This is a genomic window from Bradyrhizobium sp. USDA 4341, from assembly GCF_054063755.1.
This window is the reverse complement of the sequence record NZ_JBSSGO010000002.1, coordinates 8,322,473-8,553,158: the sequence shown is the minus strand read 5'-3', so window position 1 is coordinate 8,553,158 and position 230,686 is coordinate 8,322,473. Positions and strand designations below refer to the sequence as shown.

The 230,686-nt window shown below is 65.1% G+C and carries 177 protein-coding genes (1 of these 177 only partly in view); 86 read left to right on the top strand and 91 right to left on the bottom strand.

The genetic code is table 11. From position 1 onward, the window contains the following. Positions 1-19: 19 nt before the first annotated feature. The 8 genes from ACVIGB_RS45880 to ACVIGB_RS45845 form a co-directional block, all read right to left on the bottom strand. Positions 20-688, bottom strand: coding sequence for an amino acid ABC transporter permease (locus ACVIGB_RS45880; protein WP_097670409.1), 669 nt, complete (start codon positions 686-688; stop codon positions 20-22). A gap of 70 nt (positions 689-758) precedes the next feature. Continuing rightward, positions 759-2,018: an NAD(P)/FAD-dependent oxidoreductase gene (locus tag ACVIGB_RS45875; RefSeq protein ID WP_456724303.1), complete on the bottom strand. Its 1,260-nt coding sequence runs from the start codon at positions 2,016-2,018 to the stop codon at positions 759-761. A 4-nt stretch (positions 2,019-2,022) separates the two neighbouring features. Then, positions 2,023-2,781 carry an SDR family NAD(P)-dependent oxidoreductase gene (locus tag ACVIGB_RS45870; RefSeq protein WP_456724304.1) on the bottom strand — a complete coding sequence of 253 codons (759 nt, stop codon included), beginning with the start codon at positions 2,779-2,781 and terminating at the stop codon, positions 2,023-2,025. A gap of 186 nt (positions 2,782-2,967) precedes the next feature. Continuing rightward, entirely contained in the window at positions 2,968-4,050 is a 1,083-nt protein-coding gene (locus ACVIGB_RS45865; RefSeq protein WP_456724305.1) for a zinc-binding dehydrogenase, read from the bottom strand. A 119-nt stretch (positions 4,051-4,169) separates the two neighbouring features. Beyond that, positions 4,170-8,648 carry an autotransporter domain-containing protein gene (locus ACVIGB_RS45860; RefSeq protein WP_456724306.1) on the bottom strand — a complete coding sequence of 1,493 codons (4,479 nt, stop codon included), beginning with the start codon at positions 8,646-8,648 and terminating at the stop codon, positions 4,170-4,172. A 193-nt stretch (positions 8,649-8,841) separates the two neighbouring features. Further along, positions 8,842-9,795 (bottom strand): DMT family transporter, encoded by a 954-nt coding sequence (locus tag ACVIGB_RS45855; protein ID WP_456725266.1) that lies wholly within the window; start codon positions 9,793-9,795, stop codon positions 8,842-8,844. 247 nt (positions 9,796-10,042) lie between these two features. Next, complete coding sequence (locus ACVIGB_RS45850) at positions 10,043-10,882, bottom strand: aldo/keto reductase (protein ID WP_456724307.1); 840 nt, start codon at positions 10,880-10,882, stop codon at positions 10,043-10,045. Positions 10,883-11,106: 224 nt separating this feature from the next. Beyond that, positions 11,107-12,591, bottom strand: a complete 1,485-nt coding sequence (locus ACVIGB_RS45845) for an aldehyde dehydrogenase family protein (protein WP_456724308.1) — start codon at positions 12,589-12,591, stop codon at positions 11,107-11,109. Between the two features lie 117 nt (positions 12,592-12,708). Here ACVIGB_RS45845 and ACVIGB_RS45840 point away from each other — a divergent pair, with 117 nt between their 5' ends. Together ACVIGB_RS45840 and ACVIGB_RS45835 are read left to right on the top strand one after the other, a co-directional pair. Next, positions 12,709-13,794: a substrate-binding domain-containing protein gene (locus ACVIGB_RS45840; RefSeq protein WP_212311277.1), complete on the top strand. Its 1,086-nt coding sequence runs from the start codon at positions 12,709-12,711 to the stop codon at positions 13,792-13,794. Between the two features lie 85 nt (positions 13,795-13,879). After that, positions 13,880-14,617, top strand: a complete 738-nt coding sequence (locus tag ACVIGB_RS45835) for a glutamine amidotransferase (RefSeq protein ID WP_456724309.1) — start codon at positions 13,880-13,882, stop codon at positions 14,615-14,617. Here ACVIGB_RS45835 and ACVIGB_RS45830 read toward each other — a convergent pair whose 3' ends face one another. The 6 genes from ACVIGB_RS45830 to ACVIGB_RS45805 form a co-directional block, all read right to left on the bottom strand. Beyond that, a complete protein-coding gene (locus tag ACVIGB_RS45830) occupies positions 14,618-15,520 on the bottom strand; it encodes an SMP-30/gluconolactonase/LRE family protein (protein ID WP_456724310.1) in 903 nt (300 codons plus the stop codon). It abuts the gene before it with no gap. Positions 15,521-15,717: 197 nt separating this feature from the next. Beyond that, positions 15,718-16,146 (bottom strand): globin family protein, encoded by a 429-nt coding sequence (locus ACVIGB_RS45825; protein WP_456724311.1) that lies wholly within the window; start codon positions 16,144-16,146, stop codon positions 15,718-15,720. 81 nt (positions 16,147-16,227) lie between these two features. After that, positions 16,228-17,022: an ABC transporter ATP-binding protein gene (locus tag ACVIGB_RS45820; RefSeq protein ID WP_456724312.1), complete on the bottom strand. Its 795-nt coding sequence runs from the start codon at positions 17,020-17,022 to the stop codon at positions 16,228-16,230. 10 nt (positions 17,023-17,032) lie between these two features. Further along, a complete protein-coding gene (gene ntrB, locus ACVIGB_RS45815; protein WP_456724313.1) occupies positions 17,033-17,935 on the bottom strand; it encodes a nitrate ABC transporter permease in 903 nt (300 codons plus the stop codon). Positions 17,936-17,995: 60 nt separating this feature from the next. Continuing rightward, positions 17,996-19,312 (bottom strand): CmpA/NrtA family ABC transporter substrate-binding protein, encoded by a 1,317-nt coding sequence (locus tag ACVIGB_RS45810; protein WP_456724314.1) that lies wholly within the window; start codon positions 19,310-19,312, stop codon positions 17,996-17,998. Between the two features lie 345 nt (positions 19,313-19,657). After that, complete coding sequence (locus ACVIGB_RS45805; protein WP_092124940.1) at positions 19,658-20,572, bottom strand: dioxygenase family protein; 915 nt, start codon at positions 20,570-20,572, stop codon at positions 19,658-19,660. A 143-nt stretch (positions 20,573-20,715) separates the two neighbouring features. On the opposite strand from ACVIGB_RS45805, the gene ACVIGB_RS45800 reads away from it, so the two are divergent. The 3 genes from ACVIGB_RS45800 to ACVIGB_RS45790 all read left to right on the top strand — a co-directional run bounded on the left by ACVIGB_RS45800 (position 20,716) and on the right by ACVIGB_RS45790 (position 25,104). Then, a complete protein-coding gene (locus ACVIGB_RS45800; RefSeq protein WP_456724315.1) occupies positions 20,716-21,990 on the top strand; it encodes a serine hydrolase domain-containing protein in 1,275 nt (424 codons plus the stop codon). A gap of 181 nt (positions 21,991-22,171) precedes the next feature. Then, entirely contained in the window at positions 22,172-23,683 is a 1,512-nt protein-coding gene (locus ACVIGB_RS45795; protein ID WP_456724316.1) for a sensor histidine kinase, read from the top strand. A gap of 101 nt (positions 23,684-23,784) precedes the next feature. After that, positions 23,785-25,104 (top strand): dicarboxylate/amino acid:cation symporter, encoded by a 1,320-nt coding sequence (locus ACVIGB_RS45790; RefSeq protein ID WP_456724317.1) that lies wholly within the window; start codon positions 23,785-23,787, stop codon positions 25,102-25,104. A gap of 50 nt (positions 25,105-25,154) precedes the next feature. Here the strand turns inward: ACVIGB_RS45790 and ACVIGB_RS45785 are convergent, their stop codons facing one another. Then, positions 25,155-25,418 (bottom strand): hypothetical protein, encoded by a 264-nt coding sequence (locus ACVIGB_RS45785; protein WP_229167723.1) that lies wholly within the window; start codon positions 25,416-25,418, stop codon positions 25,155-25,157. Between the two features lie 617 nt (positions 25,419-26,035). On the opposite strand from ACVIGB_RS45785, the gene ACVIGB_RS45780 reads away from it, so the two are divergent. Next, positions 26,036-26,431 (top strand): helix-turn-helix domain-containing protein, encoded by a 396-nt coding sequence (locus ACVIGB_RS45780; RefSeq protein WP_016844123.1) that lies wholly within the window; start codon positions 26,036-26,038, stop codon positions 26,429-26,431. A 448-nt stretch (positions 26,432-26,879) separates the two neighbouring features. Further along, positions 26,880-27,203 carry a hypothetical protein gene (locus tag ACVIGB_RS45775; RefSeq protein ID WP_456724318.1) on the top strand — a complete coding sequence of 108 codons (324 nt, stop codon included), beginning with the start codon at positions 26,880-26,882 and terminating at the stop codon, positions 27,201-27,203. Positions 27,204-27,250: 47 nt separating this feature from the next. On the opposite strand, the gene ACVIGB_RS45770 is transcribed toward ACVIGB_RS45775, so the two are convergent. Then, the gene (locus ACVIGB_RS45770; protein ID WP_456724319.1) at positions 27,251-29,017 is read right to left on the bottom strand and encodes a carbamoyltransferase family protein; all 1,767 of its coding nucleotides are present in this window, start codon (positions 29,015-29,017) and stop codon (positions 27,251-27,253) included. A 249-nt stretch (positions 29,018-29,266) separates the two neighbouring features. On the opposite strand from ACVIGB_RS45770, the gene ACVIGB_RS45765 reads away from it, so the two are divergent. From ACVIGB_RS45765 to ACVIGB_RS45750, 4 genes are read left to right on the top strand one after another with little or no spacing between them, the layout of a single operon-like run. Continuing rightward, positions 29,267-30,334, top strand: a complete 1,068-nt coding sequence (locus tag ACVIGB_RS45765; RefSeq protein ID WP_456724320.1) for an LLM class flavin-dependent oxidoreductase — start codon at positions 29,267-29,269, stop codon at positions 30,332-30,334. Positions 30,335-30,350: 16 nt separating this feature from the next. Beyond that, complete coding sequence (locus ACVIGB_RS45760) at positions 30,351-31,958, top strand: amino acid adenylation domain-containing protein (protein ID WP_456724321.1); 1,608 nt, start codon at positions 30,351-30,353, stop codon at positions 31,956-31,958. Then, the gene (locus ACVIGB_RS45755; RefSeq protein ID WP_456724322.1) at positions 31,955-32,272 is read left to right on the top strand and encodes a hypothetical protein; all 318 of its coding nucleotides are present in this window, start codon (positions 31,955-31,957) and stop codon (positions 32,270-32,272) included. Before ACVIGB_RS45760 ends, ACVIGB_RS45755 begins: the two co-directional genes overlap by 4 nt. Before the next feature lie 10 nt (positions 32,273-32,282). Then, positions 32,283-33,530 carry a hypothetical protein gene (locus tag ACVIGB_RS45750; RefSeq protein ID WP_456724323.1) on the top strand — a complete coding sequence of 416 codons (1,248 nt, stop codon included), beginning with the start codon at positions 32,283-32,285 and terminating at the stop codon, positions 33,528-33,530. A 52-nt stretch (positions 33,531-33,582) separates the two neighbouring features. On the opposite strand, the gene ACVIGB_RS45745 is transcribed toward ACVIGB_RS45750, so the two are convergent. From ACVIGB_RS45745 to ACVIGB_RS45710, 8 genes are all read right to left on the bottom strand, one after another. Continuing rightward, a complete protein-coding gene (locus ACVIGB_RS45745; RefSeq protein WP_456724324.1) occupies positions 33,583-34,665 on the bottom strand; it encodes an isocitrate/isopropylmalate dehydrogenase family protein in 1,083 nt (360 codons plus the stop codon). Positions 34,666-34,777: 112 nt separating this feature from the next. Then, on the bottom strand, positions 34,778-35,848 hold the full coding sequence (locus tag ACVIGB_RS45740) for an alcohol dehydrogenase (RefSeq protein WP_456724325.1): 1,071 nt from the start codon (positions 35,846-35,848) through the stop codon (positions 34,778-34,780). Between the two features lie 142 nt (positions 35,849-35,990). Further along, the gene (locus ACVIGB_RS45735; protein WP_456724326.1) at positions 35,991-36,959 is read right to left on the bottom strand and encodes an ABC transporter ATP-binding protein; all 969 of its coding nucleotides are present in this window, start codon (positions 36,957-36,959) and stop codon (positions 35,991-35,993) included. Further along, on the bottom strand, positions 36,956-37,942 hold the full coding sequence (locus tag ACVIGB_RS45730; RefSeq protein ID WP_456724327.1) for an ABC transporter ATP-binding protein: 987 nt from the start codon (positions 37,940-37,942) through the stop codon (positions 36,956-36,958). Before ACVIGB_RS45730 ends, ACVIGB_RS45735 begins: the two co-directional genes overlap by 4 nt. Then, a complete protein-coding gene (locus tag ACVIGB_RS45725; protein ID WP_456724328.1) occupies positions 37,939-38,805 on the bottom strand; it encodes an ABC transporter permease in 867 nt (288 codons plus the stop codon). The genes ACVIGB_RS45730 and ACVIGB_RS45725 overlap by 4 nt, the downstream gene beginning before the upstream one ends. Next, positions 38,792-39,742 carry an ABC transporter permease gene (locus ACVIGB_RS45720; RefSeq protein ID WP_456724329.1) on the bottom strand — a complete coding sequence of 317 codons (951 nt, stop codon included), beginning with the start codon at positions 39,740-39,742 and terminating at the stop codon, positions 38,792-38,794. Before ACVIGB_RS45720 ends, ACVIGB_RS45725 begins: the two co-directional genes overlap by 14 nt. 6 nt (positions 39,743-39,748) lie before the next feature. Beyond that, a complete protein-coding gene (locus ACVIGB_RS45715) occupies positions 39,749-41,290 on the bottom strand; it encodes an ABC transporter substrate-binding protein (protein WP_092124927.1) in 1,542 nt (513 codons plus the stop codon). 236 nt (positions 41,291-41,526) lie between these two features. Continuing rightward, on the bottom strand, positions 41,527-42,738 hold the full coding sequence (locus tag ACVIGB_RS45710; protein WP_456724330.1) for a CaiB/BaiF CoA transferase family protein: 1,212 nt from the start codon (positions 42,736-42,738) through the stop codon (positions 41,527-41,529). 177 nt (positions 42,739-42,915) lie between these two features. On the opposite strand from ACVIGB_RS45710, the gene glgA reads away from it, so the two are divergent. Continuing rightward, complete coding sequence (glgA, locus tag ACVIGB_RS45705; RefSeq protein ID WP_092124926.1) at positions 42,916-44,343, top strand: glycogen synthase GlgA; 1,428 nt, start codon at positions 42,916-42,918, stop codon at positions 44,341-44,343. A gap of 192 nt (positions 44,344-44,535) precedes the next feature. Next, complete coding sequence (locus ACVIGB_RS45700) at positions 44,536-45,594, top strand: class I SAM-dependent methyltransferase (protein WP_212311305.1); 1,059 nt, start codon at positions 44,536-44,538, stop codon at positions 45,592-45,594. An 80-nt stretch (positions 45,595-45,674) separates the two neighbouring features. Here ACVIGB_RS45700 and ACVIGB_RS45695 read toward each other — a convergent pair whose 3' ends face one another. From ACVIGB_RS45695 to ACVIGB_RS45675, 5 genes are all read right to left on the bottom strand, one after another. Then, complete coding sequence (locus ACVIGB_RS45695; RefSeq protein WP_456724331.1) at positions 45,675-47,300, bottom strand: L,D-transpeptidase family protein; 1,626 nt, start codon at positions 47,298-47,300, stop codon at positions 45,675-45,677. A gap of 164 nt (positions 47,301-47,464) precedes the next feature. Then, positions 47,465-48,661, bottom strand: coding sequence for an MFS transporter (locus tag ACVIGB_RS45690; protein WP_229168183.1), 1,197 nt, complete (start codon positions 48,659-48,661; stop codon positions 47,465-47,467). 130 nt (positions 48,662-48,791) lie between these two features. Beyond that, entirely contained in the window at positions 48,792-49,307 is a 516-nt protein-coding gene (locus tag ACVIGB_RS45685; protein WP_244549869.1) for a PRC-barrel domain-containing protein, read from the bottom strand. A gap of 43 nt (positions 49,308-49,350) precedes the next feature. Continuing rightward, positions 49,351-51,552: an amylo-alpha-1,6-glucosidase gene (locus tag ACVIGB_RS45680; RefSeq protein WP_092124922.1), complete on the bottom strand. Its 2,202-nt coding sequence runs from the start codon at positions 51,550-51,552 to the stop codon at positions 49,351-49,353. 84 nt (positions 51,553-51,636) lie between these two features. Continuing rightward, positions 51,637-53,400 (bottom strand): ABC transporter ATP-binding protein, encoded by a 1,764-nt coding sequence (locus tag ACVIGB_RS45675; RefSeq protein ID WP_456724332.1) that lies wholly within the window; start codon positions 53,398-53,400, stop codon positions 51,637-51,639. Between the two features lie 312 nt (positions 53,401-53,712). Between ACVIGB_RS45675 and ACVIGB_RS45670 the strand changes: the two genes are divergently transcribed. The 6 genes from ACVIGB_RS45670 (at position 53,713) to ACVIGB_RS45645 (ending at position 59,667) form a co-directional block, all read left to right on the top strand. Continuing rightward, positions 53,713-54,780: a glycosyltransferase family 4 protein gene (locus ACVIGB_RS45670; RefSeq protein ID WP_092124920.1), complete on the top strand. Its 1,068-nt coding sequence runs from the start codon at positions 53,713-53,715 to the stop codon at positions 54,778-54,780. Between the two features lie 303 nt (positions 54,781-55,083). Next, on the top strand, positions 55,084-56,337 hold the full coding sequence (locus ACVIGB_RS45665) for an ABC transporter substrate-binding protein (RefSeq protein ID WP_456724333.1): 1,254 nt from the start codon (positions 55,084-55,086) through the stop codon (positions 56,335-56,337). 28 nt (positions 56,338-56,365) lie between these two features. Then, positions 56,366-57,223 carry a branched-chain amino acid ABC transporter permease gene (locus tag ACVIGB_RS45660; RefSeq protein WP_456724334.1) on the top strand — a complete coding sequence of 286 codons (858 nt, stop codon included), beginning with the start codon at positions 56,366-56,368 and terminating at the stop codon, positions 57,221-57,223. Continuing rightward, on the top strand, positions 57,223-58,209 hold the full coding sequence (locus ACVIGB_RS45655; protein ID WP_456724335.1) for a branched-chain amino acid ABC transporter permease: 987 nt from the start codon (positions 57,223-57,225) through the stop codon (positions 58,207-58,209). The genes ACVIGB_RS45660 and ACVIGB_RS45655 overlap by 1 nt, the downstream gene beginning before the upstream one ends. Before the next feature lie 11 nt (positions 58,210-58,220). Next, on the top strand, positions 58,221-58,970 hold the full coding sequence (locus tag ACVIGB_RS45650) for an ABC transporter ATP-binding protein (protein WP_456724336.1): 750 nt from the start codon (positions 58,221-58,223) through the stop codon (positions 58,968-58,970). Next, positions 58,963-59,667 carry an ABC transporter ATP-binding protein gene (locus tag ACVIGB_RS45645; RefSeq protein ID WP_456724337.1) on the top strand — a complete coding sequence of 235 codons (705 nt, stop codon included), beginning with the start codon at positions 58,963-58,965 and terminating at the stop codon, positions 59,665-59,667. The genes ACVIGB_RS45650 and ACVIGB_RS45645 overlap by 8 nt, the downstream gene beginning before the upstream one ends. A 283-nt stretch (positions 59,668-59,950) precedes the next feature. Here ACVIGB_RS45645 and ACVIGB_RS45640 read toward each other — a convergent pair whose 3' ends face one another. Together ACVIGB_RS45640 and ACVIGB_RS45635 are read right to left on the bottom strand one after the other, a co-directional pair. After that, on the bottom strand, positions 59,951-61,894 hold the full coding sequence (locus tag ACVIGB_RS45640; protein ID WP_456724338.1) for an alkyl/aryl-sulfatase: 1,944 nt from the start codon (positions 61,892-61,894) through the stop codon (positions 59,951-59,953). A 50-nt stretch (positions 61,895-61,944) separates the two neighbouring features. Continuing rightward, entirely contained in the window at positions 61,945-63,765 is a 1,821-nt protein-coding gene (locus ACVIGB_RS45635; protein ID WP_456724339.1) for a flavin-containing monooxygenase, read from the bottom strand. Between the two features lie 124 nt (positions 63,766-63,889). Between ACVIGB_RS45635 and ACVIGB_RS45630 the strand changes: the two genes are divergently transcribed. Beyond that, positions 63,890-64,678 (top strand): IclR family transcriptional regulator, encoded by a 789-nt coding sequence (locus tag ACVIGB_RS45630; protein WP_092124912.1) that lies wholly within the window; start codon positions 63,890-63,892, stop codon positions 64,676-64,678. Between the two features lie 22 nt (positions 64,679-64,700). Here ACVIGB_RS45630 and ACVIGB_RS45625 read toward each other — a convergent pair whose 3' ends face one another. From ACVIGB_RS45625 to ACVIGB_RS45615, 3 genes are read right to left on the bottom strand one after another with little or no spacing between them, the layout of a single operon-like run. Next, positions 64,701-65,804 carry an ABC transporter ATP-binding protein gene (locus ACVIGB_RS45625; protein WP_456724340.1) on the bottom strand — a complete coding sequence of 368 codons (1,104 nt, stop codon included), beginning with the start codon at positions 65,802-65,804 and terminating at the stop codon, positions 64,701-64,703. A gap of 15 nt (positions 65,805-65,819) precedes the next feature. Then, positions 65,820-66,845 (bottom strand): ABC transporter substrate-binding protein, encoded by a 1,026-nt coding sequence (locus tag ACVIGB_RS45620; protein ID WP_456724341.1) that lies wholly within the window; start codon positions 66,843-66,845, stop codon positions 65,820-65,822. Positions 66,846-66,868: 23 nt separating this feature from the next. Further along, a complete protein-coding gene (locus tag ACVIGB_RS45615; protein ID WP_456724342.1) occupies positions 66,869-68,644 on the bottom strand; it encodes an ABC transporter permease in 1,776 nt (591 codons plus the stop codon). A gap of 553 nt (positions 68,645-69,197) precedes the next feature. On the opposite strand from ACVIGB_RS45615, the gene ACVIGB_RS45610 reads away from it, so the two are divergent. The 8 genes from ACVIGB_RS45610 (at position 69,198) to soxA (ending at position 76,744) form a co-directional block, all read left to right on the top strand. Further along, the gene (locus ACVIGB_RS45610) at positions 69,198-70,610 is read left to right on the top strand and encodes an MFS transporter (protein WP_456724343.1); all 1,413 of its coding nucleotides are present in this window, start codon (positions 69,198-69,200) and stop codon (positions 70,608-70,610) included. Between the two features lie 153 nt (positions 70,611-70,763). Further along, positions 70,764-71,213 (top strand): (2Fe-2S)-binding protein, encoded by a 450-nt coding sequence (locus ACVIGB_RS45605; RefSeq protein WP_456724344.1) that lies wholly within the window; start codon positions 70,764-70,766, stop codon positions 71,211-71,213. Between the two features lie 10 nt (positions 71,214-71,223). Then, complete coding sequence (locus ACVIGB_RS45600; protein WP_456724345.1) at positions 71,224-73,410, top strand: molybdopterin cofactor-binding domain-containing protein; 2,187 nt, start codon at positions 71,224-71,226, stop codon at positions 73,408-73,410. 52 nt (positions 73,411-73,462) lie between these two features. Next, a complete protein-coding gene (locus tag ACVIGB_RS45595; protein WP_456724346.1) occupies positions 73,463-74,734 on the top strand; it encodes an FCSD flavin-binding domain-containing protein in 1,272 nt (423 codons plus the stop codon). Beyond that, positions 74,727-75,176 carry a sulfur oxidation c-type cytochrome SoxX gene (gene soxX / locus ACVIGB_RS45590; RefSeq protein ID WP_456724347.1) on the top strand — a complete coding sequence of 150 codons (450 nt, stop codon included), beginning with the start codon at positions 74,727-74,729 and terminating at the stop codon, positions 75,174-75,176. The genes ACVIGB_RS45595 and soxX overlap by 8 nt, the downstream gene beginning before the upstream one ends. Before the next feature lie 13 nt (positions 75,177-75,189). Further along, positions 75,190-75,654: a SoxY-related AACIE arm protein gene (locus ACVIGB_RS45585; RefSeq protein ID WP_456724348.1), complete on the top strand. Its 465-nt coding sequence runs from the start codon at positions 75,190-75,192 to the stop codon at positions 75,652-75,654. Beyond that, positions 75,654-75,974, top strand: coding sequence for a thiosulfate oxidation carrier complex protein SoxZ (gene soxZ, locus ACVIGB_RS45580; RefSeq protein ID WP_456724349.1), 321 nt, complete (start codon positions 75,654-75,656; stop codon positions 75,972-75,974). The genes ACVIGB_RS45585 and soxZ overlap by 1 nt, the downstream gene beginning before the upstream one ends. After that, positions 75,971-76,744: a sulfur oxidation c-type cytochrome SoxA gene (gene soxA / locus ACVIGB_RS45575; RefSeq protein WP_456724350.1), complete on the top strand. Its 774-nt coding sequence runs from the start codon at positions 75,971-75,973 to the stop codon at positions 76,742-76,744. Before soxZ ends, soxA begins: the two co-directional genes overlap by 4 nt. A gap of 137 nt (positions 76,745-76,881) precedes the next feature. Here soxA and ACVIGB_RS45570 read toward each other — a convergent pair whose 3' ends face one another. Next, entirely contained in the window at positions 76,882-77,655 is a 774-nt protein-coding gene (locus ACVIGB_RS45570) for a ferredoxin--NADP reductase (RefSeq protein ID WP_456724351.1), read from the bottom strand. 173 nt (positions 77,656-77,828) lie between these two features. On the opposite strand from ACVIGB_RS45570, the gene ACVIGB_RS45565 reads away from it, so the two are divergent. The 4 genes from ACVIGB_RS45565 to ACVIGB_RS45550 all read left to right on the top strand — a co-directional run bounded on the left by ACVIGB_RS45565 (position 77,829) and on the right by ACVIGB_RS45550 (position 82,709). Continuing rightward, positions 77,829-79,025, top strand: a complete 1,197-nt coding sequence (locus tag ACVIGB_RS45565; protein WP_456724352.1) for an amidohydrolase family protein — start codon at positions 77,829-77,831, stop codon at positions 79,023-79,025. A 240-nt stretch (positions 79,026-79,265) separates the two neighbouring features. After that, positions 79,266-80,666: a selenium-binding protein SBP56-related protein gene (locus ACVIGB_RS45560; RefSeq protein WP_456724353.1), complete on the top strand. Its 1,401-nt coding sequence runs from the start codon at positions 79,266-79,268 to the stop codon at positions 80,664-80,666. Between the two features lie 2 nt (positions 80,667-80,668). Next, complete coding sequence (locus tag ACVIGB_RS45555) at positions 80,669-81,337, top strand: hypothetical protein (RefSeq protein ID WP_456724354.1); 669 nt, start codon at positions 80,669-80,671, stop codon at positions 81,335-81,337. A gap of 274 nt (positions 81,338-81,611) precedes the next feature. Further along, complete coding sequence (locus ACVIGB_RS45550) at positions 81,612-82,709, top strand: ISAs1 family transposase (protein WP_456718630.1); 1,098 nt, start codon at positions 81,612-81,614, stop codon at positions 82,707-82,709. A 25-nt stretch (positions 82,710-82,734) separates the two neighbouring features. On the opposite strand, the gene ACVIGB_RS45545 is transcribed toward ACVIGB_RS45550, so the two are convergent. The 8 genes from ACVIGB_RS45545 to ACVIGB_RS45510 form a co-directional block, all read right to left on the bottom strand. Then, a complete protein-coding gene (locus tag ACVIGB_RS45545; protein WP_092124899.1) occupies positions 82,735-83,190 on the bottom strand; it encodes a MarR family winged helix-turn-helix transcriptional regulator in 456 nt (151 codons plus the stop codon). Positions 83,191-83,205: 15 nt separating this feature from the next. Further along, positions 83,206-83,910 carry an ABC transporter ATP-binding protein gene (locus tag ACVIGB_RS45540; protein WP_456724355.1) on the bottom strand — a complete coding sequence of 235 codons (705 nt, stop codon included), beginning with the start codon at positions 83,908-83,910 and terminating at the stop codon, positions 83,206-83,208. Then, positions 83,907-84,698: an ABC transporter ATP-binding protein gene (locus ACVIGB_RS45535; RefSeq protein WP_092124897.1), complete on the bottom strand. Its 792-nt coding sequence runs from the start codon at positions 84,696-84,698 to the stop codon at positions 83,907-83,909. The genes ACVIGB_RS45540 and ACVIGB_RS45535 overlap by 4 nt, the downstream gene beginning before the upstream one ends. After that, positions 84,695-86,587 (bottom strand): ABC transporter permease, encoded by a 1,893-nt coding sequence (locus ACVIGB_RS45530; protein WP_456749343.1) that lies wholly within the window; start codon positions 86,585-86,587, stop codon positions 84,695-84,697. The genes ACVIGB_RS45535 and ACVIGB_RS45530 overlap by 4 nt, the downstream gene beginning before the upstream one ends. A 235-nt stretch (positions 86,588-86,822) precedes the next feature. Beyond that, the gene (locus tag ACVIGB_RS45525) at positions 86,823-88,037 is read right to left on the bottom strand and encodes an ABC transporter substrate-binding protein (protein WP_456724357.1); all 1,215 of its coding nucleotides are present in this window, start codon (positions 88,035-88,037) and stop codon (positions 86,823-86,825) included. Positions 88,038-88,065: 28 nt separating this feature from the next. Then, positions 88,066-88,650, bottom strand: a complete 585-nt coding sequence (locus ACVIGB_RS45520; RefSeq protein WP_029078203.1) for an amino acid synthesis family protein — start codon at positions 88,648-88,650, stop codon at positions 88,066-88,068. Positions 88,651-88,666: 16 nt separating this feature from the next. Then, positions 88,667-89,677 carry a UPF0280 family protein gene (locus tag ACVIGB_RS45515; protein ID WP_456724358.1) on the bottom strand — a complete coding sequence of 337 codons (1,011 nt, stop codon included), beginning with the start codon at positions 89,675-89,677 and terminating at the stop codon, positions 88,667-88,669. Beyond that, positions 89,674-91,122: a 6-hydroxynicotinate reductase gene (locus tag ACVIGB_RS45510; protein ID WP_456724359.1), complete on the bottom strand. Its 1,449-nt coding sequence runs from the start codon at positions 91,120-91,122 to the stop codon at positions 89,674-89,676. The genes ACVIGB_RS45515 and ACVIGB_RS45510 overlap by 4 nt, the downstream gene beginning before the upstream one ends. A 276-nt stretch (positions 91,123-91,398) precedes the next feature. Here ACVIGB_RS45510 and ACVIGB_RS45505 point away from each other — a divergent pair, with 276 nt between their 5' ends. The 7 genes from ACVIGB_RS45505 (at position 91,399) to ACVIGB_RS45475 (ending at position 101,229) form a co-directional block, all read left to right on the top strand. Beyond that, positions 91,399-91,866 carry a (2Fe-2S)-binding protein gene (locus ACVIGB_RS45505; protein ID WP_456724360.1) on the top strand — a complete coding sequence of 156 codons (468 nt, stop codon included), beginning with the start codon at positions 91,399-91,401 and terminating at the stop codon, positions 91,864-91,866. Then, positions 91,866-95,408: a molybdopterin cofactor-binding domain-containing protein gene (locus tag ACVIGB_RS45500; RefSeq protein WP_456724361.1), complete on the top strand. Its 3,543-nt coding sequence runs from the start codon at positions 91,866-91,868 to the stop codon at positions 95,406-95,408. The genes ACVIGB_RS45505 and ACVIGB_RS45500 overlap by 1 nt, the downstream gene beginning before the upstream one ends. Positions 95,409-95,469: 61 nt before the next feature. Further along, entirely contained in the window at positions 95,470-96,774 is a 1,305-nt protein-coding gene (pncB, locus tag ACVIGB_RS45495; RefSeq protein WP_456724362.1) for a nicotinate phosphoribosyltransferase, read from the top strand. 45 nt (positions 96,775-96,819) lie between these two features. Further along, on the top strand, positions 96,820-98,115 hold the full coding sequence (locus tag ACVIGB_RS45490; protein WP_456724363.1) for an O-acetylhomoserine aminocarboxypropyltransferase: 1,296 nt from the start codon (positions 96,820-96,822) through the stop codon (positions 98,113-98,115). Positions 98,116-98,118: 3 nt separating this feature from the next. Then, positions 98,119-98,898 (top strand): alpha/beta fold hydrolase, encoded by a 780-nt coding sequence (locus ACVIGB_RS45485; protein ID WP_456724364.1) that lies wholly within the window; start codon positions 98,119-98,121, stop codon positions 98,896-98,898. An 850-nt stretch (positions 98,899-99,748) separates the two neighbouring features. Then, positions 99,749-100,537 carry a hypothetical protein gene (locus ACVIGB_RS45480; RefSeq protein WP_456724365.1) on the top strand — a complete coding sequence of 263 codons (789 nt, stop codon included), beginning with the start codon at positions 99,749-99,751 and terminating at the stop codon, positions 100,535-100,537. Between the two features lie 158 nt (positions 100,538-100,695). Further along, a complete protein-coding gene (locus ACVIGB_RS45475) occupies positions 100,696-101,229 on the top strand; it encodes a hypothetical protein (RefSeq protein ID WP_456749342.1) in 534 nt (177 codons plus the stop codon). A gap of 384 nt (positions 101,230-101,613) precedes the next feature. Here ACVIGB_RS45475 and ACVIGB_RS45470 read toward each other — a convergent pair whose 3' ends face one another. The 5 genes from ACVIGB_RS45470 to ACVIGB_RS45450 all read right to left on the bottom strand — a co-directional run bounded on the left by ACVIGB_RS45470 (position 101,614) and on the right by ACVIGB_RS45450 (position 108,011). Continuing rightward, complete coding sequence (locus ACVIGB_RS45470) at positions 101,614-102,402, bottom strand: Crp/Fnr family transcriptional regulator (protein WP_456725267.1); 789 nt, start codon at positions 102,400-102,402, stop codon at positions 101,614-101,616. A gap of 1,149 nt (positions 102,403-103,551) precedes the next feature. After that, positions 103,552-104,574, bottom strand: a complete 1,023-nt coding sequence (locus ACVIGB_RS45465) for a S1C family serine protease (RefSeq protein ID WP_456724367.1) — start codon at positions 104,572-104,574, stop codon at positions 103,552-103,554. 79 nt (positions 104,575-104,653) lie between these two features. Then, positions 104,654-105,103 carry a hypothetical protein gene (locus ACVIGB_RS45460; protein WP_456724368.1) on the bottom strand — a complete coding sequence of 150 codons (450 nt, stop codon included), beginning with the start codon at positions 105,101-105,103 and terminating at the stop codon, positions 104,654-104,656. Between the two features lie 17 nt (positions 105,104-105,120). Then, complete coding sequence (locus ACVIGB_RS45455) at positions 105,121-106,722, bottom strand: GMC family oxidoreductase (protein WP_456724369.1); 1,602 nt, start codon at positions 106,720-106,722, stop codon at positions 105,121-105,123. Between the two features lie 65 nt (positions 106,723-106,787). Further along, positions 106,788-108,011 (bottom strand): cytochrome P450, encoded by a 1,224-nt coding sequence (locus tag ACVIGB_RS45450; RefSeq protein ID WP_456724370.1) that lies wholly within the window; start codon positions 108,009-108,011, stop codon positions 106,788-106,790. A gap of 234 nt (positions 108,012-108,245) precedes the next feature. On the opposite strand from ACVIGB_RS45450, the gene ACVIGB_RS45445 reads away from it, so the two are divergent. Next, on the top strand, positions 108,246-109,880 hold the full coding sequence (locus tag ACVIGB_RS45445; RefSeq protein WP_456724371.1) for a flavin-containing monooxygenase: 1,635 nt from the start codon (positions 108,246-108,248) through the stop codon (positions 109,878-109,880). Positions 109,881-110,216: 336 nt separating this feature from the next. Here ACVIGB_RS45445 and ACVIGB_RS45440 read toward each other — a convergent pair whose 3' ends face one another. From ACVIGB_RS45440 to ACVIGB_RS45410, 7 genes are all read right to left on the bottom strand, one after another. Continuing rightward, positions 110,217-113,522 (bottom strand): carboxyl transferase domain-containing protein, encoded by a 3,306-nt coding sequence (locus ACVIGB_RS45440; RefSeq protein ID WP_456749341.1) that lies wholly within the window; start codon positions 113,520-113,522, stop codon positions 110,217-110,219. A 17-nt stretch (positions 113,523-113,539) separates the two neighbouring features. Next, positions 113,540-114,424: an ABC transporter permease gene (locus ACVIGB_RS45435; protein ID WP_223968181.1), complete on the bottom strand. Its 885-nt coding sequence runs from the start codon at positions 114,422-114,424 to the stop codon at positions 113,540-113,542. Next, positions 114,421-115,377, bottom strand: coding sequence for an ABC transporter permease (locus tag ACVIGB_RS45430; RefSeq protein ID WP_456724372.1), 957 nt, complete (start codon positions 115,375-115,377; stop codon positions 114,421-114,423). Before ACVIGB_RS45430 ends, ACVIGB_RS45435 begins: the two co-directional genes overlap by 4 nt. A gap of 3 nt (positions 115,378-115,380) precedes the next feature. After that, positions 115,381-116,928 (bottom strand): ABC transporter substrate-binding protein, encoded by a 1,548-nt coding sequence (locus ACVIGB_RS45425; protein WP_456724373.1) that lies wholly within the window; start codon positions 116,926-116,928, stop codon positions 115,381-115,383. Between the two features lie 71 nt (positions 116,929-116,999). Next, a complete protein-coding gene (locus ACVIGB_RS45420) occupies positions 117,000-118,004 on the bottom strand; it encodes an ABC transporter ATP-binding protein (RefSeq protein ID WP_456724374.1) in 1,005 nt (334 codons plus the stop codon). Next, the gene (locus tag ACVIGB_RS45415) at positions 118,001-119,077 is read right to left on the bottom strand and encodes an ABC transporter ATP-binding protein (protein WP_456724375.1); all 1,077 of its coding nucleotides are present in this window, start codon (positions 119,075-119,077) and stop codon (positions 118,001-118,003) included. The genes ACVIGB_RS45420 and ACVIGB_RS45415 overlap by 4 nt, the downstream gene beginning before the upstream one ends. Beyond that, the gene (locus ACVIGB_RS45410; RefSeq protein ID WP_456724376.1) at positions 119,077-121,509 is read right to left on the bottom strand and encodes a CaiB/BaiF CoA transferase family protein; all 2,433 of its coding nucleotides are present in this window, start codon (positions 121,507-121,509) and stop codon (positions 119,077-119,079) included. The genes ACVIGB_RS45415 and ACVIGB_RS45410 overlap by 1 nt, the downstream gene beginning before the upstream one ends. Before the next feature lie 244 nt (positions 121,510-121,753). Here ACVIGB_RS45410 and ACVIGB_RS45405 point away from each other — a divergent pair, with 244 nt between their 5' ends. Further along, positions 121,754-122,968, top strand: coding sequence for a mandelate racemase/muconate lactonizing enzyme family protein (locus ACVIGB_RS45405; protein WP_456724377.1), 1,215 nt, complete (start codon positions 121,754-121,756; stop codon positions 122,966-122,968). A gap of 157 nt (positions 122,969-123,125) precedes the next feature. Here the strand turns inward: ACVIGB_RS45405 and ACVIGB_RS45400 are convergent, their stop codons facing one another. The 4 genes from ACVIGB_RS45400 to ACVIGB_RS45385 form a co-directional block, all read right to left on the bottom strand. Continuing rightward, positions 123,126-124,346: an ABC transporter substrate-binding protein gene (locus ACVIGB_RS45400; RefSeq protein WP_456724378.1), complete on the bottom strand. Its 1,221-nt coding sequence runs from the start codon at positions 124,344-124,346 to the stop codon at positions 123,126-123,128. A 137-nt stretch (positions 124,347-124,483) separates the two neighbouring features. Next, the gene (locus ACVIGB_RS45395; RefSeq protein ID WP_456718630.1) at positions 124,484-125,581 is read right to left on the bottom strand and encodes an ISAs1 family transposase; all 1,098 of its coding nucleotides are present in this window, start codon (positions 125,579-125,581) and stop codon (positions 124,484-124,486) included. 233 nt (positions 125,582-125,814) lie between these two features. Continuing rightward, positions 125,815-127,854, bottom strand: a complete 2,040-nt coding sequence (locus ACVIGB_RS45390) for a hydantoinase/oxoprolinase family protein (RefSeq protein WP_456724379.1) — start codon at positions 127,852-127,854, stop codon at positions 125,815-125,817. Between the two features lie 7 nt (positions 127,855-127,861). Continuing rightward, positions 127,862-129,514 carry a hydantoinase B/oxoprolinase family protein gene (locus ACVIGB_RS45385; RefSeq protein ID WP_456724380.1) on the bottom strand — a complete coding sequence of 551 codons (1,653 nt, stop codon included), beginning with the start codon at positions 129,512-129,514 and terminating at the stop codon, positions 127,862-127,864. Positions 129,515-129,778: 264 nt separating this feature from the next. Here ACVIGB_RS45385 and ACVIGB_RS45380 point away from each other — a divergent pair, with 264 nt between their 5' ends. The 4 genes from ACVIGB_RS45380 to ACVIGB_RS45365 are packed head-to-tail and all read left to right on the top strand — an operon-like array spanning position 129,779 to position 133,009. Then, positions 129,779-130,267, top strand: a complete 489-nt coding sequence (locus tag ACVIGB_RS45380; RefSeq protein WP_456724381.1) for a DUF305 domain-containing protein — start codon at positions 129,779-129,781, stop codon at positions 130,265-130,267. Continuing rightward, complete coding sequence (locus ACVIGB_RS45375; protein WP_456724382.1) at positions 130,267-131,724, top strand: YncE family protein; 1,458 nt, start codon at positions 130,267-130,269, stop codon at positions 131,722-131,724. The genes ACVIGB_RS45380 and ACVIGB_RS45375 overlap by 1 nt, the downstream gene beginning before the upstream one ends. Continuing rightward, positions 131,721-132,248 carry an RNA polymerase sigma factor gene (locus ACVIGB_RS45370; RefSeq protein WP_456724383.1) on the top strand — a complete coding sequence of 176 codons (528 nt, stop codon included), beginning with the start codon at positions 131,721-131,723 and terminating at the stop codon, positions 132,246-132,248. Before ACVIGB_RS45375 ends, ACVIGB_RS45370 begins: the two co-directional genes overlap by 4 nt. After that, positions 132,245-133,009 (top strand): anti-sigma factor family protein, encoded by a 765-nt coding sequence (locus tag ACVIGB_RS45365; RefSeq protein ID WP_456724384.1) that lies wholly within the window; start codon positions 132,245-132,247, stop codon positions 133,007-133,009. The genes ACVIGB_RS45370 and ACVIGB_RS45365 overlap by 4 nt, the downstream gene beginning before the upstream one ends. Before the next feature lie 98 nt (positions 133,010-133,107). Here ACVIGB_RS45365 and ACVIGB_RS45360 read toward each other — a convergent pair whose 3' ends face one another. From ACVIGB_RS45360 to ACVIGB_RS45325, 8 genes are all read right to left on the bottom strand, one after another. Continuing rightward, positions 133,108-134,361: an MFS transporter gene (locus ACVIGB_RS45360; RefSeq protein ID WP_456724385.1), complete on the bottom strand. Its 1,254-nt coding sequence runs from the start codon at positions 134,359-134,361 to the stop codon at positions 133,108-133,110. 251 nt (positions 134,362-134,612) lie between these two features. Further along, positions 134,613-135,458 carry a CmcJ/NvfI family oxidoreductase gene (locus tag ACVIGB_RS45355; RefSeq protein ID WP_456724386.1) on the bottom strand — a complete coding sequence of 282 codons (846 nt, stop codon included), beginning with the start codon at positions 135,456-135,458 and terminating at the stop codon, positions 134,613-134,615. Positions 135,459-135,890: 432 nt separating this feature from the next. Beyond that, positions 135,891-136,832, bottom strand: a complete 942-nt coding sequence (locus ACVIGB_RS45350) for an ABC transporter substrate-binding protein (RefSeq protein ID WP_456724387.1) — start codon at positions 136,830-136,832, stop codon at positions 135,891-135,893. Continuing rightward, entirely contained in the window at positions 136,829-137,923 is a 1,095-nt protein-coding gene (locus ACVIGB_RS45345) for an LLM class flavin-dependent oxidoreductase (RefSeq protein ID WP_456724388.1), read from the bottom strand. The genes ACVIGB_RS45350 and ACVIGB_RS45345 overlap by 4 nt, the downstream gene beginning before the upstream one ends. 32 nt (positions 137,924-137,955) lie before the next feature. Beyond that, a complete protein-coding gene (locus ACVIGB_RS45340) occupies positions 137,956-139,128 on the bottom strand; it encodes an acyl-CoA dehydrogenase family protein (RefSeq protein ID WP_456724389.1) in 1,173 nt (390 codons plus the stop codon). Further along, complete coding sequence (locus ACVIGB_RS45335; RefSeq protein ID WP_456724390.1) at positions 139,122-139,919, bottom strand: ABC transporter ATP-binding protein; 798 nt, start codon at positions 139,917-139,919, stop codon at positions 139,122-139,124. The genes ACVIGB_RS45340 and ACVIGB_RS45335 overlap by 7 nt, the downstream gene beginning before the upstream one ends. After that, positions 139,913-140,926, bottom strand: coding sequence for an ABC transporter permease (locus ACVIGB_RS45330; RefSeq protein ID WP_456724391.1), 1,014 nt, complete (start codon positions 140,924-140,926; stop codon positions 139,913-139,915). Before ACVIGB_RS45330 ends, ACVIGB_RS45335 begins: the two co-directional genes overlap by 7 nt. Then, positions 140,904-142,001, bottom strand: coding sequence for an ABC transporter substrate-binding protein (locus ACVIGB_RS45325; protein ID WP_456724392.1), 1,098 nt, complete (start codon positions 141,999-142,001; stop codon positions 140,904-140,906). Before ACVIGB_RS45325 ends, ACVIGB_RS45330 begins: the two co-directional genes overlap by 23 nt. Positions 142,002-142,472: 471 nt before the next feature. Between ACVIGB_RS45325 and ACVIGB_RS45320 the strand changes: the two genes are divergently transcribed. Beyond that, positions 142,473-143,459 (top strand): ABC transporter substrate-binding protein, encoded by a 987-nt coding sequence (locus tag ACVIGB_RS45320; RefSeq protein ID WP_456724393.1) that lies wholly within the window; start codon positions 142,473-142,475, stop codon positions 143,457-143,459. A 314-nt stretch (positions 143,460-143,773) separates the two neighbouring features. Continuing rightward, positions 143,774-144,553 (top strand): SDR family oxidoreductase, encoded by a 780-nt coding sequence (locus ACVIGB_RS45315; RefSeq protein ID WP_456724394.1) that lies wholly within the window; start codon positions 143,774-143,776, stop codon positions 144,551-144,553. A gap of 167 nt (positions 144,554-144,720) precedes the next feature. On the opposite strand, the gene ACVIGB_RS45310 is transcribed toward ACVIGB_RS45315, so the two are convergent. Continuing rightward, the gene (locus ACVIGB_RS45310) at positions 144,721-145,020 is read right to left on the bottom strand and encodes an HU family DNA-binding protein (protein WP_021077434.1); all 300 of its coding nucleotides are present in this window, start codon (positions 145,018-145,020) and stop codon (positions 144,721-144,723) included. Between the two features lie 431 nt (positions 145,021-145,451). On the opposite strand from ACVIGB_RS45310, the gene ACVIGB_RS45305 reads away from it, so the two are divergent. The 4 genes from ACVIGB_RS45305 (at position 145,452) to ACVIGB_RS45290 (ending at position 150,704) form a co-directional block, all read left to right on the top strand. Further along, positions 145,452-147,065 (top strand): ABC transporter substrate-binding protein, encoded by a 1,614-nt coding sequence (locus ACVIGB_RS45305; protein WP_456724395.1) that lies wholly within the window; start codon positions 145,452-145,454, stop codon positions 147,063-147,065. Between the two features lie 206 nt (positions 147,066-147,271). After that, positions 147,272-148,249 (top strand): ABC transporter permease, encoded by a 978-nt coding sequence (locus ACVIGB_RS45300; RefSeq protein WP_456724396.1) that lies wholly within the window; start codon positions 147,272-147,274, stop codon positions 148,247-148,249. A gap of 2 nt (positions 148,250-148,251) precedes the next feature. After that, positions 148,252-149,082: an ABC transporter permease gene (locus ACVIGB_RS45295; protein WP_456724397.1), complete on the top strand. Its 831-nt coding sequence runs from the start codon at positions 148,252-148,254 to the stop codon at positions 149,080-149,082. Next, positions 149,079-150,704 (top strand): ABC transporter ATP-binding protein, encoded by a 1,626-nt coding sequence (locus tag ACVIGB_RS45290; RefSeq protein WP_456724398.1) that lies wholly within the window; start codon positions 149,079-149,081, stop codon positions 150,702-150,704. The genes ACVIGB_RS45295 and ACVIGB_RS45290 overlap by 4 nt, the downstream gene beginning before the upstream one ends. A 36-nt stretch (positions 150,705-150,740) precedes the next feature. Here the strand turns inward: ACVIGB_RS45290 and ACVIGB_RS45285 are convergent, their stop codons facing one another. Further along, the gene (locus ACVIGB_RS45285; protein ID WP_456725268.1) at positions 150,741-152,108 is read right to left on the bottom strand and encodes an NAD(P)/FAD-dependent oxidoreductase; all 1,368 of its coding nucleotides are present in this window, start codon (positions 152,106-152,108) and stop codon (positions 150,741-150,743) included. A 78-nt stretch (positions 152,109-152,186) separates the two neighbouring features. Here ACVIGB_RS45285 and ACVIGB_RS45280 point away from each other — a divergent pair, with 78 nt between their 5' ends. The 4 genes from ACVIGB_RS45280 to ACVIGB_RS45265 all read left to right on the top strand — a co-directional run bounded on the left by ACVIGB_RS45280 (position 152,187) and on the right by ACVIGB_RS45265 (position 156,414). Beyond that, the gene (locus tag ACVIGB_RS45280; protein ID WP_456724399.1) at positions 152,187-153,041 is read left to right on the top strand and encodes a VOC family protein; all 855 of its coding nucleotides are present in this window, start codon (positions 152,187-152,189) and stop codon (positions 153,039-153,041) included. Between the two features lie 216 nt (positions 153,042-153,257). Beyond that, positions 153,258-154,580 carry an ABC transporter substrate-binding protein gene (locus tag ACVIGB_RS45275; RefSeq protein WP_420969972.1) on the top strand — a complete coding sequence of 441 codons (1,323 nt, stop codon included), beginning with the start codon at positions 153,258-153,260 and terminating at the stop codon, positions 154,578-154,580. A gap of 161 nt (positions 154,581-154,741) precedes the next feature. Continuing rightward, positions 154,742-155,593: a carbohydrate ABC transporter permease gene (locus tag ACVIGB_RS45270; RefSeq protein WP_456725269.1), complete on the top strand. Its 852-nt coding sequence runs from the start codon at positions 154,742-154,744 to the stop codon at positions 155,591-155,593. Continuing rightward, a complete protein-coding gene (locus ACVIGB_RS45265) occupies positions 155,590-156,414 on the top strand; it encodes a carbohydrate ABC transporter permease (protein ID WP_456724400.1) in 825 nt (274 codons plus the stop codon). The genes ACVIGB_RS45270 and ACVIGB_RS45265 overlap by 4 nt, the downstream gene beginning before the upstream one ends. A 379-nt stretch (positions 156,415-156,793) precedes the next feature. Here the strand turns inward: ACVIGB_RS45265 and ACVIGB_RS45260 are convergent, their stop codons facing one another. The 3 genes from ACVIGB_RS45260 to ACVIGB_RS45250 all read right to left on the bottom strand — a co-directional run bounded on the left by ACVIGB_RS45260 (position 156,794) and on the right by ACVIGB_RS45250 (position 160,180). Continuing rightward, complete coding sequence (locus ACVIGB_RS45260) at positions 156,794-157,987, bottom strand: aspartate kinase (RefSeq protein WP_456724401.1); 1,194 nt, start codon at positions 157,985-157,987, stop codon at positions 156,794-156,796. Positions 157,988-158,026: 39 nt separating this feature from the next. Beyond that, a complete protein-coding gene (locus tag ACVIGB_RS45255) occupies positions 158,027-159,256 on the bottom strand; it encodes a peptidase M15 (protein WP_456725270.1) in 1,230 nt (409 codons plus the stop codon). Positions 159,257-159,502: 246 nt separating this feature from the next. Beyond that, positions 159,503-160,180 carry a cysteine hydrolase family protein gene (locus ACVIGB_RS45250; protein ID WP_456724402.1) on the bottom strand — a complete coding sequence of 226 codons (678 nt, stop codon included), beginning with the start codon at positions 160,178-160,180 and terminating at the stop codon, positions 159,503-159,505. Between the two features lie 282 nt (positions 160,181-160,462). Here ACVIGB_RS45250 and ACVIGB_RS45245 point away from each other — a divergent pair, with 282 nt between their 5' ends. Continuing rightward, positions 160,463-161,476, top strand: a complete 1,014-nt coding sequence (locus ACVIGB_RS45245) for a formamidase (protein ID WP_456724403.1) — start codon at positions 160,463-160,465, stop codon at positions 161,474-161,476. Positions 161,477-161,490: 14 nt separating this feature from the next. On the opposite strand, the gene ACVIGB_RS45240 is transcribed toward ACVIGB_RS45245, so the two are convergent. Further along, positions 161,491-162,564: a YeiH family protein gene (locus ACVIGB_RS45240; RefSeq protein ID WP_456724404.1), complete on the bottom strand. Its 1,074-nt coding sequence runs from the start codon at positions 162,562-162,564 to the stop codon at positions 161,491-161,493. Positions 162,565-162,650: 86 nt separating this feature from the next. Here ACVIGB_RS45240 and ACVIGB_RS45235 point away from each other — a divergent pair, with 86 nt between their 5' ends. Further along, positions 162,651-163,622 carry a LysR substrate-binding domain-containing protein gene (locus tag ACVIGB_RS45235; protein WP_456724405.1) on the top strand — a complete coding sequence of 324 codons (972 nt, stop codon included), beginning with the start codon at positions 162,651-162,653 and terminating at the stop codon, positions 163,620-163,622. On the opposite strand, the gene ACVIGB_RS45230 is transcribed toward ACVIGB_RS45235, so the two are convergent. From ACVIGB_RS45230 to ACVIGB_RS45220, 3 genes are all read right to left on the bottom strand, one after another. Then, complete coding sequence (locus ACVIGB_RS45230) at positions 163,570-163,791, bottom strand: hypothetical protein (RefSeq protein ID WP_224942950.1); 222 nt, start codon at positions 163,789-163,791, stop codon at positions 163,570-163,572. The two genes, ACVIGB_RS45235 and ACVIGB_RS45230, sit on opposite strands and share 53 nt — an antisense overlap. A gap of 145 nt (positions 163,792-163,936) precedes the next feature. After that, positions 163,937-165,175, bottom strand: a complete 1,239-nt coding sequence (locus ACVIGB_RS45225; protein WP_092124847.1) for an ATP-binding protein — start codon at positions 165,173-165,175, stop codon at positions 163,937-163,939. A gap of 151 nt (positions 165,176-165,326) precedes the next feature. Next, positions 165,327-166,622, bottom strand: coding sequence for an allantoate amidohydrolase (locus tag ACVIGB_RS45220; protein WP_456724406.1), 1,296 nt, complete (start codon positions 166,620-166,622; stop codon positions 165,327-165,329). 372 nt (positions 166,623-166,994) lie between these two features. Here ACVIGB_RS45220 and ACVIGB_RS45215 point away from each other — a divergent pair, with 372 nt between their 5' ends. From ACVIGB_RS45215 to ACVIGB_RS45195, 5 genes are read left to right on the top strand one after another with little or no spacing between them, the layout of a single operon-like run. Next, positions 166,995-168,104, top strand: a complete 1,110-nt coding sequence (locus tag ACVIGB_RS45215; protein ID WP_092124845.1) for a BMP family ABC transporter substrate-binding protein — start codon at positions 166,995-166,997, stop codon at positions 168,102-168,104. After that, positions 168,101-169,210: an ABC transporter permease gene (locus ACVIGB_RS45210; RefSeq protein WP_092124844.1), complete on the top strand. Its 1,110-nt coding sequence runs from the start codon at positions 168,101-168,103 to the stop codon at positions 169,208-169,210. Before ACVIGB_RS45215 ends, ACVIGB_RS45210 begins: the two co-directional genes overlap by 4 nt. 1 nt (position 169,211) lies before the next feature. Then, entirely contained in the window at positions 169,212-170,138 is a 927-nt protein-coding gene (locus tag ACVIGB_RS45205) for an ABC transporter permease (protein WP_050631205.1), read from the top strand. Positions 170,139-170,157: 19 nt separating this feature from the next. Further along, a complete protein-coding gene (gene biuH, locus ACVIGB_RS45200) occupies positions 170,158-170,841 on the top strand; it encodes a biuret amidohydrolase (protein WP_456724407.1) in 684 nt (227 codons plus the stop codon). Next, positions 170,838-172,370, top strand: coding sequence for an ABC transporter ATP-binding protein (locus tag ACVIGB_RS45195; RefSeq protein WP_456724408.1), 1,533 nt, complete (start codon positions 170,838-170,840; stop codon positions 172,368-172,370). Before biuH ends, ACVIGB_RS45195 begins: the two co-directional genes overlap by 4 nt. Positions 172,371-172,654: 284 nt before the next feature. Here ACVIGB_RS45195 and puuE read toward each other — a convergent pair whose 3' ends face one another. Further along, positions 172,655-173,593, bottom strand: coding sequence for an allantoinase PuuE (gene puuE / locus ACVIGB_RS45190; protein ID WP_456724409.1), 939 nt, complete (start codon positions 173,591-173,593; stop codon positions 172,655-172,657). 1 nt (position 173,594) lies between these two features. Then, positions 173,595-174,008 (bottom strand): DUF3830 family protein, encoded by a 414-nt coding sequence (locus ACVIGB_RS45185; protein WP_092124838.1) that lies wholly within the window; start codon positions 174,006-174,008, stop codon positions 173,595-173,597. Between the two features lie 199 nt (positions 174,009-174,207). Between ACVIGB_RS45185 and ACVIGB_RS45180 the strand changes: the two genes are divergently transcribed. The 3 genes from ACVIGB_RS45180 (at position 174,208) to ACVIGB_RS45170 (ending at position 176,641) form a co-directional block, all read left to right on the top strand. Continuing rightward, positions 174,208-174,942 carry an SDR family NAD(P)-dependent oxidoreductase gene (locus ACVIGB_RS45180; protein ID WP_092124837.1) on the top strand — a complete coding sequence of 245 codons (735 nt, stop codon included), beginning with the start codon at positions 174,208-174,210 and terminating at the stop codon, positions 174,940-174,942. Positions 174,943-175,254: 312 nt separating this feature from the next. Further along, the gene (gene trpS, locus ACVIGB_RS45175; RefSeq protein ID WP_456724410.1) at positions 175,255-176,256 is read left to right on the top strand and encodes a tryptophan--tRNA ligase; all 1,002 of its coding nucleotides are present in this window, start codon (positions 175,255-175,257) and stop codon (positions 176,254-176,256) included. Between the two features lie 184 nt (positions 176,257-176,440). Further along, the gene (locus tag ACVIGB_RS45170; protein ID WP_092126959.1) at positions 176,441-176,641 is read left to right on the top strand and encodes a hypothetical protein; all 201 of its coding nucleotides are present in this window, start codon (positions 176,441-176,443) and stop codon (positions 176,639-176,641) included. A gap of 12 nt (positions 176,642-176,653) precedes the next feature. Here ACVIGB_RS45170 and ACVIGB_RS45165 read toward each other — a convergent pair whose 3' ends face one another. From ACVIGB_RS45165 to ACVIGB_RS45155, 3 genes are all read right to left on the bottom strand, one after another. Next, complete coding sequence (locus ACVIGB_RS45165; RefSeq protein ID WP_456724411.1) at positions 176,654-177,544, bottom strand: aldose 1-epimerase family protein; 891 nt, start codon at positions 177,542-177,544, stop codon at positions 176,654-176,656. Between the two features lie 108 nt (positions 177,545-177,652). After that, complete coding sequence (locus ACVIGB_RS45160; protein ID WP_456724412.1) at positions 177,653-178,420, bottom strand: enoyl-CoA hydratase-related protein; 768 nt, start codon at positions 178,418-178,420, stop codon at positions 177,653-177,655. Positions 178,421-178,498: 78 nt separating this feature from the next. Continuing rightward, entirely contained in the window at positions 178,499-178,933 is a 435-nt protein-coding gene (locus tag ACVIGB_RS45155) for a MarR family winged helix-turn-helix transcriptional regulator (RefSeq protein WP_456724413.1), read from the bottom strand. A gap of 286 nt (positions 178,934-179,219) precedes the next feature. Here ACVIGB_RS45155 and ACVIGB_RS45150 point away from each other — a divergent pair, with 286 nt between their 5' ends. From ACVIGB_RS45150 to ACVIGB_RS45115, 8 genes are all read left to right on the top strand, one after another. After that, positions 179,220-180,119, top strand: coding sequence for a CHAD domain-containing protein (locus tag ACVIGB_RS45150; RefSeq protein WP_456724414.1), 900 nt, complete (start codon positions 179,220-179,222; stop codon positions 180,117-180,119). A 162-nt stretch (positions 180,120-180,281) separates the two neighbouring features. Then, a complete protein-coding gene (locus ACVIGB_RS45145; RefSeq protein WP_456724415.1) occupies positions 180,282-180,554 on the top strand; it encodes a helix-turn-helix domain-containing protein in 273 nt (90 codons plus the stop codon). Then, positions 180,551-182,566 (top strand): hydrogenase 4 subunit B, encoded by a 2,016-nt coding sequence (hyfB, locus tag ACVIGB_RS45140; protein ID WP_456724416.1) that lies wholly within the window; start codon positions 180,551-180,553, stop codon positions 182,564-182,566. The genes ACVIGB_RS45145 and hyfB overlap by 4 nt, the downstream gene beginning before the upstream one ends. After that, positions 182,557-183,513, top strand: coding sequence for a respiratory chain complex I subunit 1 family protein (locus ACVIGB_RS45135; RefSeq protein WP_456724417.1), 957 nt, complete (start codon positions 182,557-182,559; stop codon positions 183,511-183,513). The genes hyfB and ACVIGB_RS45135 overlap by 10 nt, the downstream gene beginning before the upstream one ends. Then, complete coding sequence (locus ACVIGB_RS45130) at positions 183,513-184,175, top strand: hydrogenase-4 component E (protein ID WP_456724418.1); 663 nt, start codon at positions 183,513-183,515, stop codon at positions 184,173-184,175. The genes ACVIGB_RS45135 and ACVIGB_RS45130 overlap by 1 nt, the downstream gene beginning before the upstream one ends. Continuing rightward, on the top strand, positions 184,172-185,620 hold the full coding sequence (locus ACVIGB_RS45125) for a hydrogenase 4 subunit F (RefSeq protein WP_456724419.1): 1,449 nt from the start codon (positions 184,172-184,174) through the stop codon (positions 185,618-185,620). The genes ACVIGB_RS45130 and ACVIGB_RS45125 overlap by 4 nt, the downstream gene beginning before the upstream one ends. An 18-nt stretch (positions 185,621-185,638) precedes the next feature. Further along, on the top strand, positions 185,639-187,150 hold the full coding sequence (locus ACVIGB_RS45120; RefSeq protein ID WP_456724420.1) for a hydrogenase large subunit: 1,512 nt from the start codon (positions 185,639-185,641) through the stop codon (positions 187,148-187,150). Positions 187,151-187,162: 12 nt separating this feature from the next. Next, complete coding sequence (locus tag ACVIGB_RS45115; protein ID WP_456724421.1) at positions 187,163-187,696, top strand: NADH-quinone oxidoreductase subunit B family protein; 534 nt, start codon at positions 187,163-187,165, stop codon at positions 187,694-187,696. Between the two features lie 53 nt (positions 187,697-187,749). On the opposite strand, the gene ACVIGB_RS45110 is transcribed toward ACVIGB_RS45115, so the two are convergent. Beyond that, the gene (locus tag ACVIGB_RS45110; RefSeq protein WP_456724422.1) at positions 187,750-188,760 is read right to left on the bottom strand and encodes a LacI family DNA-binding transcriptional regulator; all 1,011 of its coding nucleotides are present in this window, start codon (positions 188,758-188,760) and stop codon (positions 187,750-187,752) included. Positions 188,761-188,858: 98 nt separating this feature from the next. Between ACVIGB_RS45110 and ACVIGB_RS45105 the strand changes: the two genes are divergently transcribed. The 5 genes from ACVIGB_RS45105 (at position 188,859) to ACVIGB_RS45085 (ending at position 193,590) form a co-directional block, all read left to right on the top strand. Beyond that, positions 188,859-189,731 carry a phytanoyl-CoA dioxygenase family protein gene (locus ACVIGB_RS45105; RefSeq protein ID WP_092124830.1) on the top strand — a complete coding sequence of 291 codons (873 nt, stop codon included), beginning with the start codon at positions 188,859-188,861 and terminating at the stop codon, positions 189,729-189,731. Between the two features lie 77 nt (positions 189,732-189,808). Beyond that, a complete protein-coding gene (locus tag ACVIGB_RS45100) occupies positions 189,809-191,155 on the top strand; it encodes an MFS transporter (RefSeq protein WP_456724423.1) in 1,347 nt (448 codons plus the stop codon). A 3-nt stretch (positions 191,156-191,158) separates the two neighbouring features. Next, complete coding sequence (locus tag ACVIGB_RS45095) at positions 191,159-192,019, top strand: sugar phosphate isomerase/epimerase (protein WP_456724424.1); 861 nt, start codon at positions 191,159-191,161, stop codon at positions 192,017-192,019. A 178-nt stretch (positions 192,020-192,197) separates the two neighbouring features. Next, positions 192,198-192,590, top strand: coding sequence for a hypothetical protein (locus ACVIGB_RS45090; protein WP_456749340.1), 393 nt, complete (start codon positions 192,198-192,200; stop codon positions 192,588-192,590). Further along, the gene (locus ACVIGB_RS45085) at positions 192,514-193,590 is read left to right on the top strand and encodes a hypothetical protein (protein WP_456749339.1); all 1,077 of its coding nucleotides are present in this window, start codon (positions 192,514-192,516) and stop codon (positions 193,588-193,590) included. Before ACVIGB_RS45090 ends, ACVIGB_RS45085 begins: the two co-directional genes overlap by 77 nt. 14 nt (positions 193,591-193,604) lie before the next feature. Here ACVIGB_RS45085 and ACVIGB_RS45080 read toward each other — a convergent pair whose 3' ends face one another. Further along, positions 193,605-194,456 carry a division plane positioning ATPase MipZ gene (locus tag ACVIGB_RS45080; RefSeq protein ID WP_456724426.1) on the bottom strand — a complete coding sequence of 284 codons (852 nt, stop codon included), beginning with the start codon at positions 194,454-194,456 and terminating at the stop codon, positions 193,605-193,607. A gap of 224 nt (positions 194,457-194,680) precedes the next feature. Then, positions 194,681-195,469, bottom strand: coding sequence for a crotonase/enoyl-CoA hydratase family protein (locus ACVIGB_RS45075; RefSeq protein ID WP_456724427.1), 789 nt, complete (start codon positions 195,467-195,469; stop codon positions 194,681-194,683). A gap of 104 nt (positions 195,470-195,573) precedes the next feature. Here ACVIGB_RS45075 and ACVIGB_RS45070 point away from each other — a divergent pair, with 104 nt between their 5' ends. The 4 genes from ACVIGB_RS45070 (at position 195,574) to ACVIGB_RS45055 (ending at position 199,234) form a co-directional block, all read left to right on the top strand. Continuing rightward, the gene (locus tag ACVIGB_RS45070; RefSeq protein ID WP_456724428.1) at positions 195,574-196,143 is read left to right on the top strand and encodes a TetR/AcrR family transcriptional regulator; all 570 of its coding nucleotides are present in this window, start codon (positions 195,574-195,576) and stop codon (positions 196,141-196,143) included. A 37-nt stretch (positions 196,144-196,180) separates the two neighbouring features. Beyond that, positions 196,181-196,939, top strand: a complete 759-nt coding sequence (locus ACVIGB_RS45065; RefSeq protein ID WP_456724429.1) for an SDR family NAD(P)-dependent oxidoreductase — start codon at positions 196,181-196,183, stop codon at positions 196,937-196,939. A gap of 112 nt (positions 196,940-197,051) precedes the next feature. Next, positions 197,052-197,975, top strand: coding sequence for a glutathione S-transferase family protein (locus tag ACVIGB_RS45060; RefSeq protein WP_456724430.1), 924 nt, complete (start codon positions 197,052-197,054; stop codon positions 197,973-197,975). A gap of 224 nt (positions 197,976-198,199) precedes the next feature. After that, complete coding sequence (locus ACVIGB_RS45055) at positions 198,200-199,234, top strand: LLM class flavin-dependent oxidoreductase (RefSeq protein ID WP_456724431.1); 1,035 nt, start codon at positions 198,200-198,202, stop codon at positions 199,232-199,234. 496 nt (positions 199,235-199,730) lie between these two features. On the opposite strand, the gene ACVIGB_RS45050 is transcribed toward ACVIGB_RS45055, so the two are convergent. Both ACVIGB_RS45050 and ACVIGB_RS45045 read right to left on the bottom strand, forming a co-directional pair. Beyond that, positions 199,731-201,305, bottom strand: a complete 1,575-nt coding sequence (locus tag ACVIGB_RS45050) for a porin (RefSeq protein ID WP_456724432.1) — start codon at positions 201,303-201,305, stop codon at positions 199,731-199,733. Between the two features lie 843 nt (positions 201,306-202,148). Beyond that, positions 202,149-205,253, bottom strand: a complete 3,105-nt coding sequence (locus tag ACVIGB_RS45045; RefSeq protein ID WP_456725271.1) for a DEAD/DEAH box helicase — start codon at positions 205,251-205,253, stop codon at positions 202,149-202,151. 614 nt (positions 205,254-205,867) lie between these two features. Between ACVIGB_RS45045 and ACVIGB_RS45040 the strand changes: the two genes are divergently transcribed. Continuing rightward, positions 205,868-207,841, top strand: a complete 1,974-nt coding sequence (locus tag ACVIGB_RS45040) for a substrate-binding domain-containing protein (RefSeq protein WP_456724433.1) — start codon at positions 205,868-205,870, stop codon at positions 207,839-207,841. 113 nt (positions 207,842-207,954) lie between these two features. Here ACVIGB_RS45040 and ACVIGB_RS45035 read toward each other — a convergent pair whose 3' ends face one another. The 3 genes from ACVIGB_RS45035 to ACVIGB_RS45025 form a co-directional block, all read right to left on the bottom strand. After that, positions 207,955-208,863, bottom strand: a complete 909-nt coding sequence (locus ACVIGB_RS45035; protein WP_456724434.1) for an FkbM family methyltransferase — start codon at positions 208,861-208,863, stop codon at positions 207,955-207,957. Positions 208,864-209,042: 179 nt separating this feature from the next. Next, positions 209,043-222,389: a filamentous haemagglutinin family protein gene (locus tag ACVIGB_RS45030; RefSeq protein ID WP_456724435.1), complete on the bottom strand. Its 13,347-nt coding sequence runs from the start codon at positions 222,387-222,389 to the stop codon at positions 209,043-209,045. A 291-nt stretch (positions 222,390-222,680) separates the two neighbouring features. Further along, on the bottom strand, positions 222,681-223,307 hold the full coding sequence (locus tag ACVIGB_RS45025; RefSeq protein ID WP_456724436.1) for a hypothetical protein: 627 nt from the start codon (positions 223,305-223,307) through the stop codon (positions 222,681-222,683). A 240-nt stretch (positions 223,308-223,547) separates the two neighbouring features. Here ACVIGB_RS45025 and ACVIGB_RS45020 point away from each other — a divergent pair, with 240 nt between their 5' ends. Genes ACVIGB_RS45020 through ACVIGB_RS45010 form a run of 3 tightly spaced genes read left to right on the top strand, consistent with a single transcriptional unit; the run spans position 223,548 to position 228,866 of the window. Continuing rightward, positions 223,548-225,695: a hypothetical protein gene (locus ACVIGB_RS45020; RefSeq protein ID WP_456724437.1), complete on the top strand. Its 2,148-nt coding sequence runs from the start codon at positions 223,548-223,550 to the stop codon at positions 225,693-225,695. Beyond that, a complete protein-coding gene (gspD, locus tag ACVIGB_RS45015; RefSeq protein WP_456724438.1) occupies positions 225,685-228,117 on the top strand; it encodes a type II secretion system secretin GspD in 2,433 nt (810 codons plus the stop codon). The genes ACVIGB_RS45020 and gspD overlap by 11 nt, the downstream gene beginning before the upstream one ends. A 14-nt stretch (positions 228,118-228,131) precedes the next feature. Beyond that, positions 228,132-228,866, top strand: coding sequence for a hypothetical protein (locus ACVIGB_RS45010; RefSeq protein ID WP_456724439.1), 735 nt, complete (start codon positions 228,132-228,134; stop codon positions 228,864-228,866). 134 nt (positions 228,867-229,000) lie between these two features. On the opposite strand, the gene gspG is transcribed toward ACVIGB_RS45010, so the two are convergent. Then, positions 229,001-229,498 carry a type II secretion system major pseudopilin GspG gene (gene gspG, locus ACVIGB_RS45005; protein ID WP_456724440.1) on the bottom strand — a complete coding sequence of 166 codons (498 nt, stop codon included), beginning with the start codon at positions 229,496-229,498 and terminating at the stop codon, positions 229,001-229,003. Positions 229,499-229,659: 161 nt separating this feature from the next. Then, a protein-coding gene (locus ACVIGB_RS45000) for a substrate-binding domain-containing protein (RefSeq protein ID WP_456724441.1) crosses the window boundary here: on the bottom strand, positions 229,660-230,686 show its 3' portion. Its footprint extends 896 nt past the window's final position; 1,027 of the gene's 1,923 nt are visible here — the last part of the coding sequence; the start codon falls outside the window, past its right edge; the stop codon is at positions 229,660-229,662.

Sequence of the window (230,686 nt, the reverse complement as noted above, 5' to 3'; positions counted from 1 at the left end):
GCGGGAGAGGTGAAGCAAGTCACACCTTGTCGTAGGTCAGCCCGCGCTCCAGCCGCCTTGCCACCAGCGTCGACGGGAACAGGATCGCAAAATAGATCAGCGCCACGATGGTGTAGACCTCGAGCGGCCGGTAGGTGTCGGCGTTGATCAGGGTGGCGTTGTAGACGAGATCGGGCACCGCGATGATCGAGACCAGCGAGGTGTTCTTCAGCTGCGTCACCGACTGGTTGACATAGGGCGCCATCATCGGCTTCAGCGCCTGCGGCAGGATCACGAGCCGCATCAGACGCCAGCCGCGGAAGCCGAGCGCCTTCGCCGCATCCCACTGCCCGACCGGCACGCTCTCGATCGAGCCGCGCACGATCTCGGCATAGAACGCGCCGCCATAGAGCGACAGCACGCTGACCGCTGCGACATGCGCCGGGATGTTGACGCCGATCACGACCGGAAACGCGTAGTAGAACCAGATGATCTGCACCAGCAGCGGCGTGCAGCGGAACAGCTCGATATAGGCGATCAGGAGCCAGTCGATCACGGGAATGCGCCGCAGCCGCAGCATGCCGACGATCAGGCCGATCAGGGTCCCTAAGATGATGGTGCCGATCGTGTAGGCCATGGTCCAGCCGAGCCCGAGCCAGAACAGATGGCTGTACTTGGCGAGGATCCCGAAATCCCAGACGTAGTTCATCCTGCCCCTCGGTTGCCACGCGTCTTGCGCTCGCCTTGCGTTCCCAGCATCGCAGGCAGCCTCGCGCAAGTCACGCGATATACCGGCCCGGCGAAAAGGCCTTCACGTCGAACGGCGGCGCGGCGCCTGCGATCATGGCAGCGACCGCGGCGCCCGTTCCCGGACCGGTGGTGAAGCCGATGTGCTGGTTGCCGAAGGCGAGCCAGAGACCGCGATGCCGCGGCGCTGGTCCGATCATCGGCAGGCTGTCCGGCAGCGTCGGCCGCGCGCCGCGCCAGCGCTCGCCGACCGCATCGCCGAATTCGACCACGCTGCGCGCCATCGGCACCACAGCCTCGAGCTGCGCATAGTTCGACGGCGCGTCGCGCGCGGTCAGCTCGACGCCGCTGGTGACGCGAATCCCCTGCTCCATCGGCGTCATCAGAAATGCACCCTCCGCATCATGGATCGGCCGCAGCAATTTACGTGCCGGGTTCGGCTCGAAATGCTGGTGATAGCCGCGCTCGAACGCCAGCGGCACGTAATAGCCGAGCGGCCGCAGCAACTCGGCCGACCACGGGCCGAGCGCGACCACGACGTGGCGCGCGGCGATCTCGCCGTCGGCAAGCTGCACCCGCCAGCCATCGCCTTGTTGTTCGATCCGCCGGATCTCGGATTGCCGCACCGTGCCACCGCCGGCGGCGAGCATCTGCGCATAGGCCTTGACGACCGCGCCCGGCGAATCGACCGATGCCGTCTGACTGTGCAGGAGACCTGTGCTGTAGGCGGGGATGATGTTCGGCTCGAGCGCGGAGATCGCCTGGCGATCGAGCACCTCGCTTTTGATGCCGAATTCGGCGAGCGCCGCCTGCTCGGCCTTGGCGGTCGCAAGCCCGTCGCCGCGCCAGGCCTTCAGCCAGCCGGTCTCACGGATGCGATGGCCGGCGCCCGCCTGCACGATCCAGTCGCGATGCAGCGCCAGCGACGTCCCGATCAGGCCGTGCAGCGCCGCGGCGCGCGGTTTGGTCTGCGACGGTGTCGCCGCGGCGAGGAAGCGGATCACCCAGCCGGCGTTGGCGAGCGCCCACGGAAGATTCCAGCGCAGCGCCGGATGGGTGTTGGTGAGGTATTTCGGCAGGTTCTTTAAAAGCTGTGGCGTGTTGAGCGGCAGGATCGAGCCGGACGAGATGATGCCGGCATTGCCGTAGGAGGTCTCGCTGCCGGGTTCGCGGCGGTCGACGACGACGACGGAGAGACCGCGCTGCCGCGCGGCAAGGCCGGCCGAGACGCCGACCATGCCGGCGCCGAGCACGACGACGTCAGCCTGCTGTGCGGACGCGTCCTCGCTCATGCCGTCACATCAAGGTCAGGCCGCCATCGACCGGCAGCGTGGCGCCGGTGATGTGGCCCGCTTCCGGCGACAGCAGGAAAGCGACGACGGCGGCGACCTCATCAGGCTCGGCCAGCCGCTGCATCGGATTGGCCTTCGCCACCCGCTCCCAGGTCGCGGTGTCCAGCGCGCCGAACAGGCCGGGATCCTTGCGCGTGTAGCCGGGCATCACGGCGTTTGAGGTAGCGCCCGATGCTGCGAGCTCGATTGCGAGCGACTTCACCAGCACTTCGAGCGCGGCCTTGGCGGCAGCCGATCCCGGATAGGTCGCGCCGGGCACGAAACGATGCGGCCCGAAACTGGAGACCGCGACGACGCGGCCCTGCGCGCTGCGCGCGAGGTCGGGCAGCGCAGCCGCCGCGATTTCATGAAATGCCGCCGCCATCACGGCAAAGGCGCGCTCCAGCGCGTCGCGCGGCAGGCTGGCGAAATCGCGGCGATCGGCAAAGCCCGCGGCGTGCACGATGCTGTCGATCGGCCCGAATGCGGCGCGCGCAGCCGCGACCAGCGACGTACCCGCGCCGGCCCCGGCGAGATCGCCGGTAGAGACCGCGACCTTGGCGCCCTTGCTGCGGCATTCCTCCGCAACCGAATTCAGCCGTGCGAGCCCGCTGGCTTCGGCACCCTGGCCATGCAGCATCAGCCCCTGATCGGGGCCGGCGAGCCGGCGCGCAACAGCGGCGCCGATGCCGGAGCCGCCTCCCGTGATGATTGAAACGCGCATGAGGTGCGTGCCGTCAGTGCGATAAGAGACGGCGAACTATAGGTTCGGTGCCGCGAAATGCAAACCGCGAGGCCGAGCGACGGTGCGTAGGGTGGGTTGGCCGAAGGCGTAACCCACCTCTTTTCGCGCCGCGCCATAGTTGGTGGGTTACGCTTCGCTAACCCACCCTACGAAACCGGCATCAACTCAACGCCATGGCTCGACCAGGATCTTGGTGTGCGCCTCGGGGTTGGCGAGATCGGCAAAGGCCTGCGCGACGCCGTCGATGCCGACGCGGCCGGTGACCAGCGATGCGGCATCGACCTGGCCTTCCGCGATCAGGCGCAGCGAATAGGCGAACTCCTCCGGCGTGTAGCCGAGCACGTACTGGACGTTGAGCTCCTTGATGATGCCGAGCATCGGCTCGGACTTGTCGGTCTCCATGCAGACCCCGACCACGACGACACGGGCGCTGCGCGGGGCGCCCTCGAACACCTGCTGCAACACACCGGGCACACCGACGCATTCGAAGATCAGCGCGGGCTTCAGCGGCGGCAGCAGCGCCTGCATCGGCGGCCGCGCCGCCTTCTCCGCTTCGGTCATCTGGGCGTGCTCGGCCCAGCTTGCGTAAGGCTGCGTGTTCGCCGGATCGACCACGACATCGGCGCCCATCTTCTCGGCGAGCAGCCGCCGCGCCGGCGAGTAGTCAGCGGCTACGATCGGGCCGAGCCCCCTGATCTTCAGCGCCGCGATCACCGCAAGGCCGACCGGCCCGCAGCCGATCACCAGTGGCACCTCGCCGCCCCTGATGTTGGCCATCGCCACCGCATGGACGCCGACCGCAAGCGGCTCGGTGAGCGCGGCATGCTCGGCCGCGAGCCCGTTCGGCACTTCGAGCAGCAGCGGCTCGCTGAGCAGCATCTGCTCGGCATAGGCACCGAGATAGTCGTTGGAATAGCCGATGCCCTTCGGGCCTTCCGGCGTCAGCAGCGCCGGCAGCGAGCAGACGCGCGTCCCAGGCTTCAGCTTGCGCGTGGTGCCCGGGCCGTAATCGAGGATCTCGCAGCAGAACTCGTGGCCGAACACGACGTCGCGCGACAGATCCATCGGCGTGCGGCCGGGCAGGAACTTGCTCAGCTCCACCATGCGGTGAGCATGCTTGCGTGCGTGCAGATCGGAACCGCAGATGCCGCAGGCGAGCGATTTCACTAGCACCTGGCCGGCGCCCGGCTTCGGTTCCGGCATCTGGTCGACGACAATCTCGCCGTTTCTGAAGATCGCTGCGCGCATGTTTCCTCCCGCGTGGGTTTCGTCCCACTCATTTTGATGCGTATTTCGTCCCGCGAAATACACTGTCGCGGATCAAGTCCGGGACAGGCTTTCGCTGCGGGAGGCTATAGCACGGAGGGTCACCACGCATAGCGCATAACGCCCTTGCCGGCGTACGACTGGGTGACGCTGGAGAATTCACCCTCGAAGGTCGCAGCCGCCGACCAGCCGTTGCGCCACTTGATCTCCGCCGAGGCCGTGGTCAGCGCGGACTCGCTGGCCTGCGCCGCACCGTTGACCACGAAGGCCGCCCCCGGCAGCGTCTGGAACACGGCCGCCGCGCTGCGGTTCGGATTGAAGTCATGCGCCCAGGCGACGCGGCCGCGCAGCGTCACGATGCCGCCATCGACCGCGAAGGACTTGTCGGAGCGCAGGCCGAGCTCGCTCCTGACGTCGGTGACGCTCTTCGCCGCATAGTTGAGCGCGAAGGCGCCGCCACCGGAAACCACGCTCTCCGCATAGTTCGGCAGCTCGAAGCTGGTGAACTGGGCCGCGGCGTAAGGCGTCAGCCCGATCCAGGGCGTGGCAGTGCGATAGCCGCCTTCGAGCCGACCCGACCACGCATTGGCATTGAAGTTTGCGCGCAGATGATCGACGCCTGCGGCGGTGACGATGCGGTCGGTGGTGATATCCTGCCAGCCATAGGCGAGCGCTGCGCTCAGATACGCCGCACCGACGGTGTGACGGACGAACGCGCCGGCCTGGAACAGGTCCGAGCGGCCCCAGCCGAGACCATTGGTGCTGAAGCTGGTGGCGCCGCCGGCAAGCGCAAGACCGGCAATGGTGTTCGGCGAGAAGCGGTAGTCGGCGCCGACCGCGGTGCCATAGACGCTGCTGCTCGTGTTGTTCGAGCCAAGCACCGTGTTGCCGCTGGTGGTCTGCGCGCCGCCATAACCCGCCGCCCAGATGCTCCAGCGCGGCTCGAAGTCGAGCTGCTGCGGCGGCACCTTGGCGTAAATCGCGGCCAGCGCGTCGCGCGGCTCGGTCGTGCGTGCCGCGGTGGCCAGCGACGCGCTTTCCTCCGCGAACGACACCGCGCCGGCTCCACCGCCACTGACACCACCATCGCGTCCGGCGACGAACGGATCGGTCAGGAGGCCGAGGAACTGGTTCATCGCGTTGAACGTCGCCTGCTGCGATCCGGTCGCCCCCTCGCCCGAGGCCTGCGTCAGGCCGTTCGGCGAGAGTCCGGCAAACACCACGTTGATGCCGCCATTGGCGTTGAAGAAGTTCTGCAGCGTGGTGGCGACATTGCCCTGGTTGACGTTGAGCTTCGATGCTGCGCCATAATCAAGCGCGAGATTGAGATAGGCATGGTTCGCGTCGTAGCCGAGGGTCGCGATCAGCCCCGATGGCACCCCGGTCGAAGCGATGCCGGCGAACGTTCCGGCGCGACCGCCGGCCGCCGACAGGATGGTGTATTGCCTGGCGATTGTGCTGCCGGCAGCGATACTGACGCCGACCGATCCGGCAAGCGCCGCGGTGCCGGTCACCTTGGCTGATGTCGCGGCGGTCGCATTGAGCCCGACGAGATACAACGCACCGGACTGGAAGGCGAGATTGCCCGCCACGTTTAGGAATGTGCCCGGCGTCGCATTGCCGGGCAGCAGGATGCCTCCGCGTCCGATCGTTGTGTTACCGACAGTGCCGATGCCGGAGAGCGCACCGCCTGAGTTCACCGTCGCCGAGCTCGACGACATGATCGAGCCATCGACTTGCAGGATGCCGCCATTGACGACGGTGGTGCCGGTATAGGTGTTGAGGCCCGACAGGGTCAGCGTGCCGCTGCCGGTCTTTTCCAGATTGCCCGGCCCGGCCGGGCCGCAACCGCAGGGATTGGAATCGGCGATCACGCCGCTGACGACGGTCGAGAGATTGTTGCCGCCGACGGCGAGCGTGTTGCCGCCACCGATATAATAGGTGCCTGAGCCCGCGATCGAGCCTGCCGTAATGTGGCCGTCGCCATTCGGCCCTAGGCTGCCGCCGAAATCCACGAAACCGGTGCCGTTGGTGATGAACTGCGCGGTGCCGCCGGTCGTGTTGTCGAGGAACCTGACGTTAGCGCCGCTCTCAGTGGTGATGGTGGCGTTTCCGGCCGTCGAATATGCCGCAAAGATCAGCGCGCTGCCGGAGCGGTTGGTGATCTTCGCGTTGCCTGCGGTCGGCGCCTCCGTCATGCCGCCGGACGTGCCGAAATAGGTCAAGCCGCTGTTGTCGATCGTCGCGTTCGCCGCGGTGCTGCTCTGGAAGAAGCCGATATAGCCCGTGGCGGACGTCGTCATCGTCGCCGATGCAGCCGACGAGAACTCGAAGAACTGCGTCGAGCCGCCGTTGTTGCCATTGGTAATGGTGGCCTGCCCGGCGTTGGTGTGGCCGAGGAACACAACGCCGCCGCCGTCATGGTTGTTGAACACGGCCTTCCCAGCCGTGCTGGTGTCCAAGCCACCGGGAGGACCAAGCGCGTCGCCGAACACCACGGTGCCGCGGTTGCTGTTGTTGAACGTGGCATTGCCGGCCGAGCTGCCGTCACGGAAGATCGTGAGAGCGCCGTTGCTATTGCTCACGCTCGCATTGCCCGCCGTGCTGCTGTCGCGAAACTCCGTAATACCGAAATTCTGGTTGATGATCGTCGCCGTCGACGCCGTCGTGGAATTATGGAACGTCGTGGTGGCGACGCCGTTGAACCCGTCGTTGACGATCTTCGTGATGCCCGACGTGTTGGCGTTGACGATGTCGAACTTGCCGTCGACATTGACTTGGCCGACGATCGAGCCAGTGTGGCTTGCGTCGCCGAGTTGCAACGTGGCGCAATCGCAGATCGTGGTGCCGCCGGTATAGGTGTTGGTGCCGAGCAACACCACGCGACCGAGGCCGCCTGAAGCGTCCAGCACCATTAGTCCGCCGGTGCCGGCGATGTTGCCCGAATAAGTGAAAGTGTATCCGTTGGTGTCGATGCTGGCGCCGGTGGCGTTGATCTGTGCGTTGTTCGCGATCGTGTAATTGCCGCCGGCCCGCAGTGTCCCGCCGTCGAAACTCAGCAAGCCAGTGCCGATCGCCGACGAAACAATCGCGCCCGGCGTCCCCACCGTGTCGACGTCGACTTGCAGTACGCTGCTGCCGCCGGCAACGCCACAAGCGGTGCCGCAGATCGTGGTGCCGCCGGAATATGTATTTGTGCCGGACAGCACCAGCGTGCCGCCCCCGTTGAGCACGATATCGCCGGCACCACTGATGGCCCCCGACATGGTGTTGGTGGTACCGGCCGCGACGGTGATGACGGGATCGCTGTTGATGACGATGCGGTTGGCGATGTTGAAGCCGTTACCGTCCAGCACCAGCTTGGTGAGACCGGCAAGCGTCTCGCCCATCGTCAACGTGCCGCTGCCGAGTGCATTGCTGTTGCGGATGACGAGCGTCGATCCGTCGCTCACCGAGGTGCCGCCGGTGTAGGTGCTGGCACCGGTGACGATCAGCGAGCGCCCGCCATCCAGCCTAACGGCAACCGAGGCGTCAGTGGCCAGGCCATTGAGGCCCCTGATGCTGGAGATGGTGACATCGCCCGAGGCGCCGGCCGCGCTGGTTTGCAGGAACGTCAGGCTGGCGCCGACGCCATTTGCAATCGCAAGATTGCCGCTGAGCGTTCCGCCATTCGACGTCAGCGTATTGGCGCCGCCGGTGAAGCCGATCGCGTTGCCCTGCGCACCCGGGCCGCCGCCGCCGGCAATCGTTCCGCTGTTGATGATGGTCAAGCCGGCGCCGACGATCCCGGTAGCGCCGGTGCCTGCTGCACCCGGCCGCCCCCGCGTGCCGCCGAAGGCCGGGTTGCCTCGATTCGAGTAGATATCGGACACCTGCGCGCCGCCATCGCCGCCGGCGCCGCCGGAGATCGAACCGGAATTCCTGATCGTTGCGCCTGACGCACTGACGACGATGCCGGTGCCGCCGTCACCGCCGCTGCCACCGACATCGCCAGCGCCGCCCGCGCCGCCATTGCCGCCCGTGATGCTGCCGCTGTTCGAGTGTATCCCGGCGCCGGTGATGGTGAATGCAGTACCGCCCGCACCGCCACCGCCGCCGCCGCCAGCGACTGGATATGAAGGGTTCGAGGTGTTGACGCCACCGTCGCCACCCTTGCCGCCCGTCAATATCCCGGTGTTGTTCAGCGTCGCACTGGACGTTCCGCTGCGACCGCCGCCGCCACCACCGCCGCCACTGGCCGTGTTTGGGTCGGTCGTTCCCGCAACGCCGTCCAGCCCGGCCGCGCCGCCCACACCGCCGCTCGGATTACCGAGACTACCACCGGGACCGCCGGTACCACCGGGACCGCCGGCACCTCCGGCGGCCCCCTCAGCACCACCGCCGCCGCCGCCACCGGTGCATACGCACGTCCGATTCGGACTACCGCCGTCGCCGCCGACCCCGCCATTGACGCCCGGAACGCCGCCGACACCGCCATATTGTCCCGTCGACTGATAATCACCCTCGCCGCCGACGCCGCCGTTTTGCGCGAGGACCGGCCCGGCCAACAGACCCACTGAAAGGATAATCGCGGCCGTCAACCAGCCTCGCAGACGGATTCGCGCGCGGCCCCACTCCGGCATTGCCCCAGCCCCAAATCGATAGCGCCGCGCGGACGCGGCTTGACCCGAATGGGCTATCTTGCAATTCGCGGGAGGCGTGTCTTCTCAAGCCGTGCACGGTCATCGCACCGGCCCGGATTCAGGGCAGCTGTTGTAAAAGAGATACGCGATATCAGGCGTTTGGCGACGGCTCGCTGGCCACCGCCACCAATTGCGAGCGGCGCATGCGCTCGCGGTGCGCGGTGTAGAGGCCAGAGGCGACGATGAAGCCGGCGCCGAGGATGGTCCAGCGATCGGGGACTTCGCCGAAGATCAGGAAGCCGAGGATGCTGACCCAGAGCAGCTGCGTATAGGAGAACGGCGCCAGCACCGAGGCATCGCCGTAGCGGAACGCCAGCACGACGATCCACTGTCCGACGGTGGACGCAACGCCGATCAGGATGCCGAACATAATGTCGTGCCAGCTCGGCGTGACCCAGACGAACGGCACCAGCGCGCTGACAATGGCGACGCCGACAACGGACGAATAGGTCATCACGGTGATCGGACGTTCGCTGCCGCTCATCATGCGCGTCAGGATCAGCGTGGCGGCCCAGGCCAGCGCCGAGACGATCGGAAAGATCGCCGCGGGATGGAAGGCGCTGGTGCCGGGCCGCAGGATGATGAACACACCGGCGAGGCCAACCGCGGTCGCGATCCAGCGGCGCATGCCGACCTTCTCGCCGAGGAAAGCGATCGACAGCGCGGTGACGAACAGCGGCGAGACGAAGCTGGTGGCCGAGGCCTCGGCGATCGGCAGGAACCCCAGGCCCGTGATGAAGATCAAGGAGGAGCCGAGCAGCGCGGCGCCGCGCAGCACATGCAGGCCGGGACGGCTGCTGCGCAGCGCGAACAGCGGCGTGCCCGGCAGCATCGCCGGCGTCATGATCAGCGCGAACACCAGGAAGCGGATCCAGGCGATCTCGATCGAAGGCAGCGAGGACGACAGATATTTCGCGGTGACGTCGGAGGTGCCCAAAAACACCGTCGACAGCAAGATCAGCGCAATGCCCTTGAACGGACTGTCGGTGCGGGCCGGCGCCTTGCGTGCAACAGACGTTTTCGCGGGCAATGCATTCGCGGGCAACGAAAGGGGAACGCTGTCCAGCCTGGCGGCTACGGCGGGGGGCGGTGTCACGGCAATCTCGAAGGCAAAATAAGGGGAATCTGCTGTTCGTACAAAACGCCAATTCCGCCGCAAGAACAATGCCCGAAAACGGGACTCCGATATGCACCAGCGCGCGCGACCGCCCGCCGCAGCCTGTGCTGCGGCCACACCTGCAACGGTTTGTTAAGAACTGTGTGGAGCGGAGAGCCTGAGTGAATCCCGCGAATTAGAGCATCGGCAGCGAGCGCGGCTTCGGCCCGCGCGGGAACGCCGCGTCGAGCGCGGCGATCTCGTCGCCGCTGAGCTCGAGCGCTCCCGCCGCGGCATTCTCCGCCGCGTGGTCCGCGTTCGACGCCTTCGGAATCGCGAGCACCGACGGCAGACGCGTGAGAAAGCTCAGCGCGACCTGGCGTGGCGTCGCCTGGTGCGCCTGCGCGATCGATTGCAGCACCGCTCCGGATTTGCTCGACGCGGAAGGAAAGTCATTGTGGCCGAACGGTGAATAGGCGACCACGGCCACGCCATGCTGCTCGCACCACGGGACGACCGCGTGCTCGATGGCGCGCTCCCGCAGATGGTAGAGCACCTGGTTGCAGGCGATCCTGCCCTCGCCCGCGACATCGAGCAGTTCATCGAGATCGTCTGCGTCGAAATTGCTGACGCCCCAGGAGCGGATCTTGCCGGCCGCGATCAATTCGTCGAACGCCGCGACCGTCTCGGCCAGCGGGGTGGTTCCGCGCCAGTGCAGCAGATAGCAATCGAGGCGATCGGTCTTCAGCCGCTTCAGCGAGCGCTCGCAGGCAGTGATGGTGCCGCGCCGCGAGGCGTTGCTCGGCAGCACCTTCGAGACCAGGAACAGCTCGTCACGGCGGCCGGTGATCGCATCTGCGATCACGAGCTCGGCGTCGCCATACATCTCGGCCGTGTCGATATGCGTCATGCCGGCGTCGATCCCGCGCTTCAGCGCAGCGATTGCCGCCTTGCGGTCACCGCGATCGAGATACCAGGTGCCCTGCCCGATCACCGAGACCTGCGGGCCGTTGTTGCCGAATTTTCTTGTCTGCACGGGTTGCCCTTGTTCGCACTAAAGCCACACGCGAAGGATAATCGAATAAGGCAGCGATGTCTCCCCACCGTCGTCCCTGCGAAAGCAGGGAGCCATAGCCATCGACCGCTGTTGTCGAGAACGCTGTGGCCACAGCGTTCTTCAATTCAAAAACTTGTGGTGATGGGTCCCGGGTCAAGCCCGGGACGACATCTGTTTTTGTGGTGCTCACTCGTGCCAACAATTCACACGTTGAGATTCATCCACACCGCCTTCGGCTCCGTGAAATTGTCGAGCGCGGCGGTGCCGTGCTCGCGGCCGAGGCCGGAGTCGCGTTCGCCGCCCCACGGCAGCCGCACGTCGGTATAGCCATAGGTGTTGATCCACACCGTGCCGGCCCGGGCCTTCTTGGCGAAGCGCTGCACGCGGCCCATATCGGCGCTCCAGACGCCGGCGGCGAGGCTGTAGGCCGTGCCGTTGGCGATGCGCAGCGCATCGGCCTCGTCCTTGAACTTGATCACGCTGACGACGGGACCAAATATCTCCTCCTGCGAGATGCGCATCTCGTGCGCGACATTGGCGAACACCGCGGGGCTGATGAAGTAGCCGCGGTCGCCGACACGTGCGCCGCCGGTGGCGAGATGCGCGCCCTCGTTCTTGCCGATCTCGACGTAGTCGAGGATCGAACGCATCTGCTTCTCGGAGATGACAGGTCCGAGCACAGTGGCGCGATCCGCGGGATCGCCGATGCGCAGGCTTTCGGCGCGGGCGACCAGCCGCTCGACCACCTCGTCATAGGCGCTCTCCTGCACCAGCACGCGCGAGCCGGCCGAGCAAACTTGACCGGCGTTGAAGAAGATGCCGGCCGCGGCAGCCTTGGCGGCGGCTTCGAGATTGGCGTCGTCGAAGATCACATTGGCGGACTTGCCGCCGAGTTCGAGCGAGACCCGTTTGAAGTTGCCTGCGGCGCCCTTCATGATGCCGCGGCCGACGCCGGGCGAGCCGGTGAAGGTCACCTTGTCGACATCGGGGTGATTGACCAGCGCGTCGCCGACGACGCGGCCGGGGCCGGTCACGATGTTGAGCACGCCCTTCGGCAATCCGGCCTCGAGCGCGAGCTCGCCGATCCGCAGCGCCGACAGCGAGGTCAGCTCGGCCGGCTTCATCACCACCGTGCAGCCGCAGGCCAGCGCCGGCGCCAGCTTCCACATGCCGATCATCAGCGGGAAATTCCACGGCACGATCGCGGCGACCACGCCGACCGGCTCACGCACGGTGTAGGTCAGCGCGTCGTCGCGCGTCGAGACGACATCGCCGCTGATCTTGTCGGCCCAGCCGGCGTAATAGGTCAGCGTATCGATCGCGGCGGGAAAATCCTGGCGCAGCACCGCCGATATCGGCTTGCCGGCATCGAGGCTTTCCAGGGCTGCGATTTCGTCGGCATGCTGCTTGAGCAGCTCGGCCCATTTCAAGAGGATATGGCCGCGCTCGGCGGCGCGCATGGTGCGCCACGGACCTTCGAAGGCGCGGCGGGCGGCCGCCACCGCACGGTCGACATCCGCCTCATTGCCTTCGGCAATGGTCGCGATCACCTGCTCGGTGGCGGGGTCGAGCGATTTGAAGGTTTTTCCTGACAGCGAGCGGACGCGGGCGCCATCGATCAGCAGCAATTCATCCGGGACGGTCGGGGTCCGGCGGGCGGCGCGTTCATAGTCATATGCAACCGACATCATATTTCCTCCTGGTGTTGCTCTTCAACGTAGGAGGCTTTGATGCCTAGTAAATATGATATCTTGTGCCTATTGGTATACCAGGATATGAACTCAACTTCATAAGTGGTGACCACCATGCTGCAGATCGAGATCGAGACCGTCTGGCGCTTTCGGAAAGAGAATAGCCCGCAGACCGCGGTCGTGATGCTCGGCATCCTCAACGAGATCAGGAAGACCGGGAAGATCACCAGTGCGGCCACCGATGCGCAGCTGTCCTATCGCCATGTCTGGAATCTGATCGAGCAATGGTCCGGCTTCTTCGGCGTGCCGCTGGTGGAGACCCAGCGCGGCAAGGGCTCAAAGCTGACGCCATTCGGCGAGAAGCTGGTGTGGGCCGGCGAGCGCATGCAGGCGCGGCTCGGATTGCAGCTCGAGAACCTCGCGCAGGAGCTGGTGACCGAGATCAAGCCGTTCCTCGCGCAGCGGCCGCAGGTGATCCGGGTTCACGCCAGCCACGGCTTTGCCGTGTCCAAGCTGCGCGAGTTCCTCGATCGCGAAGGCGGCGTGGGCGTCGACCTCCGTTACGTCAGCAACCAGAACTCGTTGGTCTCGCTGGCGCAGGGCGCCTGCGATCTCTCCGGCGTGCATCTGCCGCACGGCGAACTGCGCGCGCGGGGCATCAAGGCCTGCCGGGAATGGCTCGACCCGCGTGAGGACCGCGTGATCAACTTCGTCACGCGCGAGATGGGCCTGATGGTCAAGCGCGGCAACCCGCTGAAGATCACCTCGCTGAAGGACCTGGTCGAGCGCAAGGCCCGCTTCGTCAACCGCGATCATGATTCCGGCACGCGGCTGCTGTTCGATCAATTGCTGACGCTGCACAAGATCCCGCAAAGCCGGATCAATGGCGCCCAGCACATGGAGTTCACTCATGCCGCGGTCGCCGCCTATGTCGCAAGCGGCATGGCGGATGCGAGTTTTGGCGTCGAGGCCGCCGCACGGCAGTTCGGCCTCGATTTCATCCGGCTGCTCACGGAGGACTACTTCTTTGTCTGCAAGCGCGCCTTCCTCGAGACCGAGCCGATGCAGCGGGTGCTCGACATCATGAAGAGCAGCGAGTTTCACAAGGCCGTGGGCGCGCTCCCCGGCTATGTCGCCTCGAATACCGGCGCCGTCAGCGGCGTGAAGGATTTTCTCGAGAAGATGCATTCCGACCGCTGATCAGCCACGCGCCGTGGTGGCTGGACTCGTCGCGGTCCCCCACGCTATATTCAAGATTATATAGCGAAAACACTGGACGTTGCCGATGCGACCACGCCGCTCCGCCATTGCCATCCGCCATGTGGCGTTCGAGGACCTCGGGCTGCTGGCCCCGATCATGGAGCGCGCGGGCTGGAGCGTGTCGTTCTGCGACGCGCCGGTCGACGACCTCTCCGATCGCGCGGTCAGCAACGCGGACCTCCTGATCGTGCTGGGCGGGCCGATCGGGGTCTATGAAACCGACACCTATCCGTTCCTCTCGACCGAGCTTGCGCTCTTGGAACACCGGCTCCGCCGCGGACTGCCGACGCTCGGCATCTGTCTCGGCGCGCAACTGATGGCGCAGGCGCTGGGCGGCCGCGTGTTCCCCGGCAAGGTCAAGGAAATCGGCTGGGGGCCGATCGACCTGTCGGCGGACGGCAAGGCATCCTGCCTGCGCAATCTGCAGACAAAAGTGCTGCACTGGCACGGCGACACATTCGACCTGCCCAAGGATGCCGTGCGGCTGGCCTCGAATGCCAATTACGAGAACCAGGCCTTCGCTTACGGCCGCAACGCACTCGCGCTGCAATTCCACCTCGAAGCCGATCCGCGGCAGCTCGAGGAATGGTATGTCGGCCACGCCGTCGAACTGTCGGCGGCGAAGGTCTCGATCCCCGAACTGCGCGCGACGACGCAGGCGCTGGCGAGGCCGGTCGCCGCGCAAGCCGAGCAGGTGTTCGGCGACTGGCTGCTGTCCATCGCACCAAGCGACAGCGTGCTTCGTACCAGCGCCGGTGCGTGACTATCCGTCGAGCCCGCTGATATCGGCGACCAGCACCGTGCCCGTCACCGATTCCGTGATGTAGAGCCGGTCGCGATTGGCGCCGCCGATCGTGACATTGGTGCAGCTCTGGCCGGCGCAGGACTTGATCCGCGCGATGCACTCGCCGTTCGGTGCGAACACGAAGACGTGGCCGAGCGAGGCGTGCGCGACGAACAGCCGCCCGGCTCTGTCCATCGTCATGCCGTCGGGCCCGCTCGGGCCGAACAGCGAGCAGAAGCGGCCCACCTTGGACACGCTGCCGTCCTTCATGAACGGCGCACGCCACACCGCATTGTCGCGCGTCATGGCGACGAAGAGCACCGCCTCGTGCGGATCGAGCACCAGGCCGTTCGGGCTGATGCCGGTGTCGATCAGGCAGTCGAGCGCGCCGCTCACCCGTAAGCGATAGACCCGGCCGGTCGGATCGTGCAGCCCGGTCTGGCCCTGGTCGGTAAAGTAGATGTCACCGTTCGAAGCGATGTGCAGGTCGTTGCAGCCGCGAAACGATTCCGAATTGCGCGAGCGCAGCAGCGGCGTGACCTCGCCCGATTTGGCATCGAGCTCCATCAGCCCGTGGCGGTAGTCGGCGATCAGGAGGCGGCCCATCGGATCGATCTTCAGCCCGTTCGGCCAGCCGTCATACTCGGCGACCTGCGTCCATGACTTGTCCGGCGCAATCCTGAAGATGCGGCCAAACGGAATGTCGACGATGTAGAGGTTGCCATCGGCATCGAACGATGGTCCCTCGATGAAGCAGTCGGTCACAGCGCCCGGCCGGTTGGCGTCGGCCCATTCGCTTGCCACCTTGCGGCGGAATTCAGCCGGCACGGCGGAGAAGACCTCGGTCGGGATCAGTTTCGGCGGCGTTTCCAGGAACATCATTTTATTGGTTCACTCGTTGGCGGAGCGGGTGGACCATAAATCGTTCTGTACGTCATTGCGAGGAGCGACAGCGACGAAGCAATCCACATCTCGGCGAGCGGAGGTATGGACTGTTTCGCTTCGCTCGCAACGACGGGGATGGATATTCAGTTCCTAGCGGAACTGATTTCGCGCGGCGTGGGCCGACGACGGCCTCCCTACTCCGCCGCCTGCGCGCTGCCATAGGCTTCCGAAATCATGTAGCCGGACAGCGTGCCATAGGCCGCGGTCCATGCGGCGGCGACGTCAGGCGTCCAGGCCGCTTCGCCGAGGCCCTTCTCCAAGGTCCACAGCAATGCGCCGCCGACCACCGGATAATGTTCGGGCCTGGCGCCATAGCCGACATGGCGCTTGGCGAGCGCACTCGCGGCGGAAAGCACTGACGATAGATTGCTCAATCCGTTGACGACGACGGCAAGCGTTCCCATCAGCTTCTTGCGCTGCTCGGTCATATCAGAGGGAAACATCGCCTTCACGCCGGGCGCGACCTCGAACAGCCGGTCATAGAAGATGACTGCCGCCTGCTCCGAGATCGGTGCAACCTTGGCGAAGGTCTGCTGGACGAGCTTGACCTGGTCTTCCGTCATGTGTGCCTCCGTGCACGCTGCTTCCTCGCCGCGCCATTGCGGCGAGGCCGAAAAAAAGCTCTCACGTGAGCGAGGCGCTGCTCATGCAGCCTCGACGAAGCTGTGCCGCTCATAGAGGAATTCGAGCACGCGCTGCCGGCATTTCAGGTAGCCGGGGTTGGTCGCGAGCTCGAGCCGCTTGCGCGGGCGCGCCAAGGGCACCTCGAGCACCTCGCCGATCCGTGCGCTCGGGCCGTTGGTCATCATGACGATGCGGTCCGACAGCAGCACGGCCTCGTCGACGTCATGGGTGATCATCAGGATGGTGTTGCCGAGCTTCTGGTGCAGCGCCATCACCGAATCCTGCAGATGCGCCCGGGTCAGCGCGTCGAGTGCGCCGAACGGCTCGTCGAGCAGCAGCACCTTCGGCTCCATCGCGAGCGCACGCGCGATGCCGACGCGCTGCTTCATGCCGCCCGAAATCTCGCTCGGCCGCTTGTCCTTGGCATGCGCCATCTGCACGAGGCTGAGATTGTGCATCACCCAGGCGTCGCGCTCGGCCCTGCTCTTGGTCCTGGCGAACACCTTGTCGACGCCGAGCTTGACGTTCTCGTAGACGGTCAGCCACGGCAACAGGCTGTGGTTCTGGAACACCACGGCGCGATCCGGCCCCGGCGCGTTGACCTCGCGGTTCTCCAGCAGCACGCCGCCATTGGTGGCGCCGGTGAGGCCGGCCACGATATTGAGCAGGGTCGACTTGCCGCAGCCGGAATGGCCGATGATCGAGACGTATTCGCCCTTCTCGATCGTCAGGTTGATGTCCTTCAGAACCTCGGTGTTGGCGCTGCCGCGAGTGAAGGTCTTGTCGATGTGGTCGAGCTTCAGATAGGCCTGCATGACTTGTCCCTCAGTTCGCAGCCGTGCCGCGGGTCACGATCTTGCCCAGCCCCGCAATCAGGCGGTCGAGCACGAAGCCGATGATGCCGACATAGAACAGCGCCAGGATGATTTCGCTGATGTGCGAGGAATTCCACGCATCCCAGATGAAGAAGCCGATGCCGACGCCGCCGATCAGCATTTCCGCGGCGACGATCGCGAGCCAGGACAGTCCGATGCCGATGCGCAGGCCGGTGAATATGTAGGGCGCGGCCGCCGGGATCATGATCTTGGTGAAGAACTCCAGCGGATTGAGCTGCACCACGGCGGCGACGTTGCGGTAGTCCTGCGGGATGTTGCGGATGCCGACCGCGGTGTTGATGATGATCGGCCACACTGAGGTGATGAAGATGACGAAGATCGCCGAGGGCTGGCCGTCGCGGAATGCGGCGAGCGACAACGGCAGCCAGGCCAGCGGCGGGATGGTGCGCAGCACCTGGAACAGCGGATCGAGCCCGCGCATCGCCCAGATCGACTGGCCGACCAGCGTGCCGAGTGCGATGCCCGCGATCGCCGCCAGCGAATAGCCGTAGGCAACGCGCTGAAGGCTGGCGGAAAGATGCCAGAACAGGCCCTTGTCGATGCCGCCATTGTCGAAGAACGGATCAAGGATCAGCTCCCTGGTGTCCTTGAACACTTTTGAGGGCGGCGGCAGGCTGGAGCCGGCGCGCCGGCAGATCAGCTCCCACACCACCAGCAGCAGCGCGATCACGATCAGCGGCGGCACCACGCGCGCCGCAGTCTCCTTCGCTATCTTTGCGTAGGTCTCGGCGCGCGGCGCGCGCTTCGGCGTCATGGTCACGACCGGCGCCGCGGCAGCGGCCGGCGGGATCGCCACCGCTGACACTTCGGTCTTCATGGCAGGCATCGACATTGACAGACAATCTCCGTGGTCAGAGGACGGGCCGCGCCAGAGCGCGGCCCTATAGTCAACTCAGACGTCGACACGCTTGATGGACAGCGACTTCAGGTAAGCGGCGGGATCGGCGGGATCGAACACCTTGCCGTCGAAGAAGGTCTCCTTGCCGCGCGAGGTCGAGGCTGGGATCTCCGATGCCGGCACGCCGAGCTCCTTGGCGGCCTCCTTCCAGAGATCCTCGCGGTTGACCTTGGCGATCAGCGCCTTGGTGTCGAAACCCGCCTCGTACTTGCCCCAGCGGATGTCCTCGGTCAGGAACCAGAGGTCGTGGCTTTGGTAGGGATAGGACGCGTTGTCCTTCCAGAACCGCATCTGCTGCGGCGAGTTCTCGACCACCCGGCCGGTGCCGTAGTCGAACTTGCCCTTCATGCGGTCGGTGATGTCTTCCACCGGGCAGTTGATCCACTGCCGCTTGGCGCAGATCGCCGCGGTCTCCTCGCGGTTCTCGGCCTTCTCACACCACTGCTGGGCTTCCATCACGGCCATCAGCAGCGCCTTCGCGGCCTTCGGGTTCTTGTCGACCCAGGCGGCGCGCAGGCCGAACGACTTCTCCGGATGCTTGTCCCAGAGCTCGCCGGTCGTGATCGCGGTGTAGCCGATGTCCTGATGGATCAGCTGCAGATTCCACGGCTCGCAGACGCAGAAGCAATCCATCGTGCCGACCTTCATGTTGGCTACCATCTGCGCGGGCGGCACCACGATGGTCTCGATATCCTTGTCGGGATCGATGCCGCCGGCGGCGAGCCAGTAGCGAATCCAGAGGTCATGCGTGCCGCCCGGGAAGGTCATGGCCGCCTTGACGGCCTTGCCGCCGGCCTTCTTCTTCTCGAGTGCCGGCTTGAACGGCGTGGTATCGACGCCGACCTTGAGATCGGCATATTCCTTGGCGACCGAGATGCACTGGCCGTTCAGATTGAGCCGCGCCATGATGTACATCGGCGTCGGTTGATTGTTCTGCGTCACCTTGCCGGCCGAGATCAGATACGGCATCGGGGTCAGGATATGCGCGCCGTCGATGCCGTTGCCCTCGGAGCCGAGCACGAGATTGTCGCGCGTGGTGCCCCACGAGGCCTGCTTCTGCACCTCGACGTCGGGCATACCGTATTTGGCGAAGATGCCCTTCTCCTTGGCGACGAACAGCGGCGACGCATCGGTGAGCGCAATGAAGCCGAGCTTGGCGCCCTTCACTTCCGGACCCGCGCCCTGCGCGAATGCACCAGCGGGAAAATTGAGCTTGGCTGCGGCGAGCAGGGCGGCGGCGCCGCCGGTTGCCTTCAGGAGCTGGCGACGGCTGATCGCGCGGCCTCGGGGCGTGTTGCTGGGCTTGGTCATCGGTCGTCCTTTGCGTCGTTGCGTTACGGCGTTGCGTCTTTGCGTCGAGCACCGTGCATCGGGTGGCGACGCGCGCAGGGCGCAAAAGGGCATGCACCGGGGATGCCCCGGTCTAGCGGCGTCAGAAATCCGATGGGGTGGCCTCGAGGGACGGCTTCAATGGCGTCGGCACCTGACTATTCAAGCCTTGTGCCAAGCCACCGCAGTGCAAAAATCGATTTTATTGCAATGTTTTGCGCAACTTGTCACAGCGCGCGCGGCGTCCCCGCGCGCTGCCAAAAAATGCGATCCGCCCAATTCTTGTGCGCCGCACATGAATCGAGCAGAGCGCTTGGACGGCAGTGATCAGGCGTCTTCGGCGACCTTGGTGCCGAGCGGCGCGGGCGCCATTCCGCCGCCGGGCTTCACGTGGAATTCGTAGGTCATCAGGCTCCACGGGCCATCCGACCGCTGGCCGTCGGGCATCACAGGATCGGTGTGCCGCTCGACCTTGGCGATCAGTTCGTCCTTCACGCCGAACACGACATCGGAATCGATGTACTTGTCGCCTTCGACGAACACATGCGTGATCAGCGGCTCATGGCCCTTGGCGTTGACCAGGAAGTGCACATGCGCCGGCCGCATCGGATGCCGGTTGGTCTGCGTGATCATCTGCCCGACCGGACCATCGGTCGGGATCGGATAGCTGCACGGCACGATGGTGCGGAAGAAGAAGCGGCCGTCGGCATCGGTGACGAAGCGCGCCCGCGAGGACGGGCCTTCGGTGGCATAGCTCGGCTTCTGCGAGTCATAGAATCCGTCGTCGTCCGCGTGCCAGATATCGACCGGCACATTGGCCAGCGGCTTGCCGTCGAGGTCGGTGACGCGGCTTTGCACGAACATGCGCTCGCCGGGCAGGCTTGCCGAGATGTCGGTGCCGTGCGGCGTCACCTTGTGCTCGCCGACATAGAACGGGCCGAGCACGGTGGTCTCGGTCGCGCCGTCGCGATCGCGGTGGTTGACCGCATCGACCAGCATCGACACGCCCAGCACGTCGGACAGCAGGATGAATTCCTGGCGGATGTCGGTGCACTTCTGCCCGGTGCGGGTCAGGAAGCCGATGGCGTGGTCCCATTCCTCGAAGGTGAGATCGGTCTTGCGCACATAGTCGTGCAGCGACTTCACCAGTTCCTGCAGCAGGAACTTGGTCCGCGGATCGGGCGTCTGGTCGAAGCTGCGGATGACGGCTGTGGTGAGCTCGGTTTCGTTGAACTGGGTCATCTCGGCGTTTCCCGTATCCCTAGAGGGCGCGATTGCAGGGGCGAGCGTACACCACCGGCCCGGTGCCGGTAAGCGGCGGCCGATTGCTGCAGCGGACACTTTTCGGCTATCAAGGCTGCCTCGCCAGCCGGAGAAAATGCCCGATGTTAGCTCCCACGCCTGCCTCGCCCGAATCCGCGGGAATGTCGACCACCGCCCTCAACCGCCTCGAAGCGCATCTGAAGAGCCGCTACATCGATTCCGGCCGCTTTCCGGGCACCCAGCTCCTGATCTCTCGCCGCGGCAAGATCGTGCATTCCACCGTCCAGGGCTTTGCCGATCTCGAGCGCAGGGTGCCGGTGAAGGACGACACCATCTTCCGCATCTATTCGATGACCAAGCCGATCACCTCGGTCGCCTTCATGATGCTGGTCGAGGAAGGCAAGGTCGCGCTCGACGAGCCGGTCGCCAAATACATTCCGGAATGGAAGAACCTCGGCGTGTTCGTCGCCGGCACCGCGCCCGCCTTCCTGACCCGCCCGCCAACGCGGCCGATGCTCATCGTCGATCTGCTGCGCCACACCTCGGGTCTCACCTACGGCTTCCAGCAGCGCTCCAATGTCGACGCGGCCTATCGCGAAAAGAAGATCGGCGAGGTCATCAAGGCCGGCACGCTCGACAGCATGATCGAGGACCTGGCGAAGATCCCGCTGGAGTTCTCGCCGGGTGAAGCCTGGAATTACTCGGTCTCAACCGACGTGCTCGGCTATCTCGTCGGCAAGATTTCGGGCATGCCGTTCGAGCAGTTCCTGAAGGAGCGCATCTTCAAGCCGCTCGGCATGAACGATACCGACTTTTTCGTGCCGGCCGACAAGGCGCACCGCTTTGCCGCCTGCTATTCCGCCGACCCGCAGGGCGGCTTCAACCCGCTCGCCGCCGAGCGCAAGGGCACGCTGACGCTGCAGGACGATCCGGCCACCAGCTCGTTCCTGTCGCCGCCCTCGCTGGTCTCCGGCGGCGGCGGGCTGTGCTCGACCGCGGCCGACTATCTGACCTTCTGCCGCGCGCTGCTCAACGGCGGCGAGCTTGGCGGCGTCCGGCTGCTCGGCCCGAAGACGCTGAAGCTGATGGCCACCAACCATCTGCCCGGCGGCGTCGACCTGCCGGCGATGTCGCGCTCGATGTTCGCCGAAGCCGCCTATAACGGCATCGGCTTCGGCCTCGGCTTCGCCGTCACCATGCACCCGGCGCAGACCCTGATCGCGGGCAGCCCGGGCGAATTCAACTGGGGCGGCGCCGCGACGACATCGTTCTTCATCGATCCGGCCGAGGAGCTGATCACGATCTTCATGACCCAGGTGCTGCCGTCGAGCGCGTATCCGTTGCGGCGCGAGCTGCGCACCATGGTCTACGCCGCGATCACCGAGAGCAATCTCTGACCAAGAGCTCTTTCGCGGCGCACAATTCGTCTGAGCATGATCTTTTCGGAAAACCGCTTCACACTTTTCCGGATCATGCTCTAGGCGCCGCGGAATTTTTCACATTGCCGGTCATTTCCTTTGGCGGACTTTTCCCGCTTCCCCTAAGCTCACCGCAAACGGGCACCGACCCGGGGACATCGTGCCGAAACTGACATTGCCCGTGCGTCTCGCGCTTCTGGTCGCGGGGACGATGTTGCCGCTGATCGTTTTCGCGGTCGGGATCGTCTTCCACAATTACCAGCGGGATCGTCAGGCGGCCACGCAGCGCGTGCTGGAGACGGCGTGCAGCATCCGCCTGCTGCTCGATGCGGAAATGCAGCGCATGACCGGCGGACTACAGGTGCTGGCGCTGACCAACTCGCTGCGCAACAGCGACTTCGACAACTTTCGCCGCGTCGCGGCCGGCTTTCTCGACCAGTACGGCAAGGACGGCGTGGTGCTGGTGGCCGACCGCAGGGGACGCCAGGCGTTCTCCTCGCTGACGCCGGACACCGCGAGCCTGCCGCCGCGCAACAATCTCGAGATCGTCGAGAAGGTGTTTGCGACGCGGCAGCCGCAATACTCCAACCTGTTCTTCGGCGAGGTGAAGCAGCAACTGATCATCACCGTCGAGGTGCCGGTGATACGCGACGGCGAAGTGCTCTACGACATCTCCTTCAGCCCGCCGATCGAGGTCTTCCAGGCCATGATCGAGCGGCAGCGCCTGAACCAGGACTGGACCATCTCGATCTTCGACGGCGACGGCGTCAACCTCGCCCGCGTGCCGAATCCGCAGGCGACCATCGGGCAGCGCGCCTCGCCAACGTTGTTTGCCGAGATATTCCGCCGCAGCGAGGCGACACTGCCGACCCTCTCGCTCGAAGGCGTGGCGCTGATCACGGGCTTCACTCGATCGCGTCTCACCGGCTGGACCGTCGCGGCTGGCATCGCCGAGAACTCGCTGGTGGCGCCCTTGTGGCGCTCGCTCGCGATCACCAGCCTGATCGGCGGCGTCCTGCTCTTGGTCGGCCTCGGCTTTGCGGTGCGGATGGCGACCACGATCGCACGCGGCGAGATGCTGCACGACCTCCTGATCGAGGAGCTCAACCACCGCGTCAAGAACACACTGGCGATCCTGCAATCGATCGCCACGCAGACCTTCCGCAGCGCGAGCCGCGCCGAGCGCGACAAGTTCGAGGGACGGCTCGGCGCGCTGGCCGAGGCGCACAATTTGCTCTCGACCGACAAATGGCAGGGCTCCGACCTGCAGGACGTGGTCAGCCGCGTGCTGCGGCCCTATCTGCTGAACAACACCGCCGAGCGGGTCAAGATGTTCGGGCCGCGCGTGCCGCTGTCGCCCCGGCTTGCTCTGGTGCTGTCGATGCTCCTGCATGAGATGGCGACCAACGCCGCCAAATACGGCGCGTTGTCCAACGACACCGGCACGGTGACGCTGGACTGGGAAATCCTAGAGGAGAGCGCCGGACCGAAGCTGCGGATGATCTGGACAGAGGCCGGCGGCCCAGAGGTCACGGCGCCGGTGCAGCGCGGCTTCGGCTCCCGGCTGATCGAGCGCAGCGCCCGCGACCAGCTCGGCGGCGAAGCCACGGTCGATTTCCTGCCCCACGGCGTCGTCTACACGGTGACCAGCACCCTCGAAGCCGGCGAATGACCGGGTAAATGGCGCCCAATCCTGCGACATCTTGGCACGCAAGTTGCTAAGATGGGGTGGGATCGGCCGCCAAGAACACCGGCCAAAAACAGGGGGAGTTCATGTCGACCATCGCAGCGGAAGCCACAGTTGCACGCAAGCCGCTCTATACATCGCTGTTCGTGCAGGTGCTCGTTGCGCTGCTGCTCGGCATCATCATCGGCATGGCCGCGCCCGATTTCGCGATCGGACTGAAGATCTTCAGCGATGCCTTCCTGAAGCTGATCTCGATGATCGTGGCGCCGATCGTGTTCTGCGTGGTGGTGCACGGCATCGCGGGCGCCGGCGACCTCAAGAAAGTCGGACGCGTCGGCGTCAAGGCGCTGGTGTATTTCGAGGCGATGACGACGGTCGCACTCGTGGTCGGCTTGATCCTGGCCTATCTGTTCGGGCCCGGTCACGGCATGAACATCGATACCTCGACGCTGGACGCCAAGGCGCTCGGCAACTATGCCAGCAACGCGCAGAAGCTGAAGGGCGAAGGCATCGGCAGCTTCCTGCTCAACATCATCCCGACCACCTCGTTTGACGCGCTGTCGCGCAACGACGTGCTGCAGGTCCTGTTCTTCGCTATCATCTTCGGCGTCAGCCTGGCGCTGGTCGGCGGCGACAAGGGCGAGAAAATCACCTCGTTCATCGACGCGGTCTCGACCGTGCTGTTCCGCGCCATGGGCCTGATCGTGCGCTTCGCGCCGATCGGCGTGCTCGGCGCCGTCGCCTACACGGTCGGCAAATACGGCGTCGGCTCGCTGAAGCAGCTGCTGTCGCTGGTGGCGCTGTTCTACGTTTCGGTCGCGATCTTCGTGCTCGGCGTGCTCGGCGGGGTGATGGCGCTGGCCGGCATCAATATCCTCAAGTTCCTCGGCTACCTGCGCGAGGAGCTGATGATCGTGGTCGCCACCGCATCCTCCGACGCGGTGCTGCCGCAGGTGATGCGCAAGCTGGAGCATTTCGGCGTCAAGGATTCGGTGGTCGGCCTCGTGATTCCGACCGGCTATTCGTTCAACCTCGATGCGTTCTCGATCTATCTAACGCTGGCGGTCGTCTTCATCGCGCAGGCGACCAACACGCCGCTGTCGTTCGGCGACCTGCTGCTGGTGCTCGGCGTGTCGCTGATCACGTCGAAGGGCGCGCACGGCGTGCCGGGCTCGGCGATCGTCATCCTGGCGGCGACGCTCAATGCGGTGCCGAGCATCCCGGCGATCGGCCTCGTGCTGGTGCTCTCGGTTGACTGGTTCATCGGCATGGCGCGCGCCGTCGGCAATCTGATCGGCAATTGCGTCGCCACCGTCGTGGTCGCGGCTTGGGAAGGTGACCTTGACCGGGACAAGGCCCGGCGCGTGCTCGAAGGCACTGAGGCGGTCGACGTCACCGCGGGCTGAGCCGTGCGACACCGGCCGGCAGCGTCCCGCGCATGGCGCGGGGCGCCGGCTTACTTGATGAGCCGCAGATACGGCGGCAACTGCCTGGTCGCCGGTTCCTGCACCGGCTCGTCCGACGCGATCATGTCACACAGCGCCTTCAACTCGGAATCCGTCACCTTGTGCAGCTCCATCCGGAGCTCGAGGATGGCAAGGGACAACAGCCGCGCCGTCTCCGTGTTCGCCCGGTCAGTCAGAAATGCCTGACATTCTTCCAAGGTTGCCAGCAGCGCCAGCAACCGTTCTTCCGTATTTGCGACCGGCATATCTTCCACTCCCGAAGCCGCGAGGTAGAGTCGAGGTGTTCCCCTCTTCCGCTTCATTTGGCCTCTCCTGCCAGAGTTCGCCGGCTTTCCGTAGGCGCACAATTGTTCCCGATGATTCAGAACTTTTAGGCAATTGTCCAGCAACATTCCGAAAGCCTGACTTGGACTTACGTCAAACTTTTCGCATTGGCGGCGATTCAGTCAAGCAACCGCGAACCGTCGCCGCGACCTCAGGATGCACTAGCTGGGGTTGCATCCATACTAGGACGCTCGTACAATATTGGCTGCCCGTAGAACTACGGGCGCAGTGCATTGCCGCCCAGTAAGCATGCGCGCAAAATCTGTGTCGATCAAACTCGCGCTAGTTGTGGTTTGGTCAATATTTTGCCAAATGTAGAGGGCGGGGTGTCGACAGACACCTTGGTGCGGTCGACTACAGGTAGTCGACCGATTCGGTACTTGGGTGCTTCCAATGCGCATGTGCGTTTGGATACCATCCCGCGATCTTCTTGGATTTCGTCGTTCAGACGAACTGACGATCCACTCGAGCTTAACGCGGTACATCATGAACGTGTCCCTGACCCGACCGGGCCAGGGATTCTCGATTTGAAGGACGGGTCACAAGAATGAACAGATCAGCAGCAAAGAAGATGAAGCAGCGCAGCGCCGGCAAGCCGGACATTGAGTTGGGCAAGCGGATTCGTCTGCGCCGTGTCGAACAGAAGATCTCGCAGGCGGAACTCGGCGACAAGCTGGGCGTCAGCTTCCAGCAGGTTCAGAAGTACGAGAAGGGCGTGAACCGCGTCGGCGCTGCCCGCCTTCAGCAGATCGCGACCGCGCTGGACGTGCCGGTGACCTTCTTCTACGACGGCGACAACAAGGCCCGCGAAGTCGAGAGCCTGCTGTTCCTCGACAGCGCGTTCAGCCTCCGGTTGCTGCGCGCCTACAGCAAGATCAAGGATCAGACCGTGCAGCGCCAACTGGTGTCGCTGATGGAATCGATCGCCGCCAACGAAGACTGAACGGCAGCACAGGTACGATCGCGACACCGCGAACGCGATCGACCAGGGCGAGTGGATCGGCCGCGACCGGTCATTGGGATCGCCACGCGCCGGTCGGGGCCAGGAAGATATCGAGGTGAAGATATCGAAGCGCTGCCATCGGCGATGGCAGCGCTTTTTCTTTGGCCGCGGCAGGCTCAAGCTTTCGTGATCCCGGCGCCCGGCTGCGCATGTGCGCGGCCGTTCTAGTTCACGCTCCGGCTGCACATCTCATGCAGCGCATGCGAGCACGATCCGTCGCCATTCTGTCGCGCGGCCAATTGTCGCCCGCGCACGGGGCGACCTCACAACTCCCGCATTTGCTGCGTTGAACCGGCATCGCCAGAACCGAGTGCACCTGCCTGGCTTTTTTGTCGCAGCAACGAAGCGGCTGCATGGACGTTTTCAGGCTTCAACCAAGGAGATCTCAATGAATATCAAGCTTGCCGTTATTGGACTGGCCGCGCTCGGAAGCGCAGCGTTGATGTCCGGTGCGGCATCGGCGATGCCGAACGGGCTTCCGCAGGCTAGCCACATCGCAGGCGAAACGTCCAATGTCGACAAGGTGCGCCAGGTCTGCGATCGCTGGGGCCGCTGCTATTGGCAACCGGGCTACGGCTACGGACCGCGCCATCACAGATGGCATCATCGTCCGCGCTTCTACCCCCGCCATCATCACGGGCACCGTCATCACGGCGGACATCATGGTGGCGGCCATCACGGCGGCGGACATCACGGCGGACACCGGCGCTAGTCGTCAGCGAGGGGGCTTCGGCCCCCTCACCTTTTCGCCAGTGCCGGCTACATCTGTCCCGCGCGGCGGACGAGCACGTTCTCGAGGAAGAGATATTCGATCCCGGTGCCGAGGAAGGTGTCGATGGCCTCGCGGGGCGTGTTGACGATCGGCTGCCCCTTCACGTTGAAGCTCGTGTTCAGCACCATTTCTCGGCCGGTCGCCCGGCCGACCGCCCGCAGCAACGCGTGGAATTCGGGATTGTCCCTGACGCCGACCGTCTGCACGCGGGCCGAGCCGTTGACATGCGTAATCGCCGGCAGCGCGGCGCGGTGCTCGGGGCGCACGTCGGCGGTCATGATCATGTAGGGAAGCTCGAGCCCCTTCGGCACCTCGAACCAGTCATGCACCTGCTCGAGGCTGACCGCCGGCGCGAACGGGCGGAAGGCTTCGCGCATCTTGACCATCGCGTTGATGCGGTCACGCATGTCAGGATGACCGGGATCGGCCAGGATGCTGCGATGTCCGAGGGCGCGGGGGCCGAACTCCATGCGTCCGCGGTACCAGCCGAGCACGCGTCCGGCGGCGATCAGCCTGGCCGCCGCTGCGCAGGTCTCGTCGAGATCCGGAAAGCGCGTGATCTCGATGCGGCCGACGGTGTCGACCAGCGCCCTGTAAATCTCGGTTTGCGTGGGTGCGGGGCCGAGGAAGGGGACCGGCATCCGGACGTTCTTCACGCCACTGTCGCGCGATGCCGACCAGAGCGCGGCGCCGAGCGCGGAGCCGTCGTCGCCTGCGGCCGGCTGAACGTAGATCTCGTCGAACAGGCCGGACTGCAGCAGGCGGCCGTTGGCGGTGCAGTTGAGCGCGACGCCGCCCGCCATCGCGAGCCTGCGCAGGCCGGTGCTACGGCCGAAATGGCCGCAGATGTGGAGCATGACGCTGTCGAGGCATTCTTGCAGCGCTGCGGCGACGTCGCGATGGTCGTCGGTGACGTCGCCGTCGGGCGCGCGTGCCGGGATCAGATACTCACCGAGATGACGTCGCGTCGCGCCGTAGGTTTCGCGATCATGGCGCTCGGTATTGAGGCGGAGCAGCGGAATCCTGATCAGGCCGTCGTCGCGCAGCTCCACGGTCCGCTCGAAAAAAGCACGGTGGCGGGCGGGATCGCCGTAGGGAGCGAGGCCCATGATCTTGTATTCGTCGGAGTTGAAATCGAAGCCGAGATGCAGCGTCAGCGCGGAATAGAGGATGCCGATCGAATCCTGGGCGGTGATTTCCGCGAGCTTGTCGATCGCGTTGTCGTGCGCGTGATAGACGGTGACGGCGTGGACCTCGCCCATGCCGTCGAGGATCACCACCAGGCATTCGTCCCAACCGGAGGTGTAGTAGGCGCTGGCGGCGTGGGACAGATGATGGTTGACGTGGTGGACCTTGCCGGCCGGAAACCCGGGCAGGTGCTGATCCACTTGCGAGAGCAGTTTTTCGCGCGAGAAGACCTCCCTGTATTGCTGGGCGGAGGTCGGATCCAGCATGAACGCGGCCTTGTAGGGCGCATAGTCGAAGCCGTGAGAGATCACGTCGATGTCGGACGGCTTCAGGCCAGCGGTCTCCAGGCAGTAGCTGACAGCGCCGATCGGGAAATCACCGGTGTGTTTCTTGCGGTTGAAGCGCTCTTCGGCGGCACCGGCTACGATCCTGCCGTTGACCACCAGCACCGCGGCCGAATCGTGGCCCTGTGAGATCCGGTATTCACGCTCCTCCAGGCCCGGCCAGTGCTTCCGCTTGAACGGGATCGAGCTCTCGAATCCACTGATGCCGATTACTTTCGCCATTCAACACCCCTGGACGGATCGCGCTCAAGGGAAAATCGAGCAGGTGCCGCAGCATCGTTGCAGAGAGGCCGCGGAAATCAAGGTCCGCAAAAGTGCAGTGCGCCGCCTCCGAATAGTCGGCCGGGCATTCGTTCCCATCGCTTGACGGAGTACCACCTTTGCGTCGGGGGAGCTTACGAACGCATCTGTTACCATGATCCGGTTCTCCACCAGCCACGGCGTTTCGACACCTTTGGACGGAGGTGGATGATGGATACGTTTTCCGACATTCGGTTCGAAGTCTTCAGCACGTGCCCGCAATCCGGCGCGGTGCCGGCGGCTGACTATGTCGAACGGGTGCAGGCCGTCGCCCGCTGGAGCGAAGAGGCGGGGTGCAAAGGGATCCTGGTCTACACGGAGAATTCCCTGGTCGATCCCTGGCTCGTCTCGCAAGTCATCTTGCAGAGCACGAGGGAGCTCTGTCCGCTGGTGGCGGTGCAGCCGGTCTACATGCACCCGTACAGCGTCGCCAAGATGGTGAGTTCGCTCGCGCATATGTACGGACGCCGGCTCTATCTGAACATGGTCGCGGGCGGCTACACGACCGAGCTTGCAGCGCTCGGCGATGCGACGGCGCACGACAAGCGTTATGCGAGGCTCGTCGAATACACCGGCATCATCAAGCTGCTGCTGGAGAGCGCCGAACCGGTGACGCTCGAAGGCCAATTCCATGCCGTCCGCAATCTGCGGATGACCCCACCGCTGCCGCGGGAGTTGCTGCCCGGCATATTCGTGTCGGGCTCCTCGGAAGCGGGGCTCGCGGCCGCCAAGGTGCTGGGCGCGACGCCGGTGAAGTATCCCAAGCCGGCCGCAGAGTACGGGCAGGCCGACGATGACTGCGTCGGCTCGGGCGTGCGCGTCGGCATCATCGCTCGCGCGAGCGCCGAAGAGGCCTGGCGCGTCGCGCACGAACGCTTCCCGACCGACAAGAAGGGGCAACTGGCGCACAAGCTGGCCATGAAGGTCTCGGATTCGGCGTGGCACAAGCAGATGTCCGATCTCGCAGCCGAAACGGCCGCCCAGGACACGCCCTATTGGCTGGTGCCGTTCGAAAACTACAAGACCTTCTGCCCGTATTTGGTCGGCGACTACAGGGTCGTCTCCGACGAACTCGCGCGCTACGCCGCGGCCGGCTACGGGACGTTCATCCTGGACATTCCACCCACTCGCGAGGAACTGGTCCATACGGGCGAGGTCTTCGGACAGGCGCTGACGAAGGCCCGGCGTCTGAAGTCGTCAGCGCTTCGCGATCCGGCGCGTCAGGGCCTCGCAGGCTAGGCTAGGCAATCGTTCGATGGAGTTGCGCGCGGACGGATCACGGCCGGGATTGTGGACGGGCTTCCTGCGCTCGGCGAAACTGTTTCCCGACCGTCCTGCCGTCGTCGCGCAGGGCACGTCGCTGTCGTATCGACAGCTGCGCGAGGTCGCCGTCCGCATCGCAGCCTGCATCCAGGCGCATCGCGAAGGGTCGTCGACGCCTCTCACCGCCGTATTCGCGCATCGCGGCGCGACAGCGTTCACCGGCGTGCTCGGATCGCTTCTGGCCGGAAACGGCTACGTGCCGCTGAACCGCACCTTCCCGGTCGAGCGCACCAGGTCGATGCTCGTCCGCTCGGAGTGCCGATCAATCATCGTCGATGCGGAATCCTTGCCGCAAATGGACGCGCTCATGGCGGGCGTGAACGAACCGCTGCTCGTGATCGCGCCCGGTCTCGAGAATCCCCGCCCCTATCGCGAACGATGGCCCTTGCACATCATCGTCGGAACTGCCGATCTCGATGGATACGCCGACTGGCGCGAGCCGGACGCGCGCGAGGACGCCATCGCCTATCTGCTGTTCACCTCCGGCAGCACCGGCGTGCCGAAAGGAGTAATGGTCGCGCACCGCAACGTCGCAGCCTACGTCGACCATGCTGCGGAGCGCTTCGCCGTCACGGAGCTGGACATTGTCTCGCAGACGTTCGACATGACGTTCGACCTGTCGGCATCCGACATGTTCGTGGCGTGGGAACGCGGCGCCTGCGTGTGCTGCCCCTCGCAGAAGACGTTGATCAATCCTGGGCGGTTCATCCGCGACCAGGGGCTGACGGTCTGGTTCTCCGTGCCCTCGATGGTCGCGCTGATGAAGCAGTCCGGCCTGCTGAAGCCGGGAGGGTTTCCCTCGCTCAGGCTGAGTCTGTTCTGCGGCGAGCCGCTGCCCGTCGCTAGCGTCGCGGCCTGGGCGATGGCCGCGCCGAACAGCGTCGTGGAGAACCTCTACGGACCGACCGAACTGACCATCGCATGCACCGGCTACCGGTGGGATCCGAAGCGGGCGCCACTCGAGGCGGAGATGGGCATCGTGCCGATCGGCGCGCCATTCCCGGGAATGAACGTGCTCGTCGTCGACGAGCACCTGAACGAGGTCGGGCCGGGCGCGGACGGCGAACTGCTGATGAGCGGTCCGCAGATGTCGCTTGGCTACTGGAAGGATCCCGAGAAGACCGCCGCAGCCTTCGTCGTCCCGCCCGGACGGCAGGAGATGTTCTACCGCACCGGCGACCGCGTGCGCCGGCCCGCCGGTGATGGCCCGCTGACCCATCTCGGCCGCATGGACTCGCAGGTGAAGATCCTCGGCCACAGGGTCGAGCTCGGCGAGGTCGAAGCCGTGGTGCGCGAGGCCTCGGGCGTCGACGGCGTCGTGGCGATCGGCTGGCCCGTCACGTCGAGCGGCTATGGCGGCATCGAAGTGCTCATCGAAGGCGGGCCGGTTGATCTCGACCGGCTTCGCGCGGCGGTCGCCGCCCGGCTGCCGGACTACATGGTCCCGAGACGATGGCACGTCCGCAGCCGGCTGCCACGCAACGCCAACGGAAAATACGACCGCAAGGCCATGCCGGCGGTTTTGGGAGACAGCCAATGAGCGGTCCGACCACGGATGACGTCCGCGCCTTCTTCGGAGCCTTCCTCAACCGGAAGCTGGAGGGCCGCGGACGACGTCCTTTACGCGATCTCCCCGACGACTACGACCTGCTGCTGTCGGGAGCACTCGATTCGCTCGCCTTCGTCGAGATGATGATGGCGGCGGGCGAGCACTTCGACGGGGAGATCGATTTCGAGAACCTCGATCCCGAACAGATGACGCTGATCGGTCCCCTGTGCCTGTTCGTGTCCGAGCAATTGACGCAGCCTCGGTGGCGAAATGGGGCCACCGGGTCGTCGCCGCCATTCGGCTAGGGAGGGATTGATGGCGGTGACCCGTGCGCCGGCGCAAATTCAGGCACGCTCCAAGTATCACGTCGCCGATATCCTGCTCCGACTCCTGAAAAGCCGGCGCCGTGCTGCCTCCGCTCCAGCCGAAGCGGCGCCGCTCTCCGGAATCGCGTTGGCGCCGGCGAAGCAGCGGGAGGTCCGGTTCGCGGATTTCGAAAGCGTCGCGAGGCTAAAGGAACGCGGGGGACTTGCGAAAGACAGCCCGGAGAACTGGGATCGGCTCTGGCGACAAAATCCTGCGATGGCCGCCGCCAAATCGCAACCCAGCATGGGGTGGGTGCTCGAGACCGCGCAGGAGATTGTCGGGTACCAGGGAAACATTCCCGTGCTCTACCAGCTCGAAAGCCGAACGATATTCGCCGCGACAGCCGCTGGCCTCGTGATCGAGCCGGCGTACCGCACCCGATGCATCGGCCTGCTGGCTTCGTTCTTTCGGCAGCGAGATATCGATCTCCTCGTAATCACGCACTCGACAGCATCGGTGGTCAATCAATCAAAAGCCCTTCATGCGAGGTCGTTGCCTGACCCCGACTACGACAAGATCTTGTTCTGGATCCTGGATGTCCGTCAGTTCGCGCGGGTGCTCGCAGCGAAGTTCGACGTCGGGAGCGGAATGGAGTCTGTCGGAGCTTTCCTTGCCTCGTCGGCCATGCGTTTGGATTCGCTCCGCCGCGGACCACCGGGCCGTCTGACCAGCAAAGTAACGGAAATCGATGTGAAGGACATCGGGGACGAATTCGAAGCGCTGTGGCGGCGCAAATTGGGCGAGGCCCCTCGGTTGCTGGCCGACCGAAGTCCCGCCTCTCTCAGGTGGCACTTCACGCTCCCTGGGAGCTCTTCGACGGTTGCCGTGCTTTGCTGCCATCGATTCCAGCGCTTGGCGGGGTATGCCGTCGTGCTGCATGCGGTCGACCGCCAGACAGGTTTGCGACGGTCGATGCTCGCCGACATCCTGGTTGAGCAGGATGACACAGACGTGACCGAGGCGCTGCTCGAGGCGGCCTATGCGAACGCGGTCGCTTCGGGCGGTCATCTGTTCGAGCTGGTCGGCGTGCCCGGACATATCCGGCAGATCCTGATGAGATGGAATCCTTACGTCAGGACGTACCCGACCGATCCGCTCGTCTACAAGACGACGGACGAGGGCCTGGCTCGCGCCCTCGAAGACGGGAGCGCCTGGTACGCCGGCCCGTTCGACGGCGACGCAACGCTGCTGCCGTAACGGCTCCGGTCAGCCAGCGCTGCGGAACGAGGCAGGCTCGGTCTCGTCGCCGTCAAAGCGCCGCCAGCACGGCCTTCGCGACATCAGCGGTACCATTGCTGCCGCCAAATTCGAACGGCTTGATGCCGCCGGCATAGACCTTGTCGACGGCCCGCTCGATGCTTTCGGCGGCTTCAGCAGCGCTCTCCAGACCGTGCTTGTCGGCGAGCCAGTCCAGCATCATCGCAGCCGACAGGATCATCGCGGTCGGGTTGGCCTTGCCCTGCCCCATGATGTCGGGCGCCGTGCCGTGACACGGCTGAAACACCGCGTAGCGGTCGCCGATATCGGCCGACGGCGCCATGCCCATGCCGCCGATCAGGCCGGCGGTGAGATCGGACAGGATGTCGCCGAACATGTTCTCGGTCACCATGACGTCGAAGTCCCAGGGGCGCTTCACCAGCGCAGCGGCGGCCGCGTCGACGTAGAGGTGATCGGCCCTGACGCCGGGATGACGCTTCGCGGTCTCGTCGAAGATGCTGCGGAAGAACGCGAACGCCTTGAACACGTTCGCCTTGTCGACGCAGGTCAGCCCGCCGCCGACGCGGCCGCGCGCCTTGCGGCGTTCGGCAAGCCGGAACGAGAACTCGAACAGCCGCTCGGAAGTCCGGCGCGTGATCACCATGGTCTCGCGCGCCTCGCTGTCGGTGACGACGCCCTTGCCCATCGAAGCGAACAGGCCCTCGGTCGATTCCCGGATCACGACGAGGTCGATGCCCTTCTGATCAGCGCCGACGATCGTGCTCGGCACGCCCGGGATCAACCGCGCGGGCCGCACGCCGGCATAGAGATCGAAGATCATCCGCAACTCGATCTGCGGCGCGATCTCGGTGTTGTCAGGGTAGCGCACCGACGGCAGGCCGCAGGCGCCGAGCAGGATCGCGTCTGCCTCCTCGCACAGCCGAACCGTGCTCTCCGGCATCGACTTGCCGGTCTCCTTGTAATGGCCAGCGCCGGCCGGCGCCTCGGTGAAGCGGAATTTGAGGCCGGATGACGCCTCGATCTTGCGGAGCACTTCGAGCGCCGGCGCCATCACCTCGGGACCGATGCCATCGCCACCGAGAACTGCGATGTGGAGTGCGTCGTTGGCGGACATGGGGACTCCCGAAAGATGATCGTCATTCCGGGGCGATGCGGAGCATCGAACCCGGAATCTCGAGATTCCCGGTCTGGTGCTGGCGTACCATCCCGGAATGACGGTGACTGGTCTACGGCGTCAGCACGGCGCGGCCGACCAGCTGGCCCTTCTGCAGATTGGTCAGCGCCTCGTTCGCCTTTGCCAGCGGCATCGGCGTGACCGGGATCGCCGGGACCTTCTTGGTCCGCACCAGGTCGAGCAGTTCCTGCGTCTCGCGCAGATTGCCGACATAGCTGCCCTGGATGGTGACCGCCTTGATCGGGATCAGCGGCAGCGCCCAGGTCGCGCCACCGCCGAACAGGCCGACGATCACGAGCTTGCCGCCCTTGGTCAGGCAGTCGAAGCCGAGCTGCGAGGTCTGGGCGTTGCCGACCAGATCGATCGCGGCGCGGATCGGCTGCCCCGCCTTCTTGATGAGCTGCTCCAGCGCGTCGGGCGCCTTGCCGTCGACGGTCGCGAGTGCACCGGCGGCCTCGGCCGCCTCGCGCTTCCTGGCGTCGATGTCGACCACGATCGCGCCCTTGCCGCCCATCGCCTTCAACAGCGAGAGCGCCATCAGGCCGAGACCGCCGGCGCCGAAGATCACGATCGGCGTGTCGAGATCCTTCTCGACCTTCTTCAGCGCGCTGTAGGTCGTGACTCCAGAGCAGGCGTAAGGCGCGGCCGTGACCGGATCGAGCCCCTCGAGGTTGAGCAGATACTTCGGATGCGGCACCGTCATGTGATCGGCATAGCCGCCGTCGCAATAGACGCCGAGCGCATTCGGCTTGATCGCGCACATGTTCTCGTCGCCGCCGAGGCAGGTCGGGCATTTGCCGCAGCCGAGCCACGGATAGGCCAGCGTGACGTCGCCGACCTTGAGGCCGCCCTTGTCGGCGTCCTTCACATCCGGCCCAAAGGCTATGATCTCGCCGACCGTCTCATGGCCCATCGTGCGCGGCAGCGAGACGCCGCGGTCCTTCAGCGACAGCGGCTTGCGGCCATGGCCGAGATCGTAACCGCCCTCCCAGATGTGCAGGTCGCTGTGGCAGACGCCGGCGGCCTTCACCTTGATCAGCACCTGCGTGCCCGACGGCTGCGGCGTCGGCTGATCGACCTCTTTCAAGGGGGCATTGAAATCGACGACCTGGAAACTCTTCATCGCTGTTCTCCCGAAGCTTGTTCTTGAGGCGGACCTTGCCACGCCTGCCCGCCCGGGACAAACGCTCAAGACCCCATTTTCGAGCAAGCCGCCATGCAGCTCGCTCGAAGGCCAACGCGCCGCTATTCAGAGGCGTGAGTATTCAGATCAACGGATGATGGCAAGCCGCGAACTGGCGGGGCGCAACCACGCGCAGTTCCGGCACCTCGGCAGCACAGCGCGCATCGGCCCGCGGGCAGCGGGTGCGGAAGCGGCAGCCCGACGGCGGCGCGATCGGCGACGGCGGCTCGCCGACCGGCACGCTCTGGGTCGGCCGGACATCCGGATCGGGCACCGGGATCGCTTCGATGAGCAGCGCGGTATAAGGATGCGCCGGCTGTGCAAACAGCTGCTCCGACGGACCGACCTCGCAGAGCCGACCGAGATACATCACCGCGACGCGATCCGAAACCGCCTTCACCACCGCGAGGTCGTGGGCGATGAACAGCAGGGTCAGGCCGTACCGCGCCTTCATCTCCTCAAGGAGATTAAGGATCTGCGCACGGATCGAGACATCGAGCGCGGACACCGGCTCGTCGCAGATCACGAACTCCGGATTGAGCACCAGCGAGCGGGCGATGCAGATGCGCTGGCACTGTCCGCCGGAGAATTCGTGCGGCAGGCGTCCGCTCACCAGCGCGGGATCGAGGCCGACCGCCGACAGCGCCTCGCTGACGCGCCGCCGGCGTTCCTCGCGATCCTTGACGCCCGCGATCACCAGCGGCTCGGCGACGATATCGCCGATCCGCCGCCGCGGATTGAGCGAGGCAATCGGGTCCTGAAAGATCAGCTGCACGCGGTGGCGCATCTTGCGCAGCGCCTCGCCCTTCAGGGTGGTGAGATCGTGGCCGTCGAACAGCACCTTGCCGGAGACGGCCTGGCGCAATTGCAGCACGGCGCGGCCGAGCGTGGACTTGCCGCAGCCGGATTCGCCGACCAGCCCCAGCGTCTCGCCGCGCGCGATCTCGAGGCTGACATCGGAGACGGCATGGATGGTCTTGCCCCCTACCGAATATTCGACGACGAGGTTTTCCACTTTCATCAACGGATTGGATGCGGCCTGCAACATCATGCGCCGCCTCCCGCCGCGATCGGATGGAAGCAGGCATAGAGATGCTCTAACGTCTCTGCCGGACTGAGCCGCGGCTTCTCCGTGCTGCAGCGCCCGGCGGAATAGCGGCAGCGCGGCGAGAACGAGCAGCCCTTCAGCGGCCGGGTCGGATCGGGCGGCCGTCCCGAAATCGCCGGCAACGGCGTATGCGGCGGCACGTCGAGCTTCGGCAATGCGGCGAGCAGCGCCTCGGTGTAGGGCATCCGCATCTGCTTGAACAATGTAGGCGTCGGCGCGCGCTCGACGACGCGCCCCGCATACATCACCGCGACCTCGTCGGTACGGCCGGCGACCACGCCGAGGTCATGCGTGATGATGATCATCGCCATATGACGGCGCTGCTGCTCGCGCGCCAAGAGATCGAGGATCTGCGCCTGGATCGTCACATCGAGCGCAGTGGTCGGCTCGTCCGCGATCAGGAGCTTCGGTTCGCAGGACAGCGCCACCGCGATCGCGACGCGCTGGCGCATGCCGCCGGAGAGCTGGTGCGGATACTGTGTCAGCCGCTGCTCGGGCGCGGGAATGCCGACCGCCGTCAGCAGCTCGATGCTGCGCTGCCTGGCCTCGGCCAGATCGAGCTCGAGATGTTCCAGGATGGTCTCGATCAACTGGGTGCCGATGGTCAGCACCGGATTGAGCGAGGTCATGGGATCCTGGAACACGACGGCGAGCGAACGGCCGCGCAGCTTGCGCAATTTCTCCGCCGACAGCGTCGTGAGATCCTGCCCGTCGAACATGACGCGGCCGGACAGTTTGGCCTTCTTGGGCAGAAGTTGCAGGACGGCCCGCGACAGCATGGTCTTGCCACAGCCGGACTCGCCGACAATGCCGAGCGTCTTGCCGGCGCCGACGGCGAGATCGACATGATCGACCGCCCGCAGATTGCCGCGCGGCGTCGGCAGGTCGACCACCGCGTCCTCGACCGAAAGCAGCGCACCGCTCATAGCGCACCCTGCCTCGGGTCGGTCAGCGCGCGCATCGTGTCGCCGATCAGGTTGAACGAGAGCACGGTCAGGAACATCGCAATCGCCGGAATGAAGGCGAGCTGCGGCGCCACCTCGAGGCTTTCGCGCCCCTCCCCGATCATGCTGCCCCAACTCGAGATCGGCGGCGGCACGCCGAGGCCGAGGAAGGACAGCGAGCCCTCGACCACGATGGTGACGGCGACGCCGAGCAGGAAGAAGGCGATGAGCGGCAACAGCACGTTGGGCAGCAGCTCGCGCAGCAGGATGCGCGCATGGGTAGCGCCGAGCGCCTGCGCTGCGATGACGAATTCACGCCGTGCCAGCGTCAGCGTCGCCGCCCGCGCCACCCGCATGAAGGCCGGAATGCCGAGCACGCCGAGGATGCAAGTCAGGTTGAAGATCGACTGGCCGAGAAAGGCGGTGACCGCAAGCGCCAGGATCAGCGGCGGGAATGCCAGCAGCACGTCCATGCCACCGACCACGAACGATTCGAAACGGCCGCGGAAATAGCCGGCGAGGATGCCGAGCGCGCCGCCGATGGTGACACCGATCATGGGTGCGCAAAGGCCGACGATCAGCGAGATGCGGGCGCCATAGATCAGCCGCGACAATTCATCCCGGCCGAGGCCGTCGGTGCCAAGCCAGTGCTCGGCCGAAACCGGCGCCCGCCGCTCCAGCATGTCCATGTCGGTCGGGCTCGGCAGCGGCAGCAGGTCGGCGAAGATCGCGACCGCGAACACCAGCACCATCCAGCCGATCGCGAACCAGAACAGCATGCCAAGCCGGCGGCGGCGCGCCGTCGTCGCACCGGCCTCGTCGAGGCTGAGCTCAAGCGTGGCCATGGCGGATCCTCGGGTCGAGCACGGCGTAAAGCAAGTCGACGATGAAGTTCATGATCACGAAGCCCGCCGCGACCAGCAGCACCACGCCCTGCAGGATGATGAGGTCGCGGGTATAGATCGCGCCGACCAGGAGACGGCCGATCCCCGGCAATGCGAAGATCGATTCGACGATCACGGCCCCGCCGATCAGACGGCCGATATTGATGCCGGTGATGGTGACGAGGGTCAGCGACGACGGCTTCAGCGCGTGCACGAACAGGATGCGCGACGGCTTCAGGCCTTTCGCCTTGGCGAGCGCGATATAGTCCTCCTGAAGCGCCGCGATCATGTCGGAGCGCAGCACGCGCATGATGCCCGGCCATTCCGCAAGCCCGAGCGTCAGCGCCGGCAGCACCATGAAGCGCAGGTTGGCGACCGGGTCCTCGGTGAACGGCACGTAGCCGGTCGCCGGCAGCAGCCGCAGCTCGACCGCAAACAAATAGATCAGGAGGATCGCGGACAGGAAGGTCGGCACCGACAGCATGCCGAAGGCCGAGCCGGTCATGAGGCGGTCGAACGCGGAGCCCGCCTTGGCGGCGCAGGCGATTGCCAGCGGCACGCCGATCGCAAGCCCGATCAGCTCGGCGAGGATCATCAGCTCGAACGAGACCGGGACGCGATCGCTGACCGCCTGCCACACGGTCTGCCCGGTGCGGAACGATCGTCCGAAATCACCTTGCAGGATGTGCCACAGCCAGCCGAGATAGCGCAGCCAGATCGGCTGATCGAGACCCATGTCGTGACGCAGGGCCGCGACGTTCTCCGGCGTCGCCTGGTCGCCGAGGATCACGTAGGCGAGATCGCCCGGCAACAGCGAGGCGATCACGAAGGTGAGAACCGAGACGGCAATCAGCACCGGCAACAGGTAGAGGAGCCTGCGCGCGACGAAGAACAGCATGAAGCGCTATTCCTTCCAGGCGTAGGAGACGTCGAGCACACTGTTGAACATCTTCGGCACACCCTTCACCTTCGTGCTCGATATGGCGTAATAAGTGTTCTGGAAGATCCAGAACCAGATCGCCTCCTTGTTGATCAGACGGCTGATCGCGCAATAGTCCTCGGTGCGCTTGTCGACGTCAGCCGTGGAGCGAGCGTGCTCGAGCAGCCGGTCCAGCTCGGGATCGGAATAATTGGCGAGCGCGACCGGACTTCCGGTGTGGAAGTTCGCATACATCTGCGGATCGGGATCGGCGAGATCAACGATCCGCCAGGGCGTCAACTGGAACTGGCGCATGAAAGCGCGCGGCACGATGGTCGTCTGGTCGACCTGCTCGATCTCCATGTTGGCGCCGGCGCGCTTCCAGAGTTGTTGCAACACCTGCGACGTGGTACGGCCGCGCGGCGTCGCGTCAATCAACATCTTGAACTCGACCGGCTTGCCGTAATCCTTGATCAGCGCCTTGGCCTTCTCGACGTCGAAGGGCAGCGCGCCATCGTCCTTGCACTTGACCCAGGAGCCGGCGCCGTAGGGATTTGAGGCAGGCCGAGCCAGCCCGTTGGTGATCGCCTGGGACATCTTCGGGCGGTCGAGCGCCATCACCAGGGCGCGCCGCACCCGGACATCGTCGAACGGCGGCGTCTTGGTGTTGAACGCAAAGACAGTAGCGCCCGACCCCTCGTAGCGGTGCACAGTCAGGCTAGTGTCCTTCTGCGCCTTCAGGATATTATCGGCGTCGCTCTCGCCATCCCAGATGATGTCGACCTCGCCCGATTGCAGTGAGGCGAAACGCGATTGCGCGTCGGGCAGCGGCTTCAGGATGATGCGGTCGAGATAGGGCTTGCCCTTGTCCCAATAGTCCGGGTTCTTCTCCAGCACCATGCGATCGCCGGCGTTCCAGGATTTCAGGATGTAGGGACCGGTGCCGACCGGGTTGCGATTGTAATCATCGCCCTTGGTCTTCCACGCGGTCGGCGACTGCATCACATTATTGGAGCTTTGAATCGACTGCGTCGCCGGGAAGTTCACCGCCGGGTCGCTGAAATTGTAGCGCACCGTGAGGTCATCGACGACATCCACGCTCTTGATGCTGGTAATGTAGAATGCGCAGCGGCACTTGTTGGCCGGATCCTTCTGGCGGTCGAAATTCTCCTTCACCGCCTGCGCATTGAACGGCGTGCCGTCGTGGAATTTGACGCCCGGCCGCAGCTTGATGGTCCAGGTCTTGAAGTCCTCGGAATGCTCCCACGTCAGCGCGAGCTTCGGCTTCGGCTCGCCCTTCTCGTCGAGCGTCATCAGCGTGTCGAAGATCGAGGCTGCCGCGGTGTTGGCCGATGTATCGTAGACGCCGACCTTGAGCGGGTCGAAGCCCGGAATGTCCAGCTCCTGGCCGACGGTGAGCGTCCCGCCCTGCTTCTGAGCATGGGCCGGTGCAGCGAACGCCGCCGCGCCTAATCCCGCCACAAGAAATATGCGCGCAACTGCGTGCGCGCGCCCGGCCAGCTTCATCGATGCTCCCTCCCAGGTGGGCGACGTCCGGTGTTCCGGATCGTCGTACGTTGGCAGGCAGCTTGTCCGGAATCGCCGCGCGCGACAAGACCGTAAAGCGGATGAAAAGCCGCAGGCAGATCACGATGCGATCATGTGGACCCGCATCATGATCTCGACTAGCTGCTTGAGCACGATCCTTCGGGAAAGCAGCATCCCCTTTGCGCCAACGCTGCCCTCCGGGTCCGGATCATACTCTAGCTGCGCGCCGTCTTTGCCGGTTGCGATGCGAAGGCAGCGATCTGATCGTCGGAGAGCCCGATCTCCTTCAGATAGGACAGCGTGTGCTCGCCGAGCGTCGACATCCGCCTGGCCGCACCGACCGCAGCGCCGGACATCCGGAACGGCAGATTGAGCACCTTGAAGCTGCCACCGCCGTCCTCGACCTCGGCCAGTGCACCGCGATGGGCGATTTGCGGATCGGCGAGCGCCTCGCGCACGGTGCGATAGGCGGACGACGGCACGCCATATTCATTGAGCGCGGCAAGACAGGCCTGCGTGCTGACCGAACGCGACCACGCCTCGACGCCCTCCATCAGGCCCGCCCAATTCTCCCGCCGATCGGAATATTTGGCGAAGCGCGAATCGGACACCCATTCAGGCCGGCCGATCACCTGCATCAGGTTCTGGAAGGTTTTCTCGCTGGCGATCGCCACCATCACGTAACCGTCGCTGGTTTCGATCGGGCCGAACATCGGCCGCTGGGTTTGCTTCACCTCGAATTGCGACCACTGCAGCTCGTTCAGGGTCAGGCTCAGCATCGATTCCAGCATCGAGACGTCGATATGCTGGCCCTTGCCGCTGGCACCGCGCTGATAGAGCGCCGCCGAAATCGCGCCGAAGGCATAGACCCCGGTCAACACGTCGGCGTGATAGATGCCGCAATAGTCCGGCCGGCTGCGGCCCGGCTGGTAGGCGAGATGCGCCATCTCGTAGCCTGAAGCGGCATGGATCACCGGCGCATAGGCCGGCAATTCCGCCGATGGGCCGGTCTGGCCGTAGCCGGAGATCGAGCAGAAGATCAGCTTCGGATTGATGTCGCGGATCGAGGCATAGTCGAGCTTGAGCCGGCGCATCACGCCGGGGCGGAAATTCTCCACCAGCACGTCGGCGGTCGCGATCAGCCGGCGCACGGCTTCGACGCCAGCCGGCGACTTCAGGTCGAGCACGAGGCTGTTCTTGCCGATATTGAGCTGGCCGAACGCCGTCGAGCAATGGTTGCGCACCGGCGGCCGCGTCCGCATCGTCTCGCCTTCGACGGGCTCGATCTTGATCACCTCCGCGCCCATGTCGGCGAGCATCCGCGTGCAATGAGGTCCGGCGATCGTGGTCGAAAAATCGAGCACGCGAAGGCCGTCAAAGCTCCGTGTCAAATTCCCCTCATCGTCAGCGGCTATTGTCGTGGCCAAGGCTTCCTCCAGCTTCGTCGTTTCCGTTGTTCGGCGTCGCGCGACCCTAAAGTGAGCCGCCCTGACAGGAAAGCGTCTCGTCCAGACCGGGACCGCGGGCCGTCTTGCATTTTACTCAAAGGCAGATTGGACCCGATCTTGCATGAGCCTTGTCACGGGCTGGAACGAGGGCGCTTGTTGAAGGTCTTATTCGTCACGACCGAGATGGACGATTTCGTCCGCGTGGGCGGGCTCGGCGCCGTTTCCGCTGCACTTCCCCGGGCGCTCCGCTCCTGGAGCGACGTCAGGATCATGCTTCCCGGCTACCGGGACGTGGTCGAACAGTTCACTCATATTGAAATCGTTGGACAATGCGACGCACTCGCCGAGATGCCGGCCTGCGCGCTCGGGCGCGCATCGACCAAAGACGGGCTGCCGGTCTACGTGCTGTTGTGTCCGCAGCTCTACGACCGGCCGGGCAATCCCTATGGCGACGAGTCCGGCCGCGACTGGCCCGACAACGACATCCGCTTCGGCCGCTTTGCCTCCGCCGCTGCCGAACTTGCAGCCGGAACGCTGGACAAGAATTGGGCAGCGGACCTCGTTCACGCCAACGACTGGCAGGCCGCGCTCACACCCGCCTACCTCGCATGGCGCGAGGCACGGATTCCATCGATCCTGACCATCCACAATCTCGCCTATCAGGGCCTGTTTCCGCGGGACTCGCTGCGGCGGATCGGCGCACCGGAAAGCTCATTCCACATCGACGGGCTGGAGTTCTACGACAAGCTATCCTTCCTCAAAGGCGGCCTCGTCTACGCCTCGCATCTGACCACGGTCAGCGCGACCTATGCGAGGGAGATCACCACCGCCGAGCTCGGCTGCGGGCTGGAGGGCCTGCTGCGCGTGCGCTCCGACGCCGACCAGCTGACCGGCATCCTGAACGGCATCGACGAGAGCTGGGACCCGCGCCACTGCGCACAGCTCGCGCAGCCGTTCGGCGCCGGCGACTGGAAGGGCAAGCAGGCCAACGCCGACTATGTCCGCCGGCAGTTCGGCCTTGCGGTCTCGCGCGGGCCGATCTTCGGCCTGGTCGCGCGGCTCGTGCATCAGAAGGGCGTCGACCTCGTGCTGTCGGCCGCCGACGAGATCATCAGGGACGGCGGACAGATCGTCGTCACCGGCAGCGGCGAGCCGGCGATCGAGGACGCGCTGGTGGCCGCGCATCGGCGCCGTCCCGACGCGATCGGCGTCATCATCGGCTTCAACGACGCGCAGGCGCGCCGGATCTTCGCCGGCAGCGATTTCACCCTGATGCCGTCGCGCTTCGAGCCCTGTGGCCTCAGCCAGATGTATGCGCAGCGCTTCGGCTCGTTGCCGATCGGCCACCAGACCGGCGGGCTCGCGGAGACCATCGCCGACGGCGAGACCGGCTTCCTGTTCGCGCAGCCATCAGCGGAATCCTTCCTCGGCGGCGTCAGGCGCGCCTTCGACGCCTACCGCGCCAAGGATCGCCTCAACGCCATGCGCGCCAGCGCGATGGCCAAGTCCTACAGCTGGGACCTGTCGGCCGCCTGCTACGGCGCGCTGTACAGGAGGCTCATCATGCCGCGGGCAGCGGCGTAAGGCGCCCGCCTCGCCGGCTTGTGAAGTCGGTCGTGCTGGCATCCCAGCCGCTTTGTGACATTCAGCCTGCGCCGCCGAACCCATTTCGTGCGATCATGTCCGCGCCCATGGCCGTCTGCCTGGACGAAAGCGCACACATGAAATTGGCAATGATGGACTTTTTGCAAAACCCAATTGCGATGGAGGAACATCATGGACGTCAACGAGGAGCGTCTTAATTCATTCATGGGAAAGATGATTGGCGATGTCGGCGCGGCGATGAACGCCTCGCTGATGCTGCTGGGCGACAAGCTCGGGCTCTACAAGGCTCTCGCGCAGCAAGGACCGATGAATGCGGCGGCGCTGGCCAAGGCGACAGGAACGGCCGGACGTTACGTTCAGGAATGGCTCTCCGCGCAGGCCGCTTCCGGTTACGTCGAGTACGACAGCGCCACCGGAAAATTCTCGATGCTGCCCGAGCAGGCGCTCGCGCTCGCCGACGAGGACAGCCCGGTCTTCCTCGGCGCCGTGGGAAGCCTTGTCGGCGCGACATTTCTCGACGAGCCGAAAATTACCGACGCCTTCAAGACCGGCAAGGGCGTCGGCTGGAACAAGCGCAGCGAGTGCCTGTTCTGCGGCACCGCGCGGTTCTTCCGCACCAGCTACAAGCACTATCTGGTGCAGGAATGGCTGCCGGCGCTCGAGGGCGTCGTCGACAAGCTGAAGAAGGGTGCGGTTGTCGCTGACGTCGGCTGCGGCCACGGCGTCTCGACCCGGTTGATGGCGGAGGCGTTTCCGAAGTCAACCTTCTACGGCTTCGACTATCATGACGGCTCGATCCAGGCGGCGCGGATGGCTGCGAAGGAGGCGGGATTGTCGGACCGCGTTCATTTCCAGACGCACTCGGCCAAGGACTTCCCTGCCAATCGCTACGACCTGGTGTGCTTCTTCGATTGCCTGCACGACATGGGCGACCCGGTCGGCGCGCTCAAGCACACCCGCTCCACCCTCGCCGACGACGGCACCTGCCTGCTGATCGAGCCGTTCGCCAACGATCGGCTGGAGGACAACCTCAATCCGATCGGGCGCGTCTACTACGCAGCGTCGACGATGATCTGCACACCGGCGTCGCTGGACCAGGAGGTCGGACTTGCACTCGGCGCGCAGGCCGGCGAGACCAGGCTGCGCGAGGTGGCGCGCCAGGGTGGCTTCTCACGCTTCCGCCGCGCGGCGGAAACGCCGTTCAACCTGATCCTGGAAGCTCGCCCGTAACAGCGCTCACGCGATCGGACGGCGGTGTCACGCCGCCGTCCGACGCTCAGAGTGCTGTCTGATCCCGCGGCAGCGCCCTGCTACCAGTCCTGTTGCGATTGCCAGTAGTACTGGCCGCCGCGCCGGCGCGGATTGGCGGATTGAGGATTGCCATAATACGGGGAGCCGTACTGGGTCGGCGCCTGAGGATTGCCGTATTGGGGATAGCCGTATTGGGTGCCGGACTGGGGATTCCAGCTGCGCTGAGAGAAGAAGCCGAAACCGTCTCCGTCCCCGCTCGCAACCATGTCGTCGGTTTCCATCGGCCGGGTCGGTTTGCGTGTGATGAAACCACCCTGGGGCTGGTTGCTCAGCACGGCGACGAACTCGGTGCGGTAGTTGGTCTCGGCGCTCAGCGGCTCGTCCGAGATGATGATCGACGAGCGCGGCACGGCGGTCGGCGCGATGCGATCCAGCACATCTTGCGGGATGGTGACGCGGTCGAGCGCGTTCTTGGCGTTGTCACCGTCGTCGATCGTCACCTCGGTCCAGCGCAGGCCGGTGTCGTTGCGCGCCATCGCCGTGAAGATATGCGTGCCGATCGGCTGGTCCGGATCGCGAATGGTGACGGGAACCTCGATGCTTGAATCGAACACCTCGCCACCGTCAGCCCATGGCTTATGGGTGTTGCGCCGGACGTAAAGTTTCTGCGTCGCGCGGCTGATGTAGACAGAGACCGGCTCGAGCGCGAGCTTCGCCTCGGTCGCCGCCTTCTGGGTGTCGGCCTTCTTGGTCTCGGCCGCCTTGGCGGCGTCCTTTGCGGCCGCTGCGGCGTCGAGCTTCGGCTTGGCGTCGCCCTGGGCCGCCTCGAACTGCGTCGTCGCTTCCGCGGCCTTGGCGGCGGCCTTCTGCTTCAGATCCTCGGCGCGCGCCTTGGCCTGATCGGTCTTGGCATTGGCGAGCGTCTTGTCGGCGAACGCAAGCTCGGCGTCGGCACGGGTCTTGGCCCGTTCCAGCTTGCGCAATGATGCCGGCGTGAACAGTGCAGCTTCCTTGGTCGCGGCCACGGAAGCCTTCTTGGCCTCGTCGGCCAGCTTGGCGGCATCCGCAGCTTCGCGGGACAGCGTCTCGGCACGCGCCGGAGCAGCCGCGATGGCCTGGGCGTTCGGCACGAACAGCGCCGGATGGGTGAAATTCTCCGGCGCCGGGTCGTTCGGCGCGATGATCACCCGCATCCCGATTCTCGTCCTGTCGAACAGCTTCTCGGCGAAGTCGTAGGGCATCCGCACGCAGCCGTGCGAGGCCGCATAGCCGGGCAGCGGGCCGCCATGCAGCGCGATGCCGTTCCAGGTGATGCGCTGCATGTTCGGCATCCAGGCATCGTCATAAAGCGTCGAGTGATGGTCCTTGTCCTTCTCGATCAGCGCAAAGACCCCGGCCGGCGTCTCGCGTCCCTTGACACCGCTCGACACCGGCGCGCGGTAAATCCAGCCGTCGGCGTCGTAGAAAGTCACCTTCTGGGCCTTGATCGACACGATCGCCATGATCGGCTCGCCCGCGGCGCGCGGCGCGGTCGCCTCGACCGTTGCCGCAGGGCGCTGCTGCTTTGCAGCGACGCCGCCGGTCAGTGACGCAAATGTGACCATCGCAGCGAACGTCACAAAGGCGGGAGGTCCCCAACGCCGCATCGCTCCGCTGATCTGCGCCGTCGTCGTTCGATTTTCCATGCCATTCCTCGGTCGAAATGCCTGCCCGCGCTGCGTCGATCCCTACCAGATCACGATTTTGGATTGATTAATCCACGGGACTATCGGCTCGTTCCGCCAGCAAATCACTCATATATGACGGCGCATGCATGAGGAAGGGCGCCGCGGGGCCAAACCTGCCTGCGTCATGCCGTCCGCCGCGTCTCCGGCATCACCAGCCAGATCACAAACAGCCCCAGCGCGGCAACGCCGGCCAGGCCCATGAAGGCGGTGCTGCTGCCGAGCTTGTCGCTGACATAGCCGGCAAGCACCGTGCTGAGCGACGCGCCGATGCCGACCGCGGTTCCGACGATGCCCTGCGCCAGGTTGAAATGGCCGCTGCCGAACGCCACGTCGGCCACGATCAGCGGCACCATGACGCTGAAAATTGCCGCGGTGATGCCGTCGAAGACCTGCACCATGACCAGCAGATAGGGATCCCGCACCGTTGCGAACAACAGGCCGCGGATCGCCAGCGAGGCGAATGCAAGCAGCAGCAGCGGCCGCCGCCCCCAAGCCTGGGCCTTGCGGCCGACCGACGGCGAGCAGAGCGCGACGATCGCCTGCGGCACGATGATGCAGGCGGCGATCAGGACCGGCGCCCACTGGCTCGACCGTGTCGTGACGACGCCCGCCATCAGCGGCAGCATCGCAGCATTGGCCAGCTGGAACAGCATCATCGCGCCGGCAAAGATCAAGAGCGACCGCCGTCGCACCAGACCGACGATACTGGTCGCTCGTTTGTCGGGAACCTCGCGCTTCACCTCACCATGGGCCTGCGCGATATCGATCTCGCGCTCGCGGATCCGCGCCAGCGACAGCAACGTCGGGATCGCAAGGATGAAGGTCACGAGGAACACCGACCGGCTCGACAAGAAATAGCCGCAGGCGCCCATCAGCGCTGCGGCCGAGCCGCTGCCGAGCGAAGCGAAGCGCGCATTGCGGCCGAGCCGCTCACCAATCGCCAGCGGCCCAACCAGGCCGAGGCTGATCGCGGCGATCGCCGGACCCAGCACGCAGCTAGCGAGCGCGTGCAGTGTCGCGGCGAGCGTCACCACCGGAAAGATCGGCCAGAGCGCGTAGGCCAGCGCGGCGGCGCCGATGGCGGCCACCGCCCAGCCCGCGACGACCCGCTCCGAGCGTGCCGCATCGACGATCGCGCCGCCGGGCACCTGGCCCAGCAGGCCGATAATGCCGCCGATCGAGAGCACGAAGCCGATCTCGACCTGGGTCCATTTCTGCGTCGTCAGGTAGACCGCGATGAACGGGCCGAAGCCGGTTTGCACGTCGGCCAGGAAGAAGATGAACCAGTCGAGCCCGCGCTGGCTTTCGCGCGACGGCATGCGCGGTTCCTCGGGACTGGGCTGACCGGGAACAAGCGGCACAATATTGGTGTCGCCGGCTGATCGCCCGCCACGATCGTCGCCAACCGTCTCGAAAGCAGAGTCCGGGCGCGCGACCAGCTTTAGCCCCCTAATGTTCGTAATCCCATGGATGAAGACTGCCGGCCGCGCCAAGCACGATCAGCGGCGTATCTTCCTTGTATTCGGGCGCAGCGCTCACCTGCTGCTTGTTGAGGTCCAGCGTGATGCTGTCGCTCTTGCTGGAAACGCCGGCGAAACGCAGTGCGTTCCAATCGACCACGATCTTGCGGCTGCCGACGCCGAGAAAGCCGCCGAAATCGATCACCGCGGCGCGGACCTTGCCGTCGCGGTCGACGATGACGTCGACAATGCGGCCCATATCCTCATTGGCGGAACTGCGCACGTCGCGCCCGAGAATGCCGTGCGCATCGCGCGCACCGATCACGGTCACCGAAGGCGGCGGCGAAGGCTCCTTTGACGGTTCCTTGGCCTGCTCCTTCGGTGCAGCGGCTGCTGGCGGCGCCGGTGTTGCCGGCGGCGTCTTGCCTTCGTCGTCGGCGGCGCGGACACCCGCGCATGTCAGCAGCGCCGCTCCAACCAGCATCACCATGATCCTCGGACGCATATACCTCTCCCCACGATTTCGCGCGCGTGCCGTGCGACGACGCTCAATGCGTCAGCACGATCGACACCTGGATCTGGCCGCGCGTGCGCAACACTTCGAGTGACACCTCGCCGTCGTGTCGGCGCAGCCGCAAATCGACGCTGGACGCGCCGAGCCTGAGGTCGCGCAGCACCACGTCGTTGAGAAATTCCGGCAGCCGCGGATCGCGCAAGCGTATCTCGCCGCGCGTGGTGTCGAACTCCAGCCCGAGTGCGGCCTCCAGCAGCGTGAACGGCGTCGCGCTCGCCCAGGCCTGCGGTACGCAGGCCACCGGATAAAGCACCGGGCCGCGCCGGCGCTCGCGGCGGAAGCCGCAGAACAGCTCGGGCAGCCGCCGCAGCTCCATATAACTCGCGGCGTCGAACAGACCCTTGAACAGGTGGGCGACCGAATGCTTCAGGCCGTAGCGGGCAAATCCGAGTGCGATCAGCGCATTGTCATGCGGCCAGATCGAGCCGTCGTGATAGGACATCGGGTTGTAGCGCGCCTCGCCCACGGCGACGGTGCGGATGCCCCAGCCCGAGAAGAATCTCTGGCTCATCAGGTCGGCGGCAACCCGTCGCGCGCGGTCTTCGCGCACCATGCCGGAAAACAAGGTCTGTCCGGCATTCGACGTGCGCACCTTGCACGGCCGCTTGGCGCCGTCGAGCGCGAGCGCATAGGTGCCGAGCTCCTCGCACCAGAACGCCGCCTCGAACCGCTCGCGCAGCCGCTCGGCCTCGGCCTCCAGCTTCGTGGCCCGGTCCGCGAAGCCGAGCTTGCGTGCCGCCCGCGCGGCAAGCTGCTTGCCGGCGAACACGTAGCCTTGCACTTCCGCCAGCGCGATGTTGCCCTCGGCAAGCGTGCCGTCGGCGTGGAAGATGGCGTCGAAGGAGTCCTTCCAGCCCTGGTTCCGCAGCCCCTCTTCGGTGGCGCGCTGATACTCGACGAATCCATCGCGGTCGGGATCACCCGGGCCATCGATCCATTGCAAGCCGGCCTCGACCGCCGGCCACAGCTCGCGCAACGTCTCCACATCGCCGGTGCGCTCCAGATAGAGCCCCGCGAGCAGCACGAACAGCGGGGTCGAATCGACGCTGCCGTAGTAGTGCGCGAACGGCACCTCGCGCAGCGCGGCCATCTCGCCGCCGCGCATCTCGTGCAGGATCTTGCCCGGCGCGGCATCGGACAGTGGATCGACCGCCTTGGCCTGGAACAGCGCGAGCCGCTTCAGCACGCCCTTGGCGATCCGCGGATCGACCCACAGCATCTGCAGCGCGGTGATCAGCCCGTCGCGACCGAACGTCGTCGAATACCAGGGAATGCCGGCATAGGGATAACGGCCCTGCGGCGTCTCCGTCATCAGCATATTGAGGTCGGCCATCGCCTGGCACAGCACCTCGTTGAAGATGTTGTTCGAGGTCTCGATGCTGGCCGCACCGGCCGTCGAATTTCGCATCTCGCGGCGATGCGCCAGCAGCCCGCGGAAGAACGGCACCGGCTTCTGCATGATCGGCTTGTTGCAGGACACCGCGACGAACAGCGAGGTCACCTGCCCCGGCTCGAGGTCGAAATGATAGGTTGCGGTGTTGACCGACAGCCGGGTCGGCCGCGGATCGAAATGCAGCGCCGTGATCCGCGTCTGCTCGTCGAGGCCGCAATATTCCAGCACGACGTCGGTCGGGCCGAGCAGCTTGCTCGAGCCGATGCCGCGCCGCGGCCGCCGCTCGCCGCGCACCTCGAACAGGTCGGCAAAATCATTGTCGAACAGCAGCGTCAGATCGAAGCTCGCGATGTGTTCGCCGTGGTTCTGCAGGCCGATCCGCTGATAGGCGGTGCCGCGCCACAGGAAGATCGAGCGCACGATGTGCAGCGTGTCCTTCTGCAAGGTCAGACGGCCGTCGCGATAGACGTCGGAATTGGTGAGATCGACCGTCAGCGCCGAATTGTCGTCGCGCATATTGGAGCCGAGCAGGAGCGGCTGCACGTCCTCCAGCACCATTTCCAGCCGCGCGAGGTAGCGCGTATCGGCGTTGAACAAGCCGTCCGGCCCGCCGGCCGAGGCGCCGATATCGCCATGGCTGTCGAGCACGATGAAGGTGTCGTCATGCTTGAGCGAGCGCCGCGGCCGCGCCGCGGGCCCGGTCATCGGAATGTAGAACGGCGATTCGGCGACGTGCTCAGTGATGCGAGCAGTGATGATCTGCGTAACGACGTCAGCTGCCATCTGAACCTCTGGCGACTTTGCTTGGCCTGACTCTTGGTTCGAACGAACGCACCGGAACGCAAGACCGCGCTTGATGACGCGGGGTCAGGCCGCGCTGGTGGAGAGCCGGCCCATCTCGCGCGCGACCAGGTCGCGGTAGGGGCCCCTTCCCTTCACGAGGATATCGGGCGGACCGTCCTCGACGATCCGGCCGCCCTGCAGCACGAGCACGCGGTCGAAGCTGCGCAGCGTCGCGAGGCGGTGCGCGATCGCCACCACCGTACGCCCGCGCATCAGCCGCGACAACGCCTCGCGGATCGCCTCCTCGGAGTCCGCATCGAGCGCCGCGGTGGCCTCGTCGAGCAGCAGGATCGGCGCATCCTTCAGGAAAGCGCGCGCGATCGCGATCCGCTGGCGCTGGCCGCCGGAGACCTTGACGCCGCGATCGCCGACGATGGTGTTCATGCCCTCCGGCAGGCTTTCGATGAAGTCGCAGCGCGCCGCGATCGCCGCCCGCAGCACCTCGTCGTCGGTGGCGTCCGGCCGGCCGTAGCGGATGTTCTCCAGGATCGAGCGGTGGAACAGCGAGATGTCCTGCGGCACCACCGAGATCGCCGCGCGCAGGCTCAGCTGGGTGACGCGCGAGATGTCCTGACCGTCGACCGTGATGTTGCCCTGCTCGACGTCGTAGAAGCGCTGCAGAAGGGTAAACAGTGTTGACTTGCCGCCGCCGGACTGGCCGACCAGGCCGACCCGCTGTCCGGGCTGGATGCGCAGGCTGAAGCGCTCAAACACCTGCAAGCCGCCGGGATAGCGGAACGAGACATTGTTAAATGCGATCGCCGCGCCGCTCTTCACCAGCACCTCGGCTTCCGGATGATCCTTCAGCTCGTGCGGCTGCAACAGCGTCGCCAGCGCCTCGGTCAGGCGAGCGACGTGCTGGGTGACGTCGACCAGCGCAACGGCGAGATCGCGGGTGGCGCTGAGGATTGAGATGCCGAGCGTGCAGACCAGCACGACATCGCCGGTGGTCGCTGCGCCCTGCTTCCAGAGCGAGAGCGCCCAAGCCAGCATCGCGATCGTCAGAATGACGGTCACGGCAGCGTGAACGAGGCGGAGCTTTTCGAGATAACGCAGGGAACGGCCGCGCGCGACGAGTTCCCGATTCACTGTCGCGTCGAAGCGGTCGTGCTCATAGCCGAGGCCGCAGAACGCGCGCACCAGCGGCAGGTTGTTGATGACGTCGACCATTTCGCCATCCACGGCCGCGGCCCTGTTGGCGAAATCGTCATGCAGCGGCCTGCCGGCGGCCGCCATGCGGAACATGGCCACCACCATGGTTCCCGCGATCAGGATCAGCACTGCTGACATAGTCACGCTGACGGTTCCAACCAGAGTGATCGCCGCGAAGGTCGCGATGCAAGGCGGCAACACATTCCATACGAACATGTTCTCGACGGTGTAGACCGCGTTCGACGTTGCCGTGATCCGGCTGGTCAGCATGCCCGGCAACCGGTCCGTGAAATAGCTCGGCGCGTGGCCGGTGAGATGTCGGAACATGTCGCGGCGAAGGTCGCCGCTGACGCTGACGAAGGTGTAGCTCGCGGTCCAGCTCGCGATCCGCCACAGGAAGTTGTCGGCTGCGATCAGCGACATGAGCAGAGCGAATGCCAGCCATACGCCATTCGCGGCCGACGGCCCTGCCGACAATGCGTCGACCAGATTCTTCACGCCGTATTGCGTGCCTACCGAGCAGGCAACCGCCGCGACGACGGCCGACAAAATCACAACATGCGACGGAAGCCGCCGGCGCAGATAGCGCAGCACAAAGGGGAACGGGCGATGCGCGTATCCTGACAGATGGTCCATGACGTCCTGCAAAAGCTGTTGAAGGTGAACGAGAAAATGTTAGTCGAAGCTCTCGTGCACGATGACGTGAAGGGCGGCGTTGGGATTCCTTGATGCAGCCATCACTGCGCGACAATTTTGCAACGCTGGCGTCGGCAAAAACGTGTTGGAGCGAGATGGCATCAGCAAGACCACAGTGTGATGGAAGAAAGAAGCGGCAGATCTCCCACACCTAAGGAACCTCGCACGTGCGAGAACGTTCCCGTCTTTGGCATGTCGCTGCCATCAGAGGGCTTGAGGGTCCATCCACATTACAAAATAGGAGACGGAGAAATGCGCATCGCGCAGGTTGCCCCGCTGACGGAGGCTGTTCCCCCCAAGCTCTACGGCGGCACCGAACGGGTCGTGCACTGGCTGACCGAAGAACTTGTAACACTTGGACATGACGTGACGTTGTTCGCCAGCGGCGACTCACAGACCTCCGCGAAGCTCGACGCGACCTGGCCGAAGGCACTGCGCCTCGACGGCTCCGTCCGCGACCCCAATGCGCTGCACATGGTGATGCTGGAGCGCGTCCGGCAGAAAGCCGACGACGACGAGTTCGACTTCCTGCATTTCCATCTCGACTACTATCCGTGGTCGGCGTTCTCGCGGCAGCCGACGCCGTTCGTGACCACGCTGCACGGACGGCTCGACCTGCCGGAGCACCAGCCCGTCTTCAACACCTTCTCCAAGATCCCGGTGATCTCGATCTCCAACGCGCAGCGGCGGCCAGTGCCGCAGGCGCACTGGGTGCGCACCATCCATCACGGCCTGCCGGAGAATTTGCTGACGCCGCAACCGGCCAAGCAATCCTATCTCGCCGTGCTCGGGCGCATCGCGCCGGAGAAAGGCGTCGATCGCGCGATCAAGATCGCGACCCGCTGCGGCATTCCGCTGAAGATCGCAGCCAAGGTCGATCGCGCCGACCAGGAATATTACGACGAGTTGATCAAGCCGCTGATCACGAGCAACCCGCTGATCGAGTTCATCGGCGAGATCAGCGACCGCGAGAAGCCGGATTTCCTCAGTGGCGCGATCGGGCTGCTGGTTCCAATCGATTGGCCGGAGCCGTTCGGCCTCGTGATGATCGAAGCGATGGCCTGCGGCACGCCCGTCATCGCCTATAACCGCGGCTCGGTGCCCGAGATCATCGAGGATGGGCTGACCGGCTTCATCGTCGAGGACGAGATCAGCGCGATCTCCTCCGTCGGCCGGCTCTCGACGCTCAACCGCGACGCGATCCGCAAGCAGTTCGAGACCCGCTTCACCGCGCGCCGCATGGCGCTCGACTATCTCGCCGCCTATCGCAGCCTGATGGAAGCCAAGCCGCGCTTCAAGCTGGTGGCGAGCGCAGAATAGCCATTGCAGCGGCCGATCGAATGATCCGGCGGGCCGGCCGGCACCGTCTGTGCCGGACCGTCGGGTCATTCGATTGTCAATAATGCCGTCGTATCCGGCGGCAACGTCCACGCAGCGAAGCGGCTCACATGCGCGCGTCGCGCGATTGCTGCGACGCACCAGTCGCAACGCGTTTCCCCCGTGACCCCGGCCGATATCGCCTTTGCGATTGCCGAATTACGTGCTCTTATGCGCCCCGCTTGAGCAAAAAATAATAAGCGCGCGGACGGAACAACCGTGCCGCGGTCGCACAGGGGGAACGCCATGACAGGGGACCGCAAGCCATCGGCCATTAATAATGCCGCGCCGACCAAGGCCTCACGGACAAAGCTGAACCGCCGCAAGTTCCTGGTCAAAACCGGCGGCGTGCTCGCGGCCGGCGCATTCGGCGCCGTCCCGCTGCGCGGCTGGGCCGCCGACCCGATCAATATCGGCGCGCTCTATCCGAGCACCGGCAGCATGGCGCAGATCGGCGTCGGCTGCGTCGCAGCCGCCAAGCTCGCGGTCGACATGGTCAACGAGGCCGGCGGCATCAAGTCGCTCGGCGGCGCCAAGCTCAACCTCATCGTCTCCGACGTGCAGAGCGACACCACGGTGACGCGCACCGAGACCGACCGGCTCATCACCGGCAACAAGCTGTCGGCGATCCATGGCTGCTACGCCAGCGCGCTGACCCTGATCGCAAGCGAAGTCTGCGAGCGCGCCAGGGTTCCGATCATCACAGGATCGAGCTCCGACCAGCTCAACAAGGGACGCACCTACACCTTCACGCCGTTCGCGCGCGCCTCGCAATTCGCCAAGGCGCAGCTGCAGATGGCCAAGCTGGTGAGCGACCAGGCCAAGGTCGCCGTCATCTTCGAGAACACCGCATTCGGCACCTCGACCTCGAACGGGCTGAAGGAGCTGGCGCCGGGCGAAGGCGTCGAGATCGTGATGTTCGAGCCCTACTCGGCAGGTTTCACCGATGCGAGCCCGCTGATCAACAAGGTCAAGGCCTCCGGCGCCAACACGCTGTTCTCGCTGTCCTATCTCAACGACCTCATCCTGATCGTGCGCACCGTGAAGCAGGTCGGGCTCAACATCGCGATCAATGGCGGCTCGGGCGGCTTCGTGATGCCGGACTTCTACAAGAATGTCGGCAAGGCCGCCGAGGGCCTGCAGGGCGTCGCGCACTGGAACCACGACGTCAACGACGATGCGCAGAAGGTCAACGCCGAGTTCAAGAAGCGCACCGGTGAGTTCGCCTTCGAATATGCCGGCGGCCTGGTCGCGCAGACCTTCATGCTGGCCGACGCGCTGGAGCGCGCCGCCTCCGCCGATCCCAAGAAGGTGCGCGAAGCGCTCTCGACGCTCGACGTCTCCTCGGGTTACGCGGCGATGGCGCCCGGCGGCAAGGTGAAGTTCGGCCCCGACGGCAAGAACGTCTATGGCCGTCCGGTCGGCGTGCAGTGGCAGAACGCCGATCTCGCCAGCATCTTCCCCAAGGAAGACGCCCGCGCCCCGCTGATGAAGACCTGAACCGCGGTCGCATCGCATGTGGGAGACATTGGCCCAGGCTGTCATCAACGGCCTGCTTATCGGCGGCATCTACGCGCTGGTCAGCATCGGCGTCACGCTGATCTTCGGCGTCGTCAAGATCGTCAATTTCGCCCAGGGCGAATTCGTGATGATCGGGATGTATATCTCGTTCTTCGTCGCCACCCAGTTCGGCATCGATCCGCTGGTCTCGCTGGTCGTCTCGATGCCGGTGCTGTTCCTCGCCGGCGTGCTGATCCAGCACTTCCTGATCCGCAGGGTGCTCGGGCCGAACGACATGCCGCAGATCTTCCTGACATTTGCGCTGTCGATGCTGCTGCTCAATCTCTCGCTGATGCTGTTCAGCGCCAACTATCGCACCGTCCATACCTCCTATTCGGATGAAGCGTGGCACATCGGCGGGCTGTACATTCCGGTGGCAAAGCTGATCGCCTTTGCGATCGCGATGGCGCTCAGCGGGCTGCTCTGGGTGTTCCTGCACACCACCGATCTCGGCCGCGCCATGCGTGCGGCGTCGCAGAACCGCGACGTCGCGATGCTGATGGGGATCAATCCCAACCGCGTGTTCGCGGTCGCGTTCGGCACTGCACTGGCGCTCGCCGGCGCCGCCGGCTCGCTGCTGATGCCGTTCTATTCGGCCTATCCATTCGTCGGCCAGGTGTTCGTGCTGATGGCGTTCGTCGCGGTCGTGATGGGCACGCTCGGCAATGTGATGGGCGCGCTGGTCGCGAGCCTGATGATGGGCGTGGCGGAATCGCTCGGCATCCAGTTCGTCGGCGCGGACTCTGGCCTGATCGTGGTGTTCGCGCTGCTGCTGCTGACGCTTGCCTTCAGGCCGAGCGGCCTCGGCGCCAGGAGGGGCCGCTGATGCAGACCTCCGGCAACATGAAATGGCTGTGGCTCGCGATCGGGGCCGTCGTCATGCTCGCCCTGCCCCAGCTCGTCACCTCGTCGTTCACGATCGACATCTTCATCCGCATCCTGCTGTTCTCCTTCATCGGCGTCGCCTGGAACCTGATGGGCGGCTATGCCAAGCAGCTGTCGCTCGGGCACGCCGCCTATTTCGGGCTCGGCGCCTACACCTCGACCATCATGCAGGTGAACTACGGCATCTCGCCCTGGATCGGGATGATCGCGGGCGGCGTGGTCGCGATGCTGGCGAGCCTGCCGATCGGCTGGCTGTGCTTTCGCCTGCGCGGCCCCTATTTCACCATCGCCACCATCGCGACCGCCCAGGTGCTGATGCTGATCTTCCTCAAATTCCGCGACTTCGCCTGGGGTGCCGAAGGCACCACGATCCCGAACCTCGGCAGCGCACCGCTGATGATGCAGTTCGAGGAGAAGTCGTCGTATTACTACGTCGTGCTCGGCCTGCTCGTGGTCGGCCTGTGGATCACCCACCAAATCGAGAAATCCTGGATCGGCTACTACCTCGTTGCGATCGGCGAGGATGAAGATGCAGCTGAGGCAATCGGCGTCAACGCACCGAAGGTCAAACGCGACATCTACATGATCAGCGCGTTCCTGACCGCGCTCGCCGGCACCTTCTACACCCAGTACATCTACTTCATCGACCCCGCGACCGCCTTCAGCTTCAGCGTCTCGATCGAGGCCGCGCTGGTGTCGATCGTCGGCGGCATCGGCACATTGTGGGGGCCGGTGATCGGCACCGTGCTGCTGGAGACCACCTCGGCGCTGCTGCAAAGCTGGCTCGGCAGCTCGGTCGGCGGCATCCAGCTCACGGTCTACAGCCTGATCCTGATGGCGGTGATCCTTTGGCGGCCGACCGGGCTGATCGGATTTGCGACCGACATCTATCACCGCTATGTCCGGCGCAAGCCGGCGCGCGCCTGAGGGTCGTTGCGATGGCGGAAGCATTGGTCATCAAGGATCTCAGCAAGCGCTTCGGCGGCCTGCGCGCGGTGCAGGATGTCAGCTTCACCGTGCAGGAGAACGAGACGGTCGCGCTGATCGGGCCGAATGGCGCCGGCAAGACCACGAGCTTTCATTTGATCACGGGATTTCATCGCCCGGACTCCGGATCTGTGCTCGCCTTCGGTCACGAGGTCGTGGGCTTGCGGCCACACGACGTCTGCGCGCTCGGCCTCGCCCGTACCTTCCAGGTGGCGAAGCCGTTCGGCGCGATGACGGTGCTCGCCAATGTGATGACCGGCGCCTTCCTGCGCGACCGCCACGTCGCTGCCGCACGCGACAAGGCGCTTGAGGCGATCGAATTCGTCGGCCTCGGCGCCAGGGAGCAGACGCCGGCCAGGGACCTCACCACCATCGACCAGCGCCGGCTGGAGATGGCGCGCGCGCTGGCGACCCAGCCACGGATCCTGCTGCTCGACGAGGTGATGGCCGGCCTCAACCCGGCCGAGATCGACCAGGCGGTGGCGCTGGTGAAGAAACTCTCGGCGCGCGGCCTGACCATCGTGATCGTCGAGCACGTGATGCGCGCGATCATGGCGGTGGCCCGTCACATCGTGGTGCTCGACCATGGCCAGAAGATCGCCGAGGGTACGCCAAAGGAGATCGTGGAGAATCCGGAAGTGATCCGCGCCTATCTCGGCTCCTACGTGCATCCGCCGGCGCAGGGCGACGCCCATGCTTGAGCTCTCCCGCGTCAGCGCCAGCTACGGCTCGGTCCCCGCCATCACCGACGTCAGCATCTCGATCGGCGATGGCGAAGCCGTCGGCCTGCTCGGGGCCAACGGCGCCGGCAAGAGCACGACGCTGCGCGCCGTCTCCGGCCTCGTCAAGCTGTTCGCAGGCAAGGTCACCTTCGACGGCGTCGACCTCGCGACGCTGCCGCCCTACCGAATCCCGGAGCTCGGCATCGCGCATGTCCCGGAAGGGCGTCAGGTGTTTCCGGAAATGACCGTGCAGGAAAATCTCGAGATCGGCGCCTACACGCCGAAGGCCAAGGCGGATCGTGCACGTACGATGGAGCTCGTCTACAGCATCTTCCCGCGGCTCGCCGACCGCAGGAAGCAGCTCGCCGGCACCATGAGCGGCGGCGAGCAGCAGATGGTCGCGGTCGGCCGCGGATTGATGCTGAAGCCGCGCCTGTTGATGCTGGACGAGCCTTCGCTGGGCCTTGCGCCTGTCATGACCGACGTCACCTTCGAGAAGATCGGCGAGATCCACAAGATGGGCACCGCGATCCTCTTGGTCGAGCAGAATGTCAGCCGCGCGCTGTCGCTGGTGCAGCGCGCCTATGTGCTGGAAAGCGGCAACGTGATCATGCAGGGCACCAGCGCCGAGCTTGCCAACAACAAGCAGGTGCAGGCGGCGTATTTGGGGATTTGAGATAGCGATCGAGGCGCCCGCTCCCGTCATTGCGAGCGAAGCGAAGCAATCCATCTTCTCCGAGGCGTGGAAAGATGGATTGCTTCGCCGCTACGCTCCTCGCAATGACGCCTTGCCACATCTATCTACCTGTCATCCCCGCGCAAAGGCTTCGCCTTTGTCGCTGGAGGTGCGAGCGGAGCGAGCCTCGAAGGATGCACGGCCACCAGCCGGGCCGTCGACCCTTCGAGACGCGCGTTCCGCGCTCCTCAGGGTGACGGTCATAGTTCTGGGCATATGTCGGTCACGTCACCACTGTCCGCTTCGGCTCGACGATCTCGAACATCCGCGGGAATTCGTCCATCAGCATCATCAGTTCGCCGAGCCGCAGCGGCTCGCCTGATACCTTCACCTTGCCGGCGCCGACGGCTTCCGGGAACGTGGTCAGCTTGGCGATAACTTCGTCCAGCACGCTGCGCGCCAGGGTGAAGCTGGCGTGCGCATCGGCGGCCTGGGCGCCCCTGACGTAAGTCAGCGCTGAATTCTCGAGATTGAGAATGAAGCTCTCGCCCGTGTCGGTAAAGTTCCAGTTCAGCACGATCCGCTTGCCTTCGGCCTTGGGGCCGTTGAGGCGGATGCCGAGCACGTCCCAGAGCTGCTCGGTGCGGAGTGCAGCCAGCGTCTCGCGCGGCATCGGCGAGCGCGGCGGCGTCTTCGGCATGCCCTGCCGCAGCTCCTGGGCGCCGAACAGATAGGCGTTGCGCCAGGTCGAGCTCTCGGCGGCATAGCCGAGTTGCTCGAACGTGTCGGCCAGCAATGCGCGCGCCGCCTGATTGTCGGGCTCGGCGAACACGAGGTGGCTGACGGCCTGCGCCACAAAACGGAATTCACCCTTGGCGAAATCGGCGGTGGCGCGTTTCAGGATCGCGTCGACGCCGCCCATGTATTCCACATACTTCTTGCCGGCCTCGACCGGCGGCAAGGAATCGAGATTGACCGGATTGGCGTCGTACCAGCCGAGATATTTCTGGTAGATCGCCTTCACATTGTGCCTGATGTGGCCGTAATAGCCGCGGCCGTGCCAGGCACCTTCGAGGCTCGAGGGCAGCCGGATCGTCTCGGCAATCTCGGCCGCATTAAGCCCGTGGTTCATCAGCCGGATAGTCTGGTCATGCGCGTATTTATAGAGGTCGCGCTGCTGGCGGATCATGGTGTCGATCCGCTCGCGCCCCCACACCGGCCAATGATGCTGGCCACACATCGCCTCGGCCTTGCCGCCCCACATCTGCAACGCCTCGCCGAGATATTTCGACCAGGCCAGCGCATCGCGCACATCGGCGCCGCGGAACGGCAGCAGGTTGTGGAAATTGTGCGTGCAGTTCTCCGCGAGGTTCAAGAGCTTGTAGCGCGGAAGGAAGAAATGCATCTCCGCCGGCGCTTCGCTGTTCGGCGCCATCTGGAATTCGAACTCGACGCCGTCGATCACGCGCTTGTCGCCGGTCGCGATGATCAGATCGGTCGGCCGCAGCAGCGCCACACCGCCCGCCGCCATGGTCTTGCCGAGGCCGCAGTCGACCTGGCCGCGCACGCCCTTGGCGAGAAACGGCCCGAACTGGTATTGCGCGCGGCGCAACATCGCCGGCCCTGCGATGATGTTCTCCGAGACCGCGTGCTCCATGAAGAAGTTCGGCGCGATGATGGGCACGCCCGCCGCCAGCATGGCATCGTCGAGCACGCCGCGCGCGCCGCCCCAATGGTCGGTATGGGTATGGGTGAAGATCACGGCGGCGACCGGCCGCTTGCCGCGATGCTGGAAGTACAATTCCATCGCGGCGCGTGCGCCCTCGATCGAGGTCAGGGTGTCGACCACGATGACGCCCTTGTCGCCCTCGATCAGCGTCATGTTGGCGATGTCGAGCCCGCGCACCTGGTAGACGCCCGGCACCACCTCGAACAGCCCGTGATGCATGTTGAGCCGCGATTGCCGCCACAGGCTCGGATCGACGGTCGCAGGCGCCTTCTCGTCGGAGAGGAAGCCGTAAGGCTCGAGGCTCCACACCACCCTGCCCTGGGCCGAGGTGACGCGCGCGTTCTCGATGGTGCCGAGGAAGCCGCGCGCGGCATCGTCGAAATCCCTGGTGTCGGCGAACGGCAGCGCCTTCAGCGTCGCCTCGTGCTGCGCGATGACCGGCGCGGATGCCGCCTTCGGAAGTTCGTGCGACGTCTCACCTGCGGTTGTCTGGGTCATTACTCAAGCACTCCCTCGTTTGGCGAAGATCAGTCCCGGTCGCACATCCCTCAGCGGAATTGCACGCCTTCGAACTGGCCGCTGCGGCGCCAGCCATCGATGTATTTGAAGTAGGCCAACGCGCCCGCCGGATAGCCGACATTGAGCTTGGCGGCAGGCCCGGGCTCGCGTCCCTCATTGTTGTAATAGCCGGGCGTGCAATCGGGACCGCCGATCATTCGGCCGACCGCGGTCAGCAGCAGCTCGACCCAGCGATCCTCGGCTTCCTTGCTGACTTCGATTTCCTTGAAGCCGTTGTCCCGCGCATGAGCGACCATCAAGGCGATGGTCCGCGCCGCTTCCGTCAGGTTGTGCGGTACGTTGGAAATGAGGTTGGCGCCCTGGGTCGGCTGCACGAAGAACACGTTGGGGAAGCCATGCACGTGGATGCCGTGCTTGGTGCGCATGCCCTTGGCCCAATGCTCCGACAGCTTGATGCCGTCTCGGCCGGTCAGATCGAAGCCCGCGCGCCTGCGATATTCGGTCCCCACCTCGAAGCCCGATGCGTAGATGATGCAGTCGAGCTTGTATTCCTTGCCCGCGACGACGATCCCGTTCTCGGTGATCTCCTCTACACCCTTGCCGTCGGTGTCGACCAGATGCGTGCCCGGCGTGTTGAAGGCCTGGAGATAGGCGTCGTGGAAACATGGCCGCTTGCAGAGCTGGCCGTACCAGGCCTTGAGATTTCCTGCCGTCTCGGGGTCGCCGACGATGCTGTCGACCCGGTTGCGGATTTCCTCCATCTTCTCGAAATCGGAATCCTCGAAGACCGCCCGCATGTTTTCCACGGTCCGCTGCTCGCGCGGCAGCAGCATCACCTTGGCGCGGATCCGCTTCGACAGATCGGTCCAGCCGTCCTGCACCAGGTCTTCCTCGGCCGATCCACCGGCCTGGTTGGCGGTGAAATTCTCCAGCCAGCGCTGTTGCCAGCCCGGCGTTGCGATATCGGCGAACCAGTCCGGATCGATCGGGCCATTGCCGCGCACGTCGACCGACGACGGCGTGCGCTGGAACACGTAGAGCTCCTTGCAGGCGCGCGCGAGGTACGGAATGCATTGCACCGACGTTGCGCCGGTGCCGATGATGCCGACGCGCTTGTCGGCAAGCTTGTCCATCAGCGCGCCCCGGGGATCGCCGCCGGTGTAGTCGTAATCCCACCGGCTGGTGTGGAACGAGTGGCCCTTGAAGCGCTCGATGCCGGGAATGCCGGGCAATTTCGGCACATGCAGCGGGCCGGTGCCGATGCCGACATATTGCGCAGTGAAGGCGTCACCCCTGGTGGTGCGGACGATCCAGCGCGATTGCGCCGCGTCCCAGTCGAGGCTCGTCACCTCGGTGTGAAACAGTGCGTTGTCATAGAGATTGAACTGCAGGCCGATCCGCTGGCAGTGCGCCAGGATCTCGGGCGCATGCGCGTATTTCTCCGACGGCATGTGGCCGGTCTCTTCGAGCAGCGGCATATAGACCATCGACGCCGTGTCGCACTGCGCGCCGGGATACCGGTTCCAGTACCAGGTGCCGCCGAAATCGCCGCCCTTCTCGACAATGCGGACATCCTTCACCCCGGCCTCCGTCAGCCGCGCCGCGGTGGCAAGCCCGGCAAAGCCGCCGCCGATGAAGGCGAAGGTGACGTGATCGGTCTTCGGCGCGCGCTCCACCACCGGCGTGTAGGGATCCTCGAGATAATGCGCGAGCTGGCCCTTGATCTGGAGATACTGGTCATTGCCGTCAGAACGCAGCCGCTTGTTGCGCTCCTCCTGATATTTCAGGCGCAGCCGCGCCTTGTCGATCGCGGCTGGCTTTGCGTCTCGGGCTTGCTCGGTCATCGTCATCGGAAGGGCGCCTCGTTTCAGCGGTTCTCTGTCCTTGTTCCCGGCAGATAAACCGATATCGACACGATTTGCAAATTCGTTTTGATATATTGACAAACTGACCGATCGGAGACCAATATTCCGTATGACAGCATCTTCCCCTGCCGAAATTCAGGCGGATCCGTCCTTTGCGACCACCCTGGCGCATGGGTTGGACGTGCTGGCCGCGTTCCGCCGCCACCCGGGCTCGCTGTCCAATGCCGAACTTGCGTTGCATACCGGCCTGTCGCGGCCGACGGTCTCGCGACTGACCTACACGCTGGAGCAGCTCGGCTATCTCAGGCGCGACGCCAAGGGCCGCTTCGTGCTCGGGCTCGGCGCGCTCGCCGCCGCCTATCCCGTGTTGTCCGCGCTGAAGGTGCGTCAGCTCGCGCGTCCGCTGATGCGCGATTTCGCGACCTATGCCGGCGGCACGGTGTCGATCGCGATGCCGTTCGGTATCGATTTCATCTACGTCGAGACGCTGCGCACGACGGACGCCGCGCCGCATGTGCCCGACGTCGGCTTTGTCAGCACGTTGGCGCCGACCGCGGTCGGGCGCGCACTGCTCTCGCTCTTCACCGAAGAAGAGCTCGGCGCCTATGTCGCGCGCGTCAAGGCCGAACGTCCCGACGAATTCGACTACGTGCAGAAGCGCACATTGCCCGACGTCGAATTGTGCCGCGAGCGCGGCTTCGCCGTCTCGCTCGGCGAATGGCGGCGCGAGATCTTCGGCGTGGCCGCCCCGCTCTATCGCACGCCGACAGGCGATTGCCTGTCGGTCAATTGCGGCGTCCCGTCCTACCGCTTCAGCGCCGAGCAGATCGAGCGCGAATGCGGCCCGCGCATCCTTGGCCTCGCCCGCAGCATCCGCGCGCTCGTGGAAGAAGGCTAGGCGGCGCGTCATTGCGGCCACGCTAGTCCTGGGTCGCCGGCCCATTGTCACGGTAAGCCCACAGGCATTCGCGCGGCAGCGCGACCTGTGCCTCGACGCCGACCTGATGGCGCGCGGCGGTGCCGAGCTCGATCGCCTCCAGCCGTTTGCCGAACAGCTCGAGGCCGTAGGCGGTCTGCGTGCCCTGGTAGCGCCGGTCGAGCACCTTTGCCGCAAATGTATTGGCGCCATCGGGCCGGCCGATCGCGATGTTCTCAGGCCGCAGCGCCACGCGCACCTTCTCGTCGGGAGCCAGCGCCTGGAACAGCGCGACCTCGCCTCGCCGGCCATCGCCGAAATCGACCACGCCATAGCCGCCATTGCACGCGACCAGCGTGCCGGCGAGCTCGTTGGTCGCGCCGGTGAAACTGGCGACGAACAGATCGGCAGGACGGTTGTAGATCACGTCGGGCGTGTCCATCTGCAACAGCTTGCCGTCGCGCATCACACCGATCCGATCACCGAGCACGACCGCCTCAGCCTGATCATGGGTGACATAGAGCGCGGTCATCCCGGTCTGCTTGAGGATGACGCGAAGATCGTCGCGCAGCCGCAGGCGCAATTTGGCATCGAGGTTCGACAGCGGCTCGTCGAGCAGCAAGAGTTGCGGCCGGTACACCATGCTGCGCGCCAGCGCGACGCGCTGCATCTGCCCGCCCGAGAGCGCGACCACCGGCCGGTCGGCATAGTCGGACAATCCGACCAGCGCCAGTGCGTCGTCGACCATGCGGGCGGCATCGGTGCGCCCGATCGTCCGGTGCTTCAGCGGATAGATCACGTTCTGCCGCACCGTCATATGCGGCCACACCGCATAGGACTGGAACACCATGCCGAGGTTGCGCAAGCGCGGCGGCACGAGGATGCCACGCGCCGGTGACGAGACTACCCGCCCGGAAATGCTGATCTCGCCATCGGTCGGATGCTCGAGCCCGGCGACGCAGCGCAGCGTCGTGGTCTTGCCGCAGCCGGACGGCCCGAGCAGCACCACGATCTCGCCAGCCGGCACGCCAAAGCTGACGCCATCGATCGCCGGGCGGCCGATCGCAAACTGCTTCCTCAGATCGCTGACCTCGAGCGTCGCCGTCATCGCTGCACCATCAGCCTATTGCCGGTAACCAAACGTCTTGTCCCACTCCGCCACCCACGCCGCGTGCAGCTTCACGTAATCGTCGAACTTCGGGTACCAGAGCTTGACCACCTTGGGATCGAAGCCCTCCGGAAAGGCCGGCGGCTCCTTCAGAGAAGTGAGATTGCCGAGCTCCTTGATCATGAAGGTCTGCCCTTCCTTCGACAGGCACCAGTTCAGGAACAGCTTTGCCGCATTGGGATGCGCGGCCGTCTTCGGAATGCCGCTCGCGTAGGGATTGACCGGCGCGCCCTCGGGCGGAAAGAAGATCTCGATCGGCGCGCCGTCCTTCTTCTTCTGGTAGATCACATTGTAGAGCAGCGGCGCGATCGCGATCTCGCCGCGCACCAGGGCATCGGCGGTCGGCGCCCCGGAGGGATAGAGCACGGGATGGGTGGCGGCCTGCCTCGCCCAGTAATCCTCGCCGAGCACCTGGCGCTCGAACATGATCCGGGTCCAGGTGGTGCCGCCGGACTGCGCGAACACCTGCCCGATCAACTTGTCATATTGCGGCTTGGTCAGGTCCATCCAGGATTTCGGCGGATCCTTCACCAACTCGTTGTTGTAGCCGATCGACCAGGCGATGGTGGCGCGCGGCCACAGCTTCGGCGAGATCAGCGCGTCCTTGCTGTAATCGGCCGCGTTCGGCGGCGCATAGTCCTGGAACAGATCCTCCAGCGGCTGCATCAGCGCGCGATCGGAGTGGTCGACGACGTCGGCGATCAGTTTGCCGGCCGCGGCTTCCGTCTTCACGCGGGTGATGAGCTGCCCGCCGGGCGCGCGGACCATCTCGACCTTGATCTCGGGAAAGCGTTTGTTGAACGCCTTGATCACCTGCTGCTCGATCTCGGCAAAATTCGCTGTGTAGAACACGAGCTTGCCTTCGGCCTTCGCGGCCGTGATCAATTCGGCCGAGCCGAACTCCTGTGCCCGTGCGGCCGGCGCCAGCGCAAGCGTTGCAACGCCCGCCAAGGCCAGTGTGGTGAAGGTTCGTCTATCCATCGCCAATCCTTCCTCGTTTATCGTTATCCGGTCCGCGCCACGTTGCCCTGCGCCGCCCCGCGCGACAGCCAGTTGGCGCCGCCGATCAGGACGCCGAGCAGCACGGTCTGCACCAGGCTGAAGGCCGCGGTCTTGCCGATATTGCCGCCTTCGTAATAGTCGAGCAGCAGCACCGACATCACCATGGTGTTGCTGGTGTAGAGGAACAGCGACGAGCCGAGTTCGCGGATCGCCAGCACGAACAGCAGCGTCATCGACGCCAGCACGCCCGGCCGCGCCAACGGCAGCACGATCGTCCTGATGGTGCCGAGCATGCCCCGGCCGCAAACCCAGGCGGCCTCCTCGAGCTCGCGATGGATCTGCAGGAACGAGGTCGACAGCGCCTTCACGGTGTCGGGCATGAAGCGCGCGATGAAGGCCAGCGCCAGAATCCAGATCGTGCCGTAGAGCCCGCCGGGAACGCCGATCCAGGCCCAGAGATAGGCGACGCCGACCACGAGCCCGGGGATCGCAACCGGCAGCGTCGAGATCAGGTCGATGGCGCCGCGCCCCGCGACGCGGGTGCGATGGATGGTGTAGCCGATCGCGAAGGCGAGGGCGCCGCCGACAACAGCGGTGATGACGCCGACCTCAATCGCGTTGTAGATCGATTTCATCGTCAGCGGATTGTCGAAGATGCTCTCGAAATGCGTCAGCGAATACTGCCGCATGTCGAACAGGCTGGCGGCATCGCGGATGAACATGAACTTGCGGAAGGCAGCGACGATCAGCGCCAGCGACGGCAGCACCACCACAATGATGAGATAGACGATCCCGAGCGCGAAGGTGAGCCAGCGCCACGCCCCGAGATCGAGGCTGCGCGGCCGGAACGCCTTTCCCGCAACGGTCGTGTAGCTGCGCCCGCTGAGCAATTTCTGCTGCAGATAGACCAGGAGCCCGGTGACCATCATCAGGATGATCGCGACGGCGGCCGCGGTGTTGTAGAGCGGCGGCGACCAGTTGGTGAGCTTGAAGATGTAGGTCGTGAGCACGCTCAGATTGGTCGGTGCGCCGAGCACGGCCGGGATGCCGTAGATGCCGAGCATCACGATGAACGACAGCAGCATGCCCGAGACGATCGCCGGCATGATCAGCGGAAACGTCACCGTGAACAGGGTGGCGAACGCGCTGGCGCCGGAGATTTCCGCGGCCTCCTCCAGGCTCGGGTCCATGTTGCGCAGCGCCGACGAAGTGAACATGTAGACATAGGGCGCGTAATAGATGCCGAACACGAACACCAGGCCCCACATCGAATAGAGATCGATGCGCAGGTCGGAGCCCAGCCACTTGAACATCGTGTTGATCAAACCGGTCTTCGGCGAGCCGAGGATCGCCCAGGCCACACCCGCCACCAGCGGTGGCGCGAACAGCGGCAGGATACTGGCCGCGGCGATGAAGCCCTTGAACGGCGTGTTTGTGCGTACCACGATCCACGAGAACAAGAGCCCGATCGCAACCGCGATGACCGTGCCGCCGCCGCAGGCGATCAGCGTGTTGAGCAGCGCCTCGCCGACATTTGGATTGGCAAGCACAGCGAGGAAATTGGCGATCGACAGATGGCTCAGGCTGAGGCGGATGCCGTCGACCACCGGGTTGGTGTCAGTGAGCGCGCCGAGCAGCAGCATCAAGACGGGATAGATGACGAGGAAGCCGAGGATCGCCAGCAGCGCCGCGACCCAGAGGCCGGTGAATGCGCGGCGCCGGGTTCCCTCCCTGGCGCTTCGCATGGCTTCGCTGCGCCAGTCGGTCTGTCCGTGCAATGCGCGCGTCCCCTTTTGCGGCCCGATCTGACGTCGCGCCTGCTTGTATGCCAAGGGTAGTCGATCGCGACTGTGACGCAAGCTATCCGAAAGTCGCTCCGGCGCGCTAATGTGACACAGCGCGGGAACACGGATTCGATTGATCGCGCTCAAGCGCCACAGTCTCAGTGTCGTCCCTGCGGAAGCAGGGACCCGTACTCCGCGGCGGAGGTTGCCGGCGGGACTCATTGTTGTTGTCCTGGCCTAGTGCGCAATTGCGCACAGGACCAGGACCCATAACCACCGCACTTGATTGTAGACGAGATCGTGGCCCCAGCATCGCGTAACAATTCTCATTTGGGGTAATGGGTCCTGGCTTTCGCCAGGACGACATGCGGGGGCACGTCAAGAGATAATTCGGGAAAAGCGAATAAATCTCGCTGCGGCCCTGCCCACGGCCGCAACCTGCCGGCGCGTTCCCGTCAAGGCCGCTTCGCATATGCATCATGCAATGGCGCGGCTGGGGAACGGAATGCCGCCGTAGTACATGGCGGTCCCGGAGACAATTTCAGACATGCTCGAGAAGACCCCGACGTCAGGTGCAGCAACGGCGCCGATCACCGATGGATTGCCGGATGGATTGCCCTGGGAGCGGCGGCGATGGGCGGTGGCCGCGATCTTCACGGCGCTGGCGATGGCCTCGCTCGATACCGCGATCGCCAACATCGCGCTGCCCGCGATCGCCAACGATCTGCATGTCAGCCCTGCGGAAGTGGTCTGGGTGGTCAACGTCTACCAGATCGCCCTCGTCGCAACGCTGCTGCCGCTCGGCGCGCTCGGCGAAATCGTCGGCCACCAGCGGATCTACATCGGCGGCCTCCTGCTGTTCACATTGGCGTCACTCGGCTGTGCGCTGGCGTGGTCGCTGCCGAGCCTCCTGGTCGCGCGCACCTTGCAGGGGCTCGGCGCCAGCGGCCTGATGAGCGTCAACACCGCGCTGGTCCGCTTCGTTTATCCGAGCCGGATGCTCGGCCGCGGCTTCGGTCACAATGCGCTCGTGGTCGCGAGCGCCATGTCGCTCGGGCCGACCATCGCCTCCGGCATCCTCGCGCTCGGCCCGTGGCCCTGGCTGTTCGCCGTCAACATTCCCTTCGGCATCGTCGCCTTGCTGATCGGCATGAAGACGCTGCCGAAGACGCCGCGCGCCACCCACGCCTTCGACTTCGCCGGTGCGGCGTTGGCCTGCGCCTGCCTCGGGCTCTTCATCATCAGCATCGGCAGCGCTGCCCACAAGACGGCGCCGGCGCTTGTCATCTCGGAGTTTGCCGGCGCCCTCCTGTTCGGCTGGATTCTGACCCGGCGGCATGCCGATCATCCGGCGCCGATGCTGCCGATCGACCTGTTCCGCCGTCCGATCTTCGCGCTGTCGGCCGCGACCGCCGTCTGCTCATTTGCTGTGCAGGGCCTCGCCTTCGTGTCGCTGCCGTTCTACTTCGAGGACATTCTGCACCGCTCGCAGGTCGAGACCGGCTTCTTCATGACGCCCTGGCCGCTGGTGGTCGCCTTCATGGCGCCGATCGGCGGCCGGTTGTCGGATCGCTATCCGGCCGGCATCCTCGGCGGCATCGGCATGCTGCTGCTGGGCGTCGGCATGGTGCTGCTCGCGACCCTGCCGACCGAGCCCGGCGTCGCCAACATCGTCTGGCGCACCATGATCTGCGGCATCGGTTTCGGCTTCTTCCAGACCCCCAACATGAAGGCGATCATGTCGAGCGCACCGTCGCATCGCAGCGGCAGCGCCAGCAGCATCGTTGCGACCGCGCGGTTGACCGGACAGACCACCGGCGCTGCGCTGGCCGCGCTCTGCTTCGCACTCGCCGATCGCGAGGGCGCCACTGTCGCGCAGGCGCTGGGTGCAGGCTTTGCTGCGCTCGGCAGCGTCATGAGCTTCCTACGGTTAGCCGTCGCTTCGCCGCAAAAGACATGACAGGCATGTTGCGCGCGCGGGACGCGGCCAAACACCGCGCCGTGAACTTTCTTCCGCGCTGCAAACGCGTTTTCTTGATTTGAACCGTTCCAGTTTCAAGGCCAACATCGCGCTGAAGTCCAATCGGAGGATTGGACCATTCAGGGGAAAGCGATGGCAAACCTCAAAATCAACGGCAAGACGATCAATGTGGACGTCGAGGACGACACGCCACTGCTGTGGGCGATTCGCGAGAATGTCGGACTGACGGGGACCAAATACGGCTGTGGCATTGCACAATGCGGCGCCTGCACCGTGCATATCGACGGCGTCGCGATGCGCTCCTGCGGCGTGACGGTGAACGAAGTGGCCGGCAAGGACATCACCACCATCGAGGGCCTTGCGGCGGGCGGCGTGATGCACAAGGTGCAGCTCGCCTGGATCGCGAACGACGTGCCGCAATGCGGCTATTGCCAGAGCGGCATGATCATGGCCGTCGCGGCGCTGTTGAAAGAAAACCCGAAGCCGACCGACGACGACATCAACGACGCCATCACCAATATCTGCCGCTGCGGGACCTTCCAGCAGGTGCGCGAGGCGATCCATGCTGCCGCGAACGCATAAGGAGGCAGCGATGAACCAGCACGTCATGCCAAAACTTAATCGCCGCGCCTTCGTGATCGGCACGGCAACCGCCGGCGCCGGTCTTGCGCTCGGCCTCGATCTTCCGTTCGGCGGCCCCTCCGTGGTACGCGCAGCCGACGGCGCGCCTGAAGTTAATGCCTGGGTCGTGATCCGGCCCGACGACACCGTGGTAATCCGCATCGCCCGCTCCGAGATGGGCCAGGGCACGCTCACCGGCCTCGCCCAACTCGTCGCCGAGGAACTGGAATGCGACTGGTCGAAGGTCACGACCGAATTCCCGACACCCGGCCAGAGCGTCGCCCGCAAGCGCGCCTGGGGCGATTTCTCCACCGGTGGCAGCCGCGGCATCCGCACCTCGCAGGACTATGTCCGCAAGGGCGGCGCCACCGCGCGTGTGATGCTGATCCAAGCCGCGGCCAATGAGTGGAAGGTGCCGGCCTCGGAGTGCAAGGCATCCAGCAGCGTCATCACCCACACGCCCTCGGGCAAGACCACGACCTACGGCAAGGTCGCGGAAGCCGCCGCCAAGCTGGAGCCGCCGGCCGACGTCAAGCTGAAGGATCCGAAGGACTGGACCATCGCCGGCAAGGGCCTGAAGCGGCTCGACACCGTCGACAAGACCACCGGCAAGATGACCTATGGCATCGACGTCAAGCTGCCGGGCATGCTGAACGCCGCGATCAAGGACTGCCCGGTGTTCGGCGGCAAGCTGAAGAGCTTTGACGAAGCCAAGATCGCCGGCATGAAGGGCGTCAAGAAGGTGGTGCCGGTCGGCGACAGCGCCGTTGCCGTCGTCGCCGACACCTGGTGGCACGCCAAGACCGCGCTGGATGCGTTGCCGATCGTCTGGGACGAAGGCGACAATGCGAAGGTCTCCAGCGAGACGATTGCGAAGTGGCTCGCCGAAGGTCTCGACAATGCGCAGCCCGCCTATGTCGGCAACCAGAACGGCGATGCCAAGGCGGCCATCGCCAGCGCGGCCAAGAAGGTGGAGGCGGTCTACAGCTACCCCTACCAGAACCACGCCACGATGGAGCCGATGAACGCCACCGTGCTCTACACGCCGGACAAATGCGAGGTGTGGTGCGGCACGCAGAATGGCGAGGCGGCGTTCGCGGCGGCGCTCGAAGCCTCCGGCCTGCCGGCGGAGAAGGTCGACGTGCACAAGCTGATGCTCGGCGGCGGCTTCGGCCGGCGCGGCATGACCGACTATGTCCGCCAGGCGGTGGCGATCGCCAAGCAGATGCCGGGCACGCCGATCAAGCTGTTGTGGTCGCGCGAAGAGGACATGCAGCACGGCAAGTATCACCCGATTACGCAGTGCAAGCTGACCGGCGCATTCGATGCCGACAACAATCTGGTCGCGCTGCATTATCGGCTGTCGGGTCAGTCCATCCTGTTCTCGGTGCGCCCGGAAGCGCTGCAGAACGGCATGGACCCCGCCGCATTCCAGGGCGTCGCGCAATCCGGCGAGGCCGCGATCGGCTATTCGGTGCCGAACCTGCTGGTCGAGCATGCGATGCGCAATCCGCACGTTCCGCCGGGCTTCTGGCGCGGCGTCAACGTCAATCACAACGCGATCTACCTGGAATGCTTCATGGACGAGCTGGCCCAGGCTGCCGGCCAGGACCCGCTCGAATTCCGCCGCAAGCTGATGGGCAAGCACCCCAAGCATCTCGCGGTGCTCAACGCCGTGGCCGAGAAGATCGGCTGGGGCACGCCGGCGCCGCAGGGCGTCTATCGCGGCATCGCGCAGGTGATGGGCTATGGCAGCTATGTTGCCGGCGCCGCGGAGATCTCGGTGACCGACGGCAGCAAGATCAAGGTACATCGCATCGTCGCCTCCACCGATCCCGGCTATGTCGTCAATCCGGCGCAGGTGGAGCGGCAGATCGCGGGCTCCTTCGTCTACGGCCTCAGCGCGCTGTTCTATGGCGGCTGCACCGTGAAGGACGGCCGCATCGAGCAGACCAACTTCGACACCTACAACTCGATGCGCATCAACGAAATGCCGAAGGTGGAGTCGGTGATGGTGCCGAGCGGCGGGTTCTGGGGCGGCGTCGGCGAGCCGACTATCGGCGTTGCGGCGCCGGCGGTGCTCAACGCCTATTTCGCCGCGACGGGAAAGCGCGTCCGCAGCTTCCCGCTGCGCAACCAGAACATCTCCTTCGCCTGATCAAACCAGAAGCGGCGGCCCCGCCGCCGCTTCCTTTTTCGGATTCTCGTGCATGGCCGTCACGCGTCGTCCGACGCGCAGGGATGTGATCCGTGGCGCCGCTGTCGTCGCAGCGGCGGTATTGGCGTGTCCAGCGCTGGCGCAAGCCGCGCCCCGGATCGCAGTGATCGGCGGCGGCTTCGGCGGCGCCGCCTGCGCGCGGGCGCTGCGGCGGCTCGACGCAAAACTCCAGGTCACGCTGATCGAGCCGAACAAGATTTTCACCGCCTGCCCGTTCAGCAACGAGGTGATCGCAGGCCTGCGTGAACTCTCCGCGCAGCAATTCACCTACGACAAGGTTGCGGCCGACGGCATCACGGTCGCCGCACAGGCGGCCACCAAGGTCGATGCGCAGGCGCGCACCATCGCGCTCTCCGATGGCACAATGCTGTCCTATGACCGGCTTGTGCTGGCCCCCGGCATCGACATGCACTTCGACGCCCTCTCCGGCTATGACGAAGCGGCGGCCGAAAAGATGCCGCATGCCTGGAAGGCAGGCCCGCAGACCATGCTGCTGCGCAAGCAGCTCGAGGGCATGGACGATGGCGGCCTCGTCGTGATCGCGGTGCCGGCCGCGCCGTTGCGCTGCCCGCCGGCGCCTTACGAGCGCGCCAGCCTGATCGCGCATTACCTCAAGGCGAACAAGCCGCGCTCCAAGATCCTGGTGCTCGACGCCAAAGACAACTACTCGCAGCAGAAGCTGTTCGAGAAGGCCTGGGCGGAACTCTATCCCGGGATGATCGAACGGATCGCGCTGTCGCAGGGCGGACGGGTGACCTCGGTCGATCCGGCGACCAAAGAGATCGTCACCGACTTCGGCAACTACACCGCCGCGGTCGCCAATGTGATCCCGCCGCAGCGAGCCGGCCGCATCGCGGAGATCGCCGGCGCCGCCGACCACACCGGCTGGTGCCCGATCGATCCGGTCAGCTTTGCCTCGAAGCTCGTGCCCAACATCCATGTCATCGGTGATGCCGCGATCGCCGGCGGCATTCCGAAATCCGCCTCCGCCGCAGCGGCGCAAGGCCGCGCCTGTGCCGCCGCGATCGTCAATTCGCTTGCAGGCAAGGCGCCGGAGACGCCGCGGCTCGATGGCGCCTGCTACAACACGGTGGCGCCGGGCTATGCCTTCTCGCTGAAGGGCATCTATCAGCCGAAGGAGGATCAGTACGCCGAGGCCGAGGTGACCACGAGCCCGGTCGACGCGCCGAGCGAGGTGCGTCGGCGCGAGGCCGACCAGGCGATCGACTGGTTCAGGAGCATCACGGGAGACGCCTTTGGCTAGGCTCGCTCTCGCCACGTTGCTCGCCGCGGCACTGCTCGCGGCTTGCGGGCCCGCCGGCGCCGAGGAGCTGCGCCCCTATACCGTGGTTGGCGATGCGATCCCGGCCTCGCTGACGGGAACCAAGGGCAACGTTGCGCGCGGCCGGGCCCTGATCGTCGAGCGTTCCTCGACTTGCATCCTTTGCCACAGCGGCCCATTTCCGGAGCAGGCGTTCCAGGGCGACCTCGCGCCAGACCTCACCGGCAGCGGCAGCCGCTGGGCGGAAGGACAATTGCGGCTCCGGCTGGTCGATGCGTCGCATCTCAATGCGGCGACGATCATGCCGTCCTACTATCGCGTCGACGGGCTCGCGCGTGTCGGCGCCTCATGGCGCGGCAAGCCGATCCTGTCGGCGGAGCAGATCGAGGATATCGTGGCCTATCTTGTGACATTGCGGAACTAGGACCTAGCGATCGATGGCGAATTCAAACCACACCACACGCCGCACGGTTTTGGGCCTCGCCGGAGGCGCCGCAGTGTTGGTGATCGTGCGCCCTGCCGACGCAACGCCAGCAATGCTGTCGGCCGCGATCCGCAATGTCGTCGGTGAAGCCAATGTGCGCACCGGCAAGGTCAAGCTCGACATCCCGCCGCTGGTCGAGAACGGCAACACGGTGCCGATGACGGTCAGCGTCACCAGCCCGATGACGGCGGACGAGTATGTGAAGAGCATCCACGTCTTCAACGAGAAGAATCCGCAGCCGAACATCGGCAATTTCTATCTCGGGCCGCGCGCCGGGCGCGCCCAGGTATCGACCCGCATCCGCCTCGCCGACAGCCAGAAGGTCACGGCCATCGCACGGCTGTCCGACGACACGTTCTGGTCGACGACCGCTGATGTCGTGGTGACGCTCGCCGCCTGCACCGAGGAAGCGATCTGATGCCATCAGCCCTGATCAACGTGCCGGCCAAGGCCAAGCGCGGTAGCGTCATCGAGATCAAGACGCTGATGTCGCACATCATGGAGACCGGCTATCGCCACACCGCGTCAGGCGACGCGGTGCCGCGCGACATCATCACGAGCTTCACTTGCCGTTTCAACGGCGCGGAAGTGTTCCGCGCCGATCTTTATCCGGCGATCGCGGCCAATCCGTTCATCACCTTCTTCACCACGGTGACCGAGAGCGGCAAGTTCGAGTTCGAGTGGATCGGCGACAAGGGGTTTTCGGAGACCGCGCAGGCTTCGATCACGGTCGAATGAAGATTGCGGTCTGCATCGCGCTGCTGACGGCGATGGCGGGCGCGGCGCTCGCCACCAAGATTCCGCTATCCGAGCGCCGCTCCGGCTACAGCTTCATGAGCCCGGACACCAGGGCGATGCAGGACGAGGACACCGCCAATCCCGGCATGCTCTTTGTGCTCGACGGCGAGGCGTTGTGGAAGCGCAGGGCCGGCAGCGCGGACAAGGCCTGCGCCGACTGCCACAATGATGCGCGCATCAGCATGAAGGGCGTCGCGGCGCACTATCCGGCCTTCGAGAAGGCGCTGGGAAAGCCGGTCGACCTCGAAGCGCGGATCAACCTCTGCCGCAGCAACCACCAGCAGGCATCGCCCTTCGCCTATGAAAGCCGCGAGCTGCTGGCGCTATCAGCCTATGTCGCGCGGCAGTCGCGCGGCGTGCCGATCGCAGCCACAGACGATCCGGAGCTCGCGCCATTCGTCGAGAAGGGCCACGCACTGTTCATGCAGCGGCAGGGCCAGCTCAATCTCGGCTGCACCAACTGCCACGACGACAATTGGGACAAGAAGCTCGCGGGAAGCGCGATCACGCAGGGACAACCGACCGGCTATCCGCTGTACCGGTTGGAATGGCAATCGCTCGGATCGTTGCAGCGGCGGCTGCGCGCCTGCATCACCGGCATCCGGGCGCAGGCCTATGATTATGGTTCGCTCGAGCTGGTCGAGCTCGAGCTCTATCTGATGTCGCGGGCGCGCGGCATGCCGATCGAAACGCCGGCGGTCAGGCCCTGATTGCATACAGCTCCATCCACGTCATTGCGAGCGAAGCGAAGCAATCCATCTCTCCAAGCGCGCGGAGAGATGGATTGCTTCGTCGCTTTCGCTCCTCGCAATGACGGGGCTGGGAATCATTGCGAAGAATACGAACCTCAGCGCTCGGCGAACGCCTTCTCCACCACGAACTGCGCCGGCTCGCCATGATTGCCCTCGACGAAGCCGCGGCCGCCCAGCAGCGTGCGGGTGTCGGCGACCAGCGCCGGCGAGCCGCAGATCATGACGCGGTCATGCGCGGCATCGAGCGCCGGCAGGCCGATGTCGGCGAACAGCTTGCCCGAGGTGATGAGGTCGGTGATGCGGCCGCGGTTGCGGAACGGATCGCGCGTCACGGTCGGGTAATAGATCAGCTGATCGCGCACCAGCTCGCCGATCAGTTCGTCCTGCGGCAGCTTCTCGGTGATCATCTCGCCATAGGCGAGCTCCTTGACGCGGCGGCAGCCGTGCAGCAGCACGATCTTCTCGAAGCGGTCATAGGTCTCGGGATCCTTGATCACGCTGAGGAACGGCGCAAGCCCTGTGCCGGTGCCGATCAGATAGAGGTTGCGGCCGTCCTCGAGGTTGTCGATGACCAGCGTGCCGGTGGCCTTGCGGCTGACGATGATCTCGTCGCCTTCCTTCAGGTGCTGGAGACGCGAGGTCAGCGGGCCGTCCGGAACCTTGATCGAGAAGAACTCGAGCGTGTCCTCGTAGTTCGCGCTAGCGACGCTATAGGCCCGCAGCAGCGGCTTCTCGCCGACCTTGAGCCCGATCATGGTGAACTCGCCGTTGCGGAAGCGGAACGACGGATTGCGCGTGGTTTTGAAGGAGAACAGCGTGTCGGTCCAGTGATGAACGCTGAGGACGCTTTCCTGGTTGAAATTGCTCATCGCACCAATCCCTGATTTGTGCTGCGGCGGGTTGAGGACTTGAACCCCGTTGACCGGCCGGATCGTTTGTATACGATCATTCGTATACAAACGAATAATCCGGCTTGATCCGAAAGTCAAGCCGGGCTCAAATTCCCGGGCAATTTCGGAAAGAAAACAGAAGGAAAACACCCATGGCTCACGACGCGCCCCAGGCCACCGGCCCCAGCAAGCTGGTGATCCGCAATATCGGGCTACTGCTGTCGGGAGCGCTGGAGAAGCCGATCCTGGATGCCGATACCATCGTCGCCGAGAACGGCAGGATCACCGCGATCGGCCGCTTCAAGGACGTCGATACCGAAGGCGCCACCACGATCGTCGATGCCATGGGCACGACGGTCGCGCCCGGCCTGATCGACAGCCATGTCCATCCCGTCGCCGGCGACTGGACGCCGCGGCAGAACCAGACCAACTGGATCGACAGCTATCTGCACGGCGGCGTCACCACCATGATCTCCGCCGGCGAAGTGCATATGCCCGGCCGTCCGCGCGACGTGGTCGGATTGAAGGCGATGGCGATCTTCGCGCAGCGCGCGTTCTGGACGCTGCGGCCGGGTGGCGTGAAGGTGCATGCCGGCGCGCCCGTCATCGAATGCGAGATGGTGGAGGACGATTTCAAGGAAATGGCCGCGGCCGGTGTCAAGCTGCTCGGGGAGGTCGGGCTCGGCGGCGTCAAGGACGGCCCGACCGCGCGCAAGATGGTCGGCTGGGCACGCAAATACGGCATTCAAAGCACGATCCACACCGGCGGCCCCTCGATCCCGGGCTCCGGCCTGATCGACAAGGACGTGGTGCTGGAAGCCGACACCGACGTGGTCGGCCACATCAATGGCGGCCACACTGCCCTGCCCGACGACCAGATCCGCTGCATCTGCGAGGGCTGCAAGCGCGGGCTCGAGCTGGTGCACAACGGCAATGAGCGCTCGGCGCTGTTCACGCTGCGCACCGCGCGCGAGATGGGCGATTTGCACCGCGTCATCCTCGGCACCGACGCGCCCGCCGGCTCCGGCGTGCAGCCGCTCGGCATCCTGCGCATGGTCTCGCTCTTGTCCTCGCTCGGCGAGCTGCCCGCCGAGCTGGCGTTCTGCCTTGCCACCGGCAACACCGCGCGGATGCGCGAGCTCGATTGCGGCCTGATCGAGGTCGGCCGTTCCGCCGATTTCGTGCTGATGGACAAGGCGCAGCATTCGCCGGGCAAGAACATCCTGGAGAGCGTTCAGCTCGGCGATCTTCCGGGCATCGGCATGACCATCATCGACGGCATCGTCCGCACCCAGCGCAGCCGCAACACGCCGCCCGCAGGCAAGGTGCCGGAGATCGTGGCGAAGTAATCGAGCTCGACGACCGTCATTCCGGGTTCGCGACTTCGTCGCGCCCGGAGTGACGCGGTCGTGCGCAAGACGCACCATCTGACCGCGCCGGAACGTTGCTTTCGCCCGTCATCATTGAGGTGTATCGTGCCGCCACGCGAACCTAGCCGGCGGCGCTCGCAAGAGCCACGCGACGATTAAGTTCTCGTCGCATGCCGCCGTGCCGTGTTGGTCCACACCAGGCAAACAGGAGGCAGCACGATGACGATGAGGCCAGATCCAACGTTTCACGCGTCGCCGAAGCTTGCGATGGAAGCTCCGGCCGAGAACTTCGCCTACACCGTGCTGCTCAGCCCGGACTTTTCCAAGCCCGACGCGCTCGCCGTGATCGACGTCAAGCCGGGCTCGCCGACCTACAGCAAGATCGTCCACACCGTGACGATGCCCAACAAGGGCGACGAGTTTCACCATTTCGGCTGGAACGCGTGTTCCTCGGCATTGTCCCCACTTGCGGGACATGCCTTCATCGAGCGCCGCTATCTCATCGTTCCCGGCATGCGGTCGTCGCGGATCTATATCATCGACACCAAGCCGGATCCGACGCAGGCGAAGATCCACAAGATCATCGAGCCCGAGCAGGTGTTCAGGAAGACCGGCTATTCGCGGCCGCATACCATCCACTGCGGCCCGGACGGCATCTACGTCTCCACGCTCGGCGGCGGCGGCAAGGACGGCACCGATGGACCGCCCGGCGTCTTCATCATGGACTGCGAGACCTTCGAGGTGCTCGGACGCTGGGAGATCGATCGTGGTCCCCAGACCAAGCACTACGACTTCTGGTGGAACCTGCCGCGCGACTACATGGTGAGCAGCGAATGGGCGCTGCCGCCGCAATTCGAGAACGGGATCGTGCCGGAGGACCTGCTCTCGAACAAATACGGCCATCGCATCCATTTCTGGGATCTGCGCGCGCGACGCAATGTGCAGACCATCGATCTCGGCGCCAACCATCAAATGGCGCTGGAGGTGCGTCCCGCGCACGATCCGGTTCGCGAATACGGCTTCGTCGGCGTCGTGGTCGATACCACGAACCTCGAGGGCTCGATCTGGACCTGGTGGCGCGAGGGCGGCAAGTTTCACATCGAGAAGACGGCGACGATACCGCCCGAACCCGCGCCGAAGGACCAGTTGCCGCCACTGCTGCAGGGTTTCGGCGCCGTGCCGCCGCTGGTGACCGACATCGACCTGTCGATGGACGACAAGTTCCTCTACGTCTCCTGCTGGGCCACCGGCGAGATGCGCCAATACGATGTCAGCGATCCGCGCAAGCCAAAGCTCGCCGGATCGGTGCGCATCGGCGGGATCACCCGCCGCACTCCGCATCCCAACGGACAGACATTTGCCGGCGGCCCGCAGATGGTCGAGATCAGCCGCGACGGCAAGCGGGTCTACTGGACCAATTCGCTGTACTCGACCTGGGACGACCAGTTCTATCCGCAAGGCATTCCCGGCGCCGAGGTGATGGCGAATGCCAGCCCGGGCGGCGGCCTTGAACTGGCAAAGGACTACTGGGTCAGCCTCCCCGACGGATATCGCGCACACCAGATCCGGCTCGACGGCGGCGACTGCTCAACGGATTCGTTCTGCTATCCATCGGCCTGAATGTGAGTGCAGCCGACTGGACACCGGCCTGGCTGTGGCTGGCGGTGATTGCGAGCGGCCTCTACCACGGGATCAACCCGGGCATGGGCTGGCCGCTCGCGGTTTCGGCCGGATTGATGCAAAGGAGTTCGCGCGCGCTGCTGGCCGCGCTTGGCCCGCTCGCAATCGGTCACCTGCTGGCGATGCTGCTCGTGATCCTTCCCTTCGCGCTGCTGATCACCCTCGTCGAATGGCAGCGCACGATCCGGATCGGCGCCAGCCTGCTTGTGATCGCCTTCGGCATCTATCGGCTGATCGACCGCCGCCATCCGCGGGCTCTGGCGCGGATACCACCGACGCAACTCGCTTTGTGGTCGTTCGCGGTGGCGATCGCCCACGGCGCGGCGCTGATGCTGGTGCCGATCTATCTCGGACTATGCCGCGAGGCTGAGCCGGACCAAGGCCACGCGGCTGCCAACTCCCTGATCGACACCAGCCTCACCATGGCCGTGCTGGTCTCCATCGTCCATGCGGGCGCGATGATCGCGGCAGGCGGATGTCTGGCGTGGCTGGTCTATCGCTACCTTGGCCTCAAATTCGTGGCCCGGAGCTGGTTCAACCTGGACACGGTCTGGGCCGTCAGCCTGGTGCTGGTCGGCGCCGTCGCGCTGGCGCTTGGTGTTGCGACATAGTCCGGATGCGACACGGTGGCACTTTCTTCATCCTCCCCTGGAGGGGGAGGATCGGTTCGCATGAAATGCGAACCGAGGTGGGGTGAACAGTCTCTCCATACAGATTCTGCCCGTGTGGAAAGATCACCCCACCCCGGCTCGCATCTCGCTTCGCTCGCTGCGATCCGACCCTCCCCCTCCAGGGCAGGGGAATCGCACGTGCGCGGCTGCAAGTAGTTGCCAAATCGGGAGAAAGAGATTCTGAAGGTCGCTCCTGATCTAGAGGGAGCGGCCGATGCAACGATTTGCCGAGTGCTTTGAAGATTTGCCCGACCCGCGGGCCGACAACGCGCTGCATGACCTGACCGAGATCTTGTTCATCGCACTGATGGCGACGCTGTGCGGGGCGACGAGTTGCACCGACATGGCGCTGTTTGCCCGGATGAAGGCCTATCTTTGGCAGGATGTGCTGGAGCTCAAGAATGGCCTGCCGAGCCACGACACGTTCAGCCGGGTATTCCGGATGCTCGATCCGAAGGCGTTCGAGGTCGCGTTCCGGCGTTTTATGACGGCCTTTGCGCAAGGCGCGAAGATCAAGCGGCCGCGCGGGGTGATCGCGCTCGACGGCAAGGCGTTGCGGCGGGGTTACGAACGCGGCAGGAGCCACATGCCGCCGGTGATGGTGACCGCCTGGGCGGAGCAGACGCGCATGGCGCTCGCCAATGTGCTGGCGCCGAACAACAACGAAGCCGACGGTGCCCTGCAGTTGCTTGCGCTTCTGCAACTCAAGGGCTGCGTGGTCACGGCCGATGCCCTGCATTGCCACCGCGGGATGGCCGAAGCGATTGTGGCACGGGGCGGTGACTACGTGCTGGCGGTGAAGGCGAACCAGCCCGCTCTGTTGGAGGATGCCAAAGCCGCAATCCGCGCCGTCAAACGCAAGGGCAAGACCTCGCTGACCACCATCGATGCGGAACATGGACGCAACGAGAAGCGTGTGGCGCTGGTCGCATCGGTTCCTGGCATGGCCAAGAAGTACGACTTTCCGGGCCTCAAAGCTGTCGCCCGCATCACCAGCAAGCGGGGACAGGACGACACGGTCGAGCGCTACTTCCTGATGAGCCGCCCCTACAGCCGCAAAGAGGTCCTGCGCATCGTCCGTGCTCATTGGGGCATCGAAAATCGCCTGCACTGGCCGCTCGACGTCACCCTCGACGAGGACCTTGCCCGCAATCGCAAGGGCAACGGACCGGCCAACCTGGCCGTGCTCAGGCGTCTGGCTCTCAACGTCGCCCAAGCCCACCCGGACACGACAGTCTCCCTGCGCGGCAAGCTCAAGCGCGCCGGATGGAACGATGCATTCCTCTTCGAACTCCTCGGCCACATGCGATAGCCCTGCCCTCCAGGGGAGGGTAAGGTCAGCGCAACCTGCCGAGCAGCGCCATCAGGGTCTCGCGCTCCTTGGCGTCGAGCGGCGCCAGCGTCTCCCTGGAGATCACGAGCGCATTCGGCGCGGCCTTGTCGGCCATCTGCTGACCGGCGCGCGTCAGGCTCACCATCAGCCGGCGGCCGTCGTCGGGATCGGGCGAGGTCTCGGTCAGGCCGCGCGCGGTCAGGCGATCGATCACGCCCTTGATGGTCGCAACGTCCATCGAGGTGAGCCGCCCGAGCTGGTTCTGCGAGCATGGCCCGACCTCCGACAGCTTCGACAGCGCCGCCCACTGCGTCGGCGTCAGGTTGATGCCGATCTCGCGGGCGAAGATCACCGCATGGCGCTGCGACACCTGGCGCAGGATGAAGCCGATCTGCTCGTCCAGCACGTATCCGGGCTTGGCGGCCTTGACGCTTCGCTTCTGTGCAGCACTCCTCGCCATCGTTTCACCCCACCTTTACAGCGACAGATGCGCGTCGCGGACATCCGGACGCGCATCGAGTTCCGCCATGGTGCCGCCGAAGCAGATCCGGCCGCGCTCGATGATATAGGCGCGATCCGAGATCAGCCGGGCGAAATGCAGGTTCTGCTCGGAGACAACGATGCTGACGCCCTCTTTCTTCATCGCCAGGATCGCGTCGACCATCTGCTCGACGATCTTCGGCGACAGCCCTTCAGAGGGCTCGTCGAGCAGCACCAGCGACGGATTGCCCATCAGCGTTCGCGCGATCGTCAGCATCTGCTGTTCGCCGCCGCTCATGCGCCCGCCGGGCCGGCCGCGCATCTCGCCAAGATTGGGGAACAGCTTGAACAGCTTTTCGCGATCCCATTGCGGCGCATTGGGCCGCCTGGGCTGGCGGCCGACCTCGAGATTCTCTTCGACGGTCAGATCAGTGAAGATGCGCCGCTCCTCCGGCACATAGCCGAGGCCGCCGCGCACGATCGCATGCGTCGGCAGCTCAGAGACGTCCCTGCCCTCGAACATGACGCGGCCGGAGCGGTTCTCGACCAGGCCGACGATGGAGCGGAACGTCGTCGACTTGCCTGCGCCGTTGCGGCCGAGCAATGCGACCACTTCGCCCTCGCCGACCTCGAGCGCGATGTCGAACAGGATATGCGCCGGACCGTAGAAGCTATTGAGATCCTTCACCGTAAGCTTCATGCGGATGCTCCCTCGCGGTGCCGGGCGTCATAGAGGAGGCCTTCGCCGAGATAGATCGCCCGCACCTGGGCATTGCCGCGCACTTCCTCGGGCGAGCCTTCGGCGATCAGGCTGCCGCGGTTGAGCACCAGAATGCGGTCGGCATGCTCGAACACCACGTCCATGTCGTGCTCGGTGAACAGCACGCCGATCGACTGCTCCCGCGCGATCCGCGCCGTCAGGCGCATCAGCTCGACGCGTTCGCGCGGCGCCATGCCGGCGGTCGGCTCGTCCATCAAAAGCAGCTTTGGCTGGTTGGCGAGCGCGATCGCAAGCTCCAGCCGCTTGACGTCGCCATAGGCGAGCTCGCCGCAGGGCCGCTCCGCATAGGCGCCCATGCCGACCAGATCGAGCAGCCGTCCGGCCTCGTCGCGCGCCTGGCGCGCGGTCGAGGCCCACAGGTTGAACAATTGCCCGCCATGCGACACCAGCGCGACCTGCACGTTCTCGCGCACCGTCATGGTCGGGAAGGTCGCCGCGATCTGAAAGGTGCGGCCGACGCCCATGCGCCAGATCACGCGCGGTTTCTTGCCGGTGGTTTCCGCACCCAGCACGCGGATGCGGCCGCTATCGGGAATGTTCTGACCGTTGAGCATGTCGAAGCAGGTGCTCTTGCCTGCGCCGTTCGGCCCGATCAGTGCCAGGATCTCGCCGGCGCGCAGTTCGAACGAGACGCCGCGCACGGCATGCACGCCGCCATAGGATTTGGTCAGCCCCTCGACCGACAACAATGTGGGGACCATGCTCATTCGGCAGTCTCGATGCGGGAGGTGAGCAGAGGCGACGCCGTCGACGACGATTTGCGCCGGCGGTGCATGAGGGCTTCCAGCGTGCCGACGATGCCCTTCGGGAACGCGACCACGATCAGCACGACGAAGCCGCCGAGCACGAGCTTGGAGAGATCGGTCTGGCTGACCAGCCAGATGTTGAGCGCCTTGTAGACGATCGCGCCGACCACCGCCCCGGACACCGTCTCGACGCCGCCGAGCAGCACCATGACCAGCGCATCGACCGACAGCGAGATGCCCATATTGTCAGGGAAGACGCTGCCCTTGAGGTAGGCGAACAGCGCGCCGGCAAGGCCGGCGACCGTGCCCGCGATCACGAAGGCGGTCCACTGGATGCGCTTGCCGTTGATGCCGACGGCTTCGCTGCGCAACGGCGAATCCCGCGTGGCGCGCAGCGCAAAGCCGAACGGCGAGAACACGATGATCCGAAGGATCGCGACCGCTAGCGCGGCGATGCCGAGCGACAGCCAGTAGAAATGCGACGGGCTCGCCGCCCATTTTTCCGGCCAGACGCCGAGAATGCCGTTGTCGCCGCCGGTGACCGACACCCACTGGAACGCGATCGACCAGACGATCTGGGCAAAGGCCAGCGTCAGCATCGCGAAATAGACGCCCGAGAGCTGCACCGCGAAGAAGCCGAACACGGCCGCGCCGAGCAGCCCGAGCAGCGGGCCGAGCAGCAGGCAGGCGATCATCGGCAAGCCGGCCATCTTGGCGAGCAGTGCCACGCCATAGGCGCCGAGGCCGAAATAGGCGGCATGGCCGAACGAGGCGAGCCCGCCGACCGACATCAGGAAGTGCAGGCTGACCGCGAAGATCACGAAGATCGCGATCTCCGAGCCGACGGTGAGCACGTAATTGCCGGCGACGAAGGGCAGCGCAGCGGCGACCACAAGCGCCGCGATCGCGGCAAGCCGCTCGTTCATCGTCAGCGGCCGCCACGGATTGACCGTGAGGCCAGGCGTGCGCCGCGCCGGCGCCTCCGGCTTGCCGAACAGCCCCCACGGCCGGACGATCAGCACCACCGCCATCACGAGGAACACCAGGATGATGGAGATCTTCGGGAAGATCAGGATGCCGAAGGCGTTGAGCTCCGACACCAGCACCGCCGCGACGAAGGCGCCGATGATGCTGCCGAGGCCGCCGATCACGACCACGACGAAAACCTCGACGATGACGCGCAGATCCATCGCGTGGTTGACCGCATCGCGCGGAATCTGCAGCGCGCCGCCGAGCGCGGCGAGGAAGACGCCGAGCGCGAACACGCTGGTGAACAGCCATTTCTGATTAACGCCGAGCGCCGCGACCATGTCGCGGTCCTGCGTCGCCGCGCGCACCAGCACGCCCCAGCGGGTGCGCTGGAACAAGAGCCAGAGGACACCGAGCACGACCGGTCCGAGCACGATCAAGAACAGATCATAGCTCGGTATGTTCTGGCCGAAGAAATCGATCGCGCCCTTGAAGCCAGGCGCGCGGCGGCCGACCAGATCGTCCGGCCCCCAGATCAGCACCACGAGATCCTCGACCATCAGCGTGAGGCCGAAGGTGGCGAGCAATTGAAACAGCTCCGGCGAATGATAGATTCGGCGCAGCAGCACCATCTCGACCAGCACGCCGATCACAGCAACCGCCAGCGCCGCAACGACAATGCCGCCCCAGAAACCGAACGCGCCCGAGAAGCGCTCGGTCAGCGTGAAGGCGACGTAGGCGCCGAGCATATAGAACGCGCCATGCGCGAAAAAATTGACGATCCGCGTCACGCCGAAGATGATCGACAGACCCGAAGCGACCAGGAACAGCGACGCCGCGCTGGCAAGACCGGTCAGGAACTGGACGACGTAGAAGGCCATGGGCGGTCCGCGTTGGAGATCACAAACGTCACTTTCCTTCACCTCGCCCCGTTTGCGGGGAGAGGTCGAAACTCAAGCGCAGCTTGAGTTTCGGGTGAGGGGGACTCTCCACGCGCTCGCTCGCGGTGACAGCCCCTCACCCGCGCCGATGCTTCGCATCGGCATTCCTTCTAGACGGCGGCCAGAGGCCGCCTACGCCCTCTCCCCGCAAGAGCGGGGCGAGGGAGAAGAGAAATCAATCCTTCGGCCGCAGCTTCTCGATTTCGGCATCGCCAGGCAGATAGTCCGCGCCCTTGCGATAGGCCGTGTCCACCATGATGCCCTTGCGGTCCTTCAGCGCGGTCTTGCCGGTGAAGGCCCCGAGCGTCGACTGGTGATCGATCTTGCGGAAGGTGATCTCGCCGAACGGCGACGGCATCGAGATGCCTTCCGCCGCCGCGATCAGCTTCTCCGGATCGCTGGAGCCGGCTTTCGCGAGGATCGCCGCCGCGGCCTTGATGGTCTGGTAGCCGACGATCGAGCCGAGCCGCGGATAGTCGTTGTACTTGGCCTGGTAGGCCTTCAGGAACGCGTCGTGCTCCGGCGTCTTGATCGAATACCAGGGATAGCCGGTGACGATCCACCCCTCCGGCGTCTCGTCCTTCAGCGGATCCAGATATTCCGGCTCGCCGGTCAGGAAGCTCACCACCGTACGGCCCTTGAACAGGCCGCGGGTGTTGCCTTCGCGCACGAGCTTGACGAGGTCTGCACCGAAGGTGACGTTGAGGATCGCCTCGGGGTTCGCGGCGGCAGTCGCCTGCACCACCGGGCCCGCGTCGATCTTGCCCTGCGGCGGCCACTGCTCGTCGACCCACTGGATATCAGGCCGCTTCTCCGACATCAGCTTCTTGAACACCGCGACCGCCGACTGGCCGTATTCATAGTTCGGCGCGATCGTTGCCCATCGCTTGGCCGGCAGTTTTGCTGCTTCTTCCACCAGCATCGCCGCCTGCATGTAATTCGACGGCCGCAGGCGGAAGGTATAGCGGTTGCCCTTCGACCAGGTGATGGCGTCGGTCAGCGGCTCTGCCGCGAGAAAAAACACCTTCTTCTGATTTGCAAAATCGCTGACGGCGAGGCCGATATTGGAGAGGAAGGTGCCGGTCAGCATCGCGACGTTCTCGCTCGACACCAGTTCGTTGGCCGCGGTCTGCGCATCCGCCGGCTTGCCGCCGTCATCCTTGGAAATGACGACGAGCTTCTTGCCGTTGATACCGCCGGCCGCATTGATCTCCTCCACCGCAAGCTGCCAGCCCTTGCGATAGGGCTCGGTAAACGCCGGCAACAAGGAATAAGAGTTGATCTCGCCGATCTTGATTTCGCTCTGCGCCAACGCGTGTGTCGTCATGGCGCTCGTTGCCATGGTCGCGACCGCGATCGCCAATCCCGCCCCTACGAAATAACCACGCATCCCGTCCTCCAGTTTTTTCAAAAAGAGATTATCGCAATCCGTCTTCGCCCTTGACCTCATCAACCGTCAGCCCGCCGACACGCGGCAGCGGCCGCCCGCTGTCTGTGACCGCGACCGCGACCATGATCTCGTTGGCCCGCGGCGCGTCGTTGATCTGCACCTCCATGCCGTCGAAATGGCTGCGCACGAAGGCGGCGTCCTTGTGCCCGAGCGGGATATCCAGCGTGGTGCCGGGACCCGAGCGCTTCTTCGACGACGGGATCAGCGCCGCGCCCTTGGAAAGCACCTTACGCACCGGCGCGCCCATCTTCGGATGCAAGATCGCGGCCGCGTGCTCGAGCTCGCCATTCTCGCCGACGGCGGCAGCCTTGCCGTAGCTGTGCGCCTTGGCGCCATCAATCCCGAGCGCGGCGACTGCCCGCTTGGAAAGCAATTCGCCGAGTTCCTCGCCAATCGCGATCAGCGGCGACAGATCCTCGACATACCGGCCGGCAAACGGGTTTTCGATCACGGCGATCGCGGCGGCGCGCCGGGTCGGCGGTGCGATGGTCTTGCCCATCTCCAGATGGGTCTCCTCGACCACGGTGACGATCTTGCGAATGACAGCGCTCATCTTGTCTCGCTCCCGGTCATGCCTGCAGCATGTGTTCTGTCGTTCGTCCCTGAAACGTGTGCGACGCCAGCGTCCCGTTCCCAGCTGCACCGACAATTCGCGTTTCGCCCAGTAGACGCAATGCCGCGCCCTCGATCAATCCCGACGTCAGGAGGTCACGCGCCCGCGCCACCCCTGCCTCAAGCGCCTGCTCGATCTCATGTTCCGCGAGCGGCCCGACATCGCGAGTCACGAGCCGTGCGCCGAGATCGCTGTCCGGCTGCAGCTCGCTCGCCGGAACGCGCAGGATCGCGCGATGGTTGGGCAGGTCGACCGCATTGGCGATCACGGTCGCCGCGGCATCGGCCTGCGACGCCGTCTGCGCCAGCACGGTGACGGCGTCGGCAATGCCGAGCGAGAAGCTGCGGCCATGGCGGCCGCTGGTCGCGATGCCGCGGACCGGCATGTCGCTATCCACGGTCATGGTGCGCATCGCGCCATGGCGGTCGGGCCGGTCCATCAGGCCGACCGTGAATTGTTCGCCATCGCCGAGATGCAGCGCGATATCGCCGCCATTGTTGACATAGGCGCGGTCGAGCGCTGCCGCCTGCAGCATCGCGCCGAGAATTTCCTCGGCGACCGAGCCCGCGACTGCCGCCATCGGGGTGATGAAGCAATCGGCGGCAAACGGCGCGACCGCCGCATGCATGCGCCGCGCGACCACGCCCTTCAGCGAGCAACGATCGGGGTTGGCCGCACTGCGCAGCTCGGCGAGCTCCACGCAGAGTTCGTCGAGCAAACCGGTGAAGCGTTCCGCCGCCGCCTGATAGGCGGCACCGACATCCGCATCCCTGCCCCTGGCCTCGATGATGAGATCAATAGGGCCGTCCTGCAAATGCAGCCGCTTGCCGTCAGGAAGAAGCGCGATTTGCGGGAGCCTAGAGCCTCTTCCGTTCCGATGGAATCGGAACGGGGCTCCAGATTCTTGTGTTGACGCGTTTTCTTTGCGCGAACCGGTATCCACTTCGCTGGAAAACGCTCTAGTCATGCGCGCCGCCCGGGAAGATGAGGCATCGGCCGGACTTCGGCGCTGTCCCGCAACGATGACAGCGGCCGGACAAAATCCATATGGCCGCCGAGCGCCGCGTAGTCCGACAGCCTCATCGTGAACTCGATCGGCGCCACCAGCGCCGGGGTCGGCACATAGCCGAAGGCGCCGGCCGGCATCTGCGTGACATCGACCATGAAGGTGATGCCGCCGCCCGGCCAGACATAGACCGGCGCGCCGCCGCTGGTCACCCGCGTCAGCGCGTCCTTCACCGAGCGGGTCAGCCGCACCGGATTGTCGGTCACGCCGGCGCGCAGCGATCCGCCCGCCCCGCCCATGAACAGCACGGTGCACAGCGCCGGCTCGCAATTCTCCTGGATGCGCTCGACCGAGAATTTGAGGTCCGCCGGCATCTCGGTCTCGATTGGCTTCAGCACCTCGTCCAGTACGTAATAGGAAGCATGCTCGCCGGTCGTCGAGACCATCAGCATCGTGAGCCCGGGCCGCGCTTCCTTCGCATTGAAGGGACCCAGGATCGACAACGGATCGGAGATGTTGGTGCCGCCCCATCCCGTGCCGGGATCGGCGACCTGGAAGTACCGGCCGGGTGTCGAACGGCGCCCCTTCATCCTGATGCCGGTGTCGGCGATATCGAGCAGCTTGCCGGCCTGGTGCTCGCTGAGCACGCCGGTGATGTGGTCGTCGACCACCACCACCTCGTCGACCTTGCCGTGCCACTGCTTGGCGAACATGCCGATGGTCGCCGAGCCGCAGCCGACCCGCATCCGCTCTTCGGCCATGCCATTGACGATCGGCGGCTTGCCCGCCTGCACCACCACGGTGGCGCCGCCGTCGATGGTCAGCTCCACCGCCTTGCAATTGGAGAGATCCATCAGCGTGTCGCAGGTGACGCGACCCTCCTTCTTGGAGCCGCCGGTCAGATGATGCACGCCGCCGAGCGAGAGCATCTGCGAGCCATATTCGCTGGTCGTGACATGACCGACCGCCTCGCCGTCCGCGCGGACGATCGCGGTCTCGGGACCGAGATAGCGGTCGGTGTCGATCTTCACCTTGACGCCGCAATAGGAGAAAATGCCCTCGGTCACCACGGTGACCATGTCGACGCCGTCGACGTCCGACGACACGATGAAGGGCGCCGGCTTGTAGTCCGGATAGGTGGTTCCGGCGCCGATCGCGGTGACGAACAGTTCGGGGTGGCGGACGATCTTGCCGTCCCAGTCGCCGCTCGCCTGGAACGGCACCAGCTTGCCGCCATGCGAGACCGTGCGCTCCAGCACGACATGCGGATCGACCCGCACCAGCGTGCCGTCGTGATTGGCATAACGGTCGCACGCGCCAGCCGCGCCCGGCTTGATGTAGCACATCACCGGACAGGCATCGCAGCGGATCTTGTCGCCGGCGGCGACGGTCATTGTGTCAGCCATCGTGACCAAGCCTGGACTTGTGGCGGCGGTCGATCATACTGCGCTTCCGCCTCCCTGCCTATATCGTTCGTATACGAATGATCCTGCGCGCGAGCCCGGGACCTGTCAAGCGGGCTTTGCAATCAAACGCTGCCATTCGCTTGCGCACCTTGTTCATAAAGCGTGCACTCGCTGCAGCGCGGCATGCCGCCGCTTGCACGTTTGTATACAAACGTTATCCTCATCGGCGATCTGACGCTGACATTGCAGCGCAAACATGAGGGGAGAACCAGGGCAATGCGCCTGACCGTGAACGGCAGGAATCATGATGTCGACGCCGCTCCCGACACCGCATTGCTTTACGTGCTGCGCAACGATCTCGAATTGAACGGACCGAAATATGGCTGCGGGCTCGGCGAGTGCGGCGCCTGTGCGGTGCTGATCGACGGCGTCGCCGCGCGTGCCTGCGTGATTCCGATCGAAGGTTGCGCGGGGCGCAACATCGTCACGCTCGAAGGTCTCGGCAGCCGCGAGCATCCCGATCCCGTGCAGGATGCCTTCATCCGCGAACAGGCTGCGCAGTGCGGCTATTGCCTCAACGGCATGATCATCACCACCAAGGCGTTGCTCACGCGCAATCCCAATCCATCCGAGCATGAGGTGCTGGAAGAGCTGCGCTACAACCTCTGCCGTTGCGGCGCGCATATCGAGATCATCCGCGCGGCGATGCGCGCTGCCGGCCACGTGCTCGAGGCGCGCGATTGATGACGGACGCCCGGTCTCCAGAGCAACGCAAGCGCGGCTCGCTGTCGGTCGTCCGCCCTGCGGTGCTCGGCGCGGAAGGCGCGTTCGAGACCTTCATCACCATCACCGCCGACGGTTCGGTCAACGCCTATAACGGCCATGTCGATCTCGGCACCGGCATCCGCACCGCACTCGGACAGATCGTCGCCGAAGAGCTCGACGTCTCGTTTGCCCGCGTGGTCGTGATCCTCGGCGATACCGCCGTGGTGCCGAACCAGGGCGCGACGATCGCAAGCGAAACCATCCAGATCACCGCCATTCCCTTGCGCAAGGCCGCCGCGCAGGCGCGGCACTTTTTGCTCGCGCGCGCGGCGGAGCGGCTCGAACTGCCGGCTGGCGACCTCACGATCGAGGATGGCCTCGTCCGCGGTCACGACAACCGCAGCGTCAGCTATGGCGAGCTGATCGCGGATGAGACCATCCGGCTCGAGCTCGCGGATGACGTTCCGGTCAAGGCGGTGGACGCCTATTCCGTCGTCGGCAAGTCGGTGCCGCGCGTCGACCTGCCGGCGAAGGCCACCGGCGAACTTGTCTACGTCCACGATGTGCGCGTGCCCGGCATGCTGCATGGCCGCGTCGTCCGTCCGCCCTATGCCGGCGTCGACGCCGGGCCGTTCGTCGGCACCAGCCTGATCGCGGTCGATGAAGCTTCGGTGCGGGATATTCCCGGCCTCGTCGCGGTGGTGCGGATCGGCGACTTCGTCGGCGTCGTCGCCGAGCGCGAGGAGAACGCGATCAAGGCCGCCGCGCAGCTCAAGGTGAGCTGGAAGCCGGGACCGGCGCTGACCGACCTCACCGACATCGAGAAGGCGCTGCGCGCCAATCCCTCGACGCCGCGCCAGCTGATCGATAGAGGCGACGTCGATGCCGCGATCAAGGCGGCCGCCAAGCCGATGCAGCGGACCTACGTCTGGCCCTACCAGATGCACGGCTCGATCGGCCCGTCCTGCGCGGTCGCCGATTGCAGCGAAGGCGCGATCCGCGTTTGGTCCGGCACGCAGAACCCGCACATCCTGCGCGGCGATCTGGCGCTCTTGATCCAGCGGCCGGAATCCGAGATCGACATCGTCAGGATGGAGGCCGCGGGCTGCTACGGCCGCAACTGCGCCGACGACGTTTCCGCCGATGCGCTGCTGCTGTCGCGCGCGGTCGGCCGCCCGGTGCGCGTCCAGCTCACCCGCGAGCAGGAACACGCGTGGGAGCCGAAGGGCACCGCGCAGCTGATGGACGTCAATGGCGGCCTCAATCCCGACGGCAGCGTCGCCGGCTACGACTTCGTTACGCGCTATCCCTCCAATGGCGCACCGACGCTGGCGCTGCTGCTCACTGGGCGGATCGCACCTGAAGCGGCCGTGTTCGAGATGGGCGATCGCACCGCGATCCCGCCCTACGACTACGAGAACATGCGCGTGGTCGCCAACGACATGCCGCCGATCGTGCGCGCCTCCTGGCTTCGCGGCGTCTCGGCGCTGCCGAACACCTTTGCGCATGAATCCTACATCGACGAGCTTGCCGCCGAGGCCGAGGTCGATCCGATCGAATACCGGCAGCGCTATCTCAGGGACAAGCGCGCGATCGATCTCGTCAACGCGGTCGCCGAGCGCGCCGGCTGGACGCCGCGCCCGGTGCGACAAGAACCCGAGGTGGAGGGCGACATCGTCCGCGGCCGCGGCTTTGCCTATGCGCTCTACGTGCACAGCAAGTTTCCCGGCTACGGCGCGGCATGGTCGGCGTGGATCGCCGACGTCGCGGTCAACAAGGCGACCGGCGATGTCAGCGTGACCCGCGTCGTCGCCGGCCAGGATTCCGGATTGATGATCAATCCGGAGGGCGTGCGGCACCAGATCGAAGGCAACGTCATCCAGTCGACCAGCCGCGCGCTGATGGAGGAAGTCTCGTTCGAGCGCGGCGCGGTGACGGCAAGGGAATGGGGCGCATACCCGATCATCAAATTCCCCGATCTGCCCGAGATCGATGTGTTGATGCTGCCGCGGCAGGACCAGCCGCCGCTCGGCGTCGGCGAGTCCGCCTCGGTGCCGAGTGCCGCCGCGATCGCCAATGCGATCTACGATGCGACCGGCGTCCGCTTTCGCGAGCCGCCGTTCACGCCGGAACGCATTTTGAAGGGACTACGCGGCGAGCAGCCCGTCGCGCCCGCGGCGCTTCCCTCACCCGCGCCGCCGGCCGACCTCAACAGGTGGCAAAATCCGTTTGCAAAGCGCGTCGGTGTGCTCGCGGGCATTGCCGCGCTCTGCGCCGCGGCGATCGGCATCGGCGCGGCCGTCTTGCCCTGGCGCGCGATTGCGCCGATCGCCCGGCCTGATGCCTCGGTCTATTCCGCCGCGACGATCGCGCGTGGCAAGGAGCTCGCGGCGCTCGGCGCCTGCGCGGTCTGCCATACGTCGGAGCACGGCACCCTGAACGCCGGCGGCCGGCCGCTGGAGACGCCGTTCGGCACGATCTACACGACCAACATCACGCCCGATGTCGACACCGGCATCGGCGCCTGGTCCTATCCCGCGTTCGAGCGCGCGATGCGCGAGGGCATTCATCGCGACGGACGCCATCTCTATCCGGCGTACCCGTACACGCATTTTGCCAGGACCAGTGATGCCGACCTGCAGGCGCTCTACGCCTATCTGATGGCGCAGGCACCGGTGCGCGCCGAGACGCCGGCGAACGCGCTCGCCTTTCCGTTCAACCTGCGGCCGCTACTCGCGGGATGGAATGCGTTGTTCCATCAGCCGAACACGTTCCAGCCCGATCGATCGAAATCAGAGGTGTGGAATCGCGGAGCCTATCTTATCGAGGGACTCGGCCATTGCAGCGCCTGCCACTCGCCGCGCAATGCGCTCGGCGCCGAACGGCAAGCGGCCTATCTCGCCGGCGGCTTCGCCGAGGACTGGGAGGCGCCGGCGCTGACGTCGCTGTCGAAGGCGCCGGTCCCCTGGAGCGAGGACGAACTCTACGCCTATTTGCGCACCGGCGAGTCCCGCCTGCATGGCGTTGCCGCGGGACCGATGGCGCCGGTCGTGCACGAACTCGCCGCACTGCCCGACCAGGACATCCGCGCGATGGCGGTCTACCTCGCCTCGTTCAACGAGCCCGCCGATCGGCCCGCGCACGATGCCCTGGTTGCCGAGCTCGAAGCCGCCACGGCCGTCACCACCGCTGCCTCGGCGGGCGCACGGATCTATCAGGGCGCCTGCGCGGTCTGCCATGAGGTCGGCGGCCCGCCGCTGTTCGGCAGCCGGCCGTCGCTGGCGCTGAACAGCAATTTGCACAGCGACGTCCCCGATAACCTGATCCAGGTGATCCTGCACGGCATCGCCAAGCCGGCGGTGACCGATCTGGGCTACATGCCGGCGTTCAAGGACAGCATGAGCGACGGCCAGGTCGCCGAACTCGTCGGCTTCCTGCGGCAGCAATTCGCCCCGGGCAGGCCGGCCTGGAGCGATGTTGCCACGGCCGTCGGCCGTATCCGGCGGGATATAGCCCGCTGACCTGCCATGTTCCGCCCGAAACCCACTGGGCGGGCGCCGTTCGGCAGGCTACAGTTCCGGCATGGCGGTCACAGATATTGCAACCCGGACCTATAATCACGGCTGGCGGCTCGATCCGATCGTGCGCAGCCTGCTGGACACCGATTTCTACAAGCTGTTGATGATGCAGATGATCCGGGAATGCTACCCGGACACGCAGACGACCTTTTCGGTGATCAACCGCTCAACCCATATCCGGCTTGCCGAGGTCATCGACGAGGGCGAGCTGCGCGCCCAGCTCGACCACGCCCGCACCATCCGCTTCACCAAGAAGGAACTGATCTGGCTCGCCGGCAACACGTTCTACGGCAAGACCCAGATGTTCTCGCCCGACTTCATCAACTGGCTCTCGACCTTCCGCCTGCCCGAATACGAGCTGCACAAGGTCGACGGCCAGTATGAACTGCATTTCCACGGGCCGTGGACCCACACCACGATGTGGGAGATCCCGGCGCTCGCGATCCTCAACGAGCTGCGCTCGCGCGCGGCGACCAAGACCTACGGCCGCTTCGCGCTCGACGTGCTCTACGCCCGTGCCAAGGCCAAGCTGTGGGCCAAGGTCGAGCGGCTGCGCAAGCTGGACGGCTTGCGGCTGTCCGATTTCGGCACGCGCCGCCGCCACGGCTTCCTCTGGCAGCGCTGGTGCGTCGAGGCGGTGAAGGAAGGCCTCGGCCCGTCCTTCACCGGAACGTCGAACGTGCTGCTCGCGATGGACAACGACCTCGAGGCGATCGGTACCAACGCGCACGAGCTGCCGATGGTGGCCGCGGCGCTCGCCAACGACGACCAGGAGCTGCGCTGGGCACCCTATCGCATTCTCGATCAATGGCGCCACGCCTATGGCGGCAACCTCCTGATCGCACTGCCCGATGCCTTCGGCACCAAGCCGTTCCTGCGCGACGCGCCGGAATGGGTCGCCGACTGGACCGGTTTTCGTCCCGACAGCGCGCCGCCGATCACCGCCGGCGAAGAGATCATCAAGTGGTGGAAGCAGAAGGGCCGCGACCCCAAGGAGAAGCTGCTGGTGTTCTCCGACGCGATGGATGTCGGCTCGATCGAGGAGACGTTCCGCCACTTCAAGGGACGCGTGCGCGTCAGCTTCGGCTGGGGCACCAACCTCACCAACGATTTCGTCGGCTGCGCGCCTGACGGCACCGCCGAGCTCGATCCGATCTCGATCGTGTGCAAGGTGACGTCGGTCGACGGACGCCCGGCCGTGAAACTGTCCGACAATCCGGAGAAGGCGACCGGCATCCCCACAGAGGTCGAGCGCTATCTGCGCGTGTTCGGCAATGTCGGCCGTGTTCGCACCGCAGTTCACGTCTAACCTTACGCGGTAATCACCTTCATCGACTGACCTGACGAGCTTCGCATGCCCGCACCCAAGCCGCCTGCCTTCGAAACCTTGAGCCTGCACGCCGGCCAGCGCCCCGATCCCACGACCGGCGCGCGCGCGGTTCCGATCTATCAGACCACGTCCTACGTCTTCCAGGACGCCGACCATGCCGCGGCGCTGTTCAATCTCGAACGCGCCGGTCACATCTATACGCGCATCTCCAATCCGACCACATCAGTGCTGGAGGAGCGCATCGCCGCGCTCGAATGCGGCGTCGGCGCGATCTGCACGGCCAGCGGCATGGCCGCGATGCATCTTGCGATCGCGACGCTGCTCAATGCCGGCGACCACATCGTCGCCTCCGCCTCGCTCTATGGCGGCACCATCAACCTGCTGGCGCACACGCTGCCGCGTTTCGGCATCACCACGACGTTCGTGAAGCCCCGCGCGCTCGACGAATTTCGCGCCGCGATCAGGCCGAACACCCGGCTCGTGATCGGCGAGACTATCGGCAATCCCGGCCTCGAGGTGCTCGATATCCCGGCGGTGGCGCAGATCGCGCATGACGCGAAGATTCCGCTCCTGATCGACAACACCTTCGCGACGCCCTATCTGAGCCAGCCGATCGAGCTCGGCGCCGACATCACGATGAATTCGGCGACCAAGTGGATGGGCGGCCACGGCATCGCGATCGGCGGCGTCATCGTCGACGGCGGCCGGTTCGACTGGCGCGCCTCCGGCAAATTCCCGCAGCTCACCGAGCCCTATGCCGGCTATCATGGCATCGTCTTCGACGAGCAGTTCGGCAAGGCCGCCTTCATCATGCGCGCCCGCACCGAGGGCCTGCGCGATTTCGGCGCCTGCCTGTCGCCGACCAACGCCTTCCAGCTGCTGCAGGGCATCGAGACGCTCGGCGTCCGCATGGACCGCCACGTCGGCAACACCCATGTGGTGCTGGACTTTCTGACCACGAACAAGGCGGTCGACTGGGTGCTGCATCCGTCGCTGGAGACGCATCCGGACTATGCGCTGGCGAAGCAGCTGTTGCCACGCGGCGCCGGTTCGATCGTCAGCTTCGGCATCAAGGGCGGCCGCGTTGCCGGCAAGAAGTTCATCGAGCAGCTGAAGCTGATCAGCCATCTCGCCAATGTCGGCGATGCCAAGACGCTGGTGATCCATCCCGCCAGCACCACGCACCAGCAGATGGACGCCGATCAGCTGAAGGCCGCCGGCATCGGCGAGGAGCTGGTGCGGCTGTCGGTCGGCATCGAGACCGCGCAGGACATCATCGACGATCTCGGCCAGGCGCTGCGCGCCTCGCAAAGGACCTGAGCCATGCAGCTTTCCGTCAACGGGTCAGACACCTTCATCGCGACCGGCGGCAAGCCGTTCGATGCGTCGCTGCCGGCTGTCGTGATGATCCACGGCGCCGGCTTCGATTCCACGACCTGGGCGCTGCACAGCCGCTGGTTCGCCCATCACGGCTATTCCGTGCTGGCGCCGGATCTGCCCGGCCATGGCCGCTCCGCCGGCAAGCCGCTGCCGACCATCGCCGAGATGGCCGACTGGATCGCGGCGCTGATCACCGCCGCCGGCGTGTCGAAGGCCCGATTGATCGGGCATTCGATGGGCTCGCTGATCGCAATCGAGACCTCCGCGCGGCATCCCGACAAGGTCTCCGGCCTCGCGCTGATCGGCACCGCCGCGACCATGACGGTCGGCCCTGATCTCCTGAAAGCCGCCGAAGCGAATGATGCGGCTGCGATCGACATGGTCTCGATCTGGGGCCTCGGCTTCAAGGCCGAGCTCGGCGGCAGCCTCGCGCCCGGCCTGTGGATGCACCAGGGCGCGCGGCGGGTGCTGCAGGAGGCCAAGCCCGGCGTGCTTTACAACGACCTCAACGCCTGCAACGCCTACCAGAACGCGCTCGCCGCCGCGGCCGCGGTCAAGGTGCTCACGACCTTCATCCTCGGCGAGCGCGACATGATGACCCCGGCCAAGGCCGGCAAGGCGCTCGCCGCCGCGACACCGAATGCGCGCGCCGTGGTGCTGCCAGGCGCCGGACACATGATGATGGTCGAGCAGCCCGACGAGCTGCTGGCGGCGCTGCAATAGCGAGCCCTTCCCTTCTCCTCCTCATGTCCGCCGTAGCCTTGGCCAAGGCGGATGTGGGAGATGGTCGCCATAGGCGGTCCATGGGGCCGCCGTTGTTGAAGGACGCCGATGCTCCGCATCGGCTATGCGCGGTCCACGCCGGATGAGACGACTGCGTCTGCGTTACAGCCCCCTCAGCCGCTCCGATACTTTCGCACTCGAAGTGCCCTTTGCCGCGACCATTGGCGACGTTGGAGAACCTCCTTCGAGGGTCAGTCCCCAAAATATTGAAAACAACCCCATGCAAAGTAACGAGGCGACCGCCGACGCTCGGACAAGCAACTTGACACGTCGGGCAAATCAGCGATATCTTCTATTATTCCGAAATCATGCAAACGCCCCGACGTCTCCGCAACAGCGTACGCGTCCGTCGCGATTGCGGTCCGAAAATTCTTGCCCACCATGCCATTGCAAGGGCGACTTGGCGGGTATGCACTCGATCCGTATCAATGACCAATGGCGGGATCGTTGTGCCGGTGGATCGACGCGGGTCCGGAGGACGCGGAGACAATCGACCGTCACGAGCAAGGGCGTGTATTCATAGATCGAGGCGACTCGGCTCACGCGCGCTGGGCGTCTGCTATGGCCCGACAAGATCGCGAAAGCGGACATTGCCGTAAATCCGAGAACGGCCAATCGCGTCGTTTAATAAAGTCGGCCAGCTACTTCCGGTCTACCGTCAACTTCGGACATGTCGCTGCACTGCGCCAACCGACGCGATGGGCCATTAGCTGAATTCGGCCCTTGAAGCTGAACGTCAGGAGGTTTACAATTTTCGGTAGTTATAAGCTCGCAAAGCACCAGGTTTGTTATGGCAGTTGCCATCGCGATCACATCGAACTCTGGGCGTGGTATCCATGAGGCAGCGCAGGATCTATCGCATTTTCTAGAGCAGGATGTCCTGCAGTCCCACGGCTCCGTGCCGGTATTGAAAGTGCCTGAAGGGAAGCCAATCTATCTTTGCGATAATGTTCTGAGTAGCGACCACATCGCCGAATTCATCGGTAAGATTTTCCGCTTCTATGACCGACATGGCCGCGACGTTAGTCTAGAGATAAACTTCGATACTATGGTCGGTGGTTTGTGGAACAACGTCGCTATAGTTCTTGGACCGAAATCATCGTTGCGGATCGCGCCGTTGGCAGAGGAACTTCCTATGGACATTGCGACAGTTCTATTCAGTCTTCTCGTAACGGGCGCGGGGCTTGTCGCCTCAACGGCGGCAGGCGAATTCGCCAAGGGCGCAGGTAAGTCTGCCTTCGATGCGCTGAAAGCCCGTCTCATCAATTCCCATGGAGCTGCCTCACTGGCCCTTATTGATCATGCAAAGGACAATCAGGCGTACGAAGCTGTCATCAAGAAAGACCTCGAACGCGAAGGCGTCGTGAACGATCCGGAGGTCAGACGTTTGGCGGACAAATTACGCGCGGCGATCGAAGCTCTGCCTGAGGCAACGAAGGCGCCTTATGCAGTCAACGTCCGCGTGATCGAGTCGGGTCGCAGCCTACTATTCGACAATGTTGAGGGCGTGACTGGCGATCGGTTTACGTCTGCGGAGGACATGACGTTTAAGAACGTCAAGGCCCCGCCGGGAAAGTAGAAGGCGGTGCAGCTGCTTCCCGAGCCGCACCGCAGTTTTCAGGGGCCTTTTCCGCGCAAGGAGACATGCACTTTCACGTGCACAGCCCCCCTGTCAGCACCGATAATTTCCTTCTCTTTGCGCAAGCTCTCAGCACCGTAGTAGTTGATCTTCTTCGCATGCTTTACGTTCTGGGCAATGAGGACGCAAAAGCCGCGAACATAGGCAGATTCGGTTACTTCTTTGAGGTCGCCGATGGGCATATAAAGCAACTAGCCTCGAGCCTTATGCGACTGGCGACTAGTGTCGCAGACGATGATCAAAGGGCGATTGGTGAAATCGAACGAAACTGCCATTGGGTATTTGAACAAGTAAGGCATCGAAATGATATCAACTTCGATATCGACAGATGCTTTCGTGTTATGATCCGGGTTGCCAATGGCGCCTATGAAGTGTTTTCGCGAGGCATTCCAATCGAATTAACTCGCGTTGAGAGCGATGTGGCCCGTGCGTTCATGCATTCAACCTTGTCCTATCGTCCTGGAAGCGTTGAAAGCCTCCGACGCAGGTTATCCATTCAAGCAGTACTGCTGAAACAGCATGCTTCAAGCGATAACATCGGAACTATCGCGCACGACTCGGCGCAGTTGTTTGCACTGCACTACTTTTTAATCGACCGTAGGCTACTTTCTGAAAGCTTGTCTAATGGCTGACAGAAACAATTTCCGCTTTGGGTCAAACTGAGACCTCGCACCGACGGGTCGGCACTTCCGGTCTTCATTCGGAAGCGGACATCGTCACGGCCGTCGGGCATGTCTCAAGAGGGCCAACAACAGACTCATGCACTGCAGCAAGACGCTCTCGATTTTGGCTTCGCTTTATCGGCGATGGCCGCAGGCAGCGTGCAATGATCGGACTTCAAGCCCTCCCGAAGGATGAGCGGGAGGACTGTTGCCAATCTGCTCGCCAATGTGGCGCTCGATCCGCTTGGAAAGGTCCCCGAATTCAAGTTTTGCGCCATGCGCGTGAAGCCGGTGGCAATTAGGACGGCGGCGGCCGAGCAGGCGACGGCCGCGATCAATCGCCCGGGGCCGCTGTCAGTTGGCGAGAGGCGGCTGCGGCGCGATCTTGTTCTGCGCGATGATGGCTTCGGCCCGCGCGAGATTTTCCAGCAGGCGCTGGCTGGTCAAGACAAGGAAGTAATAGCCGAACTGCGGGTTTTGGAAGTAGATCTCGAGCAGCTTTTCGTAGCTGACAGTTAGAACGCGGCCATCCTCGATACATTCGATCGTCGCGGTCCGGCGGTTGTCGGGCGTGAGGAAACCAAGCTCGCCCATCAAACGCCCCGGCGGAAGTTCGACGTTGATTTCGACGACCCGGAATTTGCCGGTGACGGTCAGCAGCATTTCGTTGGCCGCGTCACCTTTCCTCATCAAGATATCGCCCTTGCGATACTTGCGGTCAGTCATGAACGGCTTGAGCCACTCCATCGACGTGTCGCCCTGCGTTGCGGTGCGCGCCTTCTTCACGAGAGCGAGCATTTGACGGAGACGGTAGGCATTGATGGGAATCATCAGGAAATACAGAAGAAAGGTCGTGATGGCTCCGGTGAGCGCACCGAACATGGCGAAGAACGCGCAACCGATCATGTTCGCGACCCGCAGCGGCACCATCGTGTGCGTCAGCAATGTGGCGACGAAGAAGATCGCGCCGATCAGGGCGAACATGTTGGCAAGCGTGATGTTGTGCAGGAAGAGCTCCAGCAGGCGGTTGAAGATGGCGTCCCAGGTCACGTTGTTCGGATCGAGGCCCATTTGGACCAGAATCTTCGCGAACCTGAGGTTGTCGGTTGCTGCATCGAGGATGCGGTCCAGCATGATGGACATATCTCCTTTTGGAGCCGGTGAGGCCAGCTTACCGGAAGTTGTTATTCCCAGCGCAGCAAACTTGACCACCCGACTTCCGAGATGGGTCAAACTCGGAAGTCGCGCGGCCTTCCGCCGAAGTCCGCTGGTCCCCGGTGAGCAGTCATCCGTGGGCCGCGCGATGAGGTCCGAAGAGGGCCAATAGCCGACATTTCTTCGGTCTGCTGCTATTCCAGAACGCCTTCGTTTCAAAACTAAGCGCCGCGCCGGCGGGTCGGCACTTCCGGTCTTCGTTCGGAAGCGGCCATCGTCAATGCCGTCCGGCATGCCTCAAGAGGGCCATAAGCGGTCATTCAAGCCAGTCGAGAGCGAATTCGCTTGCCTTGCTTTGAGTCCTTTTGCACTCTCAGACAAGGAGGCCGATGCATGAAGATAATCACCGTCGCGTGCGCTCTCGGAGCGGCCCTGGTGCTGTGCAACCTCGGGACGTCTGGTGCTGAAGCCCGGGCGCGGAAGGCACAAGTCGTTCATGAACCAAGGAGGATTGTTATTCCGGGGCCCGTGATAAGGCCAACTCCGTGGGATTATTATGTTGTTCCACGATATCGTTATCGCCCTGAAGACGACCGGGTTGATCCATACGGCCCGCCCTTGGTGTCGTCGTGGCGCCTCTATGAGGGGTGGCGGTGGCCATATTGGTGGTGAACAGCGATCACGCCAGACAGATCGCATTCCGGGGGAAGTGGTGATCGTCCCCTGACGGACGGTGAAGCGTAACGTCAGGATAAGACCGCACATCGCGATGCCGCGTTGTGGCAGCGGACCGCTACGGGTCACAACCGGCAAAGCTCAGGATGAGCACAAGATTTCCGCTTCGCCGCCAAGACCCGGCATTTTGCACGTTTGTGAGTACAAGCCCTGGTTCAGTCGGTCCACACGGATCGCGTTGCCAAAAACGCTTACGAGCACGACCACGCAGGCGGTCGGAAAGAATTTCCACGCGGCTGCTAGCGGCACGCGTCGGACGGCGGAGGCGCTGTTTGTAGTCACTTTCAGACGCAGAACGCTCCCCGAAAAGAAGTTGCACGCCACACCTCTACTCTCGGGCGCCGGCAAGCCACCCTCTCCCACAGGGGGAAAGGGTCAGGCGAGTTCGTGGATCGACCGTGGTCACTGCTTCGCAGGCTTCCTTTCGATCGGATGAATCTCGATTGCGCGCAGGCGGCCGAGCCGGAGCACGTCCAGCGAGAGGGTCCGGTCGATCCGGCTGTGATCGAGCGCGCGGATCAGGTCGTCGACGCCGTGGATCTCGATGCCGTCGAGCCTGATCACCACATCGCCCGGCAACAGGCTCGCGCGCGCGGCCGGGCTGTCGGGCTCGATCTGCATCAAGAGCGCACCCATCTTGTTCTCGACGCCGGCGAGGACCGCATGGCGCCGCGGCACCGGCGCGGTCTGGCCTGCGACGCCGATATAGGCGCGGCGGACATAGCCGTGACGGATGATCTCCGACAGCACGAACTGCGCGGTGTTGCTGGCGACCGCAAAGCAGATGCCCTGCGCGCCGTTGATGATCGCGGTGTTGATGCCGATCACCTCGCCCTTCGACGACACCAGCGGGCCCCCGGAATTGCCAGGATTGAGCGCGGCATCGGTCTGGATCACGTCCTCGATGGTGCGCCCGCTGACCGAACGAATCGAGCGGCCGAGCGCCGACACCACGCCGGCGGTGACCGTCGATTCGAACCCGAGCGGATTGCCGATCGCGACCACGAGCTGGCCGCGCCGCAACGTCTTGGAATTGCCGAGCGAAGCATAGGGCAGATCGCGCGCGCCGTCGGCCCGCAGCAAGGCGAGGTCGGTGTCGGGATCGACGCCGAGCACATGCGCGTCGGTGACGAAGCCCTCGGTGTCGCGCAGGCGGATCTCCTTCGACGATCCGACCACATGGCTGTTGGTCAGCACGAAGCCGTCGGGCGAGATCACGATGCCCGAACCGAGCCCGCCGCGCTCGCGCGCGTTGCGGACCTTCGGCCCGGTCTCGACCCGGACCACGGCAGGACCGACGCGATCAGTCACGTCGATCACGGCATTGGAATAGGCATCCAGCAAAGCCCGGTCATCAACTTGGGCAGCATCGTCCGCCCGCGGTGACGGCCTGTCACCGGCGGCATCTGAGGTAAAATCCAGCATGGCGAGAATCCTTTGGTCCCCTCAGATGGTGACCTGCTCCCACCGCTGCAAGTGGTTACGCCTGAACCTGCCCGAGTGGCTAGGTCGCCCGCCGCAGCGTGCCGCCCCGCGCCTTGACCGGATCGAGCAACGACCAGTCGCCGTCCGGCAGCACGTGGCCCTTCGGGAACGGCGCGCGCAGTTCGAGCCCGAGCGAACGCAGCACGCGATCGTCGCGGTAGTAGCATTGCAACACGACGCGGACGAGCGTGGCCGCGGCGGCGCCGCCGCGGCTACGAAACGCCTGCGCCACCGCATCGCGCCCGGCATCGTCGAGCTCGGCGAGCGGCTTGCCGGCGAGCTTTGCCAGATGATCGAGCGCCTGCGCGACCAGGGCGGTGTCGCGGCCGAGCGTTGCGAGCATGTCGGCCTGGATCGCGGCATCATCGGCCCCCGGCACCTTGTACTCGGCACTTTCGGGAACGATCATCGCAGCGATGGTGCGGAGATCGGCGCGCTGGGCTGCGGTCAGTTGTTTGCTATCGGACATGTCGGTCTCTGTCGGTCTCAGTCGAACAGGTTGGCGAGGCGCTGCTTCATCTGATCGGCGATGTAGAGCGCGAGGGCCTGGATGGTGGAGGTCGGGTTCACGCCACCCGAGGTGACGAAGATGCTGCCGTCGACGATGAAGAGGTTCTTCACGTCGTGCGAGCGGCCCCATTCGTTGACCACGGAGCGCGCCGGATCGGTCCCCATCCGCGCGGTGCCGAGCAGATGCCAGCCGCCCCACGGGATCGGATCGTTGATGCAGATGTCGGTGGCGCCGGCGACCTCGAGAATCTCGCGGCCGCGCGCCAGGCCATGGTCCATCATCTTCCGGCTGTTTGCGCTGATCGTGTAGTCGATCTTCGGCGCCGGGATGCCGTGACCGTCCTTCAGGACCGGATCGAGCGTGACGCGGTTGTGCTCTTCCGGCAGATCCTCGCAGATCGCCGACACCGCAAGGCGATGACCGTTGAGCTTGCGGAACACGCGGTGATGATCCTTGCCCCAGGGCAGGACGCCCTTCTGCTCGCTCGCGACCGCCTCGAACACCGGCCCGGCGCCGCGGCCGAACTGGATGCCGTAGCCGCGGACGAAGCCGCGCGAGAGGTCGGTGTCGTAGAACTCCTTGCTCCACAGGCAGGTCGGCGGCGCGCGGTTGCTATCGGTCGGCTCCTTCACGAAGCCGTAGACCTGCGCATAGGGGTGGAACATGAGGTTCTTGCCGACCAGGCCTGACGAGTTGGCGAGACCGTTCGGGAATTTTCCCGACACCGAATTGAGCAGCAGCCGCGGCGTGCCGACGCCGTTGCAGGCGATGATGACGACCTCGGCCGGCTGGAATTGCTCGACGCCGTCCTTGTCGTAATAGACGACGCCGGAGGCCATGCCATGCTCGTTGGTCAGGATCTCGCGCACCCGGCAATGGGTCTTCAGCTCGACCCCGGCGCGGATCGCGTGCGGCCAGTAGGTGATGTCGGTCGAGGCCTTGGCGCCCTGGGCGCAGGCCGGCGTGCAATGGCCAAGATTGATGCAGCGCGCCCTGCCCTCGTAATCCATCGTCGCAACCGTGGTGTCCGACGGCCACCAGTGCCAGCCGAGCTGGTTCATGGCCTGGCCGATCAGCGGGCCGGACAGCCCGAGCGGCTGCTGCGGCATCGGCGGATGGCTCAACGGCGACAGCGGGTCGCCCGACAGGCCCGAGACGCCCATCATGCGATCGTTCTCCTCGAAGAACGGGGTGAGCGCGTCGTAGTCGATCGGCCAGTCGTCGGCGACGCCGTCGAGCGTCTTCACCCTGAAGTCGGAGGGATGCAGCCGCGGCCAGTGCGCGGTGTACATCACCGTCGAGCCGCCGACGGCGTTGAAGTTGACGACCTTGATCGGCGAATTGTCGTCATTGATCGGATAGTCCTCGGGCCGCTTGCGGACATTCGGGCTGGACGACCACTCGCCGTAGAACTTCGCCTCCCAGTCGCGGCCGGTGCTCGGATATTCGGCAGGATTCATCCAGCCGCCCTGGTCGAGGCAGAGGATATGCATCTTGGTGTCGGCAAGGCTCCAGGCCACCGCGGCGCCGGAGGCGCCGGCGCCGATGATCAGGACGTCAACGGGATCGTTCTTCATTCTTGTTCCTTGGAGTCTCTTCTTCCGTCATTGCGAGGAGCGATAGCAATGACGGGTGATGCGGCTCAATTCACGATTCTCACCGGCAAGCTTCGTATACCGCGGATGAAATTGGAATAGAGCCTTTGCGGCGGGCCCATCAGCTCAAAACGCAGATCGCGCGCCAGAACCTCCTCCCAGAGGATGCGCAATTGCTGCTCGGCGAGGCGGTCGCCGACGCAGCGGTGAATGCCGGCGCCGAAGGCGAGATGCTGGCGCGGCTTGGCGCGGTCGATGATGAATTCGTCGGCGCGCTCGATCTTGTCCTCGTCGCGGTTGCCGGAGATGTACCACATCACGACCTTGTCGCCCTTGCTGATCCGCTTGCCGGCGAGCTCGACATCGTTGCGCGCGGTGCGGCGCATGTGCAGCACCGGCGTGTGGTAGCGGATGGTCTCGGAGACGAGGTTCGGGATCAGCTCCGGCCTCGCGCGGACCAGCTCGAACTGCTCGGGATTCTCGCACAGCGCCATCAGCCCGGCCGACATCGAGTTGCGCGTGGTGTCGTTGCCGCCGACGATCAGGAGCCCGATGGTGCCGATGAACTCGCGCGGCTCCAGATTTCGAGTGGCCTCGGAATGCGCCAGCATCGAGATCAGGTCGAAGGTCGGAGCCGCATCGACCCGCGCATCCCATAGCTTGCGGAAATATTCTCCCATCTTGACCAGCTCGGCGGTGCGTTCAGCCTCCGAATGCACCACCGCGTCAGGCGAATCGATGTTGGCGATCGCGACATCCGACCACCAGGTCAGCTTGGCGCGGTCCTCGGCGGGGAAATCGAACAGCGTCGCCAGCATCATGTTGGTGAGGTCGACCGAGACCCGCTCGGCCCAGTCGAAGGTCTCGTTGCGCGGCAGCGCGTCGAGCACGGCCGAGGTGCGCTTGCGGATCAAGGCATCTAAATTGGCGAGGTTCGACGGCGCCACGATCGGCGCGACCGTGCGGCGCTGCGCGGTGTGGCCGGGCGGGTCCATGCGGATGAAGCTCGGCCGCTCCTGCCCCTTCGGCTGGTCGGCGACCTGGATACCGCCGAGCTCCGAGGCCGAAGAATAGTTCTGGTGGTCCAGCTCGACCGCAAAGATGTCGTCGTAGCGCGTCACCGACCAGTACGGACCGTAGGCCGAGGCCTCGCAATAATGCACCGGATCGTCGCGGCGGAGCTGCGCGAACAGCGGCCGCCAAATGTCATCCTGATAAAGCCGGGGGTTGCTGACGTCTGTTGACGTCGGCCTGCGCAGCGCCTCTCCCATCGCTTCACTCCCACTGGTTCCGTCGCCGCTTGGCGGGCGATCGTCTTTGTCAGCCGACGATAGAGGAAATCCCGCGGCTGAGTAAAGCTATGGGGCGGACCGTCCGCCGCGCGGAATGCGGAGAGGCCGGCCCACCCGGCAAATCGCGATGGCAGCCCCGCTGTTCGAGGTTTGTCGGCAGCTACGAGACCGGCTAGCCTTGCCGGCAATCAACCCATCAGGGAGCAACGAGAGGTGGCCGCATTGCGCCAGGACAACAGCCCGCAGACAGCTGCGCTGGACTACGACGTCATCATCATCGGCGCCGGGTTGTCCGGCCTGTACCAGCTCTACCGGCTGCGCGAGCTTGGCCTCTCGGCGCGCGTGTTCGAGGCCGGCACCGGCGTCGGCGGCACCTGGTACTGGAACCGCTATCCCGGCGCGCGCTTCGATTCCGAAAGCTATTCCTACGGCTACTCGTTCTCGAAGGAGCTGTTGCAGGAATGGGAATGGTCGGAGCATTTCGCCGGCCAGCCCGAAACCTTGCGCTACTGCAACTACGTCGCCGACAAGTTCGATCTGCGCCGCGACATCCGGTTCGAGAGCCGCGTCGCGTCCGCGATCTACCAGGACGACACGCGAAGCTGGCAAGTCACGCTGGAAAGCGGCGCGCGTCACTCCTGCCGCTTCCTGATCACCGCGATCGGCCCGCTGTCGACGCCGACCCTGCCGCGCATCGAGGGCCGCGATGATTTCAAGGGCCAGTCGTTTCACACCGCGCGCTGGCCGAAAGAGAAAGTGGATTTCGTCGGCAAGCGCGTTGCCGTGATCGGCACCGGCGCGACCGGCATCCAGACCATCCAGACCATCGCCGGCGAGGTCGGCCACCTCACCGTGTTCCAGCGCACCGCCAACTGGGCGGCGCCGCTGCACAACGGCAGGATCGACGCGGAGACGCAAGCCAAGATCAAGGCCGGCTATCCCGAGATCTTCGCGCGCTGCAAGGAGACCTTCGCCTGTTTCGTGCATACACCCGATCCGCGCGGCGCGTTCGAGGTGAGCGACGCCGAGCGCGAGGCGTTCTACGAGAAACTCTACGGCGAACGCGGCTTCGGCATCTGGCAGGGCAACTTCAGGGATATCCTGATCGACCGCGAGGCGAATGCGACGATCAGCGACTTCGTCGCGCGCAAGATCCGTGAGCGCGTCAAGGATCCGGAGGTCGCCGAGAAGCTGATCCCGAAGAACCACGGCTTCGGCACGCGGCGGCTGCCGCTCGAGACCTACTATTACGAGGTCTACAACCGCGACAATGTCGAGCTTGTCGATCTGAACGAGACGCCGATCGAGCGGATCACGCCCGAAGGCATCCGCACCAGCGACAAGGACTACGCCTTCGACATCATCATCTATGCCACCGGCTTCGATGCCATCACCGGCAGCTTCGACAACATCGATTTTCGCGGTGCGCACGGCGCAAGGCTGAAGGAGAAGTGGACGCACGGCCCGGAAACCTATCTCGGGCTGATGGTCGACGGCTTCCCCAACATGATGATGCTGATGGGCCCGCATACCGCACTCGGCAACATCCCGCGCAGCATCGAATACAGCGTCGACTGGGTCACCGGCCTGCTCCGCTTCGCGAAAGCGAAAGGCCTGACCTTTCTCGACGCCACGCCCGAAGGCGCCGCCGGCTGGACCGATCACGTCAAGGCGCTCGGTGTCGGCCTGCTGTCCAACGAGGTCGATTCCTGGATGACCGGCATCAACCGCAACGTCGAGGGCAAGCAGAGGCGCATCGTCGCCCGCTACAGCGGCAGCGCGCCGGCGTATCGCGCGCGGTGCGATGAGGTGGCCGCGAAGGGGTATGCGGAGTTGAGGTTGGGCTGAGCTTGGGATCGCTCTCTCGGTGATGCGAGGCGCCTGCCCCATCCATCCCCGTCGTCCTGGCGAAAGCCAGGACCCATAACCACCGCATTCAGTGATGAACGGGATCGTGGCCCCAGCATCGCGCAATAATTGAGATTTGGGGTAATGGGTCCTGGCTTTCGCCAGGACGACACCGTGTTTGTCGCACGATCCGTGCGTCACATGCCAAGAGGTTTGCCACGTCAGGCAACTCAGCACCGTAGGATGGGTGGAGCGAAGCGATACCCATCATTTGCACCGCGGATGAAGAATTGATGGGTTTCGCTTCGCTCTACCCATCCTACGCATCGAACTTCGCTACCACGCATCAATACACGGCCGCTTGCGGTGCGTCCGCGGCTCGGGCTTCGGCACCGAGCGGAGGCCGGCCATGATCCAATGCCTGGTGTCGGCGGGGTCGATCACCTCGTCGATCTCGAGCACCGAGGCGATCGAGACTGCCTTGCCGTTGGCGTAGAGTTCGGCGACCTTGGTCTGGAAGTACTTCTCGCGCTCCACCGGGTCCGTGATCGCCTCCATCTCCTTGCGGAAGCCGAGGCGGACATAGCCTTCGAGGCCCATGCCGCCGAACTCGCCGGTCGGCCACGCCACCGTGAAGAACGAGGCATGGAAGCCGCCGCCGATCATCGATTGCGCCCCTAAGCCATAGCCCTTGCGCAGCACGACGCCGAACAGCGGCACCGTGATGCTGGCGCCGGTGACGAACATCCGCGCGACATGGCGCACGATCGCGGTCTTCTCGGCCTCGGGGCCGACCATGAAGCCCGGCGTGTCGCACAGCGAGACGATCGGGATGTCGAAGGCATCGCAGAGCTGCATGAAGCGCGCGGCCTTGTCGCCGGCCGCAGCGTCGATCGCGCCGCCGAGATGCTTTGGATTGTTGGCGATCAGGCCGAACGGCTTGCCCTCGATGCGGATGAAGGCCGTGATCATGCCGACGCCGAAATCGCGCCGGATCTCCAGCACCGACCCCTCGTCGGCGATCAGGTCGATCACGTTACGGATGTCGTAGACCCTTAAGCGATTCTCCGGGATCGCACGGCGCAACAGCCGCTGGTCCGGCGCCTTCCAGTCCTGCACTGCGCCCTGGAAATAGGACAGATACTTCTGCGCAACCGCCGTCGCCTCTTCCTCGTCCTCGACCAGGATGTCGATCACGCCGTTCGGGGACTGGAACGAGACTGGGCCGACCTCAGCCGGATGATAGACGCCGAGCCCGCCGCCCTCGATCATCGCCGGGCCGCCCATGCCGATCGAGGCGTTTTTCGTCGCGATGATGACGTCGCAGACGCCGAGCATCGCGGCGTTGCCGGCGAAGCAATAGCCCGAGACCACGCCGACCACGGGCACGAGCCCGGACAGCTTGGCGAACTGCACGAAGGACGGCCCGTCGAGCCCGGTCATGCCGAGCCGGTCGGTATCGCCGGGCCGGCCGCCGCCGCCCTCGGCATAGAACACCAGCGGCATGCGCCACTGCTCGGCGAGACCGAGCATGCGGTCGATCTTCTTGTGGTTCATGTGGCCCTGGGTGCCGGCGAGCACGGTGTAGTCGTAGGAGATCACCATGCAGCGTGCGCCATCAGCGCCGAAATCCCTGGCGTTGACGGTGGCGACGCCCGCGATCAGGCCATCAGCCGGCGTGTTCTTGATGAGATCCTCGACCTTGCGGCGGCGGCGCTGTGCCGCGATCGCAAGCGAGCCGTATTCGACGAACGAGCCCTCATCGACCAGCTGCGCGATGTTCTCGCGCGCGGTGCGCTGGTTGGTCTTGCGGCGGCGCTCCACCGAGGCCGGACGGTTCTCGTCCAGCGTGATCGCCTTGCGCGCGATCAGTTCGCCGAGGTCCGGGCGGATGTGATCAAGATCGATCGCGGCCTCTTCCGTCGCGGCGTGGCTGTCGACTTCGGCAGGCTCGAGGAACAGGATCGGCTCGCCATGCATCAGGGTGACGCCGGGTCCCCCGGCGATCTTCGTCACTCGGCCGCCATGCGGCGCGGCAACGAGATGCTCCATCTTCATCGATTCCAGCACCGCGATCTGCTGGCCGGGACGGACCAGATCGCCCTCCGCGACCTCGATCGCCACGATGGTGCCCTGCAGCGGCGCGGGCACCGGGAGCGATCCCTCGGGCGCCGCTTCGGCAACGACTTTGGTCGCCGCCGCCTCGCTCACCTCGATCAACGGCGCGGCGAGATCGCTGGCTGCGCCGACCAGCGCCGCCACATGGGTATCGATGAAGTTGGTGCTGATCTTGTTCCGCCCAAAACTTTGATGCGCCAGGATTGCGCCGAGGAACGGGATGTTGGTGGCGACGCCGCCGATCCTGAATTCACGCAAGGTGCGCGACGCCTTGTGCACCACGTCAGTCCATTTTTGGCTCGGCGAGTGCACGATAACCTTTGCCAGCAGCGAGTCGAACGCGGCGCTGGTCCGATAGCCCGAATAGCCGAACGTATCGACGCGGACGCCGGGGCCGGATGGCAGGTCGAACACGCTGAGCGTGCCGCCGGTCGGCTTCGTCACCCCCTTCTCGTCCATCACCTCCATGTTGACGCGCAGCTGCATGGCATAGCCGCGCGGCAGCGGCACGGTGGCTTGCGCCAACCCCAGCGAAGCCAGCGTGGCGCCGGCGGCGACCGCGAGCTGCGAACGTACCAGGTCGATGCCGAGCACCGCCTCGGTGACGGTATGCTCGACCTGAAGCCGGGGATTCGCCTCGATGAAAGCGAAGGCGCCTTCGCCCTTGCTTTCCTCTGCCTCGTCATCAACAAGGAATTCGAAGGTGCCGAGATTGTCGTAGCGCGCGGCGGAGGCGAGCTGCTTTGCCGCCTCGATGATGCGCGCGCGCAAGCCATCGCTCAGCGACGGGCTCGGCGCCACCTCGATGAGCTTCTGGTTACGGCGCTGGATCGTGCATTCGCGCTCCCAGAGATGACTGATCGCACCATGACGATCGCCGATGATCTGCACCTCGATATGACGTGCCTTGCGGATCAGCCGCTCGACATAGACCGCGTCGTTGCCGAACGCCGCTTTGGCCTCCGACTGGCAGCGCGCGTAGGCCTCCTCAAGCTTGGCCGCGTCCTCGACCACGCGCATGCCGCGCCCGCCGCCGCCGGCGATCGCCTTGACCATCACGGCGGCATTCGCGCCGAGCGAGGCGAAAAAGGCCTTTGCCTCGTCGAGTGTCGTTGCGCCGGACGTACCGGCGATAACAGGCACGCCGCATTTTTTCGCCAATGCCTTTGCCTTGGCCTTGTCGCCGAACAGATCGAGCGCCTCCGGCGACGGGCCGACGAAGGTGATCTTCTCCTCGGCGCAGCGCCGCGCCAGCTCTGTGTTCTCGCTGAGGAAGCCATAGCCCGGATGCAGCGCGTCGCAACCTGCAGCCTTGGCTGCCGCTATCACTGCCTCGATATCGAGATACGCCCGCGCGCCGCGCCCGGGGATCTCGTGGCTCGCATCGGCGGATCGGACATGCAGCGAGGCGGCATCGTCGGCGGGATAGATCGCGACCGTCGCGATGCCGCTCTCGGCCGCGGCACGGGCAATGCGGATCGCGATCTCACCGCGGTTGGCAATCAGCAGTTTCTTGAACGACATAACGGTTCCACCTGAGATCAACGATCCTTCATGGTCGGATCGAGCACGACACGCAAGGATTCCCCCAGCGCATTGAACGCCAGGGAGACGACGAGAATGGCAAGGCCCGGCGCATACATCTGCTCCGGCGCGATTTCCATATATTGATAGGCGCGCGCCAGCATGGCGCCCCAGCTCGGGTCCGGCGGCTGGATGCCGAGGCCGAGGAACGACAGGCTGGCTTCGGCCAGGAGCGCCGCGGCGAGCAGCAGCGTCACCTGCACGATGACCGGCTGCAGCGTGTTCGGCAGCACGTGGCGCCACAGCACATGCCAGGTCGGCGCGCCAAAACCCCTGGAGGCGTCGACATAGAGCTCCTGCCGCACGATCAGCGTTCGGGCGCGGACGATGCGCGCCAGCGCCGGAAACATCGTGATGCCGATCGCGATCATGCCGTTGGTAAGCCCAATGCCGAGCGCGCCGGTGACCGCGATCGCCAGCACGATGGCGGGGAACGACAGGAAGGTGTCGATGATCCGGCTGATGATGTCGTCGATCCAGCCGCCGAAATAGCCGGCGATGAGGCCGACCGGCAGCCCGATCAGGACCGCGACGCCGACCGCAAGCAGGCTGGCATAGACGGTGGCCGGTGCGCCGTAGATCAGACGGGAGAAGATGTCGCGGCCGAGATCGTCAGTGCCGAGCAGATGCAACGGCCCCGGCGGCGCCAGCATGTTGTTGACGTCCTGCGCGGTCGGCGCATAGGGCGCGATCCAGGGCGCGCCGATTGCGACGACAACCAGCACCGATAGCACCAGGATCGACAGCGCCGCGCGCAGATCGCCGGCGAGCCAGCGCAGGAAACGCCGAAGCCGGGTCGGCTTGGCCGATATCTTGAGCGGAGCGAGCGCGGTGTCGGTCATTGCTCGATCCTCGGATCGACCGCGGCACACAGCAGGTCGGTGATCAAATTCACCGCGATCACGACCACCACCATGGTGAAGACCACACCCTGCACGATCGGGAAATCGCGCTGGATCGCACCACGCACGATCAGGCTGCCGAGGCCGGGAATGGCGAACACCGCCTCGATCACGACGGTCGCCGCCAGCATGCGGTTGACCAGCAGGCTGATGATGGTCAGCAGATTGACCCCGACATTCTTCAGGCCGTGCCGCCAGAGGATGCGGGACATCGACAGCCCCTTGGCATGCAGCGTGCGAACATATTGCGACGACAGCACCTCCAGCAACGCGCCGCGCAGCTGGCGCGCGACCTCGGCCATGCCGTAGGCCGCGATCGCGATGGCCGGCAGCAGCGCATGCCGGATCGCGTCGATCGGCGAGGCGCTGAAGGACTTGGCGCCCGTCGCCGGCAGCCAGTTCAGCTTCAGCGAGAACTCCGCTACCAAAATCATCGCGAGCCAGAAGCCGGGCACCGCGACGCCGAGCGAAGCGATCATGCTGATCAGCTTGTCGACCCAGCCGTTCGGCTTGATCGCCGCCATCACGCCCATCGGAATCCCCGTGACCAGCGCCAGCACCAGCGCGATCACGACGATCAAGAGCGTGTTCGGAAAGGCGCGGCCGATCGAGACCGCGACCTTCTCGCCGGTCAAGAGGGATTGCGAGAGATCGCCCTGTGCGACATGGCCGAGCCAGGCGCCATATTGCACCAGGAACGGCCGGTCGAGGCCGTAGATTGTCCTGATCTCACTGATCCGGGCGTCGGTCGCGTTGTCGCCCGCCAGCGTCACGGCGATGTCGCCGGGCACCAGCTTGAGCAGCGCAAACACCATGAAGGTCGCGAGCAGGATCACAGGCAGCGCCTGCACGAGGCGGCTGCCGATGACCTTGACTGGAGACCGTCGTGCCATGGTTCAGCCTTCGAGCCAGACGTCGTCGTATTTCGGCTTGCCAAGCAGATTGGGCCGATAGCCCTGCACCTTCTTGTTCATGGCGACCAGCTCGAACTGGAACGCCAGCGGCACGACGAAGGCGTTCTCCATCACCAGCCGCTGCACGGTGGAGAAGGCCTTGCGCCTGACCTCGATATCTTCCGACGCGCGCGATTCCTTGATCGCGGCTTCGAGCTCCGGAGGCACCGGCGCACGGCCGCCATTGTAATAGGCGTCCTTGGTGAACATCAAAGAATAGGTCAGGCTCGGGTCGGGCCGTCCGGTCCAGGCCGAGAGCAGCCCGGCCCCCTTCTTCTCCGGACCGAAGAACGCGGCAGAGGCCTCCGCGATCGGGGCATTGACGAACCGCGCGTTCATGCCGGCCTTGCGCAACTGCTCGATCAGGATCTCCTGACGCTGCACCGAATCCTGGTCCGGATAGCCGCCGAGCTCGATCGGGGTGCCCTCCTTGAAGCCGGCCTCGGCGAGCAGCTTGCGTGCCTTGTCGGGATCGTAGGGATAGAGTTTGGCGACCTCGGCATCATAGGCCCAATGCGCCTTCGGCAGGTTCATGTAGGCCGGCTCCGCGAGGCCGGCGAGCGCGGCCTTGACGAAGGACTCGCGATCGATCGCGAAGTTGAGCGCCTGGCGAACCTTGACGTTGTCGAACGGCGGCTTGGCCCAGTTGAGGAAAATCTGGAGCACATAGAGCGTCGGGCCGTGCACCACCTTGACGCTCGAGGCACGCTCGATGATCGCCTTCTGCCGCGGCGGCAGCTGATAGATCAGATCGTTCTGCCCGGCGGTGACAGAGCGGGCGCCGGTGGTGAGCTCGGGAATGATCGAGAACTCGATGCCGTCGGGGCAGGGCCGGTCCGGCTTCCAGTATTTGTCGTTGCGCTTGACCACGATCTTCTCGCCGTCGGCCCAGCTCACGAAAGCATAGGCGCCGGCGCCGACCGGCTTGCGGGTCACGACGCCGCCCTCGGCCGCCCTCAGCGCCGTCGGCGACACCATCATGCCGGCGCGATCGGAGAGGATGCCGGGCAGCGCGGTGTCCGGCGTCTTCAGCTTCAACGTCACCTGCTGCGGACCGGAGACCTCGACCGACGCGACCGAGAGCAGGTCGGCCTTGATGTTCGACTTCGCATCACCCCGGTTGCGATCGAGGTTGAATTTGACGGCCTCGGCATCGACCGGGGTGCCGTCATGGAAGCTGACGCCGGAACGGATGTTGAGCACCAGCGTATTGGGATCGGTGAACTTCCAGCTCTCGGCGAGCCCCGGCCTGGGTTTCAGCGTCTCGAAATCCCATTCGACCAACGTGTCGTACATCGTGAACAGGAAAGCGTGGTCGGAGCCGGCGCCGCCGGTTGCCGGATCGAGGCTCGACGGATTGGCCGGCGCTGAGATCCGCAAGGTGCCGCCCTTCTTCAGCGCGGCTTGCGCGAATGCACTGCCGCCGAGCGTGGTGCTGGCCAGCGCGCCCGAGATCAGCGCCATGGCCTCGCGTCGTGTCGTCATCGTCATGGCGTTGTCTCCAGTTCGGTTTGGAGCATGATCTTGTCGGAAAACCGCTTCACACTTTTCCGGATCATGCTCTAGTTGTTCGAAAAATTCGGGCGGTCGGCGAAATGGCAGGCCACCCAGTGATCGGGTTTCAGCTCGCGCCACTCCGGCACGCGATCGGTGCAGAGCGGCTGCGCATGCGGGCATCGGGTGCGGAAGCGGCAGCCCGACGGCGGATCGATCGGGCTCGGCACCTCGCCCTGCAGCACGATGCGGCTCTCCGGCCGCATTGATGATGGCAGCGGTCGCGGCTCGGCCGACAGCAATGCGATGGTGTAGGGGTGCAGCGGCCGCTCGGCGACCTCTTCGGTCGGCCCGAGCTCGACGAACTGGCCGAGATACATGACAGCGACGCGCTCGCTGATGTGCGAGACCACGGCGAGATCATGGGTGATGAAGACATAGGTCAGCCCGAGGTCGCGCTGCAGATCGGCAAACAGATTGAGCACGTCGCCGCGGATCGACATGTCGAGCGCGGCCACCACCTCGTCGCAGACAATCAATTTCGGCTTGAGCGTCAGCGCGCGGGCGATCACGACACGCTGCTTCTGCCCGCCGGACAGTTGGTGCGGATAGCGCTCGCCGAACTCCTGCGGCAGGCCGACGCGCTCCAGCGCCTCCCGCGCTAGCCGCTCCCGCTCGGCGCGGTCGCCGACGCGGGCGAGCTCCAGCGGCTCCAGCACGGACGCCAGAATGGTCATGCGCGGGTTCAGCGCCGCGTTCGGATCCTGGAAGATGATCTGGTAGTCGCGACGATGGCTCTGGAATTTTTGGCGCGACAGCGCCGTTGGGTCGATGCCGTCATGCAGGATGGCGCCGGCGCTGGGCTTCAGCAGAAACACCAGCGCGCGGCCGATCGTGGTCTTGCCCGATCCGGATTCGCCGATGATGCCAAACGTCTCGCCGCGGCGGACGTCGAAATTGACGCCATCAACCGCCTTCACGGTGGCGCGGCGGTCCGAGGTCTGGAAGCGGACCTGGAGGTCGCGCACCGAGACGATGGGCTCGCCGCGCTGTTCAGCGGATGCTGCGGTCATTGCGTCGCGACCTTCGCAGCAGCCGGCGCATCGGGCGGATGCAGCGCGCCCGGCAGATTGAGCTCGGCAAAGCGCCAGCAGCGCACCTTGCGGCCGCCACCGGCGTCCTGCAGCCTCTGCTCGGCCTCGCAGCCCTTGGCCGCATGCGCGCAGCGGGCGCGGAAGCGGCAGCCGGCCGGCATCTCCGCAATCGACGGCACCCGGCCCGGGATCGACGGCAGCCGGCAGTGGCGCGGGCTCAAATGCGGCAAGGACCGCAAAAGGCCGGACGTATAGGGATGAAGCGGCCGCACCAGCGCCTCGTCGACGGTGGCGTCCTCGATCACCTCGCCGGCATACATCGTAATCATCCGCGTGCAGGTCTCGGCGACGACGCCGAGATCGTGGGTGATCAGCATCAGCGCGGTCTTCGAAGTCTCGCTGATGTCGCGCAGCAATTCGAGAATCTGCGCCTGCACAGTGACGTCGAGCGCGGTGGTCGGCTCGTCCGCGATCAGGAGCTGCGGGCCGCAGATCAGGCTCGCCGCGATCATCACGCGTTGGCGCATGCCGCCGGAGAGCTGGTGCGGATAGTCGTCGATGCGCCGCTCGGGCGAAGCGATGCCGACGCGGCGGAGCATCTCCAGCGTCTTCGCCCGCGCCTCCTCATAGGAAACGTCCGTATGGACGCGCAGCGTCTCCGCGATCTGGTGGCCGACGGTGAAGACCGGATCGAGCGCGCTCATCGGCTCCTGGAAGATCATCGCGATCCGCTTGCCTCGGATGGCGCGCATCTGCCGCGCGCTGCAGGAGGCGAGATCGGTGCCGTCGAACAGGATCTTGCCGTCGAGCCCGGCAAAATTGCCCGGCAAGAGGCGCAGGATCGACAGGCCGGTGATGGTCTTGCCGCAGCCGCTCTCGCCGACGATGCCGACGCGCTCGCCGGACGCGATGTCGAAATCGATCCGGCGCGTCGCCTGCCAAATGCCCTGCGACGTCTTGAAGCGGATGCCGAGCCCGCGCACGGACAGCAGCGGCCGCGCGCCGTCGCGCGCAACCTCCGCCTTGCGCTGTGCCGGCTGGCCTGCCTCCATCAACCCGCCGCCCGCTTCTTCTCTTTCACCAGCTGCTCCTCCATCAGCATCTCGGTGCCGATAATGCCCTCGTGGGTGAGCTCCTCAAGCTCGGCGTCGGAAAGGCCGAGCATGCCGGACAGGATCTCGCGGTTGTGCTCGCCGAGCGTCGGCGGCACCGAGCGGATCGCGAATGGCGCACCGCCCTCGCGGAACGGCATCGACGGCTGCGGATGCTTGCCGATGAAGGCGCGGTCGACCTGCTGGATGAAGCCGCGGGCGTCGAGCTGCGGGTCTTGCAGGAGATCGATCGGCAGCCGCGCCACGCCGGAGGCGATACCTTCAGCTTGCAGCGCAGTCATCGCCGCATCGGGATCGCGTGCCGAGGTCCATACCGAGATCGCAGCCTCGATCTCGGCCTCGATGGCGCGGCGGCCCGCGGCCGTCTTGAGCGTCTCGTCCGTCGCCCAGTCCTCGCGGCCGAGCAGCCGCGCAAGCCTTGGCCACATCGCGTCATCGGACACCGCGACCACGATCCAGTCGTCCTCGCCATCGCAGCGAAAGCAGCCATGCGGCACGAAATCAGGATGGCGGTTGCCGTATTTCGTGGGTGGCCTGCCGTCGATCGCATGCGCGACGATCCAGGGCGCGGCGAACGGCATCATGCATTCGATCTGCGCGAGATCGATGAACTGGCCCTGCCCCGTCAGCCGGGCGTGGATCAGCGCGGTCAGCACCGCGGCAGCGCCGTTGAGGCCGCCGACGGCATCGCCGAACGCGGTGTGGCTCATCACCGGCGGGCCACCGGCATCGCCGACCACGCTTGGCAGGCCGGAGCCCTGCTCCAGGGTCGAGCCGTAAGCGCGGCAGTCGCGGTGCACGCTGCCGGCGCCGAACGCCGACATCGACATCATCACGAGCTTCGGATTGATCTTGCTCAGCACGTCATAGCCGAGGCCGAGCTTGGGCAGCACCTCGACCGAATAATTGTCGACCACGAGGTCGGCATCGGCGAGCAGGCGCTTCGCCAGCGCAAGCCCCTTCGGCCGGGTCAGATCGAGCGTGATGCCGCGCTTGTTGCGGTTCATGATGCAGTAGCGCACCGACTTCTCGTACATCTGCTCCAGCACATAGGCCGGGCGGCGATCGACGCCGCGCCACCAGTCCGGATACTGGGTCGCCTCGATCTTGATGACGTCGGCGCCGAGATCGGCGAGCGTACGGGTACAGATCGGCCCGGCCCAGCCCATCGAGAAATCGACGACGCGGATGCCCTCGAGCGGCAGGCGATGGGTCGGAACCGGCTTCGGCACCGGCACACGCGGCGTGGCCTCGAGCCTTGCCTGCTGCTCGCCGAGATCAGGCACGCGGCCACCGCGGAGTGGCGGCGTTCCCGTCAATCGTTGCATGGTACCGGCGGAAAAGCCGGTCTCGTCGCCGACCGCGATCGGAACGATGGCGCCGCGGGCGCGCTTCTCTTCATCGGCGATCAGATCCGCGATCTCCGGCACCGGCACGATCGGGATCTTGCGCTTGAGACCCTCGGCAAACCATTCCTGCGCGGTGCGCTGCTTCAGCTTCGGCAGGATCTTGCCCTCGATCTCGGCGACGCGCTGCAGCCGGTCGACGCCCATGACCAATGTCGGATCGTCGCGCAAATCGGTGAGCCCCAGCATCTCGCAGAACGCACGCCATTGCGCCGGGGTCACCGTGGTGACGCCGAGCCAGCCTTGCTTGGTCTCGTAGATGCCGACCGGAAAGGTCGGCCAGAACCGGTTGACGCCGATCCGCCGCATGATGTCGCCGCGCTGGAACGCCTCGAACATGATGTATTCGGTGACGGCGATAGAGGCCTCGAACAGGCTGAGATGGCTGGTGCGCCCGCGCCCATCCTGCATGCGGCCGAGCACCGACGAGGCGGCCGCGATGAAGCCCCATAGCCCGCCGAGAATCCCGATCTGGAAGTCCGGCGCGTGCATCGGCGGCCCCTGCTCGGATCCGACCAGCTTCACGAGCCCAGTCAGTGCGCGGATGGTGGAGTCGGTCGCGGCGAAATTGGCATAGGGACCGCGATCGCCGAACCAGGCGAGGTCGAGATGGACCAGGCCCGGATTGTTCCGCTTGATCGCATCGAGATCGATGCCGGGACAATTGGCCGCATCGATGCCGCGCCCATCGAGCAGGATGTCGCAGCCGGCAATCAGCTCACGCAGGCGCGACGTGGCGCCCGCGTCGTTCTGGTCGAGCACGACACTCGATTTGTTGAAATTGAGAAACCCAAACCATGCGCTGTGGCCCTGCGGCGTTAGAGGCGCGGTGCGGCGAAGCGGATCGCCCGCGGGCGGCTCGACCTTCTGCACATCGGCGCCGAAATCAGCGAACAGCCGCGCGCAATAGCTCGTCGCCGCAGCGCTTCCGATCTCGACTATCCGCAGATGCGACAACGCACCCATCACGCTTCCTCGCGACAAAATGACCAGCCGATGCCATCGGCTGATTCAGTTTCTTGTTGCGTGAACTTGAAGCCGCGCCGACTGTGTGATGCAAGTGGAATTTTCTTCCGCTTGACGGAATTCGCCGGATTGCCGCAGCACTTTGCAACAAGCGTGCGCTGACGGTCTGCCGCCGTGCGGTTGACGCATTGCTCGAACCGCTATTGTGCTCTCTTCAACACCAACAAACGCCGGGCAGGAAACCATGAGCAAATCCACCACAATCAGAAGCGTCGAGACGCTCGCCTGCGATGCCGGCTGGCGGAATTATCATTTCGTCAAGGTGACGACCACGGACGGGCTGGTCGGCTGGAGCGAATATGACGAGGGCTTTGGCGCCCCCGGCGTGACCGCGGCGATCGAGCGGCTGTCGGCGCGCGTGATCGGCAAGAACGCGTTCGAGCACGAGCGGATCTATGTCGAGCTGTTCGCCGCGACGCGCCCCGCCGCCGGCGGCGTGGTGGCGCTGGCACTCGGGGCAATCGAGAACGCGCTGCTCGACGTCAAGGCCAAGGCGCTCGGCGTGCCCTGCTACGACCTGCTCGGCGGCAAGATCCGCGACCGCGTGCGGGTCTACTGGTCGCATTGCGCGACCTGGCGCATCAATCATCCGGACTGGTACAAGCCTCCGATCACCGATCTCGACGGCGTCAAGGCGATCGGGGCCGAGGTGCGCGAGAAGAAATTCTCGGCGATGAAGACCAACATCTTCGTCTACACCGATGGCAAGCCGCAAGGCTGGCGCCCCGGCTTCGGCTCGCCGTTCCAGCCCGAGATCAATATCGACCGCAATGTGCTGCGCAATCTCTGCATGCATCTGGAGGCGATCCGCGACGGCGCGGGGCCGGATGTCGATCTCCTGCTCGACCTCAATTTCAACGCCAAGACCGAGGGCTATCTGAAGATCCTGCGCGCCATCGAGAAGATGGACATGTTCTGGGTCGAGATCGACACCTTCAACCCGCAGGCGCTCGGCTATATCCGCCGCCAGAGCCCGCACCCGATCTCGTCCTGCGAGACGCTTTTGGGCCTGCGCGAATTCCTGCCCTATTTCACCGAGCAGGCGATGGACGTCGCGATCATCGACACGCCGTGGAACGGCGTCTGGCAGTCGATGAAGATCGCCGCGGCCGCCGAGCATTTCGAGGTCAACGTCGCGCCGCATAATTTCTACGGCCATCTCTGCACCATGATGAACGCGCATTTCTGCGCGGCGGTGCCGAACCTGCGCATCATGGAAACCGACATCGATCGGCTGGCCTGGGACCACGAGCTGTTCACCCACGTGCCGGAATTCGTCGACGGCCATCTCGTGATCCCGGATCGCCCGGGCTGGGGCACCGAGCCGAACGAGGAAGGCCTGCGCGCCCATCCGCCGCAGAACAAGGGCGGGCTGCTGAATTACGGGCTGAAGAAGTAGGTCTCTCCACACCGTCGTGCCGGCGAAGGCCGGGACCCATAACCACCGCTCTGTGGTCTATGAACGCGGCTGCGGCCCCAGCGACGTGAAACAACAAATGGCTGTGGTAATGGGTCCCGGCCTTCGCCGGGACGACGCAATCCTCAATCTTCGCGCCTCAATTATCCTCCCGAACCGGCGTGAAGGCGCTCTCGATCACGTCGCCGATCGGCTGCCAGGCGTTGCCGTCGAACTGCACCAGCCGCATCTGCTTGATCGGGCGGAAATCCTTCGGTCCGGTGTTGATCACGATCCCGGGCAGCGCGATCGGGCTCTGGTAGTCCTTCAGCGAGGCGGCCTGCCGCATGATGTTCTCGCGCGACAGGTCGTCGCCGCACTGGCGCAGCACCTGCATCAGCGTGTCGGCGGCGGCATAGCCGAACACGGCGTAGATGTCGTCCTTGTCGCCATCGGGGTAGTACTTGTCCATGAAGGCGTCCCACGCCTTGATCTGCGGATCGTCCTTCCAGGAGGCATCGCCGGCGTCCTTCAGGAACGAGGTCGAGATCACGCCGAGCGAGTTCTGCAGGCCCGCCGGCCGCAACGCACTGGCGATCGAGGCCGACGCATTGTCGAGGATGAACACCGGGTGCCAGTCGAGGTCCGCCGCAACGCGGATCGCGCGTGCCGCGATCGCCGGCGCACCGTCGAACACCAGGATGTCGGCGCCGGAGCCCTTCAGGATTCCGATCTGGTTCTGGATCGCGGTCTCCGACGCGTCGAAGGCGAGATCGGCGACGATCATGCCCGCGGTGTCGCCGAGCCCTTCCTGCAATCCCCGGAACAGATCGCGGCCGAACTGGTCGTTCTGCCACAGCACCGCGATCTTGCGCGACGGATAGGCGGCCTGGATGTAGTTGGCGTAGATCCGCCCCTCGGCGCGGAAGGTCGGCTGCCAGCCCATGGTCCAGGGAAAGGTTTTCGGATGCGCCCACTCCTCGTCGCCGGAGGCGACGAACAGCTGCGGGATATTCTTCTCGTTGAGGTACTTCCGGACGGCGAGATTACTCGGCGTGCCGAACGAGCCGAACATCAACAGCACGTCCTGCTTCTCGACGAGATCGCGGGTCTGCTCCATCGCGGTCTTCGGATTGGAGCTGTCATCGACCGAGACGAACCTGACCTTGCGGCCATTGATGCCGCCATGCTCGTTGATCATGTCGAAATAGGCCGCTTCCGCCCGCCCGATGGTCGCGAACGCCGCGAGCGGCCCGGTGTAGGGCATGACATTGCCGACACGGATCTCGCTGCCGCTTGCTTCCAGCGCCTGCTGCGCACGCAATGGCGCCGCCGCGAGCATCGCTGCAAGGACGAGGACGATCGAAAGCACGGTTTGCATCAACATCGCCACAAACGCCGGCAGTAGCCGGCGCTCCCTCCCGAGGACGCGACCTTATCGCCCAAGCCAATGCCGGGAAAATGAAATGTTGATGGCGGAGGCGGACCTCTCTTCACCTCCCCCGCTTGCGGGCAGGGCTATCGCATGTGGCCGAGGAGTTCGAAGAGGAATGCATCGTTCCATCCGGCGCGCTTGAGCTTGCCGCGCAGGGAGACTGTCGTGTCCGGGTGGGCTTGGGCGACGTTGAGAGCCAGACGCCTGAGCACGGCCAGGTTGGCCGGTCCGTTGCCCTTGCGATTGCGGGCAAGGTCCTCGTCGAGGGTGACGTCGAGCGGCCAGTGCAGGCGATTTTCGATGCCCCAATGAGCACGGACGATGCGCAGGACCTCTTTGCGGCTGTAGGGGCGGCTCATCAGGAAGTAGCGCTCGACCGTGTCGTCCTGTCCCCGCTTGCTGGTGATGCGGGCGACAGCTTTGAGGCCCGGAAAGTCGTACTTCTTGGCCATGCCAGGAACCGATGCGACCAGCGCCACACGCTTCTCGTTGCGTCCATGTTCCGCATCGATGGTGGTCAGCGAGGTCTTGCCCTTGCGTTTGACGGCGCGGATTGCGGCTTTGGCATCCTCCAACAGAGCGGGCTGGTTCGCCTTCACCGCCAGCACGTAGTCACCGCCCCGTGCCACAATCGCTTCGGCCATCCCGCGGTGGCAATGCAGGGCATCGGCCGTGACCACGCAGCCCTTGAGTTGCAGAAGCGCAAGCAACTGCAGGGCACCGTCGGCTTCGTTGTTGTTCGGCGCCAGCACATTGGCGAGCGCCATGCGCGTCTGCTCCGCCCAGGCGGTCACCATCACCGGCGGCATGTGGCTCCTGCCGCGTTCGTAACCCCGCCGCAACGCCTTGCCGTCGAGCGCGATTACCCCGCGCGGCCGCTTGATCTTCGCGCCTTGCGCAAAGGCCGTCATAAAACGCCGGAACGCGACCTCGAACGCCTTCGGATCGAGCATCCGGAATACCCGGCTGAACGTGTCGTGGCTCGGCAGGCCATTCTTGAGCTCCAGCACATCCTGCCAAAGATAGGCCTTCATCCGGGCAAACAGCGCCATGTCGGTGCAACTCGTCGCCCCGCACAGCGTCGCCATCAGTGCGATGAACAAGATCTCGGTCAGGTCATGCAGCGCGTTGTCGGCCCGCGGGTCGGGCAAATCTTCAAAGCACTCGGCAAATCGTTGCATCGGCCGCTCCCTCTAGATCAGGAGCGACCTTCAGAATCTCTTTCTCCCGATTTGGCAACTACTTGCAGCCGCGCACGTGCGATTCCCCTGCGCTTGCGGGGGAGGTCGGATTGCATCGAAGATGCAATCCGGGTGGGGGCTCCTTCCACATAATGGTGGTCCGACTCGTGGCGAGACCCCCACCCCAACCCTCCCCCGCAAGCGGGGGAGGGAGCGCAGTTCCCGCATGACGCTCAGCGCAATGTTATGTCGAGCCAGCCCAGCGGATTGACCGTGACGCGGTCGCCGCTGTCGACCAGAACCGTGGTGGTTTCGGCCTCAATGATCGCGGGACCGGCCAGCGCATGGCCGGGCTTGAGATCGTCGAGCGCATAGACCGGCACCTCGCGCCAGGCGCCGAACCAGGCCTGCCGCTTGCCGCGCGGCGTGCAGGGTGCGACCGACGTGGCCTCGCCGACATCGCCGCCGCCGCGCGCCACCTTACCGACCGCGGCCACACGGGCGTTGACGAACACCACCTCCTGTCCGCGCGAGGCATAGGTGTAGAGTTCCTCGTGGCGGCGATGGAAGCGCTCCTCGATCTGGGCCACGAGATCCGCGGCGCCGAGATCGAGGTCGCCGAGCGGCACGTCGATCTCGAACACCTGCTCGCCATACCGCATCTCGGCCGAGCACTCGATCGCGATGTCGCCCTTGAACCAGTCGCGCAAACGGCCGGCCGCCTGCTCCTCCAGTCCGGCGAACAACGCCCGCACTTCGTCCGCGGAAATGCGGCCGGTGCCGTAATGGGTGCGGCTGACCTCGTACCGCAGATCACTGGTCAGCATGCCCCAGGCCGACAGCACGGAAGCGACCGTCGGCACGATGATGCGCTTGATCTCGAGCTCGCGCGCGACTTCGGCCGCGTGCATGCCGGCGGCGCCGCCGAAGCTGAGCAGCGCGAATTTGCGGGGATCGACGCCGCGGCGCAGCGTCATCAGGCGGATGCCGTCGGCCATCTTCAGATTGATCATCTTGTAGATGCCGGCGGCAGCCTCGATCCGCGACAGCTCGAGCGCCGCAGCGATCCGGTCGACCGCGGCTTCCGACGCCGCGCGATCGAGCGGCCGCGCGCCGCCCATGAAGGCGGCGGCATCGAGATAACCGAGCACGACATTGGCGTCGGTAACGGTGGCAGCTAGGCCGCCATTGCCGTAGCACGCCGGGCCCGGCACCGATCCCGCGCTCTCCGGCCCGACCCGCAGCGTGCGGCCGCCGTCGACACCGGCAATCGAGCCGCCGCCCGCCGCGATGCTGGCGATGTCGAGGCTGCGCAGCGCGATGCGCTGTCCGGCGAGCATGCCGTCGGCCGACAGCGAGGCCTCGCCGTCTGCGATCAGCGAGATGTCGGTCGAGGTGCCGCCCATGTCGAACGGCACGAGATCGGGAATCCCGAGCATCTCGGCGCAGCGGCGGCTGCCGGAAATGCCGCCGGCCGGGCCCGACAACACCGTGCCTGCCGCAAGCCGCGAGGCTTCCTCCACCGGCGCCATGCCGCCATGCGACAGCACGACGAACAGCGAGCCCTTGAAGCCGGCCTCATGCAGGCTGCGCTCCAGATTGGTGAGATAGCGCCGCACCGTCGGCGCGACATAGGCGTTCACGATCGTGGTCGAGACGCGCTCATATTCCTTGATCTGTGGCAGCACGTCGCTCGAGCGCGACACGCTGACATCGGGCAGTTCCTTCTTAAGCCGCTCGACCGCAGCGAGCTCATGCGCGGGGTTGAGATAGGCGTGCAGGAAGCAGACCGCGATTGAGTTCGCGCCCGATCGTTTCACCTCGGCGATGACGTCGCCGAGCGCTGTGGCATCAAGCACAATTGCCGCGCTGCCGTCGGCCTTCAGCCGCTCGCGCACGCCAAACCGTCGCTCGCGCGGCACCAAGGGCTCGGGCGGCGGCGTGCGCAGATCGTAGCGATCCGGCTTCAGCCCTTCGCGCATCTCGACGACGTCGCGATGGCCCTCGGTGGTCAGCAGCGCGACCTTGGCGCCCTTGCGCTCGAGCAGCGCGTTGGTCGCAACCGTGGTGCCGTGCACCAGCCGATCGGTCGCCGTGAGCATCGCCGCGCGCGTGACGCCGAGGCGGCGCGCCAGTTCTTCAAGTCCCGCCATGACGCCGATTGACTGATCGGCCGGCGTGGACGGTGATTTCGCGAAAACAGTGCGCCCGGTTTGATCCGTCGCAACCAGGTCGGTGTAGGTGCCGCCGACGTCAACCCCAATCGTGTACATCGCTGCCCTATACCGCCTTCGAAACCAGACCCTGCGCGACGTCGCGCGCTCGCGCCTCCGCCGTTCGCTTCTCCGGCGGCCCCCAGCCACCGCCACCGGACGAGCGGATCTCCAGGCAATCGCCGGGGCGCAGCTCGATGCCGACCTCCTTGGTCTTCAGCACGCGTGGCGCGCGGCCCTCCGACAAGAGGCGGTAGTGGTGCGGCTCACCGTCCTTGCCGCCGAGCATGCCGCAGGGGCCGTGCCGCGCGCCGTCGCCGGCGGTGTTGCCCTTGGCAGGCTTTGCCGTTTCCAGCACCATGTCGAGCGCGACGCCGAGCCCGCCGCGATGCTGGCCGTCGCCGCCGGAATCCGGCCGGAACTCGTGCTGGCGGAAATGCAGCGGAAAGCGCACCTCGGCGACCTCGATGCTGCCGAATTTGAGTCCGCCGACCGAGTGCCACTCGCCGATCGAGGAATAGCCGTCGCCGCCCGGCGATGCACCACCGCCCGGCCGCGCCTGAAACATGTGCCAGATGAAGTTGCGGCCGTTGCGCGGATCCTCGCCCTGGATCGCGATGCGGAAGCGGCGGCCCCATCCGCCCATCACGCGATCCGGACAGGACGCCGACATCGCCTTGATGATGGCTTCGACGATCTCGTTGGAAGGATGGCTGGTGCACAGCGTCACGGGGCGGCCGGGATCGGCCCAGACGATGGTACCCTGCTTCGCCACCACCTTCAGCGGCCGCAGCGCGCCGGTGTTCTTCGGGATATCGGCGTCGATCAGATAGGCAAAGGCCATCGCGACCGCGGCCTGCATGTTGGCGTGCGACGAGTTCACAAAGCTCGTCGACTGCGGATCGGAGCCGGTGAGATCGACCTCGATGTCACTGCCCTTTTTGGTCACCTTGGCCGCGATCTTGATGTCGGTGCGGCCGTGCCCGTCATCGTCGAGCAAAGCCTCACCATAGAACACGCCGTCCTTCCATGTGGACACCACGTCGCGGGTCTGCTGCTCGGTGGCATCAAGAATGGCCTCGATCGCGGCCTCGACCGTCTCCGCGCCGAACTCGCTGAACAGTTTTGACACGCGGCGCTCGCCGAGATGCGCGGCGCCCAGCATCGCCGCGAGGTCGCCGCGAAATTCCCTGGGGTTGCGGATGTTCAAAGCCAGCAGGTCGAGCAGATCCTCGCGCGGCTTGCCGGCCTCGTAGAGCTTGATCGGCGGAATCCGAATGCCTTCCTGATAGATCTCGGTCGCGGCCGGATTGTAGGCGCCATGCGTGGCGCCGCCGATGTCGCTCTGATGGGCGCGCACGATGGTCCAGAGCAATCGCTTGCCGCCGTCGAACACCGGCACGAAGGCGGTGAGATCAGGCAGATGGCTGCCGCCCTGATAGGGATCGTTGAGCAGGATGACGTCGCCGGGCGCGACATCCTTGAAGCGTTCCTCGACCGCAAGCGTCGCCCACGGCAAGGCGCCGACATGGACCGGGATGTGATCGGCCTGCGCGATCAGCCGCCCGCTGGTGTCGCAGATCGCCAGCGAAAAATCGCGGCTGGAATTGAGGATCTGCGAATAGGAGGTGCGAAGCATGGCTTCGCCCATCTCCTTCACGATCGACGACAGGCGGTGCTGGACCACGGAACGGGTGATCGGATCGATCTTGGCGGACATCTTGGCCTTGTTGGCGCGTGGGACTGCGCAGCGAGGATCGAGGAACCGGCCGAGCGGAACCGGAATTCCCTCTTATAGCCAGTGGCTTGCCAATCGCAAATCGGCCGGTTCGGCCGGAACGGACCATTCAGCCGATCAGCAAGTCGTGATCGACAAGAAACTACCTGGCGACGGAATAGAACTCTCGCTGCTGCGTCCCACCCATGCAAGCCGGCCCCGAGGCCGAACCGCTCAGACTTCCCCGACAACTCCCAGGGTGACGCAATGCTTCCTCGATTCCTCAAACCCGGCCTCGCGCCGCTCGGCGCGGCCGTCCTGCTCGCCGTTGCCGCTGCCGCGTTCGCGCATGACGGCGATCATCATCCGGCGCAGACCGCGCTGTCGGCTGACGAGAGCACCTTCCTCGCGGAAAACGATGCCGCGATGACCAAGATGATGAATGACATGGCCGCCAAGCCGAGCGGCGATATCGATCGCGATTTCGTCGCGATGATGACCCCGCACCACCAGGGTGCGATCGACATGGCCGTGATCGAACTCCGCTACGGCAAGAACGAGCGCCTGCGCCGGATCGCACAGGAGATCATCGTCGAGCAACGCCAGGAGATCGACGCCATGAAGCTCGCGCTCGGCGAACAGGTCACGGACACGACACCCGCCCCGACGCAACCCGGCGCGAAACCCGCCCCGGCCGCGCCCACGCACGATCACATGAACATGCACCACGATATGATGAAGCAGGAGACCAGGTGATGACGAGCCAATTCATGAAGGGCCTGTTGGCCACCAGCATGATCGCGCTGTCGACGTCGGCGTTTGCGGGGCAGGCGCCGGGCGCTGTGTCCTCGCCCGACATCCCGATCAGCCATCATGACCGCGTCTACGCCGCCGAGCAGTTCTCGAACACGGTGTCGGTCACCGATCCCGTCGACAACAAGCTGCTCGGCGTGATCCGGCTCGGCGACCCGCAGCCCGGCAATTTCAGCCCGCTCTACAAGGGGCAGGTGCTGGTCCACGGCATGGGCTATTCGCCCGACCACCACACCCTCGCCATCGTCTCGATCGGCTCGAATTCAGTGACCTTCATCGACACGGCAACGAACGCGGTCAAGCACGTCACCTATGTCGGGCGGTCGCCGCACGAGGCCTTCTTCACGCCCGACGGCAAGGAAGTGTGGGTCACCGTGCGCGGCGAAAACTACATTTCGGTGATCGACGCGCAGAGCTTCAAGGAAACGATGCGGATCGAGGTGCCGGCGGGACCGGGCATGCAGATATTCTCTCCCGACGGCAAATACGGCTACATCTGCTCCTCATTCAATCCGGAAACCGACGTGGTCTCGGTCGCCGACCATCAGATCGTCGCCAAGGTGAAGCAGGAAAGCCCGTTCTGCCCCAACATCGCGGCGACACCGGACGGCGAGCAGGTGTGGTTCACGCTGAAGGATGTCGGCAGGACGCAGGTCTTCAACGCCAGGCCGCCGTTCAACCTGATCAAGACGATCGACACCGGCCCGATCACCAACCACGTCAATTTCGCGAAGACCGCCAAAGGGACCTTCGCCTATGTGACGATCGGCGGCACCAACGAGGTCAAGGTGTTTCGCACCGACGACTTCTCTGAAGTCGCGACCATTCCGGTCGGCAACCTGCCGCACGGCATCTGGCCGTCCGGCGACGGCACGCGGGTCTATGTCGGCCTGGAAAATGCCGATGCGCTGGCCGCGATCGACACCGCGACCAACAAGGTGATCGCCAACATCCCGATCGGCCAGGCGCCGCAGGCCATAGCATACGTGCCGAACGCCGCGCCGAATCCTGACGACCGCCAGAACCTGCAGGCGCTCGGCGTCGCCGGCCAGGCCGCGCACCTCGCGCTCGCGCCGAAGCACGAAGCCAAGGGCGACAAGCCGCCGACCAGCGTCTCGCTGTTCGATCAGGGCCTGATCCAGGTGGTGCAGGCATCGGTCACCGGGCTCGAATCCAAACAGCGCTACGTGCTAGGATTGGCCGAACATGCCGACGGCACGGGATCGGTGGAGCCTCTGGCAGCCTTCATGACCAATCCCGCCGGCTCTGCGATCGTCAACGCCGCTGGTCCGATCCGCCAGATCGTGCAGAGCGCGGCCAAGGCCGAACGGCGCTATCTCGTCATCGCATCAGGCGAGCCGGCGAAACTCGGTGCGGTCATCCAGGTGCAAACGCCATGAACGACATGCTGCGCCTCGTCGAACCGCTGATACCCGCCTTGCGGCGGTATGCGCGGGCCCTGGTCCGCGACCACGCGGCGGCCGACGATCTGGTGCAGGACTGCCTGGAACGCGCCGTCATTCATTGGGAGCAGCGGCGGTCGGACAATCCGCGGCCGTGGCTGTTCGCCATCCTGCACAACCTCGCCATCAACCAGTTTCGCCGCGCAACGACGCGCGGCGTCCACGTCGCGATCGACGAAACCAACGAGGATGCATTCGGCCAGGAAGCGGCGCAGGAGCAGAAGGTGATGTATCGCGACGTCATGGCGAAGCTCGCAAGGCTTCCGCATGACCAGCGTGCGGTCCTCCTGCTCGTCGGCGTCGAGGACTTGTCCTATGCCGACGCCGCGAAGGTGCTCGGCGTGCCGATCGGCACGGTGATGTCGCGGCTGGCGCGCGCCCGCGAGCGGCTCCATCAGGAACTGGAGGGGACTGCCAGCGACCTGAACAATAATATCGTGCAATTGCGGAACAAGACATGAGCAATCGACCCATTACCGAAGACGATCTGCACGCCTATGTGGATCGCGCGCTGGAGCCGGAGCGCGAGGCAGAAATCATGGCCTATCTGGAGAAGCATCCTGATATGGCCAAGCGCATCGCCGCCTACGCCGACGAGCGTAACCTGCTGCGATCGGTACTGCTGCCGATCACCGAAGAACCGCTGCCGCCGCAGCTCAACCTCGCCCGGATGATCGAGCGCCCGCGCCGCCGCCCCTCGTCTTTCCGCTGGGCGATCGCAGCGATGCTGATGCTCTCGATCGGCGGCCTCGGCGGATGGGTGATCCGTGGCGCGACGCTGGCGCCCGCCGGCGGGCTTGCGGCGCTGGCCGAGGAAGCAAGCGATTCATACAAGGCGTACGCCTCGGACCACACGCGGCCGGTCGAACTGCGCGACAGCGCCGAGCTTGTGCAATGGGTCTCCAACAGGTTGCGTCAGCCGGTCAAGCTGCCGGATCTGAGCAATTCGGGATATCGTTTGATGGGCGGACGGGTGGTGCCGACGGCGCACGGTCCCGCGGCCATGTTCATGTACGACGATGATCACGGCGAGCGGCTTGTGGTCCTCACCCGTCCGATGACGTCGGATCAGAACGCGCCGATGGCCGCGCATTCGGGTGGCGACATCGCAGGTTTCTCCTGGGCGGACGGCGGCACGGGCTACAGCCTCGTCGGGCCGCGCGGGGTCGATTCCCTGCGGCCGCTTGCCAACGAGATCCGCAAGCAGGCGCAGGCGATCTAAAGCGCGATGAGATTGGGTTCAATCGTCATCGCGCTTTAGGCCTCTTCTTTGAGCATGATCTTGTCGGAAAACCGCTTCGCACTTTTCCGGATCATGCTCTAGGCAGTGGCAGCCTTGGTGTAGATCAGGAACAGCACGACCCCGATCACCAGGGCGCCGGCGATGAACAGCAGCACCGCGGGCAGCCCGAACAGCGCCGCAACGCCGGCGGTGCTGAATTGCAGCAGCGCCGCGCCGAGGAAGAACGCGAGATTGACCGACGACAGTGCCTTGCCGGTGTTCTGGGCGTCGACGAGCTGCCGCGTCATGCCGTAGATCAGCGGCTGCGCCGAGGTCGCAAACCCGATCAGGATCAGCAGCACCAGGTCATACCGCACCGGCATCACGGCGACGCCGAGCAGGTTCGAGACCGCCAAATGCGGCGCGCCGGCGGCCATCAGCACCAGCAGCAGCGCGGCGACGGCATGGGTCGACGCCACCATGGTGCGGCGATGCCCGAACTTGCGATCGATGGCGCCGATACAGGCCGGGCCAATGATCATCGCCAGCGTAAACAGGCCAAGCACATTGCCGGCCTCGATGCGGCTCAGACCCTTCACATCCATCAGCCACGGCCCGCCCCACAGGCCGCGCAGCACCAGCGAGGCGCCGAGCGACACCAGCGACAGCGCGATCAATCCGCGCAGGCCGCGCGACAGGCCGAGCCGCAGCACCTCGGCCATCTGCTGCAAGGGCGAGGAATCGTCCGCATGCGCCGCCGGCTGCCGCGGCACCAGCGCGAACACCGCGATCAGGACCACCACGCCGAAGCCGGCCGAGCCCCAGAAGCCGGCGCGCCAGCCGAACTGATCGACTACGAAGGCCAGCGGGCTTGCCGACAGCAGCATGCCGATATTGCCGATCGAGAGGATCAGGCCGGACCACAGGCCGAACTTCGCCGCCGACATCTGCTTCGCCGCCAGCGTCATCGGGCACATCAGCATGCCCGAGGTGGCGATGCCGAGCATGAGTTGCCCGAACACGAAGCTCGCGGGCCCCGTGGCGAGCGCCGAAACCAGTGTCCCGACCACAGTACCTCCGAGAAGGCTCAGCGACACCGGCCGCACGCCAAAACGGTCCATCGCGGCGCCGACCGGTATCTGCGAGGCGGCAAAGGAGAAATGATAGATCGAGGTGAGGCTCGCCAGCGCCTGCGGCGAGGTGCCGAAATCTCGCGCCATCAGATCGAGGCTGATAGCGGGGATCGTGCGCAGCAGCGTCGACAGCATGTGGCCGCAGGCCAACGCCAGAAGTGCAAGGACCAGGGCGCGGAACCCGATCCCCGCTGCTTCCTTCGTCACCACGCCATCCATGAATCGCCCTTTCCCCGAGCAGTTGGGGGACGGGCGTAACATTATTGGGCTGACGGTGCCAACTTTGGGGGCAGAGCTGATGGGCTCAGTCTATCCGCGGGCTCACCTTACCTCTCCCGCTTGCGGGGGAGGTCGGATCGCATCGTCAGATGCGGTCCGGGTGGGGGTTCTCTCCACGATATGACTCGTGGAAAGAGCCCCCACCCCCACCCTCCTCCGCAAGCGGGAGAGGGAGCGCACCTGTTTCGCGGCTACTGCTTATGGAACACCAGCGTGCGCAGCTCAATGCTCTCGCGTGGCGCGGCATCCGCCGGCGTGGTCGGATCGACGAAGGCGGTGTGCGGTCCAAACCGCGTCCGGCCGTCGGTCGCCGAGTCGTAGCATTTCAGCAGGATCGCCTCGTCTGGCGTCATCTCGGGAATGTAGAACCAGCGATGGTTCGGATTGTACTTCACCGAATAGGTCTCGCCGCTGCGGTTCGGGTAGATCAGGTCGGAGGCGATCAGATCCTCCGGGGCAACCGTGGTGCCGTCGGCCATCGCAAGCGGCGAATCGCGCAAGGGACCACGGATCGGGCGCCACAGATTGATCACCTGGACGCGGCCCTTGACGAGTTGCCCGGCCTCGTCAGGCAAGTGCTCGAACACCCTGTTGTGGCCGGAGACGGCGGTCTGGTCGACATGGACGCGGGTCGCGGGCTGGCGCGGGCCGCCGCCGCGGATATCCGCCGCACCCTCGACACGCTTGCGCACGGTGTGGTCGAAGATGAAAACGCGATCCGCCTTCAGCGTCGCCTTGAGGAAGGCCTCGACGGCGGGATAGTAGACATTGCGGACTTCGTTGTCGTCGTAATAGTCCTTCACGAAGGTCGGATGCTTGACCAGCGCAAAGCCCTCGCGGTCGAGCGAGAAGCTGTCGGCGATCAGGCGCCCGTCAAAGATCGGCACATTGTGAGCTTCGGGCAGTGCAGTGGATTTGGGTTCGCCGGGCGGCGGATCGAAAGCGTAAGTCCGGGGCTTGCCCGGCGTCGGCGCGAGATAATTCAGTTCAGCGGTCACAAACGGCAGCGACTCGATGCGAGTTTCTTGAAGGCCCACGGTGATCTCCCGGACTCGATTGTTCGTACGATTGATCTTGGCAGCGCCGGTGGGTGCGGCAAGGCCGCGGCGAAAATAGCAACGTTGCGGTTTTGGAATGCGGCAATCGGGAAAAATCCTTGCTGCGCGGCAGCCTGCGGATGAATGGATGTTTTTGAGATCACGGGTTCGTTAGCGGTGCAATCGTGCGAAGTTCAATCGCTTCCGCGCAGAAGGTCCACATCTCGCGCTTGCAGGGCCGTCGGCAAAATATCGAAAACAACCCCATGCAAAGGAGCTGGCGGCCGCCGGCCATCGACAGGGCAGCTTGACACGTCGGGCAAATCAGGGATACATTTCCAATATTCCGAAATCGTGCAAGCACCCCTCCACGCCCGTCGTCCTGGCTTTCGCCAGGACGACGCTGAATGTTTGGCGTCGCTTGCAAATTGCCTACAGCCCCGCGCCCTTCTCGACTGCCGCGGCAAACGAGCGGTCGACGATGTCGGCGGCGTTGATCTTCTGCCGGATCAGGCCCCAGCGGTCGTAGAGATCGATGGTCTTCTGCTCGTCGGCCACCACGCTGTCGTCGATCGGCGCGATGCGGATCTTGGCCCGCGTCAGCCAGTTCAGCGGCACCGCGGGCGGGATGTTCATCAGCCTGCCCCAGGTCGCAGCGTAGCCTTCGACATTGTTCTGCGACCATGCGCGCGCGGCCGCGAGGCGACGCACGAAATCCTCGAGCTCGGCGCGCTTGCCTTTGATCGCATCAGGCGTTGCGACCTGGAAGCCGAGGCCGGGCGTGATGCCGTCGGCCGTGATGACGCGGCGCGACTTGAACAGCACCTCCTCCTGGCTGACATAGGGCTCCCAGGTCGACCAGGCATCGACCGAGCCCTGCGTGTAGGCAACCTTCGCATCCGACGGCGCGAGGAACACGATCTGCACGTCGCTCGCCTGCCACCCCTTCGATTCCAGCGCGGCCAGGATCAGCTGATGGCCGATCGAGCCGCGGCCGGTTGCGATCTTCTTGCCGCGCAGATCGTCGAAGCTCTTGATCGGAGAATTCTCCGGCACGACGACCGCGAGCCCGTCGCGGGACTGCCGCACAGCCGCAATAGCCTTGACCGGAATTTTGGCGGCGGCCGCGAACGTAAACGGCGCATCGCCGACCAGACCGGTGTCGATCGCGCTCGCGCCCAAGGCTTCCAGCAGCGGCGCCGCGGCGGCGAACTCCTTCCATTCGATCTTGTAGGGAACGTCCTTGAGCACGCCGGCCGCTTCCATCACGGCCTGCGAATTGCCCTTCTGGTCGCCGACGCGCAGCGTGGTCTGCGCGACGGCGGCGTCGATGGCGACGAGCGCAAGCGCCGCCGCGACAATGAGACGGATCATTCGGCGGCGATCCCCCGCAGCTGGTCGCGCGCTTCGATCAGCTTGCGGGTCAGCGGAATCAGCTCGCGGCCATAGTCGATGGCATCAACCAGCGGATCGAAGCCGCGGATCAGGAAGTGGCTGACGCCGAGATCGTAATAGTCGGCGAACACTTCGGCGACCTGCTCGGGCGTACCGACCAGCGCTGTCGTGTTGCTGTTGGCGCCGGTGAGCTTTGCGATCTCGGTCCACAGCCGCTTGTCGATCCGCGTGCCTTGATCGGCCAGCGCCAAGAGCCGCTTGGCGCCGTCGGTCGCGTGGTTGGGCCGGCGGTAACCGGTCTGGTCCTGCAACGCAGTGGCACGCTCGAGGATATGTTCCGCCTTCGCCCACGCCTTCTCCTCGGTGTCGGCCAGGATCGGCCGCACCGACAGGCTGAAGCGTGGCGTTGGGCGGCCGTGCTTGGCTGCGGCCACACGCACCCGGGCGGTGACGTCGCGCACCTGCGCGTAGGATTCACCCCACAGCGCGAAGGTATCGGCGTGCTTGCCCGCAACCTCGACCGCAGCATCCGAGCCGCCGCCGACGAAGGTGTAGATGCCGCCCTTTTGCAACGGCTTCACCTGCGAGAAGCCGTTCTCCACATTGTAGTACTTGCCGCTGTAGTTGAACGGCTTCTCGCTGGTCCATTCCAGCCGCACCACGTCGAGGAATTCGCTGGTGCGGGCGTAGCGCTCGTCCTTGTCGTCGAGCGTGTTGCCGTCCTGGCGCAGCTCGATGGCGTTGCCGCCGGTGATGACGTGAAGCGAGACGCGGCCGCCATAGAATTGATCCAGCGTCGCGAGCTGGCGCGCCAACAGCGTCGGCGCGGTGAAGCCCGGGCGCTGCGCGATCATCACCTTGAGCTGCTTCGTGATGGTCAGGACATGCTGCGCGACCTGCAACGCGTCCGGTGTGGTCGAGTGGAACGCCAGCAGCGCGCGGTCGAAGCCGGCCAGCTCATGGGCCTTGGCGACGGTCTCGATATAGGGCGGATCGAGCACCGGGCCCGAGCGAACGATGGTCTCGGACGCATTGTTGTTGGTGATGAAGCCGATGAACTCGACCGGCATGACTGACAACTCCGTTGTTGTTGACTGTTGTTTCAGACGCCCAGCACGGAGCGTCCGGCGGAGACACGGGTGGCATCGTCTTGCGGGGTATGGACGCGGCCGCACAGCACGTCGCGGTAATGCCGCTCCAGCGGATTGGTTCGCGACAGGCCGTGATTGCTGGTCAGCGACAAGGCATCCTCCACCACTGCTGCGGCATTATTGGTCACCGTCAGCTTGATGATGTTAGACTCGATCGCGGACAGCGGGAAGCCGTTATCGAAATCGGCGGCGAAGCTGTCGATCAGGCGGGCATTGACGGCAAGACGGGCCTCGATGCCGCCGACGACCTCCTGCATGCGCGGCAGCGTCGCCAGCGGCGCACCGAGATTGGCCGGCACCCGCTCCTTCAGGAATTTGACCAGCCAGTCGCGGGCGGCGCGGGCGATGCCGTCATAGATCGCGGCGACGAAGATCGCGTGCACGGTCGCCTGGGTGACGTCAGGAACCTTCCAGTCGTCGGGCCTGCGGACGTCGATCTCAGAGTCCAGCGGAAACACCACGTCGTCGAAGATCACGGTGTGGCTGCCGCTGGCGCGCAGGCCAAGATGATCCCAGGTCTCCTCGATCCGCGTTCCCGGCAACCCGGCCGGAACCAGAAACAAACCGACACGCGTCTCCGGCTCGTCGGTTTTCGCCCAGACCGAATACCATTTCAGGATCGGCGCGCCGGTCGAATAGATCTTGCGGCCGGTCAGCCGCCAGCCGGTTTCGGTGCGGCGCGCCGTGGTCGCCGGCAGGCCGCCGCGCGCGGGCGAGCCGAGCTCGGGCTCGACGCGCAACGCGTTGATCAGCGCCACGCCCTCGACCGTCTCCTTCGCGAGCTTGCGCGCCAGCCGGCCCGGCCAGCGCGTGCTGCGCGCCATCACCAGATGCTGGATGTAATGCATCGACAGCACCAGCGCGGTCGACGGATCGGCCTTGCCGATGATGCCGAGCACGCGCGTGGCATCCCGCGCGCCCGCCCCGCCTCCGCCGAGCGCCACGGGCACCGTCAGCGCCAGCAGGCCTTCGCGCGACAGGTCGGCGAAATTTTCAAAGGGAAAGCTGGCATCGCGATCATGCGCGGGCGCACGCGCGGCAAACACCTCGGCGAGCCGCAACGCGCGCGCGATGGGCTCCGGCTCGTTCGCCGGCGGCAGCTCTCTCGCCGCTGTCGTCACCATGTCGCCTCCAGTCCGAGCAGCCCGAGGATCTGCTTGCGCAGATCGGCCAGATAGGGATCGCCGCGATGCCGCGGGTATGGCCGGGCGACCGCGATGTCGGCCTTGATCCGCGCCGGTCGATCGGAGAGCACGATGACGCGGTTGGCGAGCACCAGCGCCTCCTCGACGTCATGGGTGACGAGCAGCGTGGTAAAGCCCTTGCGCTGCCACAGCGCCACCAGCTCGGCCTGCATCGCGATCCGCGTCAGCGAGTCGAGCTTGCCGAGCGGCTCGTCGAGCACCAGGATCTTCGGATCATTGACCAGCGCGCGCGCCAGCGCCACGCGCTGCGCCATGCCGCCGGAGAGCTGGTGCGGATAGGCGTTGCGGAACGACGACAGGCCGACCAGCTCGATCACGGCATCGACCCGGTGCCGCTGCGCCTTCAGGATACCCTGCGCTTCCAGCCCGAGCGCGACATTGTCCCACACCGAGCGCCACGGAAACAGCGTCGGGTCCTGGAACACGACGACACGCGACGGATGCGGGCCGGTGATGCGGACTTCATCCTCGCGCAGCGCGCCGCTGCGCGGCTTCTCCAGCCCCGCGACCAGCCGCAGCAAGGTCGACTTGCCGCAGCCGGACGGGCCGAGCAGCGCGACGAACTCACCCGGCGCGATCGAAAGGTTCACATTGTCGAGCACCGGGAGCGTCGCACCGTCGATATCGAAGGCGTGGCTGACGCCTTCGATGTCGAGCTCGGCGCCGACGGCGGGATAGGTGATCGCCTCGGCGGCGGATTGCACTACCATTTGACGACGCCCTTCTGCCAGACCAGCAGGCGGTCGCGGGTCCGGAACAACAGCGTGATCGCGCCGGAGCAGAGCAGCGACATCACGATCAGCGCCGCATACATGTTGGCATAGGCCGCCCAGCCCTGCGCCCATTGCAGGTACCAGCCGAGCCCGGCCTTGACGCCGATCATCTCGGCGACCACGAGCACGGCAAAGGACGAGCCGAGCCCCATGAACAGGCCGACGAACACGTGCGGCAACGCGGCAGGGATCGCGACCTTGAGCACCAGGAACGACGGCTTGGCGCCGAGCGTGCGCGCGACGTCGTAATAGGCGGTGCTGACGCTCGCCACCCCCGACCAGGTCAAGACCGTCACCGGGAATCCGGTGGCAAGCGCGATCAGGAAGGTCGAGGCGCTCCAGCTCGACGGGAAAGTGAAGAACGCGATCGGCAGCCAGGCGGTGGCGGGCAGCGGACCGATGAAGCGCAGCACCGGATGCACCCAGTACCCGATCTTCTGCGACCAGCCGATCGAGACGCCGGTGATAAAGCCGATCGTCGCGCCGATGATGTAGCCGCCGAGCTGCAGCTTGATCGAGGCGAACACGCTGTCGAGCAGCTTTGGCAGATCGTCGGTGTAGACCTCGAGGATCGACTGCGGCGGCGGGAAGAACGGCAGCGGCAGCCAGGCGAACTTCGCGGTGGCGACCTCCCATAGCGTCACGAACGCGCCGAAGGCCACCAGCCATGGCGCACGCTTGCGCAGCGCCTGCCCGGCGCTGCCGAGATAATCCGCGCTGAATGTACCGAACAGGATAAAGGCCGCGATGACGATCGCGCCGATGCCGAGCGATTGGGTCCGCGACCAGTCGCCGACATCGGGCCAATAGAGGCACGAGAGGCCGAACGCGAGCCAGGCGAGGGTTGCCGCGAGGCCAACGCCATAGCTGCTGGAGAGGTTCGAGAACGTGACCGCGGCGCGCGGCGCGGCGGCCGTCGCGTCAGACACTGAATACGTCGACATAGATCCGCTCCGCGAATTTGGCCGTGTCGGTGCTCTGCTTGAACACCTGCACCGATTTCAGGTCGTCGGCGTAGCCCTTGAGCTCGCGCTTGAGCACTTCGCCGGTGGGATGATGGTGATGGGTGTGGTAGCGCGCCATCGCCTCGAGATCGGCGAGGCTCGCCGCCTTCGGCGCATAGGGCTGGAACGACTTCGCCGCCTTGTCCGGATTCTGCGAGGTGAACATCGCGGCATCGAGCAGCGCCTGGGTGATGGCACGCGCGACGTGAGGCTCTTCCCGCACCAGACTGCCGCGCAGGCCGACGATGCAGCAGCTCTTGTCGCGGTATTCGCCGTCGAGATTGGAGGCGACCTCCTTGTACTGCGTGTCCTTCAGCCAGAGATAGGCCAGCGGGTCCGACGACAGGAAGGCCTGCACCTCGCCCTTCTCGACCGCAACGTTCAGGAGATTGCCGGGATAGGCGCGCCAGTCGACATCCCTCACCGGGTCGATCCCGAGCTTGGAGAGCTGGATCGAGAAGAAGTTCTTGTCGGGACCGGCGAGATCGCCGACCGCGACGATCTTGCCCTTGAGATCGGCGAGCTTGTCGACGCCGGAATTGGCGCGGGTCAAGACGCGCATGCAGCCGCCATGGGTGCCGGCGGCGATCTTGACGTCAAACCCCTGCTCGAGCGGCTTCAGCCAGCGCAGCGCCATGCCGAGCCCGGCGTCGCTCTTGCCGGTGGCGATCGCCTCCAGCAGCTGGTCGGTCGAGCCGGAATAGTTGACGAGCTCGACGTCGAGATTCTGCTTCTGGAAGAAGCCATGGTCGATGGCGACCGGGAGCGGCGCGAGGCAGACCGCGCCGGCGTTCCAGGACAATTTCAGCTTGCGCGGGCTGCCTGCCAGCGGCGGCGCATCGGAGGCGGTCTTGCAGATCGGAAATTCGGAGAAGTCGATCGCCGATGCGACCGGGCGCGGTGCGAAGGCCTGCGCGTTATAGGCGCCGATCGGCGCGGCAAAGGCTGCGGCGGCCCCCGCGCGCAGCAAGGTGCGGCGATCCATCACCGTCTTCTTGTTATCCGTCGACATCATCACTCCTGCATTTCGGCAAGGCTCCGCCCCGCGCGCAAAACGTCTCCGTCTGCACGCCCCGTCGTTCGAAGCTCATGGTTTAGAAAAAGCGGATTTCTCCGGCGCTATTGCCCTCAAAGCAACGCGCAAATGATGCGGCGCGACAAGTTCACCGTCAATGAAATGGAATTTCGAATGTGGTCGGTGCGGCAGCCGAACTCTCCACGATCGCAGCGCGCGACGATGAAAGGATTTTCGCGCTCGTCGCGGCGCAGACGTGCAACGGAACGGCATCGATTGCACCAAATTTGAGCGAAAGACTACCGCTTGCGCGATGTCTTCTACGCACAAGGGCTCGGCGAGATCATCCTTGCTGCGCACGGGCTGATTTCAGTTTTCCGTTTCGTTGACGGCGAACGGCTTGCTCATAGACTCGGTCGAACGCTGCCGCGCTTCCCGACGAGCAGCGAATGAATCAGAAAGAAAATGCATATGCGCAAACTGACCCGCTCGGGTTCTCCCTATACCTTCACGCGCCGCACCGCGGCCGCGCTGATCACAGCGGTGATCACGCTGTCGACGTCGGCCGCGGCCTTCGCGGCTGATGCGATCGTGCTGCGGGTCGGCGACCAGAAGGGCGGCAACCGCTCGCTGCTCGATATCTCCGGCCTCGCCAAGGATCTGCCTTACAAGATCGAGTGGTCGGAATTCCCGGCCGCAGCCCCGATCCTGGAGGCGATCAATGCCGGCGCGCTCGACGTCGGCTACACCGGCGACCTGTCCTTCCTCACGGTCTATGCCTCGGGCGCGCCGATCAAGGCGATCGGCGGCACGCGCTCCGATGCGCGGACCCAGGCGATCCTGGTGCGCGGGGATTCGCCGATCAAGACGGCGGCCGATCTGAAGGGCAAGCGCCTCGCCGGCACGCGGGGCGGCTGGGGCCAGTTCCTGATCAATGCGACATTGGAAAAAGCCGGCAGCAGGATCGAGGATGCGACCTTCGCCCCGCTCGGCCCGGTCGACGCCAAGATCGCGCTGCTCGCCGGCTCGATCGACGCCTGGGCGGTGTGGGAGCCCTACATCTCCTACGCCAGGCTGAAGGACAATGCGCGCGTCGTCGCCGATGGTGAGGGCTTGACGCCGACCATCACCTTCATCGTCGCCTCCGACAACGCGATCGCGACCAAGCGCGCCGCGGTGCAGGATCTGGTGCAGCGGCTGAACAAGGCGCGGCTGTGGTCGCTCGACCATGTCGCGGAGTATGCCAGGAACACGGCCGAACTGACCAAGCTGCCGGAAGACGTGCTGTTCGCCGCCTACACCGCGCAGAAGACCAGCCCGATCGCGATCGACGAGGCCGTGGTGAAGGAAGTGCAGGCCGCCTCCGACCGCGCCACGCGCTACGGCATCCTCGGCAAGACGCTGGATGTCGGCAAGGCCGTCGACCGCAGTTTTACGGCCAGCGCAAGCTTGAACTAGCAGTCTCTTCCACCTCCCCTTGAAAAGGGGAGGTCGGTTTGCGCGCAAGCGCCAATCGGGTGGGGATCCTGCCTCCACAGACGCCGGCGTCCGTCGAGAGCAACCCCCACCCCGCCCTCCCCCTTTCAGGGGGAGGGAGACGAGCGGCGGTGCTCGCCTCACGAGATGCGTGCCGCCCCTACAATGGAGACATCCGATGTCCGGCCCGCTCCATCTCGCACTGATTGTCACAGCACACCTGCTCTGCATGACCTTGTTGGTCGCGCTGTCGGTTTGATAGCGTTCTCTCAGGGCCAGCCCCAGGGAGAACAACAATGAACCTATCAATGAAGGACCGCGTCGCGGTGGTGACCGGCGGCAGCAAGGGCATCGGGATCGCGGTGGCGCGGCGGTTTGCGGAGTCCGGCGCCAAGGTCGCGATCCTCGCCCGCGGCGCGGCCGACCTCACTGCGGCGCGCGAGGCACTCGCCAGGGACGGCCTCGTGGTCCGCGATTACGTCTGCGACGTCGCCAAGGCCGCCGACATCGCCAAGGCTCACGAGCAGATCGTCGCGGATCTCGGCAAGATCGACGTGCTGGTCAACAACGCGGGCACCGCGCGCACGCTGGCCTTCGAGAGCATCAGCGACGAGGCCTGGCAGGAGGACCTCGACCTGAAACTGTTCGCCGCGCTCCGCTTCAGCCGGCTGGTGTGGCCGGGCATGAAGCAGCGCAAATGGGGCCGCATCATCAACGTGCTCAACACCTTTGCGAAGGCGCCGGCCGGCAACTCGGCGCCGACCTCGGTGTCACGCGCCGCCGGCATGGCGCTGACCAAGGTCATGGCCAATGAAGGCGGCGAGCACAACATCCTGGTGAATGCGCTGCTGGTCGGCCTGATCATGAGCGATCAATGGGTCAAGCGGCACGCGGCCCAGGCGCCGAACACGGATTTCGGGGAATTCGCCAAGGGCCTTGCCAAGGGCACGCCGCTCGGCCGCATCGGCACGGCGGAGGAGTTCGCCAACCTCGCCTGCTTCCTGGCCTCGGAGCAAGGCTCCTACATCACCGGCACCGCCATCAATGTCGATGGTGGCCGGTCGCCGGTGGTCTAGAGCCCCGGTCCTGGTTCAAGCAGAAACCGGAGCTCGAGACTTTGCTTTGGCGCGTTTTCTTCACGCGAACCGGTGTCCACTTCGCTCGAAAACGCTCAAGCGGGCAACCAACGGCAGGAAGCGACGGCTCAAAAGCAAAAGGCCTCCGTCACCGGAGGCCTTTCGTCTTAAACCGCGTCCTTGGCGGCCTTGACCGGCCGTGCGCGGACGATCTTCCGGGCCGGCTTGGCCTTGAACATCATCTCTTCACCGGTGAAGGGGTTGGTGCCCTTGCGCGCCTTGGTCGCCGGCTTCTTGACCACAACGAACTTGGCGAAGCCGGGGACGAGGAACACCCCGGCCTTCTTCAGCTCCTTGTGGCCGACATCGACGAGCGAGTCCAAAACGTTCTTGACGTCGCGCTTGGAGAGTTCGGTGGTGGTCGCGATCTTCTCGATCACTTGCGACTTCGACAGTTGGGTAGCCATGGTTGCTCCATTGATTCTGGAGTGGGCACGATATGGCGGAAAACGCCGAGAAAAACAGTGTTTTCTGCACTCACCACAGCAATATCGCTGTGGACAGCCCCCGAATCAGGGTTTTTTCCAGTGTTTTTTCCAGTCAAGTCGCTTCCGACCCCTAAAATTACAGCGTTTGCGCGGCTTCGGGGCTCCCGAAGCGGGCCCTAAAGAGAATCACTCGACGCATCTCGCGCGGCCTGTGTGCGACAATGTTGCCCGCAATTCGGGTTGCGGAGCACCGCGGCGCCACTTCAGGTTTCGGAAACGATCCTTCAAAAAGGCCGAGGCATTAGAAATGACTCGGGTTCCCATTCCATCGTAACATCGCAAAGGGGCGCCACGGCCGATCGGCTGGCCGCCCCATGCAAGCCTTTATGTATGTTCCGGAGACCCCGCGTATGGATTTGTCCCGCCTTGAGATCAACCGCCGCACGGCCCTTCTGACCTCGGCCGCGATTGCGGCCAACGTCATCAATCCGATGCGGGCATTCGCGCAGGAAACCCCGCGCAAGGGCGGCGTGTTCAACGTCCATTACGGCGCCGAGCAGCGCCAGCTCAACCCCAGCATCCAGGCCTCGACCGGCGTCTACATCATCGGCGGCAAGATCCAGGAGAATCTGGTCGACCTCGACGCCAACGGACAGCCGGTCGGCGTGCTCGCCGAGAGCTGGGAGGCGACGCCGGACGGCAAGACCGTCACCTTCAAGCTGCGCAAGGGCGTCACCTGGCACGACGGCAAGCCGTTCACCTCGGAGGACGTTGCCTTCACCGCGATGAACATGTGGAAGAAGATCCTCAACTACGGATCGACGCTGCAGCTGTTCCTCACATCGGTCGATACGCCCGATCCGCAGACCGCGATCTTTCGCTACGAGCGGCCGATGCCGCTGAACCTGCTGCTCCGGGCCCTGCCCGACCTCGGCTACGTCTCCGCCAAGCATCTCTATGAGAGCGGCGACATCAGGCAGAACCCGACCAATCTGGCGCCGGTCGGCACCGGCCCGTTCAAATTCGTCAAGTATGAGCGCGGGCAATACATCATCGCCGACCGCAACCCGGATTACTGGCGGCCGAACGCGCCCTATCTCGACCGCATCGTCTGGAAAGTGATCACCGATCGCGCCGCGGCCGCCGCCCAGATGGAGGCGGGCGAATTGCACTACAGCCCGTTCTCGGGGCTGACGATCTCGGACATGGCGCGGCTCGGCAAGGACAAGCGCTTCATCGTCTCAACCAAAGGCAATGAGGGCAACGCCCGTACCAACACCATCGAGTTCAACTTCCGCCGCAAGGAACTGTCCGACATCCGCGTCCGCCGCGCCATTGCGCATGCGATCAACGTGCCGTTCTTCATCGAGAATTTTTTGGGCGACTTCGCCAAGCTCGGCACCGGCCCGATCCCCTCGACCTCGACCGACTTCTATCCCGGGCCGAACACGCCGCAATATCCCTACGACAAGGCCAAGGCGATCGCGCTGCTCGATGAGGCCGGCTTCAAGGCCTCCGGCGGCAACCGCTTCTCGCTGAAATTGCTGCCGGCGCCGTGGGGCGAGGACATCTCGCTGTGGTCGACCTTCATCCAGCAGTCGCTGGGAGAAGTCGGCATCCAGGTCGATATCGTGCGCAACGATGGCGGCGGCTTCCTCAAACAGGTCTATGACGACCACGCCTTCGATCTCGCCACCGGCTGGCACCAGTATCGCAACGACCCCGCGGTCTCGACCACGGTGTGGTACCGCTCCGGCCAGCCCAAGGGCGCGCCGTGGACCAACCAGTGGGGCTGGGAGGACAAGACGGTCGACAAGACCATCGACGATGCCGCGACCGAAGTCGATCCGGTCAAGCGCAAGGCGCTCTATGCCGACTTCGTCAAGGAGGTGAACACCGAGCTGCCGGTCTGGATGCCGATCGAGCAGATCTTCGTCACCGTGATCACCGCCAAGGCGCGCAACCACTCCAACACGCCGCGCTGGGGCTCGGCGAGCTGGTACGATCTTTGGCTTTCGGCTTGAGGCGGCGCGCCTTGCTTCTCCCTCGCCCCGCTCTTGCGGGGAGAGGGGCGGGGTGAGGGGCTCTCTCCGCGATATTGCTCCATCGATCGACCTGTACCCCCTCACCCGGATCGCATCTAACGATGCGATCCGACCTCTCCCCGCAAGCGGGGCGAGGTGACCGAGAGGCCAGTGTCCACTTCGTTCGAAAACGCTATAGATAGCCGATGCGTATCCTGAGCCTTGCGGGGCGGCGGCTGGCCGCCTCGATTCCGACCCTGTTCCTGATCCTGATCGGCGTGTTCCTGCTGTTGCAGCTCGCGCCGGGCGACACCGTCGATGCGCTGATGGCGCAGATGGGCGGCGGCGATGCCGCGACTGCGCAACAGCTGCGCAAGGTCTACGGGCTCGACCTCTCGGTTCCGGCGCAGCTCGGCAACTATCTGTGGCATCTGGTGCGGCTCGATCTCGGCTTCTCCTCGATCTACGGCAAGCCGGTGGCGACCGTGATCCTGGAACGGCTGCCGCCGACCATCCTGTTGATGACCGCGTCGCTGTCGTTCGCGTTCTTCTTTGGCCTCGTATTCGGCGTGATCGCCGCGCGCGGCGTCAACCGCTGGCCGGACACCTTGATCTCGACGCTCGGCCTGATCTTCTACGCCACCCCTTCGTTCTGGTTCGGGCTGATGGCGATCGTGGTGTTCTCGGTCTATCTGCAATGGCTGCCATCCGGCGGCTTCCAGGACATCGGAACGGTGCAGACCGGCATCCGGGGCGTGCTCGACATCGCAGCCCACCTCGTGCTGCCGACGACGACGCTCGGGCTGATCTTCCTTGCGATCTATTTGCGCATCATGCGCGCCTCGATGCTGGAGGTCTTGAACCTCGATTTCGTCCGCACCGCCCGCGCCAAGGGGCTGGACGAGACCCATGTCATCACCCGCCACGTGCTGCGCAACGCGCTGCTGCCGGCGGTGACGCTGATCGGCTTGCAGGCCGGCACCATGCTCGGCGGCTCGGTCGTGGTGGAGAGCGTGTTCTCGCTGCCCGGCCTCGGCCGCCTCGCCTATGAATCCGTGGTGCAGCGCGACCTCAACACCCTGCTCGGCATCGTGTTCGTGTCCGCGCTCCTTGTGATTGTCGTGAACTTCGTCGTCGACCTGCTCTACGCGCGGCTCGATCCGCGCATCGCGGCGGAGGGCTGACGATGGACGCGGTGAAACGCTATTTCCGCAGCCCGGCCGCGGTGATCGGCCTGATCCTGCTGCTGCTGGTGATCGCGATGGCGATCAGCGCGGGTTTCCTCTATCCGCGCGATCCGCTCGCGCTGGCCGGCCGGCCGCTGGTCTGGCCGTTCTCCAACCCGCGCTTCCTGCTCGGCACCGACAATTCCGGCCGCGACATCGCCGCCCAGATCTTCTACGGCGCGCGGATCTCGCTCCTGATCGGCGGCGTCGCCACCGTGATCGCGATCCTGATCGGCATCCTGGTCGGCGCCTTTGCCGGCTATTACGGCGGCTGGGTCGACAATGTGCTGATGCGGATCACCGAGGCGTTCCAGACCCTGCCGAACTTCGTGCTGCTGCTGGTGCTGGTCGCGGTGTTCGGCTCGACGTTGACCACGGTGACGATTGCAGTTGGAGTGGTGTCGTGGCCGGCGCCGGCGCGGCTGACCCGTGCGGAGTTCCTCTCGCTACGCAACCGCGAATTCGTCCAGGCCGGCAAGACGCTCGGCATGAAGGACCTCCAGCTGATCCTCGGCGAGATCCTGCCCAACGCGCTGCCGCCTGTCATCGTCTATGCCAGCGTGGTGATGGCGGTCGCGATCCTGCTGGAAAGCGCGCTGGCGTTCTTGAGGTTGTCCGATCCCAACGTGGCCTCCTGGGGCAATCTGATCGGGCTTGGCCGCGACGTGCTCCGGGTGCAATGGTACGTCTCGGCGATCCCCGGCATCGCGATCCTCATCACGGTGCTCGCGGTGTCGCTTGTCGGCCAGGGCCTCAACGACGCGCTCAATCCGAGGCTGAAGAGCCGATGAGCGACACGGTTCTTTCGCTCGACGGGCTGACGGTGCGCCTGCCCAAAGGCGCCGACCGGCCGCACGCGCTGTCCGACGTCTCCCTGTCGGTCGCCTCGAACGAGATCCTCTGCGTGGTCGGAGAGTCCGGCTCCGGCAAGTCGATGATGGCGAACGCCATCATGCGGCTGCTGCCGAACGAGGTGACGATCGAACAGGGCCGGATGCTGTTCGACGGCCGCGACCTCTGTGCCGCCGATCCAGCCGAGATGCGCGAGGTGCGCGGCGCGGGGATCGCGATGATCTTCCAGGAGCCGATGACGGCGCTCAATCCGCTGCGCACCATCGGCGACCAGATCGGCGAGATGTTTGCAATCCACACCGGCCTGTCGAAGGCCGAAATCAACACCCGGGTGCTGGCGCTGCTCGAGGACGTCCGCATCCCCGACCCCAGGGCTGCCGCGAAGGCCTATCCGCACGAGCTCTCCGGCGGCCAGCGCCAGCGCGCCATGATCGCGATGGCGCTGGCGCTGGACCCGAAGCTGTTGATCGCCGACGAGCCGACCACCGCGCTCGACGTCACGACGCAGGCGCAGATCCTGAAGCTGATCCGCGATCTGCAGCAGCGCAAGAAGACCGCGGTGCTGTTCATCACCCATGATTTCGGCGTGGTCGCCGAGATCGCCGACCGCGTCGTGGTGATGCAGCACGGCGCGATCGTCGAACAAGGCGCGGCCGACAAGGTGCTGAATGATCCGCAGCATGCCTACACCAAGCAGCTGATCGCGGCGGTTCCGCCGCTGAAAGCACCGCCGCCACGTATCCTCTCCGGCAAGGACATCCTGACCATCGACGGCGTGTCCAAGACCTACCGCACCGGCGGCTTCCTCGGCCGCGGCGCGCGGGTGACGGAGGCGGTCAAGAACGTCTCGCTCCGCCTGCCGCGCGGTGCGACGCTCGGCATCGTCGGCGAATCCGGTTCGGGCAAATCGACGCTCGCGCGCTGCCTCGTGCGGCTGATCGACCCCGACAGCGGTTCGATCGTGCTCAACGGCAAGGACTGGGCAAAACTCGGCCGCGACGAGATCAGGCGCGAAACGCGCCACATCCAGATGGTATTCCAGGATCCGTTCGCCTCGCTCAACCCGCGCCGCAAGGCGGCCGAGCTGGTGGCGCAGGGACCGATCGTGCACGGCACCAACCGGGCGATCGCAATCGCGGAAGCGCGAAAGCTGTTCGAACTGGTCGGGCTCGATCCGTCCGCCGGCGATCGCTTTCCGCATGAATTCTCCGGCGGCCAGCGCCAGCGCATCGGGCTCGCGCGGGCGCTGGCGCTCAAGCCGGATGTGCTGGTCGCAGACGAGCCGGTCTCGGCGCTCGACGTCTCGGTGCAGGCGCAAGTCTTGAAGCTGCTCGCCGGGCTGCGCCAGCAGCTCGGCCTCTCCATCATCTTCATCACCCACGATCTGCGGGTTGCCGCGCAGATCTGCGATCTCGTCGCCGTGATGAAGGACGGCGCCGTGGTCGAGCAAGGACTGACCGCCGACGTGTTCGGCAGACCGCAGCATCCCTATACGCAGGCGCTGCTGTCGGCGATCCCCGGCGGCGACTTCACGCGCAAGCGCGATGCCTTGATCGCCTGATCGAGCCATCGCGCGTGGTGCGTCGTTGGTCCGCGCTCACCGTGAGCGGCGCGAGGCGAGGACATACTCCGCCCAGCGCAGCAACTCGAAGCGATCGCCCTTCACCAACTCCTGTGCATCGCGGCGCCGATAGAGCACCAGCATCCAAGGCGCGAGCTTGCGCAGCAATCCGTGCGCCATGTACTGCACCGGCTCGGTGAACGGCAGCGCCAGCTCGCTTTCCGGCACGCCCTGGACGGCTCGCGCCAATTCGCGGCCGAGCGGGATCGTCAGCGCGACGGCGCGGCCGTTGCAGCCGGTCCAGCCGTAAGCGTTCGGTCCGAGGTGATGCATGCGCGGCAGGAAATCCGCGGTCATCCCGACATAACCGTTCCAGACATAGTCGAAGGAGACGTCGCCGATCTGCGGCCATATCAGCTGCAAGCGCTCGGTCACCCGCGCCTTCAGCCGCGCGGTCTTGTCGCCCGGGCCGAGCACGGCACCGCCGGTGACGAGGCGATTGCGCGCGTCGTAACGCGCAAAATACAGCTCGCCATGGGTGTCCGACATCGCCTGCCGGCCGGGAATGATGGTCTTGCGGACATTGTCCGACAGCGGCTGCGTCGCCATCTGCCACGACAGCACCGGCATCACCTCGGTCGCGATCTCAGGCACTAGCGATTTCGCGAACTCGCCGCTATAGGCATTGGTCGCGACCACCAGCGCACGGCCGGAGATTTCGCCCTTCTCGGTCTTCACCACCCAGCGATCGCCGCGACGCTCGAAGCTCAGCGCGGGGGAACGGGCATAGATCCGCGCACCGAGGCCGAGCACGGTGCGCGCCAGGCCCCGCGCCAGCGCCAGCGGATTGACGTGACCGCCGGTCCTGTTCCAGAAGCCGCCGTACCAGGCATCCGAGCCGAGCATGTCCCTCGTCTGGTCGCGCGACAGCAATTCGACCGGCGCGCCGAATTTCGACCATTGCTGCACCCGCCGCTCCGCGATCTTGATCCGGCCGGGCGAATGCACCGGCTGCACCCAGCCGGCCTGCTCCTGCTCGGCCTCGATGTTGTAGCGCTTGACGACGTCGAACAGCATTGCCGCGCTGTCGCGCAGCATCGCGACGAAGCGCTCGCCGGCCGCGCCATGCCTCTTGATGATGTCCTCGGGATCGGGGCGCGACAGCGTCGGGATCACCTGGCCGTTGTTGCGGCCCGAGGCGCCCCAGCCCGGCTCGGCGGCCTCGACGATCGCGACGTCGACATTGGCCTCGCGCAGATGCAGCGCGGTCGACAGGCCGGTGAAGCCGCCGCCGATGATGACGACATCGGCCTGCTGCGCGCCCGTCAATTCGGGACAATCGGGGCCGGTTGGCGTCACTGCTGCCCAGAGCGAATCGGGCCAGCGCACGGCATTGCTGCTCATCATGATCCTTTCTTGCGGGGGCCTGCGCGTTCTGGTTAGCTTTACTCTACTCTCTCATTCCAGCCGGGAAGACAAGAAGTGACACTCAAGAACGTCATCGGAATCGATCACGCCGTGGTCATGGTGAAGGACCTCGACAAGGCCGCCGAGAATTACAGGCGGCTCGGCTTCACCGTGTCGCCGCGCGGCACCCACAGCGCGCATATGGGATCGGGCAACTACACTATCATGTTCGACCCTGACTACATGGAATTGCTCGGCGTGCTGACGCCGACGGAACACAATGCTCCGGCGCGCGCCTTCCTCGATAAGCGCGGCGAAGGCATCGAACGCATCGCGTTCACCGCGGTGGATTCGACAGCCGGTGCCGAGGAGATCCGCGCGCGCGGCTATGCGCCGATCGGGCCGACCGATTTCGAACGCCCGGTGACGCTGCCTGATGGCACGGTCTCGGCCGCGAAATTCCGCACCTTCCAATGGCCGACCGCTGAGGCGCCCGGCGGCGTCCGCATCTTCGCCTGCCAGCACAAGACCCGCGAGACGGTGTGGATCCTCGAACTGATGACGCACGCCAATGGGGCAAAACGCCTCAAGCAGGCGCTGATCGTCTCGCCCGATCCCGCAACCGATGCCGCGCATCTCTCCAGGATGATCGATATCGCGGCGAGGCACGATCCCGACGGTGCGGTTGCGGTGCCGTCCGGCGGCGATCGCGCCGACTTCGTGTTCCTGACCAGGGATCAGCTCGGCAAGCGTTATCCCGGCGTATCGCTGGATGGCCTGTCCGATCGCGGCGGCGCCGGCCTCGTGATCGCGGCCGACCTCGCCGCAACCGAGAAGGCGCTCGGCACAACCGGCGTGAAGAGCGGCAGCGGCATCACCGTGCCGCCGGCCGCTGCCAACGGCACCCTGCTCGCCTTCGTCAAGGCATAACTGCCACACCATGCGCGGCGCAGCGTTATGCAGCGGCGCCGCGCATGTGGGGGCTAGGCACGGAAAGTTGAGACGCTCAAACATTGATGCGATTGCAAATCGCATCAATGTTCTCGCTCAATTTCTTGAGCATGATCTGTTCGGAAAACCGGTTTCCACTTTTCCGGATCATGCTCTACTATCTCTCCCAAACAAGAACCGTCCAGGGAGAGAAACATGTCGCATCACCTGATCTCGCGCCGGCAGATGCTGGCCGGCACCGCAGCCGCCGGCGCGGTTGGATTGACCGGATTTCCGGCCCGCGCCGAGGTCAACTGGAAGAAATATTCCGGGACGACGCTGGAGGTGATCCTCGCCAAGGGGCCGCGCGGCGACAATCTGCAAAAATACATCAAGGAATTCACCGAGCTCTCCGGCATCAAGGTCGAATCGGAGCAGATTCCCGAGCAGCAGCAGCGCCAGAAATGCGTGATCGAGCTGTCGTCGGGCAAGCCGAGCTTCGATGTCGTGCACCTCAGCTATCATGTGCAGAAGCGGCAGTTCGAGAAGGCCGGCTGGCTCGCCGACATGTCGGGCTTTCTCAAGGACCCGAGCCTGACGCCGCCCGACCTCGTCGAGAGCGATTTCTCGGCCGCCGGCCTGCAATATGCACGCAACGACAAGGGCCAGATGCTGTCGCTGCCGTGGTCGGTCGACTATTTCATCCTCTACTACAACAAGGAGTTGTTCCAGAAGAAGGGCGTCGAGGTCCCGAAGACGCTGGAGGAGATGGCGGTCGCCGCCGAGAAGCTGACCGATCCCAAGGAAGGCATCTACGGCTTCGTCGGCCGTGGCCTGCGCAACGCCAACATGGCGATGTGGACCAACTTCTATCTGAACTATGGCGGCGAATTCCTCGATGCCAAGGGCAACATCCTGACCGACGGCCCCGAGGCCGTCGAAGCCACCAAGCTCTACCAGCGGCTGCTGACGAAATGCGCGCCTCCCGGCGTCGCCGGCTTCAACTGGATGGAATCGATGGCCTCCTTCACGCAAGGCCGCGCGGCGATGTGGATCGACGCCGACGGCTGGGCGCCGCCGCTGGAGGACCCCGCCGCCTCGCGCGTGGTCGGCAAGGTCGGCTACACGCTGGTGCCCGCCGGACCCAAGGGCAAATTCTCGTCGACCTATGGCGACGGCATCGGCATTCCCGCGGCGAGCAAGAACAAGGAAGCCGCCTACCTGCTCTGCCAATGGGTGGTCTCGCGGGGACAGGGCGCCCGCCTGCTGCAGGCCGGCGGCGGCGTGCCGTTCCGCAACTCCATCGTCGACGACCCCGAGGTCGCCAAGGGCGTGAAGACCAAGGAATGGCTGCAGTCGGTGGTCGACTCCGCCAAGATCTCCAAGCTCGGCCTCCCGGTCATCATCCCGGTCGCCGAATTCCGCGACATCGTCGGTGCGGCGCTGACCGCGACGCTGTCGGGCGCCGATCCTGCCACCGAATTGAAGAAGGCGCACGAGCAATTCCGCCCCATCCTGGAGCGTAGTGAAAAAGCGTGAGCGTGGTGACACAGGCTTCGCCGGCGGCGGACAAAGCGTTTTCGAGCGAAGTGGGTACCGGTTCGCGTGAAGAAAACGCGTCAAAGCAAGACTCCAGAGCCGGAGGCTCTGGGGACGTTGCGCCGGCGCGTGAATGGCGTCCGCCGTCCTACTGGCCGTTCGTGATCCCGGCGCTCGTCGTGGTGCTGACCGTGATCGTCTTTCCCTGGGTGTTCACGATCTGGATGAGCATGCAGGAATGGAAGGTCGGTTCGCCGACCGTCTTCGTCGGGCTCGCCAACTATTTGCGGCTGCCGACCGATCCGCGCTTCGTAGAGGCAGTCGGGCACACGCTGTCCTACACCGCGCTGTCGGTGGTGCTGCCGCTGGTGTTCGGCACGCTGGCGGCGGTGGTGTTTCACCAGAAATTCGCCGCGCGCGGCTTCCTGCGCGGCATCTTCATCATGCCGATGATGGCGACACCAGTGGCCATCGCCTTGGTGTGGGCCATGATGTTCCACCCGCAGCTTGGCGTCCTGAACTATCTGCTGTCACTTGTCGGCCTGCCGCCGCAGCTCTGGGTGTTCAACCCGACGACGGTGATCCCGTCGCTGGTGCTGGTCGAGACCTGGCAATGGACGCCGCTGGTGATGCTGATCGTGCTCGGCGGCCTCGCCGCGATCCCGACCGAACCCTATGAGAGCGCGCAGATCGACGGCGCCAATTTCTGGCAGGTGTTCCGCTTCATCACGCTGCCTTTGATCATGCCGTTCCTGTTCATCGCCGGTATGATCCGGATGATCGACGCGGTGAAAAGCTTCGACATCATCTTCGCGATCACCCAGGGCGGCCCGGGCTCGGCGTCGGAAACCATCAACGTCTATCTCTATAGTGTCGCCTTCGTCTACTACGACCTCGGCTACGGTTCGGCGATCGCGGTGGTGTTCTTCCTGCTGATCGTGGCGCTGGCGGCGCTGCTGCTCTATCTGCGCAAACGCCTGCTGTGGACCTCAGAGCTCGGGGACGGCGCATGAACCCGCGTCAGATTCTCGGGCGGATCGGGCTGTGGCTGTCGGTGTTCGTCATCGTCTCGCCGGCGATCCTGTTCTTCCTCTGGATGGCCTCGCTGTCGCTGAAATTCGAGATCGACAATGCCTCCTATCCGCCGGTGTTCATCCCGGAGCATTTCGCCTGGAAGAACTATGCCGACGTGTTCGCCTCCAACCGCTTCCTGACCTATTTCACCAACAGCCTCGTCGTCACCGGCTGCGCGACCGGGCTTGCGATGCTGGTCGGCGTGCCCGCCGGCTACGGCATTGCGCGGATGGCCGCGCACAAATCCGCGATCGTGATCCTGATCGCGCGCATCACGCCGGGCCTGTCGTATCTGATCCCGCTGTTCCTGCTGTTCCAGTGGCTCGGCCTGCTCGGCACGCTGGTGCCGCAGATCATCATTCATCTCGTGGTGACGGTGCCGATCGTGATCTGGATCATGATCGGCTATTTCGAGACCACGCCGCTGGAGCTGGAAGAAGCCGCGCTGATCGACGGCGCCACACGCTGGCAGGTGTTCCGCCATGTCGCGCTGCCGATCGCCAGGCCCGGGCTTGCGGTCGCCTTCATCCTCGCGGTGATCTTCTCCTGGAACAATTTTGTGTTCGGCATCGTGCTGGCCGGGCGCGAGACGCGAACGCTGCCGGTCGCGGTCTACAACATGATCTCGTTCGACCAGCTGAGCTGGGGCTCGCTCGCCGCGGCCGCGCTGATCGTGACGGCACCGGTGCTGCTGCTCACCGTGCTGGCGCAACGGCAGATCGTGGCCGGGCTGACGGCGGGCGCGGTGAAAGGCGGCTAGAGCGATATGAAGTGATCGGGCCGTCGCAGGGGCGCTGCCAAAATATCGAAAACAACCCCATGCAAAGGTGCCGGCGGCGGCAGGCGTTCGACCAAGCAACTTGACACGTCCGGCAATTCGGGGATATTCTTCTAATATTCCGAAATTATGCATCGCATATGGCATTTGCGGGCTTCTGCAACTGACGCTCCCACGCAGCGTGCGGGAGTGGGAACGCGCCATATTCGCGACCGCAGCCTAGGTCGTGTACCCATAAAATGGGAAGCCGAGGAAGAGCGCTGGTAATGTCCGCTCATCCTCCAACAGCTGCCCAAAAGCGCACATCGCGGAAGGTCCGAGTCGGGCCAATAGGCGACATCGCCCCTTTACCAAGTTTCAACTAGATCAGCGAATGCAAGGCCCTGACCGCAGCCTCACGGCTCTCCATCGGAACAAAGAAACTTACCGAGTGCGATGACAAGACATACTTGTCGGCGATGATCCCGTGACGTTGCAGAATCTGAACCGCCTTGTATGGCAGGTCCGAAGAAATACCGCCGAAGCAAGTAAGACTCACCGAACTGAGAGTCTCGCGCTGTTTGCGCAGGTCTTTGCTCCTCTCCAGCGTGCGCAGCAACGCGTCGAGCGTCTCCGAATCGGACGTCATCATGATGCGGGTTTTTTCGGCGGCGAAAGCCGAGGCGAGGAGTTGCGGCCAAGGCAAGGCGTTTTGCTTGAGATGCTGCGCGAACTTCTCAAAGCCTTGATTGAGGTCCGCCGAATCGATCTCCACATGCTCAATGCGAGCCATCGAGTTGACGGCCAGGACTCTTCCTTTCTCCATGCCCGCGACCTCCTTCATCACTTGCGTGCTGTGTCGAGCGCCGCCCCACCTTCTCAAGACCAAGGGCACGTTTCGGCTGTGGGCCAGCTCCACGCTGCGAAAATGCAGCACCTTGGCGCCCCAGAAGCACATTTCGGATAGGGATGCGAAATCGAGCTGACGCAAGGTTTTTGCATTTGCGACAATGCGCGGATCAGCCGAGCAAACTCCGTCGACCTCCTTGATAATCTCGCAGCACTCCGCTTGGAGTGCCGCAGCCATGGCGACCGCGGTGGTATCGCTGCCACCCCGGCCAAGCGTCGTGATTTCCTTGGTCAGCGGATTCACGCCCTGAAAGCCCGCCAGAACCACGATGCGTCCGCGATCGAGCTCTTCACGCACGCGAATCGGCCGCACATCCAGAATGCGTGCGGAGGAATGGGATCCATCGGTCATCACGCCGGCCTGACTGCCGGTAAAGCTGATCGCCGGCACGCCGAGATCAGACAGCGCCATGCTCATCAAGGACATGCTGATGCGCTCGCCGGTGGTCAACAACATATCGAGTTCGCGGCGATTGGGATGCGGGCTGATCTGATAAGCCATCCTGACGAGTTCGTCGGTGGTCTTGCCCATCGCTGAGACGATCGCCACGACACGATGGCCACGGCCATGCAAGTCGGCGACGCTGCTCGCGACTGCGCGGATTTTTGCCGGTGTTTCGAGACAGACGCCACCGTATTTTTGCACGATGGTGGTATTGCTAGGCATTCTTGCCCGCGTCGTGTTGAAAGGCGCAGCTGAAGCGGATCAGATCGTCCTCCCCTTCGACGCTTTTGCGGTTTTTGATCGTTTCGCCACGACTTGCAGAACGCCCCGGTTGCGCTTCTTGATATCCGCTTCCGCGCGCTGAGCTTTCGTCCCGCCGCGGTGATCGGCGTATTCCTTACCGTCTATCGGCGCGACATGCGGCGGATCTCGATCGAGATACGGTCGCCCGATTCCAAAATCCGGACCGCGCGCATCGATCCATTTCCAAAGGGCCTCAGTGGAAACCCAACGCTCCGCCCGCGTCGCGCCTTTGACGCTCACGATATCAGCGGCAAGCCCGTGGCCATAGCCGCCGCGGAAGCTCCCTCCGTGGTATGACTTGTCGGACGCTGCCTTCAGGCCGCTCGCGATCGATTGACGGTAGTCATCGCGGAACGCGCTGGTTATCCCGGGCGACAACCCGGCCTGCTCCGCCGCGTAAAGCGCGTGAAAGAGCTTGAGCTTGAAGCTCCGATCCACCCCTCCAATCACGTAGTCGATCAACGGCATGGCCATTCTTTCCGCCGCCTTCGGATCCTTCCACGTGAAATCGTTATCGACGCGCCTGGTGAACGTCCTGGTGACGGTCACCGTCTTGCGCTTCCTTTTGACCGTTACTTTCCGCTGCTCTTGTATGCTGATGGTGTCTTCCTTGGGCGTCCGCTCGTAGAGGGCCCACAGGTACCGGTCGATGCACACATCAACGACGAGGCACTCTTCGAAAATATCCAGGGGTCTCGCGGCCTCCTTGGTGTCGCTTGACACTGGAGGCGTGCTCGCTGTCGCCGTTTGCTCCGGCGATGTTTCGACCGGCAGCATCTGCGACGAATCCGGCAACGCAGCCACGACGATTGATCTCGGTTCGCTCAAGGTCGCTGTCGCATCAGGGGCCGGCGGCGCCGGCATCGATTCAACCGCCATCGCCGCATCGGCGTTAGCGACAGCGCTGCCCATGACGCCTGCCTGCGGCGCGGCCGTCGCGTCGGAGGCCGGCCACGTCACGGGTTCGGCAGCCATCGCCACGTCAGCGTTCACGTTGGCGACTGCAGTTGCCTGTCGCGCATCAGCCAGTTCGGCATTGGCGGCGAGAGATGGTGCTGGTCCCTCGATGGGCACTGCTCCGATGTTCCCGATGCCGGCAGAGCCGGCAAGCCAGGCAAAGAGCCAACCTGCGAGAACGACCGTCCCGCACAACTCCGGCGTCACCGTCGCAATTCGCCGCGGGTTCATCATCCCGAAGCCTCCAAAGGCTCGATCCGAGCCCTGTTGCACAGCCAAGCACCTGACGGCATCGATCATTCGGATCAAATGGAAACGCGCAATGGGCGGAAGCCGTTGGGCCGACGCTTTTCCAGGGAGTGTTGCTCGACCGCAACGCCCGGTCGCTAGGGCGGCAACTACCTCGCCTTCATCCAGCTTGCCTCGATCCGGCCGGGGCTACGCGCTGATGAGTCCGCGTCCCAATCTCATCTTGCCCTAGCCAGCGAGCGCCTCCAGCACCGCGGTAGACTCGGCGACCCAGCCAAAAATGCCGCCCTGGGCCTTGATCATTTTCAGGCCCATCTCGTGGAATTCCGGGAAGTAGGATGCGCAGCCGTCGGAGATCACGACGCAGCGGTAGCCGCGGTCATTGGCCTCGCGCACCGTGGTGTTGACGCAGACTTCGGTGGTGACGCCGCAGACCAGCAGATTCTCGACGCCGTATTTCTGCAGGATGTCGCCGAATTCGGTGGCGTAGAACGCGCCCTTGCCGGGCTTGTCGATCACGATCTCGCTGCCCTGCGGATAGAGCTCGGGGATGATGTCATGCCCCGCCTCGCCGCGGATCAGGATTCGTCCCATCGGTCCGGGATCGCCGATCCGGCGCGACGGCGCGCCGCGTTCGAGCTTTGCCGGCGGCGCGTCCGAGAGGTCAGGCAGATGGCCCTCGCGGGTATGGACCACGAGCAGCCCGGCGTCGCGCACCGCGGCGAGGACGGCGCCGATCGGCTTCACCGCGCGGGCAAGCTGGCTGACGTCGTTGCCGAGCGTTTCGCCGAAGCCGCCGGGCTCCATGAAATCGCGCTGCATATCGATGATGACGAGCGCGGTCTTGCTCCAGTCGAGCGTGATCGGCTCCGGCTCCGCTGCGATTGTCCCGCTTGAATTCGCCATGACGCACGCCTCGAATGCGAGAAGACCCGCATTTGATCAAGCAAACCGCGTGCCATTGCGCAATGATGCGGCTTGCGCCCCCAACCGCCCGAAACGTCCGGCATCTCAATCTGTTGGGATACGCTCGGCCGTTCTCCGCGCCAACTTCCCAGGTTCTCACCGGCACCTGATTTGCTGGTCGTTCGATCTTGCTGGCATGATCGTTGCTAGCTGGGAGCCCGACCGGACGAAGATCATCGTTCGCGAAATGACAGCCCATTTCAAACAGGCGGGAGGACAGGCATGAATGGACTTGGCGGTCTCAACAAGTCACCCAACGGCGTCGTGATCGGACTGGTGCAGCTACAGCTGCCCGTGGTGGCGACCAAGGCCGATCTGGCACGGCAGACCGAGCGGATCGTCTGGATGGTCGGCAAGGCGCGGCGCAATCTCGCCACCATGGACCTTGTCGTATTCCCCGAATATTCGCTGCACGGTCTCTCGATGGACACCAATCCGGAGATCATGTGCCGGCTCGACGGGCCTGAAGTCGCGGCCTTCAAGCAGGCCTGCATCGACAACAAGATCTGGGGCTGCTTCTCCATCATGGAGTTCAACCCGCACGGCAATCCCTACAATTCCGGGCTGATCATCGACGATCATGGCGAGATCAAGCTCTACTACCGCAAATTCCATCCCTGGATTCCGGTCGAGCCGTGGGAGCCGGGCGATGTCGGCATTCCCGTGATCGACGGACCGAAGGGCGCGAAGATCGCGCTGATCATCTGCCATGACGGCATGTTCCCGGAAATGGCGCGCGAATGTGCCTACAAGGGCGCCGAGATCATGATCCGCACCGCAGGCTACACCGCGCCGATCCGCGACAGCTGGCGCTTCACCAACCAGGCCAACGCGTTCCAGAACCTGATGGTGACGGCCAATGTCTGCATGTGCGGCTCGGATGGCTCGTTCGACTCGATGGGCGAAGGCATGATCGTCAATTTCGACGGCAGCATCATCGCGCACGGGACCACGGGGCGCGCCGACGAGATCATCACCGCCGAGGTGCGGCCCGACCTCGTGCGCGAGGCGCGGATCAACTGGGGCGTCGAGAACAACATCTATCAGCTCTGGCACCGCGGCTATGTCGCGGTGAAGGGCGGCGCGATGGATTGCCCCTACACCTTCATGCAGGACATGGTGTCCGGCCGCTTCCGCCTGTCCTGGGAAGATCAGGTCAAGATCACCGACGGCACGTCCTGCGGCTTTCCTGCGCCGACACGGATGTTCGGCAAGACCGCGAAGGCCGCCGAGTAGCCGCCCCGGTGCGGCTACTTGAAGAAGTGCACGAGGCCGATGCTCAGGCCCAGGAGCAGCATCAGCGATAGCGTGACCGCCGCCGTCACCCGGCCGCCGACGGTCGAGAGCACGCGCACATCGACGCCGAGCCCAAGTGCTGCCATCGAGACGACGGTGAGGATCGCCGCCGTCTTGGTCACCGGCGCGATCGCGATGTCAGGCACGAGCTGGAACGAGCGCAGCGCGGCCAGCACCAGGAAGCCGATGATGAACCAGGGCACCAGCTTGAACGGGCTGATCGAGGCGGCCCTTGCAGCACCTTCCTTGGCGGTGCCGGCGGCCTTGCGCCGCCGCGCGACGAACAGCGATAGGCCGACCACGATCGGGCCCAGCATCAGGACGCGCACCAGCTTCACCAGCGTGCCGATCTGGGTGCTAACGATGCCGGCGGGCACGGTCGCCGCCAGCACCTGCGGCACGGCATAGACCGTGAGCCCGGCGAGGATGCCGTATTGCGTCGCCGTCAGCTTCAACAGCGGAATCAGCAGCGGCAGGCCGAGCACCATCAGCACGCCGAGAATGGCGGTGAACGAGATCGACGAGGCGATGTCGTCGCCATCGGCCTCGATCACGGGTGCCACCGCCGCGATCGCGGAATTGCCGCAGATCGAATTGCCGCAGGCGATCAGGATCGCGAGTTTGGTCTTGAGCCCGAGGATCCGGCTGAGACCATAGGTCACCGCCAGCATGATCACGACGGTGACGGCGATCGCGCCGATCAGGAGCCCGCCCGACGCCACGATCGCGGCGAAGCTGATGGATGCGCCGAGCAGCATCACCGCGACCTCGAGCAGCTGCTTGGCGCTGAAGGCGATGCCCGAGCGCCAGCGCTCCGCGGGCTCCCAGGCGGTGCGGACCGCCATCCCGAGCAGGATCGCGACGACCAGGGCCTCGATATAGGGGTGGTCGAAAACCCGCTCCTCGATGGCTTGGATGCCGAGCGAGATGACGGTGACCACCCCGCAGAGCAGAATGCCCGGAATCAGCAGGAACAGGCGCTTCAGCGCCCCCTGCTTCTGCCCCTGATCTTGTTGTTGTTGCGGCACGACATCCTCTTTTCGGAGAAGATTTTATGCGCCCGGGCACGCCTCTTGGCTAATATCTTTTCGAACTGCCCCGATAGAGAGAAGTTATGTCCCTCAACCTGCATCTGCTCCGCCTGTTCGCGGCCGTGGCGAGAAGTGGAAGTTTCTCCCGCGCCGCCGACCTCCTGCACATCAGCCAGCCGGCGATCTCCAAGGGCGTGCGGGATTTCGAGCTGCAGGTCGGCTGCCGGCTGCTCGACCGCACGCCGAAGGGGGTGCGGCCGACCCGGGAGGGCGCGGCGCTGGCTCGCCATGCCGAGACGCTGTTCGCGGCCGAGCGCGCCGCCGAGGACGAGTTGCAGGCCCTGCGCAACCTCGACAGCGGCTCGCTGCGCATCGGCGCCAGCACGACGATCGCGACCTACATGATCCCGGAATATCTCGGCGTGTTCCACCGTGCCTTTCCCGGCATCGAACTGCATGTGGTAAGCGCCAATACCTCTGATATCGCCGCGCTGATGCTGGGACATGAGATCGAAATCGCCCTGGTCGAGGGGCCTGTCGAGGACGAGAACCTGATCAGCGAAGCGTGGCGTACCGACGTGATGGTCCTGATCGCGGCTCCGGATCATCGCTTCGCAGCCGCCGCGGGAGCGATCGACGTCCGCCTGCTCAACGACGAAATCCTGATCGTGCGCGAGCCCGGCTCAGGCACCCGCGAGGTGGTCGCGCAGGCGCTGGCCGCCTACCGCGTCGAGCCGCGGCGCACGCTCGAGATCGGCAGCACCGAGGCGATCAAGCAGGCGGTGGCGGCCGGTGTCGGCGTCGCCATCGTTTCAGTCGCGACCATCGACGATCAGGTGAAGCTCGGGAAGCTCAAGGTGATCCCGATCAAGGGCGTCCACATCGAGCGCACGCTGTGGCAATTGAAATCGCCCGGCCGGCTGGATGTGCCGGCAGCCGTCGCATTCGAAGGGATCATTCGGGAGACCCGGGCCGCAAAGACGGCGCAGCGCACGCCGTCAGCTAAAGCGCGGCGAACAGACCCTGCGCCCACGCAACGGCATGCTCGAAGCTGAACACGCCGGGCTCGAAATAGACCGCGCGCGCCAGCACGATGCCGACCACCAGCACCCAGAACACGCTGGTGCCCGCGGTCTTCAGCCATTTCGACACACCCTCGCTCGCGGCCGAAGAATCGACCGCGGGAACCGGCTCGCCGAAGGGATCGAATGCGGATTGGCTCATCGTCTTGACCATCTGGAATGTCAGCACAATGTCGCAACGGCGGGGGCGGAAGCAAGGGTAGTTGAATGCCTTTTGCGCCGGTTCCTTGGAAGGACGTTTTCCAGCCCGAATGCCGGGGAGTATTTCCTTCTGAGCGCCCGAGGCATCAGCTATCGGTCCCGCGCTGCGGCGCCAGGCGCGGCAACTCGATCCGCACGCTCGTCCCCATGCCCGGAGCACTATCCAGATGGAGCTCTCCGCCCAACCGGTTCGTGACGATGTTGTGAACGATGTGGAGGCCGAGCCCGATACGGCCGATGTCGCGGCGCGTGGTGAAGAATGGATCGAAGGCCTGCCGCAGCACATCACGGCTCATCCCGCAGCCGTCGTCGGCGAACAGGATTTCCACCTGGTCCTGACCTGACGCGCGCAGCCGGATCGTGATGGTGCCGCCCTTGCCGTCCGGAAATGCATGCGCGACCGAATTGACGAACAGATTGGTCAGCGCCTGACCGTAGGGACCGGGATAGCTGTTCATCGCAAGGCCGGACGGACAATCGACCTCGAGCGTCAGATTGTTCTTCGGCAACGCCGGACGCAGGTTCGAGAGCACCTGCTCGGTCACCTCGCCGAGATCGAACTGGCTGCGGTCGAAATAGCTGCGATCGACGGCGACCTGCTTGAACGATTGCACCAGATCCGCGGCGCGCTTGAGGTTGCCGACCAGCAGCGCCGATGCGCTTTCGACGACCTCGATGAAATCGCTCAGGCTGGAGCGCTTCAGCTTGCCGCGCGCGGCCTCGGCAGCGAAGTCGGCGCATTTCTGCTCCAGCACCGAGGCGACGGTGAGGCTGGTGCCGACCGGACTGTTGATCTCATGCGCGACGCCGGCCACCAGCCGGCCCAGCGCTGCAAGCTTCTCGGCCTCGATCAGCGAGGCCTGGGTCTCCTGCAGATGATGCAGGGCCTTCTCGGCCGCGTCGCGGGCGGCGCGGATCTCGCGTTCGCTGCGTTTGCGGTCGGTGATCTCTTCGGCCGCCACGTTGACCCCGACGATGCTGCCGTTCGGCTCGCGTTGCGGGTGCCAATGCGTGATCCAGCATCGCTCGTCATTGTGGCCCGGGCGCTGGCCGTACACCTCCACGCCGGTCACGGGCTCTCCGGTCTCCATGATCGAGCGAACGATGCCTTCGACCGCGGTCGCCAATGCGGGCACGCAATCATGCACGGTGCGTCCGAGATGACCTTCGACGGAAATGCCGCAGATTTCGGTGAGCCGCTGATTTATCTGGAGATAACGGCAATCGGGAGAGAGGTAGGCAAGACCGATCGGTGCAGTGTCATAGATCAGCTGCAGCGCCGGTTGTTTCGGGAACTGAACGTCCTGGACGACGGACGAGCGCATGTCCTTCCCCCCGTTCGGACAAGTCTAGCGCTTCGGACCCGGGGCGCAAATAGGCTCAGCCGAGCCGGAAACGGCGGTCTGATCTGTCCGGATTCGGCACGGATCGGGCGACAGCGGACTGGCGCTATACGGGCCGCCAGGCGTGGCGGCCTCAGCTATTCACTGCACCGTGCGGATGAAAATTCTCGATGAATCCCAGCAGCACCCGTGCGCCGGTGTCGGCGTCGGCGAGCTCGACATGCTCGGCCGGATTGTGGCTGATCCCGCCGCGGCAGCGCACGAAGATCATGCCGATATCGGCGACGTCGACCATCGCCATCCCGTCGTGCCCGGCCCCGCTCGGCAGTTCCAATACAGCATGGCCCTCGGCGGCGACCGCCTCGGCGATCTGCGCTTTCAGCCATGGCGCGCAGGGCACGCTGCGGTTCTCGTGGGTGACGTCGATCTGCAAGGCGAGCTCGCGGCGCTTTGCGATCGCCTCGATCTGCCGCACGATGTCGGCGACCGCACGCTTGCGATGCATGTCGCTCTGCGAGCGGATGTCCATCGTGAACGACACTTTGCCCGGAATCACGTTGGTGGCGCCCGGCATGGCGCTGATATAGCCGACGGTGCCGACGAGGCCGGCTTCATCGCTGTTGCAGAATTGCTCGATCGCAACGATGCATTCGGCAGCGCCCGTCAGCGCATCGCGCCGCAGCGACATTGGCACGGTGCCGGCATGGCCGGCGACGCCGGTGAGATTGGCGGCAAGCCGCGTCGCGCCTGAAATTGCGGTGACGACGCCGACCGGCAGCGCCTTCTGTTCCAGTACGGGGCCCTGCTCGATGTGCAGCTCGACGTAACCGAGCAGCTCGCGGCGGGCGCGCGCCGCCTTGCCGATATGATCGGGGTCGAGCCCGAAGGCGACCAGCGCGTCACGCATCGACGTGCCGGCGCGATCGCGCGTGTTGAGCACGCTCTCGTCGAACGTGCCGGCCACGGCGCGACTGCCGAGCAGGGTCGACGCAAAGCGCACGCCCTCCTCGTCGGCAAAGCCCACGATCTCGATCGCGAACGGCAGCCGCTTGCCGCGCCGGTTCAGATCGGCGACGCAGGCGATCGCGGTGACGACGCCGAGCGGGCCGTCCCATCTGCCGGCGTCGCGCACGGTGTCGTAATGCGAGCCGAGCATCAGGGCCGGCAGGCCCGGCCGCTCGCCCTCGTAGCGGCCGCAGACATTGCCGATCGCATCGAGATGCGCGCTCATGCCGGCCTCGCGCATCCAGGACAGGATGAGATCGGCCGCCTTGCGATGCTCATCGGTGAGGAAGACGCGCGCCAGATGCTCCGGCGTCTCGGAGATTGCCGCGAGCTGATCGATCCGCGCCACGATCTCGTCGCCAAGGGAGGATGGATTCGAGGATGGATTCGAGGACGATTTCGCGGCCGGTTTCTTCTCGCTCATGCTGTTTCCCATCAGTCCAACCCGGCACCCAAGCCCGCTTCACTCGTAGCAGGCCCGATCCGATTGACCAGCCAGCAAATCGCGCCCTGACGCCACCCCCGGCGAGGCTCGCATCGGCCGTCCAGGGGTTAGCGACTGCTTAACGGCATTGCATACAACGACGATTGATGGCTCACCAAATGGGCAATTCGGAATCTGCCGATTCCGGAGGCCGCCCATGCTGGCTATTATTCACATTCATATTCAGTCACTTACAGAACCATGACCGCTAAACGTGCTCTGGCACGAAGCTTGCGACACTCCGTCACGCGCCGCCGTTACGGTGGCTGCGACAAGGACAGGCGGGTCGGCCCCGCCAGGAGGGAGCAGGCGATGGATTTTGGCAGGATTTCAAGAAGGCATTTATTGCAGGGAAGCGCGGCATTGGCGCTCGGCAGCACACTCGGCGTTCGCGGCGCGGCGGCAGCGGAAACCACGGTCGGCTTCATCTATGTCGGGTCGCGCGACGACTACGGCTACAACCAGGCCCACGCTCAGGGCGCGGCCGCGCTGAAGAAGCTTCCCGGCATCAAGGTGGTCGAGGAAGAGAAGGTGCCGGAGACCGACGCGGTCGAGAAGACCATCGAGTCCATGATCAATCTCGACGGCGCCACGCTGCTGTTTCCGACCTCGTTCGGCTATTACAACCCGCACGTCGTCAAGATGGCGGGCAAGTTTCCGAAGATGCATTTCGAGCATTGCGGCGGCCTGTGGTCCGACAAGGATCCGAAGAACGCCGGCAGCTATTTCGGCTATATCGACGAGGCGCAATACATCTCCGGCATCGTCGCCGGCTATTCGACCAAGAGCGGCAAGCTCGGCTTCGTCGCGGCCAAGCCGATCCCACAGGTGCTGCGCAACATCAACGCGTTCACGCTCGGCGCCCGGCTCGCCAATCCCAAGGCGACCACGCAGGTGATCTTCACCGGCGACTGGTCGATGCCGGTCAAGGAAGCCGAGGCGACCAACAGCCTGATCGACCAGGGCGTCGATGTGCTGACCTGCCATGTCGACGGACCGAAGACGATGGTCGAGAACGCCGCGCGCCGTGGCGCGATGGTGTGCGGCTATCACGTCAACCAGTCGCCGCTGGCGCCGAAGGCCTATCTCACCGGCGCCGAATGGAACTGGGAAGCGCTCTATCCGAAATTCGTCAAGATGATCACGGCGGGTGAAGCGATCCCGAACTTCTACCGCGGCGGCCTGAAGGAAGAGATCGTCAAGGTCTCGCCCTATGGCGAGATGGTCTCTGCTGAAGCCCGCAAGCATGCCGACGACGTCAAGGCCAAGTTCATGTCCGGCGAGTACGCGATCTTCAAAGGCCCGCTCGTCGACAACAAGGGCAAGACGGTGATCGCTTCCGGCACCGACCGCGGCCAGCAGGATCCCGAGCTCGAAAAGATGGACTATCTCGTCGAGGGCGTGATCGGAGCCACCGCGTGACGACCGAGGCGGCGGAATCGGTGGAGGCGGCCGGCGTTGCGCCGGCCGCCGATCCCGGCTTCCTCCAGCGCTACGGCGCGAGCATCGAGTACATCCTGATCCCGGGCGCGGCGCTGGTCGGCGCGCTCGCGGTGTTCGGCGGCTTCATCGCGCTCTACGGCAAGAACCCGCTCGATCTCTATTTCTACATGTATTACGGCGCGTTCGGCACCTGGTTCTCCTGGCAGAACACGCTGACCCGCGCAGCGCCGCTGATCCTGACCGCGCTGTGCACGGCGCTGCCGGCGCAGCTCGGCATGGTGATCATCGGCGGCGAAGGCGCGCTTCTGATCGGCGCGCTGTCGGCAACATCAGCGGCGCTGGCGTTGCAGGGCGCGGCACCGATCGTCGTGCAGACCGCGATGGTGATCGCGGGCATGATCGGCGGCGGCCTCTGGATCACTCTGTCCGGCGGCTTGCGGCAGTATCGCGGGGTCAACGAGACGATCTCGAGCCTGCTGCTGGTCTATATCGCGCTTGCCATCCTGAACCATCTGGTCGAGGGGCCGATGCGCGATCCGGCCAGCCTCAACAAGCCGTCGACGCGCGAGATCGGCGCCGCCAACATGATCGGCAGCATTCCCGGCACCGACGTGCATTGGGGCCTGGTGTTCGGCCTCGTCGCGGCAGTTGCCGCCTACATCCTGATCTATCACACCACTTTCGGCTTCGCCGCGCGCGTCGCCGGCGGCAACATCCGCGCCGCCAAGATCGTGGGGCTTTCCGTCGGCAAGCTGATCCTGACCGTCTGCTTCCTCGCCGGCAGCAGCGCGGGACTAGCCGGCATGATCGAGGTCGCGGCCGTGCAGGGCCGCACCAATGCCAACCTCGCCGCGGGCTACGGCTTCACCGGCATCCTCGTCGCATTCCTGGCGCGGCAGAATCCGCTCGCGATCATTCCGGTCGCAATCCTGCTCGGCGGCATCTCGGCCTCCGGCGGCCTGTTGCAGCGGCGGCTCGGCCTGCCCGATGCGTCAGTGCTGGTGCTGCAAGGCATCATCTTCGTGTTCGTGCTGGCAAGCGATGCGCTCTACGGGCGGATCGGCTTCCTGAAGGGAAAGTCCTGACATGGCGGATGCTTCGCTCGGGCTCTGGACCGTCCCGCTCGCCGTGTTCGGCGGCGCCATCCGCGTCTCGACGCCGTTCCTGTTCGTCAGCCTCGGCGAATGCATCACTGAACGAAGTGGTCGCATCAATCTCGGCCTCGAAGGCACGCTGGTGATGGGCGCGATGAGCGCCTACGGCATCTCATATCTCTCCGGCTCACCGTGGTTAGGGGTTCTCGCGGCCGGGATCACCGGCGCGTTGTTCGGCGCGCTGCATGCCGGCATCTGCTCGCTGCCGCGGGTCAACGACATCGCGGTCGGCATCGCGCTGATGCTGCTCGGCACTGGCCTCGCCTTCTTCCTCGGCAAGCCGCTGATCGAGCCGACGGCGGCACGGCTGCCGGCGATCGATTTCGGCTGGTGGAGCGACGTGCCGCAGCTGCGCGCGGCGCTGCGCATCAACGTGCTGTTCCTGATCGGCGTCGCCATCGCGCCGCTGCTCTATTGGGCGTTCAGGACCACGCGCTGGGGCCTGTTGATCCGCACCGCCGGCGAAAGCGCTGACGCCGCGCGCGCGATGGGCCATTCTGTGCTGCTGATCAGGCTGCGCGCCACCATGGTCGGCGGCTTCCTTGCCGGCATCGGCGGCTCGTTCCTGTCGCTGTTCTATCCCGGCAGCTGGAACGAAGGCCTCTCCTCGGGACAGGGCATCACTGCGGTCGCGCTGGTGATCTTCGCGCGCTGGGACCCGATGCTGTGCCTGTGGGCCTCGCTCGCGTTCGGCGGCGCCGCCGCGCTCGGGCCTGCGCTGCAATCGGTCGGCATCACCTCCGGCTACCATTTGTTCAATGCCGCGCCCTACATCCTGACCCTGGCGATCATGATCATCACCTGCTCGCCGAAGCGCACGCTGACCGGCGCGCCCGCCGAATTGTCCATCACCCGATAGCAACTCGCGAGATCATTCCATGCCCGAGCGCTTCATCAAATCCGAGCCCTACGCCTGGCCCTACAATGGCGACCTGCGGCCGCAAAACACCGCGCTCATCATCATCGACATGCAGACCGATTTTTGCGGCGTCGGCGGCTATGTCGACAAGATGGGCTACGATCTCTCGCTGACGCGGGCGCCGATCGAGCCGATCAAGAAACTGCTCGCGGTGATGCGCGCGCAGGGTTTTCACATCATCCACACCCGCGAAGGCCACCGCCCTGACCTTGCCGACCTGCCCGACAACAAGCGCTGGCGCTCGCGCCAGATCGGCGCCGGCATCGGCGACCCCGGCCCGTGCGGCCGCATCCTGGTGCGCGGCGAACCCGGCTGGGACATCATCCCCGACCTCGCACCGCTGCCAGGCGAACCCATTATCGACAAGCCCGGCAAGGGCTCGTTCTGCGCCACCGACCTCGAGCTGATGCTGCGGCTGCGCGGCATCGAGAACATCGTGCTGACCGGCATCACCACCGACGTCTGCGTCCACACCACGATGCGCGAGGCCAATGACCGCGGCTTCGAATGCGTGCTGGTCGAGGATTGCTGCGGCGCGACCGACAGGAGCAATCACGATCACGCGCTGAAGATGATCAAGATGCAGGGCGGCGTGTTCGGCGCAGTAGCCAAATCCGCCGACCTGATCGGGGCGCTGTCGTGATCATCGGCGAACCGCCCGCCCCGTCAGGCGCGTTCGGCGTCGACGCCATCGCCATGACGATGCGGTTCGGCGACTTCGCAGCGCTCGACAATGTCGAGCTCAAGGTGCGGCCCGGCTCGTTCCATGCCCTTCTCGGCGAGAATGGCGCGGGCAAGAGCACGCTCGTGAAATGCATCATGGGCTATTACCACGCCACCGAGGGCGACATCCTGGTCGGCGGCCGCCAGCAGACCATCGCCAACCCCAAGAACGCGCATGCGCTCGGGCTCGGCATGGTCTACCAGCACTTTACCCTCGTGCCGGCGATGACGGTCGCCGAGAACCTGGTGCTGGCGCGCGATGATGTGCCTGCCATGGTCGACTGGCGCAAGGAGAAGAAAGAACTCGAGGCTTTCCTGGCGCGGATGCCGTTCAAGGTGCCACTCGACGCAAAAGTCTCGGACATCTCCGCCGGCGAGCGGCAGAAATGCGAGATCCTCAAGCAGCTCTATCTGAAGCGCCGCTTCCTGATCCTGGACGAGCCGACCTCGGTGCTGACGCCGGGCGAGGCCGACGAGGTGCTCGGCATGCTGCGCGCGATGGTGGTCGCGGGCGAACTGACCATCCTGATGATCACGCACAAGTTCCGCGAAGTGATGGCGTTTGCCGATGACGTCACGATCCTGCGCCGCGGCAAGCTCGCCGGCACCGGCCGGGTCGCCGATCTCACGCCGGACGAGATGGCCCGCACCATGATCGGCGCCGAACAGCTGACGGTGCAGCCGCCGCGCACCGGCGAAACCGGCGCGCCCCGGCTCGAGCTCGACAGACTCACCGCGCTCGACGATGCCGGCGCGATCGCCGTGCACGGCGTATCGCTGACGGTGAAGAGCGGCGAGATCGTCGGCATCGCCGGTGTCTCCGGCAACGGCCAGCGCCAGCTGGTCGAGGTACTGGCCGGCCAGCGCGACGCCGAGGGCGGCGTGATCCGCGTCCAGGGCGAGACCTATGCGGCAAGCCGCGAGGAGATGCGCCGCCACAAGATGTCACTGTTGCCGGAAGAGCCGCTGAAGAATGCCTGCGTCGGCGGCATGAGCGTCGCCGACAACATCGCATTCCGCGAATTCGATCGCGCCCCGTTCGCGCGTGGCCGCTGGTGGCTGAACCGCTCGGCGTTCCGCGACGACGCGGAGCGCAAGATCAACCGCTACAAGATCAAGACCCGCACGCCGGAGACCCCGATTGCGGCGCTGTCGGGCGGCAATGTGCAGCGCGCCGTGCTGGCGCGCGAGCTCTCGGGCGACGTCGAGGTGCTGATCGCCGCCAACCCGTGCTTCGGACTCGACTTCGCGGCGGTGGCGCAGATCCACGCCGAGATCATGGCCGCCCGCAACCGCGGCGCGGCGGTGCTGCTGGTCAGCGAAGACCTCGACGAACTGCTGGAACTGTCGGATCGCCTGGTCGTGATGTTCCACGGCGCGTTCGTCCATGAGGCCCGCGCGAGCGAGGCCGACCTCACCGAGATCGGCCGGCACATGGCGGGACACTGACCATCCGCGTCATTGCCGGCGGGGCGATGCAATCAGCTCTGGCCACGCAAAGATGTCGTCCCTGCGAAAGCAGGGACCCATACTCCGCAGCGGATGTTGTCAACGGGATTCGTCGTTCCAGCGTTGCGCAACAATCAGCATTCGTGGTTATGGGTCCCTGCTCCCGTGCGCAATTGCGCACTAGGCAGGGACGACACGGAGTTTGTGGCGCGCGATCCCGGCAAGATCCCGCCATTGCAATGACGAAGCGGTTTATCAGCACTCCGCGTCATATCAACGCCGGCCTAGCCGATCTCGAACGCCTGCGCGGCGAGATGCTTCAGATTGGCGTGCCAATGCTCGGCGATCTGAAGCCGGGTCGGCACCCAGACACGCTCGTGCTTCTGGATGTAATCGAGGAAGCGCATCAGCGCGGCGGCGCGGCCGGGACGGCCGACGACACGGCAATGCAGGCCGACCGACATCATCTTGGGTGAAGTCGCGCCCTCGGCATAGAGCACGTCAAAACTGTCCTTCAGGTAGGTGTAGAACTCATCGCCGCCGCCAAAACCCTGGGCGTTGATGAAGCGCATGTCGTTGGCATCGAGCGTGTAGGGGATCACGAGATGCGGCTCGGTTCCGGCTGCCTTGATCCAGTACGGCAGATCGTCGGCATAGGAATCGCAGAGATAGCGCAGGCCGCCCGCCTCCATCAGAAGTCGCAGCGTGTTGATCGAGGAGCGGCCGGTGTACCAGCCGAGTGGCCGCGCGCCGGTCGCCTCGGTATGCACCGCAATGGCGCGCGCGATCTCCGCGCGCTCCTCGTCCTCCGACATGTCCTTGTGCTCGACCCAGCGCAGGCTGTGGCTTGCGATATCCCAGCCCGCCTCCTGCATCGCCGCGACCACATCCGGATTGCGCTTCAGCGCCATTGCGACGCCGAACACCGTGGCCGGCAGCTTCCGCTCGGTGAACATCCGCCATAGCCGCCAGAAGCCGGCGCGCGAGCCATATTCGAACATGGTCTCGATATTGGCGTGACGCTGGCCGACCCAGGGCTGCGCGCCCAGCACGTCGGACAGAAACGCTTCCGAGGCACGATCGCCGTGCAGGATATTGTTCTCGCCGCCCTCCTCGAAATTGACCACGAACTGCACGGCGACACGCGCAGCGTCTGGCCATTTCGGATCGGGCGGCGTGCGGCCGTAGCCGCGGAGATCGCGCGGATAGCGGGCCTCGGTCACATCAGATTTCCTCGAAGCGGATCTGCTGCGCGCCCTTCCACAACACCGTCTTGCCGAAGGCGGTGAGGTTCTCGAGCCCCGAGGTCAGCGTGATGAAATGATTGCCGGCGAGCTGGCCCATCTTGCTGGCAAAGTGCACGCCGCCATAGGCGAGCAGGATCTCGGTCTCGCTGATGCCGCCGGGATAGAGGATGATCTGGCCCGGCGCCGGATAGCTGGTGTGGTTCTCGTAGGAGACGCCGAAATCAAGATCGCCGAGCGGCATCCAGACGCCCTCGCCGCTCCAGCGCACATGGATCGCCTGGCTCTCGAACGGCATCGCCTTGCGGAAGGCGGCGACCGTCTTCGGCGCGAGCTGCTCCTCGAAACGGGCGTCAAAGGTGAACTCGCCGGCGCGGACAATCAATTTGCTCATCGAACTCTCGTGGGTGGGCTGGACGGAATGATGCCCCAACCATTGCCGCCGGCCCGCGCCGGACGCAAGGCCGATTCCGGCCCCAGATGCCGGTTTTTTGCCGCAATGGCATCCGCGGCAACGCAGATTTGAGCAGGGTTGCGTTGCACCCCGCCTCCCGCTTTGCGAACCTCTCTGCACTCGCAAAGGAGGACGGCCGATGACGACAAACAGTCTGCACGGACATGTGGCGCTGGTGACCGGCGGATCGCGCGGCATTGGCGCGGCCATCGTCAAGATGCTGGCGGAAGCCGGCGCCGCCGTCGCCGTCAATTATCGCGAGCGCTCGGCTGAAGCGGAGACGCTGGCAAAGGGCATCACAGCCGCCGGCGGCCGCGCCGTCGCTGTCGGCGCCGACGTCTCGGAAACCGCCGCCGTCGCCGGGCTGGTCGAGCGCGCCAAATCCGAGCTCGGTCCGGTCGACATCCTCGTCAACAATGCGGGGATTGCTATCGTCAGGGGTGTCGACGACCTCACCGAAGAGGACTTCGACCGCACCATCACGGTCAACCTCAAGTCGGCATTTCTCTGCACGCAAGCTGTGCTGCCGATGATGCGCACCCGGAAATGGGGCCGCATCGTCAACATCTCCTCCGGCGCTGCACGCGGTGCCGGCGCGATCGGGCCGCACTACAACGCATCGAAGGCGGCGATGGAGGGCCTGACCCGCGGTTACGCCGCGCGCCTCGTCAAGGAGGGCATCACCGTCAATGCCGTCGCGCCGTCGCTGATCGAGACCGACATGATGAAGGGACAGAGCGGCCTCGTCAGCCGGATCCCGATCGGCCGCTTCGGCACCGCCGAGGAAGTCGCGCAGGCTGTGATGCTGCTGGTCAACAATCCCTACATGACCGGGCAGACCATCGCGATGAGCGGCGGCATGGCGTTCAACTAGAGCGTTTTCGAGCGAAGTGGGTACCGGTTCGCGTAAAGAAAACGCGTCAAGCCAAAATCTAGAGCCCCGTTCCGATTTCAGTCGGAACGGAAAGGGCTCTAGCGTCGTCGATGCCTTGACCGCGTCGCGGGTTTGCCCTACCGCTTGCGGCATGAACCGATCGAACCTCATCGCCAATTTCTGGTGGCTCGCCGACTGACAGGCGGGCCGAACGCGTTCATGCATTTTCGGGGCCGCCGCATTGGGCGGCCTTTTTGTTTGGCTTCATCCAGCCCGCATGCGGTGTCCCCATTCAACCGAATGGAGATACCAATGACCAAACCGATCATCCTCACCGGCGACCGCACGACCGGTCCGCTGCATCTCGGCCATTACGCCGGCTCGCTCCGAAGTCGCCTGGCGTTTCAAGACAGCCATGAGCAGTTCTTGCTGCTCGCCGACATGCAGGCGCTGACCGACAATGCGCACAACGTCGGCAAGGTCCGCAGCAACGTCATCGAGGTCGCGCTGGACTATCTTGCCGTCGGGATCGATCCCGACCGAACCTCGATCTGCCTGCAATCGCAGCTACCGGCGCTGGCGGAACTGTCGATGCTCTACCTCAACCTCGTCACCGTCGCGCGGCTGGAACGCAACCCCACCATCAAGGACGAGATCCGCGCGCGCGGTTTCGGACGCGACATCCCCGCGGGCTTCCTGTGCTACCCGGTGGCGCAAGCCGCCGATATCACCGCGTTTCGCGCTACCGTCGTGCCGGTCGGCGAGGATCAGGCGCCCCTGATCGAGCAGACCAACGAGATCGTCCGGCGGGTCAACGCGCTCGCGGGCCGTACGCTGCTGCAGGAAGCAGAAGCTATCATCCCGCGCGCGGGACGGCTGCCCGGCGTCGATGGACGCGCCAAGATGAGCAAGTCCGCGGGCAACGCGATTCCGCTTTCGGCCTCGCCCGATGACATCTCGGCCGCGGTGCGCGCGATGTTCACCGACCCCGATCATCTGCGTGTCGCCGACCCCGGCAAGGTCGAGGGCAATGTCGTCTTCACCTATCTCGACGCGTTCGACGACGATCACGACGCCGTCGCGGAACTGAAGGCCCGCTATCGGCACGGCGGTCTCGGCGATACGACCGTCAAGCGGCGGCTGGAGGATATCCTGCAAGCCCTGATCGCACCGATCCGGACACGGCGCGCCGAGCTGGCGACCAATCGCGACCACGTCACTGAGGTGATCAGGCGCGGAACCCTGAAAGCGCGGGAGATTACGGAGCGGACCAGGCGCGACGTCATGGAGGGGCTTGGCTTGTTCCAGCTCTGAACGCGCCGTCATCAAAGCGTGGCAGGAACTGTGCTTGGCTATGACCGTTGTCCGCTAGAGCCTTTTCCGCTCCGATTGAATCGGAGCGGGGCTCTAGACTCTTTTCTTGACGCGTTTTCTTCACGCGAAGCGGTATCCACTTCGCTCGAAAACGCTCTAGGCGAAACCGGATTTGGAGCCTGTCGTGATCGATCCGAAGACGCTTCTCGAACGCGCCGAGCAGCTGGCTGATCAGGCCAAGGGCGAGGAAGATACCGGCATCCGCGAGCGGCTGCTGCGCATGGCCGAGCACTACCGCGATCTGGCCGCGCATGAGGCCTGGGCGCATGAAAACCCGCCATCGGTGGGCGCCATCACCCGCGCGCTCAGTCCGCGCGCGCATTGATCTGATGTTCGATCAGCTCACGCGAATACGATAGCCCAGCGACCGACGTGCGCCCGGCGCGATCTGCATCAAGCCGGGCTTGTCGGCGAACTCGCCATCGAACTCCGCGGGGCTGGCAAAACCGTGCCACGGCTCGATGCAGAGAAACGGTGCGCCGCCGACCTTCGACCAGATGCCGAGTTCGCGAAAGCCGCGCCAGGACATTTCGATCGCCGGGCCTTGTGTGGCTGCTGCCGGGCCTAGTGTCGCCGTGAAGAGGATCGATGTACTTGCGACCTGATCGAAGACCATCGCGTCGTCATCGAACAGCTCCTCCGACAGTGCGAGCGTTCTGCCCTTGACCGGATTGGGTTCGGGCTGCGGCCGCATCAATCCATCCTTCAGCCGCCGGATCGGCGCAAGTTCAGTCTTGCCGAAGGTCAGCGTGTAAGCCTCCTTCGGCAGCCCCGGCACCAACGGCCAGTTGAAGGCGGGATGACCACCGAGCGAGGCCGGCAGCATCTCGTCGCCGGTGTTGATGATATCGAAGGCGGCATCGAGATCGGTACCATCAACGGTGTAAGTGACCTCGAGCCTGAACGCGAACGGATAGCGTGCCGGCGTTTCCTCATCGTCGGTGAGCGCGAGCTTGCAGGATCGCGGTCCCTGCTCCAGCCAGACAAAGCGGCGATCCCGCGCAAGGCCGTGCTGCGTCATCGGATAGGTCTTGCCATGGTGACGCAGCGTGTCGTTCTTCAACCGGCCGACGATCGGGAACAGGATCGGTGCATGGCGCGGCCATTGCGGTCCGGCCTGCCACAGCAACTCGGTTCCGTCGGCATTCCTGAGCGACGACAGTTCAGCGCCCTGTGCCTGAATTGTCGCGGCAATTCCATCGCCGCGCAGCGTATGACTGTCGCTCATGCCTCGCCTCGCCGGTTGCGCCATGCCCTGACACGAGATGTTCGATACCGGCGAAGCCGTCAACCCCAAAGCGATGGGGCCGCCCGCGCGTGGCGGCCCCAACTTGGCTTACCCGGCGATCTTGGAGAAGTCAGGCTGCCGCCGCTCGGCGAAGGCGGCAAAGGCCTCGCGCGCTTCCGCGCTCATCAGCCGCTGCTGGAAGATTTCGCCCTCGCGCGCCATTTGCGCGCTGATCCCAGCGGGATCGCGCATCAACGCCTTGGTGTGCTGGAGCGAGCCGAACGGCCGCTTCGCCAGTGCGTCCGCCGCCGCCCGGGCCTTGGCGCGGAGATCCGCAAGCGGCACCACGGCATTGGCAAGGCCGATGGAGACCGCGGTCTCCGCCTCAACCGGCTCGCCGAGCGCGAACATCGCATAGGCCCGCGCATAGCCGATGCGCTGCGGCAGCAGATAGGTCGACGCCGCCTCGGGCACCAGCGCGAGATTGACGAACGGCGTGATCAGCCGCGCGGTCGGCGCGAGGTAGACGAGGTCGCAATGCAGCAGCATGGTGGTGCCGATGCCGACCGCATTGCCCTGCACGGCGGCGACCAGCGGCCGCGTCGCCTTGGCAAGCCCGGCAAGGAAACGCGTCACGTGACGCTCGCCCTGCACGCCACGCGACACCGCCGCGAAATCGGCGAGATCGTTGCCTGCGGTAAAGCTGTCGCCGTCGCCCTGGAGCAGCACGGCGCGGATCGTGGAATCGCCTTCCGCGCGTTCGAGCGCGTCGGCCATCGCGCCATACATCGCGTTGGTGATCGCGTTCTTCTTGTCCGGACGCGCCATCGTCACGGTGAGAACGCCACCGTCCAGCGCTACGACCACTTCACTCATGTCTCACTCCTGTTGCTTGCTGCTTGTTGGGCGCGTTTTCTTGACGCGAACTGGCACCCAGCTTCGCTTGAAAACGCTTTAGCCGTCTTTGTCCTTCGGAAATTTCTCTTGCAGGCTGGTCAGCCAGCGCGACACCACGTCGATCTCCGCTTCCGAAAATCCGTCCATCAGGCGGTTGTTGATCACCCTGGTCCGCGTCGCGGCACGCTTGCCGAGCTCCTGCCCCGCCGCGGTCAGATGGAGCCGCTGGCTGCGCCCGTCCTCACCGTCGCGCCGGCGCTTCACGAGGCCCGCACGCTCCATCCGGTCGGCGAGCCCGGACATCGCCGACGGCACGATGTCGACCGCCTGCGAGACGTCGCCGATCAGCGCGCCGTCATTACGCCCGAGGAAGAACAGCACGCCCGCCTGCGCCGACGTCAGATCGTGCGCGGCCGTCTCCTGATCGATGGCGCGCTGCAGCCGCCGATAGGCCACGGTCAGAAGAAAGATCAGCCGGTGTTCCGCTCTCATGCCGCTGTTATATATTTCGCATGCGAAATATCAAGATACTTCGCGCGCGAAGTATCTGGCGATATCCGTTTGCCTTTTTGCGGCGCCTCAATGCACCGGCATCCAAGGCCCGTAAAATACGAGGATGAGCCCTCTCAACCGCTTTGATTGCGACATTTTGATCGCGTCGCCGGATCGCTGCACCGCGCTCCAGCAGAAAACCCTTGATCGACAACGGTCAAACGGGAACTCTTCGATCCGGGAGCCGTGGTTTGCATTGCGGCTCGGGCGGGGTCACGAGAGTGTCATGACGTCAGCGGCAAGTTCGGACAGGGAGCGCGTTGTCCGCCCGAAGCGGCTACGTCATCTCAGCCAAGCCATGCGTTGTGAGACCGCGTTTCGCCTGATCCTGTCCGAATGCCTCGAGGAAGTCGCAACCAACCACGACGCCCTGAGCTCCGGCGATCCCACAGCGCTCCATCGGACCCGCATTGCACTGACGCGGCTGAAGGCGGCGATCGCATTCTACGGCCCGATGGTGGCGGACAGCGAATGGACGCGGCTGAAATCCGAGCTGAAATGGTTGAGCGCCCATCTCGGCGCAACGCGCGACCTCGACGTTGCGATCGACAACAGCAAAGGGCTGCCGGAAGAGCGCATGCTCCAGACAGCGCGAACCGATGCGTTCGAAGCGCTCAAGGACGCCTTGCAAAGCGACCGTTACTGGCAATGGTTCGACGGCATGTGGGACTGGGTCGGCAGCGGCCCCTGGACCACGCGGCAGAACCGCCGTGCCGCGCAACGGCGCGCGGTGCCGGTCTCGGTCTTTCACGCGCGCCGGCTGGCGCGCTGGCATGGCAAGCTGTGCCAGAAGAGCCGCGGGCTGCAAGGGATGGGCAAGAACAAGCGCCACCGCGTCCGGCTCGCCAGCAAGCGGCTGCGCTACGCCATCGAGTTCTCGGAAGGCGGATTATCCCCCGACGAATACGCGTCATGGCGGACCGTTCTCAAGCATCTGCGCAAGGGACAACAACTGCTCGGCGAATTGAACGATGACGAGGTCCGCCGCGCGCTGCTCGAGAGTGCCGATGCCCTCGCGCGCCGCGCCGACGAGCGCAAGGCCAAGCACCGGCGCGTGCACGAGCGCAAGCGCAAGAGCCGCCTGCTGCGCCGCGCCGCGGCCGTCTACCGGAAGATCTCCAACTAAAGCGCGCATCAGCGCATCGTCGTCGGCGCGGATGCGGGCCGAATTGATGGTCGCGCTAGAATTGATGTATAAAACATCACTTATTGGCCTTGTCACATCACTACTTGATGTGCATAAATAACATCCAAATAGACCTGACCCCTCAATCGACGGCTTCGATCGATGATCACCGCGGCGCAGCTCCGGGCTGCCAGAGCCTTGCTTGGCATCGACCAAAGGCAGCTCGCCGAGCTGTCCGGACTTTCGGTGCCGACCATCCAGCGCATGGAGGCGAGCGAGGGCACCATTCGCGGCAATGTCGACTCGCTCATGAAACTGATCGACGCGCTCGGCACCGCCGGCGTCGAGGTGATCAGCGAGGGCGCGGTCAGCAACGGCGGCGGCCGCGGCGTGCGACTGAAGGCCGGATCCGGCTCGCCGAAGGTGCAGACATGATCCAGGCGGTCACTCAGCAGGTCTGGTGTGTTGCCGCACTGCTGGGAACGACCGCTCTCGCGATCGCAACGAGCCGATCGCGCCGATCGACAGCCATTGTCTACGGCGCGACCTTTGCGATTTCGTTGGTCGCATTGGCCGGAGCCCTGTTCTCGCTCGTCGCCCACGCCAGTGCGACGGAACTGATGCTGCCGATCGGCTTGCCGTGGCTGGGATCGCATTTCCGCCTCGACGCGCTTGCCGCATTCTTTCTCGCCGTGGTCAATCTCGGCGGTGCGGCCGCGAGTCTTTATGGCCTCGGCTATGGCAGTCACGAATCCGCACCACAGCGGATCCTTCCGTTCTTTCCGGCATTCCTGGCCGGGATGAACCTCGTTGTGCTGGCCGACGATGCGTTCACCTATCTGCTGTGCTGGGAATTCATGTCGCTCGCGTCCTGGGCGCTCGTGATGGCGCACCACCGCGATGCGGACAACGCGCGAGCGGGCTACGTCTATCTCGTCATGGCAAGCTTCGGAACGCTGGCTTTGTTGCTCGCTTTCGGCCTGCTGTCGGGAACTGGCGGCAGCTACAGTTTTGCGGCCATTCGCAGCGCCCAGCACGCCCCGTCCGAAGCCGCCCTGGTGCTCGCTCTGATGCTGCTCGGCGCCGGATCGAAAGCCGGCCTGGTTCCGTTGCACGTGTGGCTGCCGCTGGCCCATCCCGCGGCACCGAGCCATGTCTCGGCGCTGATGAGCGGCGTGATGACGAAGGTCGCAATCTATGGATTCATCCGGGTCGTGTTCGATCTGCTCGGGCCGCCAAGCTGGTCGGCTGGTGTCGTCGTGCTCATCCTCGGCGGCACGACCGCCGTGATGGGGATCCTCTATGCGCTGATGGAAAAGGATCTCAAGCGCCTGCTCGCCTACAGCACGATCGAGAACATCGGCGTCATCTTCGCAAGCCTCGGCCTGGCGCTGGCATTTCAGGCGAACGGCCTCGGCCTGGCAGCGGCCCTCGCCTTCACGGCCGCGCTGTTCCACGTGCTCAACCATTCGTTCTTCAAGAGCCTGCTGTTCTTCGGCGCTGGCGCCGTGCTGACGTCGACCGGCGAACGCGACATGGAGAAGCTGGGCGGCCTGATCCACCGCATGCCGCTCACCAGCTTCGTCTTTCTCGTCGGCTGCGTTGCGATCTCGGCGCTTCCGCCGTTCAACGGGTTCGTCTCCGAATGGCTGATGTTTCAGGCCATCCTGCAGAGCCCCGATCTGCCGCAATGGCTACTGAAGATCATGGTGCCCGCAGTCGGCGCCTTGTTGGCGCTGGCGGCGGCGCTTGCCGCCGCATGCTTCGTCAAGGCCTTCGGAATCACGTTCCTCGGCCGCGCGCGGAGCCCGGCCGCGCAAGCCGCAGGCGAAGTCGATCGCTATTCGCTTGCCGCGATGTTCAGCCTCGCGGCGCTCTGCTTTCTCGCCGGCATTCTGCCGGGCTTTGTGATCGACGCGCTCTCGCCGGTCACGATGGCCATGATCGGCCACCGGATGCCGCTCCAGGCGAACGACCCCTGGCTCTCGATCGTGCCGATCGAGGAGAGCCGCAGTTCCTACAACGGATTGCTCGTCTTTGTTTTCATCACGGCCGCGGCGTCGCTTGCGGTGTATTTCATCCATCGCTTTGCGTCGCGCGCGATCCGGCGCGGACCGGCCTGGGGTTGTGGCTTCACCGATCCGACGCCGGCGGCGCAGTATTCCGGAGCGAGCTTCGTCCAGCCGATCCGCCGGGTGTTCGGCACGTTGGTTTTCCAGGCCCGCGAGCATGTCGACATGCCTTCACCGGGCGAACTGCGGCCGGCCCGCTTCACGGTCGAAATGCACGATCTGGTCTGGGAGCGGCTGTATACGCCCGTGACTGAAGCCGTTGGGTTTTTCGCCGATCGGCTGAACCAGCTCCAGTTCCTGACCATCCGCGGCTACCTCAGTCTGGTCTTCGCAACCCTCGTCACATTGCTGCTGGCGCTCGCGATATGGTCGTGACCTCGGACATCCTCGTTCAGTTGGGCCAGATGACGCTCGTGCTGCTGCTCGCGCCGCTCCTGACCGGCGTCGTACGCAAGGTCAAGGCCCGCCTGTTGCGCCGGCAAGGAGCGTCGATCTTCCAACCCTACCGCGACCTGCTGCGGCTGCTTCGCAAAGAGGTCGTCCTCGCCGAAAACGCGTCCTGGCTGTTCCGTGTCACACCCTACGTGACGTTCGCGGCCATCTGGGTCGCCGCGGCGCTGGTCCCGACATTTGCGACCGGCTTGCAATTCAACTGGAGCGCCGACCTGATCGCGATCGTCGCCCTGCTCGGCAGCGCGCGCTTCTTCCTTGCACTTGCCGGCATGGACGTCGGCACCAGCTTCGGCGGCATCGGCTCCAGCCGGGAGGTGATGATCGCAGCGTTGGCCGAGCCAGCCATGTTGTTGATGGTGTTCTGCGTCGCGCTGATTGCCGGCTCGACCCAGCTGTCGACGGTCGCGACCTTCATGGCGTCGTCCGAAGTGGGACTGCGCGTCTCGCTCGGCATGGCGATGATTGCCCTCATCATGGTGGCGCTTGCCGAAAACGCGCGCATTCCGGTCGACAACCCGGCAACGCATCTGGAGCTGACCATGGTGCACGAGGCGATGATCCTCGAGTATTCCGGGCGTCACCTTGCCATGATCGAGTTCGGCGCCTTTCTCAAGCTGCTGCTGTACATCTCCCTGATCATCTGCGTGTTCTTCCCGTGGCAGATCACCACCGAGGGTGCGGGTCCGCTGTCCTATCTGGTGAGCGTCGCCGCCTACATCCTCAAGCTTGCGGTCGCAGGCTTCCTCCTTGCCGTTTTCGAGACCGCGACGGCGAAGGTGCGGGTTTTCCGTGTCCCCGAGTTCCTCGGCGCCGCGCTCATGCTCGGCCTGCTCGGCACGCTGCTTCGGTTCGTGTCACGGAGCTTCTGATGCACAACCTCGCCTTCGACATCGCCCATCTGCTCGCCGGCGGGCTCGTGCTGATCAGCTTCATGATGCTGTACCAGGACCGCCTGTATGCGCTGCTGAACATCTTCGCACTTCATGCGGTGGTGCTAGCGCTTTCGGTCGCCTGGCAGGCGTTTGTCCAGAACGCACCGCATCTCTATGTGACGGCGGTGATCGCGCTGGTCTTCAAGGCGATCATCATCCCGGTGGCTCTGCACCGGATCGTCAAGCAACTCGGGATTCATCGCGATATCGAGACCGCGGTGGGTATCGGCCTGACCATGCTGGCGGGCATGGGGCTCGTCGCCCTCTCCATGGTGCTGATGCTCCGCGTGACCGGCGCGGCCGATCCGCTGGCGAGGGAAGACCTCGCCTTCGCGCTGTCGGTGGTGCTGCTGGGATTGCTTGTCATGGTGACGCGGCGCAACGCCGTCAGCCAGGTCGTCGGCTTCATGTCGCTGGAGAACGGCCTGGTGCTGGCCGCGACCGGCGCCAAGGGTATGCCGCTCGTCGTGGAGATCAGCGTCGCGTTTTCGATCCTGATCGCATTCATCGTCATCGGCGTGTTCCTGTTCCGGATTCGGGAGCGGTTCGACACCGTCGACGTCGGTGCGCTCGATGAATTCAGGGGAGAGCGGCGATGACTGCGGCATCGGATGCCGTCGCCTGGGTTCTGCTGATACCGATCTGTGCCGCGGCCGTGCTTGCGGCGCTACCCGGCTACCGGCTGACCGCGGGGCTCAATATCCTGGCCAGTCTCGGCACCTTGCTGGCCGCAGTTTCGCTGCTCGTGATCGAGCGCCCGCAGCCCGGCCACTACCTGCTGATCGACGATCTCAACATCGTCTTCATCGTGCTCAACACCTTCGTGGGATTCACGACCAGCGTGTTCAGCGCGAGCTATATCGCCCACGAACTCGAGACGGGGCGGCTGACGCCGGGCTATCTGCGATTCTACCATGCCATGTTTCAGGTCATGATGTTCGGCATGAACCTCGCATTCGTGTCGAACAATATCGGCCTGATGTGGGTCGCAGTCGAGGTCGCCACGCTGACCACCGTCCTGATGGTCGGCATCTACCGGACCCATGCGGCGCTGGAAGCCGCCTGGAAGTATTTCATCCTCGGCAGCGTCGGCATCGCGCTCGCGCTGTTCGGCACGATCCTGGTGTACATGGCCGCGCGGCCGGTCATCGGCGAGGGCCAGGACGCCATGGTGTGGACGGTGTTGATCAGCCGCGCGGCGACGTTCGACCCGGCATTGCTCAACGTCGCCTTCATCTTCCTGCTGCTCGGATACGGGACCAAGGTCGGCCTGGCGCCACTGCACGCCTGGCTTCCGGATGCCCATGCCGAGGGCCCGACCCCGATCTCCGCCGTGCTCTCCGGCCTCTTGCTCAACGTTGCGCTCTACGCTGTGCTGCGCTTCAAGATCCTGCTCGCCGCCAATCCGGATGCGATATCGCCGGGCCCGCTGATGGTGACGATGGGGCTGACCTCGCTGCTGTTCGCAGCCTTCATGCTTTACCGCCGCCGCGACATCAAACGGCTGTTCGCCTATTCCTCAATCGAGCACATGGGCATCATCGTGTTTGCGTTCGGAATGGGTGGTCCGCTCGCCAACTTTGCCGGCCTCCTGCATATGGTGATGCACAGCCTCACCAAGTCGGGGATCTTCTACGCGGTCGGCCACATTACACAAGTGAAGGGCACGCAGCGGATCGCCAACATTCGAGGCCTGACTGAAACCCATCCGGCGCTCGGCTGGAGTCTCGTGATCGGCGTGATCGCGATCGCCGGCCTGCCGCCGCTCGGCATCTTCATGAGCGAATTCCTCATCGTCAGCTCCACCTTCGCGCGCCAGCCGCTGCTGGCGATCCCGCTGGTGTTCGGCCTGCTGCTCGCCCTCGGCGCGCTGATCCTGCGCCTGACCAGCCTTGCGTTCGGCGAGCCGCGCGGCAACACCGCTCCGGCGGATGCATCCTATCTGCCGATGTTTGCGCATTTCGCGTTGGTGCTGACTGCGGGCATCTACCTGCCGGGACCACTGGTTGTCTGGTTCCAGCACGTCGCCAACCTCCTGGGCTAGCGCGAGGGAGAACGGGATATGCCGAAATTGATCGATCTGATCCAGGCGGGCCGCAAGGTCGAACGGCACCATCCATGGCCGCGCGCAGTGGTGGACGGCGATGCCTGGCGCTCCGCCGCCGGCGCCCTCGCCGATGGCGGCTTGAGCCTGCTCGGGCTATGGGGCGAAGCATCGTGCGTGCATATGGCCATCCTCGACGACCGCACCTCCGACATCGGCGTGATCAGCCTGGATTGCCCCGATCGCCAATTCCCGTCGGTCGCGGCCTATCATCCGCCGGCGCTTCGATTGGAGCGCACCGTCCACGACCTGTTCGGGCTTCAGGCCGCGGGCACGCCGGATCCCCGTCCCTGGCTCGATCATGGCCGATGGCAAATGCGTTTCCCGCTGGGCGAACGTCTCGATGCGTCACCGGATGCGGCGCCTTATCGATTCCTTCCGGCCGAAGGCGACAGCCTGCATCAGATCGCGGTCGGCCCCGTGCACGCCGGCATCATCGAGCCCGGACATTTCCGCTTTACGGCGAGCGGCGAGACCGTGGTCCGCCTGGAGCAGCGGCTCGGCTACACCCATAAGGGCATCGAAGGGCTGATGGCGGGGAGCACCGTCGAGCAGGCCGCGCGGCTCGCCGGCCGGGTCTCCGGCGACAGTACGGTCGCCTATGGACTGGCATTCGCGCAAGCCGTCGAGGCCGCGCAGCAGATTGCCGTGCCGCCCCGCGCGCTCTTGCTGCGTGCGCTGATGGCCGAGCTCGAGCGACTGGCCAATCACCTCGGTGACATCGGAGCGATCTGCAACGATGCGTCATTTGCGCTGATGCAGGCACATTGCGCCGTGCTGCGCGAGGGCGTGCTGCGCGCTGCCGACGCTGCATTCGGCCACCGCCTGATGCGCGACCTAGTCGTTCCCGGCGGCGTCGCGCGCGACATCGCCAGCGACGGACCCAACGCCATCCGGGCCGCGCTCGACCAGATCCGCCGGCATTTCCCTGCGCTGGTCGAACTCTACGACAACACCGCCTCGTTGCAGGATCGCACCGTCACGACCGGCATCGTTACCCCGGCGCTCGCCCGGCAATTCGCAGCCGGTGGCTATGTCGGGCGCGCAAGCGGCCGCAACTATGACGCCCGACGCAGGCCCGGCTATCGCCCCTATGATGGTCTGCGTTTCGACGTCCCCGTTCTCAGCGATGGCGACGTCAACGCCCGCGTCTGGATCCGGATCCGGGAAGTCGAGCAGAGCCTTGCGCTGACGGACCAGATCCTCATCGGCCTCGAAGCCGGCCCCGTCAGAGTGTCGCTGCAAGGTGCGACCGAAGCCTCCGAAGGCATGGCGGTGGTTGAAGGCTTCCGGGGCGACATTCTGACCTGGCTACGCCTCAACGGAGATCGGATCGAGCGATGTCATCTGCGCGATCCGTCGTGGTTTCAGTGGCCCCTGCTCGAGGCAGCGATCGAAGGCAACATCGTGGCGGACTTCCCACTCTGCAACAAGTCGTTCAACTGCTCCTATTCGGGGCAGGACCTCTGAGGACCACAGGCGATGCGCAAACTTTTGTTCCAGGGCCTGTTTCGCCAGCCATTGACCGAGCAAGCGCCGCGTCCGGACGACGCTGCGCTCGCGGAGCTCGGGGCAATGGTCGGCCGCACCGCAAGACGACGCCTCGGCCGCAGCCTCTCGATCCGCGAGGTCGATGCGGGCTCGTGCAACGGATGCGAGCTGGAAATTCACGCGCTAAGCAATCCGTATTACGATGTCGAACGGTTTGGAATCCGGTTCGTCGCCTCACCGCGTCATGCCGATGTTCTGCTCGTTACAGGCCCCGTCACCAAGAACATGCGCGAAGCGCTGGAGCGCACCTACCATGCGACCCCAGATCCCAAATGGGTCGTCGCAGTAGGCGATTGCGCCAGGGATGGCGGATGTTTTGCCGGCAGCTATGCGGTGGTTGGCGGGGTCTCGGCGGTTGTCCCTGTCGATCTCCATATTCCAGGCTGCCCTCCTTCGCCGATGGCCATTCTGCGTGGCCTCATCGGCTTGCTCGAGGCTGTGGACGCCGACGTCGCGGCAAAATGAGAGCATGCAGAGAGACGCGTTAGCGACCTGCGCCCGCCCGGTGGTGGCAGTTGCTAACCGCTGTCGCGCAGCACCAGCTCGAAGCCGAGATCGATGCGGCGCTCGCCGCCGCGCTCCAGCATCAGCGTCGCCGCGGTGCGGCCGATCGCATCGCCATGCACGCTGATCGTGCTCAATGTCGGCGAGATCAGCTGGCCCATTTCGAGATCGCCGAGGCCGATCACGGCGACCGGCTGCGCCGATGCAGGCCCGTCGCGCAGCAGGCCGGCCTTGCGCAGCCCCGACATGAAGCCGATCGCATGCGCATCGTTGGCGGCGAACACCGCGTCAACATCGGGCAGGCGTGCATGCGCCGCCACGCTGCCGGAGTCCTTGCGGTCGAGGATCAGCCGGCGCGGCTCAGCGAGACCGCTTGCCAGCGCCTCGTCCCTGAAGCCGAACCAGCGCCGCGTGCCGCGCGGATCGTCGCCGCCGATGAAGGCGAGCTGCTTGCGCCCCTGCGCAACCAGATGCTTCGCGACAGCGACGCCGGCCTGGTAATTGTCGAAGCCCGCGACCGCATCGATCGGGTTGGCCGGCAGATCCCAGGTCTCGACGATCGGAATCCGCGCATTGCGCAGCAGGCGGCTGCCCTCCTCGGTCGCCGGCGAGCCGACCATGATGATCGCCTCCGGCCGCCGCGACAGCAGCGCCGCCAGCACGCGATCCTCGCGCACCGCGTCGTAGCGCGACTGCGCCAGGATCACGGAGAAGCCGAGCGGCTCGAGCTTGTCGGACAGGCCCTGCACCGTGTCGGCGAAGATCGAGTTGGCGATGGTCGGCACCAGCACGCCGACCGAATTGGTCCGTGCACTCGCCAGCGCGCCTGCCACCAGGTTCGGGACATAGCCAAGGTCGCGCATCGCCCGCTCGACCCGCGCCCGGGTCTCGGGGGCGACGAGGTCAGGCATCCGCACCACCCGGCTTACCGTGATCGAGGAGACGCCGGCGCGCTTGGCCACCTCTGAAAGGGTGGGCGCGGCACCGGACGGGCCGGTCCGGGGTTCGGTCAGGTCGGAGCTCATGGGCCGGACCCTGCACGATTCCGGGTTGCCAAGCCATGATGTTAGCGCTAGCATCGCGTCATGTTAGCGCTAACATAGAACAAAATGGGAGAAACGGCATGATTTCAGACGAGCAGGCCCAGGCCTACAAGCGCGACGGGGTGATCGTGGTCCCCGAGGTGCTGAACCAGGAGACGCTCGGCAAGGTCCGCACGGTGCTCGCAGAGCTGGTGGCCGGCGCCGCCGCTGTGAGCGAGCACACCGACGTCTACGACCTCGAGCCGGGCCATACACCGGAGACCCCGCGCGTCCGCCGCATCAAGGCGCCGCACAAGGTGCACCCGATCTTCGACGAGATCATCCGCAGCCCGGCCGTGATCTCGATCCTGACCAAGCTGATCGGCCCCGGGCTCCGGCTGCACGGCTCAAAACTCAACATGAAGTCGGCGCAATACGGCTCGCCGGTCGAGTGGCATCAGGACTGGGCGTTCTATCCGCACACCAATGACGACATCCTCGCGATCGGCGTGCTGCTCGACGATTGCGATATCGAAAACGGCCCGATGCTGGTGACGCCGGGATCGCACACCGGCAGCACGATGTGGGATCATCACGGCGAGGACGGCTGCTTCGCCGGCCTGATCGATCCGGACCAGATCCAGGACGACATCAAGCGCGCGGTCCCATGCATGGGCAAGGCCGGCAGCATGTCGTTCCACCACGTGCGTGCGCTGCACGGCTCGGCGACCAACACATCAAACCGGCCGCGCAACCTGCTGCTCTATGAAGTGGCCGCCAGCGACGCCTGGCCGCTGATGGGCGTGAAGGACTTCGACGAGTTCAACAGCCGCCTGCTGGCGGGCCCGCCGGTGGTCGCACCGCGGCTGACCGACGTGCCGGTGCGGATGCCGCTGCCGCCGGCCAAACGGCAGGGATCAATCTACGAGACCCAGTCGGCGGCGAAGAAATCCTACTTCACGCGCGCCGCCTGAGACTGACGACAATGCCCGCGGCAAGCCGCGGGCATTGCTGCTTTCAAGACATAAAAATCAAGACAACGGGGAAACGAATGACCGAGATGGCAAGAGAGGGTGCCAGCACATCGCGCCTGCGTGTGATCCTGGCCGCAAGCATCGGCTCCGCGCTCGAATGGTACGACTTCTTCCTCTACGGCACCGCGGCCGCGCTGGTGTTCGGCGAGCTGTTCTTTCCAAAGAGCGATCCGGTGGTCGGCACGCTGCTGTCGTTCCTGACCTTCGGCGTCGGCTTCGTGGTGCGGCCGTTCGGCGGCCTGCTGTTCGGTATCCTCGGCGATCGCTATGGCCGCAAGCCGGTGCTGGTCGCAACACTGTTGATGATCGGCATCGGCACCACCGCGATCGGCTTCCTGCCGACTTATGCGCAGATCGGCGTTTGGGCGCCGATCCTCCTGGTCGCGATGCGCGTGATCCAGGGCCTCGGTGCCGGCGCCGAGTATGGCGGCGCGGTGATCTATCTGGTCGAGAACGCGCCGCCGAAGCATCGCGGCTTCTGGGGCGGCTTCGCGCCGCTCGGCGTCTCCGTCGGCAATCTGCTCGCCGCCGCGGCCTTCGCGCTGGTGACGATGCTGCCGCGCGAGGCCCTGATGAGCTGGGGCTGGCGGCTGCCTTTCCTGGCAAGCTTCCTCCTGATCGTCGTCGGCATCTTCGTCCGCATGCGGATCACCGAGACGCCGGTCTACACCCAGGCGGTGGTCGCGCGCGGCAAGGTCGAGAGCAACCCGGCGATGGAGGCGTTGCGCCGGCACCCGCGCAACTTCTTCGTCGTGCTCGGCGCCCGGATGGCCGAGAACGGGCTCGGCTATTTCTTCCCGGTGTTTGGCCTGAGCTACATCATCACCACGCTCGGCGTGCCGAAAGCGGAGGCGCTCAGCGCGCTGATGCTGGCCTTCACGGTGGAGCTGTTTGCGATCCTCGGCTTTGCGGCCTTGTCGGACCGGATCGGACGGCGGCCCGTCTACATGTTCGGCGCGCTGGCCGGCGTGGCGCTTTCCTTCCCGTTCTTCTGGATGGTCGGCACCAGGGAATGGGTCATGATCGCGCTCGCCTTCATCCTGGCGCGCGCCGTGGTGACGGCAGCGATGTTCGGACCGCAGGCGGCGTATTTTGCCGAACTGTTCCCGCCGCAACGCCGCTTCGCCGGCTTTGCCTTCGCGCGCGAGCTCGGCTCGCTGCTGTCGGGCGGCCCGGCACCGTTCGTCGCGACCGCGCTGGTGGCAACTTACGGCACCTGGTGGCCGGTCGCCTGCTACGCGATGTTCCTGTCGGCCTGTACGGTGGTTGCGATCTGGATCGGGCCGGAGACCTATCAGGAGAACATCGCCGAGGACGCGAGCGAGCACGCCGAGCTGCCCGCAGCGATCCCGGCGCGGGCCTGATCGGTGGCGCAGCAGCTGCGCGTCCTGCAGTCGCTTTGGGCGATGGAGCGACGGCTGGCCGATGAGGGCGAATGGCCGCTGCAAACCCAGCTCGCGATGATCCGCGATGCCGGGTTTGACGGCGCCGGCGTGCGCTTCATCGATCCTGCCTTCGCGCGCGAGGTGACGGGCTTCCTTCGCGCCCATGGCATGATCTGGCAGGCGCAGTGCTATCCGAAGAGCGTCGACGACCTGAAGCCGGTGCTCGAGCTGGTGGCGCAGCTCGGCGCCGATCACGTCAACCTGCAGCCGGACATCCGGCCGCGCCGGCTTGCCAGTTGCATTCCCCTGCTCGAGGGCTGGCGGCGCCTGGCCGCGGAGGCCAGCGTTGCCGTGCATGTCGAGACCCATCGCGACCGCATGACGACCGACCTGCTCTTCATGCTCGATCTGCTCGACTGCTTTCCCGATCTGCGGCTGACCGCCGATCTCTCGCATTATCTGGTCGGACGAGAGTTCGCCTGGCCGGTCGACGACGTCAATCATGCGATGATCCATCGCATCCTCGACAATGCCTGGGGTATCCACGGCCGCATCGCGAGCCGCGAGCAGGTGCAGATTTCGCTCGGCTTTCCGCAGCACCAGGGCTGGGTGTCGCTGTTCATGGACTGGTGGGACTACGGCATCCGTTCCTGGCGCAAGCGCGCCGGGCCCGATGCGACCCTGACCTTTCTGTGCGAGCTCGGTCCCCCGCCCTATGCCATCACCGGACCCGACGGCAGGGAATTGTCCGACCGCTGGCAGGACGCGCTGGTCATGAAGGACATGATCCGCGCGCTATGGGACCGCATCGCGAACGAGCCGCACGGCACACCATCGAGTTGATCCAGAGAAGCTGCAGCGGCATGCTACGGCGAAGCGCCACTCAGAACGCCGCGAAGCCCCTATGCGCGACCATCGGCCCCTTCGTCTTCGACGCCTCGCATGCGTCGTTGTCTTGGCTATTGCGGCCTTCCCGCAGACGAGGGCCGCCGCGGCATACGTGACGCTTGATGTCGCCGCCATGTCGCGTGTTGCGGCCATCGACCCGCGCTTCCAGTCCTACAACATCGAGATGGTCGAGGTGACCGGCGGACGATTCTGGAAGCCCTATGCCGTCGCCGCTCGGCCGGGGGCGAAGCCGGAACGGTTCGCGGCGCGCACGCCGATCGATCTGCACGACGGCAGGCTACGCAAGCTCGCAGCGGCACTCGCTCCCGCCTACCTTCGTGTGAGCGGGACCTGGGCCAACAGCACGTTCTTTGCCGATTCCGGCGCACCGCCGGCTGCACCGCCGGCCGGCTTCAACGGGTGTGCTGACGCGACAGCGGTGGCAGGGCGTGATCGACTTTTCGCACGCCGTCGACGCTCCCATCGTCACGTCCTTTGCGATCAGCGCCGGCACGCGTGGCGCTGAAGGCCGATGGACCTCCGAACAGGCCCGGCAGCTTCTCGCTTTCACGAAATCGACCGGCGGTCAGATCGCCGCAGCCGAATTCATGAACGAGCCCGATCTGCCGGCCATCGGCGGCGCCCCCGAGCATTACGATGCCGCAGCTTACGGCCGCGACTTTGCAACCTTCCGCGCATTCATGAAAGACGCCGCAGCCGACGTGACGATCCTCGGCCCAGGCACGATCGGCACCGGCGCGAATGCTCAAGCGCGCTTCGCGGTTTCGGCACAAGGCATCGACGTGGTCTCCTACCATCATTATGGCGCGCTCTCGGCGCGATGTTCCGGGGATCGCACGGCAAGACAGGCATTGTCAGACCAATGGCTGGCACGAACCGGCAAGACACTCGCCTTCTACCGGGCACTGCGCGACCAGCTTGCACCGGGCAAGCCGATCTGGCTGACCGAGACCGCGGAGACCGCGTGCGGCGGCAATCGCTGGGCCGCGACCTTCACCGATACGTTCCGCTACCTCGAGCAGCTCGGGCTGCTCGCCAAGGCGGGCGTTCAGGTAGTGATGCACAACACGCTTGCGGCGAGCGACTACGGGCTGCTCGACGAGCAAACCCATCTACCGCGGCCGAACTACTGGGCCGCGCTGCTATGGCGACGGCTGATGGGAACCACCGTGCTCGATGCCGGCATCGGTGAGCAATCGGGTCTCCACGTCTATGCGCATTGCGCGCGCGATATGCCTGATGGAATAGCCCTGCTTATCATCAACAATGATCGGCGAATGCGGCGCGAGCTGACGCTGCCGGGCCCATCGCAACGCTACACATTGGCAAGCAAGCAGCCTGTCGACGGCAATGTCCAGCTCAATGGCAGCACGCTTGTGCTTGGGCCTTCCGACCAGATGCCCGCCCTGAATGGCGAGCCGGCCCCGGCGGGAGCAATCGTTTTCGCTCCCGCAACGATCACGTTCCTGACCATTGCCAATGCGGGCAACACCAACTGCCGGTAACGACCCGACCGCGCCTACGCCGCGTCGCGGCTGACGTCGGAAGATTCCGCCGGGCGCGCCACCAGATGACCCAGCATGATGGCGGTCATCAACCGCTCCATCTCAAGCCACGCGGTGACATGCGACATGGTCGGCCGGCCACCGAGCGCGAGCTGATTGACGTCGTCGACCGCGGTCAATCCGCGCGGATAGAACTCGCGGAAGATCACGCGCTCGGCCAAGCCGTCGACCAGGCGGAAATTCAGCGTCTTCGATAGTTCGTTGAGGGCTTCGCCGACCAGCCGCTTGTTGCGGGAACCGATCGTCGAGAGGCGGTTGCGCAGCACCACCCACTCGAATGCCGGCTGATCCTGCGCGCGGCGCTCGCGCCGCGCTTCCTCCACCATCTTCGAATAATGGCTGATGCCGGTCACCTTGAAGTCGTTCGGATCGACGGTGCCGAGCACGTCGAAGTCGAGGAAGCTGTCGTTCAGCGGCGTAATCAGCGTGTTCGCCAGCGAATGCGTGAATGTCGTCAGATAGGTGTCGTGGCCGGGGCAGTCGATGACGACGAAATCGTGCGACCGGCCGAGCCGCTCGACGATCTCGGCAAGCGCGCTACGGCCGAGCGTCTCGACCTCACTGCTTCTGCCGCTGACCGTCTCGAAGCACATATGCGCGGGGATACCGAGATCCAGCGAGGTTTCCCGCGCCCAATCCCGCCGGTTATCGACGTAGTGCGTCAGCGACTTCTGCTTATGGTCGAGATCGATGGTGGCGACACGCTGACCCGCCTTGATCAGCGCGATGGCGACGTGCATGGCAATTGTCGACTTGCCCGAGCCGCCCTTGTTATTTCCGACAACTATTACTCGTGCGTTTGTCATGGGAATCCATACCGGACGCTTGAGTGAAAGCAGGATGAAATAGCATTTAATGAATGGATTCGAATCTCCCTGATTCGACGAATCTCGACAAGAGTCGTCGTACGGTCGTTGTGATCGAAATTGATGCGGCTGCGACAACATTGTCACAACCGCAATCCGAGCACGTATCGTGAACGCAGCGAGCGCCGCTGGGACTAGCGCCCCGGGGACGAGCGCCGCTGCGACTAGCGTCCCTGGAACACCGCGGCGCGGCGCTCGACGAACGACTTGATGCCCTCGGCCGCATCGGCCGTGTTGAGCACGCGTTCGCGGATCTGCGGGATGATCGCAATTGCCGCCTGCTCGCCGGCTTCGATGAACTTGCGGCCCGCCTCTTTCGTCACCTGGATTCCAAGCGGCGCGTTGCGCGCGATGATCTCCGCAAGCGCCATCGCGCGCTCGATCTGCTGACCTGCCGGCACGACTTCCTGCACGAGGCCGATCCGATGCGCTTCCGCGGCACTGAACTCGTCGCACAGCAAGAGGTGATACATCGCATCACCCCACCCGGCGCGGCTGATGTAGCGGAAATGCGCACCGGCCAGCGGCGCGATGCCGCGCTTGGCTTCCATCTGGCAGAACCGGCTGTCGTCCGCGGCAACGACGATATCACCGGCCAGCATCATCTCGATGCCGACGGTGAACACGATGCCCTGCACCGCCGTAATGATCGGCTTCCGGCACCGCTTCGACAATCCAAAGGGATCGACGTTGCCCTCCGGCAGCGGCTTGCGGCTCGCCGTCGGGCCGAAGAATTTCGGCATGTCGAGACCCGCGGTGAAACTGCCGCCGGCGGCACACAGCACGCCGACCCAGAGCCCGTCATCATTGTCGAGCAGCGTCAGCGCGTCGGACAGCTCAGCCATCATCTCCGGGCTGAAGGCGTTCTTCTTCGCCGGATTGTCGATGATGATCTTCAGGATGTGATCATGCCGCTCGTGGCGGACCCGCCCTTCGCTCGCGCTGCCGGACATCTGTTCCTCCCTGCTTTGTGACTGAAAACTTTCTGGATGATGGTTGTCATCTAGATGCATGATGGTCATAATCCAGATGGAGAGTCAAACAGGGGTTGAGCGAAATGGGCCATTCCCAGGCCGACAAGGCCAGGAGCCGTGAGCGCATTCTGAACGAGGCTGCGACGCAGATCCGCGACAAGGGGCTCGACGCGCTCAGCATCGGAAGCCTGATGCAGCAGGTGAAGCTGACCCATGGCGGCTTCTATGGCCACTTCGCCTCGCGTTCCGACCTGATCGCCGCGGCGCTGGAACAGGCGCTGACCCTGGGTGAGGCGTCGGCGCGCGCATCGCGCGGTCCCGACAAGCCGGTCAGCGTCAGCTCCCTGGTGCGAAGCTATCTCAGCCGCAGCCATCGCGACCAGCCGAAGTCGGGCTGCGCGATCGGCGCGCTGGTCTCCGATGTCGGCCGCGCCGACGAGCAGTGCCGCGCGGTGATGGAACCGCACATCGAATCCTTCATCGCCAAGGTCGCCGAGACGTTCGGCGACGCTGACGACAGCGGCGCAATCGTCGCGGTGAGCGCGATGGTCGGCGCACTCGCGATCTCGCGCGTCATCACCGATCCGAAGCGGTCCGATGCCATTCTGCGCACGGTGCGCGATGCCATCGTCGCGATGGCGTCCGACGAATGATTTCGCCCGCGCCGCGGGCACCTTGATGGAGTGAGCCATGAACGACCGATCCGCCCTCGAGCCGACCGCTGTGCAGGGAAGCGTGCTGATTGCCGGCGTCGGCGCATCCAATGGCCTCGGCGCCGCGATCGCGCGCCGCTTTGCCGCCGGCGGCTATCCCGTCGCGATCGCCGGGCGCAACGCCGAGAAGCTCGCCGCGACCGCGGCCGAACTCGCAGCGACTGGCGCCAGGGTCACCCATGTCGTCGGCGATGCCTCAAGTGCCGCGGATGTCGCCCGCTTCGTCGAGGCTGCCGTGAAGCTCGCGCCGCTGGCGATGGCCGTGCACAATGCAGGGTCCAACCGGCCGGCGCCGTTTCTGAAGGTCACCGAGCAGCGCTTCGAGGAGCACTGGCGTGAGCACGCGCTCGGCGGATTCCAGCTCGCGCAGGCAGCGATCCCGGCCCTGCTTGCGCGCGGCGGAGGCACACTGGTGTTCACCGGCGCCAGCGGCTCGTTGCGCGGCAAGGCCAACTACTCGCCATTCGCCTCCGCGAAGGCCGCGCTGCGCGCGCTGGCGCAGAGCGTGGCGCGGGAATTCGGGCCGCAGGGCATTCATGTCGGCCATGTCGTGGTCGACGGCGGCATCGAGGGCGATCGCCTGCTGAGCATGCGTCCGCAATTGAAGGACGACCGCGGGCCGGACGGGCTGCTCAACATCGCAGCCATCGCGGATGCCTATTGGGTGCTGCATCACCAGCATCGCAGCGCATGGACGCTGGAGCTCGACCTGCGGCCATGGGCGGAGACATTCTGACGGCCCGGCGCCGTCGTCGTTCTCCAGAGGAAATGGGTTGCGATCCGGCGAAATCTTGTCAGGCTGTGCGACAAGGTCCGAGGAGATCGCAGCCCTATCCCGGGAGAAGGCCATGTCGCAGCCCACGCCGATCCTGCATCATTTCGATCAATCGCCGTTCTCCGAGAAAATCCGCATCATCTTCGGATTCAAGAAGGTCGCCTGGAACTCGGTACGGATTTCCCGGATCATGCCGAGGCCGGATCTGATGCCGATGACCGGCGGCTATCGCCGTACGCCGACGATGCAGATCGGCGCGGACATCTATTGCGACACCCAGATCATCATCCGCGAGCTGGAGCGGCGCTATCCGACGCCGACGCTGTTTCCCGCGGGCAATGCCGGGATGCCTTGGGCGCTCGGCATGTGGACCGACCGGCCGTTCTTCCAAAACACGGTCACCCTCGCGTTCGGCTTCATCGGCGACAAGGTCCCGCAGGATTTCATCGAGGATCGCGAGAAGCTGCGCGGCGCCAAGTTCGATGTCGCCGCCATGGCCGCGGCGCTGCCGCAGATGCGCGACCAGTTCCGCGCCAATGTCGACTGGATCGAGGCGCAACTCGGCGACGGCCGACAGTGGCTGTTCGGCGAGTTCAGCCTCGCCGACGTCAGCGCCTACATGAACGTGTGGTACGCACGGCAGAGCGTCGCCACGATCGACGAGATCGTGAAGCCCCTGCCGCGCGTTGCGGCCTGGGAGCAGCGCGTCCGCGCCATCGGCCACGGCACACGCACCGAGATGTCGTCGGCCGACGCGCTCGAGATCGCGGCGAAGGCGCGGCCGGAGTCGCCTGTTTTCGACGACCCTTTGGATCCGAACGGTCGCAAGCCCGGCGACATCGTCAGCGTGATGCCGGACGACTACGGCAAGATCCCGGTCCGCGGCGAGATCGTCTCGCTGTCCGCACAGCACATCGCGATCCGCCGCTCCGACGAACCCACAGGCGAGGTCGTGGTGCATTTCCCGCGGGCCGGCTTCCTGGTCATTCCGGGCTGATCGCCGCAGCCTCGGCCGCAGGCCGGATACAAGCGACCTGGAAACGCTGCGTTTCGCAGCGTGACCTTGCCGGCCGGCGAACAGGCAATACCTCCACTGTATCTCCAACCGAAGGCTCCACAGCGCAGGCTTGCGGACATCCCCGCAGCAATACGACCTTTCGGCCTGCGTGCGATGGGTGGCCCGTGGCGGATGCTCCGCCACGCCGACAACTGGACTGACTGATGACGACCTCTCTCGAATTCGGGCTCGACACATTCGGCGACGTCACCAAGGACGCCGCCGGCGCGCCGCTGCCCCACGCCCAGGTGATCCGCAACGTCGTCGACGAGGCGGTGCTGGCCGATCAACTCGGGATCGATTTCATCGGGCTTGGCGAGCACCACCGGGCCGACTTTGCGATCTCCTCCCCGGAGACCGTGCTGGCGGCCGTCGCCGCGCGCACCAACAATATCCGCCTCGGCTCGGCGGTGACCGTGCTGAGCTCGGACGATCCGATCCGCGTCTTCCAGCGCTTCGCGACCGTCGACGCGGTCTCGAACGGCCGCGCCGAGGTGATCCTCGGCCGCGGCTCGTTCACCGAATCGTTCCCGCTGTTCGGCTTCGACCTCAGGCAATACAGCGAGCTGTTCGAGGAGAAGCTCGACCTGTTCACCGAGCTCCTGAAGCAGGAGCCGGTGAGCTGGGAGGGCAAGCTGCGGCCGCCGCTCAACGGCCAGTCGGTCTATCCGCCGGTCGAGCACGGCCGGCTGAAGACGTGGATCGGTGTCGGCGGCAGCCCGGAATCGGTGGTGCGCGCGGCGCATTACGACCTGCCGCTGATGCTCGCGATCATTGGCGGCGATCCCAAGCGCTTTGCGCCTTATGTCGACCTGCACCAGCGCGCCTACCAGCAGTTCGGCCGGACGCCGAAGCCGATCGGCGTGCATTCGCCGGGCTACGTTGCCGAGACCGACGCGCAAGCTCGGGAAGAGCTGTGGCCCGACTACAAGGTCATGCGTGACCGGATCGGCAAGGAGCGCGGCTGGCCGCCGATGAGCCGCGACGAGTTCGTGGCTGAGGCCGAACACGGCTCGCTCTATGTCGGCGGGCCGGAAACCGTCGCCCGCAAGATCGCGGCGACCGTGAAGGCGCTCGGCGCTGCGCGCTTCCAGCTGAAATATTCGGCGGGCCCGATGCCGCATGAGAAGCTGATGAAGAGCATCGAGCTCTATGGCCGCAAGGTGGTGCCGATGGTGCGCGACATGCTCGCCGCCTGATCGGCGAGAGCGAGCATCCAAAGCAAAACCCCCGGCGTTTTGGCGCCGGGGGCAAATTAGAGATAGACCATGCGAAGCCCGGCTGCCCGAGACAATCGGATCAGTCCCAATCCTGACTCAGAGATCAGGCCTAGCGGTGTGGTACGTGAACGGGTCCGCCGCCCATCCTCGGCCGTGCCGCTCCAGCCAGCCCGCTGCCACCAACTTTCGACACGTTGGATTGACGCGCTGTATGGAACCTCCCTTGCCGAAGAGCCGCTCGGCAAGTTGGCGCTCGGTAAGACCTGGCTGTTCGCGGATTATACGAATTATTTGTTGGGCTACCGTCATCGGGTCGCCAAACGATCCATCGGTGGGCGGGTAAGCATTAATGAACAGAATATGACATCGTACGAAAAAATGGCGCTCTTGTGAGAGTTGCGGCGTGGCCCAACAAAGCAAAACCCCCGGCGTTTCCGCCGGGGGCTCTGTTAGGTCACAGTCAGATCAACCGGGATCACCAGTTGCGCTGAGCGCGGAGCATCAGGAGAACCGTATTCTGGTCCTTCAGCTCGTACAAAGCCGCGGGCTTGCCGATAGGAGTGCTGGGTGCCACGACCGTGCCTGCGTTCTTCTGATCCAAGTGGGTGTAGGTCAGGTCTGCCGTGAAGGTCAGGTTCTTGACGGGGGTCCACTGGGTCTGCGTACCGATCTGCGCGATGTTGTAGTCGGGGTTGCAGGTGGTGATAGCAGCTCCGCTGCCCGCGGGAGCAAGTGCGCTCCGGATCGAACCACCGACGCCGCCAACGCCACAGACGAGAGTCTTGGCCGTGTCGTTGTACATAACAGCAGCATAAGCACCGTAGATCGAGGTGTTCCAGTAGGGGTTCCAGTTGTGCACGTATGCACCGCGGAAGCCCCAGGTCTGAATCAGCTGCTGTTGCGTTCCGGTCGCGAACACCGAGTCGGGCGCAATGCCGAACCCTACGCTCTGATAGGCGCCAGCCAGATTGGTGCCGCCATAAATGGTATTTGCACCTGCCGAACCGGCGAGGTCCTGGATGTTGTAGCGGGTCGCACCGTCCGTATACACGCCCTGCATGTTGATGGTGTCGCCCGGTCCGGTCGGGATGTTCTTGATCGACAAGGCCAGCTGACCAGCCCAGCCCCACCTGTCGTCCGGATGACCGGTCAACTCAGTGCCGCCGTAGTAGGCCGCATGGTTGTCATGCGCCGCGAACGAAGCCTGGAACAGTCCCCAAGCCTGGTCGACACGCAGCATCGCGACGAAGTCCGGAGAAATCGTGCCGGCATAGTCGCTCGCGCCGAAAGGACCGGTAGCGCCGATAGCGGCGCCGATCGGGCTAAGGGCGCCAAGATTGGCCACACCAGCCTGATAGTAGGCCGTCTGGTCCTGAGCCGACAGAGACAGCGACACGCCGTTGCCGAACTGAGCGGTGTAGGTGAACTGGTTCACGCCAGTGACCGTACCGCCGCCGCCGACGAGACCGTCGTAGTTGTTGCCGGGGTAGTTGGCCCACGGAGTCGAGAACTGCGAGACCGCCTTACCCATGGTGAAGCCGGCGAACTGGATGAAGGCGTAGTAGACGCCAACCGTACCACCAGCAACTGCACCGGAGTTCGAGTTGTTCGGAGCCGAAGCGCTACCGATCGCCGAGTAGACGGTCGAGCCGTTGCCCTGGCCGGCATAGGTATCCGAGGTCCAGGAGAACGTCGCATCGAAGAAGGTGCGGACGACGCCGTATTCGGTCGCGGTGCGCGTATCGATGTTGAGGTCTTCACGCGAACGCCAGGTGTAGCCGTTGGTGAAGCGATTGTTCGCCCCGCCGGCGCCCGAGGTGTTGCCGGTGTTGTCCGAGTTGGTGTTCGCGAGAACATCCACACGCAGGTAGCCGCCCAGCTTGATACAGGTATCGGTGCCCGGGATGTAGTAGAAGCCGGGACCATACAGGGAGCAAACCTTCACGTACTCGACCGCTTTGGCCTTGACGGGAAGATCGGCCGCCTGAGCTCCGCCGACCGCGACGAGAGCCGCCGCCGAGCCGAGGATAAGGCTCTTAACCATCTTCATGTTAAACCTCCAAGTTGCTCTATCTCAGGGAAGGTTCCGGATCCGCCGGGTAAAACACCCTCAGGTTGGTTCCCTTTGTCCCTTTAAATCCCCGCTCAGTCGCTTCGCGCCTTCGGACACACCCGCATGAACGCGAGGGACTTAAGCGAACCACCTAAAACGGGACGACCTTGGGATGCCCCCCTCCGTCGCAGTTCCATATGAGACAGAAGGCCCCCGATCACGCAACAAAAGACCGCTCGGATTGGGGCGAGTTGCGGCTGTTTTCGGGCAAATGTTGCACAAATATCACGGGCATTTGAACTGCGGCATTTCGGCAAGCCATTGAAATATAGCGATTATACTGGAGATACCGCTAGCGGGCACAAGCTTGGGCAACAGCGGGCGGAACGGTGTGCAAAACGCGTCGTCCTGCCGAGAAAGCGAAAACCGGAGCCCGTTCAGATGCTGCTGATTCCGGCTCCGTGCACAATATTTCGGCTCGAAAATACCGGTATCCGAACAACATAGCCCGCCCCAAATACCGTCGACTCGCGCCTGGAAGGGGGCATTCCGATTGCTCGAGCAGGCTGGACGACGGCGGACGGACCGCCTCACATGTGCACTACCGACGCTACATGTCACGGCGATGTCAGCTTGCGGGATCAGTCGATTTGTTCTCCGCAGACGCTGCGCAGTGAAATACCTCCACTGCGCGCGTGATGCGCTCACAAGGGGCGATGCGCTCCGATGCAGTCACAAGACTCGCATCTGACGAGAGTCAGGCGGCGCCGCGAAGCGCGGCGCGATAGGTCGCATCGGGGAATGCCGACGACGAAGGCTTGGCCAGGAGTAACGTCGTACTCACTCGTCCAAGATGTCGAGCAGATCATCGATCCGCTCGAACGGCGGTTCGTTTGTCTTGCCTGAATAAAAGACGCGATCTCCGTCGCGTTGTAGCGATCGTGCTCTGGATTTGGGCAGCCTCCCCGGGAGGAATGTCGCTGCGACGGCCTCCGGCCCGACGTCGAGCCTCACGATACCTCGCCGCTTGCAGTCGATCCTGAGCCTTGCCGCGGTGAAGAAATCCCGGCCGGCCGGCGGCAGCTTGCCGAAGCGGCGAGAGGTCTCTTCCTCCAGATCTTCCAGATCGTCTTCGCTCCGGCACCTCGCGACGCGGCCATAGATTTCAAGGCGCATGGATTCCGATTGCACATAACTCCTTGGCAGCAGATCCGCGAAGGGAAGGTTGAGATCGGGCACCCAAAGATCCGCGGCCCGGTCGTTGGTCTTCTCCGAGGCCTGTTTCAGAAGATGGCTATAGAGCACCGGTCCGAAAACCTGCACGTGGCCGGATTGGCGCTCGGAAAGCAGATCTCCGGCACCTCTGAGGTCCAGATCGCGCTCGCTGATCGCGAAACCGGCGCCCGGTCTGCTGAACTCCTCGAGTACGGCCAAACGCTTGCCGGATTGCTCCGAGCTCGATTCCGTCAGCATGTACGCGAAGGCGCGCGTGCCACCGCGTCCCACCCGCCCTCTGAGCTGGTGGAGCTGTGCCAGACCAAACTTTTCCGGCCAACAGACCACGATGGTGTTCGCCCGCGGAATGTCGAGACCGCTTTCCACGATGTTGGTCGCCAGCAACACGTCGGCCTCGCCTTCGACGAAGTTCATCATTCGATCGTCAATCTCGTCGGCCGGTAGCTTGCCATGCAGGCAAACGATGCGGAGCTCCGGCGCCACCGCCTGCACGCGCGCCAACAGCGGATCGAGATCCTGGATGCGCGGACAGATCAGGAAGCTTTGCCCGTGACGTCGCTGCTCGCGCAGCAGTGCCGCGGCAATGGCGGCGTCCGAAAGTGGCGCGATCTTGGTCACGACCGGAAGCCGATGGACCGGCGGGGATGCGATCACGCTCAGGTCCCTGAATCCGGCGAGACCTGCCGCAAGCGTGCGCGGAATCGGCGTGGCACTCATCCAAAGCGTATGGACGCTCTTCGCCAGGCCGGAAAGCTTCGCCTTCTCCGCCGCCCCGAAGTGCTGCTCTTCGTCGACAACGACCAGGCTCAGCTTGGCGAATTTCACGTCCTTCGATGCGATCGCCTGCGTGCCGACCACGACCTTGATCTTTCCGCTTCGCAGGCCTTCCTTCGTCTGCTTCATCTCCGCAGCCGACGTCGCGCGCGACAAGCTTCCGACTTCGATGCCGAGCGGGGCAAACCGTTTGCGGAACGTCGCGACGTGCTGTCTTGCCAGCACGGTCGTCGGCACGACGACAGCAACCTGCTTGCCTGACAGGGCAACGGCCGCCGCCGCGCGCAAGGCAACCTCGGTCTTGCCAAATCCGACGTCGCCGCAGACGACCCGGTCCATCGGATGACCCGACGCAAGATCATCGAGCACATCCCGAATCGCCTTTGCCTGGTCGCCTGTCGTGAAATATGGAAAGCGCGCGACGAACCGCTCGTATGCGGGACCGGGAGCGACCAGCTTGGGAGCGCGCCGGCGACGTCGCTGCGCGATGTGTTTGGCAAGCGCCTTGGCGGCAAGTTGAATTTCCTGCTCCGCCTTGGTCCGTCGCGTCCACCACGTGCTTCCGTCCGCCTTGTCCAAGGTCAGCTTGCCGCGCTCCGCCGCATACGGCCAGATCAGCGCAAGGTCGGCGGGCGGAACGAGCACGGCATCATCCCCGGCAAATCCCAGCCGGATCATCTCGCGCGATGATCCCTTTCCCATGTCGAGGGTTTGCAAGCCATCGAGCACGGCCAGCCCGCGCGGCAGATGAACGACGACCGCGCCGCGCTCCGGCACGTCGGGATGGTCGAAAGCCGCACCCCAGGCTCTGGCCATGGGCTGCGGATGATGAGCCCGGCTGCCGAGCACGTCGGTCGCCGTCACGACCACAAGCGGCTTGCGGCCCGAGCCGATGAAGCCGGTGTCGAAGTCGGCCAGGAGGGCCGCTTCACCACCCCGCCCCTTCGCCGCCTCGCTCCAACCTCCGACGCGCTCCGCCTTGATCCCGCTCATGCGCTCGATCGCGCGCAGGTCGTCCTCCACCGCCGCAACAAACACCAGCCGCGATCCGGCGCGCTGCGTGTCGGCGACAAAGGCGCGGAGCGCTTTTCGCGACGAGGCGACCTTCGAGAAATCGGGCGTCGGGGTGAAGGCCGCCTTGCGAGGCAGCGCACTCATGCGCTTGGTCAGACGCTTCCAGTCGACAGGGCCGAAGTACTCGCGCTCCGTCTCTCTGCGGCCGGCCGCCTCCTTGATCGTGCTCAGCCAGCTATCGGCATGACCCGCAACTCCGGCGTCCGCGATCCAGCGGGCGCGCTCACAATAATCCGGCAGCGCCGCCCGCTGTGCCCGCTTGCCTCCCAACGCAATCCGTTCCGACATCGGATCGATCAGCAGTTCCTGGGTATCGAAGACGACGTCGTGTTCGTTGGGATCTACTCCGGCGATCCTGCGGATCACGCCACCGGAATGCTCGATCCTGTACGGCCCGAGGGCGCCGGCAGGAAACACTTCGAACGTCATTCCGTGGAACAGGACGCTTCCGGGATAGTCCGCCTCTTCGTCGAGATCGTATCCCAGAGCTTCCAGACGATCCTTGAGATCCTGCTCGGCATAGCGCGCACCGACCTTCAGGCTGATGCTGAGGCGGCCCCAGCTCGCGGGCAGCGGCAACCGTTCCATGATCGCCTCTGCCGTCGACACCAGGAAGACAGGCCTCCTGCTCTTCGCAAGACGCCGCAACACCGAGCTCCGCCTGCCGGCGATCTCGTGCGACGGCTCCAGCCCGTCAAACGGCAAGGTATTCAGCCTCGGGAGCACCAGCACCTCGAGCGAAGGATCGAGCGAATGCAGCACGCTGCCCAGGCGCTCCGCCCTGTTCTCGCTTTCCGCAAGGAAGACGATGCCGTCACGCCCGGACTTCTTCCATTGCTCGAGAAGATGCAGCGCCAGCATGCCGAGTGGCGAGGAGGATGAGATCCCGGAACGCGTCAATCCCCTGCTTTTCTTCTTCGCGCCAGCAGCTGCGCGGGCCTTCTTGGTATTCGCCACGTCAAATCCATCGTTATGTCGTAAAGTCCGATCGCCTGGTGACAGGCACGTCAAGTCGATCGCGGCCCGCCAGCGCCCCCCGACGCACGCGGCCAGCGACCTCATTACAGTCTCGCATCCGCGTTGGATAGCGGCGGGTTCGGGATCAATTGCGGCATCGGGGGGATGTCTCGCTCCGCGCCGCCGCCCTCATTGTAATCCAGCCTTCACATCGGATCGCGCCACCCGGGCGTCCGAGAATTCACCGGCCCGAAAAATCACCACAGGCCAGCTGCGCATCGCGCCAGCTCAAATTGTCTAAGGGGTGTGAGCCACATCGGCGCCGATGCCGACGACGACGCGCAGGGCTGTTCGCCCTGCACGGCGAACAGCTTCGATTGTCTTGAGACGTTCCTGCAAGGTCTTCTTCATCGCCGTCCCATTCACAAGCCATCGAACAAGACGTTCTGGACATCACTCGGCCGTCAGGCGGTCGCGCGGCGCTGCTGTGTCACGCAACAAAAACAGGGAAGGTTATCATGAAGACGAAATCGTTCGCCGAACGCGTGCTGGGCACGACCTCGCTGGTCGTGTTGTCGGCCGCCGCCATGATCGGAGCGCAGCAACCGGCTGCGGCCCAAACCGGCATCTACGGCGGCGGCAGCACGCTGTCGTCGCTGGCGCTGCGGCAGATCTTCGACTGCTATGCGGGCGCGACGCTGGCCAATGACGGCCAGGCGTTCTCGCCGAGCTTCTCGACCGCAACCCCGAGCCCGAACCTGCTGCCGACCAGCTGCACCCTCGTCTCGACCTCGGTCGAGGGCCTGTTCGCCGCCGTCGGCTCCGGCAACGGCCAGCGCGCCTACATCGCCGACGATGCGCGGCAACTGTTCCGCGGCAGCCCGGACTCCGCGCCGACCGTGGTGCGCAAGCCCTCCGCCAAGCCGCCGTTCCGCGACACCGCCAATGCGGCCTTCAAGAGCTATCCCTATCCGCGGCTCGACTTCGCCGCCAGCGACGCGCCGCTCGCCAGCTCGATTGCAAGCCTCACCACCATCTCGTTCAGCAATTTCGTCCCGTCGACCAATTGGCAGAACACGCTGCTGATCGGCGCCCTGAGCAAATCGAACGCCAGCTTCAACACCGCGGCCGTCGGCGCGCCGATCCAGGTCCCGGCCATGGAGGTCCCGGTTGCGATTGCGGTCAACACCTCCAATTCCGCCTCGGGCGTGACCTGGACCAACCAGTCGGCGCTGTCGCCGAACAGCCAGGCCGGCGGAGCGATCCAGCTCTCGGCCGCCCAGCTCTGCGCGATCTTCTCGGCGACCGTGACGGACTGGCACGACACCTCGACGCTGATCCCCGCGCTCGACGCCAACGGCGTGCAGCAATTCCAGCACTTCTACGACGCCAACACCAACGGCTCGCTGACCCCGGTCGCCTATACCAGCGGCCGGCTGCCGATCAAGGTGGTCTACCGCGCGGATGATGCGGGCGCGAGCTTCATCCTCACCAACTACCTCGCCAACCTCTGCCCGCTGCTCGACCCGACCGGCACCTACAACTACAAGAAGATCTTCACCGGCGTCGGCGTCGGCGGCAGCACCACCGCCAACCTGCCGGCGGGCAAATTCTCCCGCCTGCTCGACAACATCAGGGCGGTGAAGAGCTCCGACCAGAGCGACCCCTACGACGTGGATGACGACGAGGAACGTCCGGATCCGCACTGGATCAGCACCTCGGGCAGCAACCACGAAGCGCTGAAGATCGGCACGGACCCGCGCTTCGCCGGCCGCATCGGTTATCTCAGCGCCGACTTCACGCAGCCCTATGCGCAGACCGTGACCGAGGAAATCGCCGGTACCACGATCTCCGCGGCGGCTCCGCTGTCGGCCAGCGTCCAGAACGAACGGCAGCGCCTGCTCGGCGTCTATCATCCGGGCCAGGTCGGCAGCAACGGAAGGGCACAGAAATTCGTCCCGCCGACGCCGAACAATGCCGAGCTGGCGTTCGCCAACCTGACCGCCCCGGACATCTCAAGCAGCTATGATGCCTGGAACCTGTATGCGCAGGTCTATCCCGCCGGCACCGTCGTCGGCGGCGTGACCTATGACGGCCTGTCCGTGATCGGCATCCCGCTGCAGTCGCAGGCCGACTATCCGATCACCGGTGCGAGCTTCCTCAACGTGTATAGCTGCTACGGCGACACCGCCGGGACGCGGGTGCCCGCCGTGAAGAACTGGCTTGCCTGGTTCTACGGCGGATCGGTCACCGGGCTGCCGAACTACAATCCGGCAACCTCGAACTCCGACAACCCCGGCTACGATCCGAACGTCGCCAAGGTCATCCGCAACAACGGCTTCCACGAGCTCGACGGCGTGTGGGCGACCAACGTCCTGAATGCCTACCTGACCTCGAGCGCGGCCGGCGGTTCGTCGACCGCGATCGCGGCCTACAGCACGTCGGGCACGCAGACCGACGGCTGCACGGGCGTCACCGGCGGCGCGCGGTAACACCAATATGAGATTGTGATCCGGGACGATCCGGATCACGATTTCACGCAGGACATCAGCAGCCGGGCTCTCGATCGGGGCCCGGCTGTTTTCTTGCCGTCTCAGCCGGTCTCTCAGCCGGCCTTGGCGGCAGCGCGGTGCGCCGCGGCGAGCTCGAAATAGCGGCTTCCCGACTGCGGGACGATTGCGTTGCGGTTGAGCAAATGCTGGATGCAGATCGCCGCGAGATCGTAGGAGCCGTAGCAGTGATGGGCGACCAGCGCGAGATGCTTGAGCTGCTCGGAGCTCATCGCGTCGGCCTTGGTGAAATCGCGAACATAGACGGCGTCGGCCTCGACCAGCTGATTGAACGCCTCATAGGGATTGACACCGCGCATCGGCCAGATCATGCGCTTGTCGATCGCCATCAGGGCATGGGGAATGAAGCCCTGGCTGCGCAGTTCGAGGTCGATCTCGCCGAACACCGGTTGCTGCTTGTACAGCGGGAGAAACGAGACCTCGGTCTGGATGAGGACCGCGTCTGCGAGCCGCCGCCGCCCGTTCTGGAAGATCGCAAGTTCCGAGCCCTGCACGTCGATCTTGAGATAGTCCAACGCATCGATCTCGCCGATGTCATCGAGCCGGTGGGTCGCGATCTTGCTGTCGGCGAGGATGCGGCCCCATTCGTTGAAGCCCTGAAAGTGCTTCAGCATCACGGGATCGGGCTCCAGCAGGCTGGTCATCCCGGGCGCGGCACAGACACGAAGGCGGGCCTGCTCGCCGTTGCCAATGACGTAGGGCAGATAGGTTTCGAGCTCGCTCTTGCGGGCATTCAGCTCGGCCAGCGCGCTGGGCTGCGGCTCGAAGCCGAACAGCCGGCACAGCCGCTTCTGCAGCAGCGGCACATAGGGCGGGACGTCGATCGGGTTGGCGCCGATATCGACAACGGCGGTGAGACGTTCGGGTACAAGCAGAGTGCTCAGGGGATCGATGTCGGCAGATGACGCTGATGGCGCGGACGCGATTGATGCGGATGACGTCATGGGACCTTACAGGGAGCACGAAGTGCGTCTCTGTTCCTCTGAACGAAGGGTATCGCGTAGCCCGGATGAGCGCAGCGACATCCGGGATCCGATCCGCATGCGAACCCGGGTATCGCTTCGCTCACCCGGGCTACGGAGGTGATTGCCGATAGGCGCGAACATGACCGCAGCAAAGACTGCTACTGCTCACCGCCGCGGCGACGGCGCTCGTCGTCGCTGCTGTTCGGCTTCTGGTTATTCCCACTGCCGCTGCCCGCCGGCGCCGCGTCGTCGCCGCCGCTGCCGCCATAGCCCAGCACCTCGACGATCACGATCGAAGGCTGGTCGTTGGGCTTGTTCGGCGCGGGCTGGCCGGCCTGCTGGGTCGCAGCGGTTGCGTTGTTGTTGACCGCGGACAGCGTGGTGCTCGGCGTTGGCGTGGAGGCGAGGCCCGTCACCGTGCCGGTGGCCTGCAGGTTGAACGCGTTGAGCACGACCGGCGCGACCAGCGTGATCTCGTTGCCGCGAATGCCCGCGGAGCCGAGGTCGATGGTGCCGCGCGGCGCGATCAGGGTGACGTTGCTCTTGGTCGGATCCTGCCCCGGCAGCGTGACCAGCGCAGCGATGCCGGCGCCGGTGACCAGCCCTTGCGGGTTGACGTAGCAGTAACCGTTAGCGGTGCAGATCTCGCTGAGCGCCGGGCTCGAGACATAGGTCTTCGGTCCCGCGCCGGCACTGATGTCGCCATTGGCGGTGAACAGGCCGATGTCGCCGCCCTGCTGAGTCATGATGCGGCTCTGGTTAACCAGGATCGAAGCGTCGGCGAAGGCCCGGATGGTGCCGCCGCCGAGTGTCAGGATGCCCTCCTGGTTCGGTGTCAGCGTGTCGAGCGAGGAGTGGCCGACGGTAATGCCGCCGCCCGGCCCGAGGATGTTGATGTCGCCGCCCATCTGGGTCTCGAGCACGGAGGCCGCGACGTTGAACCTGCCGGTCGCGATCTTCGGCGCGGCCTTGCCGTCGACGCTCAGGCTGTTGTCGGTATAGCCATAGCCCGCCGGGAACAGCGTGGAGATCGCGGTATAGGCGCGGGCGTATTGGCCGAAATAGGGGCTCGACGGATTCTTGAAGTCCTTGCCCACCTGGATCAGGAAGTCGAGGAAGGCGCGGTTGACGAGAAGCTGCTGCCGTGCCTGCGACAGACCCTGGAAGGTGGCCCAGGCCTGATCACGCGGCTGGCCGAGGACGGCGGCGATATCGGTGAGGAAGTCGATGCCGCCGGTGCCGGCATGCGCCGGATCGACGTAATCGGCGATCGCCGCCGCGTAGTTGATGCCGGGCTTCACGCCGAACAGCAGATCGAGCTCGGCGCCCTTGGACGGCAGATAGGGCTTGAGCGGGTTGGACAGATTGAATGCGCCGCCGACCGCGCTGCCGTTGCCGAGCGTCGCGATGCCGCGTGTCGGCGTGTCGGAAGCCGAGAACGGACCCAGATCATGCCCGGCCTGCAGCACGAAAGTGCCGGGGCCATAGAGAAGGTAGGAGCCGCCGACCAGATCGTTGCCGGCAGCGATGCTGGTGATGTCGGTCGCGTTGTTGTTCTGGCCGACGAAATTGAAGCTGATGTTGGCCTGCGGCGTGCCGTTGCTGGTCGTCGAGACACCGCCGCCCGGGGCGATCCCCGCGTAGATGTTGTTGCCTGCTTCGATCCGCGCCGGCTTGATTAGCGTCAAGCTGGCGCCAAGAACGTTCACGGGATCGACGGCATAGATGTCCTTGCCGGCGGCGATGACGACGGGCACGGAATCGTTCGCATGCAGCGCTTGGTTGAAGGCGGCCGGTGGCAGCCCGAGCGGGCTGATGACGTTGGCAAGGTCCACTCCATTGTTAAACCCGACGTACTCGGTGATGGTGCTGCTAAGGTCCGGCATCACAAGGCCTGCCTCAAGGCTAATGGTTCCGGCCGCGACGAGGCTGACGTTGCCATTGTTGCTGGGCAGTACGTTGCTTACGTCCGTTTTGCTGAGAGTCAGATTTCCGTTGAGCGCCGTCAGGTCGAACGTCGCGGGAAGCAGCAGCCCGACAATTGAGGCGTTCGCATTTCCTCCGAGTGAGATGTTACTATTGGCATTGTGCACAAAAAGCCCGGGGACCGAATTCGCTGAAACGGTCGGGCCCGTCACGTCACCTGTGATGCTCGTCAGCGAAATGCCGCTGCCGGAGCCATAGCTGGTGAAATAATTGCTCCAGGCACCGTTGCCTATCGTAAATGGAGCCACGCCAGGCAGGTAGCGAACCGCCTCTGTCTGCACCCCGGCGTTGAGGGGCAACGCAGCAGGATCGTAGACATTGCCGAGCGTCACCGAACCACGCGCGGCCAGGGCGATGAAGCCGTCCTGCACTGCGAGCAGCAAGGGCAGCGCGTAGGAGGAGGTGACAGAGCTCCCATCGTTCGTGACTCCAAGCGTCGGGAGCCCCTGATTTAGTGGATTGCTGGTGGTGGCCTGTACCGAGCCGCCCACACGGATCAGACCGGCGCCGCGGCCAACCAGAAAATCACTGCTCAGGAGGTTGCCGCCGGCGGTCACGCTGAGATTGCCGCCGCCGTAATAGGTGACCTTTGGCGGATCGGCCGACGTGAAACCGCCACCGACCACGAGCGTCTCCGGCAACGACGCGCCGATATCGATGATATCGGCGCCCGCCGACAGCGTGATGTTGCCGCCGCCCAGCGCGCCAAAACCCTGGAAGAAGGTGGCGTAGTTAACCCAGGCCGCGGTCTGGCAGGCGACCGAACCGGCGGCGGCGCAAGCCGCGAACGGCGTCGACGTGCCGTTGGAGAGGCCATAGTGGATGTACCAGTCGCTCCACATCTGGCCGGTCGAAGCGCCGGTCACGCCGGTCTGGCTGCCGTCGACATCAGTCGGCATTTCGATGCCGACGATCGACCCGCCAGCGGTCACGGTGACCGCGCCGCCACCGGTAGCCCAGGCCGGCGCGCTGACGAGCCCGTTCGGTTGGACGGTGTAGAGCGCGGGCAGGGTTGGCGCATTGAAATCTGCCGGCGTGGCCGTGGCGGCGCCGCCGGTATAGACCGCGCCTGGAGCAACCTGGTCGCGTAGCTCAACATTACCAGCGGCCGCTATGGTGATGGAGCCAGTGCCAGTGCGCACGAAAGTCGGGACGTTGATTGTAGTCGTTCCGAGAGCAATTGACAGTTTGTTTGGATACGAGGTGTGCCCGTCGATGCTGACATCGCCTGTAAGCGTCGGCGACTGTGACGACAAGGAAATGACCGCGTTGGGATCGACCGGCGGCGTGTTCGCAACCGTGAAGTCCGCGCCGGCGACGATGTCGTAGGAGAAACTGCCCTTGCCGCTCACGGCGGCAGACATCAGTTGCGACGCCGAAGTAGTATTGTAGACGATGCTGAGGGTGCCCCCGACTGGGTTGTAGACCGCTGGGTTGTTGGCAATCCGATCGGCGGGAGGAACCTGATCCGTCGACGCAAGGTAGGTGCCCTGCACGGCAGTGTAGGCTGGCGGCGGCGCTGGCGGCGTCACCGCGATCGCGGCGAGGACTCCATTCGCGAAGTCAACTCCAGCCGCGTAGTCCAGGCCAACTGGCAGGCTCGCCGTGATGAGAGAATTGTTCAGTTTGGGCTTACCGCTGTTCACCAGGTTGGTATTGATCACACTGAGGAAGTAAGCCGTCCACTTTGTTGCATAGTCTTGCGCTCCGGTGACCACGTTGCCGGTCCCTGAGTTGTACAACAACCTGCCAATGCCGTTGGTGAGATTGTAGTACTGTGTGCTCGTGGTGGGCGCCGCCGGGATCACGTTGACTGACGGATCCACGCGATTGAGGACCCCGGGTATAGTGTTGGTGTAAGCCACGAAATCAGCATAGGACAGCACAATGCCGCCGCGCGCCGAAACACCCGTCGATGGGTTGATCCCGTTGACGTTGACCCCGATCAACTCCGTCTCATAGGCGCGGAACATCCGCAAATACTGGGAATAATATAGATTGTATTGATCGATCACCGCCGGATCGCTGGAGGAAATGACGACCGGCTGCGCCAGCTTGAACTGCAGCGCGAGCGCGTTATAGGCGGCATCCGACAGCCCGAAGAATGCGGCGCTCGGTGAGGCCGTGGGCGATGAGGGGCCCGGCCACGAGCCGTTGGTCTTCACCAGATAATCGACGATCCCGCTTGAATTGTAGACCAGATTGTTGCCGTCCGGGAACATGCCGAGATAGGCTTGATAGAGGCTCGAATTGAGTTCGCTCGCATAGAGCGCAGACGCGTCCCCGCCGCGGGGCGTGTAGTTGACAAAGAAGCCGTCAGTCACCGTCGCGTTGATATTGACGTTGTTCCTCGCCTGCAGGACCAGCGATCCGGGCTCGCCGCCGGTCGCCGTGCGATACACCAGCGAGACATGGCCAGATGCATCGACGCTGCCAGCGCCCAGATTCCAGTTGCTGGCGACCGTGATGTTGCCCTTGTTGATGTCGAGGCTCGGATTGATCAGATCGATCTCGGGACGCACATGCATGCCGGCGATGCTCGCGCCGCCCCGAGCAGGCGTCACGGCGAGATTCTGCACGAAGCTCGCCAGCGTGTTCTGATAGAAGCCGACGTGGTCGGCATTCGGCTGCGAGACGACGAAGATGGTGCCGGTCGCCAGCGGCGCCTGCGGCGTCGGCGCCACGATCGCATTGCCGTTCTGATCGGTCGTGTTGCCGTTCTGATCGGTGCCCGGCAGCGGATTGCCGGCGGCATCGAACCATCCGGCCGGATCGATGATGCCGTCGAAATGCTGCGCGCCGGTCGAGCTGTCGGTGGTGTTCCACACCGCGTAGGGGTTGAGCACGACACCCTTGCCGATCGGATTGCCGCCACCATCGACCACGCCGCGGACGGTGCCGCGGAAATCGACGTTGACGGTGTTGTTGGTGAGGATCGGCGCGCGGATGATGACCGCCCCGCCGGCATTGTTGATGTTCGGCCCGCCCGGGCCGCCGCTGACGTCGAACATGGCACCCGAGGCGACGCTGATCGCGCCCGAGGTCGACATGTTCTGGTAGCCATATGTGGCGTTGACGGCGCCGTTGGCGTCCGGTGTGCCAGTGGTGCCCAGCGTAATGGTGCCGCCGGTCTGCACCAGGCTGGCGGCGGCGTAGGCCGGATCGGACGGATCGCCTGCGGCGTAGGACGCCTTGAGCACTGCGCCGCCGCCGATGCTGACGCCGCCGGTGGTCACGCCGCCTGCGGTAACGCCGGCGCCATAAAGCGAGATCTGGCCGCCGGTCGGCCCGCTCGCGTCGATGGTGCCGTTGACGACCACGCTGCCATTGTTGGCAACCAGCAGAACCTTGCCGGAGTTGAGCGTCTGGCCGGCCTCGATGCGGATGTCGCCAGTGCCGAGGCGCACCGAGAAGCCGCCGCTGAATGCGGTCAGCGGCAGGCCGGCCGCCCCGCCGAGGCTACCTGCCTGCAAGGTAAAACTGCCGCCGAGATCCTTGAAGGCGGCGCTGCCGTTGAGCGCGCCGTCGAGCGCGGCGGTGTTCGCAGCCAGGATCGACAACGATCCTGCAAAGCCGCGGCCTGCCCCGGCGACGCTGACGGTGGCGCCCTGCCCGACGATCACATTGCCGGTGGTCGACGCGAGTTGCACATTGCCGCCCGGCGCGTCCTGGACCACGTCGAGGATCGTGATGCGCGAGCCGGATGCATCGATGAGGGCGCCGCTGCCGAGCACAACGTCGCCGGCGGTCGCGGTCAGGCTGACCTTGCCGGACAGCGCCTGGATCGTCGCGCTGTCCGTGATCGACCCGCCCATGATGGCGAGAACGCCGCCGGTATTGCTGGCGACACCGGCGGGCTTGGTGCCCGCGCCGGTGACGAGGCTGATGTTGCCCAGCGTGCTCAGCGATTGAGTTGCGCCGCTATTGACCACGATTGCCGGCGCGGACAGCACCATGTTCGCGGCGCCAGCGCCACCGCCCGCGAACGTCACCGTCGGCAGGTTCGAATAGCCGGTACCGGCATTGGTCAGCGTCACTCCGGTGACGGCGCCGCCGGACACGGTGGCTGTCGCCGTCGTGCCGGATCCGCTGATGTTGATGGTCGGGGTGCTCAGGTAACCGTCACCCGGATTGGTGAGGTTGATCCCCGTCACATTGACGACGGCCTGCGCCGACGTGGCCACGCCTCCCCCGCCGTTCGCGAAGGAGAAGGTGGGCATGCTGGTGTAACCGGAGCCCGGATTGGTGACGGTCACGCCGACCACGCCCAGCGACGCGGTCAACTGGGCGCCGCCGTCCCCGGTGGCGCTATCGACCGAGATGGAGTCGACAAAGCCGGGGAAGCCGGAGCCGGACGAGGTCAGCTTGACGCCGGTGACCGCACCGTTGGCACTGACGATGGCCGTACCGGTCGCCGTGACCGGGTTGCCATTATTGTCGGTTCCGGACACCGTGACCGGATCGCCATTGCTGTAGCCCGAACCGCCGCTGACAACGGCAAAGCTGACCACGCCAAGCAAGGCGGTGGCTTGGGCGCCGGATCCGCCGCCGCCCGAGATGGTCACGTCCGGGATGCTGGTATAGCCGGTGCCGGGGTTCGCGATCGTTACTCCGCCGATATCGAACGTCAGCGCCGCAGCCGCAACCGATCCTGTGTCGAGCGTGCCATTGCCGCTGAACGCAACCGCCTTGCCGGCGTTGAAATAAATCTGGCTGAAGCCGCCGAGGTGCTTGGTGCCGACGTCCTCGGTGATGACCTGTGAAGCATTGAGCGTAAGCGTACCGCCGGCGCCGGTGATGCCCGTGCCGGTCGCGCCACTGGTGTTGGCGAGATCGATGTTGGTGGCATTGACAGTGGTGTTGCCACCCTGGCTGTAGAGCCCGGCGCTGTCGAAGGTCAGCGTGCCGATCGGATGCGCGGCATCGCCGATCTGCAGTCCGTTGGCGTCGTACAGATTGATCACGGTCGCGCTGCGCAGCCGGACCGAGACCGCATCATTGAAATTCGCGAGTACCGCAGGATTCAGCACAATGCCGGTGCTGCCGCCGCCGATGTTGATGACCGATCCGGCGATGTCATAGTTCCTGGCGTTCAGGATGGCGTTGGAGGCGAGCGTGCCGCTGCCGCTGGTGTCGAGCGTCAGCGCATTGCCGCCGTCGATGACCGCGCCGGCGCCGATCGAGAAGGCGCCTAGCGGTGTCTGGCTGCTCGGCGGCGGACCGTTGCCCGCATATTGCCCGGGGACATAAATCCGGCTGACCTTCACCGTCGAGCCGTTCGAGACGCGCAGCAGCGCGCCGTCGCCGCTGGCGAAGACATAGCTGCCATCGGACTGTTGCACCGGCAGCGCGCCGATCGTGATGTCACGGTCGGTGCCGCCCGGCACTGCACCGATTGCCCTGACAACGCTGGCGTCACCGATGACAAGACCCCTGCCGGTAACGAGATTTCCGTCACCGGCAAGCGACACAAGAAGCAGCTCGGGCCCGGTCAGCGGATGCGCCGCGTCGGTCAGGACCTCGAGATTGAGCGCACTGGCGGTGATGTTCTGGACGCCGTTGACGACTTGAGCGGTGCCGCCGATCAACACCGATGACGCCCCAAGGCGGCTGATCTGATCGGCATCGAGCACGAGGTAGTTGACCGAACCGGTGCAGCCCGGCGCACTTCCGGCAAGGCAATCGCCCGCCGGCACCGCCTGGTCGGCGGCGCGGATCAGGATGTTGCTGCCACCGATCTGCACCTGACCGCCGCCGCCGACGAGGCCTGGCGCCAGCTCGCTGGTGCCCGGCGCGAAGCGGTTGGTGCCGGCAAGGTCGAGCGAGTTGATGGCGCCGAGCACCAGCACTCCGCCGTCGATCGGCAGCGGTGGCGGTGCTTTGCCCGCGGCGAGCGCCTGGTTACGGAAGAACGTCGTGCCGGAGGTGATGTCGATGCGGGAGTATCGCGACCACACTGCTTGCGACTGCAGCTGGAACACGGCCGATTGCGACGAACGGGCGCCGGTCAACGAGTTGCCGAGTGTGCCGGTGACGTATTGCGAGCCATCGGAGCTGGAGGTGCTCGCGACTGTATTCGGATTGACGTTGTTGGCGACCTGGACAACGCGGTAGGCGCCGGGCAGCGTGGCGTACATTCCCGGCAGCAGTGTGTAAGTGCCGGCGGGGATGCCGCTGCCGGCACCGATGGTCACCGACTGGCCCGGCGCGATCCCGCTCGCGAACGGCTGCGAACCTCCGGCCACCGATGCCCCGAAGGTGGTAGCGGGGGGCACCACCAGACCGGAGAAATATGGAGAGAAGGCGAAGTTGGGATCGAAGGCCGCCACGGCCGACGAGTAGGTCGGGACCAGGGCATAGACCTGGCGGGCGTCAGCATAGGTCGGCGTGATGCTGCCGTTGGCGGGGTTCTGCTGGTAGGTCGTCAGCGCATTGCGGCTGCCACCGGTTCCCGCCACGAACTCTGTCGCGTAGATGTCGCCGCCACCGTTCAAGTCGAGCACGGCGCCGGACTGGGTCGCTACATCAGTGCCGAACAGGCTGATCGACTTGCTCGGCGGCGCAGTGAGCACCTGAGGCACGATATGGTTGGAGTTTGGAGCGCCCTGATACCAGGTGGTGCCGTCGACGGTGTAGCCGTCGGGCACGACCAGACCGGCTGCCGAAACCGAGGTCAGGCTGCCCGCGGCCAGCGTCACGCTCGCCGTCGGCACGAAGGTGCCCGAGGCAAAGTTGATGCCCCCCTCGTTGGCAATCGCCTTGATGAACTGGGCCGACACGTCGCTGCCGGTCCGCACGCCCAGGACGATGTTGCCGAGCGGCGCCCACAGCGTGCCGCCCTGCACGATGGTCTGCGCGCTGAGCACGATGCCTCCGCCGACCGAAAGCGGCGTCGTCGCCACGCCGTTCTGTGCGATCGTGATCGCGCTCGACGGGCCGGTCGACATCAGCAGGAAATCCGTGTTGCTGACTGGATAGATCTCGGCAGCGCGCAGCGTGAGATTGCCGGGAACCAGCAGCGCACCGCCGAACACGGTCTCTCCCGAGCTCAAGCCGCCGTCGATGAAACCATAGTATTGCGGCAGCAGCCGAATGGCGCCCGCGCTGACAAGGTTGACGCTGCCGGCGTTGTCGAGCCCGATGCCGCGCTCGAGGTCGATCCATCGCGCGGTCACGTTCAACGTGCCGGCGCCGGCGGTCGGGACGATCGACACGCCACCGACGCCGACCCCGACCATGCGAACGTAGCCGGCGTTCAGATTGACGACGGACCCATCCGCAATCGCAACGTGCCCATTGCGCGCATAGAGGGTCAGGGCGCCGGGGATCGAGACGTTGACCGAACCGTCGAACGCAATCTTCCCCGCATTGAGCGTCACGGAATCGAAGCCGCTGTTGCTCAGCGTATCGGCCCCGATGAATGCGCCCGGAGTGGCTGTCGCGCCCGAAGCCGGCAGGTTCGTTGCGACCACGCCGGGTTGCTGGACCACGATGGTATCCGGCGTCGGCGGCGCCCCTACAGCAGTTGGATTGATGACGCCGACGGTCAGGCTGCCGCCAGCCGCAAGCGGTCCGGCACCGGCTGCATCAACGCTGCCGGCAAAATAGACGGTCTTGCCGGTTAGTTGCAGGCTGCCGCCGTTGCTCCAGGCCGCCTGCCCGACGAAGTGCGGCCCGAAACCGCTCTGCGGCACCTGGATCAAGTTGCTGTTTGCGGTCACGGCTGCGCCCTGCAGATTGAACTGCGCGCCCGGCTCCGCCACCACGGTGGTGGCCAACAGCGAGATGGTGCCGCCATCGCGCACCGTGCCGGTGGAATAGGTTTTCACCTGCGGATTGGGCACGAACACGCCGCTCACATCGAGCGTGGCGATGGCGCCGACGCGCACCTCCTGGCCCGTTGCGGTAATGGTTCCTGCGGGCGCAACGATGCTGCCGAGAATATCGGCCGTCGCAATCGGACTGAGCGTGACCGTGGCCAGCGGATCGGTGACGATGGCAGCGCCGCGATCAACCAGCACATTCGTCCCGCCCAGCGACAGGCTGACCGGCTTGCGCAGGCCGTCGGGCAACAGTCCGAGCGATGCGAAGTCGCGCACCCGCGCGCCGGTCGGAATCTGCGCCTCGCGGCCCGAGAGCAGTGCGGTCGGTTGCCGTTGCAGCAACAGTTGCGTGCCGGCGGTCACCGTCGTGCCGCCATAGGCGTCGGTCAAAGTGTATTGAGAGAAGCCGCCGCTGGTGAAGAACGAGGGCGGCAAAACGAGCTGGCCGGCCTTCGCATCTGATACGACGAAACCGGTGACCGGAGATCCGGTGTAGTTCGCGATGGCGCCGGCTGTCGCACTCGAAGCGTATGACGTCACCTCTGCAGTCCCGCCATCGACCACGATGGTTGAGGCCTTCAGCGTAAGCGTCCCTCCTCCATCGAAGCCGCCCGCGTAGATCGTGCCACCCAGTAGCACACTGGCCTGATCCGGATGGTTGACGGTGCCGTCGGGATTGGTGCCGTGAGGGGGAACATTGAAACCGTTGTTGCCGCCATTGTTAGGATCGACGATTTTCCCACCGAAGTCGCCGAAATAGGTGACAATCGTCAGGCTGCCGCCCTTGCCGACCGGCAGACCATCCGAGCCGACCTTGATCTTTCCGGTGCTGTCGACATAACCACCGCCGGACAGATCGATTACGCTACCAGGCGATAGCACAATGCCTTGGGTGACGTCGGTGAAGATGCCATCGGTCTGGGACGGTCCATTGCTGGCGGCGATGGTCGTGATGCTCACATTGCCGCCGTTGACGTAGGCGCGCCCCTCGAGCTGATCCGCCGGCAGACCGGTGTCGTTGACCCAGCGCCCGCGCACGTCGAGCACCGCATGCGGCCCGATGACCACCGCGGGTGTCGACGGCACCTGCGGCAGTTGGCTGGCATACATGAAGCCGGTGAGGCTGATCTGGCCAGCCGGCGCGCTGAGCGTACCGTCAATGGTAGCAACGCCGTCCAGCGTGATGCTGCCGCCGGGTCGGACCGATAGGACGGCGTTCGTCGCCATGTCGAGCCGGCGCGCACCTTTGATCGAGACCGCGCCGAGTGACGCATTGGACAGCACATCGGTGAAGATCGGAAAAACGCCGTTGGCGAGCGTCGGCGACCAGCTGGATGCGTTGGCCAAGTTCAAGCCGTTCAGGCCGTACGGGTCCGATCCGGCATCGGCCTGTGGAGTGAGCACCGCATGTTGCGTGCTGTCGCTCTGCGGCGGAACAGCGAAGGTGATGTTCAGCGATGCGCCCTTCGGCATCTGGTCGGCGAGCGAGAGATTCGACGAGCCCGCCAGCGCGCGCTGGCGGCTGCCTGCCGTCACGTTGCCGATGATGTCATTGACGATCGGATTGATGGCCGCGACGGTGACCGAGCCGGCATTGGCGCCGGTGATGTAGCTCGCCTCATAGTGCGTATTGCTGCCGCCGCCCCATGGACTGAGAAAGATTTCTGTCAGCTTCGTATCGACGACGCCGTTGACCTTGTGCAGGACCGTGAAGCCGTTGCCGACGCCGACATAGGCGATGGTGGGATCGGCGCGGCCGATGTCGTAGATGCGCCCGTCGGCACCGAGCAGACGGGTGGTGCTGATCATGCCGCCGGTGTACTGCACATAGCCGGCCGACACGTTGATGCTCGCGCCCGGCTGCTGCACGACGTTCTTTCCCGACGTCGTGAAATTGCCGCCGACGGTGAGGATCTGGTCGATGCTCTGCGGGATCAGGCCGACATAGCCGGCCGCGTTGAGCAGCGGCGAGCCGACCCACTGCACGCCGTCGGCGCGGGTGCCGCTGAGCCGCGCATCGATGGTCACGGTCTTGCCGATCAGGGCCTGGGCCAGCGGGCTGTCGGCCACCTCGGCGGCGGTGACGAGGATGCTGATCTGGTTGATCGACATCGGCAGCGTCACGCCGGCGATGCCGGAGAGATCGATGGTGCTGCCCTTCTCGAGCAGGACCGTGCCGGCGGTCGAGACGGCGTTGGATCCTGCAACGACGCCTGCGAGAATGCTCAGCGCGGCGCTGGGCGCCTTGATCAGCGCGCCGGAGTCACCTGTAGCACTGCCCCCCTGCACATCGACATTGCTCGCCGCCGTTATGTTGATCTGCGGCTGCAGCACCGTCTGGAAATACGGCGCGTTGCTGGCGCCGTTCGCTGACGTCAGTGTATTAAGTGTCGCGGTCGGCAGAGTTCCACTGGTCTCATCCGGCAGGATCGACGTGAGGCTTGCCGACCCCAGCACGATATTGGCGTCGGCTCCGGGTGCGCAGGTTGCTCCCGACGGGCACACCGTGTTGAGGCTGATTGAGCCGGTGCGCGTGGTGCTGGTGGTGGCGACAACACCACCAAGTTGCTTGATCGACCCGCCGGCAAGCGTCACCGCGCCATCGTTGGAGACGAGCAGACCAGCCGCTTCGTTCGTCACAAGGCCGCCGGCCGCCCGGACCTGCATCGCCGTCTGGGTGCCGACCACCGTGGACTGCGGCGTGATCAAGGCGACGGAAGTGTCGGAGGCCAGAATGATCTGGCCGTTTCTTGTAGTGATTGCGCCGGCATTGCTCACGCCGCCATCGCCAAGCAGCGCGACATAACCGCCGTCGCCACTCGCGCTCAGCTTGCCGGTGGTATCGATGATCGCGCCGGGCAGGACCGTGACCTTGCCACCGCTGCCCTGGTTAAAGATCGCCGCGCCAGCACCGGTGACCCCGGGCGACTGTGCCTGGACGTCGCCCAGCAGCGAGAACAGTCCGCTCTGCAGGAACCCCTGATAGTTGCTGCCGCTCAGCTTGGATGGCAGATCCAGCGTCGAGGCAATCAGGGTATGGACGTTGATCTGGCTGGTGCCGCCGAAGATGATGCCGTTCTGGTTGATCAGATAGACCGCACCGTCGGCCCTGATCGATCCCAGGATCTGGCTCGGCACGCCAGTCGATGCGATCTTGTTCAGCGCTGCCCAGTTGGCGTTGCCCTGCTGGTTGAAATTGACTGTGGTGTCCCTGCCGACGTTGAACGATTGCCAGTTCAACACCGCCTGGGCCTGGGTCTGGTTGATATTGACCGTGGTCTGGCTGCCGCTGCTGGTCTGCGTCGGCGTGTTGGCGCCGACCCAGTTGGTGACGGGATTGGCGACGCCGGACGCGGCCAGGCCGCTGTTCGGCACCAGGCCGCCGGCATTGAGGCCGTTGGGCACCGTGCTCGGCGCGCTCGCCGCAAGGCCGCGCGCGGCGCTCTGGGCCGCCTGCAATGCCTGGATCGCCTGCGCGGCGCGCGTCATCGACGCTTGGGTGTTCTGCGCGGCCTGCTGCGCCTGCTGTGCGGCGGCCTGCGCGGCACTGACTGCCGCCTGCGTGGCCGCGGTGCTGACGCCACCCCACGTGCCGAACGGGCGCGCCGCCGCGGGCGAGCCCATTGCGATCGCGATCGAACTTACACCTGCGAGCAACAGGCCACGGCGCGAGGTCGAGCGAGGGAGCGAATGCATGCGGGCCTTCCAAATGCAGCAGGCGATGCGAACGATCGTGACGCAACAAGGCACCGGCCAGCCTGCAATCAGTTGGCCCGATGCCGACAACTCAATGAAAGGCACGCGACTCAACCGGCGCAGCCGCCCCCAAGCGAACACGCCCGACAGTTCGGGACGCCTCTCCTGTTCCTAAGACAGTTTGAAACGGGCTAACGCGAAGCGATTTCGCAAAAAAGTTTTAACCCTGCGGTGGAACTCAACCTCGGCGCCAACCGGCCAATTCGCCTGCCTGCCAAAAGCAGCGGCGCATCAATTGGTTGGCGCTGTGGCCTTGGTCTGCCGGATCGGCCGCTCGGCAGGCTTCGGGGGCTTCGCCGCACCGGTGAACAAGGCGAAGTCCACCGAGCGCTCGCCCTGTTTGAGCACAAGCCGGCGCGGCTCGATCCGCTCGACCTTCCAGCCGCTCACGTCGTCGCCCGTGCGTACGCGCAGCACCTTGTCGCCCTTGCTCGTCGCCCGGATCGCGGCGTGACCGTCGCCATTCTCGCTGACGATGCCGAGCACCACCACGCTCGGCGGCGGCGGTGGCGGTGGCGGCGGTTCCTGCCGCGCCACCGGCGCGACCGGCTTCGCAGGCGGCCGACGCGCGGTCGAGAACAGCGGCTTGTCCCTGGTCGCGGCCAACTGTTGCAGCGGCTGGAGCTCCACCGGATTGTCGACGATGACCTCGCCAGCTGCCGGAACTTCCGCTGCGCGCGCAAGCAACGCGCAAAGACAAAGCACAGCGACCATCAACGATTGCAATGCGATCGACATCTGCCGGCCGTCCATTTGCCGCGTGTACTTGCGTGCGTACTTGTCTACGTGCACCAGCGTCGACGGATCGTCATCCGCGCGTGCAACTATCAACCTGCGCCAGCAGCGTGCGTGTTGCAAGCCTTCATCGTTGCATGCGGCGCAAGGTGTCGCGCGTCGCAGCGTGTATGCGTCAAATCTGTGAAGGTGAATCACAGCCGGACATTGTCGCCATGCGCATCGCGCGAGAGCTGTTGTAACGACGGCGTCATCCAAGCCGCACACACTCAAGACGTGCGCAGACGGCATCCAGCCGACGCTGCGGCTTCCGTCGACATCAAGATCGTCGAGACGAAACACCGGTATCAAAGACGTGGCGTCATGCGTTCGAGTCGCATCCGTGCCGGCCTCATGCCGCTGCTGCTCGGCGCCCTGCTCCTGGCGCTGGATTGCATTGTGACGTGCAGCACCGGGGCCGGACAGGCGCTCGCGGCGTGCGAGCTTCGCTCGCGCGGCGGTGCGATCAAGCGCGTCGTCCAGATCGAGCTCGACAACGTTCACCTGCGCCGCGACAACCCGAACGTGCCGTCGGACCTCGAGCAGATGCGGCATCTGCGCGATTTCCTCACGCGCGGCGGAATCATCGGGAGCAATCACCAGACCTCGCCGCTGGCCCACACAGCCACGGATGCGCTCACGATCCTGACCGGTTTGCATGGCGACCGCATGGGCGTGCCGATCGGCGACAGCAGCGCGGCGTTCCGCAGCGACGGCAGCGTTGGCTTCGCCAGCGCCTTCGCCTACTGGACCGCGAACAGCAGCGACGGCAGGCCACTGATGCTGGCCGACACCGGCAAGACCGTGCCCGCACCATGGGTGCCGTTCACCGCCGCCGGCTGCGACGTCGGCGCGTTCGCAGCGACAGGTCTGACGCTGCAGGAGATCGGCCCCGAGGTCGCGGCCACGCTCGGCGCCTCCGAAGTGCGCGCTGCCGCCGGCGATCCGCTCAAGGCGCGCGCCGATCTGCTCGGCATCGCCATCCATTGCGCTCGCGGCAGTACATTGTGCAGCAACGCCAATGCGCGTCCCGATCTGCTGCCCGATGAGCCGGGCGGCTACGCCGGCTTCAGCGCGTTGTTCGGCAACCGCAATGTGCAACCGGTGATCTCGCCGGACGGCCCGGTCAAGGATATTGGCGGCGATATCATCGACGACGACGCAGGCCACCCCGGCTTTCCCGGTGCGTCGGAGACAACGGCCGCCCAATCGCTTGGCTATGCCGCGGCGATGCTGGAGGCCGGCGTCCCGGTGGTCTATGTCGGAATCGGCAATGCGCACCGGCCGGCCGCCGCGCGCCGGCGCGCCCTCGGCCCCGGCGAACGCGACCATGTCGCCAGGCTCGCGGCAGACGATGCGGCCTTCAAGGCCTTTATCGACCGGCTCGCCGCAAGCGGGATCACGACGCGCAACACGCTGTTCGTCGTCGTGCCCACAGGCAACGACCGCTTTGTCGGCGGCCCACCCAGCCCGCCCGCGTGCGATGGCGTTGCGGTACCGTGCAGCTACGGGCCGATCGGCGCGATCGGCATTGCCATCGATCGGCTGCTCGCGACCGAGCGGCGCAACGTCACCGGGTTCGATGTTCAAGCCGGCAACACGCCGCCGTTCTACATCCGCGGCAATCCGCTATCCACCGATCCTCTGACGCGCACGCTCGCGCAGGACGTCGGCAAGCTTGGCGTCGTCAACCCGGTCACCGGCAAGAGCGATCGCCTGACATCGATGGTCGCGGACCGCGCCCAGATGCAGCTCATGCACATGGTCACGGCAAGCCCCGCGCGCGCGCCGCATATCCTGATGTTCGCAGATCCCGATTACGTCATCCGGACGGCCGCCAGCCGCGCTGACTGCGCACAGCCGCCGGCCTGCATTGCCGTCAATCCCGACACGGCGTGGGTGCGCGGCGACATCGCGCAAATTCTCGGCGGCAGCTGGTTCGGCATGGTCGGGCCGGGCATAGCTCACCGTGGCGAGACACCGGACATCCTCTCGCACCACGCGGACCTGCGGCCCACCATGCTGGCATTGCTGGGCCTGACCGACCGCTACATCCACGACGGCGTCGTGCTTGTAGATGCGCTCGACGCGAACGCGCTGCCAGTGGAGCTCGCAAACGATCGCGAGACCTATATGGATTTGGCGCGCGCCGCCAAGACGATCAACGATCCGCTCGGCCAACTCGGACGCAACGGCCTTGCCCTTGCGACCCAGGCCGTCAAGGGCGGCGACGTCGACTATCAGCGCTATCTCGACACGACCGGCGCGATCACCGCGAGGCGAGGCGCCCTGACGCGCGAGATCAACGCGCAACTCGATGGCGCGGCTTTCGGGCATCGGCCAATCAATCCGTCTTACGCCCGCACACTGATCGGTCGCGCCGAGGCGCTGGTCAACGAGGTCGAGGATCTCGCCGGCAGCAGCCTCGCTCCTGCCGATCGTCCCTGGAAGGCAGCAAGCGATGCGCATTGACAACCGATCTGCCGATCACACCGCGGCATCCCCGCGAGGCGGACAAGAGGGACCGGTCGAGCAACGTCTCCAACCGTTCTGCCTCTCGCGCATGGCGCCGATTGGCGCAGTGACCGGCACCTGGCTTGCGCTCGCCGGCCTGCTCGGCGGCTGCATGATGGACAAGGGCATCGACTTGCCTGGCCGCGACCAGGTGACCGACCCGATCCGCGATGCCGACTTGCGCGCGCGCTGGAACGGCCCGGTCGGCGGGACCTCCTCCGCAACGGCATCCGCGCGCACGCAGCCGATGGTGTTTCCCGGCGCAGATCAGGATCTCGCGCCGGCGCCTACGCTTACGCAACGAGACGCCGCCACAACGGCGACGACCCATCTGGCGAACGCCGTCGACAGCGACGTCGTCACCGAGGGCGGCGGCATCGAGCTGAATTTTGACAATGCCGATATTCCGACGGTGGTGAAATCCGTGATCGGTGACAGCCTTGGAATGAACTACGTCGTCGACCCGCGGGTGCAGGGCGTGATCACGCTGGCTTCCGCACAGCGGATTCCGCGCAAGGACGTGTTGCCGATCTTCGAGAGCGTGCTGCGAATGTCGAACGCGGCGCTGCTGCGCGAAGACAATCTGATCCGCATCGTGCCGCTGCCGGAGGCTGCGGGCGCCGGCGTCTCGGTCGTCGGCGCCGGACAACCCGGCTATGGCGTTTCGATCGTACCATTGCGCTTTGTCTCTGCCGCCGCGATCGGCAAGACGGCGGAAAGCTTCCTATCGCGCCCCGGCGCCGTGCGCGTCGATCAGGCCCGCAACGTGCTGTTGATCCAGGGCACCGCCTCCGAGCGGCAGGCGGCGCTCGGCGTTATTGGCACGCTCGATGTGGAGTGGCTGCGCAATCAGTCGGTCGGGCTCTATCCGCTAAAGTCGACCGCGCCCGAGACCATGATCCGCGAGCTCGAGAAAGTCTTCGACACCGCCGATGGCGGACAGGGACAGGGCGTGATCAAGTTTCAGCCGGTGTCGCGCATGAACGCGGTGCTGGCGGTGAGCAAGAACAGCAAGGTGCTGGAACGCGCCACCCAATGGGTGCGGCGGCTGGACCGCTCCGATCCCACCGGCACGACGGTGCGGGTCTACAGCCTGCGCTTCGGCAACGCGCGCAGCATTGCCCGCATCCTCAACGAGATGTTCGTCGGCCGCAGCTCGCAATCGGCCGGTGACAGCCAGACCAGTCCGACCGCGCCCGGTCAGAGCGGAACGACATCGCGTATCGACTCGCTCGGTGCCGGCACGCTCAGCAGCAGCAACAATCCGGCGACGACCACCCAGGGCGGCACCGACAATTCCGGCACCGCCAATCGCAGCGGCGCGGCCCAGGTCGGATTCTCCGATCGCAAGGACGACGACCAGGATGCTGCGGGACCGGGCGGCGGCGGGACCGGGCTGGGCTCGCTTCCGCGCGGCATATTCCAGAATGTTCGTGTCACCGCCGACAAATCGACCAACGCGATCATGGTCTATTCCAACCAGGAGGATTATCTCGTGATCGAACGGGCGATCGAGTCGCTGGATCGGCCGCGGCTGCAAGTCGCCGTCGACGCGATGGTCGCCGAGGTCACGCTCACCGACCAGCTGCAGTACGGCGTGCAGGCCTATCTGACCAGCGCCAACGCCGGCGCCGGCCAGGACAAGGGATCGGTCGGCCTGTTCGGCGCCGCGCAATCGGCCGCGCAGACTGCCCTGCTCGCACGCGTGCTGCCCGGCTTCAACCTGCTGCTCGGTGCCGAAGCAAATCCCAAGTTCGTCCTCAACGCGCTGTCCACCCTGACCACCGTCAAGGTGCTGTCGGCCCCGTCGCTCGTGGTCTCCGACAACGAGCCGGCGATCCTCGAGGTCGGCGACCAGGTGCCGATCTCGACCGGCAGCACGGTCACCGGCCTCAACGTGGTGAGCAGCATCAGCCGGCAGAACACCGGCATCATCCTGAAGGTGCTGCCGCATGTGCATCCGAACGGATCGATCGAGCTCGAGATCGAGCAGGAGGTCTCCAATGTCGTCAATCCGGGCGGCGCGAGCGCCCAGAACCTGACGCCCACCATCTCGCAGCGGCGGATCCATTCGACGGTCGGCACCAGCAGCGGCCAGACCGTGCTGCTCGGCGGTCTCATCAAGGAGGACGACGAGCGTTCGGTGGCCGGACTTCCCGGCCTCAACCAGATCAAATATCTCGGCGACCTGCTCAGCCAGAAGAGCGACACCAAGCTCCGCTCCGAGATCATCGTGTTCGTCACGACGAAACTGGTGCGCAACGGCCACGACGCCCAGGTGATCGCCGAGGAATTCCGCGAGCGCCTCGACAGCATGCGACGCGCACCCTCGATCTTCAATGCGCCGGGCGCGGCACCGCCATCCGTCGCGCGCAAATGAGACCGAGGCCGCCGATGGCGATGGTGTCATCCATGCTGCGGGTCCTGGGAGCAGCCATCTTCAGCACGGCCGCGACCGCCGCCGAACTGAGCAGCGTGACTCTCAAAGGTGACGTCACCATCATCGCGCTCAGCGGCGACGTCGCCCAAGGCGACACGGAGACTGCGGAAACACTGATCAAGGCGGCCAATGACGGCAACCGCCTGATCTCGGCCGTACGGCTCGATTCACCGGGCGGCAGCCTCGCCGAGGCGGTCAAGCTCGCCGGCCTGATCCGCAGGGCGAAGCTGCCGACCATCGTCGCGGCCGGATCGCGCTGCGCATCGGCCTGCTTCATCGTGTTCGCGGCGGGAAACGAGAAATTCGCAAGCTATGAGGCCGCGATCGGCGTCCACGGCGTGTCCGATAAATTCGGCCACGAGACTGCGCAAACCGAAGAGGCGACGATTGCCATGGCGCGCATCGCAAGCGGGTTCGGCGTGCCGCCGCGCATCATCGGACAGATGCTGGCGACGCACGCCCACGAGATCGCGTGGCTGACGCCCGACGATCTGCGCGCGATGGGCGCCATCATGACCGATCGGCCAGGACGCCACGCCCCGCCGCCAACATCGCCTGACGATCGCTGGCTTGCCGGGCTCGATCATCAACCGGAAGGCGGAACGACGAGATCGCAAGGGGCCGATCAGCGCACGCGTGAGGCGGCGGGCAAACCCGGGGCGCACGCGTTGCCTTGGCAGAAGAGGTAAGGCGGTTTCCGCAGAAGAGTTCGTCGAGCGCGCCGATATGGCGTGCATCGAGACCGGACTGCGCCCGCTTCTCGGACTCCCGTTCGCGATCATCACAGCTCGCTCACGAGGCTCACACGTGATCGCAGGCAACGTCATTGCTCGTTGCTGGCGGCGCTGGTCAGCTTCTCCAACGAGATGTCTCCGGCAGTCCCGCTGCCTCCCTCCTGACCATCGGAGCCGTAGGAGAGGATATCGTAGGCATCGTGTTCGCCGGGCGCCCGATAGATATAAGGATGACTCCATGGGTCATTTGGAACCATACCGCCCTTGAGGTAGGGACCGTTCCAGTTGGCCGCGCCTGACGTCCTCTGCACCAGCGCCGTGAGCCCCTCCGCAGTCGACGGGTAACGGCCGGTATCGAGCTGGAACAGGTCGAGTGCGCTCGCAAAGCTCCGCATCTGGATCTTGGCGGCCTTGACCTTCGATTCACTCAGGTAACTCAGCACGCGTGGGCCGACCAATCCCATGATCAAGCCGATGATGGCGATGACGACCAGCATCTCGACAAGCGTGAAACCCCGCTCGCCTTGCCGCGTGCTGTCGTCTCGGTCGATACGCCCGGAAGTAAGGATAGGCTTTTGCTTCGACATCGCTGTTCGTCCGATGAGCTGTGAGGCGGAGGTCCATCACCAGACTCGTTGACGCTCCGCGAATAGTTCCGGGCGCCTCGATCGGGGCGCCCGGTCGTGTCATGTGCTTGACGTCATCCGGTGCGGCGCAATCGGAATTGCGCCGTCCGCAATGCGTCGGCTTACTTGGCGCCGCCGCTGGCTCCGTTGGCGACATTCAAGCAGCCGTTGGCCTGAGTGGCGGCCGCGGCGCTGATGGCGGTCGTCCGCGTACCCCAGTACTGGCTCTTGATGTTCTTCGCGTAGCTGGCCGGAACGGGATGGAAGCCGGCATTTTCGATCACCGCGGAGACGTCCGGATCGAAGTTCGGATCGGTCGAGTCGGCACCGGCGACGTACGTGGTCAGGAAGTTCACCAGGTTGGTGACGCGGTTGGCGTCGGCCTGGACGTTGTAGCAGCTATACAGATCGAGGAACGTCGTGCCGCTGAGCGGATAGGCGTTCAGCCTGTTCGTGAGCGGCAGCACCGGCAGGCCGGTCACGGTCACGCCGGACTGGGTGACAGTGCTGAACACGTTAGCGTAGATATTGTAGTCGTTCCAGGTCCAGGTCGTGGACGGCGTCTTGAGCCTGGTGTCACCCCACGCGGCGGCGGCACCATCCGGTGTCGGTGCAATGAACGCCAGGGTCGTCGATCCCCCGTTGTTCGGGATATAGGTGCCGGCACCGCGCAGCTGCTCGTTCTGCAGAGCTGCCGAACGCGGCGCGGCGATGGTCCCAACCTGGGTGGTGTGGGGCTGGGTGAAGTCGGCACTGACGTATCCGATGCGGCCCGCCTTGCTGCTATCGGTGCTGATCGCGGATGCCACGCCGCCGCTTCCGGTTGCGCTGATCCACGCATTGGTCGTGACCGTCGTGGTGACCGACCACGGACCGGCGCCGCGGACGGCATCGATACGGGCGATCAGGTTGGTGAAGGAGGTGCTCGGCAGGGTCGTGGTGTTGAAGATCGACTTGTAGCCGTAGGTGCCGGTCGGCGTGTCAAGCAGCGGGCAGACCGCCTTGAGATAGTTGGTCAGGATGAAGCTCGTGCCGCTGCCATCGCCGCGATACACGATCCTGATCGGCAGCGACGAAGTCGAGTAAGCCTGCGCCGTGCCCGAGCTGTTGGGGTTGGTGTAGTCAAAAGCCGCGAGCTGCTGCGCGCCG

Bases quoted from the DNA above. Each gene is read 5' to 3' on its own strand.
- ACVIGB_RS45880 (WP_097670409.1), bottom strand. From the start codon at position 688: ATGAACTACGTCTGGGATTTCGGGATCCTCGCCAAGTACAGCCATCTG.
- ACVIGB_RS45875 (WP_456724303.1), bottom strand. From the start codon at position 2,018: ATGAGCGAGGACGCGTCCGCACAGCAGGCTGACGTCGTCGTGCTCGGC.
- ACVIGB_RS45870 (WP_456724304.1), bottom strand. From the start codon at position 2,781: ATGCGCGTTTCAATCATCACGGGAGGCGGCTCCGGCATCGGCGCCGCT.
- ACVIGB_RS45865 (WP_456724305.1), bottom strand. From the start codon at position 4,050: ATGCGCGCAGCGATCTTCAGAAACGGCGAGATTGTCGTCGACCAGATG.
- ACVIGB_RS45845 (WP_456724308.1), bottom strand. From the start codon at position 12,591: ATGTCGGTTGCATATGACTATGAACGCGCCGCCCGCCGGACCCCGACC.
- ACVIGB_RS45840 (WP_212311277.1), top strand. From the start codon at position 12,709: ATGCTGCAGATCGAGATCGAGACCGTCTGGCGCTTTCGGAAAGAGAAT.
- ACVIGB_RS45835 (WP_456724309.1), top strand. From the start codon at position 13,880: ATGCGACCACGCCGCTCCGCCATTGCCATCCGCCATGTGGCGTTCGAG.
- ACVIGB_RS45830 (WP_456724310.1), bottom strand. From the start codon at position 15,520: ATGATGTTCCTGGAAACGCCGCCGAAACTGATCCCGACCGAGGTCTTC.
- ACVIGB_RS45825 (WP_456724311.1), bottom strand. From the start codon at position 16,146: ATGACGGAAGACCAGGTCAAGCTCGTCCAGCAGACCTTCGCCAAGGTT.
- ACVIGB_RS45820 (WP_456724312.1), bottom strand. From the start codon at position 17,022: ATGCAGGCCTATCTGAAGCTCGACCACATCGACAAGACCTTCACTCGC.
- ntrB (WP_456724313.1), bottom strand. From the start codon at position 17,935: ATGTCGATGCCTGCCATGAAGACCGAAGTGTCAGCGGTGGCGATCCCG.
- ACVIGB_RS45810 (WP_456724314.1), bottom strand. From the start codon at position 19,312: ATGACCAAGCCCAGCAACACGCCCCGAGGCCGCGCGATCAGCCGTCGC.
- ACVIGB_RS45805 (WP_092124940.1), bottom strand. From the start codon at position 20,572: ATGACCCAGTTCAACGAAACCGAGCTCACCACAGCCGTCATCCGCAGC.
- ACVIGB_RS45800 (WP_456724315.1), top strand. From the start codon at position 20,716: ATGTTAGCTCCCACGCCTGCCTCGCCCGAATCCGCGGGAATGTCGACC.
- ACVIGB_RS45790 (WP_456724317.1), top strand. From the start codon at position 23,785: ATGTCGACCATCGCAGCGGAAGCCACAGTTGCACGCAAGCCGCTCTAT.
- ACVIGB_RS45780 (WP_016844123.1), top strand. From the start codon at position 26,036: ATGAACAGATCAGCAGCAAAGAAGATGAAGCAGCGCAGCGCCGGCAAG.
- ACVIGB_RS45775 (WP_456724318.1), top strand. From the start codon at position 26,880: ATGAATATCAAGCTTGCCGTTATTGGACTGGCCGCGCTCGGAAGCGCA.
- ACVIGB_RS45770 (WP_456724319.1), bottom strand. From the start codon at position 29,017: ATGGCGAAAGTAATCGGCATCAGTGGATTCGAGAGCTCGATCCCGTTC.
- ACVIGB_RS45765 (WP_456724320.1), top strand. From the start codon at position 29,267: ATGGATACGTTTTCCGACATTCGGTTCGAAGTCTTCAGCACGTGCCCG.
- ACVIGB_RS45760 (WP_456724321.1), top strand. From the start codon at position 30,351: ATGGAGTTGCGCGCGGACGGATCACGGCCGGGATTGTGGACGGGCTTC.
- ACVIGB_RS45755 (WP_456724322.1), top strand. From the start codon at position 31,955: ATGAGCGGTCCGACCACGGATGACGTCCGCGCCTTCTTCGGAGCCTTC.
- ACVIGB_RS45750 (WP_456724323.1), top strand. From the start codon at position 32,283: ATGGCGGTGACCCGTGCGCCGGCGCAAATTCAGGCACGCTCCAAGTAT.
- ACVIGB_RS45745 (WP_456724324.1), bottom strand. From the start codon at position 34,665: ATGTCCGCCAACGACGCACTCCACATCGCAGTTCTCGGTGGCGATGGC.
- ACVIGB_RS45740 (WP_456724325.1), bottom strand. From the start codon at position 35,848: ATGAAGAGTTTCCAGGTCGTCGATTTCAATGCCCCCTTGAAAGAGGTC.
- ACVIGB_RS45735 (WP_456724326.1), bottom strand. From the start codon at position 36,959: ATGATGTTGCAGGCCGCATCCAATCCGTTGATGAAAGTGGAAAACCTC.
- ACVIGB_RS45730 (WP_456724327.1), bottom strand. From the start codon at position 37,942: ATGAGCGGTGCGCTGCTTTCGGTCGAGGACGCGGTGGTCGACCTGCCG.
- ACVIGB_RS45725 (WP_456724328.1), bottom strand. From the start codon at position 38,805: ATGGCCACGCTTGAGCTCAGCCTCGACGAGGCCGGTGCGACGACGGCG.
- ACVIGB_RS45720 (WP_456724329.1), bottom strand. From the start codon at position 39,742: ATGCTGTTCTTCGTCGCGCGCAGGCTCCTCTACCTGTTGCCGGTGCTG.
- ACVIGB_RS45715 (WP_092124927.1), bottom strand. From the start codon at position 41,290: ATGAAGCTGGCCGGGCGCGCGCACGCAGTTGCGCGCATATTTCTTGTG.
- ACVIGB_RS45700 (WP_212311305.1), top strand. From the start codon at position 44,536: ATGGACGTCAACGAGGAGCGTCTTAATTCATTCATGGGAAAGATGATT.
- ACVIGB_RS45695 (WP_456724331.1), bottom strand. From the start codon at position 47,300: ATGGAAAATCGAACGACGACGGCGCAGATCAGCGGAGCGATGCGGCGT.
- ACVIGB_RS45690 (WP_229168183.1), bottom strand. From the start codon at position 48,661: ATGCCGTCGCGCGAAAGCCAGCGCGGGCTCGACTGGTTCATCTTCTTC.
- ACVIGB_RS45685 (WP_244549869.1), bottom strand. From the start codon at position 49,307: ATGCGTCCGAGGATCATGGTGATGCTGGTTGGAGCGGCGCTGCTGACA.
- ACVIGB_RS45680 (WP_092124922.1), bottom strand. From the start codon at position 51,552: ATGGCAGCTGACGTCGTTACGCAGATCATCACTGCTCGCATCACTGAG.
- ACVIGB_RS45675 (WP_456724332.1), bottom strand. From the start codon at position 53,400: ATGGACCATCTGTCAGGATACGCGCATCGCCCGTTCCCCTTTGTGCTG.
- ACVIGB_RS45670 (WP_092124920.1), top strand. From the start codon at position 53,713: ATGCGCATCGCGCAGGTTGCCCCGCTGACGGAGGCTGTTCCCCCCAAG.
- ACVIGB_RS45665 (WP_456724333.1), top strand. From the start codon at position 55,084: ATGACAGGGGACCGCAAGCCATCGGCCATTAATAATGCCGCGCCGACC.
- ACVIGB_RS45655 (WP_456724335.1), top strand. From the start codon at position 57,223: ATGCAGACCTCCGGCAACATGAAATGGCTGTGGCTCGCGATCGGGGCC.
- ACVIGB_RS45650 (WP_456724336.1), top strand. From the start codon at position 58,221: ATGGCGGAAGCATTGGTCATCAAGGATCTCAGCAAGCGCTTCGGCGGC.
- ACVIGB_RS45645 (WP_456724337.1), top strand. From the start codon at position 58,963: ATGCTTGAGCTCTCCCGCGTCAGCGCCAGCTACGGCTCGGTCCCCGCC.
- ACVIGB_RS45640 (WP_456724338.1), bottom strand. From the start codon at position 61,894: ATGACCCAGACAACCGCAGGTGAGACGTCGCACGAACTTCCGAAGGCG.
- ACVIGB_RS45635 (WP_456724339.1), bottom strand. From the start codon at position 63,765: ATGACGATGACCGAGCAAGCCCGAGACGCAAAGCCAGCCGCGATCGAC.
- ACVIGB_RS45630 (WP_092124912.1), top strand. From the start codon at position 63,890: ATGACAGCATCTTCCCCTGCCGAAATTCAGGCGGATCCGTCCTTTGCG.
- ACVIGB_RS45625 (WP_456724340.1), bottom strand. From the start codon at position 65,804: ATGACGGCGACGCTCGAGGTCAGCGATCTGAGGAAGCAGTTTGCGATC.
- ACVIGB_RS45620 (WP_456724341.1), bottom strand. From the start codon at position 66,845: ATGGATAGACGAACCTTCACCACACTGGCCTTGGCGGGCGTTGCAACG.
- ACVIGB_RS45610 (WP_456724343.1), top strand. From the start codon at position 69,198: ATGCTCGAGAAGACCCCGACGTCAGGTGCAGCAACGGCGCCGATCACC.
- ACVIGB_RS45605 (WP_456724344.1), top strand. From the start codon at position 70,764: ATGGCAAACCTCAAAATCAACGGCAAGACGATCAATGTGGACGTCGAG.
- ACVIGB_RS45600 (WP_456724345.1), top strand. From the start codon at position 71,224: ATGAACCAGCACGTCATGCCAAAACTTAATCGCCGCGCCTTCGTGATC.
- ACVIGB_RS45595 (WP_456724346.1), top strand. From the start codon at position 73,463: ATGGCCGTCACGCGTCGTCCGACGCGCAGGGATGTGATCCGTGGCGCC.
- ACVIGB_RS45585 (WP_456724348.1), top strand. From the start codon at position 75,190: ATGGCGAATTCAAACCACACCACACGCCGCACGGTTTTGGGCCTCGCC.
- soxZ (WP_456724349.1), top strand. From the start codon at position 75,654: ATGCCATCAGCCCTGATCAACGTGCCGGCCAAGGCCAAGCGCGGTAGC.
- soxA (WP_456724350.1), top strand. From the start codon at position 75,971: ATGAAGATTGCGGTCTGCATCGCGCTGCTGACGGCGATGGCGGGCGCG.
- ACVIGB_RS45570 (WP_456724351.1), bottom strand. From the start codon at position 77,655: ATGAGCAATTTCAACCAGGAAAGCGTCCTCAGCGTTCATCACTGGACC.
- ACVIGB_RS45565 (WP_456724352.1), top strand. From the start codon at position 77,829: ATGGCTCACGACGCGCCCCAGGCCACCGGCCCCAGCAAGCTGGTGATC.
- ACVIGB_RS45560 (WP_456724353.1), top strand. From the start codon at position 79,266: ATGACGATGAGGCCAGATCCAACGTTTCACGCGTCGCCGAAGCTTGCG.
- ACVIGB_RS45550 (WP_456718630.1), top strand. From the start codon at position 81,612: ATGCAACGATTTGCCGAGTGCTTTGAAGATTTGCCCGACCCGCGGGCC.
- ACVIGB_RS45545 (WP_092124899.1), bottom strand. From the start codon at position 83,190: ATGGCGAGGAGTGCTGCACAGAAGCGAAGCGTCAAGGCCGCCAAGCCC.
- ACVIGB_RS45540 (WP_456724355.1), bottom strand. From the start codon at position 83,910: ATGAAGCTTACGGTGAAGGATCTCAATAGCTTCTACGGTCCGGCGCAT.
- ACVIGB_RS45535 (WP_092124897.1), bottom strand. From the start codon at position 84,698: ATGAGCATGGTCCCCACATTGTTGTCGGTCGAGGGGCTGACCAAATCC.
- ACVIGB_RS45530 (WP_456749343.1), bottom strand. From the start codon at position 86,587: ATGGCCTTCTACGTCGTCCAGTTCCTGACCGGTCTTGCCAGCGCGGCG.
- ACVIGB_RS45525 (WP_456724357.1), bottom strand. From the start codon at position 88,037: ATGCGTGGTTATTTCGTAGGGGCGGGATTGGCGATCGCGGTCGCGACC.
- ACVIGB_RS45520 (WP_029078203.1), bottom strand. From the start codon at position 88,650: ATGAGCGCTGTCATTCGCAAGATCGTCACCGTGGTCGAGGAGACCCAT.
- ACVIGB_RS45515 (WP_456724358.1), bottom strand. From the start codon at position 89,677: ATGACTAGAGCGTTTTCCAGCGAAGTGGATACCGGTTCGCGCAAAGAA.
- ACVIGB_RS45510 (WP_456724359.1), bottom strand. From the start codon at position 91,122: ATGGCTGACACAATGACCGTCGCCGCCGGCGACAAGATCCGCTGCGAT.
- ACVIGB_RS45505 (WP_456724360.1), top strand. From the start codon at position 91,399: ATGCGCCTGACCGTGAACGGCAGGAATCATGATGTCGACGCCGCTCCC.
- ACVIGB_RS45500 (WP_456724361.1), top strand. From the start codon at position 91,866: ATGACGGACGCCCGGTCTCCAGAGCAACGCAAGCGCGGCTCGCTGTCG.
- pncB (WP_456724362.1), top strand. From the start codon at position 95,470: ATGGCGGTCACAGATATTGCAACCCGGACCTATAATCACGGCTGGCGG.
- ACVIGB_RS45490 (WP_456724363.1), top strand. From the start codon at position 96,820: ATGCCCGCACCCAAGCCGCCTGCCTTCGAAACCTTGAGCCTGCACGCC.
- ACVIGB_RS45485 (WP_456724364.1), top strand. From the start codon at position 98,119: ATGCAGCTTTCCGTCAACGGGTCAGACACCTTCATCGCGACCGGCGGC.
- ACVIGB_RS45480 (WP_456724365.1), top strand. From the start codon at position 99,749: ATGGCAGTTGCCATCGCGATCACATCGAACTCTGGGCGTGGTATCCAT.
- ACVIGB_RS45475 (WP_456749342.1), top strand. From the start codon at position 100,696: ATGCTTTACGTTCTGGGCAATGAGGACGCAAAAGCCGCGAACATAGGC.
- ACVIGB_RS45470 (WP_456725267.1), bottom strand. From the start codon at position 102,402: ATGTCCATCATGCTGGACCGCATCCTCGATGCAGCAACCGACAACCTC.
- ACVIGB_RS45465 (WP_456724367.1), bottom strand. From the start codon at position 104,574: ATGCTGGATTTTACCTCAGATGCCGCCGGTGACAGGCCGTCACCGCGG.
- ACVIGB_RS45460 (WP_456724368.1), bottom strand. From the start codon at position 105,103: ATGTCCGATAGCAAACAACTGACCGCAGCCCAGCGCGCCGATCTCCGC.
- ACVIGB_RS45455 (WP_456724369.1), bottom strand. From the start codon at position 106,722: ATGAAGAACGATCCCGTTGACGTCCTGATCATCGGCGCCGGCGCCTCC.
- ACVIGB_RS45450 (WP_456724370.1), bottom strand. From the start codon at position 108,011: ATGGGAGAGGCGCTGCGCAGGCCGACGTCAACAGACGTCAGCAACCCC.
- ACVIGB_RS45440 (WP_456749341.1), bottom strand. From the start codon at position 113,522: ATGTCGTTCAAGAAACTGCTGATTGCCAACCGCGGTGAGATCGCGATC.
- ACVIGB_RS45435 (WP_223968181.1), bottom strand. From the start codon at position 114,424: ATGACCGACACCGCGCTCGCTCCGCTCAAGATATCGGCCAAGCCGACC.
- ACVIGB_RS45430 (WP_456724372.1), bottom strand. From the start codon at position 115,377: ATGGCACGACGGTCTCCAGTCAAGGTCATCGGCAGCCGCCTCGTGCAG.
- ACVIGB_RS45425 (WP_456724373.1), bottom strand. From the start codon at position 116,928: ATGACGATGACGACACGACGCGAGGCCATGGCGCTGATCTCGGGCGCG.
- ACVIGB_RS45420 (WP_456724374.1), bottom strand. From the start codon at position 118,004: ATGACCGCAGCATCCGCTGAACAGCGCGGCGAGCCCATCGTCTCGGTG.
- ACVIGB_RS45415 (WP_456724375.1), bottom strand. From the start codon at position 119,077: ATGGAGGCAGGCCAGCCGGCACAGCGCAAGGCGGAGGTTGCGCGCGAC.
- ACVIGB_RS45410 (WP_456724376.1), bottom strand. From the start codon at position 121,509: ATGGGTGCGTTGTCGCATCTGCGGATAGTCGAGATCGGAAGCGCTGCG.
- ACVIGB_RS45405 (WP_456724377.1), top strand. From the start codon at position 121,754: ATGAGCAAATCCACCACAATCAGAAGCGTCGAGACGCTCGCCTGCGAT.
- ACVIGB_RS45400 (WP_456724378.1), bottom strand. From the start codon at position 124,346: ATGCAAACCGTGCTTTCGATCGTCCTCGTCCTTGCAGCGATGCTCGCG.
- ACVIGB_RS45395 (WP_456718630.1), bottom strand. From the start codon at position 125,581: ATGCAACGATTTGCCGAGTGCTTTGAAGATTTGCCCGACCCGCGGGCC.
- ACVIGB_RS45390 (WP_456724379.1), bottom strand. From the start codon at position 127,854: ATGTACACGATTGGGGTTGACGTCGGCGGCACCTACACCGACCTGGTT.
- ACVIGB_RS45385 (WP_456724380.1), bottom strand. From the start codon at position 129,514: ATGTCCGCCAAGATCGATCCGATCACCCGTTCCGTGGTCCAGCACCGC.
- ACVIGB_RS45380 (WP_456724381.1), top strand. From the start codon at position 129,779: ATGCTTCCTCGATTCCTCAAACCCGGCCTCGCGCCGCTCGGCGCGGCC.
- ACVIGB_RS45375 (WP_456724382.1), top strand. From the start codon at position 130,267: ATGACGAGCCAATTCATGAAGGGCCTGTTGGCCACCAGCATGATCGCG.
- ACVIGB_RS45370 (WP_456724383.1), top strand. From the start codon at position 131,721: ATGAACGACATGCTGCGCCTCGTCGAACCGCTGATACCCGCCTTGCGG.
- ACVIGB_RS45365 (WP_456724384.1), top strand. From the start codon at position 132,245: ATGAGCAATCGACCCATTACCGAAGACGATCTGCACGCCTATGTGGAT.
- ACVIGB_RS45360 (WP_456724385.1), bottom strand. From the start codon at position 134,361: ATGGATGGCGTGGTGACGAAGGAAGCAGCGGGGATCGGGTTCCGCGCC.
- ACVIGB_RS45350 (WP_456724387.1), bottom strand. From the start codon at position 136,832: ATGATCCGTCTCATTGTCGCGGCGGCGCTTGCGCTCGTCGCCATCGAC.
- ACVIGB_RS45345 (WP_456724388.1), bottom strand. From the start codon at position 137,923: ATGCCGGTCGAGTTCATCGGCTTCATCACCAACAACAATGCGTCCGAG.
- ACVIGB_RS45340 (WP_456724389.1), bottom strand. From the start codon at position 139,128: ATGGTGACGACAGCGGCGAGAGAGCTGCCGCCGGCGAACGAGCCGGAG.
- ACVIGB_RS45335 (WP_456724390.1), bottom strand. From the start codon at position 139,919: ATGGTAGTGCAATCCGCCGCCGAGGCGATCACCTATCCCGCCGTCGGC.
- ACVIGB_RS45330 (WP_456724391.1), bottom strand. From the start codon at position 140,926: ATGTCGACGTATTCAGTGTCTGACGCGACGGCCGCCGCGCCGCGCGCC.
- ACVIGB_RS45325 (WP_456724392.1), bottom strand. From the start codon at position 142,001: ATGATGTCGACGGATAACAAGAAGACGGTGATGGATCGCCGCACCTTG.
- ACVIGB_RS45320 (WP_456724393.1), top strand. From the start codon at position 142,473: ATGCGCAAACTGACCCGCTCGGGTTCTCCCTATACCTTCACGCGCCGC.
- ACVIGB_RS45315 (WP_456724394.1), top strand. From the start codon at position 143,774: ATGAACCTATCAATGAAGGACCGCGTCGCGGTGGTGACCGGCGGCAGC.
- ACVIGB_RS45310 (WP_021077434.1), bottom strand. From the start codon at position 145,020: ATGGCTACCCAACTGTCGAAGTCGCAAGTGATCGAGAAGATCGCGACC.
- ACVIGB_RS45305 (WP_456724395.1), top strand. From the start codon at position 145,452: ATGGATTTGTCCCGCCTTGAGATCAACCGCCGCACGGCCCTTCTGACC.
- ACVIGB_RS45300 (WP_456724396.1), top strand. From the start codon at position 147,272: ATGCGTATCCTGAGCCTTGCGGGGCGGCGGCTGGCCGCCTCGATTCCG.
- ACVIGB_RS45295 (WP_456724397.1), top strand. From the start codon at position 148,252: ATGGACGCGGTGAAACGCTATTTCCGCAGCCCGGCCGCGGTGATCGGC.
- ACVIGB_RS45290 (WP_456724398.1), top strand. From the start codon at position 149,079: ATGAGCGACACGGTTCTTTCGCTCGACGGGCTGACGGTGCGCCTGCCC.
- ACVIGB_RS45285 (WP_456725268.1), bottom strand. From the start codon at position 152,108: ATGAGCAGCAATGCCGTGCGCTGGCCCGATTCGCTCTGGGCAGCAGTG.
- ACVIGB_RS45275 (WP_420969972.1), top strand. From the start codon at position 153,258: ATGTCGCATCACCTGATCTCGCGCCGGCAGATGCTGGCCGGCACCGCA.
- ACVIGB_RS45265 (WP_456724400.1), top strand. From the start codon at position 155,590: ATGAACCCGCGTCAGATTCTCGGGCGGATCGGGCTGTGGCTGTCGGTG.
- ACVIGB_RS45260 (WP_456724401.1), bottom strand. From the start codon at position 157,987: ATGCCTAGCAATACCACCATCGTGCAAAAATACGGTGGCGTCTGTCTC.
- ACVIGB_RS45255 (WP_456725270.1), bottom strand. From the start codon at position 159,256: ATGAACCCGCGGCGAATTGCGACGGTGACGCCGGAGTTGTGCGGGACG.
- ACVIGB_RS45250 (WP_456724402.1), bottom strand. From the start codon at position 160,180: ATGGCGAATTCAAGCGGGACAATCGCAGCGGAGCCGGAGCCGATCACG.
- ACVIGB_RS45245 (WP_456724403.1), top strand. From the start codon at position 160,463: ATGAATGGACTTGGCGGTCTCAACAAGTCACCCAACGGCGTCGTGATC.
- ACVIGB_RS45235 (WP_456724405.1), top strand. From the start codon at position 162,651: ATGTCCCTCAACCTGCATCTGCTCCGCCTGTTCGCGGCCGTGGCGAGA.
- ACVIGB_RS45230 (WP_224942950.1), bottom strand. From the start codon at position 163,791: ATGAGCCAATCCGCATTCGATCCCTTCGGCGAGCCGGTTCCCGCGGTC.
- ACVIGB_RS45225 (WP_092124847.1), bottom strand. From the start codon at position 165,175: ATGCGCTCGTCCGTCGTCCAGGACGTTCAGTTCCCGAAACAACCGGCG.
- ACVIGB_RS45220 (WP_456724406.1), bottom strand. From the start codon at position 166,622: ATGAGCGAGAAGAAACCGGCCGCGAAATCGTCCTCGAATCCATCCTCG.
- ACVIGB_RS45215 (WP_092124845.1), top strand. From the start codon at position 166,995: ATGGATTTTGGCAGGATTTCAAGAAGGCATTTATTGCAGGGAAGCGCG.
- ACVIGB_RS45205 (WP_050631205.1), top strand. From the start codon at position 169,212: ATGGCGGATGCTTCGCTCGGGCTCTGGACCGTCCCGCTCGCCGTGTTC.
- biuH (WP_456724407.1), top strand. From the start codon at position 170,158: ATGCCCGAGCGCTTCATCAAATCCGAGCCCTACGCCTGGCCCTACAAT.
- ACVIGB_RS45185 (WP_092124838.1), bottom strand. From the start codon at position 174,008: ATGAGCAAATTGATTGTCCGCGCCGGCGAGTTCACCTTTGACGCCCGT.
- ACVIGB_RS45180 (WP_092124837.1), top strand. From the start codon at position 174,208: ATGACGACAAACAGTCTGCACGGACATGTGGCGCTGGTGACCGGCGGA.
- trpS (WP_456724410.1), top strand. From the start codon at position 175,255: ATGACCAAACCGATCATCCTCACCGGCGACCGCACGACCGGTCCGCTG.
- ACVIGB_RS45165 (WP_456724411.1), bottom strand. From the start codon at position 177,544: ATGAGCGACAGTCATACGCTGCGCGGCGATGGAATTGCCGCGACAATT.
- ACVIGB_RS45160 (WP_456724412.1), bottom strand. From the start codon at position 178,420: ATGAGTGAAGTGGTCGTAGCGCTGGACGGTGGCGTTCTCACCGTGACG.
- ACVIGB_RS45155 (WP_456724413.1), bottom strand. From the start codon at position 178,933: ATGAGAGCGGAACACCGGCTGATCTTTCTTCTGACCGTGGCCTATCGG.
- ACVIGB_RS45150 (WP_456724414.1), top strand. From the start codon at position 179,220: ATGACGTCAGCGGCAAGTTCGGACAGGGAGCGCGTTGTCCGCCCGAAG.
- ACVIGB_RS45145 (WP_456724415.1), top strand. From the start codon at position 180,282: ATGATCACCGCGGCGCAGCTCCGGGCTGCCAGAGCCTTGCTTGGCATC.
- hyfB (WP_456724416.1), top strand. From the start codon at position 180,551: ATGATCCAGGCGGTCACTCAGCAGGTCTGGTGTGTTGCCGCACTGCTG.
- ACVIGB_RS45135 (WP_456724417.1), top strand. From the start codon at position 182,557: ATGGTCGTGACCTCGGACATCCTCGTTCAGTTGGGCCAGATGACGCTC.
- ACVIGB_RS45130 (WP_456724418.1), top strand. From the start codon at position 183,513: ATGCACAACCTCGCCTTCGACATCGCCCATCTGCTCGCCGGCGGGCTC.
- ACVIGB_RS45125 (WP_456724419.1), top strand. From the start codon at position 184,172: ATGACTGCGGCATCGGATGCCGTCGCCTGGGTTCTGCTGATACCGATC.
- ACVIGB_RS45120 (WP_456724420.1), top strand. From the start codon at position 185,639: ATGCCGAAATTGATCGATCTGATCCAGGCGGGCCGCAAGGTCGAACGG.
- ACVIGB_RS45115 (WP_456724421.1), top strand. From the start codon at position 187,163: ATGCGCAAACTTTTGTTCCAGGGCCTGTTTCGCCAGCCATTGACCGAG.
- ACVIGB_RS45110 (WP_456724422.1), bottom strand. From the start codon at position 188,760: ATGAGCTCCGACCTGACCGAACCCCGGACCGGCCCGTCCGGTGCCGCG.
- ACVIGB_RS45105 (WP_092124830.1), top strand. From the start codon at position 188,859: ATGATTTCAGACGAGCAGGCCCAGGCCTACAAGCGCGACGGGGTGATC.
- ACVIGB_RS45100 (WP_456724423.1), top strand. From the start codon at position 189,809: ATGACCGAGATGGCAAGAGAGGGTGCCAGCACATCGCGCCTGCGTGTG.
- ACVIGB_RS45090 (WP_456749340.1), top strand. From the start codon at position 192,198: ATGTCGCGTGTTGCGGCCATCGACCCGCGCTTCCAGTCCTACAACATC.
- ACVIGB_RS45080 (WP_456724426.1), bottom strand. From the start codon at position 194,456: ATGACAAACGCACGAGTAATAGTTGTCGGAAATAACAAGGGCGGCTCG.
- ACVIGB_RS45075 (WP_456724427.1), bottom strand. From the start codon at position 195,469: ATGTCCGGCAGCGCGAGCGAAGGGCGGGTCCGCCACGAGCGGCATGAT.
- ACVIGB_RS45070 (WP_456724428.1), top strand. From the start codon at position 195,574: ATGGGCCATTCCCAGGCCGACAAGGCCAGGAGCCGTGAGCGCATTCTG.
- ACVIGB_RS45065 (WP_456724429.1), top strand. From the start codon at position 196,181: ATGAACGACCGATCCGCCCTCGAGCCGACCGCTGTGCAGGGAAGCGTG.
- ACVIGB_RS45060 (WP_456724430.1), top strand. From the start codon at position 197,052: ATGTCGCAGCCCACGCCGATCCTGCATCATTTCGATCAATCGCCGTTC.
- ACVIGB_RS45055 (WP_456724431.1), top strand. From the start codon at position 198,200: ATGACGACCTCTCTCGAATTCGGGCTCGACACATTCGGCGACGTCACC.
- ACVIGB_RS45050 (WP_456724432.1), bottom strand. From the start codon at position 201,305: ATGAAGATGGTTAAGAGCCTTATCCTCGGCTCGGCGGCGGCTCTCGTC.
- ACVIGB_RS45045 (WP_456725271.1), bottom strand. From the start codon at position 205,253: ATGCTGGCGCTGCATCTTCTCGAGCAATGGAAGAAGTCCGGGCGTGAC.
- ACVIGB_RS45040 (WP_456724433.1), top strand. From the start codon at position 205,868: ATGAAGACGAAATCGTTCGCCGAACGCGTGCTGGGCACGACCTCGCTG.
- ACVIGB_RS45035 (WP_456724434.1), bottom strand. From the start codon at position 208,863: ATGACGTCATCCGCATCAATCGCGTCCGCGCCATCAGCGTCATCTGCC.
- ACVIGB_RS45030 (WP_456724435.1), bottom strand. From the start codon at position 222,389: ATGCATTCGCTCCCTCGCTCGACCTCGCGCCGTGGCCTGTTGCTCGCA.
- ACVIGB_RS45020 (WP_456724437.1), top strand. From the start codon at position 223,548: ATGCGTTCGAGTCGCATCCGTGCCGGCCTCATGCCGCTGCTGCTCGGC.
- gspD (WP_456724438.1), top strand. From the start codon at position 225,685: ATGCGCATTGACAACCGATCTGCCGATCACACCGCGGCATCCCCGCGA.
- ACVIGB_RS45010 (WP_456724439.1), top strand. From the start codon at position 228,132: ATGGCGATGGTGTCATCCATGCTGCGGGTCCTGGGAGCAGCCATCTTC.
- gspG (WP_456724440.1), bottom strand. From the start codon at position 229,498: ATGTCGAAGCAAAAGCCTATCCTTACTTCCGGGCGTATCGACCGAGAC.